A 228,531-nucleotide genomic window follows, 5' to 3' on the forward strand; every position below is an offset into this window, starting at 1 on the left:
TCTCGTCCACACTCGCCGGCAAGGCCGATACAAGTTCCATCACGCCGATTTCACGCCGCTGCGGGCGGTGTCGGCGCGATGGCCCATCCCTCAGGAGGACACATGATCCGCATCGGAGTGACCAGCGTCTTCGTCGACGACCAGGCCAAGGCCGAGGCCTTCTACACCGACGTGCTCGGCTTCCAGGTCAAAGACAAGGTTCCCGTCGGCGAGTACGACTGGCTCACCCTCGTCTCGCCCGCCGACGTCGACGGCATCCAGCTGCTGCTCGAGCCCGACCAGCACCCGGCCGCCAAGGCCTACAAGACGGCACTGAGCGCCGAAGGCATCCCCGTCATCGTCTTCACCGTCGACGATCTCGACGCCGAATACCGCCGCCTCCTCGACCGCGGCGTCTTCTTCACCCAGGCACCCGCCCCCATGGGTCCGGTCAGCACCGCGGTCTTCGACGACACCTGCGGCAACCTCATCCAGCTGATGGCTCCCGTTACCGAGTGATGATCAGCAGTTCGGTGGGGGAGGCGATTTCGGCGCGCAGTCCTGCTTTGGCTGCTACTCGGGCAACGGCGCGGATGTCGGTGGGGTCGGCGCGGGTGAGGACCAGCGCGCGGGCGAGCAGGCCCTTGTGATGTTTGTTGAAGTGGCTGACGACGGTCCGTGAGCCGTCCGGGTGCTCGGTGAGCACGTTGGCGGTGATGGCGTCGGGGACTCGGCCGAGTTGCTGATAGGTGCCCGAGCGTAGGTCGATGACGAGCTCGCCCGCGGCCTCTGCGTAGAGGGCGTCGGGCAGAACATCGCGCCAGACAGCCGAAAGCGTCGGCAGCCCTGGGAGTTTGGTGCCGCCGGACAGGCGATAGGCGGGGATGGGGTCGGACGCGCGGACCGCGCCGAACAGGGCCGAGCCGATCCCCAGGCGTGCGAAGGCCTTGGCGCGCTGCACCTTGGTGAACGACGTCGCGTCCAGCGCGTCGTAGAGGACGCCGGTGTAGCGCTCCAGCGCGGGGCGGGTCGCCGACATGCGCAGGCTCGCGTTGCGGGCGATCTCCGCGTCGGCGCCTTTGCCCAGCCCGAGCACCGTGGCCGAGGCTGCGGGGTCGGCCGCCAGCTGGACGACCTCGGTGATCAACTTGTCGCGAACCGCGCTGAGCTGCGGCATCGCGAGATCGGCGAGGTCAAGCGGCGCGCCCGATCCGCCGTCGGACTTGGTTTCGGAAGGAGGCAGCAGCACCAGCACGATCGACAACGGTAATCGTCGCCGAAACCGCCACCGCGCCCCGCCCCGCGGCGGACCGGGTCAGCGACCGTGCTGGGCCCGCCCGATCCGCTGTCCGCGCGGTTCAGCGCACGGCTTCGAGGAACTTGCGGGTCCGCTCATTGGTCGGTGCTTCGAAGATCTGCTCCGGCGGGCCCTGCTCGACGATGCGACCGGAGTCGAACATCAGGACCCGGTCCGACACCTCGCGCGCGAAGCGCATCTCGTGGGTGACGATCAGCATGGTGATGTCGGTGGTCTCGGCGATGGTGCGCAGCACGTCGAGGACGTCGCCGACCAGCTCCGGGTCCAAGGCCGACGTCACCTCGTCGAGCAGCATGACCTTCGGGTCCATCGCGCAACACCGCGCGATCGCGACCCGCTGCTGCTGCCCGCCCGACAGCTGCGAGGGATGCGCGTCGGCTTTGTCCGACAGACCGACGACGTCGAGCAGCTGGCGGGCACGTTCGCGCGCTTCGTCTTTCGACTTGCCGAGCACGTGGATCGGCGCCTCGGTGATGTTCTCCAGCACCGTCATGTTCGGGAACAGGTTGAACTGCTGGAACACCATGCCGATCTTGGTCCGCACCGCACGCAGGTGTTTCTCCTTGGCAGGCACCAGCTTTCCGCCGCGCTCGGTATGGGTGAGTGGTGCACCGTCGACCCAGATCACGCCGTCGCTGATCGACTCCAGGGTCATCAGCAGCCGCAGAATGGTGGTCTTTCCCGAGCCCGACGGCCCGATCAGGGTGACCTTCTCCCCACGGCGCACGCTGAAATCGAGGTGATCGAGCACGGTGAGGTCGCCGAAGCGCTTGACCACCTGATCGAATCGGATCATTTCGTCAGTAGTAGGCAAGTCGCTTCTCCAGTCTTCTGATCAGCACAGACGTCGGGTAGCTGGCGACGAGGAAGAACACCCCGGCCATTGTGATCGACTCCAGGTACGCGAAATTGCGTGCCCCGAATTGCTGTGCGGCGGTCACCAATTCGACGACCGAGATGGCGAACAGGAACGGTGTGTCCTTGAACATCGAGACGGCGTTGGTACCGAGCGCGGGCAGGCTCGCCCGGATCGCCTGCGGCAGCACCACCGCACCCCAGGTGCGGGTAGGCGGCAACGACAGCGCGCGCGCTGCCTCCCACTGTCCTTTCGGCACGGCTTCGATCCCGGCCCGATACACCTCGGCCAGGTAGCTCGAATAGTGGATGCCCAGCACCACGATGCCGATCTGCAACGCCGAGAACTGCGTGAACAGTGTGTAGGCGAACAGCAGTTGCACGACCAGCGGGGTGAGCCGGACGAACTCGCTCACCGCGTGCACCGGCGCGGCGATCGGGCGCGGCATCGTGCGACGGATGATCGCGATCACCAGCCCGAGCACCGCGGCCAGCGCGAAGCCGAGCACCGTGGCCAGCAGGGTGATCTGGAAGCCGTCCCACAGCACCGGCAGTGCCTCGCGGGCGCGCTCCCAACTCCATTCCGCTCTCATGGCGCCACCTTCGTCTCGTCGGGCGCCAGGCTGAGGACCTCTTTGAGCGATGCCCCACGACCCAGCTTGGTCTTGGCGCGGGTTTCGAGGAGATTCATGCCCAGGGTGAGTACGTAGCCGAGGACGAAGTAGATGACCAGGCCGACACCGAAGGAGAACAGCGTGTCGCTGGTGGTCTTGCGCAGGTCACCGATCTCGTAGGTCAGGTCGTGCAGGGTGATGTAGGACGCCACGGCGGTGCCTTTGAGCAGGTGGACCAGCAGATTGGTCAACGAGGGCAGCATCAGCGCCCACGCTTGCGGGAACAGCACCCTGCGCATCCGCTGCCACGGACTGAAGTTCAGCGCGACCGCCGCCTCGAACTGCGCGCGGGGTACCGCATTGAGCGCACCACGCACCACCTCGGCGCCGTAGGCACCGTAGTTGAGGCCGAGCGCCAGGATGCCGCAGAACAGCGGGTCGAGCTTGTAGCCGAGCAGCGGCAGCACATAGAACAGCCAGAAGATCTGCACCAGAAGTGAGGTGCCGCGGAAGAATTCGATCATGACCCTGGCACTGCCGCGTGCCGCGAGATTGCGCACGCGGGCGGTGATGCCGAGGGCGAGGGCGAGGACGAACGCGAGGAGCGCGCCGCCGATGGTCAGCTCCAGCGTGACCGCGATGCCCTTCCACAGTGCCGGAAGAGCATCGCGTAGCGCGTCGAAATTGCTCATGGGTGGATCAGATTTCGCCCTTGCACAGCTTGGCCGTCGTGTACTTCGGATCGGGCAGCTCGCGCTCGGTGAACCCGAATTTCCCGACGATCGACAGGTACTTGTCCTTGTCGCCGGTGATCTTGGCCAGCTCGGTGTTGTACGCGGCGAGCAGATCGGGATCGGTGGTGCGGAACACGGTGCCACCGGCGCCGACCTGTGGCTTGCCGTCGATGACGGCCACGAACGACGGTGTCACGTCGACCGCGGCGTTGGGGGTGTGGGCCTTGAGCCAGTTCAGCGAGATCGCGGTGAGCGCGAACACGTCGGCGCGCCCGGAGGTGACCGCGTCCATGCCGTCCTGCGGGGTACCGACCTGGGTGGCCTCGATGCCCAGCGAGCTGGCGTAATCGGATTCGATGGCGCCGGTCATCGCGGCCATCTTCGCGCCGCCGGCCTTGATCGACTGCATATCCGTCAAATTCATCGGATTACCGGGTTTCACCATCAACGCGGTGGTGTACATGAATTCCGGTTCGCTGAAAGACGCCTGTTCACAGCGTTTCGGCAAGATCGACATACCGGCGCTGACCGCGTCGAATCGATCGGCCTGCAGGCCGGGGATCAGTGCGCCGAACTCGGTCTGCACACCGTCGACGGTCTTGATGCCGAGGTTGGCGAAGATCTCCTTGTGCAGGGCCACCGTGGCACCGGTGAGCTGGCCTCCCTCTTCGAACGAATAGGGCGCCTCACCGGCGAAACCCACGGTGATCGTGCCCTTGTCCCTCAGCGACTGCAGGAGCTGACCGCTCTCGGTGGTCTCGGTCTTGGTGCACCCGGCGAGGGCCGCGGCCACCAACGCGGCTCCGGTGAACACCGCTGTACAGCGCTTCGACATGGATTTCGTCTCAGCCATTGTGACCTCTCGCAAGGGCAGCGTCGCCGCCGCCAATTTTCTGTTGTAAGTGCGTAATTGACTTATAGAGAAAATCTAGTCACGCAATAATTGCCAGATGTGGTTACGTTATCAGGTTGTTATCTGATGATTGAAATAGATTTGTAGTGGGTAACCCGATATGCGCTCTTTTGTCGGAACCGGTTTCCGGGGGCCGGAGAGCGCCCAGGTGGTAATCGGCTGTTGCCCCGCCCGGACCAGGGACTACCCTGTGCATCCGTGATCACCCGCCTCTCCCGCCTGTTCCTGCGCACCCTGCGAGACGATCCCGCCGACGCCGAGGTGCCCAGCCACAAACTGCTCGTTCGCGCCGGCTACGTCCGTCGGGTCGCCCCCGGCGTGTACTCGTGGCTGCCGCTCGGTCTGCGCACGCTGCGCAAGATCGAGGACGTGGTGCGCCAGGAGATGGACGCCACCGGCGCCCAGGAGATCTCGCTGCCCGCGCTGCTCCCGCGCGAGCCCTACGAGACCACCAACCGGTGGACCGAGTACGGGCCCGGCCTGTTCCGGCTCAAGGACCGCAAGGGCGGCGACTACCTGCTCGGGCCCACCCACGAGGAGCTGTTCGCGCTCACCGTCAAGGGTGAGTACAACTCCTACAAGGATCTGCCGGTCACGCTCTACCAGATCCAGACCAAGTACCGCGACGAGGAACGTCCCCGTGCGGGCATCCTGCGCGGCCGCGAGTTCGTGATGAAGGACTCCTACTCCTTCGACATCGACGACGACGGTCTGACCAACAGCTACGCCACCCACCGCAAGGCCTACCAGTCGATCTTCGAACGGCTCGGCGTCGAGTACGTGATCGTGGCCGCCACCTCCGGCGCCATGGGCGGCAGCGCGTCCGAGGAGTTCCTCGCCGCCAGCCCCGTCGGTGAGGACACCTACGTGCGCTGCGTCGAGTCCGGCTACGCGGCGAACGTGGAAGCCGTGGTCACGCCCACGCCCGCGCCGCTGCCCATCGAGGGTCAGGCCGACGCCGTCGAATACGACACCCCGAACACTCCCACCATCGCCACGCTGGTCGACTGGGCCAACGAGGCGAAGGTCCTCGACCGCACGGTGACCGCCGCCGACACGTTGAAGAACGTGATGGTGAAGCTGCGCCACCCCGACGGCAAGACCGAGATCCTCGGCATCGGCGTCCCCGGTGACCGCGAGGTCGACGACAAGCGTCTGGGCGCCGCCGTCGAACCCGCCGAGGTGGAACTGCTCACCGAGGCCGACTTCGCCGCCAACCCGTTCCTGGTGAAGGGCTACATCGGTCCGAAGGGTCTGGCCGCCAACGGTGTTCGCTACCTCGTCGACCCCCGCGTCGTCGACGGCACCGCCTGGATCACCGGCGCCGACGTCAAGGGCAAGCACGTTGTCGGCCTGGTCGCCGGCCGCGACTTCACCCCTGACGGCACCATCGAGGCCGCCGAGGTCCGCGACGGCGATCCCTCGCCCGACGGCGCGGGCCCGCTGGTGTCCGCCCGCGGCATCGAGATCGGCCACATCTTCCAGCTCGGCCGCAAGTACACCGACGCCTTCGACGTGGACGTGCTCGGCGAGAACGGCAAGCCGGTCCGCCTCACCATGGGCTCCTACGGCATCGGCGTCTCCCGCATGGTCGCGGTGATCGCCGAACAGCAGCACGACGAGAAGGGCCTGCGCTGGCCCGCCGAAGTCGCCCCCTTCGACGTGCACGTGGTCATCGCCAACAAGGACGCCGCCGCCCGCGACGGCGCCGAACACGTCGTCGCCGGCCTGGACGCCGAAGGTCTCGAGGTCCTCTTCGACGACCGCACCGCCTCCCCCGGCGTGAAGTTCAAGGACGCCGAACTCCTCGGCATGCCCTGGATCCTGGTCATCGGCCGCGGCTGGGCCGAAGGCAAGGTCGAACTGCGCAACCGCTTCACCGGCGAAGCCGAGGAGATCCCGGCCGAAGACGCCGTCAGCGCGGTCACCGCCAAGATCCGCGGCTGACTTCGTCTCACGAATCGCGCTGTCCCACTCGATGCGGGGCAGCGCGATTCGTTGTCTCAGGCGTCGACATCGGAGGAAATCCGTTGGAACCGAACGCATCGACGGCGCGTCCAATCCAGTGGGCGAAGCGGCAGGAATCAGATCCGGTCCGCTCAGGCGTGCGGTAGGGGAGGGCATGGGTAGGTACCGGAGTACGTCCGATTTGCCGCTGCCGGCGGAGTGGAAACGAAAGGCGTTCGGCGCGTATCGCTATACGGTGCTGCCGTTCGTGTGTGCGTTGGTGCTGTGGCCGGTGGTGCTCGGGGTGATCTGGACGATGGTGACAGATCCGGAATCGGTTGCGGGTGGGCTCCTCGGGCTCGTGTTGATCGGCCCCCTGGCCGCTGCGTTCACTGGCTGGGGATGGTCGGAGATTCCCCGAGCCGCTCCGGTGGTCGCTGAATTTCGTGCCACTGATGCAGGCTCCGCGCTCGTGCTGCCGGTGCCGCGTCCTTCCTCGACCGGAAGTTTGGTGGCGATAGCGTTCGGAGTTGTCCTGCTCGGTGCCGGGCTGTGGCAATTCATCGCGTCTCTGGGCGACGACTGGTCGACCGGAGCCGCGTTGTTCTTCCTCCTCTCGCTACCCGCGTTGTTCGCCCTCCTCCTGGGCTTCGGTACCTATCACCCTCGCAAAGCCGTCGGCGATGTCGGCATCGTGCTCACCCCACAGCACATCGCGATCGATTACGGCAAGGGCCCGACCAGGGTTGCCTGGCAGGATGTCTCGGCGGTCGGTGCTCGCAGCCGCCGAGAAGCGTTCAGGTTCGGCAGCGGAACCAACCTGACAAGCCTTGTCACCGGCGATGCCGGCTCCGGCTACCGAACCATCGATATCGTCCACACGGATCTCGAGACCGACCCGACCCGGGTTCACCACCTGTTCATCTTCTACGTGCGCAACCCTGGGATGCGAGCCGAGCTCGGGACCGAACTCGGGCTGGATCGCTTCCGGCGCGCCGGATATGTCGGGGAACACCCCGTCCAGGCCTCGCTGTAATCGCCCCGGATCAGGCGCCGAGGGCGGCGAACATCTTTCGCTTCATCGCGGGGACCGCGCCTGTTGTGCGCAGGGCCGGTTCGCCCAGTGCTCCGCCTGCCCGGTGTCGTGCCCTGGCGCATCGCTTCGGCGAACCTGCTGGCGAGAACTTACGGCTACGTAGGCGAAAGTGCTGGTAGCGGTGCCGCGGGGTCGGCGTGGCGGGTTCGCGGCGCTGATAAGTTAACGGTATGACGAGTTCGCCCAGCCTGCTGTTCAACCCGGCCACCTACGACCCCCAGCATTTCGATGCCGAGACGCGGCGGCTGCTGAAGGCCACCATCGAGTGGTTCGAGTCCAAGGGCAAGGCGCAGCTGCTGGTCGAGGATCGCGACGCGGTGTGGACCTCGGAGTTCCTCGAGTTCGTCGGCAAGGAGAAGCTGTTCGCGACCTTCCTGACACCGGCCGCCTACGCCGACGGCGACCCGAACAAGCGCTGGGACGCGGCACGCAACGCGGCGCTGGCGGAGATCTTCGGGTTCTATGGGCTGGCGTACTGGTACGCCGAGCAGGTCACCATCCTCGGCCTCGGCCCGATCTGGCAGAGCGATAACGAGATCGCCAAGCGCAAGGCCGCCGCCGACCTCGACGACGGTCAGGTGATGGCGTTCGCGCTGTCCGAGCGCGACCACGGCGCCGACATCTACAACACCGACCTGATCCTCACCCCGAGCGAGCCGGGCAGCGCGGACGCCGAGGCGGGCATCCTGTTCCGGGCGAGCGGCGAGAAGTACTACATCGGCAACGGCAACGTCGCCTCGATGGTGTCGGTGTTCTCGCGCCGCGCCGACGTCGAGGGTCCGGCGGGCTACATCTGGTTCGCCGCCGACAGCCGCCACGACGACTACCACCTGATCGAGAGCGTCATCCACGGCCAGATGTATGTCAGCCACTTCCGGCTGGAGAACTACCCGGTGACCGCCGCCGACCTGCTGCACGAAGGGCCGGAGGCCTTCTCGGCCGCGCTCAACACCGTCAACGTCGGCAAGTTCAACCTCTGCCACGGCGGCATCGGCATGGTCGAGCACTCGTTCTTCGAGGCCATCACCCACGCCAACAACCGCATCCTCTACGGCAACCCCGTCACCGACTTCGCCCATGTGCGCGGCAATTTCGTCGACGCCTACGCCCGGTTGATCGCGATGAAGCTGTTCAGCGACCGCGCCGTCGACTACTTCCGCAGCGCCTCGCTCGAGGACCGCCGCTACCTGCTGTTCAACCCGATGACCAAGTCCAAGGTCACCTCCGAGGCCGAGGTCGCGATGACCCTGCTGCTGGATGTGCTGGCGGCCAAGGGATTCGAGAAGGCCACCTACTTCGCGCAGGCCTCGCGCTACATCAACCACCTGCCGCGCCTCGAGGGCACCGTGCACGTGAACGTGGGTCAGATCCTGAAGTTCATGCCGAACTACCTGCTCAACCCGAAGGAATACCCGGCGATCGGCACCGACCTCGCTCCCGGCGACCAGCCGTTCTTCTGGCAGCAGGGTCCGGCGCGCGGCGCGGGCAAGGTGCAGTTCGCCGACTGGACCCCTGCCTACGAGCAGGCATCCGCGGTCCCGAATGTCGGCCGGTTCTACGAGCAGGCTCAAGCGCTGCGCAGCCTGCTGCTCACCGCGGCTCCCGATGCGGACCAGCAGAAGGACCTGGACTTCATGCTGACCATCGGCCACCTGTTCTCCACGGTGGTCTACGGGCAGCTGATTCTCGAGCAGGCCGAGCTCACCGGGCTCGACCGCGATGTGCTCGATCAGATCTTCGACTTCCAGATCCGCGACTTCAACACCCAGGCGGCGGCGCTGCTCGGCAAGCCGTCGGTCACCGAGGCCCAGCGTGCCTGGGCGATCGGGGCCCTGCGCAGCCCGGTTGCCGACGCCGAGCGCTTCGGCCGGGTGTGGCAGCAGGTCGAGGCCTACGACGGCGCGTACGCGATGCGCCCGTAGTCGGGCCCTCGGTTCCGGGTAGGTCGCCGATCTGCCCGGAACCGCCGACTCGGTTCGCTACGCCCGTCCCGGGAAGGTGACGGTGACCGGGACCGATCCCAGAATCGTCTGCCAGCGAGCGCGGCGAACGGCGGCTTCGGTGAGCGCTTCCGTGGCGGTGGCGCGCACCACTTCGTCGGTCGCGTTCTCCACGACCGCGTACCACGCTGCCGCACAATCGGTTTCGACACTCACCGCGAGATGCGCCGCGGGAATCGGGTCGTCGACCGGGGCGGGTGGGGTGTAGGCGGCGCGGGGAGCGTCCGGTGCGGTGCCCTCCGCTTCGAGCAGTTCGGCCGTGCTGTCGCGACGTGCTCGATGCGCGGCGCTGAACTCGGCGACCAGGCGCGACCGGTCGGCATTGGCGTACGCCGCGATCAGGCCGTAGGAGTAGACGGCGGCGTACTCGGCATCGAGTGCGCTCTGCAACGTCGTGCGCTGTTCGGTCATGTCAGCAGGACTCCTGCCTGGGTGGCGCAGGCCGCGCTGATCGACGCGAGAAGTCCTGCGCGATAACCGGATTCGGTGCGGGCCAGGGCGGCGGCGGACTGTTGGGAGCGGACCAGCTGATCACGCACTTGCGCGACGGTGGCCGGCTGCGCGGACGCGGTCTCGACCTCCGAGGCCGGGACCGGCGAGCCGCCGGGGCCGGGCACGGTCAAGACGCCGGTGCGATGGACGGGCGTGGTGCCGTCGCCGTAGACGCCGATCACCCGGTCGATTTCGGTGCGAAGAGCGTCGGCGTGCGCGGTGCGCTCGGTGGCGATCGTGCTCAACGCGGCATTCGACTGGGGCGCCAGCGCGATCGCCGCGGTCGCGGCCGCGGCGTCGGCGCGAGCCATAACTTCTTGCGCGGCAAGAGGATCCGGCGCGTGCACGGTATCGTCCTCGGCGCAGGCGGCCAGCGTGGCCACCACGGGAAGGCCGATCGCGCTCGCGCCGACGAGTCGGAGCACGGTGCGGCGGCGCCACGTCGGACGGGTGTCGACCCGCGCGGTCGCGGACGGCGAAAGCTGCTGCACCGGTGTGGGATGTGGCACTACGGCGGGCGGCGGCGACGCGGTCGCGCCGGTGGGAACCGGCGTCGGCCCGGCGAGGTGCGCGGCGGCCGGCTCGACCCGTAACCGGGAGGGTTCGTGCCGGTCGGAACGCATGCCGGAAGGTCGCCCGGCGCTCGGCGGGACGGTATGGCGGTGGGGCACGAACACCATCGTGCCAGATCTCGCGCGGGGAGTTCGCGCGCGTGGTGACACGCCTCGGGCACGCCGAGTCGGACCGGTGCGTGGCGCCCAGCGCCTGGTCCTTTACACTCTCTGAGCGCGTTACGCTAGACCTTCGGCGTAGATATTTCCGATCGCGTCACAACTGAACCAGGAGCCGCCCATATGCCGATGCCCACCGAGGAAAGGGTGAGCCAGCTAGTCGCTGAGCTCGTCGCACGCCGGGGATTCGACCTCGAGGGCGTCGCGATCGCAGCCGCGGGCAATGGCGAGCTGGCTCCGGTTCGAGTGAAGGTCACCGTCGACAGCGACGGCCCCGCCGACCTGGACGCCATCGCCGCGCTCAGCCGTGAGATGTCCGAAATTCTCGATGCCGCAGGCGATTTCGGCGAATCCGCCTATCTGCTCGAAGTGACGACACCCGGCGTGGAGCGCCCGCTCACCACCGAACGGCATTGGCGGCGCGCACAGGGCCGCAAGGTCCGCGTGAAGCTGGCCGACGGCGCCGAGCGGATCGAGGGCAAGGCCCGTTTCGACGCGCGCGTCGGCCCGCTCGCCGACGACGCCACCGGCACCTCCACCATCGCGCTCGTCATCGGCGGCAAAGTGAAGCCGCATCGCGTTCACGTTCCGATCGCCGATATCGCCGAGGCTGTCGTCCAGGTCGAGTTCAACGCACCGGGCGCCGCCGAACTCGAGCTCGCGGGCGGCATCGCACCGGGCCGCCCCGTACCGGGCGAAGAACCCGCCGACCTCGCCGCACCAGGACAACACAGTGACACTCCCACCGAAGGGGTTGCGGAATGAATATTGAAATCGAAGCCTTGCGGGCGATCGTCGCCGACAAAGGTATCTCGATCGAGACCGTGATCTCGGCGATCGAGTCGGCACTGCTCACCGCCTACCGGCACACCGATGGCCACGAGGCCAACGCACGCATCGACATCAACCAGAAGACCGGTGTGGTGCGGGTGATGGCGCGCGAACTCGACGCCGACGGCAACCTCGTCTCCGAATGGGACGACACCCCGGAGGGTTTCGGCCGCATCGCCGCGACCACCGCCCGCCAGGTGGTGCTGCAGCGGCTACGCGACGCCGAGAACGAGAAGTCCTTCGGCGACTTCGCCACCCATGAGGGCGAGATCGTCGGCGGTGTGGTCCAGCGCGACGCCAGGGCCAATGCCCGCGGCATCGTGGTGGTACGCATCGGCAGCGAGGCCAACGGCGCCGAGGGACTGATCCCGCCCGCCGAGCAGGTGCCGGGGGAGACCTACGAGCACGGCGACCGGATCAAGTGCTACGTCTACGGTGTCTCGCGTGGCCCGCGTGGTCCGCAGATCCAGCTCTCGCGCACCCACCCGAACCTGGTGCGGCGGCTGTTCTCGCTCGAGGTGCCCGAGATCGCCGACGGCTCCGTCGAGATCGTCGCGGTGGCGCGCGAGTCGGGACACCGCTCCAAGATCGCTGTGCAGTCCACCGTGCCGGGCGTGAACGCCAAGGGCGCGTGCATCGGCCCGATGGGTCAGCGCGTGCGCAACGTGATGAGCGAACTGGCGGGCGAGAAGATCGATATCATCGACTACGCCGAGGATCCGGCGACGTTCGTGGGCAATGCGCTCTCGCCGTCGAAGGTGGTTTCGGTCACCGTCGTCGATCCCGACGCCAGGGCCGCACGCGTGATCGTGCCGGACTTCCAGCTCTCCCTCGCCATCGGCAAGGAGGGCCAGAATGCCCGCCTGGCTGCCCGTCTGACGGGCTGGCGCATCGATATCCGCAGCGACGCGGCTCCGCAACCGGACGACTCCGCCCGGCCGGAAGCGCACCGTAGCTGATCCGAACACGTCGAATCCCGACCGGCGGATGACATGTTCGTAACTTCCGGAGGGGAGGGGTTCGTCGTAATGACCGGGTCACCGGTAGAGTGGGTACAGGACCGGCCCGCGCAATCCGTTCGCACCTGTATCGGATGCCGTCAGCGCGAGTCGTCTGCCGACCTGTTGCGGATCGTGGCGCAGCATCGGAACACCGATGTCGCGATTGTTCCCGATCCGCGGCGCAGACAGCCCGGACGGGGTGCATGGCTGCACCCCGTTTCAGTTTGTTTGCGTTCCGCAGAGCGGCGCCGAGCATTCGGCAGAGCCCTACGAGTGTCCGGAAATCTGGATATCTCAGCCCTGGAGCAGTACCTCGAGAACAGGCACGAGCACTCATGAGCACACCGTGAAGCACCAACGATGAACGTCCGTCGGAGATAACCCGAGGTCGTGCGGGCCCGCCTTACCTAGGCGGCGTCACTGCTCGGCCTCTCAGTGAGGAGAGCAGTGGCAGGCAAGGCCCGCGTGCACGAGTTGGCTAAAGAGCTCGGTGTCACAAGCAAGGAACTACTCGCGAAGCTCAAGGAGCAAGGCGAGTTCGTGAAGTCGGCGTCCTCGACGGTGGAAGCACCCGTCGCACGTCGTCTGCGCGAATCCCTGGCGTCGAAGTCCGCTCCGGCGGCCGATGCCAAGTCGGCGGCCCGTCCCGGCCCGTCGTCGGCAGCAGCAGCCCGTCCGGCTGCCAAGCCCACCCCCGGTGGCCCTCGCCCCGGTCCGCGTCCGGCTCCGGCCGCTCCCGCCCCGGCAGCAGCCGCTGCCGCGCCGGTCGCGCCGAAGCCCGAACCGGCCGCTCCGGTCGAGGCCAAGCCCGCTACTCCGGCACCCGCGAGCCCCGCTCCGGCCGCCGCGCAGTCGGCGGCTCCGGCCACCAAGCCCGCAGGCGCCCCCGCGCCCGGCCCGCGTCCGGCTCCCGCCGCGCCGCGTCCGGCACAGGCTCCCGCCGCAGGTCAGGCCCGTCCGGGTCAGGCGACTCCGGGTGCTGCCGCACCCGGTCCGCGTCCGGCCGGTCCCGGCCCGAAGCCGGGGCCCAAGGCTCCGCGCGTCGGCAACAACCCGTTCAGCTCGGCGCCCGACCGTGAGCGTCCGGCACCGCGTCCCGCCCCGCAGGGTGGCCCGCGTCCGACTCCGGGTCAGGGCGGTCCCCGTCCGGCTCCCGGTCAGGGTGGCCCGCGTCCGGCTCCCGGTCAGGGCGGTCCCCGCCCCGGTCAGGGTGGTCAGGGCCAGCGTCCGGCCGCCGCGCAGGGCGGTGCCCCGCGTCCCGGTGGTCCCCGTCCCAACCCGGGTTCGATGCCTCCGCGTCCGAACCCCGGTGCCATGCCCGCACGCTCCGCACGTCCCGGCCCCGCGGCCAATGGCCGTCCGGGTCGTCCCGGCGGCGCTCCCGGCGGTGGCGGCGCAGGCCGTCCCGGTGGTGGCGGCGGCGGTGGCGGCTACCGCGGTGGCGGTGGCGGTGCCCCCGGCGCTCCCGGTGCCGGTGCTCCCGCGGCCGGTGGTTTCCGTGGTCGTCCCGGTGGCGGCGGCGGTCGTCCCGGTGGTCCCGGTGGCCGTGGTGGCGCAGCCGGTGCGTTCGGTCGTCCCGGCGGCGCGGTCCGTCGTGGCCGTAAGTCGAAGCGGGCGAAGCGCGCCGAGTACGAGAACATGCAGGCTCCCGCCGTCGGTGGCGTGCGTCTGCCCCGCGGCAACGGTGAGATCATCCGTCTCGCCCGTGGCGCGTCGCTGTCGGACTTCGCCGAGAAGATCGACGCGAACCCCGCAGCTCTCGTGCAGGCACTGTTCAACCTCGGCGAGATGGTCACCGCGACCCAGTCGGTGAACGACGAGACCCTCGAGCTGCTCGGCGGCGAGATGAACTACGTCGTCCACGTGGTCAGCCCCGAGGACGAAGATCGCGAACTGCTGCAGTCGTTCGACCTCACCTACGGCGAAGACGCCGGCGGCGAGGACGACCTCGAGCACCGTCCGCCGGTCGTGACCGTCATGGGTCACGTCGACCACGGTAAGACCCGACTGCTCGACACGATCCGTAAGGCCAACGTCGCTGAGGGCGAGGCCGGTGGCATCACCCAGCACATCGGTGCCTACCAGGTGCTCACCAACCTCAACGAGGAAGAGCGTCTGATCACCTTCATCGACACCCCGGGTCACGAGGCGTTCACCGCCATGCGTGCTCGTGGTGCGAAGGCCACCGATATCGCGATCCTCGTTGTCGCGGCCGACGACGGCGTCATGCCGCAGACGGTGGAAGCGATCAACCACGCGCAGGCCGCTGATGTGCCGATCGTCGTCGCGATCAACAAGATCGACAAAGAGGGTGCGAACCCGGACAAGATCAAGCAGCAGCTCACCGAGTACGGCCTGGTCACCGAGGAGTACGGCGGCGACACCATGTTCGTCAACATCTCGGCCAAGCAGGGCACCAACATCGATCAGCTGCTCGAAGCCGTGCTGCTGACCGCGGATGCCTCGCTCGACCTGCGGGCCAACCCGGACATGGACGCCCAGGGTGTCGCCATCGAGGCGCACCTCGACCGCGGCCGTGGCCCCGTGGCCACCGTGCTCATCCAGCGCGGCACGCTGCACGTCGGCGACTCGATCGTGGCGGGCGACGCCTACGGTCGCGTCCGTCGCATGGTCGACGAGCACGGCGAGGACGTCCACGCGGCGACCCCGTCGCGCCCGGTCCAGGTCATCGGTTTCACCTCGGTGCCCGGCGCCGGTGACAACCTGATCGTGGTCGAGGAAGACCGCATCGCCCGTCAGATCGCCGATCGCCGCAACGCACGCAAGCGCAACGCGCTGGCCGCTCGCAGCCGCAAGCGGATCAGCCTGGAAGATCTGGATGCCGCACTGAAGGAGACTTCGGAGCTCAACCTGATCCTCAAGGGCGACAACTCCGGTACCGTCGAGGCCCTCGAAGAGGCCCTGCTCGGGATCGAGATCGACGACGAGGTGCGTCTGCGCGTCATCGACCGCGGTGTCGGTGGCGTCACCGAGACCAACGTCAACCTGGCGTCGGCCTCCAACGCGATCATCATCGGCTTCAACGTCCGCGCGGAGGGCAAGGCCACTGAGCTGGCCAACCGCGAAGGCGTCGACATCCGGTACTACTCGGTCATCTACCAGGCGATCGACGAGATCGAGAAGGCCCTCAAGGGCATGCTCAAGCCGATCTACGAAGAGGTCGAGCTGGGCCGCGCCGAGATCCGCGCGATCTTCCGTTCGTCCAAGATCGGCAACATCGCCGGTTGCATGGTCACCTCGGGCTCGGTCAAGCGCAACGCCAAGGCGCGCCTGATCCGTGACGGTCGAGTGATCGCGGAGACGATGACCATCTCCTCGCTCAAGCGGGAGAAGGACGACGCTCCTGAGGTTCGCGAAGGTTTCGAGTGCGGTATGACCGTCACCTACAGCGACATCAAGGACGGCGACATCATCGAGGCTTACGAGCTTCGTGAAAAGCCGCGCGACTGATCAACGCAATACCGCTCGATCCACGCCGCATCCGATTCTTCGGGTGCGGCGTGGAGTCTTGCGGGAACCCCATCTACCAGGAGGTGAGCACCGCTGTTCATCGGTGCGCTCGAATTCGATCTACTGCTCGGTGACGTGCATTCGCTCAAGGAGAAGCGGTCGGTGATCCGGCCGATCCTCGCCGAGCTACAGAAGCGCTTCGGCGTGAATGCCGCCGAAGCCGGAGATCAGGACCTGCACCGCCGGGCACTGCTCGGCGTGGCCATGGTCAGTGCGGAAACGGGACACCTGAACGAGGTGCTCGACAAGTGTGAGCGGCACGTTGCCGCGCGTCCGGAGATAGAGTTGCTGGCAGTACGCCGCCGGATCTTCGGACCCGAAGACTAAGGGAGGTACCGCCATGGTTGATCAAGCCAGGGCACGCCGGCTCGCCAAGCGGATTTCCGCGATCGTGGCCACCGCGATCGAATACGAGATCAAGGATCCGCGGCTGCGGTTCGTCACCGTCACCGATGCCAAGGTGACCGGGGATCTGCGCGAGGCGAACGTCTATTACACGGTGATGGGCGAGACCATCGACGCCGAGCCCGACTACGTCGAGGCCGCCGCCGGGCTCGACGCGGCCAAGGGTGTGTTGCGGTCGAAGGTGGGCGCGGGTACCGGAGTGAAGTTCACCCCGATCCTGTCCTTCACTCTCGATAAGGTGCCCGAGGTGGCCCGCGAGATGGAAGAGTTGCTCGCGAGAGCTCGCGCCATCGACGACGAGGTGGCCAAGGTCGCCGCCAACGCCAAGCACGCGGGCGAGGCCGACCCGTACAAGGCCGATCGCGACGACGAAGACGAGTAGGCAGGCATGTCCGGTCAGCGCCCGCGGGCGGTAGCCCGAGTGACCACGCAGGGTGCGTCATCCTGCCCGGTGGGCACCGCCTTGTCGGGCCGACGACCGGTGCCCGTCGTGGACGCCGGATGACCAGCGTCCGCGACGGGACCGAACTGGGCACGGCCGTCGCCGCCTTGGCGGCGGCGCGCTCGGTGACGATCCTGTGCCACGTGCAGCCCGATGCCGACACCGTCGGGAGCGGGCTGGCGCTGGCCTTGGCGCTGCACCGGCGCGAGGTACCGGTGTGTGTGTCCTTCGCCGAGCCCGCCGAGCTGCCCGCTTCGTTGCGCACGCTGCCCGGTGTGCACTTGGTCGTGCCGCCCGCGCAGGTGCCGGACGAGGTGGACCTGCTGATCGTCGTCGACTGCGGCGCGCGCAGCCGTCTCGGCGCTCTCGCCGACCGATTACCCGGTGCCACAATGACACTGGTGATCGATCATCATCGGGCCAACGACGGCTTCGGCACCGTCGACCTGATCGACGAATCCGCGGCCTCGACCACCGAACTGGTGACCCGGCTCCTCGACGCCTGGGGCGTGGAGATCGACGCCCCCATCGCGCACTGCCTGTTCGCGGGCCTGGTCACCGACACCGGCTCGTTCCGCTGGGCCCGTCCCGGCAGCCACGCCATGGCCGAGCGCCTGCTCGCCACCGGCATCGACGGCACCGAGATCACCCGCGTCCTGCTCGACACCCACCCCTACGCCTGGCTCCCGATGCTGTCGAAGGTGCTGTCCACCGCCGTGGTCGTGCCCGCCGCCGCCGGTGTCGGCCTGGTCTACGCGCTCGTGCGCGCCGCCGACACCCACGACGTGGGCCCCGAAGAGGTCGAGAGCGTCATCGACGTCATCCGCACCACCGCCGAAGCGGGCATCGCCGCCGTCTTCAAGGAAGCCCGCGGCCAGAACGACCGCTGGACGGTCTCCCTGCGCTCGCGCGATTCCGCCCCGGGCCGCACCGACGGCGTCGATGTCGCCGCGGTCGCCGGCGTTTTCGGCGGCGGCGGGCACCGCTTCGCCGCCGGTTACACCACCTACGGCAACGCCGACGATGTGGTCCGCGCCCTGATCGCGGCCCTGGGCTGAGCTAGATCGCGTCGACTGTCTTCTCGCGACGTAGGCGCAGGGCCAGGGGGACGCCGAGGATGGTGGTGGCGGCGCAGAGGGTGAAGGCCAGGGCAGGCTGGTCTACGAGGAGGCCGGTCAGGCCCGCTACGACGAGGCCGCCGAGGTTGCCGGTCATCCAGATGAGGCCCGCGGCGGTGCCTTCCGCGGCGCCGGTGTGGCGTTCGGCCATGGCCAGCACGATCGGGAGGGCCGGGAGCAGGGTCAGGCCGATGAGGACGAAGGCGAGGAAACCGGTGGCCAGGCCGGGGGCGAGGGCGACGAGCAGGCAGGCGGCAGCGCTGGCGGTGAGGCCGACCATCACGGCCGGGAGTTCGATGCCGCGGCGCAGGACCGCGACCGGGATCACCGCGCAGCCGACGACACCGGCGAGGACGTTCACCAGCAGCACGATGCTGGCCGCGTCGGCGCTCACGCCGGACGGTTCCAGCAGTGCCTGGCCGAAGGTCGCCAGCGCGACGAACGTGCCGAAGGGGAAGAACACGGTGACGCAGAGCCGGCGTACGTACCGGTCGCCGAGGGTCGCTCGGAGCGCGACGAGCGAGGTCGAGGTGCTCGCGGCAGGTCCGGTGCCCGCGCGCATCAGTTCGACGGTCAGTGCGACCGCGGCCAGGGCGGCGAAGATCGTGCCGATCGCGGCGAGTGTGGTGAGCTGGCTTTCCCCGGGCAGCGCCGCGCCGAGCACGAACGCGGCGGCCATCCCGGCGAAGGTGCTCGCGGTGCCCACCGCGATGCCGGTCGGCCGGTCCTTCTCGTCGAGATAGTGCCCCGCGATGCCGGTGATGGCATTGAGCACCAGCGGTTGCGCGATGGCGACGACGGTCTGACCGATGAGCACGATCGCGAAACCGCCGTCGAGTAGGCGCAGCGCCGCACCGATCGCGGTGAGGACCGCGCCGGCGATCAGGCTGGGGCGGAACCAGCGATCCAGCGCGATTCCGGCGGGTACCGCGAGCACGACGTAGAGCAGCGGGAACATGTTCGCCAGCCACCCGATCGCGGACTCGGACACACCGAAGTGCTCCGCCGCCACGGTCGTCACCGGCGCGTAGGTGAGCCATACCAGCTGGGTGGCCGCGCCGACCAGGGCGAACGCCGTGATCACCCGCCATCGCTGCACAAACACCATGGTCGATCCTGAGTTGTCCGGGCGAACCAGGCGTCCGCGGTATGTCATCGGTCCACCCGAGCTGGGCAGACGACCAGTATTGTTACTCATCCTGCCCGCCGTCCACACTTCGTACCTGCGATTTCGTGCCGATCGGTAAGTGCGTCCGCGACCGGCGGTGTGGGTGGCGGCGTCGGTGCACGACCACCGCGAACATGATCATGCCCGGCGATCGGCGAGATCGCCCTGGTGGCGATGCACGTGATGGGTGATGTGTCGGTGGCGTGTGCCACCATCGGCAGGTCGGCGGCGCGTCCGATGAGTTCGTGGTGACGGTGGGAGGTCGGTGTGGGGTCCGCTGAACCGAGGGACGAAGCCGTGACCGGCGATGAGGTCGACCAGGTCGGGCCGCGGCGAATTCTCGGCATCGCCGTGCCCACCCTGGGTGTGTTGGTCGCCGAGCCGCTGTATCTGCTCTTCGACATCGCGGTGGTCGGCAGGCTGGGGGCGCTGGCACTGGCCGGGCTGGCCGTCGGTGCCGTGATCCTCGGGACGGTGAGCACCCAGTTGACGTTCCTGTCCTATGGGACGACCGCGCGTGCGGCCCGGAGACACGGTGCGGGGGATCGGACAGGTGCTGTCGAGGAGGGTGTGCAGGCCAGCTGGGTGGGTGTCGGGATCGGGCTGGTGATCGTCGCGGTGATCCAATTGTTCGCGGTGCCACTGTGTTCGGTGCTCTCCGGCGGTGGGGAGATCGCCGACGAGGCGTTGATCTGGGTGCGGATCGCGCTGTTCGGCGTGCCGTTGATCCTGCTGTCGATGGCGGGCAACGGGTGGATGCGCGGTGTGCAGGATGTGCGACGGCCACTGACCTACGTGGTGGTGGGCCTGGCGCTCTCGGCGGTGCTGTGTCCGGTCCTGGTGTACGGACTGCTCGGCGCACCGCGGATGGAACTGGCCGGTTCGGCGGTGGCGAATCTCGTCGGCCAATCGGTCTCGGGCGTTCTGTTCGCCTATGCCCTACTGCGCGAACGTGTTTCGCTGCGACCGCGCCTCGCGGTGATGCGCGCTCAACTCGTTCTCGGGCGCGACCTCATCGTCCGCAGTCTGTCGTTCCAGATCTGCTTCGTCTCCGCCGCCGCGGTGGCCGCCCGTTTCGGCGCCGCGTCCGTGGCGGCCCACCAGTTGGTCCTGCAACTCTGGAATTTCCTCGCCCTGACCCTGGACTCGCTCGCCATCGCCGCCCAGACCCTGGTCGGCGCGGCCCTCGGCGCGGGAAATGCCCACGGTGCCAAGGCGATCGCCCGCCGGGTCACGGTGTGGTCCGAGATCTTCGCCCTGCTCCTCGCCGCCGTCTTCGCCGCGGGCGTGACCGCGATACCACTGCTGTTCACCGACGATCCCCAGGTCCTCGAACGCACCCACGTCATCTGGTGGTTCTTCGTCGCGATGATCCCGGTGGCCGGCGCGGTGTTCGCCCTCGACGGTGTCCTGCTCGGTGCGGGCGACGCCGCCTTCCTGCGCACCGCGACCCTCGTCGCCGCGCTGACCGGGTTCTTGCCGTTGATCTGGCTGTCGCTGATCTTCGACTGGGGCGTGGCGGGAATCTGGACCGGTTTGGTCGTCTTCATGTTGGCTCGGCTGCTGGCCGTCATCGCCCGCGCACGATCCGGCCGCTGGGCCAAGGTGGGCGCCGAACTCCCGCAGGGCGCCGCCTAGCTCTGCGGAAACCGCTGTGACGCAGCGTATTCGATGGAGGTGACGGGAACGGCGGTGCTTCTGGCCAGTCGATCGCCTACCGTCGGAAGTGCGGACAAGGGGATTCGACGATGGAGGAGCTATGGCCGTGCACGATGTGATTGCCCAGGGCGGCCGGGTGGCGGTGGCCGCGGCATCGGTGCTGATCGGTGCGATCGGTGCGGGGCCGACGGCGCAGGCGGTGCCCGTCGCGCCGGGCCAGCTCGTTTCCCACACCGCGCAGCCCGCGGGCTGGGGTGAGTGGTCGCGGGCGGCCGTCGTCGAATATCGCACGGAGGGCGCGACGCGCGGCATCACGAACGCGGCAGGGCTGTTGCTGCTCCCGGATTCGCCCGCCCCGGACGGTGGTTACCCGGTGGTCGCGTGGGATCACGGGACCAGTGGGCTCGGGCCCCGGTGTGGCCTCACCACCGACAAGGCGCGGCATGAACGCCCGCTGCTGCAAGCGTTCCTCGATCGTGGCTGGGCGGTGGTCGCCCCGGATTACCTCGGCCTGTCGCCCGGCTCCGACACCGTGCACCCCTACCTGCACACTCGCACCGAGGCCACGGCCACGATCGACCTGGTTCGTGCGGCGCGGGCCGCGGAGCCGAGTCTGGCGCCGACGTGGGCCGTGGTCGGCGGTTCGCAGGGTGGACATGCCGCACTGGGGACGGGCAACCTCGCCGACGACTACGCGCCCGAACTGGACTTCCGCGGCACCGTGGCGCTGGCGCCGGAATCCAATTACGAGCAGATCCTGACCCGGCTCGACCCCACCATCCCGAACCTCCCGGTGGTGGACCGGCTCGTCGGCCCGTTCGCGGGCATGCTCGCCGGGCTTCGCGCCACCCGGCCCGACCTGGATGTGAACGGTCTGCTCAGCGCGCGTGGGCGCGAGGTGGTCGACGCGATCGCCACCAGTTGTGTCGACGATTTCGACCGGGCCGTCGGCGGCGCGTCGATCGGCGCGCTCCTGGCGAAGCCCGTGGCCGCCGACGGCATCGGCGAGGCCCTGCGCGACTACATGGTGGTCCCCACGGTCGGCTATCGCCAGCCGGTGTTGATCGCCCACGGCGCGGCCGACACCGTGGTTCCGCTGCCGCTGACGTTCGCGCTGCTCGCGCAGATGCGGTCGGCGGGCACCCAGGTCGAGTTCGCGCAGTACCCGGGCGGACACGAACAGGTCGGCGTCGAATCGCAGGAACGGGTGCTGGCGTTCGTCGACGGCCTACTCAGCGCCTGACCCGGGAGCGCGGCTCAGCGGGGGTAGGGGCTGAGCATGTCGATCCAGCGGATGTCCAGGTCGCGGGTCAGGAAGTCGAGGCGGGAATTCCAGAAGTCCTGCATGTGCGGCAGGGCGAGGTGGCGGTCGAGGTCGGCTTTGCTGCGCCATACCTCGTAGAACACGAAGACCGACGGGTCGTCGCTGTCGACGTGGAAGTGGTATTCGAGGCAGCCCTCTTCGGCGCGGGTCGGTTCGACGAACGAGAGCAGCAGCTCGCGCAGGTCGTCGCGGCGTTCCGGTTTCGGGTGGGCGAACCCCACCAGCGCGTAGGTGCTCGACATGATGCTCCTTAGGTACGATGTTCTACGTACCTAAGGACGCTAGGTGGCCGATAGGTATGACGCAAGCCGTACCTATGTGGAGGTGGTGGGTGGACGAGGAACTCGAGCTGGGAGCGGTACTCGGCGCGCTGGCCGATACGCTGCGGCGTCGCGTGATCACCCTGCTCGCGCTGGATCCCGCCGATGGGGACCGCAGCTGCTCGTCGTTCGACCTCCCGGTGACGAAGGCGACCCGCACCCACCACTTCCGGGTGCTGCGCGAGGCGGGGCTGGTCCGGCAGGTGAATTACGGCAATCGCAGCACCGTGGTCTTGCGGCGGGCCGACCTCGACGCGCGGTTTCCTGGGCTGCTCGCGCTGCTGGTGGCCGAGGCGGCCGACGCGCAGGGGTGAACCCGCCGGTGCCGCGCGGCCGGGGTGTGCCACTGTGGACAGGTGATTCCGAAGTTGATGGCGGTCAGCGATGTGCACGTGGGGCATCAGGGCAACAAGCCTGTGGTGGAGCAGATCGTTCCCGATTCGCCCGAGGACTGGCTGATCGTCGCCGGTGACGTGGGGGAGAAGGCCGACGAGGTGCGGTGGGCGCTGGAGCTGCTGCGCGGCCGCTTCGCCAAGGTGATCTGGGTGCCGGGTAACCACGAGCTGTGGACCACGCCGAAGGATCCGGTGCAGATGCACGGCGCCGCCCGCTACGACTATCTCGTCGCGATGTGCCGTGACCTCGATGTCGTCACCCCCGAGGATCCGTTCCCGGTGTGGACGGGGCCGGGCGCCGAGAAGTACGGCGGCCGGGTCACCTTGGCGCCGATGTTCCTGCTCTACGACTACTCGTGGCGACCGGCGGGCACCACGACCAAGGCGGAGGGTTTGGCGCTGGCGCGCGAACGCAATGTCGTGGCGACCGACGAGTTCCTGCTGGCCCCCGATCCGTACCTCACCCGCGACGCCTGGTGCCACGCCCGCGTCCAGTACACCCAGCGCCGCCTTGACGCGCTGCCCACCGACACCCCGCTGGTGATGATCAACCACTTCCCCCTGGTCCGCCAGCCCACCGACATCCTGTTCTACCCGGAGTTCTCGCTGTGGTGCGGCACCGACCTCACCGCCGACTGGCACACCAGCTACAACGTGGTCTGCTCGGTCTACGGCCACCTCCACATCCCCCGCACCACCTACTACGACGGTGTCCGCTTCGAAGAGGTCTCCCTCGGCTACCCCCGCGAATGGAAACGCCGAGGCATGCCGGAACCGCTGCTCCGCCAGATCCTTCCCGACCCGGTCTACGCCGAAGGCGACCTGAACTCCTGGGGCGGCCACTTCAAGGTCACCCCGGAGATGGAAGCCGCTGCCGCCGAGATGCGCGAGAAGGCCGAGCGCAGGCGAGGCATCTGACAGCGAATTTGCACGAGAACCCCACGCCTGATTTCGTAAGAACATCGGCAACTCACCGGGCACGAGCAAACCCGCCCACCCCGGTACCGCCAGACGCCAACGCTGACCCAACCAGCGTCGAGGTCTGGCCACAATACGCGGAGAGGCGGACAAGTCAGTGCTGGAGAGGATTTTGCCGAGGAGTGTGGCTTCGGCGGAGTTGCTGGTGTTCCCGGACGATCTCACGGCCCACCCCGCCGAGGAGCACCTGATCGCCAAGTCCGTGGAGAAGCGTCGCCGGGATTTCATCGGCGCCAGGCACTGTGCTCGCCTGGCCCTCGAACAGCTCGGTGAGCAGCCTGTCGCGATCGGCAAGGGCGAACGCGGCATGCCGCTGTTCCCGCGCGGCATCGTCGGCAGCCTCACCCATTGCGACGGATACCGTGCCGCCGCGATGGCGCATTCGCTGCGTTTCCGCTCGGTCGGTATCGACGCCGAACCGCACGACACCCTGCCCGAGGGAGTGCTCGATTCGGTCAGCCTGCCCGCCGAACGGGAGTGGCTGTCCGCCACGCCCGGCGAGGGCCTGCATCTGGATCGGCTGCTGTTCTGTGCCAAAGAGGCCACCTACAAAGCCTGGTTCCCACTCACGCTGCGCTGGCTCGGTTTCGAGGACGCGCACATCACCTTCGAGATCGACTCCCGCACAGACGATGCGGGCTCGGGCACTTTTCATACGAAGCTGCTCGTGCCCGGCCTGGCGAACGACGGCGGCGCCGCGCTGACCGAGTTCGACGGCAACTGGTTGATCGCCGACGGGCTGATCCTGACCGCGATCGCACACGGCTGATGGCGGCGCGAGTGTCGCGGGTGGGCGAGCTCGGCGGTCTCGTGATCGTCGACAAGGACAGCGGTCTCACCAGCCACGACGTCGTGGCGCGCAGCCGAAAGCTGTTGCAGACCAAGAAGGTCGGCCACGCGGGCACCCTCGACCCGATGGCCACCGGGGTGCTGGTGCTCGGGGTGGAGCGGGCCACGAAACTGCTCGGCCAGCTGCTGCTCACCACCAAGGCCTACACCGCGACGATCCGCCTCGGCCAGGCCACGAACACCGACGACGCCGAGGGGGAGGTCACCGCGACCACACCCGCGCTGCACGTCACCGACGACGAGATCGCGGCCGGTGTCGCGGCCCTGACCGGTGACATCGAGCAGGTCCCCGCCACGGTGAGCGCCATCAAGGTCGACGGTGAGCGGGCCTACGCGCGCGTGCGCGCCGGCGAAGAGGTGCAACTGGCCGCCCGTCCGGTCACGGTGTCGCGCTTCGACATCCTGGCCCGGCGCGATGTCGCCGACGGTGAATTCGTGGATGTCGACGTCGCGGTCGAATGCACCTCCGGCACCTACATCCGCGCCCTGGCCCGCGACCTCGGCGCGGCCCTCGGTGTGGGCGGACACCTGACAGCGTTGCGCCGGACCAGGGTCGGTCCCTTCACCCTCGAACACGCCCGCACCCTCGAACAACTCGCGACCGCCGCCGAAACCGAGCAGCCCCTGCTCAGTCTCGATATCGACGCCGCCGTCCGCACCGCCTTCCCGCTCCGCGACATCGACGAATCGCAGGCCACCGACCTGCGGACCGGCCGCTGGCTCGAGCCTGTCGGCATCAAGGGCGTCTACGCCGCGATCGACCCACGGGGCCGGGCTATCGCACTCCTCGAGGAGAGCGGCAAACGTGCGGGCTCGGTGATGGTGGTGCGCCCGAGAGGGATCGGCGACTGACGAGCTCGTCGGTCGATGCCCGCCTTGTGGCCGGGCAGAGGTCAGCTGCTCACGGGCAGTGCCTCGCGCCGGGATTCCGGTAGACCGGATTCCTTGGTCAGGTGCTCGGCCAGCAGTGCCGCTTCCGCGGCGAGGCCGGGCGGGTTGGTGGCGATGAACATCGAATCCGCCGCCAGGTTGCCGAGGACGTGCCAGGTGTCGGCGTGCAGTGTGCGGGTGCGTGGTTCGGCGCGGAGACCACCGGTGGGCGCGACTTCCGCTGTGCCGCTGTCGAGCAGGTGCGTCATCAGCGCCTCGGTGTCCTGCGGGGTGACATAGGCGGGTGGGTTGACGGCATTGATCACGATGTCGGCCGTCCCGGTGGATTCGCCGGCCAGCGTGAACCCGGTGTGGTCCGCCGTGATCGCGGTGAGTCCGGTGCGCAACCGCACCTGACCCGAATCCAGCAGGCGCAGCAGGATTTCCGCGTTGTGCGGGACCATCGGTGAGCTGAGGCTGCTGATCGTGCGGTAGTGATCGGTCCGCAACATCGTCCGGTCGGCCGCGGTCAGGGCAGGCCACAGGATCGGGCCCATCGTGCGAATCGCCATCGTGAGCAGGCGTCGGCCCAGCAGTGGGGAGTCGACATCGGCGAGCTGGCGGCGCAGGCGAAGCACCGGGTCCTCGGAGCCGGTCGCGCGGATCTCGGCGGCGAACTCGTCGAAATCCTCACCCAGGTCCGCCAATTCGGCACGCAGGAGCGCGACCACCTCGGTGAACTCGACCGCCCCGCCCGCCGCCAGGTCCAGTGCGGCGGACGGGGTGAGATGGCGCGGCGACAACGGTCGTGGACGTTGCTGGACGAACGGCAGGATTCCGCTGCGCGAGAGCACGGTGATCGGACCTCGATGGCCGTTCTCGGTCAACGCCGCCGTGATGTCGACGGCGGTCAGGCCGCTACCGATCACGGCTACCCGAGCCTCGGGAGCCACCTCGGTGAGCGTGCGCGCCAGCGGATACGGCTCGTCGAAGTAGCCGGGGGCGCCGGTCAGTCCGTACTGGTCGCGGGGGCGGCCGCTGCCGACGCAGAGCACCACGCGATCCACCGGATAGGTCACACCGCCCTCGGTGCGCAGGACCACCGGCTGTTCCTGCGCGACGCCGGTGACCCGGTCGTTCACCACGTCGACCCGCCATCCGTGGCGCCGCAGCCGGTCGATCGATGCCCGCGCCGACTGCTCGAGGTACTCGCCGTACATCGCGCGCGGCACGATCGGCTGCCCCAACCCGGGGTCGAGGAAGCGCACCGCATCCGGTCGCTGTGCGAGCCAGTCCTGGAAATGCCCACGATCGCCCGCTCGCGCGGACATCAGCGCGGGTGGGGCGTTCACTCGCACCGCGGGCACATCGCGCTGATAGGCCCGCCCACGCCACAGCGCCGCGGACCCTTCGAACACGGTGATCGTGCCCGGTGCCCCGTCGGCGCACGCGAGCGCGTCGAGCAACCCGACCGCGGCCACTCCCGCACCGATGATCCCGATTCGCATATCGACTCCTGTCGTCGGAGGGCGTTGCCGCGCACTCTGATTCGATGGCGTGCCCGACTTCGTGCACGCTCCGTGATCAGCGTGGTCGCGCCGGTGCCGCTGCGGAATCCCGCGTTTGCGGGATGGTTCCGAGCATTGAAAGCGACGACAATGGGCGCATGACCGCCCCGGCTACGCCATCCCTGTCCACCCTGCTCAGGGAGATCGTCGCGGCACCGGATGCGCACGAGCTGTTCGAGCGGACTTCCACCCGACTGCGCCGGTCCGTTGGCTTCGATGCCGCGGTGTGGGTGGCCACCGATCCGGTCAACGGGCTGACGACCGCGCCGGTGCGGGTGGAGAACCTGCACGAGGGCGGCTGCGGAACCTACTGGGAGTCGGAGCTTTTCGCCGAGCACGTCAATCTGTTCCGCGATCTGGCGGTGGCGCAGGTGCCGGTAGCGGGGCTGCGCGCGGTGACCGGCGACCGGCCGACGCTGAGCCCGCTGTATCGAAGTTTCATGCGACCCCGCGGATTCGGCGACGAACTGCGGGCCGTGCTGCGCGTGGACGGTCAGAGTTGGGGGCAGGTGAGCTTGTTCCGGGAACGCGGCAGACAGGCCTTCGCCGACGCCGATATGGCGGTGCTGCACGCGCTCTCGGCCCCGATGGCACGGCGCCTGCGCGGCTTCGCGCGACCGGCGACCACGGGTTCGAGCGGCGTCCACGCGCCCGGCCTGCTGCTGTTCGGCGCCGACGGCGCACTGCTGTCGGTGAACGACGAAGCCCGCGAGCTGCTCGCGTTGATGCCACCTGGCCCGTCCACCACGACCGACGCCGGACTCGAATTGCCGTTGCCTGTCTGGATTCTCAGCACCGCGGGGCGTGCGCGGCTCACCGGCGACAGCGCTCGCATCCGCATTCGCACCCCGACCGGGCAGTGGCTCGTCTGCCACGCCTCGTGTCTGCGTGACGCGAACGGCGCACCGACTACGACGGCGCTGGTGATCGAACACGCGGCCCCGTCGGACGTCGCCGCGCTCATCGTCGCCGCCTACGAACTGACCCGCCGCGAACTGGAGGTCACCGAACTCATCGCGGCGGGACTGTCCACCGCCGCCATCGCCCGGCACCTGCTCGTCTCCGCCCACACCGTGCGCGACCACGTGAAGTCCGTCTTCGACAAGACTGGTGTCACCAGCCGGGGCGAGCTCGTCGCGGCCCTGTTCACCGAATACCGGCAACCGGCGTCCGAATCGGTCACGCTGCGTGTGCTCGACGGACAGGCCGGCTGAGCGCTGCCGGCGAAAGGGGCTGCGCTACAACGTGGTAGTTGCCGCCGGTGATCCGGGTTCCTCAGGTGGGGTCCAGATCTATCCGGATCGTGAGCAGATCCGTGCCGAGCGCACGCACCATCATGCTGTTGAACCGGGGCAGCTCACGAAGTCGCGCCCGTGCGTCGTCGGCGGGGAGCGGGTGGGCCGTGCCGGCGTGCCAGCGGGCGCCCAGCCGTAGGCGCACCCGCGGCTTCGCCTCGATGTTGAGGACGTAGGCCGAGGCCGTGCCGTGGTCGCTGACCATCCAGAACGAGTCACCCACCCGGCGGCCGCCGATCGGAGTGCGGCGAGCGAGTCCGGTGCGGCGGCCGGTGGTTTCCAGCAGCGCCGTTCCCGGCATCATCCGGCCTGCCAGATGTCGAGTCACCGGATTGACGATGCTGCGCGCGATTCTGGCCGACGCCCAACGTGATCGGCAGGTCGCCGACCTGCTCGCCGAGTTCGTCGCTGTCCGCCGCAGCGCGCTCGCCCGCATACTCGCGCGCGACGGTGCGAACTCGGGCGACGTGGACCTGCTGGTCGACCAGGCCTTCGGCGTGCTCTGGTACCGGCTCGCGGTGACCCGCGCCCCGCTGAGCGCCGATCTCGCGGACCGCCTGGCCGACTCCTTGTGCGCCGCACCCACTCCGGCGAATCCGTAGAGTGACCGAAACGGTCGGTGGCCGGCCGTGGAAGAGGGATCGTGAGATGAGTGCAGAGTCGGTCGACACGTTCACACTGTGGGATCGCGACGGTGACGGACTGGTGTCGGTGGACGACATCGCCGACGGAATCCGTTCGGCGGGAATCGAAGTCGACCAGGAGGCAGTCGAGCGGATGGTCGCCGCCGCGGACACCAACGGTGATTTTCTCGTCTCCCGTGCCGAATTCGACGCCGCCGTCGTCGAGGGGCGGATCGAGGTCACCGACGCCGACGCGGCGTTCCGGGTCTTCGACACCAACGGTGACGGCCGGATCTCGGTGGCCGAGCTGGAATCGCTGATCCGGCACGTGGGTGCGGGGCGCATCGACGAACCGGCCGCCGACCTGCTCGCGGCCGCCGATCAGGACGGCGACGGCTACCTCTCGCTGCCCGAATTCCGGGTACTGCTGGATTTCCTGTCGCGTTGACGGCCCCTCGGCGGCCGCACCTGTCGTCAGGGGTGCTGGACGGCGGATAACACCCTGCTCGGAACGGGCGATAGCGAAGATGTATAGCTTTCGCGTCGGAGGGGCAGACCATGGCTGCGATCAGGACGATCTGGATCGGTGCCGTCGCCGGTGCGACGGTAGTGCTCGCGGGCTGTGCGGGCGGCGATCCGCAGGCGCCGGGATCGAGTTCGGCGCGTCCGACCACCACGATCACCGCGCCGATCTCGATCGCCACGCCCAGCGCTGCTCCCGCTGTCACGCCCGCCGGTCGTCCGGGCGCCGCCCCCTCGCATTCCGTGGGTGCGTCCACCGCCCCGGCGAAGACCGCCAGGCCACCCGAAGTCGCGACCGGCACCGTGGTGCTGCGCACCGTGACGCTGTCCGGGATCCCCGTTCCCGGTGTGCCGGTGTACCTGTCGTTGCAGCAGCCGTGTGATCCGTCGGGCCACGACATCCCCGTCGGTGAGACGGTGGAAACCCTGCGCCGCGACGGTGTCACCGACGAGCAGGGCCGGGCGGCCTTCGTCACCGAAATCGGTTGCTACCGCTTCGGGATGACCGCGCCCGCCGGAACGAACCCGGTCCCCGAGGGCATGCACTCGCTGTTCCTGATCACCCCGGGCGGCACGGCCACCGGTCAGCTGCGCTTCCAGGACGCCCCGCCCGAACCCGCTCCCGCCTGCGCCGAATCCACCATCGAAACCGAACTCGGCGTCGATCCGGGACCCGTCGCCACCATTCCCGACTGTGACGGGCAGTGGGGTGTCATCCGCTGGGATACCCCCGGCGACAACCAGCGCGTGATCACCCGCACGTCGGGAACCTGGACCACCTACGTCAGGTTCCCCCACGACATCTGCTGGTCCAGCGCCGTCGCCGACGGCGTTCCGGACCGACTCCGTCCCTACTTCGCCTGCTGATCCAGGACTAAGCGGTGAGCCAGATCGCTTCGGCGGCCAGGGTTCCCAGCTCGGTGGGGGCCTCGGACGAGGCGATGCGGACGGCGATGGTACCGGCGAAATCGCGGCGTTCGGCTACTTCGATGGTGGTGTCGAGAGCGATGCCGACGGAGTCGAAATAGCGCAGCATCGCGGGGTCGGAGTCGGAAATGCGGGCCACCCGGCCGGATTCGCCGGCGGCGAAGTCGCTGAGCTGGCGAGCGGGGGGCGTGGGCACGGCGCCGTCGGTGGAGGGGATGGGGTCGCCGTGCGGGTCGCGGTCGGGGTGGCCGAGTTTGGCGTCGATGCGGGACATGAGCAGGTCGGAGACGGCGTGTTCGAGTACCTCGGCCTCGTCGTGCACTTCGTCCCAGCCGTAGCCGAGTTCGTTCACCAGGAAGGTCTCGATCAGCCGGTGGCGGCGCACCATCGCGACCGCGGCGCGACGGCCGTGTTCGGTCAGGGTGATCGCGCCGTAGCGGGCGTGCTCGACCAATCCCTGATCGGTGAGCTTGCGCACCGCCTCCGAGACCGTCGAGGCCGACACGCCGATCCGCTCGGCCAGTAACTTGGTCGAGACCTTCTCCTGCGACCACTCCTGGGCGGTCCAGATGACCTTCAGATAATCCTGTGCCACCGCCGACAGTTCGGGCGCGATCGTGGCGGCGAGTTCGGCCTGCTCGGCGGGTTGCGTCAGCGCGCTACGGGTCGCGACATCTCGTTTAGCTGGCACATCACCAATGTTAGGCATCCCTGGCCCGAATGACACATCGACGAACCGGCACGCCGCGCACCGGCGATCCGGTCACACCGGAATTCTGTTCGGGCACCGCTTTGCGTAGGCTTCGCTCTGTGCAGAGATGGCGAAGTCTCGACGACGTGCCCGCGGACTGGGGGCGTTGCGTTCTCACGATCGGCGTGTTCGACGGGGTACATCGGGGGCACGCGCAGCTGATCAGCCGTGCGGTCGCCGCGGCGGGCAAGCGTGGCGTGCGCTCGGTTCTGATGACCTTCGATCCGCACCCGATGGAAGTGGTGCGACCCGGTTCGCATCCCGCACAGCTGACCACGCTGACCCGCCGCGCGGAGCTGGCCGAGGAGCTCGGGATCGACGTGTTCTGCGTGATGCCGTTCACCCAGGAATTCATGAAGCTCACCCCGTCCGAATACGTGCACGACCTGCTGGTCGAACGTCTGCACGTCACCGAGGTCGTCGTCGGTGACAATTTCACCTTCGGCAAGAAGGCCGCGGGCACCGTCGACACGATGCGCGAACTGGGCGAGCGGTTCGGCTTCGAGGTCGACGGGGTGACTCTGCTCGGCGAACACGCCGTCACTTTCTCCTCCACCTATATCCGGGCCTGTGTCGACGCGGGCGATATGGCCGCGGCCGCCGAGGCGCTGGGTCGCCCGCATCGCGTCGAAGGCGTCGTCGTGCACGGCGACGGTCGCGGTCGCGGGCTCGGTTTCCCGACCGCCAATGTCGCCCCGCCGATGCATGCCGCGATCCCGGCCGACGGGGTGTACGCGGGCTGGTTCACCGTGCTCGGGGCAGGCCCGACCATCGGCAACGCCGCACCCGGCGAGCGCGCGATGGCCGCGATCTCGGTCGGCACCAACCCCACGTTCTCGGGCCGCTCACGGACCGTCGAAGCGTTCGTCCTCGACGGTGAGGCCGACCTCTACGGCCAGCACGTCGGTGTCGATTTCGTCGAACAACTGCGCGGGATGCGCAAATTCGACTCCATCGACGATCTGGTCGAGGCCATGAGCCGAGATGTCGAGGCCGCGCGCAAAGTCCTCACCGCCGCCGACGCCTGAGGCCGATTCGGTAGCGCGTTCGAGCGTCCGGTAAAGTGGCTCCTCGGGTTTGCTGCGGTCCGCGGTGGCGCCCATCCCGGGTAACCGGACCTTCGAGCGCGGAACTGAAAAATAGGAGTCGAGCCACATGGCGCTGACCACTGAGCAGAAGTCGGCAATTCTCGCCGAGTACGGCCTGCACCCCACCGACACCGGCTCGCCGGAGGCGCAGATCGCGCTGCTGTCGAAGCGGATCTCGGACCTGACCGAGCACCTGAAGCAGCACAAGCACGATCACCACACCCGTCACGGCCTGCTGGCCCTGATCGGTCGTCGTCGCCGCCTGTCGAAGTACCTGCAGGCCAACGACATCAACCGCTACCGCTCGCTCATCGAGCGCTTGGGTCTGCGTCGCTGATCTGAATCGGACACGCCTCCTCGTCGAGGCGGTCGACACCTGGCCAACGGGAAGAAGTACACTTCTTCTCGTTGGCTATTCGTGTATTCGGGGACCATCGGGTTCCCGGCTGCATTACAACATGTGACAGCCGTGTGCATCCGTCCGCGTGGCGTCGGTCTTCGGTAGTGGCCTTTCGGCAGGCGTTTCTTCTCGCCGCCGTCGGGCTTCGATCGATGACCGCCTCCGCGTCGCCGCTTCCAAGGGGATACGGCCGGGTGCTGCGCGTGGACGCCAGGAGGGTTTCCACGTGTCCGTGTCCGGTACGGCTGACGACAGCTGGGTTCGCGCCCACCATGGGAAAAGTACGCATGGAAACGGCAGCGCGACCAGCGAGACGAGAGGTCGAGAGAAGAAAATATGACGCAGACAACTGAACGTACTTCGACTGCGGTCGAGGTCGAGCCCGGTGTTTTCGAGTCGGTCGCGCTGATCGACAACGGTAGCTTCGGCACCCGCACCATCCGCTTCGAGACCGGCCGTCTGGCCAAGCAGGCCGCCGGCTCCGTCGCCGCCTACCTGGACGACGAGACCATGCTGCTGTCGGCGACCACCGCCGGCAAGTACCCCAAGGACCAGTTCGACTTCTTCCCGCTGACGGTCGACGTCGAAGAGCGCATGTACGCCGCGGGTCGCATCCCCGGCTCGTTCTTCCGTCGCGAGGGTCGCCCCTCCACCGACGCGATCCTGACCTGCCGCCTGATCGACCGGCCGCTGCGCCCGACCTTCATCGACGGTCTGCGCAACGAGATCCAGGTCGTCGTCACCGTGCTGAGCCTCGACCCCAAGGACCTGTACGACGTGGTGGCCATCAACGCCGCTTCGGCGTCGACGCAGCTTTCGGGCATCCCGTTCTCCGGCCCGATCGGCGGCGTCCGCGTCGCTCTCATCGGTGAGCAGTGGGTCGCGTTCCCGACCGTCGAGGAGCTCGAAGGCGCCGTGTTCGACATGGTCGTCGCGGGCCGCGTCACCGACACCGGCGACGTCGCCATCATGATGGTCGAGGCCGAGGCCACCGACAAGGTCATCGCGCTGATCGAAGACGGTGCGCAGGCGCCGACCGAGGCCGTGGTCGCCCAGGGTCTGGAAGCCGCCAAGCCGTTCATCGCGCGCCTGGTCCGCGCGCAGGCGGACCTGGCCGCGCTGGCTGCCAAGCCGACCCAGGAGTTCCCGCTCTTCCCGCCGTACGGCCCCGACGTGTTCGAGGCTGTCGAGGGCACCTCGAAGGTCGAGCTGAACCAGGCGCTGAGCATCGCCGACAAGCAGGCCCGCGAGGCCCGCATCGATGAGGTCAAGGCCGAGGTGCTCTCGCGTCTGGGTGAGGACTTCACCGGTCGTGAGAAGGAACTGGGTGCCGCGTTCCGCTCGGTCACCAAGAAGCTGGTGCGTCAGCGCATCCTCACCGACGGTTTCCGCATCGACGGCCGTGGCCTGGCGGACATCCGTCAGCTCTCCGCCGAGGTCGACGTGATCCCGCGCGCCCACGGTTCGGCGCTGTTCGAGCGTGGCGAGACCCAGATCATGGGCGTCACCACCCTCGACATGGTGAAGATGGCGCAGCAGGTCGATTCGCTCGGCCCGGAGACCTCCAAGCGCTACATGCACCACTACAACTTCCCGCCGTTCTCCACCGGCGAGACCGGTCGCGTCGGTTCGCCGAAGCGTCGCGAGATCGGCCACGGCGCGCTCGCCGAGCGTGCGCTGATGCCGGTGCTGCCCTCGCAGGAGGAGTTCCCCTACGCCATCCGTCAGGTCTCGGAGGCGCTGAGCTCCAACGGCTCCACCTCGATGGGTTCGGTCTGTGCCTCGACGCTGTCGCTGCTCAACGCCGGTGTGCCGCTGAAGGCGCCGGTCGCGGGTATCGCCATGGGCCTGGTCTCCGACACCATCACCAACGACAAGGGTGAGGACGAGGTCCGCTACGTCGCGCTCACCGACATCCTCGGCGCCGAGGATGCCTTCGGCGACATGGACTTCAAGGTTGCCGGCACCCGTGACTTCGTCACCGCCCTGCAGCTCGACACCAAGCTCGACGGCATCCCCTCGCAGGTGCTGGCCGGTGCGCTGAACCAGGCGCACGACGCCCGCACCACCATCCTGGACGTGATGGCCGAGGCCATCACCGACCCCGACGAGATGAGCCCCTACGCCCCGCGCGTGACGGCCATCAAGATCCCGGTCGACAAGATCGGCGAGGTCATCGGGCCCAAGGGCAAGATGATCAACCAGATCACCGAGGAAACCGGCGCCAATATCTCCATCGAAGATGACGGCACCGTGTTCGTCGGTGCGACCGATGGGCCGTCGGCCCAGGCCGCGATCGACATGATCAACGCCATCGCCAACCCGCAGCTGCCCAAGGTCGGCGAGCGCTTCCTCGGCACGGTCGTCAAGACCACCGCCTTCGGTGCGTTCGTGTCGCTCCTGCCGGGCCGCGACGGTCTGGTGCACATCTCCAAGCTGGGCAACGGCAAGCGCGTGGCCAAGGTCGAAGACGTGGTCAACGTCGGCGACAAGCTGCGCGTGGAGATCGCCGATATCGACAACCGCGGCAAGATCTCGCTCGTCCCGGTCGAGGACGAGGCCGCGGCCGCCGAGCCGGCCGCCGTCGAGGAGACCGCCGACGCCGAGTAGGCGTCGCTCCTGCTGACTGTCGAAACCCCCGCCGTTGTACGGCGGGGGTTTTGTCGTTCTCGGGCCTCGGACATGTCCGTGACCTGGATCACGATGATGCAACGGTGATGCAACGTTGCGTCGCCTAGTGTGGCCGGACACAGTACGAATCTGTGCCGACAGCCGTGCTGCCGCCCACTCGGAGCGCCGCGCCGACCGCTGTCGTCTCGGCGTACGCGGTCGGATCGCTGGACCGTTCTCAGCGCCGAAAAGTGAGTCCCCCCGCCGTGATTTTGACTGAATCTGGTCCGGTTTATTATTGAAACGAATACGCTTCTCCTCGTGTTCGGACGCGTGTTTCAGGTGTCGGGGTTGACGATGGAGGTCGGGAGATAACCGAGTCATTGCTGGTTGCGTGGCGGCGAGCCGGATTGCCGCGATCGTGTCATAGCCGATCGCACTGAATCCGGTGTGAGCGGGCGGATTTCGGGCAGGGTGCCCGAGGTTGGCCGCCCCCGCGCCGATCCACCCCACCCCGGCGCTAGCCGGGAGTTCCGAGAGTTTGTGCGGCCGCGTGGCGTTACCCGGGGCCGGTAATGGAAGGCAGTGTGCGATGACCAACCCCACTCCGGCGCGCGCGGAAACAGAACAGCTGGCAGCGCTGGTGGCGACGGTCGCGGCGATGGATCCGGCGCGGATCGCGGTCGAGTTCGACGGCGCCGCGGTGTCCTACGCCGATCTCGACGCCCAGCTCACGCTGATGGCCGAGCTCACCGGTGGGGCGCTGGACGCGGACACGCTCGTGCAGGTGGTGCTCGCCGAGCTGTTCCCCGGCGTGGTCGATGCCGCCGAGGGGACGTTCGGTGTGCTGCTGGATTCGCTCGCGGGCGACGCGATGGCGGCGCTGGGGATGGAGGTAGCGGCCGCGGCGACGCTGGTCGATCGGTTCGCCGCGCAGGTGGCGCGGACGCCGGATGCTGTCGCGGTGCAGTGCGGTGACGTCACGCTGACCTATGCGGCGTTCGATGCCAGGGTGCGAGTGCTGGCGGCGCGGCTGGTCGAGGCGGGCGTCGGGCCGGAGACGCTGGTCGGGTTGGCGCTGCGGCGCAGTGTCGAGCTGATCGTGGCGGTGCACGCGATCGTGCGGGCGGGCGGTGCGTATGTGCCGTTGGACCCCGATCATCCGGTGGACCGGTTGCACTACGTGCTCGAGGTGGCGCGGCCGGTGGTGGTCGTGACACGGGCCGGCGACGAGCCGGATCTGAACGGCGCGCCGGTGCTGCGCACCGATGACATCGACTGGGACGCGGCGACCGGCGAGGTGGTGTCCGGCGTGCGGGCCGGCAATACGGCCTACGTCATCTTCACGTCCGGCTCCACGGGCCGGCCGAAGGGTGTGGCGGTCACCCATGGGGCGATCGTGGCGAACCTGGATTGGCGACAGCGCCGCTACGCCATGACCGAGGCCGATGTGGTGGTGCAGAAGACGCCCTACACCTTCGACGTGTCGGTGTGGGAGTTGTTCTGGCCCTTGCAGATCGGCGCCCGGCTGGTTGTCGCCGAACCGGGGCGCCACGGTGATCCCGCGTATCTGGCGGCCTTGATCGCGCAGCATCGGGTCACCGTGACGCACTTCGTGCCGTCGATGCTGGCCGCGTTCGTCGGTGACGTGGGCCCCGAGGTGGATCTGTCGTCGTTGCGGATGGTGTTCGCCTCCGGTGAGGCGCTGCCCGCTGCCACGGCCGCCCGGCTGCGCGCGTTGTCGGCGACGGCGCTGCACAACCTGTACGGGCCCACCGAGGCGGCGGTCGACGTCACCGCGCACGAGGTGACCGCGCTCGACGAGGTGTCGGTGCCGATCGGTGGTCCCGCCGACGACACCGGGCTGCTCGTGCTCGACGAGAACCTCGACCAGGTACCCGTCGGGGTTGTCGGCGAGCTGTATCTGGCGGGTGTCCAGCTGGCGCGTGGGTACGTGGCGCGACCGGGGCTCACCGCGGATCGGTTCGTCGCCAATCCCTACGGCGCGCCCGGTGAACGCATGTATCGCACCGGTGACCTGGTGCGGGAGTCGCGCGGTGAGCTGGAATACCTGGGGCGCACCGACTTCCAGGTGAAGCTGCGTGGTCTGCGGATCGAGCTGGGGGAGATCGAGGCCGTGCTGGCCGCGCATCCTCGCGTCGGCAACGCGGCCGTGGTGCTGCATCGCCACGCCGCCGGTGAGGCGCTGGTCGGCTATGTGGTGAGCGTCGACGGTGCGGTGCTCGACGAGGCCGAACTCATCGAGCACGCCAAGTCGTCGATCCCCGAGTACATGGTGCCGTCGCTGCTGGTGCAGCTGGATGCGATGCCGATCAATGCCAGCGGCAAGCTGGACCGGAAAGCGTTGCCGGAGCCGGACTTCCGGGTCTCCGCCGCCGAATTCCGGGAGCCGCGTACGGCGACCGAGCGTACTGTCGCCGCGTTGTTCGCCGAGCTGCTCGAGGTGGACGTGGTCGGCTTGGACGACGACTTCTTCCGCCTCGGCGGCAACTCGCTGATCGCCACCCGCGCCATCGGCCGGTTGCAGGCGAATTTCGGTGTGCGGGTGGATGTTCGGGACTTCTTCGACAGTCCGACGGTGGCCGTACTCGCGAAGCTGGTCGAGGGTGGGGTGGCCGATGATCGGCCCGCGCTCGTCGCGGGCCCGCGTCCCGATGTGTTGCCGCTCTCGCCCGCGCAGCAGCGGATGTGGTTCCTGAATCGGTTCGATCCGGAGACCGGGGCCTACAACATTCCGATCGCGGTGCGGTTGACGGGTGCGCTGGATCAGGATGCGTTGCGGGCGGCGGTGGGTGATCTGATCGCGCGGCACGAGGTGCTGCGCACGGTGTACCCCGAGGTCGACGGGGTGGGCACGCAGCGCGTACTTCCCGTCACCGAGGCGCTCGAATCGCTCGCCGATGCGAAGGTGCTCGATCCGGTCAGCATCAGCGCTCAGGAACTCCCAGGCGCGCTCGCCGCCGTGATTCTGGGTGGTTTCGATGTCACCGCCGCGCCACCGTTGCGCGCGAGCCTGTTCGAGGTCGACGGCGATCACGTGTTGGTGCTGGTGGTGCATCACATCGCCGCCGACGGTTGGTCGGCCGGTCCGCTGGTGCGTGACACGATGACCGCCTACTACGCGCGTGCCGAAGATGCCGCGCCGCAGTGGAATCCGCTGCCGGTGCAGTACGCCGACTACACCCTGTGGCAGCGTGCTGTCCTCGGCGCGGAGGACGACGCCGACTCGCAGGCCGGGCGCGAGATCGCGTTCTGGCGTGACTCGCTGGCCGGACTGCCGGACGAGTCGAGCCTGCCGACCGATCGGCCCCGCCCCGCCACCGCCTCGATGCGGGGGCGCCGGGTCTCGTTCGAGCTCGATGCCGACGTGGTCGCGGCGCTGAATGCTGTTGCTGCGGAACAGGGCGCGACCTTGTTCATGGTGCTGCACGCGGCGTTGTCGGTGCTGATCGCTCGCCTGTCGGGCAATGCCGATGTGGCGATCGGCACGCCGGTCGCCGGGCGCGGCGCCGCCGAACTCGACGACGTGATCGGCATGTTCGTCAATACCGCGGTGTTGCGCACTCAGGTGCGTGGCGGCGAACCGTTCGCCGAGCTGCTCGGCCGCGTCCGCACCGGGGATCTGGCCGCCTTCGACCACACCACTCTGCCGTTCGAGCGGCTCGTCGAGGTGCTCGCGCCGACGCGGTCGGCCGGTCGCCATCCGCTGTTCCAGGTGGCTCTGTCGTTGCAGAACCTGCCGCCGACCACCTTCGAACTGCCCGGGCTGCGCGCTGCCGCCGTGGACCTGCCCTATGACATCGAGAAGTTCGATCTCTCGCTGACCCTGCGTGATTCCGCGGCCATGGGTCTGTCCGGCGAATTCTCCTACGCCACAGATCTGTTCGAGGAACAGACCATCACGCGCACGGTGGCCCGCTTCATCGGCCTGCTCACCGCGATCGCCGCCGCCCCGCAGACCCCGGTCGCCGACCTGCCACTGCTGATCGACACCGAACTCGCCGACCTGACCGCCCGCACCGGCGGCCCGTCGACGCCGGCTCCGCTGCTGCCGCAGGTGCTCGCCCGCGCCGCCGCCGATCCCACCGCGATCGCCCTCCGCGACGGCGCCCGTACCCTTACCTACGGCGAGCTCGACGCCGCCTCCACCCGCCTGGCCGCCCGCCTCACCGATCTCGGTGTCGGCGCGGGTGATCTTGTCGCCGTGAGTATTCCGCGTTCCGCGGATTCGATCACCGCGATCTGGGCCGTCGTGAAGTCCGGTGCGGGTTTCCTCCCGGTCGACCCGAACTACCCCACCGACCGCATCGCCCACATGCTCGCCGATTCCGGTGCGGCGGCGGGTATCACGATCGAGGCAGTGCGGTCGGACTTGCCGGCAACGGTGAACTGGCTTGTGCTCGACCGCACGGAACCCACTACAGGCGGTGCGGGTCGTGTCGAGGATGTCATCTCCGGCGGCAACGGGGTCGTGGTCCCGCCCGGTGAACGAGCGGTGGATCCGTTGGATCCCGCGTATGTCATCTACACCTCCGGCACCACCGGTCTGCCCAAGGGCGTGGTGATTCCGCACGGTGCGGTCGCGGCGTATCTGCCCGTACAGGCCGGGCGGTACCTGGCCTCCGCCGATGCGCGTGTGCTGCACGTGGCGTCGCCTTCGTTCGACATCTCCGTGGCCGAGCTGCTGCTGACCGTGACCGAGGGGTCGACGATGGTCATCGCGCCCGCCGGCGTCTTCGGTGGGGCGGAGCTGGGGGAGTTGCTGCGGGTCGAGCGGGTGACGCATGTGGTCATCACGCCGTCGGCGCTGGCGACGGTGCACCCGGAGGGGCTCGACGAGCTGCGGATGGTGGTGGTCGGTGGCGAGGCGTGCCCGCCGGAGCTGGTGGCGCGGTGGACCGCCGCGATTCCGGGTCTGATCTTCCGCAACGGTTACGGCCCGACCGAGACGACCATCGTCACCAATATCAGCGAACCACTCGGTGCGGCAACGGCGATCACGCTCGGCGCGCCGGTGGAGGGCACGACCGAACTGGTGCTCGACGAGCGGCTGCGGCCGGTGCCCGCCGGGGTCGTCGGCGAGCTGTACATCGCTGGTGCGCAGCTGGCGCGCGGCTACCATCGCAGGCCCGCGCTGACCGCCGGGCGGTTCGTCACCAATCCCTTCGGCGCGCCCGGCGAGCGGATGTACCGCACCGGTGACACCGTGCGCTGGGTGCGGCGCGAAGGATCGTTCGATCTGGAGTACCTGGGTCGCAACGACTTCCAGGTGAAGGTGCGCGGCTTCCGGATCGAACTCGGCGAGATCGACGCGGTCCTCGCCCGTCATCGCACGGTCGACTTCGCCGTCACCGTCGGCCACCGCACCGACGCGGGCGCCACCCTGCTGGTCTCCTATGTCGTGCCCGTCACCGGTGCCACGATCGACGCCGCGACCCTCATCGCGCACACCGCCGCGCACCTGCCCTCACACATGGTGCCCGCCGCGGTCGTCACTCTCGATGCCGTGCCGCTGACCCCCGTCGGCAAGCTCGATCGGGCGGCGCTGCCCGCACCGGTCTTCGAGACCGCCGCCTACCGGGCGCCGGAAACGGTGGCCGAGCAGGTGGTGGCCGCCGCGTTCGCCGAAGTCCTCGGACTGGACCGGGTCGGCCGTGACGACGACTTCTTCGACCTCGGTGGTAACTCGCTGCTCGCCACCCGGTTGATGGCGCGTATCGGGACCGACCTCGATATCCGCATCCCCATCCGCCAGCTCTTCGACACCACGACGGTGCTGGCACTGGCCGCGGCCGCCGACCGTCTGCGTGGCACCGGGACCGGCCCCGCGCTGGTGGCGGGAACCCGACCCGATCCCGTCCCGCTCTCACCCGCCCAGCAGCGCATGTGGTTCCTCAACCGCTTCGATCCCGGCTCGGCCGCCGACAACATCCCGATGGCCGTCCGCCTCACCGGTGCGCTCGACATCGCCGCGCTCCAAGCCGCGATCGTCGACGTGCTGGACCGGCACGAGGTCCTGCGCACCCGATACCCGGAACTGGACGGCAACGCCATCGCCGAGATCCTTCCGGCGACCGGCCTCATGCCCGAGGTCCACCCGCGGATCGTGGATGCGGCCGACCTGTCCGACGCCGTGCGTACCTTCGCCTCCACCGGCTTCGACCTCACCGTCGATGCTCCGATCCGCGCGACGCTGCTCCGTGTCGCCGCGGACACCGCGCTGGAGCATCGCGCATCGGGTGAGCGTGACGGGACCTACGGGCATGCCGCAGCGGCGGACTCGACGGGGTCCGCCGGTGCTGAGTACGTGCTGGTCATCGTGTTGCATCACATCGCCGCCGATGGTTTCTCGTTCGGGCCGTTGATCCGGGACGTGCTCACCGCCTACGGCGCGCGCGCCATCGGTGCGGCCCCGGGTTGGGTGCCGTTGAAGGTGCAGTACGCCGACTACGCCGTGTGGCAGCACGCGGTGCTCGGTGATGCGGCCGATCCGGAATCGGTGGCGGCGAAGCAGCTCTCGTTCTGGCGTGACGCGCTGGCAGGGGTGCCCGAGCAGCTGGAACTGCCCACCGACCGGACCCGTCCGGCGGTCGCCTCCCGGCGCGGTGCGATGCACGGCGTCGAGATCGATGCCGCAACGCATCGGGCACTGGCGGAATTCGCTCGCGCACAGGGCATCACGGTGTTCATGGCCGCGCACGCGGTGTTCGCGGTGCTGCTGGCGCGGCTGTCGGCGACCACCGACATCGCGATCGGCACGCCGGTGTCGGGGCGTGGTGAACGCGCGCTCGATGATCTCGTCGGCATGTTCGTCAACACCCTCGTTCTGCGCACGGAGGTGGCACCCGCGACCCCGTTCACCGAACTGATCTCCCAGGTCCGCGAGAAGGACCTCGCCGCCTTCGGCCACGCCGACGTGCCGTTCGAGCGCCTGGTCGAGGTCCTCGATCCGGTTCGCTCCACGGCCCGCAACCCCCTGTTCCAGGTGATGCTGTCCCTCAACGAGGACACCCCGAGCGAACTCGCCCTCCCCGGCCTCACCGTCGCCGGTTTCGATCTGCCCACCGGTGTCGCCAAGTTCGACCTGGAGCTCACCCTCGCCGAGCACCGCGACGACAACGGCACTCCCACCGGTATTTCCGGCGCCTTCCTGTACGCCACCGACCTGTTCGACGCCACCACCGTCGCCGCGTTCGCTACCCGGTTGGACCGCATCCTCACGGCCGTCCTCGCCGACCCGGCACGCCCGGTCGGCGACCTCGACTTCCTCGACGCCGCCGAGCGGACCCAAATCCTGACCACGTGGAACGACACCGCCACCGAGGCCGATCACGCCGCGACTCTCGCCTCGCTTCTCGCTGACCGAGCTGCCGCAACGCCCCACGCGATGGCCGTGGTCGTCGACGCCGACCCCACTGCGGCCGATGCCGCGCCGGCCGCCGCTGCGACAGCGACGCGCGCGCTCGATGCATTGCCCACTGCCGGGTCGAGCGCTACGGACGGCGTACTCCTCGAGGTGTCCTCGAGCGGTATTTCCCGGCTCGAACACGCGGCAGCCGATGCCATCGCCGCACACCGCGCCGGGGATGCGGTGCCCGAGGTGTCTGTGCGTGCCGCCGTCGATTCCACGACCGCAGTGGAGCTTTCGTACGCGGAGTTCGGTGATCGGGTCGCACGACTGGCCCGTCATCTGATCGGGCTGGGGGCGGGACCGGGCTCGCTGGTCGCGGTCGCGATGCGCCGTGGTGTGGAGCAGTTGGTCGCGGTGCACGCGGTGCTCGCGGCCGGGGCGGCGTATGTGCCGGTGGACCCGGACCATCCGGCCGAGCGGACCGCATATGTGCTGGCGCAGACGGCACCGGTCTGCGTGCTGACGGTTGCCGGGAGTGGTGTGGCTGTCAGCGGGTCGGTGCTCGAGGTCGGCGCGCTCGACCTGTCGGGAGTGTCCGGCGATCCGATCACCGACGACGAGCGGGTGGTTCCGCTGCGTCCCGAGCACCTCGCGTATGTGCTGTTCACGTCGGGCTCCACCGGCAGGCCGAAGGGTGTGGCCGTGCCGCACCGGGCCGCGGTGAACCAGTTGCTGTGGTTGCAGCGGGAATACCCGCTCGGTGCCGGCGATGTGGTGCTGCAGAAGACACCGTTCACCTTCGACGCGTCGGTGTGGGAACTGCTGTGGCCGTTGCAGGTCGGGGCGCGGCTGGTGCTCGCCACCGCCGACGGGCATCGTGATCCGGCGTACTTGGCGGCGGCCACCGCGCGCCATCGGGTGAGCGTCGTCCAGTATGTGCCCTCGGTGCTCGCGGCCGTCATGGCGGAACCCGTTTCCGCGCAGGCAGAGTCACTGCGACTGGTCTTCGCGGGTGGTGAAGCGCTGACGACCGACCTCGCGCGGCGGGTGTGCGCGAGTACCGGCGCGACAGTGGTCAACTTGTACGGCCCGACCGAAACCGCCATCCAGGTCACCACACACGAGGCCGGTGACGAGCCCGGGGCCACGGTACCGATCGGCACACCGGTCGCCGATACCCGTGTGTACGTGCTGGATTCGCGCCTGCATCCCGTCCCGGCCGGTGTCCCGGGTGAGCTGTACGTGGCGGGCACGCAGCTCGCCGACGGCTACCACGGCCGCACCGACCTCACCGCCGAACGCTTCGTCGCCGACCCCTTCGGCACCGGCGAACGTCTGTACCGCACCGGCGACCTGGTCACCTGGCGCACCGGTTCCGACGGCCCGGCGCTGCACTACCTGGGCCGCACCGACTTCCAGGTGAAGCTGCGCGGACTGCGCATCGAGCCCGCCGAGATCGAAGCGGCGATCGCCTCGGTTCCCGGCGTCAGCCGGGTCGCCGTCCTGGTCCGCTCGGACGGAGGCAGGCCCGATCAGCTCGTCGCCTACGTCGTCCGCGCTGCCGACGGTCCCGAGGTCGCCGACCTCGACGCCGCGATCGGCGCCACCCTGCCCTCCTACATGGTCCCGGGCGCCTACGTCTTCCTCGACGAGTTGCCCGTCAACGCGTCCGGAAAGCTCGATCGTCGGGCACTGCCCGTGCCGCAATCGCGGCAGCTCGACTACCGCGAGCCCGCCACCGCCACCGAGCGGATCGTCGCCGCGACGTTCGCCGGGGTGCTCGACCTCGACCGGGTCGGCGCGGGCGACGACTTCTTCGCCCTCGGCGGCAACTCGCTGCTGGCGACCCAGGTGGCGGCCCGGCTCGGTGCCGCGCTGGATGCGCGGGTGCCGGTGCGCGAGCTGTTCGAGGCGAGCACCGTCGACGGACTCGCGGTGCGGCTGGACGCGCTGCGCGGCACCGGCAGCAGGCGTGGACCCGTGGCGGGTCAACGGCCGCACCGGATTCCGCTCTCGCCCGCCCAGCAGCGGATGTGGTTCCTGCACCGCTTCGATCCGGACTCCGCCGCGTACCACATCCCGGTCGCGATCCGGCTCAGCGGTGAGCTGGATACGACCGCGTTGCGCGGCGCCCTGGGTGATCTGATCGCCCGGCACGAGACACTGCGCACCACCTATCCCGAATTCGACGGTCAGGCGACACAACTCGTCGGGCCTGCGTTCGTGCCCGAGCTCGCCGTCGTCGACGTGGCTGCCGAGGACGTGCCCGCGGCGGTGGTGTCGGTCCTCGCCGGTGGTTTCGATATCACCCTCGAGGTGCCGGTGCGTGCCGCACTGCTGCGGGTAGCGGCGACCGAACACGTGCTGGTGCTCGTTGTGCATCACATCGCGGCCGACGGCTGGTCGATGGGGCCACTGACCCGGGATCTGGTGGCCGCCTACGCCGCCCGCGCGGCGGGTGCGCAGCCGCAGCTGCCTGCGTTGGCTGTGCACTACGCCGACTACGCGCTGTGGCAGACCGAGGGCCTCGGCAGTGCCGACGACCCGGACGCGCCGCTGGCCCGCCAGCTCGACTACTGGACGCACCGGCTCGCGGGATTGCCCGATGTCCTGACCCTGCCCGCCGACCGGCGCAGGCCGCTGATCGCCTCCAACCGGGGCGCCACCTTCACCACCACCCTCGGCGCCGACCTGCATCGCGGGATCGAGGAGCTGGCTCGCGCGCACCGCGCCACTCCGTTCATGGTGCTGCACGCGGGCCTCTCGGTGCTGCTCGCGCGGCTCTCGGCCGGTGCCGACATCGTCGTCGGCACACCCGTGGCCGGGCGCGGCCATCGCGAACTCGACGACATCGTCGGCATGTTCGTCAACACGCTCGTGCTGCGCGCGCAGGTGCGCGCGGGCGCGCGCTTCAGCGATCTCCTCGACGAGGTCCGTGCCGGCGATCTCGATGCCTTCGACAATGCCGACGTGCCGTTCGAGAGCCTCGTCGACGCGCTGAATCCGGCGCGCTCACAGGGGTATTCACCGCTGTACCAGATCTCCCTGGCCTTGCAGAACCAGCGCAGGACCGCCTTCGAATTGCCGGGCCTGACCCTGTCGGGGCTGACCCTGCCCGATGCGCCGATCGAAGTGGATCTGGACTTCACCTTCGTCGACCGTTTCGCGCCCGACGGTGCGCCCGACGGCCTCGACCTCGAACTGCGCTACGCCACCGATCTCTTCGACGCCGACACCGTCGCGACCATGGTCGGGATGCTCGATCGGGTGCTGCGGGATGCGGTCACCGCCCCCGGCACCGCGGTCGGCGACCTCGCCCTGCTCGCCGACACCACGCTACCGGCGCAACACCACGGCGACGTGGTGCCGCTCGACAGCGCCCTCGCGGAACTGGGTCTAGGTGCCCCACTCGCCGCCCACCTGCTCGACGCCGCGGCCGCGCGAGCTCCGCACGCCGTGGCGGCGATCTTCGAAGGCGCCGAGATCACCTATGGCGCGCTCGCTGCCAGGGCCAACCGGTTGGCACGCAGGCTGATCGACTGCGGTGTGGGGCCGGAAACCCCGGTGGCCGTGGCTGTTCCGCGCAGCATCGAACTGCTGGTGGTGCTGCACGGCGTACTCGCCGCCGGTGGCGTGTACGTGCCGATCGACGCGGGCCAGCCCGCCGAACGCATCGGGCATGTGCTGGCGACCGCGACCCCGCGACTCGTCGTCGTCGCGTCGGCCGGTGACCTCGATCATGTGGACAGCGGCATCCGGTCCGCCACGGCCTCGGTGCATTTCGCCGCCGCGTCGCGCTCCGGGGTGCCGGTGCTCACCGTCGCCCAGCTCGAGCACGCCGCGCAGGACACTGTCGCGGGCGGCCCGCTCACCGATGGCGAGCGCCTCGCGCCGCTGCACCCCGAACACCCGGCGTATGTGCTGTTCACGTCCGGCTCCACCGGTACGCCGAAGGGCGTGCTGATCTCGCATCGCGCCGTGGTCAACGAGATCTGCTGGCTGCGTGGCGAATACGACATGTCGTCGGCCGATCGCTTCCTGCAGCGCGCGCCGCTCACCTTCGACGTCTCGCTCTGGGAACTGCTGGCCCCCGCGCTGCTCGGCGCCCCGCTGGTGCTGCTGCGCCCGGGCGGTCACCTCGACCTGGAATATCAGGCGCGAGTGGTGCGTGAGCAGGGCGTCACCATCATGGAGATCGTGCCGTCGGTGCTGGCCGCGATGCTCGCCGAAGGGCTCGGCGACGCGCTGAGCGGGCTGCGCATGCTGCACGTGGGCGGCGAGGAACTGCCCGCCCCGCTGGCCGCCACCGTGCTCGCCGCGATCCCCGGCGAGCTGCACAACACCTACGGCCCCACCGAAGTGGCGATCACCAGCACGTTCCAGCAGATCACGGCGCCGGTCGAGCAGACCGAGCTGCCCATCGGCAGGCCGACCTGGAACGTGCGCGCCTACGTCCTCGACGAGCGCCTGCACCCGGTGCCCGGCGGTGTCGCGGGTGAGCTGTATCTCGCGGGTGACCAGCTGGCCCGCGGCTACCTCGGCAGGCCCGACCTGACCGCCGACCGCTTCGTCGCCGACCCGTTCGGGGCCGACGGGACCCGCATGTACCGCACGGGCGACCTCGTTCGCCGCGATCACGGCGGTGCGCTGGTCTACTTGGGCCGCAACGACTTCCAGGTGAAGATCCGGGGACTGCGAATCGAGCTGGGCGAGATCGAGGCCGCGCTCGGCGACGCACCCGGCGTCACCCACGCGACCGTGCTGCCCGCCACCGACGCTGCCGGTCGGCAGTGTCTGGTCGGGTATGTCGCGGGCGAGGTGGACAGCGTGGCGGTGCGTGCGCACGTAGCGGGCCAGGTGCCCGCGTACATGGTGCCCTCCCACCTGGTCGTGCTCGACACCGTGCCGCTCAACTCGGCGGGCAAACTCGATCGGGCCGCGCTGCCCGCCGCCGACCTGTCCGTCACCACCGAATACCTGGCCCCGCGACCGGGTGCGCAGACCGCGCTCGCCGGGGTGATCGGCGACCTGCTCGGGGTGGCGCGCATCGGCGCCAACGACGACTTCTTCGCCGTCGGCGGCAACTCGCTGCTCGCGATGCGTCTGGTCGCCCGGGCCAACGCGGCTCTCGGGAGTGCGCTGGACGTGCGCGATGTGTTCGACGCCCCGACCGTCGCCGGACTCGCCGAGCGTGCGGGCACCGGCCGCGAACAGTCGCCGCCGCTGACCGTGGTGCGACCGCGCCCGGATCGAATCCCGTTGTCGCTGGCGCAGACTCGCCTGTGGTTGCTGAACCGGATCGATCCCAGATCGGCCGTTTACACCCTGCCGATCGCGTTGCGCCTGACCGGCGACCTCGACACCGGCGCACTGTGGACGGCGCTGGCGGATGTCCTCGACCGACACGAATCACTGCGCACCTTTTTCCCCGAAGACGCCGACGGCCCGACCCAGGTGGTCCTTCCCACCGACGCGGTGCTGCCCGCTGCCGTCGTGCGCGAGGTCGCCGAGGGTGAGCTGGCCGCTGTGGTGCGCTCGATCATCGGCCAGGGTTACGACCTGACCACTCAGTCGCCCCTGCGCGCCGCGCTGCTGCGCCGCGAACCGCGGGTCGAAACTGTGGACCGCCGACCAGCGTCCGGCGATGCCACGCCGCGTCTCGCGACCGTGAATTGCGTGGGTTCGCGGGAGACAGAGCACGTGCTGGTGCTCGCCGTGCATCACATCGCCGCCGATGGTGTGTCGACGACGCCGCTGGCACGGGACCTGATCACCGCCTATGCCGCGCGCGCTGCCGGGATCGCTCCAGCGTGGGAGCCGTTGCCGGTGCAGTATCCGGACTTCACCCTGTGGCAGCGCGCCGTGCTCGGCGATGCGGCCGACCCGCGGTCGCGGCTGGCGCGGCAGTCGGCGCACTGGCGTGACGAATTGGCCGGGACCGCACCGGTTCTCGAACTGGCGACGGATCGGCCCCGGCCCGCCGTGCGCACGGGTGCGGGTGGGGCCGTCGGGTTCGAGGTGCCCGCCGATGTCGTGGCGGGGATCGAGGCGCTGGCCCGCCGCCACGGGGTGTCCACCTTCATGGTGGTGCACGCGGCGTTCGCGGTGCTGCTGTCACGTCAGGGCGCCGGTGCGGATGTGCTCGTCGGCACGCCGGTCGCCGGGCGAGCCGATGCCGCGCTCGACGATCTCGTCGGCATGTTCGTCAACACCCTCGTGTTGCGGACGGCGGTCGATGCCGGTGCCGGGTTCGGTGCGCTGCTGGCCGAGGTGCGAGCGGCTGATCTGCGCGCCTTCGCCCACGCGGACCTGCCGTTCGAGCGGCTCGTCGACGAGCTGAATCCGGTTCGTTCCACGGCGTATTCGCCGATCGTGCAGGTGATGCTCGCGTTCGAGCATCGCGAGGACACCGTCCTCGAGTTGCCCGGGCTGCGGATCGACGAGTTCGCTCTGGACGCGGCGACCACCCAGTTCGATCTGTCGCTGGCGATCAACGAGATCGTCGGCGCCGCCGGGGAACCCGGCATGCGCGGGTGGCTGCGCTACGCCACCGACTTGTTCGACGCCGACACGGTGGCGTCGTTCGGTGCGCGGTTCGTGCGGGTGCTGAGCGCGGTCGTCGCCGATGACAGCATCGCGGTCGGCGAGATCGATCTGCTGGATGCCGCCGAGACCGCCCAGCTCGCGGCGTGGAACGACACCGCCGCCCCGCTCGACGCCGAGGCGACGCTGGTCTCGATGTTCGCCGCGCAGGCCGCGCGTACCCCCGATGCGGTCGCCCTCGAGTTCGAGGGGCAGCGGATCACCTATGGCGAGTTCGCGATTCGTGTCGCCCGCCTGGCGCGTTGGCTGATCGCCGAGCAGGTCGGTCCCGGCGCGGTCGTCGGTGTCGGGCTGCGGCGCGGCATCGATCTCCTGGTCGCCCTCTACGCGGTCCAGGCCGCAGGCGCCGCCTATCTGCCGCTGGATCCGGACCACCCGGCCGACCGGATCGCCGACGTCCTGGCGACCGCGGCCCCGGTGTGCGTGCTGGCCGCCGCCGATTTCCCCGAAACCGGCGCTCGCACCGCTGTGCCCGCCGCGCAGGTCGAGCCCAGCGGCCGGTCGGTCGAATCCGGGACGCATGCGGTCGAATCCGGCGCCGAGCCCGGCATTCGTATTGTCGAGCCCGGCGCGCTCGATCTGTCCGGGTTCGCTGTCGACCCGGTGACCGATGCCGACCGGATCCGGCCGTTGCGTGGAGCGGACCTGGCGTATGTGCTGTTCACGTCCGGCTCGACGGGGAAGCCCAAGGGTGTCGCGGTTTCCCATACCGCGATCGTGAATCGCCTGGTGTGGATGCAGGATGCCTACCGGCTCGGCGCGGCCGACGCCGTGCTGCAGAAGACGCCGATCACCTTCGATGTGTCGGTGTGGGAACTGTTCTGGCCCTTGCAGATCGGCGCCACCCTGGTGATCGCGCGGCCCGACGGGCACCGCGATCCCGCCTACCTGGCCGAGGTCATCACCCGCACGGGTGTCGGCGTCGCGCACTTCGTGCCGTCGATGCTGGCGGCGTTCCTCGCCGAACCGCGTGCCGCCGACTGCGTTTCGCTGCGGCAGGTGTTCGCCTCCGGCGAGGCGCTGCCCGCGGCCGATGCCCAGCGTCTGCGCGCGCTGGTTCCGGGTGTCGGCGTGCACAACCTGTACGGACCCACCGAGGCCGCGGTCGACGTGAGCTTCCACGAGGTCACCGACGCCGACACGGCCACGGTGCCGATCGGCGCCCCGGTCGCCAACACCGCCCTGCACGTGCTCGATGCCCGCCTGCGTCCCGTTCCCGTCGGCACACCGGGTGAGCTGTATCTGGCCGGCGTCCAATTGGCCCGCGGTTACCTCGCCCGCCCTGACCTGTCCGTCGACCGCTTCGTCGCCAACCCCCTCGGCGCCCCCGGCGACCGCATGTACCGCACCGGCGACCTCGTGGTCCGCACTCGCTCGGGTGAACTGGAATATTTGGGCCGCACCGACTTCCAGGTGAAACTGCGCGGCCTGCGCATCGAACTCGGCGAAATCGAGGCAGTTCTCACCGGTCTCGACACCATCGAACGAGCGGTGGTCACCGTCCGCGACGACGGCACGGGCGACTATCTCACCGCCTACCTGCTCGGTGCCGCGGAGCTCGACCTCGACATGGTGAAAGCCGCTCTTCAGCAAGCACTTCCGGCCTACATGGTGCCGAGCGCGTTCGTGGTCCTCGGTGAGTTCCCGGTCAATTCCTCGGGCAAGCTCGATCGGCGGGCACTGCCCGCGCCCGAGTTGGTCGCTCGCGAATTCCGTGCGCCTGCGACGCCGTCGGAGCAGTTGGTGGCCGGGGTCGTCGCCGAGGTGCTCGGCGTCGAACTGGTCGGTGCCGAGGACGATTTCTTCGATCTGGGCGGCAACTCGCTGATCGCGACCCGGGTCGCGGCGCGGCTCGGGGCGGCGTTGAACCGGCAGGTGCCCGTGGCGCGGATCTTCGAGACACCGGTGGTGGCGGCGTTGGCTGCCGCGCTCGACGCCGAGCGCGGCGCGGCGCGGCTGGCGCTGGTGGCGGGGGAGCGGCCGGCTTCGATTCCGCTCTCGCCCGCCCAGCAGCGCATGTGGTTCCTCAACCGGTTCGATCCGGATTCGGCCGGCTACAACGTGCCGATCGCGGTGCGACTCGGCGGCGTGCTCGATCTCGACGCGCTCGCCGCCGCGGTGGACGATCTCATCGGCCGACACGAAGTACTGCGCACCTATTACCCCGAGACGGCCGACGGTCCGGTGCAGCAGATCCTGCCGGCCGTCGAAGCCGGGGTGGCACTACGGGTTCAGGACATTGCCGCGCCGGAGATCGTGGACGCCGTGACGGCGTTGGCCGCCACCACCTTCGATGTCACGGCGGGTGTGCCGTGGCAGGTGGTGCTCTATCGGATCAGCGCCGACGAGGCGGTGCTCGCCATGGTCGTGCACCACATCAGCGCCGACGGTTCGTCCGTACCGCCGCTGGTGCGTGACCTGATGACCGCCTACCTCGCGCGACGCGACGGTGCGGCGCCGCGGTGGACGCCGCTGCCGGTGCAGTACGCCGACTACGCGCTGTGGCAGCGCGCGGTGCTCGGCGACGAAGCCGATCCCGAATCGGTGGCCGCCCGCCAGCTCGACTTCTGGCGCGGCGAACTGGCCGACCTTCCCGATGAGCTCGCGTTGCCGCTGGACCGCCCCCGTCCGGCGGTGCGGACCCTCTCCGGAGGGACCGTGCCGGTGACCCTGGACGCGGGCACCCACGCCCGGCTCAGTGCGCTGGCCAGGGAGTCCGGGGCCACGCTGTTCATGGTCGTGCACACCGCGTTCGCGGCGCTGCTCGGTCGACTCTCGGGTAGTGCGGACATCACCGTCGGCACCCCGGTCGCCGGGCGCGGTGAGGCCGCGCTCGAGGACCTGATCGGCATGTTCGTGAACACGCTGGTCTTCCGTACCCGCCTGCGGGCAGGAGAGTCGTTCCAGCAGTTGCTGATTCGCCAGCGCGCGACCGACCTCGCCGTGTACGCCCATGCCGAGGTGCCGTTCGAACGTCTCGTCGAGGTGCTCGATCCGACCCGCTCCACCGCCCGGCATCCGCTGTTCCAGGTCGGCTTCTCGTTCCAGAACTTCGAGCGGGCCGAGCTGGCCCTGCCCGGGATCACCGTGTCGGGGCTGGACACCGAGAACGAGCTGTCGCAATTCGATCTGCACCTCATCGTCAGCGACGAGTACGCGGTCGACGGTGCGGCCGCGGGCGTCACCGGCGTGCTCACCTACGCCCACGACGTGTTCGACACCGAGACCGCGGTGACGATCGCCGGACGGCTGGAACGCCTGCTCACCGCTGTCGCGGAGTCGCCGCGCACCCCGCTGGATTCCGTCGAGGTGCTCGAACCTGTCGAGCGCACCCGCATCCTCACCGAGTGGAATGCCACCACCCACGAGATCGACAGTGCCGCCACGCTACTCACCCCTTTCCGCACGCAGGTTCGGGCGAGCCCCGAAGCGCCCGCGCTCGTATTCGAGGACACGGCACTGACCTACGCCGAACTCGACACCCGGGTCAACCGACTTGCCCGGTACCTGATCGACGAAGGTGTCGGCCCCGATGCCATGGTGGGGCTCGCCATCCGGCGCTCCACCGAACTCGTCGTCGCCATGTACGCGGTCCTCACCGCGGGCGGCGCCTATGTGCCGATCGACCCCGACCACCCGGCCGACCGGGTCACCCAGATCCTGGACACCGCGCGGCCACACCTGGTCCTCACCACCGCCGGAGACGAATTCGACGGGCCGACGCCAGGTGGTTCGGGGACCGGCCTGCCGACCAGAGTTGTCGTGCTCGGTGACGTCGACACCGCCCGCTACCCGGGTCATCCGGTCGCGGAGTCCGAACTCCGCGCTCCCCTGCGGGATTCGAACCTCGCCTATGTACTGTTCACCTCCGGCTCGACCGGCAGGCCCAAGGGCGTGGCGATGAGTCATGCCGGAGTGCGCAATCAGATCGCCTGGCTGATCGAGCAGTACAGGATCGACAGCGACGATGTGTACCTGCAGAAGTCCGCGGCCGGGTTCGACTTGTCGGTCTGGGGCTTCTTCGCGCCGCTCGCGGCGGGCGCGACCCTGGTGCTCGCCACCCCGGACGGTCATCGCGACCCGCTGTACCTCGCCGACCTGGTCGCCGCGCGGCGGATCACCGTCGTCGACTTCGTGCCGTCGATGCTGGCCATGTTCGCCGCGCACGCCGACGCCCAGCAATTGACCAGTCTGCGGCTGGTCCTCGCGATCGGTGAAGCGCTCACCCCGGAGACGGTCGGCGCGCTGCGTGCGAAATCGCCCGCGGCGGTGCACAACCTGTACGGGCCGACCGAGGCCGCCGTGTCGGTGACGGCGTGGCCCGCCGACGGTGCCACAGGCCAGACGGTGCCCATCGGTGTGCCCGAATGGAATTCGCGTGTGTACGTGCTCGACGAACGGCTGCGCCCGGTCGCACCGGGAGTGGCCGGTGAGCTGTACCTGGCGGGTGAACAGCTCGCACGCGGGTACCTCGGCCGCACCGACCTCACCGCGGACAGATTCGTCGCGGACCCGTTCGTCGGCGCGGGCTCGGGTCCCGACACCGCGCGTTCCGTCGGTGACGGCCGCGACCACCGTCGCCGGGGCGCGCGCATGTATCGCACCGGCGACCTGGTGAAGTGGACTCGCGACGGTGTACTGGTCTATCTGGCGCGCATCGACTTCCAGGTGAAATTCCGTGGTCAGCGCATCGAACTCGGCGAGATCGAGACCGCGCTCGGCGGACTGGCCGGGGTCAGTCAGGCCGCCGCGGTGGTCTCGGCGAGTGCGACCGGCGACCAGCTCGTCGGCTACGTCGTGCCGACGCCGGGCCTCGCACCGGATCCGGCCGCCCTGCGGTCGGGCGTGGGCGCGGTGCTGCCGTCCTACATGGTGCTGTCGGTGATCGTGGTGCTCGACGCGTTCCCCCTCAACACCTCCGGCAAGCTCGACCGGAAGGCGCTGCCCGCACCGGAATTCGTGGCCAGGCCGTTCCGGGCGCCGGTCGGCGCGGCGCAGCGGGCGGTGGCCGAGGTGTTCGGCGACGTGCTCGGGCGCGAGCGGGTCGGCCTCGACGACGACTTCTTCGAACTCGGCGGCAACTCCCTGATCGCGACCCGGGTCGCCGCCCGCCTCGGCGCGGCATTGTCGACGCGGGTGCCCGTGCGGACCCTGTTCGAAGCGAGCACCGTGGCCGCCCTGGCCACCGTGCTCGCGGCCAGGGCGGGCAGTGGCGCGGGGATCGCGCTGACCTCCGCTGAGCGACCGGCACGGGTTCCGCTGTCGGCCGCCCAGCAGCGCATGTGGCTGCTCAACCGCCTCGATCCTGAGTCCGCCGCGTACAACATCCCGATCGCGGTGCGGCTCACCGGTGACGTCGATGCCGGTGCGCTGGTGGCCGCGGTCACCGATGTGCTCGACCGGCACGAGGTGCTGCGCACGGCCTACCCGGCCCTCGACGGGATCGGGCACCAGGCGGTGTGGGAGTTCGTGCCGACGCCGGTGGTGGAGACCGTGGATCCCATCGCGGTACCGGCGATCGTCGCGGCCGAGATCGGGCGCGGATTCGATGTCACCGTCGCGCCGCCCGTGCGGGTGCGCGTCTTGCGCTGTGCGGCGGACGAAGTCGTGCTGGTTGTGGTGATCCACCACATCAGCGCCGACGGGTTCTCCGCCGGGCCGCTCCTGCGTGACACCGCCGCCGCCTACCTCGCCCGGCGCGCGGGAACCGAACCCGAGTGGGCGCCGCTGCGCGTGCAGTACGCCGACTACACGCTGTGGCAGCGTGCGGTGCTGGGCAGCGAAGACGACGCCGAGTCGGTCGCCGCGCGGCAACTGCGATTCTGGCGCACCGAACTGGCCGGACTGCCCGGGCCGCTCGAACTGCCCGCCGACCGGCCGCGGCCCGCTGCCGCGTCGCATCGTGGCGCGAGTGTCGACACGGTGGTGCCGCGGTCGGTGTGGCAGCGGGTGGCGCAGTTGGCGCGTCGCGCCGACGTGAGTGAATTCATGGTTGCCCACGCCGCGCTGGCCGCGTTGCTCGCGCGTCTCAGCGGCACCGGCGACATCGCGATCGGCACCCCGGTGGCGGGTCGCGGTGAGCAGGCCCTCGACGATCTCGTCGGCATGTTCGTCAACACGCTGGTGCTGCGCACCGGTGTCGACCCCGCCGTCTCGTTCAACGCGCTCCTGCGGGAGATCAGGCGGGTGGATCTGGATGCCTTCGAGAACGCGGACGTGCCGTTCGAACGGCTGGTCGACGTGCTCGACCCGACCCGCTCGACCGCGCACAGCCCGCTGTTCCAGGTGATGCTGGCCTTCCAGAACCTGGCCGCGAGCCCGGTCGAGGTGGTCCTGCCCGACCTCACCGTGACCGGACTGGATGCCGACGCCGCCATCGCCAAGTTCGACCTGGATCTCGTCCTCGCCGACACCGCCGACGGTGGTTGCGCGGTGAGCTTGACCTACGCCACCGATCTGTTCGACGCCGAGACGGCCGCTCGCGTCGCCGACGGTTATGTGCGGATCCTCGACGCGGTCACGGCGAACCCGGACGGGGCGGTCGGCGATATCGACCTGCTCACCGACGGTGACCGCCGGATGCTCGCGAACTGGTATGACACCGCGCAGGCCGGTGAGGTCGGCGTTGTGCCGACAGCGTTCGATCGCCGCGCCGCCGCGACGCCGGACGCCGTCGCGCTCATCGACGGTGACACCGTACTCACCTACGCCGAATTCGCCGCGCGGGTGAACCGGCTGGCGCGCCATCTGATCGACCACGGTGTCGGGCCGGATCACGCGGTGGCGGTGGGAGTTCGGCGCTCAGCCGAGTTGCTGGTCGGCGTGTACGCCGTGTTGGCGGCGGGTGGCACCTACGTGCCGATCGATCCGGACCATCCGGCCGAGCGGATCACCCGCATCCTGCGGATCGCGCAACCGGTCTGCGTGCTCACCACCAGCGGCGACGCCACGGACCTTCCGCTGCGGGGGCACGATGTGATCACGCTGGACACCGTCGATCTCGCGGGCTTTTCGGTAGCACCGATCGCTGACGCCGAACGGGAGGCGCCGTTGCTCCCGGAGCACACCGCGTACGTGATCTTCACGTCCGGCTCGACCGGTCTGCCCAAGGGTGTCGGTGTGCCGCATCGCGCGATCGTCCACCAACTCGACTGGCTGGCACAGCGGTTCGGATTCGCCGCCGGTGACAGCGTGCTGCACAAGACGCCGATCACCTTCGACGCCTCGATCTGGGAGCTGTTGCTGCCGCAGCGGGTGGGCGCCCGCACTGTCATCGCCCGGCCCGGTGGACACGGGGACCCGGCCTACCTGGCCGCACTGATCGCCGAACATCACATCGACACAGTGCAATTCGCCCCGACACTGCTCGCCGCCTACGTGGCGCACGTGCAGGAGGCGGTCGCTGAGGGCACCGGTGTCGCGAGTACGACGCTACGGCGGGTGTTCGCGGGTGGCGAGGCATTGCCCGCTGCGCTGGCACAGCAGGTACGCGCACTGACCGGTGCGCAGGTGGTGAACCTCTACGGGCCGACCGAGACCACAGTGCAGGTGAGTGCGCACCGGGTGACCGATGCCGACGTCGTCACGGTGCCGATCGGTGCGCCGGTGTGGAACACGGGGCTCTACGTGCTCGATGCCAGGATGCGTCCGGTGCCGCCGGGGGTGACCGGTGAGCTGTATGTCGGTGGTGCGCAACTCGCCCACGGGTACATCGGGGCCGCCGAACTCACCGCGGAGCGGTTCGTGCCGGACCCGTTCGGTGCGTCCGGCGCACGGATGTATCGCACCGGCGACCTCGTTCGCCTGCGGGGAAGCGACAGTGCGGCACTGGACTACGTCGGGCGTGCCGACCTGCAGGTGAAGCTCAACGGCCAGCGCATCGAACTCGGTGAAGTGGAAGCCGCCCTGCAACGGCAGCCGGGGGTGGCGCAGGCCGCGGCCGCCGTGGTGTCCGGGGTCGGCGCGGATCGACTCGTCGCCTACGTGGTGGCATCGCGCAACCAGGAGTCCGACGGTGCTGCTTCCGCCGGCGCAGGTCCCGGTGCCCGAGGTGGTGCGGCCGATCTGGCGGTGGCACAGGGTAGTTCGGCATTCGACGCGGCGGTGCTGCGGGCGGCGCTGGCCACGGAACTACCCGGTTACCTGGTGCCCGCCGTGGTACTCGAGCTGGAGGCGTTGCCGGTCAACACCTCCGGCAAACTCGACCGCGGCGCACTGCCGCGCCCGGAACTTCGCCAAGCGACCTATCGGGCGCCGATCACCGAGACCGAGCAGCTCGTGGCAGGTGCGTTCGCGCGCGTACTCGGACTGGATCGCATCGGCATGGACGACAACTTCTTCGACCTCGGCGGCAACTCCCTGACCGCGGTCCAGCTGTCGTCTCGACTGAGCGAAGCGCTGGGCAGCCCGGTGCCGGTGGCGTGGTTCTTCACCGACCCCACGCCCGCGGTCGTCGTGGAACGGCTACGCGCCGAGGATGATTCGAGCGACGACGCGTTCGCGGTCCTGCTCCCGCTGCGCGTGGGCGGCACCGGCGCACCACTGTTCTGCATCCACCCCGTCGGTGGTGTGTCCTGGTCGTTCGCCGGACTGACCCGCCACCTCGACCCGCAGCGCCCGATCTACGGGTTGCAGTCGCCTGCCCTCACCGCCGACGAACCGCTGCCCGCCACCATCGACGATTGGGCGCGCCGCTACATCGCCGCCATCCGCGAGGTACAGCCGGAAGGGCCGTACCACCTGCTCGGCTGGTCGCTGGGCGGGCTGCTCGCCCACGCCGTCGCCACCGGCCTGCAAGCCGACGGCGCACAGGTGGCGCAGCTGGCCATGATGGACAGCTGGCTCGGCGACGGACCGGAACAGACCCCGATGCCCACCGTCGGCGACCTGCTCGGCGGGCTCGCCGGTGACGATCTCGCGTTCGACACCGACGGTCTCGCCGCCGCGGCCGCGGGCATCGGCGGACCGTTGGCGGCACTCGATCGCGCCCGCATCGCCCGCATCATCGACGCCGCCACGGCCTCGATGCGGATGGTCGACGAGTACCGTCCACGTCGCTTCGACGGCGATCTCGTCTACTTCGCCGCCACCGTCGACGACCCGAGCGGATCGCGCGGCGCGGCGAGTTGGGCCACCGCCGTCGAAGGCACGATCCACCGGCACGGCATCCCCGCCACGCACTGGGCGATGGCGGGCGAGGCCGCGCTGGCCCGGATCGCGGACGTCCTCGACGGGAGTGGATCCGATGCGCGCGGGTTCGCCGGCGAGGACCCGGCGACGAGGGCCGATGCGCGGGCGGGGGCGATGGGCGCATAGAATCGCGGAGCCGGCCGTCGTGCCTGCTGCCTGCACAATGAGGCATTACGCGCACGTCGCCAGCTCCCGTTCGAGAGGTTGAGGAACCATGCCAGCACAGCCGTCCGGTGGGATCGGGTGACGAAGCCGAAGTTGACCGAGTCGAATACCGAATCCGCTGACGATGTCTCCACCGGTGGAGTGCGCCGCACCGTGCTCCCCGGCGGCCTTCGCGTGGTCACCGAACACGTGCCCGGCGTGCGCTCCGCCTCCATCGGGGTGTGGGTAGGCGTCGGTTCACGCGACGAGGGCCCCACCGTGGCCGGCGCCGCGCACTTCCTCGAACACCTGCTGTTCAAGGCGACCCCGACCCGCAGCGCCCTCGACATCGCGCAATCGATGGACGCGGTCGGCGGCGAACTCAACGCGTTCACCGCCAAGGAACAGACCTGCTACTACGCCCACGTCATCGACGAGGACCTGCCGCTCGCCGTCGACCTCGTCTCCGATGTGGTGCTCAACGGTCTGTGCCGCGCGATCGACGTCGACGTGGAGCGCCAGGTGGTCCTGGAAGAGATCGCGATGCGCGACGACGACCCCGAAGACCTGGTCGCCGACTCCTTCCTCACCGCCATGTTCGGCGACCACCCCATCGGGCGCCCGGTGATCGGCAGCGTCGAATCCATCGAGAACATGCAGGCCGCCCAGCTGCGCGGCTTCCATCAGCGCCGCTACCGGCCCGAGCGCATGGTCGTCGCGGTGGCGGGCAACGTGGAGCACGAACGCGTCGTGGAACTGGTGCACCGCGCGTTCGGACCACACCTGGACACCGCCGCCGAGCCCGCGCCGCGCCGCGAAGGCAAGTTCCGCGCGCAGGGCGCACCCGGCCTGATCAGGATCAACCGCGACAGTGAACAGACCCACCTCGCCTTCGGCGTGCGGGCGTTCGGCAGGCACGAGGGCCAACAGCGCTGGCCGCTGTCGATCCTCAACACCATCGTCGGTGGCGGCCTGAGTTCCCGGCTGTTCCAGCGCATCCGGGAAGAACGCGGCCTGGCGTACTCGGTGTACTCGAGCGTCGACACCTTCGCCGACACCGGCGCGTTCTCGGTCTCGCTCGGCTGCCAGCCCGAAAACCTCAGCCAGGTCACGACATTGGCACGCGGCGTGCTCGACGAGGTCGCCGTCAACGGTGTCACCGACGCCGAATGCGCCAGGGCCAAGGGCTCTTTGCGCGGCGGACTGGTCCTGGGCCTCGAGGACTCGGCCTCCCGGATGAACCGCATCGGCCGCAGCGAACTCAGCTACGGCAACCACCGCAGCGTCTCGGCGACCCTGGCTCGCATCGACGCTGTCACCACCGACGAGGTCAGCGAGATCGCCCGGACCCTGCTCGCCCGTCCTTACGGTGCCGCGGTGTCGGGCCCGTACCAGCGCACCCGCGATCTGCCCGCCTCGGTGCGAAAGCTCGTCGAGCGCTGAGCAATGCGGCCGACACGGTCGTCATGGCGTTGGTGAACGCCGAGGGGGAGGGGTTCGGTCATGTCGGTACAGGTGGCGCTCGAGCGTGCTCGCGTGGCCAAGGAGATCGGGCGGATCGAGCAGGCCCGGCAGATCCTCGGTGGAGCTCTGGCTCACGCACCCGACGACCCCGAAGTGCTTGTCGCGCTGGGGGATATCGCCTTCTCTCTCGACAGGCCCGACGAGGCGTTGCGGTGGGCGGGTCAGGCGATCGTTGTCGATCCGGAGCGGGCGGACGCCCACGCGCTGGTCGCGATGGCGGCGGCGTCGCTGGGGGAATGGGACCGGGCGCTGGCCCACGGTGAGACAGTCGTGCGACTGCTCCCACACGATGCGCCGTCGCTGTTGGTGCTGGCATGGTTGCTGGCGTACGGACCACATCCGGACGGGGGCCGCGCCGAGGCGGCGCTGACCGAGGCCGTATCCCTCGCGCCGAACGACGCCGATGTCCACTGTTCGGTGGCCGAGACCTACGGGCGGTTGACCGATCTCGAGGCGGTCCGGCGGCATGTGGCGGCGGGTCTGGCCCTCGATCCGACGCACGTGGATCTGCTGCGTATGCAGGCTCGGATCGAGTTCGGCGGTATCGACGGCGGCAGACAGCGCGCGGTGGAAATCTTGCGAGGAGTGCTCGCGCAGTCACCGTCCGATGTGCAGGCGAAGCGGCTGCTCGCCGAAGTGCACTGGCGGGCCATGATGCGGCTCGCTGCGTGGGTGTGGTGCTTCGCGGGCTGCTATGCCGCGGCGGCGATGTGGGCACCGCCGATGGTGCTGCGGGTGCTGTCGCCACTGTTGTTCGTGGCACTTCCGTTCGCCTGGTTCGGGGTGTTCCGCAAGCTGCGCGAGCAGCTGCCCGCGGGGTACCTCCGGGCCAGGACGATGCGGCCGCGGACCTTGCTCGCGCTCGCCATGGCAGCGGCGTCCGGGCTGGTGGTCGACCTGGGGGCTGTCGTGATGCGGTCGCAGTATGTGGAGTTCGTCCGGCTCGGGAGTCTGCTGTTGCTGCTCGGGACGCTCGCCGCGGCGCTCGCGCATCTGCTGTTCTACACGGCGTGGTTGCGGCCCGGTCGTGACGACCCCGACCCGGACGACGGGTTCGACTTCGCCTTCGGTCAGGTCATAGTGATCGCGGCGTTCGGTGCGCCACTGGTGGTCGTGGCTGCCCTCGCGCGGGGGTGGGCGCGTCAGCCCGCGGTCTTCGGTGCGCTACTTGCCGTGTTCGGGGCCGTGTTCTTCACTGTCGTCCTCGAAGCCGGGATCGCCGTCTGGCGTGGGCGTGGTGGATTCCGCCGACTGCCGGCGATCGCACTGGTGACCGCGGCGCTGCTCATCGGGGCGGGTGCCGCGGTGTGGTGGGGTGGGGGCGAGATCGTCACCGGTGAGGTGCGCGGGCGCGAGTTGGTGCAGGCGCCGGCAACGCCGACTTCATCGCCTCGCCCGTTACCCACGATCCCGAGCCGATTGCTGCGCACGCCGTCGTGGCCGCTGCCGAGTAGCGCGGAACCCACTCCGTCGCGCTGACTTCATGTCGAGGGCGTATCCGCGCGGTTGGCGGCGTCGACGATCGAGGGGAGCAGCCCGGGAAGGACATGCTCGACGGCGTCGGTGCGCAGCTGCTGGAAGGTCTGGCCGTCGATGGTGAGGCGTTCGATCAGGCCTGCTTCGCGCAGGATCTTGAAGTGGTGGGTCGCGGTGGATTTGTTGATCGCGTCGTAGAGCGCCGCGCAGCGGACAGGGGCGGCCGCGTTGCTCAGGCGACGGACCATCTCCAGGCGGACGGGGTCGTGGAGGGCGCCGAGGACGGTGGCGAGCGCGGCCACGGGTATGGTCGGCGCCGGGGTCAGATCTTTAGCCTGTGTCATGAGTTACCTCACTCGGGGGTTTGATAGTCATCATACTCGGCGTAGCCTGATCCTCGTTCGATGGTTATCAAACTCTGCTGATGGGGGCTGCTGTGGCAGCGACAACGATGGCGCCGGTCGAGGCCGGGCAGCGCTGGGCGTACGGGCTCGTCCTGGCCGCGAGCGCGGTGGCGCTCGGGGTTTCCGGGGCGCCCGCTCCGCTCTACGGGATCTACGAGACCGAGTGGCATCTGTCCCCGCTGACCACGACCATGGTCTTCGCCGTCTATGCCTTCGCGGCGCTCGGCGCGGTGCTGGTCTCCGGCCGGATCTCCGATGTGGTCGGCCGCAAGCCGGTGATGATCGGCGCCTTCGCCACCATGATCCTCGGGCTGGTCGTCTTCCTGCTCGCCGATTCGGTGCCGATGTTGTTGCTGGCCAGGGCATTGCACGGGGCAGCCGTCGGCGCCACCGTCGTCGCGGGCGCGGCGGCGCTGCTGGATCTGCGGCCCGAGCGTGGTGCGCGATCCGGGCAGCTCAGTGGCGTGGCGTTCAACGTCGGCATCGCGGTGGCGGTCCTCGGCACCGCGGTCCTGGCGCAGTACGCGCCCTCGCCGCTGCGCACGCCGTACGTCGTGATCGCCGCGGTGTGCCTCGCCGCGGGGGCGGGCATCCTCGCGCTGCGTGAACCACACACCGCTCGCGTGAAGGCGCGCATCACCATCGCGAAACCGTCTGTCCCGCACGAGATCAGGGCCGACTTCTGGTTCTCCGCGATCGGCGTGATGGCCGCCTGGTCGGTGCTGGGCGTGCTGCTGTCGCTGTACCCGTCGCTGGCCGCGGCGGAGACCGGCATGCACAACCTGGTGTTCGGCGGCGTCGTCGTCGCGAGCACCGCGCTGTCCGCGGCCCTGGCCCAGCTGTTCGCCACCCGCATCCCGGCGCGGCGCGCCGCGGTGATCGGCGACCTCGGCATGGCCGCGTCGCTGCTGGCCACCATCCCGGCGCTGGCCACCAAGGAGCCCGCGGTCGTGATCATCGCGGGCCTGGTGCTCGGCGCCACGTTCGGCCTCGGGTTCGGCGGCTCGCTGCGGCACCTGGCCGAAGTCGTTCCGCACGATCGCCGCGGGGAGACCATGTCGGCCTACTACCTGCTGGCCTATTCGGCGATGGCGTTGCCGACCCTGGCGGCCGGCTGGGCGGCGACGACCTGGGGGATCGCGACGGTGTTCCCGTGGTTCATCGTGATCGTCTCGGTGGCCTGTGTCTGCGCCGCGCTGCTCGGACTGCGCGGGACCAGGGCCGCCACGCAACCGGCGTAGAACGCAGGCCGGTCCCGAGGAAATCGGGACCGGCCTGGGGTACTCACTCGGGCCAACCGCCGTACGGAACGGTGATCAGTTCCAGGAAGTGGCCGTTGGGGTCGAGGAAATAGACACCGCGACCACCGTCGTTGTGATTGATCTCGTTGACCCCGTGTTGCTGCGGGTCGGCCCAATGGTCCAGCTTGTAGCGCTGGATCTTGGCGTAGGCCGCGTCGAACTCGGCCTCGCTGACCAGGAACGCGTAGTGCTGCGGCTGGATCTCGGAAACGAACGGCGGGACCTTGGCGAAATCGAAGGCCGCACCGTCATCGAGGGCGATCGGAATGAACGGCCCCCACTCTTTTCCTACGTCCAACCCGAGGATGTCCGCCCAGAACTCGGCGGTCTCCCGATTATCGCGACATCCGACAATGGTGTGATTGAACTGCACTGACAGGGGATTTCTCCTTGTTCGTGATGGCGCCGACCCTGGGCACGGTACGAGGCGGCCGACAGGAGCACCATCACCGAGATCGAGGTTAGCGACAGATCCCGGAACCTGTAAAGGGCGCTCGCGGTAGCGTCGCGAGCATGAAGATTCGTGGAGCCGTTCTGGAACGGATCGCCGACCCGGCGCCGTTCGCCGATTCGCAGCCGATCACCGTGTGTGACCTGGAATTGGCCGAACCGGGTCATGGCGAATTGCTGGTGCGCATCGAAGCGGCCGGCCTGTGCCATTCGGATCTGTCTGTGGTGGACGGCAATCGGGTACGCCCGGTGCCCATGCTGCTCGGCCACGAAGCCGCGGGCATCGTCGAATCGGTGGGGGCCGGTGTCACCGATGTGGCGCCCGGACAGCGGGTCGTGATGACGTTCCTGCCGCGCTGCGGCGACTGCGCGGGCTGTGCGAGCAACGGACGCACGCCGTGCGGGCCGGGCAGTGCGGCCAACAACGCGGGCGAGCTGCTCGGCGGCGGGCGACGGCTCACCCGCGACGGCGAGGTGGTGCAGCACCACCTCGGTGTCTCCGGCTTCGCCACGCACGCCGTGGTGGACCGGCGCTCGGTCGTCCCGGTCGACGACGACGTGCCGCCCGAGGTGGCGGCGGTGCTCGGCTGCGCGGTGCTCACCGGCGGCGGCGCACTGCTCAATGCCGCGAAACCCGGCGCGGGCGACCGGATCATGGTGGTCGGGCTCGGCGGCGTCGGGATGGCCGCCGTGCTCGTCGCGGTCTCGCTCGGCCTCGGTGAGGTGATCGCCGTCGACACAGTTCCCGAAAAGCTGGCGCTCGCCCGCGAATTCGGGGCGACCGTGGCCTGCACGCCGGGCGAGGTCGCCGAGCAGGGCGTGCAGGCCGACGTGGTGATCGAAGCGGCGGGCAATGTCCGCGCGTTCGAAACCGCCGTCGCCGCGACAGCACCCGGTGGCGTCACCGTGACGGTCGGCCTGCCCGCACCGACGGCCACCGCCACGATCTCGCCACTGGCGCTGGTGGCGCAGGGCCGCACCATCATCGGCAGCTACCTCGGCTCCGCGGTCCCCGACCGTGACATCCCCGAATACGTGCGGCGGTGGCGCGAGGGCAAGCTGCCGCTGGAACGGCTCGTCTCGGCCCGCATCGGACTCGACCAGGTGAACCAGGCGATGGACGACCTCGCGGCGGGCGCCGCGCTACGACAGGTGATCGTCTTCGACTGACGCCACGGCAGGCCCGATGGTGTGAGGTCGGCGCCGCGGCCCCGTCGGCTGCTCGATAGGCTGCCACGAGCAAGCTGAGTCGAGGACGAGGAGATGCGGTGACCATTCGGGTCGGAGTGCTCGGAGCACGCGGCAAGGTCGGGCAGGCGATCTGCGCGGCGGTGGAGGCGGCGCCCGATCTGGAGCTGGTGGCGCAGGTCGACAAGGGTGACGCGCTCGAGACGTTCACCGAGGCGGGCACCCAGGTGGTCGTCGATTTCACCCACCCCGATGTGGTGATGGGCAACCTGAAGTTCCTGATCGAGAACGGCATCCACGCCGTCGTCGGCACCACCGGCTTCGACGAGGCCCGCCTCGCCGAGGTGCGCGGGCAGCTGGCGCAGCGACCCGAGGTGGGGGTGCTGATCGCGCCGAACTTCGCCATCGGCGCCGTGCTGTCGATGCGTTTCGCCGAGCAGGCGGCGCGGTTCTTCGACTCGGTCGAGGTCATCGAGCTGCACCACCCGAACAAGGCCGACGCCCCCTCCGGCACCGCCTACCGCACCGCCGCGGTGATCGCCGCGGCCCGCGCCGAGGCCGGGGTCGGGATCAGCCCCGACGCCACCACCACCGAACTCGAGGGCGCCCGCGGCGCCGACGTCGACGGTGTGCGAGTGCATTCGGTGCGCCTGGCCGGGCTCGTCGCCCACCAGGAGGTGCTGTTCGGCACCCAGGGTGAGACCCTGACCATCCGCCACGACTCCATCGACCGGTCCTCGTTCGCGCCGGGCGTGCTGCTCGGGGTGCGCGAGATCGCCGGACGGCCGGGTCTGACCGTCGGGCTCGACCCGTTCCTGGATCTGTGAGCGACTCCGACGCACAGCGACCTGATCGGCAGGTCCTGAAAACCGTTGCGGTCGTGGTGTTCCTGGTCATCGCGCTGCTGTTCTACTTCGTGCGGCTCGGCGGTCTCGCCATCGCCTACATCGCCGACGGCGGGTTCGCGGGGATCACGATCGGCATCGGGATGCTGCTGCTGCCCGTTGTCGGTGTCTGGATTCTCTGGGCGACCTTGAGCGCGGCGTTCGCGCATCAACGGCTGGCCCGGCGTATCCACGAGGAAGGCCTCGAGGTCGACACCTCGCAACTGCCGCGCCGACCCTCGGGCCGGATCGAACGCGACGCGGCCGACGCCCTGTTCACCCGGATCAAGACCGAATGGGAAGCCGACCCGGACAACTGGCGCTCCTCCTACCGGCTGGCCCGTGCCTACGACTACGCCGGCGACCGGGGCCGCGCCCGCGACACCATGCGCCGCGCGGTGGCACTGGAAAAACTGGAACGCGACCCAGGAGAGTAGCGAGCCCATGGCCCGGTTGCTGATCATCCATCACACCCCGTCGCCGCACACCCAGGCGATGTTCGAAGCGGTCCTCGCCGGGGCGAGCGACCCGGAGATCGAGGGGGTCGAGGTGGTGCGCCGGGCCGCGTTGGCGGTGACCGCCGTCGACGTGCTCGACGCCGACGGCTACCTGCTCGGCACCCCGGCCAACCTCGGCTACATGAGCGGCGCCCTCAAACACGCCTTCGACACCATCTACTACCCGTGCCTCGACTCGACCGTCGGGCGCCCCTACGGGCTCTACCTGCACGGCAACGAAGGCACCGAAGGCGCTGAGAGCAGCGTGGAGCGGATCACCACCGGGTTGGGCTGGCAGCGCGCCGCCGAGGCGGTCGTGGTCTCGGGACCGCCGAGCAAGGCCGATCTGGAGAAATGCTGGGAACTCGGCGCGACCATCGCCGCTGGTCTGATGGAATAGCTGATCGTGACAGCGGGCCCGCCCCGAATTTTGGTGGGCTGACACGCGGGCTCGGGATGCGGTAGAACTCGACCGACGTGTTGCGGGCTGGCCGCGGTGGGTGTTCGAAGATGGGGAGTGGTCGGGTGAGCGAGTTGGCGCAGACGCGCACGGTACGGCGGGTCGGACTGGTGGAGGACCACGAGTCCGTGGCGATCGGGCTGGCGGCCATGCTCGGCCCCGAACCCGATCTGGAACTGGTGGCGGTGGCGGAGTCCGTCGCCGGGTTGCTCGCCGAGACCACCGATCTCGATCTCGTCGTCCTCGATCTGCGGCTGCCCGACGGCTCGACGCCCGAGGACAATGTCACCGCGCTGCGTGACCGCGACATCGAGGTGCTGGTGTTCACCGGCGCCGACAACGCCTTCCTGGTCCGCTCCGCCGCCAAAGCGGGCGTGCTCGGGGTGCTGCGCAAGTCCGAGAGCGTGGCCACCGTGGTCGAGGCGGTGCGCCGGGCCGCGTCGGGGGAGCAGGTGGTGACCACCGACTGGGCCGCCGCCATCGACGGTGATCCGAAGCTCTCCGACGTCGGGCTCAGCCCGCGTCAGGAGGAAGTGCTGATGCTGTACGCCTCGGGGGAGAAGGCCTCGCGGGTGGCCCGGCTGACCGGTCTGTCGGAACAGACCGTGAACGACTACCTCGGCCGCATCCGGCAGAAGTACGCCGACGCGGGCCGACCCGCGCCGACCAAGACCGATCTGTACAAACGGGCCGTCGAGGACGGATGGCTGCCCGTGCCGGAAAGGCAGCAGCGCACGTGACCGATCTCGCGGTCGCGACGGCGCCCGCACCGGTCGGCGACGTCGAATTCTCGCGCGCGGCGACCGAACAGATCCTGCGCAGGCTCGGGCTGGTGATCGGGACCGGCGCCACGATGGTGATGGTGCTGGAACTGCCCGCGGTGCTGGTGCAGCCGATCAATCAGTCGGTGTGGCCGGAACTGCATCTGGTGTCGGCGTATCTGATGTTCGGTGTGCTGGCGATCGTGTCGGCGCGCGGCACCGCCGTCGCGATCCGGCGCACCGCCGCCGCGGCCGCCGTGTGTTATCTCGCGGCGACCGTGGCGACGCCGCTGGTGTACTCGGTGGTGCACATCGGTTCGTTCGCTTCGTGGCCCTATCGAGGGCTCGCTGTCGGCGTGCTGGCCGCGGGTCTGGCGTGGCCGCGACGTGGTGCGGCCGCGTTCGCAGCCCTGCTCGCGGTGGCGACCAGTGTGTCGAATGCCCTTGTGGTGCCGGATAGTTCGATGTGGGCGTTGTTCGGCGACATCACCAGGGCGCTCGGCGTAGCCGCGCTGTTCCTGTGGTGTGTGGTGTACGCGCGTGCCGCCGCCGAACGTGTCGACCGGGAGGCGGTCCGGCAGCGCAGCCGGGCGGCGGCGGTCGCGGCGACCTCGGCCAGGGAACGCGAGGGCGCGCGTTTCGCGGCGCTCATCCACGACGCGGTGCTCTCGACGCTGCTGGAGGCCTCGCGGGCGCAGCAGTCCTCGCCGGTGCTGCGCAACCAGGCCGCGCGCACCCTCGAACAGCTCGAGCTGTCGCGGACCGCGCCCGAGATCGACCACCTCGACGCCGCCGCGACGATCGAATTCCTGCGTGAGGCGGTGCGCGAGGTGGAATCGGAGATCCCGGTGCAGGTGTCCTCGCGGCGCGCGGCCGATCTGTGCCTGCCGATCGAGGCCGCGCAGGTGCTCGGGGCCGCGCTCTCGGAGGCGGTGCGCAACAGCGTGCGCCATGCCGACGTCCCCGGTCGGACGGTGCGGCGCGGTGTGTCGGTCACCATCGCGACCGGCGGGATCCGGGTGGTGCTCTCCGATGACGGCGCCGGATTCGACCCGGCGCGGGTGTCGGCCGATCGGATGGGGATCGCCGGCAGCATCCTGGGCCGGATGCGCGCGCTCGCCGGTGGCGCGGCGTTCGTGGAATCGGCGCCGGGCGCGGGAACCGTGGTGACTCTGGTGTGGGGTAGTTGATGGTCGATCGGGATCTGCCGTTCGCGATGCGCGACCTGTTCGGCCTCAGCGACGGCACGGCGTGGCTGTTCGTGGTGATCTTCGAAGCCACCATCGTGATGTACCTGCGGGTGAATTTCGATATCGCGCCGCCCGCGGCCGCGGCCGCCGCGCTGGTGCTGATGGCCGTGGCCGCGCTGGTGGTGCTGGTATTTCCGGTGGACCCGCTGCCGTGGCCCGCCACGATCTTCGTGGCCTGTGCGGGACCCGCGGCGATGGCGCTCACCGTGCCGTGGCTCGAGAGTTCGTCGGGGTTCGCCCACCAGCTGTGGACCGCCTATCCGACGTCGTATCTGCTGGCGATGCTGGTGCTGCGCGGGCGGATCATGTCGGCCTGGCTCGGCGTGGCGGCCGCCGCGACGGTGCTGGTGACGATGGGGGTGTTCACCAGTTGGCACCCCGAAACCGTGGTGCGCGCGCTGACGCCGGTCGCCACCGTCGGCGCGGTGACGGTGTTCATGTCGATCGTGCGACCCACCCAGCGTTCGCTGCGCGAACTGCGCAGCGAGGCCAATCGACGCGCGGCGACCGAGGCCGCGCTGGCCGCGGCCAACGCCGAGCGTGATCGTCAGCTGGGAGCGCTCGACCGGGTGGCCGGGCCCCTGCTCGCCCGCATCGCCGCCGGAATCGAGCTCACCGACACCGAACGCGAACAGTGCAGGCTGCTCGAAGCCGAACTGCGCGACGGTCTTCGGGCGCCGCAGCTGGTCACCGACCGGCTCAGCGCCGCCGCTCGGGGGGCGCGATCGCGCGGCGTCGAGGTCACCCTGCTCGACGACGGCGGCTTCCTCGGGGTACCGGAATGGGTGCGCCACCACGTGATCGAGGCCGCGGTCGACGAACTCGACATGGCGGGCGCGGGCTCGGTGACCGTGCGCGTTCTGCCGGTCGGCAGACGCTGGGTGGCGACCGTGCTGGCCGCCGCGCCGAGCGGGGATCGACGGACCGAGATCGACACCGCGGGCGAGGTGCGGGTCTCCACCTGAGCGCCGAAAACCTGTCGGACCCCTGTGTCAGGCTGAGCGGATGCAGCGGATGAATGCGGCGCAGGCCCGTCGAACGGCGCTGGCCGCGCAGGGCTTCGGCAAGCGAAGGCCGACCAACCCGAAGCGTCGGGCCGTACTCGATGTGGTCGCCAGAACCCGTCTGCTGCAAATAGATTCGGTATCGGCGGTGGTCCGCGCGCACTACGCGCCGGTGTTCAGCCGGATCGGCCCCTACGACCGCACCCTGCTCGACGGCGCCGCCTGGAGCGACAGCGCGAAGGCGCGACGGGGACTGGTGGAGTACTGGGCGCACGAGGCGGCGCTGATCCCGGTCGCCGACTGGCCGCTGATGCGCTGGCGGATGGCGGAGTACCGGCACGGGCGCTGGTCGGGGATGCGCAAAGTCGTCGAACGCAATCCCACGCTGGGCAAGGACATTCTCGATGTCGTGACCGAGGTGGGGGCGGCGAGCGCGGGGGAGATCGAACGCCATCTGGAACTGGACAAACCGCGGCCGAAGGGGACCTGGTGGAACCTCAGCGACACGAAGATGATCTGCGAGCAGCTCTTCGCCGCCGGTGAGCTGTCCACCGCCCGCCGGGTCGGGTTCACCCGGCACTACGACCTCACCGAACGGGTCGTCCCGGCCGATGTGCGCGATCGGGAGATCGGCGAGGACGAGGCCGTGCGCGAGCTGATCCGCCGGTCCAGCCGGGCCCTCGGCATCGGCACCGAGGCCGACCTGCGCGACTACTACCGCCTGGCCCGGCGCCAGAGCGCCCCGGCGATCGCTGACCTGGTCGACGCGGGCGAACTCCTGCCGGTCGACGTCGACGGCTGGGACGCGCCCGCCTACCTGCACCCGGAGGCCGCCACCCCGCGCCGGATCACCGGGACCGCGCTGCTGTGCCCGTTCGATCCGCTGATCTTCTTCCGGCCGCGCACCCAGCGGGTCTTCGACTTCCACTACCGCATCGAGATCTACACCCCCGAACCCAAACGGGTGCACGGCTATTACGTCTTCCCGCTGCTGGTCGACGGCAAGCTCGTCGGCCGGGTGGATCTGCGCGCCGAACGCGCCACCGGCCGACTGCTCGCCCCCGGTGCGTTCGCCGAACCCGGCTACGCGACCGTCGAGACCGCCCAGGCCTTGCGCGGGGCACTGCGGGAAATGGCCGACTGGCTCGAACTCGACGAAGTCGTTATCGGCGAACGCGGCGACCTGGCCCCACTGCTGTGATCTCCGACGCTGCCTACCAGCCCTTGCCGCCGTATCCGCGCATCTGATCCTTCAACGCGCCACTGACGGCACCGGAGAGCCAGGAGTTGAGCGACTGCCCGTTCTGCTGGGCCGCTTCCTCCGCGCGCGACTTGAGCTGTTCGACCAATCGCAGGGTCACCCGGCTGATGTCACCGGTCATTTCCTCGAAAGTCTGGGGTTCCTCCGCGCCCGGCGCCGTGTTCTTGCGCACGTCGGCCTTCGCCTCGGTGCCTTCCAGGCGAACGTGCACGGTGCGGTCACCGAGCTCGGTACTGATCTCGGCGGCCAGTTCCGACAGCGCCGACAGCAGCACCAGGCGGCTCGAACTCTCCACCGCGGCGGCGAGGGCGGCGGCGGTGGCCTGCGTTTTCTCGTCGCCGAGCGCGGCGGCGGCGATCAATTCCTCGCGCAACCGCGCGGTATGAGCATTCAGATCCATGACATCAGTGTGACGTCATTTGTGACATCACGCAAGGTGAAAAACACCCACCGGCAGCCGCTTCGGGCGCTAGGGTGTCGAGACGCATCCGGCGACCGGGTAGCCTTTCTGACCATGACGAACGGTGAATCGACGCCAACGGAGCTGCGCGCGTCCGGCACGGTAGGTGTCGCGATGGTGACCCCCTTCAGCGCTGCGGGCAAGCTCGACGTCGATGCCGGTGTCGCACTGGCGGCACACCTGGTCGACCGTGGGGTCGACCTGCTGATCATCTCGGGTACCACCGGCGAATCGCCGACCACGACCGAAACCGAGAAGCACGATCTGCTGCGGGCGGTCGTCGACGGCGTCGGCGACCGGGCCACCGTGGTCGCGGGCGCGGGTACCTACGACACCGCGCACTCGATCGAACTGGCGCGTGCCGCGGAGAACGCGGGTGCGCACGGTCTGCTCGTGGTGACCCCGTATTACTCGCGGCCCACACAGGAGGGGCTGATCGCGCATTTCACCGCGGTCGCCGACGCCACCGCGCTGCCGGTCACGCTCTACGACATTCCACCGAGGTCGGTGGTGCCTATCGCCATCGACACGATCCGGCGCCTTGCCGAGCATCCCAACATCGTCGCGGTGAAGGATGCCAAGGGCGATCTCGTCTCCGGAGCCGATCTCATCGCGACCACCGATCTGGATTTCTACTCCGGTGACGATGGACTGAATCTCCCCTGGCTCTCGGTCGGTGCGGTCGGATTCATCAGCGTCATCGGACACCTCGTGCCGGAGCGACTGCGCGAGATCCACCAGGCCTACACCACCGGTGACGTGGCCAGGGCGCGAGAGATCAACGCGACACTACTGCCGCTGTATGCGGCCATGACCCGCCTGGGAGGTGTGGCGATGTGTAAGGGAGGACTCCGATTGCTCGGCATCGACGTAGGTGAGCCCCGGTTGCCCCAGCTGATGCCGACGCAGGCACAGCTCGAGGAGCTGGCGCTGGACCTGCAGGCCGCGGGGGTGTCGGCATGACCGAACCCGTAGCCCGTAAGCCCCGCCGCCGTTCGGCATCGCGTGCCGCGGGCGCGCCGGAGCCGACGCCGGTGGAGACCGTGCAGGCCGCGGTGAAGAAGGTGGTTGCGCCCGAGGTAGCCCCCGTGGCGAAGGAACCGGCGATCGCCGAACCGATCGCCGAGATCACCGCGGAGGCGAACCTGGCCGGTAGCGCCGAAGTGGGCACCGACCTGCTCGGCGTCGCCGAAGAACAAGTGACCGCGAAGAAGACCGCGCCGCGGCGCGCGAGGACCAAGCCGGCCACCGAAGCCAAGGGCAAGCAGGCCGAGGCCAAGACCAAGCCCGCCGCCGAGCAGTCCCGCGGCGGTGGCCGTGGCAGGCAGGGCGGTGGACGCGGTCGAGGTTCGGCGCCGGTCGCCGAGCCGCGTGAGAAGGCCGCCCACGACAAGCTGGGCCCGCCGCCGAAGCTGGTGAAGAACGGCCTTCGCCTGTTCGCCCTGGGCGGCATCGGCGAAATCGGCCGCAACATGACTGTGTTCGAATACGGCGGCAAGCTGCTGATCGTCGACTGCGGTGTGCTGTTCCCCGAGGACCAGCAGCCCGGCGTCGACCTGATCCTGCCGGACTTCGGCCCCATCGAGGACCGGATGGCCGACGTCGAGGCCATCGTGCTCACCCACGGCCACGAGGACCACATCGGTGCCGTGCCGTTCCTGCTGCGCCTGCGCCAGGACATCCCGGTGATCGGCGCCAAGTTCACCCTCGCGCTGGTCGCGGCGAAGGCGCGCGAGCACCGCTTGCAGCCCAAGCTGCGCGAGGTCGCCGAGGGCGAGACCACTGTGCACGGCCCGTTCGAACTCGAGTACTTCGCGGTCAACCACTCGATTCCGGACGCGCTGGCCGTGGCCATCCGCACCGGTGCGGGCGTCGTCCTGCACACCGGCGACATCAAGCTCGACCAGCTGCCCCTGGACGGCCGCCTCACCGACCTGGCCGGTTTCTCCCGCCTCGGCGACGAAGGTGTCGACCTGTTCCTTGTCGACTCCACCAACGCCGAGGTCCCCGGCTTCGTCACCCCTGAGCGCGAGATCGGCGGCGTGCTCGACAATGTGATCGGCAAGGCCACCAACCGCGTCATCGTGGCGTCGTTCGCCAGCCACGTGCACCGCATCCAGCAGGTCGTCGACGTCGCGCAGAAGTACAACCGCAAGGTCTGCTTCGTCGGCCGCTCGATGGTCCGCAACATGGAGATCGCGCAGGACCTCGGCTACCTCACGGTGCCCGACAATGTCGTGGTCACCCTCGACCAGGCCGCGAACCTGCCCGGCAACCGCCTGGTGCTGATCTCCACCGGCTCCCAGGGCGAGCCGCTCTCGGCGCTGTCACGGATGGCGCGCGGCGAGCACCGCCAGATCAACATCCGCGCCGACGACCTGGTGGTGCTGGCGTCCTCGCTGATCCCCGGCAACGAGAACTCGGTGTTCGCCGTGGTCAACGGCCTGGCCCGGCTCGGCGCGACCGTGATCACCCAGCAGAACGCGAAGGTGCACGTCTCCGGGCACGCCTCCGCCGGTGAGTTGCTGTACCTGTACAACGCGGTGCGTCCGACCAACGCCATGCCCGTGCACGGCGAATGGCGGCACCTGCGCGCCAACGCCGCACTGGCCGTGGCGACCGGCGTGCCCGAGGAGCGGGTCATGCTGGCCGAGGACGGCGTGGTGGTCGACCTGGTCGACGGCATCGCCTCCATCGTCGGTCGCGTGCCGGTCGGGCACGTCTACGTCGACGGCCTGTCCGTCGGTGACGTCGGCGAATCGACCCTGTCGGACCGCCTGGTCCTGGGCGAGGGTGGTTTCATCTCGATCACCATCGTCATCGACTCGACCACCGGCAAGGCGGTGAGCACGCCCGAGCTCAACGGGCGCGGCTTCTCCGACGACCGCACCGCGCTCGACGGCGCGAACGAACTGGTCGAGGCGGAGCTGCTGCGCCTGGCCGGTGAGGGCATCACCGACACCCACCGCATCGCCCAGGGCGTGCGCCGGGTGGTCGGCCGCTGGGTCGCCGACGTCTACCGTCGCCGCCCGATGATCGTGCCGACGGTCGTCGCCGTCTGATCGCCTGATCGAGAGATCAACAGATCAACTGAAAACCGCTGGGCGACTATGTCGCCCAGCGGTTTTCTTGATATTCGGACCCGATGTTCGGACCGATAGTCGGGCCGGGTCTCAGGCCTGGCAGGCCGCGGAGTCGAGCTGCGCCGACTTCACGATGTTGCACGCGAACACGTGCGACACCTTCCAGGAATCGTCCTCGGCGACGAAGTCGACGAAGGCATCCTTGACCGGGGCGCCGTCGATGGTGACATCGGCGTTCGCCTTGAGCTTGCCGTCGGCGGGGTCACCGACGGTGGTGATGGCGACCTTGACGTTGTTCTGCTTGGCCGCCTCGACGAACTTGTCGACCAGCATCGGATCCTGGTCGGCGTCCTCGATGTAGGTCTTCTTCTCGTCGCCGGTGAGCTGACCCGCGAGGGCCTTGTTCAACCGGGCGTTCAGCTCGGCGGCGGTCGGCTTGGGCAGGTTGGGCACCGTGGTGGCCGCGGGCTCGCCGCCCTCTTCCTTGCCCGACTTGGCGTCGCCCGTTTCGAAGGCGCCGCCCTTGCTGGTGGTGGTGGCCGCGCTGGTGCTGGTCGAGTCGACGTCGGAACTGCACGCGCTGAGGCCGAGCGCCGCGACGATCGCGACGAGAACGGCAGCGGTTTTCACTGGACGGTTGTTCACTACAACTCCCATGATCATGGTCGAAACGGTCGGGCTAGAGCTGGTAGCCGCTGGTGCAGTTCCAGTGCTTGATGTAGGCGTTGCCCGGATTGTTGTTCAGCGCTTCGCGTTTCGCGCCGCCGATCGTCGACGCGGAGCCGTAGCTCCACCACCCGCGCGAGATCGCGATGGCTCCACACCCGTTGCGGTAGGACACCTTCACATCGCACCCGCCACCGCCACCGCCGCGCAGGCAGGCCGACATGGCACCGGCCTCGGCATCGGCGTAGCTGCCGTAGTCGGTGGCGTATCCGTAAACCCCCGGTTTGACCGACACCGCGATGGCGCCGTAGTTGCCCGACTGCGCCTGGGCCGGTGCGATGTGCCCCGCGAACACTGCGGCTGCGGTGGCACCCAGCACGGCCGCGCTGGTGAGCATTCTCTTCACTTGTAGCGTCCCCTTCATCTGCACGGGTCGACGACCCGATAGAGCGCTGTCAACGTACCGAGGGTTACGGCGCCACCGCTAGACGCGCGAGCCCGCGCACGCCCGAATCAGTGGTGATCGACAAGGATTCCGTAAGTCCGGGTCCGCGAAACGCGGTTCCCCGCGAGATTTCCCCGCGCTGACCGGGGCGCTGCGACCTGCGCATCCACCGTGGATCACCGCGGCGAGCGCGGTGGGACCAGTGTTGCGGATGGTCTCGGAGGTGTTCGAGCGGCTAGCCTGAGGTCATGGCAGGTAAGTCCCGCAGCACCACGACCTCTCGTGCGCGGGCGGGATCGACCAGGGGGCAGACGCCGGCGGCGCGGTCTCGTTCGGCGACCCCGCGAGCGACGGCGGCTCCGCGTGGGCGCACCACGCCCGTCCGCAGGCCGGTCAAACGCGCCTCCAACACCGCACCGCTGGCGGTGATCAGCCGCGGCATCGGGAGTAGCTGGACCATGCTGGCGCGCGGCGTCGGCGCCACCACCCGCACGCTGAGCCGGGCGGGCGATCTGGACCACGGGCACCGGCGCGACGGCATCGGCTTGGCGCTCATCGCGTTGAGCGCGATCATCGCCGCCGCGATGTGGCTCTCGGCGGGCGGACCGGTCGGGCGTTTCCTCGAAGACGTCGTCCGGGCGATCGCCGGTTCCGCGGCCGCGCTGGCGCCGATTCTGCTGGTCGCGCTCGCGGTGGTGCTGATGCGCACCGAACCACATCCGGAGATCCGGCCACGGCTGGTCCTCGGTGGGCTGCTCGTCGTGCTTCCCGCCCTGGGCGTGTGGCATCTGGCCGCGGGTTCCCCCACCGACGCGGACGGCCGCGCCAGCGCGGCCGGTGCGCTCGGATATGCGATCGGCGGACCGCTCGGCCAGGGCCTCACGCCGTGGCTCGCGCTGCCGATCCTGTTGCTGGCCATGATGTTCGGCGTCTTGCTGCTCACCGGCACCACGGTGCGCGAGGTGCCGGCCAAGCTGCGCGAGTACTTCGGCCTCGGCGAATACGCCGACGACAGCGACCCCTACGACCCGGCCAATTACGACGCCGACGGATTCCCGGTGCACCGCAACCGAACCCGTCGCCGTGGCCACAACCCCGACGACAACTACCCGCCCGACGAGTTCGGCGGCTCCGACGCGGTCACCGAATCGCTGGGCGAACCGCCGCTGCGCGATGCCAAGCCGATCGAGGAACCGCCCGCGCCCGCACCGAAACCGGCGCGTAAGCGGCCGGTGGTCAAGCCGGTCGACCAGACCCCGCCGCCGCCACCGGAACCGGAGTTCGTCACCGATCGCGTCGTCGACGGCGACTACACGCTGCCCCCGCTGACCCTGCTGCTCGACGGCGACCCGCCCAAGAAGCGTTCCGCGGCCAACGAATCGATGATCGAGGCGATCACCGAAGTCCTGGTGCAGTTCAAGATCGACGCCGCGGTCACCGGCTTCGTGCGCGGCCCGACCGTCACCCGCTACGAGGTGGAGCTCGGCCCCGGCGTCAAGGTCGAGAAGATCACCGCGCTGGCCCGCAACCTCGCCTACGCCGTCGCCACCGAGAACGTGCGACTGCTCGCGCCCATCCCCGGTAAGTCGGCCGTGGGCATCGAAGTGCCCAATGCCGACCGCGAATTGGTGCGCCTGGCCGACGTCCTGAAGTCGCCGCACACCCGCAACGACCACCATCCGCTGGTGATCGGTCTCGGCAAGAACATCGAGGGCGAGTTCGTCTCGGCGAACCTGGCCAAGATGCCGCACCTGCTGGTGGCCGGTTCCACCGGTTCGGGTAAGTCGAGTTTCGTGAACTCGATGCTGATCTCGCTGCTGCACCGGGCCACCCCCGAGGAGGTCAGGATGATCCTGATCGACCCGAAGATGGTGGAGCTCACGCCGTACGAGGGCATTCCGCACCTCATCACGCCCATCATCACCCAGCCGAAGAAGGCCGCCGCCGCGCTGGCCTGGCTGGTCGAGGAGATGGAGCAGCGCTACCAGGACATGCAGGCCAACAAGGTCCGCCACATCGACGACTTCAACAAGAACGTGCGATCGGGCAAGATCACCGCCCCGCTGGGCAGTGAGCGCGTCTACCGGCCCTACCCGTACATCCTGGCCATCGTCGACGAGCTGGCCGACCTGATGATGACCGCACCGCGTGATGTCGAGGACGCGATCGTGCGGATCACCCAGAAGGCGCGTGCCGCCGGTATCCACCTGGTGCTGGCCACCCAGCGGCCCTCGGTGGACGTGGTGACCGGTCTGATCAAGACCAATGTGCCCTCGCGGCTGGCGTTCGCCACCTCCTCGCTCACCGACTCGCGCGTCATCCTGGACCAGCCGGGCGCGGAGAAGCTGATCGGCATGGGCGACGGCCTGTTCCTGCCGATGGGTCAGGGCAAGCCCACCCGTTTGCAGGGCGCGTTCATCTCCGACGAGGAGATCCAGGCCGTCGTCGAGTTCAGCAAGACCCAGGCCGAACCCGAATATCAGGAGGGCGTCACCGCGGCCAAGGCCGGCGAGGTCAAGGACGTCGACCCCGATATCGGCGACGACATGGACGTGCTGCTGCAAGCGGTGGAGCTGGTGGTCACCTCACAGTTCGGTTCGACCTCGATGCTGCAGCGCAAGCTGCGCGTCGGCTTCGCCAAGGCGGGCCGGTTGATGGACCTGATGGAAACGCGGGGCGTGGTCGGGCCCAGCGAGGGCTCCAAGGCGCGCGACGTGCTCATCAAGCCCGACGAATTGGACGGGTTGCTGTGGTCGATCCGTGGCGGCGATCCCGGTGCGTCCGAGGACGAGTAACGCCGTTCCCGGTTTGCTCTGACCGTGCCGGAAGCAGGCGGCGACGAACGAGGAGGGACCTGGCACGGCTCGTGGTCGGAAACGGCCCGGGGTCGGGCGGGAATCGCCTGTCAGGCGATGAAGCGGGCGCGCGCGAGGCGGCGGGTACCCGACTTCAGGACACCGGGGCGGAGCCGGTGCATCGCGGTGGGGCGCTGGTTCTGCGCGGTGGATTCGTACACGGCTCGCTCCTCTCGGGGCTGTGGTCGGGGTATGCGGTGACGGTAGCAGCGCTCGCGAACCGGGCGAAAGCGCTTTTCCGTGCGCGCGGCGGGTGCGTCGGCCGCCGATGTGTGTGAAATCATGGCGGGCAATCGTTCCGCAAAGCCGACTGAAACGGACAATTCGGGCATGATGGGCGTCATGAACTTCATCGATCGGACCACCACATGCAGGTGACCACGCTCGAGTGGGTGATCACCGGACTGGTGATCCTCGGCCTGTTCGTCTTCGACTTCTACGCCCACGTGCGCACCCCGCACGAGCCCACCTTCAAGGAATCGGGCATCTGGTCGGCCGTCTACATCACTTTGGCGCTGCTGTTCGGCCTGTTCGTCGCCTGGAAATGGGGCGGCACGTTCTCGGGGGAGTACTACGCGGGCTTCGTCACCGAGAAAGCGCTCTCGGTCGACAACCTGTTCATCTTCCTCATCATCATGAGCACCTTCGCCGTGCCGCGGATCTACCAGCAGAAGGTGCTGCTGATCGGCATCGTGCTGGCGCTGGTGATGCGCGGTGTGTTCATCGCGGTCGGCGCGGCCGCGATCAGCGCGTACAGCTGGGTGTTCTACCTGTTCGGCGCGTTCCTGATCTACACCGCGATCAACCTGCTGCGCGAGAGCGGGCACGAGGTCGAACAGGAGCAGAAGCGCGACAGCTACATCGTCTCGCTGGCCAAGCGGGTGTTGCCCACCACCGACGAGTACGACGGCGACAAGCTCATCACCCGGATCGATGGCAAACGCGTGGTGACGCCGCTGCTGCTCGCTCTGCTGGCCATCGGTTTCGCCGACCTGCTGTTCGCGCTGGATTCGATTCCGGCGATCTACGGCCTCACCGAGGAGCCGTACCTGGTGTTCACCGCCAACGCCTTCGCGCTGATGGGCCTGCGTCAGCTGTACTTCCTCATCGGTGGGCTGCTCGACCGTCTGGTGTACCTGTCCTACGGTCTGGCCGCGATCCTGGCGTTCATCGGCGTGAAGCTGGTGCTGCACGCACTGCACGAGAACACGCTGTCGTTCATCAACGGCGGCGAGCACGTGAGCGTCCCGGAGATCTCCACGGTGGTCTCGCTGAGCGTGATCATCGGCATTCTGATCATCGCGACGGTGGCGAGCCTGCTGCGCACCCGCCGCACCGACGCCTGACACAAGCCGACGAACAGCACTGCCCGGAACCGCAGGGTTTCCGGGCAGTGCTGTATCCGGGCGTCGGCTACTCGGCGAAGGCGCCCATCACCGGCAGCCACTCGACCGCACGGACGGCGTCGATCAGGCCCAGCTTCGCGAACGGATCGTTGGTCAGCAGCTCGGTCAGCGAGGGCGCGTCCTCGATGCGGAACAGCAGCAGCGCGCCCGAACCGTCGGGGTAGGGCCCGCTACTGAGCACCGTGCCCGCGTCGACGAGCGCGTTCAACCAGCCGCGATGCTCGGGTCGGTTGGTCGCGCGGTCGGCCGCCGTCGCATCGGAGTAGGTGTAGTGGACAGCGAAGATCGGCACAGTCGATCACTTTCTCGCGAGGGGTTCTCTACAGGGTCAGCAGCATGCGGGTATTGCCGAGGGTGTTCGGCTTGACGAAGCTGAGGTCGAGGAATTCGGCGACGCCGGTGTCGTAGGAGCGGCACATCTCCGCGTACACCTCGGCGGTGACGGGCGTGCCGTCGATCTCGACGAACCCGTGCCTGCCGAAGAAGTCCACCTCGAAAGTGAGCACGAACACACGCTGCAATTGCAGTTCGCGGGCGACGGTGACCAGGTGCTCGACCACCGCGCCGCCGACTCCGCGGCCCTTCACGACGGGATCCACTGCGACAGTGCGTACTTCGCCCAGATCGGCCCACAGCACGTGCAACGCGCCACAGCCGACGACCTGTCCGTCGAGCTCGGCGACCCAGAACTCCTGCACCGATTCGTACAGGGTGACCAGGTTCTTCTCGAGCAGGATGCGGCCCGCGTACTCGTCGACCAGGCGCTTGATCTCGGGGACATCGGAGGTTCGCGCTCGTCGGACGACCACGCCGGAAACAGGCGCCACAGTGGGCGCGACAGTATGCGCGTCGCTGGTCGAACCGCTCAAGGGTCCCCGTGAGGTCATGGGTGCACAGTAGTCGGCCCGGTTACCGATAGTCTGAACATGTGCCCCACATCCTGTCGTTCCGCTCCTCGCATCGCGCCGGGCTCGACGACCGGATCGCGTGGTACCGATCGCGCGAGCAAACAGCTCGCGAAACCGTGGGATTTCGGCGCAGTGCCGGTGAGTGCCGAGAGGGCAGCGCATGAACGGTCAGCGCCTGGAGGCGGTAGCTCGAGTGGCCACGCGAGGCGCCCGGTCATGCCATGAGGACAGGGCATGAGCGTGCGACCCGAAGAGATCGATCGTGGGTCGAGTGCGGTGACGCCGATGCACGGGGTGGCGGAGACGCAGGTTCCGCTGCTCAATATCGCCAATGTGCTGACCATCGCGCGCATCGTGCTGGTGCCGCTGTTCGTGCTGGCGCTGTTCGCCGAGGGCGGGCACGACACCCGCTGGCGGGTCATCGCCGCGGCGGTCTTCGGCCTGGCCGCGATCACCGACCGCTTCGACGGGCAACTGGCCCGCAAATACGGATTGGTCACCGATTTCGGCAAACTCGCCGACCCCATCGCGGACAAGGCGCTGATCGGAGCCGCGCTGATCGGGCTCTCGGTACTCGGCGATCTGCCGTGGTGGATCACCCTGGTCATCTGCGGCCGCGAAATCGGCATCACGCTGCTGCGGCTGGTGGTCGTGCGGCGCGGGGTGATCCCGGCCGGACGCGGCGGCAAGCTCAAGACGCTGGTGCAGTCGGTGGCGATCGCGCTGCTGGTGCTGCCGCTGTCCGGTGTCTTCGCCACCGCGGGCATGTGGCTGATGTACCTGGCCGTGGCGCTGACGGTGGTCACCGGCCTGGACTATGTGGGGCAGGCGGCCAGGGTGTGGCTGGCGGGTGGACGGTCGCGCTCGTGAGCGATCCGCTCGTCGACGGCGCGCCGGTCGCCGAACTGGTCAGGGCCCTGAACGCGGCGGGACAGACCGTCGCCACGGCCGAATCGCTCACCGCGGGTCTGCTCGCGGCCACGGTGGCGGGAGTTCCCGGTGCGAGCACGGTGCTGCGGGGCGGCTTGATCGTCTACGCCACCGACCTCAAGAGCCGGCTGGCCCGCGTCGACGACGAGCTCCTTCGCACCGACGGACCGGTCGCCGCCTCGACCGCCGAACAGCTGGCCGTGGGGGCGCGGGAGCAGTGTGGCGCGGACTGGGGTCTCGGATTGACCGGGGTCGCCGGACCCGATTCCCAGGACGGGCATCCCGTCGGCACGGTATACCTCGGGTTGGCCGGTCCACGTCACAGCGAAGTGGTCCGGTTGAAACTGCACGGTGACCGGTGGACGATCAGACTCGGTGCAGTGCACAGTGCGGTGCGGGAGTTGCTGCGCTGTGTCAGTGTGAAGTAGCCCGGTTCGGGAACCACCGGTCCATGCTCGACGTTGTGCCAGAAAGAGGTGAGCACCGCTACGGCGGTGACACGAGGTGGAGGAGAACGAGATGACGCTGCTGCGGGAGGCAATCGGGGACAGTCTGCGGCGTGCGCGTCTCGCCCAGCATCGAACGCTGCGCGAGGTGTCGACCTCGGCGCGCGTGAGCCTCGGCTATCTGTCGGAAGTGGAGCGCGGCCGCAAGGAAGCCTCCAGTGAACTGCTCGCCAGCATCTGCGAGGCACTCGACGTGCCGCTCTCGCGCGTGCTCTGGGACGTGAGCACCCTGATGGCGGGCGCCGACGGCTCCGCGCCACGCGAACCCGCGCTGACCGGCCCTGCCGCCGAGCGCGAGCCCGCCGAAGCCGAGCCCGCCACCCTGCCCGAACCCGCCGCGGGCGAGGCCTCCGCCTCCGCGAGCGCGGCGGCCGAGCAGGGCGCGCGCATCGGCATCGCCGAAGACACCCGCATCGTCATCCCGGCCCCGAGGGCCGAGATGCTGGTACTGGTGAAGGGAATGTGACGCGGCGAACCCTGCGCCCGGCGCGCGAGACGCTGCACACCGCTGGTGAGAACGGATAGATTCTCATCAGGCGTCGATCGGTCCGGTCATTCCGGTTCCGGTGCCGCATGGTGAAGGATAAGCACGTATCTGGTGCGTGACGGTCGCGTACCACCAGTCGCACGAGCGACGCACAGATGGAGGCGGGATCAATCGATGGCTAATCCGTTCGTGAAGGCCTGGAAGTACATGATGGCCCTCTTCGACTCCAAGATCGAAGAGCATGCGGATCCGAAGGTCCAGATTCAGCAGGCTATCGAGGAGGCGCAGCGTCAGCATCAGGCGCTGTCGCAGCAGGCGGCGTCGGTGATCGGTAACCAGCGTCAGCTGGAGATGAAGCTGAACCGCCAGCTCGACGAGGTCGAGAAGCTCAACGCCAACGCCCGTCAGGCCGTCACCCTGGCCGATCAGGCGCAGGCGGCGGGCGACACCGAGAAGGCGATCCAGTACACCAACGCCGCCGAGGCGTTCGCCGCCCAGCTGGTCACCGCCGAGCAGTCGGTGGAAGACCTCAAGGTGTTGCACGATCAGTCCCTGCAGGCCGCCGCACAGGCCAAGAAGGCGGTCGAGCAGAACGCGATGATGTTGCAGCAGAAGGTCGCCGAGCGCACCAAGCTGCTCAGCCAGCTCGAGCAGGCCAAGATGCAGGAGCAGGTCTCGGCCTCGCTGCAGCAGATGGATTCCACCCTGTCCGCGCCGGGCTCCACGCCCAGCCTGGACGCCGTGCGCGACAAGATCGAGCGCCGCTACGCCAACGCGCTCGGTTCGGCCGAGCTGGCGCAGAACACGGTGCAGGGTCGCATGATGGAGGTGCAGCAGGCCAGCGTCCAGATGGCCGGGCACAGCAAGCTCGAGCAGATCCGCGCCTCCATGCGTGGTGACGCGTTGCCCACCGGCAACAACAACTCGGCGATCAACCCGGCGCAGCCCCAGGCCGCACCGGCGCCGAACATCGACAAGGGCCAGGCGGCTCAGCAGTAGTACCTGATCCGGCGACGGCGCGGAAACCGGCGGCAACGCCCGGTGGCCGCGCCATCAACGGTGTGGCGTGACGACCGGCATACGGGGGAAGGACACCGATGAGCGGGAAAATGCGGCGCGACCGTGCCGAGATCGTGGATCCGGCAGCGATCGCGCAGGCCGCGACGGCAGGTTCGGTGCCCGCGACCCTGCGCGGGGTCGGTGAGCAGGCACTGGTCGCGGTGCGGCGCTGGGCCGACCCACGCGAGCGTGAGCTGCGCCGTCGGCGCCGGGTACGCAGGCGCAGTTTCCAGCTCGGTACCGCGTCCGGCATCACCACGGTCGGCGCGGTCGGCTTGGCCGTGATCTCCGCGCCCGCCTGGGCGGTCGTGGTGATCGGTGGTGGCGCCATCGCCTTCGTCACCGGTACCGCGCTCAGCGCCCGCCGCTATCTCGAGTTGCGCAACAAGCCCTTGCCCCAGGCGGCTTTCGTCGCCCGCAGATCACCCGGCCTGCGCTCGGCCGCGCGTGCCCCCATCCAGCGCCTGATCCGTGCGGAACGGGCCCTCTACGACCTCGGCGCCCAGATCGCGCGCACCCGCCGCCTGCCCGAAGACGAACTGCGCGACCTGCTCGAGACGGCCCGCTCCGGCGCGGCCGCCCTGCACGCGCTCGCCACCGACGTCGTCGCCATGGAACAGGCCGCCGACACCGTCGGTCGCGCCAACCCCGACACCGTCGCGGCACTGAAAACCACCGTCGTCGGTGTGCTCACCCGCCTGGAGACCGGCGTGGTCGAATACGAACAACTCGTCGCCGCCGCGGCCCGCATCCTCGCGGTCCCCGAGGACTCGGTCCTGGCGTACCAGTTCAACGGCATCGTCGCCGACCTGCGCGAAGCCGCCGACCGCCTCGACGGCTGGGCCCAGGCGCTCACCGAAATGGCCGACAAGGGCCCCGACTTGTTCGCCGGCGGAACGGATTCCGTCCGCTAGCACTCACCGTCGACCCGAGATTCGACAGCCACCTCGGCACGCTGGTCATGGACCGGCGTGCCGAGGTCGTCTTCAGACGGGGGTGAAGGCCTGGCGCAGGGCGGCGAGTTCGACGGCACGGGGATCGGTGACGGTGGTGGACTCGGGGGTGTCGAAGATGCGGACGTTCTTCTCGTCGGCGGTGAACGGGGCCCAGCCCGGGGTGCCGTTGGTGGCGAAAGCGACCCAGGCCGCATGGATCTCATCGGCCAGGGACTGCGGTGGGGTGGGGCCGGTGAGGGTGTGGGCCTCGTCGATGGTGTCGAAGACGAACGGGATTTCCAGGACGTGGCAGGCGCCGAGGCCGGGAAGGTCAGTGGGCCAGGCGAATTCGTAGACGTGGGTGGTGGCGGTGGTGGCGTTGGCCGCGGCGAGGTCGAAGGTGCTCGCGCGGAAGGTCAGGTCGGTCATGACGGCGTTGAAGATCTCGGCCGGGGTGGCGTCGGGGCGTTGGGTCGAATATGTCTGTGCGACAGCGGGATCGATGCCGTAGCGGGCGAGGAGGAAGGGGAGAGCGTCGGCGGTGATACCGGCGGCCAGGCCGGCGGGGACGGTGAAGAAGCGGAACTCGTCGGCGGTGGTGCCCGCGATGAGGGGGACCGCGCGGTCGGGGTGGGCGGACAGCACCTCGGCGGGCGGACCTTCGACGATCTCGTCGTCTATCACGGGGAACAGGCTCATGATGCCGCCGCCCATCGCGATCACCGATCGACCCCATCGCTGCGGGTCGGGATCGGTCATCAGGGCCAGCGCGACCGCGTTCTGCGCGGCGATCAGCTCGGTCGGCCCCAACGTGCCGAAATCTCGCGCGGTAGGCGAGATTCCGAGTTCCGCGGCCAACGCGGCCGATACCTTGCGCGCGTCCTGCGGATCGGCGGCGACGGCGCCGTTGCCGCTCTGCATGATCGCCCGGCCGAACAATCCGGCCGTGCCGGGCGCGGCGATCAAGGCCGCCACGCTCATCGCTCCCGCGGACTCACCGAAAATCGTCACATTGCCGGGGTCGCCACCGAACGCGGCGATGTTCTCGCGCACCCACCGCAGCGCGAAGATCTGGTCGTGCAGACCACGATTCGACGGTGCGCCCTCGAGCTCGGCGAATCCCGACACCCCGAGGCGGTAGTTGACCCCGACCATCACGACACCGTCGCGGGCGAACGCGGTCCCGTCGTAGATCGGCTTCGCATTGCACCCGCGGGTGAACGCGCCGCCGTGAATCCACACCAGCACCGGCAGACCCGTGGCGCCCGGATCCGGCGTCCACACATTCACGTTGAGATAGTCGTCGCCGGGAATGCCGTCGCTGCCGATCAGCGCGTCGGCATAGGCGGGGTACGGCGGTTGTGCGCAGGTGGCGCCCATCTGGGTGGCCGCCCGCACGCCGTCCCAGGCCGGTGCGGGTTCGGGCAGCTGGAAACGTTTCGGCCCGACCGGGGCCGCCGCGTACGGCACTCCGAGAAAGCGGGTGATCCCGGCCTCGGTGTGGCCGCGGATCGCGCCGCTCGTGGTCGTGACGATGGGTTCCATGGAAAGTCCTCCTACGCGCGGTGAGCCCCGATTATGGGCGCTTGTCCGGTTCGCCGTCAGTCGTTTGCTTACGGAACGAGCGGTCCGGCCAGCACTCGCTCACCCGCCGCGCGGTCGCCGTCCCAGGCGAACTCCGGGGCGTCGCCGGATTTGCGCGCCCACAGGGCCAGCAGCAGGTCCGATGCGGTACCCGCCAGCTCGGCCACCGACTCGCCCGGGCCGTAGGTCCAGCTGCCGCCGGTATCGGTGGCCCGCAGCCGCAGCGCTACCTCGGGTTCGACCGCCAGACCGCGGTGGATCATCCGGGGCGCGAACAGTTCGAAGACCTCATCGATGCCGTCGACAGCGAGATCGGGGTCGAACGGGTCGGCCTTGCCGAGCGCGTTCTGACCGTCCCACAGGTGCATCAGCGTCTCGTGGGCACGGCGCCGCCGCCAGAAACCGACGGTGCGCGGCATCGACCGGGTGAAGGTCCAGGCCTCCTGGTTCTCGTCGGCGGACAGCGAGGTCACCATGGCGTCGGCGGTCGACTCGTACCACTCGCGCAGGGCGGCGAGATCTCGCGGCGCGGGCTCGCCCTCGAAATCTCCGCGCAGCTCGGCCACCGCGGTGACCACCCACAGATTGCCGCGCCCGACATGGTCGACGAGGTCGTAGAACGCCCAGTCGCCGCAGGACGGCACCGGCGCGGCGAGATCGGTGTCGGGAGTGATGAGCTCACCGAAGGCGGTGAGCTTCGCACAGAGCAACGCCAAGTAGTCCATGCCGATCACGGTAGCCGGGCGCTACGCGCGCCGTCAGGTCGCGGGCGCGGACATGCGCAGGGTGATCCGGTCACCGCGCATCCGGACGAATTCCAGGCAGGCCGGTGCACCGTCGCTGAGGCGCGTCGCGCGCTGCAGGACGAGCAGCGCGCTGCCCGGCGTCACGCCGAGTAGCGCGGCGCAGTGTTCGTCGGCGTTGACCGCGTCGAGGTTGATCGACACCGTGGTGAGGCGGTCGTCGGCCGCGCGCTCGATCAGCGCGAAGAGGTCCTCGGTTTCCAGATCGGCCTGCAGGAGCGCGGTGCCGATGTCGAGTGGCAGGTAGGTGAGATCCAGGGAGATCGGTTCCCCGTCGACCCGGCGCAGGCGTTCGATGTAGCAGACGTGCGCGCCCGGCTCGAGTCCCAGCGCGGCCGCGACCGCGGTCGGCGGACGCACCTGGCCCGCGGTGCGGACTTCGTTGACGACGGTCCCGTGCCCCCGCAGCGAGGCGGCCAGACCCCGGGTGGCGGCGATGGTGTGTTCGAGCTTGGGCCGCCGCACCACCGTGCCGACGCCGGGCAACCGGTCGACCAGTCCTTCGCGCCGCAGGATTTCGAGCGCCTCGCGAATGCTGTTGCGCGACACACTGAATTCGCGCTGCAGGACTGCCTCGGCGGGCAACTTGGCCGCGACGGCACCCTGGGCGATCTGCTGACGCAGCACGTCGGCGACCTGCCTGGCCCGATCCGAGCGCGACCGCCGCCCGGGGTGCGCGCGGATCGGGTCGGGCCGGTGTGTCACGCGCCGAGCATAACCAGCGTCATCCGGGCTGCCGCAGATACCGGCCGACGGCGGCGGCGAGCGCTTCGGCGGCGAACTCCATCGTGGTGATGCCGATGCTCTCGTCGTAGACCGCCCAGCCGTCGTCGCCCGGGCCGAAGGTCACCGCGGGGATGCCCGCGTGCCGGAATCGGATGGTGTCGCAGTAGGCGGGTTTGGTGTAGGTGCGGGCTGGTCCGCCGCCTGCGTCGTGATAGCCCGCCCTGAGCGCGGCGACGATCGGTTCGTCGACATCGAGGGGCTCGGTGCCGGGAACGAAGGTCGGTCCCGGCGCGTAGGTGACGTGGACCGCGGTGCCCGCCGTCGGGTGGGCGCGGGCGATGTCGTCGATCCGCTGTAGCAAGTCGGCGCGGTTCACCTCGGGCCCGAGCCCGACGACGGCGATCCGGGCCGACGCGGTGAGCGGGGTGAACTGCGCCATTCCCGCCTCGCCCGCGTCGAGCCCGACCACACTGTGTCCCCAGCCCTCGGGGAGTGCGCTCAGGCCCGCGAGCACCGTGAGCAGCGCGTGGGCGGCGTTGATTCCGGTATCGGGTCGCCAGATGTGGCTGGAGCGGCCGCGCACCTCGATGTCGATCAGCGCGTGCCCGGTGTGCTGGGTGGCGATCGCGACGCCGGTCCCCGACTCGTCGGTCCAGGCGGTGGGCTCCACGGTGATGCTCGCGTCCGCGCGCAGCCCGTGCTGGTCGAGCAGGTACAGCGCGCCTTCGACGCCGTTGCGTTCCTCGTCGACGGTCAGTGCCACCACGAGGGTGCCCGTCTCGGGCGGTTCGGCGCAGACCCGGGCGACCGCGCTGAGCAGGGTGGCGAGGTTGCCCCGGGTGTCGGAGGTACCACGTGCGTAGACCCGGCCGTCCGCGACCACCGCGCGGAAGGGGTTGTCGCACTTGGTCCATCGGCTCGGTGGACCGGAGGGGTAGGTGTCGAGGTGATCGTTGAGCAGCAGAGTGGGTCCTGGCCCGAATACCTTGGTGGTGAGCAGATTCGCGCGCGTCGGGGTTCGGCCCACGAGCCGGGTGTCGAAGCCCAGTTCGGCGAGCAGCGGCGCGATCTCCTGCGCGGCCCTGGTCTCCTCGGGTGGTCGGGCAGGCCCGTCGAGACTGTTCTCGCACCAGGGCTGCCCGGCGGGGACCAGCAGCTCGACGAGTTCGGTGAGGCTCAGGGCGGCCAGGCGGGGGGTGTGCACGATGGTCACGTCAGCGACTCCAGATGGTGGATGAGGGTGGACCGCACCGCGTTCCCGGTCAATCCACGGGACACGGCGACGGTGAGGAAGACCCGCACCTGGTGCGGGGTGATGCGATCGGCGAGCACGACGCCCGCCTCGACGAGTCGCCCGCCGCCGCCGCGATAGCCGTAGACCGCGGCGGTGCGGCTGTCGGCGGCACGGGTGGCGACCACGACGAGGGTGCCCGCAGCGGCCAGTTCGATCGCTGTGGAGGCGAGTGCGGGCGGCAGATTCCCGGCCCCGTTGCCCGCGATCACCACCGCGTCGGCGTCCACCGCGACCGCCCGGAGCGCGATGTCGTCGGCGCCCAGCGCCGCCCCCACCAGTGGAACCCGGGCGATGCGAGCGCCCGGCGGCCCCAGCACCGTTGCCGGAGCGGGCGCCGGCTGCTCGGCCGTGACGACCGCGCTCTCGATCGTGGCCGACGCCGATCGAGCGGTGGGGCCTTTCACCTGACCGAGGGCTGGTCGGCCGGGGGTGGCGAACGCGTCGAGGCCGATGCCTGCCACCTTCTGGACGCCGCGGCCGAGCCAGATCGCCCCGGCGAACGCGACCACCGGTTCGGTCGACACCGGTGTGACGACGGCGGCGAGAGCGGCCCGCAGATTCGCGGCGGCATCGGAACCGGGTTCGCCGCCGGGTTCCATCGAGCCGGTCACCACCACGGGCACCGTCCACGGTCCGGTGTAGGTGAGCCAGGCGGCCACCTCCTCGATGGAGTCGGTGCCGGTGGTGACGATCAGCCCGGTGCTGCCACGGTTCTGCGCGGCCGTCATGGCGGTGTGCAGGTCACGGAGGTGTTCGAAGTCCACTTCGGAGCCGCCGACCCGGGCCACCTCGACGGCGTCGAGGACCGGATCGCCGCCGAGTAGTCCGGCGACGTTGACGGCATCGAGGGTGGGGACGGCGAGACCGTCGGCCAGCCGCATGCTGATGGTGCCGCCGAGAGCGAACAGCGTGGGGGCGCTCATGACCGCGGCAGGGCGCTCGCGTCGAGCAGGCGCGGGTAGTCGGCGGCGGGGACGGCCGGATCGAGATAGTTCTTCGAGCGTGCCCACCGGGCGAGCGTGTCTAGATCGCCTGCCAGCTCCGGGCGCAGTTGCAGCGTGAAATCGAACTCGCGCAACACCTTCTCGACCAGGGTGGGCGCGAGTTTCGTCGCGTCGGCGACCGCCGCGACGGCGGCCGCGTCGTGCTCGGCGAGCGCGGCGCCCGCCTCGGCGATGGCGTCGAAGAACTTGCGGAACGTCGCGGCCTTCTGCTGGGCGACGCCGGCCTGCGCCAGGTACAGGCTGTGCTGGCGGTAGGGGTCGGTGGTGACGTCCAGCTCCACCGCGTCGGCGCCGAGCACTTCGATGGCCTGGGTCTGGTAGGGCTGGAAGATCGAGACGGCGTCCACGTCACCCTTGCCGATCGCGGTGGTGATCGTCGCGGGCGCCACCTGGACCAGTTCGGCCTCCACTCCGGCGCCTGCCAGCGCCTTCGCCGCGAAATAGGCGGCACTGGTGCCCAGCGGCGTGCCGATCTTCTTGCCCGCCAACTGGTTCAGGCTCTCGATGCCGCGCCGGGCGACGATCCGCGACCCCGTCCAGCGTGACCCGTCGGCCACCACCCGCAGATCGCCGGACTTGGCCAGCGCGCTCGCGGTCGGGACATCGGCGGCGGTGGTGATGTCGACCTGACCGCCCTGCAACGCCTGCAGGGCCTGCACACCGGTCGAGAAGTTCACCACCCGCACGGTGACCCCGTGCCGGGTGAAGCTGCCGCCCTGCTGGGCGACGGGGATCTGCGCCCACGACGGGTCGACGACGAAACCGACGGTGAGCGTGTCGGTTCCGGTGGCGGCATCGCCCGCGCACCCGGCCAGTGACAGCGCGGTGGTGGCGGCGACGAGCAGGGCCGCGCAGGCTCTGCGCAGTGATCCGGACATGGGTGACCTCCGAGAGTGGTTCGGTACGAACAGAAGTGGTTCAGTGCGAGAGGAGATCGTCTGCGTCGACCCGTAGTTCGGCGTGCAGACGGCGACGGAGCGCGCTGTATCCCGGCAACTCGGCGAGCCGGTCGGCGGGGCGCGGACGGGGTAGCGGGTTGTCGAATCGGGCCCGGATGGTGCCCGCGCCGAGGACGACGAAATGGTCGGCCAGCCGGATCGCCTCGTCCACGTCGTGCGTCACGAACAGCACCGTGCGGCCCGAACTCGCCCACAGCTCGGTCACCAGATCCTGCATGTGCAACCGGGTTTGGGCGTCCAGCGCGGCGAAGGGTTCGTCCATCAACATCACCTCCGGGTCGCCGGCGAGCATCCGGGCGACACCGACACGCTGGCGCATACCGCCGGACAGCTCGTGCGGTCTGCGGGTGGCGACGTCGGCGGGCAGGTGTACCGCGGCGAGCAGTTCCGCGATCCGTGCGGGCCGTGCCCGCCGCGGCATACCCGCGGCGCCGAGGACGAAGTCCAGGTTGGCGCGCACGCTGCTCCAGGGGAACAGCACGTCACGCTGGAACACGACACCGCGTCGCGGCGCCGGTCCGGTGATCGGCACCCCGTTCTCGGTGACCACACCGGAGTCGGGTCGGCGCAGGCCGGCGAAGCAGTCGAGCAGGGTCGATTTGCCGCAGCCGGACGGCCCGACGAGCACGGTGCACGAGCCGGCCGCGACGGTGAGCGACAGATCGTCGAGAACGGGAGTATCACGGCGGGCGAATCCGACGGTGACGCCGCGCGCGGTCAGGGTGGCACTCATCGTTCTTCCTTGTCCCAGCCGATGAACGGGGCCGCTGCCCGCGCCACCAGCTGATCGCACAGCACCCCGAGAACTCCCAGCACCAGCAGGCAGAACAGCATGCGATCGACTTGCGAGAACAGTTGCGCCTGGGCGATGCGATAACCCAGTCCCTCGGTGGTACCCGCCATTTCCGCGACCACGATCAACACGAATGCGGTGGCGGTACCGACCCGCAATCCGGTGACGATATCGGGAAATGCCTCGGGTAGCACCACCCGAATCAGCGTGCGCCAACGGGAAGCGCCCGCGCAGCGCGCGACTTTCAGGAAATCGGCGGGTGTGGCCGAAAGTCCGGAATGGGTGTTGATCCATACCGGGACGAACACACCGAGCGCGATCACGAACTGTTTACTGCCTTCGCCGAGCCCGAACCACAGAATGGCAAGGGGGACCAGCGCGACCGTCGGCACCGGCGCGAACAACCGCAGCACCGGCTGCACGACCAAGCGGCCCACCCTGGTGGTGGCGGTGAGCGCGCCCACCGGGATCGCGACCAGCACACCCGCCGCGAAACCCCGGACCACCCGGTCGAGGCTGGCCAGTGAATCCGCGCGCAGGGTTCCGTCGCGCCACATCGCGGCGCCGGCCGAGGCGATCTCGTCGAGGCCGGGAAACAATACCGCCGGGAAAATTCCCCACCTTTCGATCGCGGTCCAGATCAGGGCCACGGCGAGAATGCCGATTCCCGCGGTGAGCGTCCGTGCCAAGGGAACGGAAATCGCGGTGAGTGCGCGGCGCCGCGGTGATTCCGCCGTTGATATTCCCGGGGCGGGTATTTCGAGGGTTTCCGTTGTCACGGGCTGTCCCACCTTTCCTGCGTCAGGAATGTTATAGAGCGGCGGTATTACGCCGAGGTGTCCGTGAACAGGTCCGGCGTGCTACGCCACCTGCGCACCCGGGAACCGGCCGATGGCGGGCGCGCGAGGGCACGGATACGCCACCGGATTCACCGTGATCCGAACGTCGTACCGCTGCGCCCGCGATCTCGGGGTGAACCCTGATCTACACCCGGATATCGGTGCTGACCTGGTGATCTATTGCTCGCCGGGTGGGAGGATCGAAGGTGTCGGATCGCTGGACGGCGGTCGCAGAGGTGAAGGAGTCGTCATGGTCTTGAAAGTCATCGGCATCGTCGTGGTCGCGGTGATCGCGTTCTGGATTCTCGGCGCGCTGATCGAGGCGCTGATGCCCATCCTGGTGATCGGGGCGATCGGCACCGGCGTGTATCTGCTGTACAAGGCGGTGTCGGGGAGCGACAAGACCCCGATCAGTTAGTCGGCTGTGGTTAGCATGGCGGGGTGGAACAGGTACCCGAGGACTGGCAGCGCGGTCTGGTGATCGTGGCGCACCCCGACGACATCGAATACGGCGCCGCGGCGGCGGTCGCGCGATGGACGGGGCAGGGCAAGGACATTCGCTACCTGCTCGTCACGCGCGGCGAGGCGGGGATCGCCGGGATGCCGCCCGCGCAGGCCGCGCCGTTGCGGGAGATCGAGGAGATCTCGGGCGCCCGTGAGGTCGGCGTGCACACCGTCGAATTCCTCGACCATCCCGACGGCCGCATCGAGGAAGGTCTTCCCCTGCGAAGGGAACTCGCCGCCGCGCTGCGCAGGCATCGCCCGGAGATGGTGGTGCTGTTCAACTTCGGCGACACCTGGGCGCCCGGAGTGGTCAACAGTGCCGATCACCGGGCTGTCGGCCGTTCGGCGATGGACGCGATCTCCGACGCGGGCAACGAGTGGATCTTCCCCGAAATCGCTGATCTACCACCGTGGTCGGCGCGCTGGGCCGCCGTCGTCGGTCCCGTGGCCACCCACGCCGTCGACGTGAGCGCTCAGCTGGAGCAGGCGCGCGCGTCGTTGTCGGCGCATCGGCGTTATCTGCAGGTACTGAGCCCGGTGCCGGTGGAGGAGCAGGTGCGCGAGATCGTCAGCTTCGCCACGGGTCCCAAGGAAGGGTTCCCCGCCGAACACGCTGTCGGGTTCGAACTGTTCACCTTCGGCGGCTGATCGGCGACCCACGCTCGATGATGGTGCGGTGCAAGGGCAAGGGGTGTCGTCGGCATCAGCGCCGTCGGGCCGCGACGCGCTCGACAAGCGGGCGCCAGTCCTGAAGCGGCGCGACCCGTAGGCCGACCACCTTGCCCGCGTCGTCAGCCCTTCGCAGCGCCAGGGCCGCGGCGAAGTCGGGGTCCGCGCGGAACGAATCGGTCTCGGCGGGCGTCATCGGACCGCCCTGCGCGATGAGCGTGCGTCGACTCGAGGCCGACAACCCGGCCGCGTGTGCTGAATCCGTCGCCACCAGAAAGCGTTTCGCGGTCACGTGGAGTTCGATCAGACGCGCAACCCGGGGGCCGAGCAGCGCACGCACCGCCTCGGCGCCGTGCCGGCCGTGGCCCGCGTCGTCACCGGGGAACAGGACGTGGCCGATGTCGTGCAGCAGACCCGCGACCTGGAGTTCTTCGTCATCGGGGAAGTCGCGGCGAAGCAACTGCGCGCACTGGCGATCGTGATCGAGGATGTCGACCGGGTCGCCGGTGCGGTCCTCGGTGTCCCAGGCGTCGGCGCACCGCCGCAGCAGCGCGAACAGGTCGTCGACGGTGTCGATACTGGGGTGTCGCACGTGCTCGCTCCTGCCGGTGTCACTCGAACGTATCGCTCTCGCGGCGGTCAAGGTAGCGCAGAAATCGTGGTTCGGTTGTCCGAGGTGGGCGGCGCCTCGAGGTATGGCAGGGTGGGCGGATGCGAATAGCCGTGGTGGCCGGGCCCGATCCAGGGCATGCGTTTCCCGCGATCGCGTTGTGTCTGCGATTGCTGGCCGCGGGGGACGAACCCGTGTTGTTCACCGGGCCGAGATGGCTGGATCAGGCACGCTCGGCGGGGATCAGCGTGCGCAAGCTCCGGGGTCTCGCGCCGCGCCCCACCGACGACGACACCGACGCGGGCGCCCGGATCCACGACCGTGCCGCCCACATCGCCACCGAGAACCTGCCCGAACTGAGCGCGATGCTGCCCGACCTGGTCGTCTCCGACGTTCTCACCGCGGGCGGCGGGATGGCGGCCGAGCGGCTGGGGCTGCCGTGGGTCGAGTTGTCACCGCACCCGCTGTACCTGCCGTCGAAAGCCCTGCCGCCCATCGGTAGTGGCCTGGCGCCGGGGGAGGGCGTGCGTGGCCGGATGCGCGACGGTGTCCTGCGCACGATGACCGCGCGCGCGGTCCGCAACGGGCACCGCCAGCGTTCGGCGGCCCGCGAAACCATCGGCCTGCCCGCCGAGGACCCCGGTCCCGCCGCGCGCCTGGTCGCCACCCTGCCCGCGCTGGAGATGGACCGCCCGGACTGGCCTGCCGACACCCACGTCGTCGGACCGCTGCTGTGGGAACCGACCGACGCCGTGCTCCCGCTGCCCCCCGGCGCTGCCCCGCTGGTGATGGTGGCGCCGTCGACCGCGCACACCGGCGTCGCCGACATGGCCGACATCGTCCTGTCCGGCCTGGCCGGACTCGGTGTGCGCGCGGCCATCTCGACCCTGGACACCCCGCCGGCCGACCTGCCGGAGTGGGCCACCGCCGGCCTCGGCCGCCAGGACGAACTGCTCACCCACGCCGCGGTCGTCGTCGGCGGCGGCGGGCACGGCCTGCTCGCCAAATCCCTGTCCGCGGGCGTGCCGGTGGTGACTGTCCCCGGCGGCGGTGACCAGTGGGAGCTCGCCAATCGCGCGGTACGGCAGGGCAGTTCGGTACTGGTGCGCCCGCTCACACCCGAGGCGGTCGGCGCCGCGGTGCGACAGGTGCTCGACGATCCCACCTATGCCGAGGCAGCTCGCCACGCCGCCGCCGGTCTGGCGGAGGTCGAGGACCCGGTCCAGATCTGCCACGACGCCGCGAAGGGGTAGCGACCCGTCGGGCGTTGTCCGGGTAGGCCGCTCGGGGGCCCGTCGTGGGTGCCGGGAGGTCGGCTGAGCGGGGCCCTGTCGGCGGTCGCCCGGCGCGAGTATCTTGGGCAACGTGCGATTGACCGAATTCCAGGAGCTGATGCACACCGAGTTCGGCGTGGCGCGCGCCGACGCCATGCTGACCGATCACGTGATACCCCAGCTGGGGCGCACGGGGGCGGTGGCGATCGACAACGGCGTCGACCCACGTGACGTGTGGCGGGCGCTGTGTGCCGACTTCGACGTACCCCCGAATCGGTGGTGACCAGGCCATGGCCGTGACAGCGCAGAACTCGGACACGCGACCGTATCGGTTCGACGAGCGGCTGCGGATGATCCCGGTCGACGCCGAGACGCTCGCGGCCAGGGTCGCCCTCGCCGACCCGCACGATTTTCCCGGCCTGCGCAGGCTCGGCATCGCGCTGATGCTGCTCGGGCGCTACGACGAGGCCCTGGACCGGCTCGATCAGGCCCTCGAGCTGGCCGACACCGAGCGGCGCCGGGTCACCGTCTGGATCAACCTGGCCGATGTCTACCGGTATCACGGCGAGCCGGGGCACGCCGAGATCCTCTACCGCCGGGCGCTGCACGCCAGCCGCGCGCTCGACCCCGAACTCGTCTCCTTCGCCGCCCACCACCTGGGTAAGTCGCTGGCCGAACAGCACCGTCCGCTGGAGGCGCGCGAGCTGCTCAACGAGGCCATGCGCCTGCGGGTGGCCGACGGTGATTCCGAACTCATCGAGTCCACCCGCGCGGCCCTCGACCATCTCGACGAGCTGGCCCTGCCGCTGCCGCCGGTGATCGAGGAACTGCTCGGGCCGGTGCCGGAGTGGTCCGACGATCACGAGGGCTGTGACGGGAACCTGGTGCGGTCGGGTGAGTACTGGATCAAACGTGGTCCGCGGGCGGTGGCCGAACACGCCCGGCTGACCTGGTTGCGCGACAACGGGATCGCGGTGCCGGAGGTGGTCGCGTTCGCCGAGGACGTTCTCGTTCTCGCCGACGCGGGTGGATCGCTTGCCGGACAGACCGATCCGGCCGAAGTCGGTGCGCAGATGGGCCGCGCCCTGCGGTCGTTGCACGAGCTCCCGGTGCCGAACTGCCCCTTCGAAGCTGGTCTGGACGGCGCCCTCGCGCGCGCCCACCGCCATGTGGTCGAGGGTTTCGTCGACACCACCGATTTCGACGACGATCATCGCGACCTCTCACCTGCCGCGATACTCGAGCGTCTGCGGGAGCGGCGCCCGGCCACCGAGGATCTGGTCGTCACCCACGGCGACTTCACGCCGGGCAATGTGCTCACCGGCGGCCTGCTCATCGATGTGGCGACGATGGGCACCGGCGACCGCTATCGCGATCTGGCGCCGGCCGAGCGCGACCTGGCCGGGGACTTCGGCGTCGCGGCGGTCACGGCGTTCTACGCCGCCTACGGCCTGACCGAACCCGATCGCGCCAAGCTCGACTACTACCGGCTGCTCGACGAGCTGTTCTGAGGAGGCGCTGCTCAGCTGGTCTTGGCGTAGTGGCGCGCGGCCTTGGTGCGGTTGCCGCAGGTCGCCATCGAATGCCAGCGGCGGGTGCCGTTCTTGGACGTGTCATAGAAGAACAACACACAGTCGGGATGGGCGCATTGGCGGATCCGCTGTGGTGCCTGCGCGATCAAGTGCAGCAGGTTGTCGGCGGCGAGCCAGCCGGGTAGCCACGCCGGGTCGTCGACCTCGGGGATGTCACGCGGGCCCTGGTCGGTCAGCTCGCGCCGGATTCGGCCGTGGTCGAGGACCTTGTTCAGTGCGGTGTGGTCGGCGCGAGTGACGGCGTCGTGGACGGCTGCGCGTGCGGTGTGCAGCGCGGTGAGTGAGTGGTCGTCGGCGGGTACGCGGTCGGCGAGCCCGATGAGCTCCAGCCAGGTGCGCAGCCCGTCGAGATCGGCGAGCAGATCGCCGGGTTCGGCGCCGGCCCACCGGGTGTTGAGCAGGTCGAGAGCAGGGGGTTCGCCGGTGTGCGGACGGGGATCGCGCATGCCCGAGGTTATCAACACGACCCTCCTAACTGTCTAAAAATGTTTCAAGGGTTGACGAAGTGGGTGAGCTCATTCTATGTTCTAACTGTTGAACAATAAATAGACAGTTAGCTATTCCGGGAGGAACCCATGACCACCGTCGCCGCACCCGTGCTCACCACCGGTCACATCGGACTCAACGTCGCCGACCTCGATCGTTCCGTCGACTTCTACCGCCGTGGCCTCGGCTTCGAACAGCTCGGCACCGGCGCCGACGGCGAGCGACGCTGGGCCTTCCTCGGTCGGGGCGGTGCGCTGGTGCTCACGCTGTGGCAGCAGAGCAGCGGCGAATTCTCCACCAGCACACCGGGCCTGCATCACCTGTCGTTCCAGGTCGACGATGTCGACACGGTGCGCGTCGTCGAGTCGGCGCTGCGCGCGGTCGATGCCGAGTTCTTCCACGATGGGGTGGTCGCCCACGGTGAGGGGGCGTCCTCCGGCGGCATCTTCTTCGCCGATCCCGATGGCATTCGGCTCGAGGTGTTCGCGCCGCTGGGCGCCGACACCGCTCCTGCACCGGCCGGACCCGCCCCGACGTGCGGATTCTTCTGACCCGCCGCCAATTCACGTCGTAGGCAGGGAGGGCGAGGATGTTTCACTCCGGAGAGCTGGCCGTGCAGCAGCGCATGGGGCAGGCCGAGGCGGCCGCTCGCGTCGGGCGTTCGATCCGAACCGGGATTCCGGCGGTCGCCGCGTCCTTCCTGGCCGAGCAGTCGATGGTGGTGCTCGGCGCCGCCGATCCGGCGGGGCGGCTGTGGGCGAGTCCGCTCACCGGTCCCGCCGGGTTCGTGCACGCGATCGACGACGCGACCATCGACATCGACACACTGCCCGAGACGGCTGATCCGCTCTCGGTGGCGCTGGCGGGTGACGTCGAAGTCGGGCTGATCGCCCTGCAGCCGCAGCGCCGCAGGCGGATGCGCGTCAACGGCACCTCGGTTGTGCGCGACGGGGGAATGCGGATCACCACCGAGCAGGTCTACGCGAACTGTCCGAAGTACATCTCGCGCAGGCAGATTCGGGAGGTGTCGGCCGCCGGGGAGCCCGGCGCGGTGTGGCGCGGTACGGCGCTCACGCCCGTCGCGGTCGAGATGGTGGAGGCCGCCGACACCTTCTTCGTCGCCACCGCTGACGGCGACGGGCACGCCGATGCCTCGCACCGCGGCGGCAATCCCGGTTTCCTGCGGGTACTTTCGCCGACCCGGTTGCGCTGGCCGGACTATCGCGGCAACTCGATGTTCATGACGCTGGGCAACCTCGCCGTGCAACCGCGCTGCGGGTTGCTCGTCGCCGACTGGTCGACCGGCGCGCTGCTCCAGCTCACCGGTCGCGCCGAATTAGTCTGGGACAGCACGGCATTCACCACCGGCGCGCAGTGCGCCGTCGACTTCACCGTCGAGGAGGCGATCGAACGGCCCGGTGCGCTCGCTGTGCGCTGGGGGCCGCCCGAGCTCTCCCCGAACAACCCCTGATCACACCGAAAGGCCTTCCATGCGTCCACCGTTGCCACCCTTCGATCTCGACTCCGCGCGCGCGAAGGTGCTCGCCGCCGAAAATGCCTGGAACACCAGGGATCCCGAACGCGTCGCCGCCGCGTACACCGAGGATTCGGTATGGCGCAACCGCGACGAGTTCTTCACCGGTCACGCCGCGATCGTCGACTTCCTGACCCGCAAATGGTCGGCCGAGAACGGCTACGCGCTGCGCAAGGATCTGTGGGCTTTCCACGACAACCGCATCGCCGTGCGCTTCCAGTACGAATGGCACGACGCATCGGGGCAGTGGTGGCGCAGCTACGGCAACGAGCAGTGGGAGTTCGCGCCGGACGGGCGGATGGCACGGCGTGAGGCCAGCATCAACGACGTGCGCATCGAACAGTCGCAGCGGCGGATCTTCGGGCCACGCGCCGAGGGTGACGACTCGGTGCTGCCGCAGCGCTGACGACCGGTTTCGCTCCCGGATTGCTGGTCGGAGCGGCTGCTTCGCGTGTTGCCGGGCGCGTCGCTTGACTCGAATGGGTGTTCGACTAACCTGGGCGCCAGAACTTGTCGGTGCCGGCCTCTACTGTGGGCGCCAACCAGAGAGACACTCACCTCGAGAAGGGGCACACATCATGGCACCGCAGGCCTACGATCGCGACAAAGCGCTGGAACTGGCACTGGCGCAGGTGGAGAAGAGCTTCGGTAAGGGCGCGGTCATGCGGCTGGGCGAGGAGACCCGCCAGCCGATCGCGGTCATCCCGACCGGCTCCATCGCGCTCGACGTCGCGCTCGGTATCGGCGGGTTGCCGCGCGGTCGCGTCGTGGAGATCTACGGCCCGGAATCCTCGGGTAAGACCACCGTCGCGCTGCACGCCGTCGCCAACGCCCAGGCCGCGGGCGGTGTCGCCGCCTTCATCGACGCCGAGCACGCCCTGGACCCCGACTACGCCCGCAAGCTGGGCGTCGACACCGACGCGCTGCTGGTCTCCCAGCCGGATACCGGTGAGCAGGCCCTGGAGATCGCCGACATGCTGGTGCGCTCCGGCGCCATCGACATCCTCGTCATCGACTCCGTCGCCGCCCTGGTGCCGCGCGCGGAAATCGAAGGCGAGATGGGCGACAGCCACGTCGGCCTGCAGGCCCGCCTCATGAGCCAGGCGCTGCGCAAGATGACCGGTGCGCTCAGCAACTCCGGCACCACCGCCATCTTCATCAACCAGCTGCGCGAGAAGATCGGCGTCATGTTCGGCTCCCCGGAGACCACCACCGGTGGTAAGGCGCTGAAGTTCTACGCCTCGGTCCGCCTGGATGTGCGCCGCATCGAGACCCTCAAGGACGGCAGCGACGCGGTCGGCAACCGTACCCGCGTGAAGGTCGTCAAGAACAAGGTCGCCCCGCCGTTCAAGCAGGCCGAGTTCGACATCCTCTACGGCCACGGCATCTCCAAGGAGGGCTCGCTCATCGACATGGGTGTCGAGCACGGCTTCATCCGCAAGTCCGGCTCCTGGTACACCTACGAAGGCGACCAGCTGGGTCAGGGCAAGGAGAACGCCCGCAAGTTCCTGCTGGAGAACACCGACGTGCGCGACGAGGTCGAGAAGAAGATCAAGGAGAAGCTGGGCATCGGCGCCGTCCTGACCGCCGAGGCCGACGCGCCCGCCGACTTCTGAGTCGATGACCACGCCGAGCCCCGGCGGCCACCGCGATTCGGCCGACCCGGTCGAACAGATGCGCAGGCAGCTGGCTCGCCTCGGAATCGAGGTCGAGCCGGAACCGGTCATACCGCCCGCGGTAGGGCGCGGCAGGGGCACGGCCGATGGACTCGTCCGGTCGGCTCGTGACACACGAGCCGATCCGGACGCGGAGAGGATTCGGTCGGGTGCGGGCGATCCGCAGCGCGCGCACCCGACCGGATTCACCGATGGTGACAAACCACCGCATTCCGCTGCGCGGGTTGGTGATGATCATGAAGAGTGGGGGAGCGAGGGTCGGCGACGACCCCGCGGCGCACGACGCGAACGCAAGTCCGCGCGGCGCGACGAAGTCTCCCTGTCGACCGTCGTCGGTGGTGACGACGGACGGCAGGCGGATCCGGTGGCGGCCGGATCCCAGCCGGGAGAGCCCGACAGGCGGGCCGGCACACGCCGGCTCGCCCCGGGCGACCGTCCCGATGTGACCCTGGAACAGGCCAAAGACGTGTGCCTGCGATTGCTCTCGGTGCGTGCTCGCAGCCGCGCGGAACTGGAGAAACGCCTCGGCGAGAAGGGCTTCCGTGTCGAGGTGACCGAGGCCGCTCTCGAGCGGTTCACCGAAATCGGCCTGATCAACGACGCCTCGTTCGCCGAACAGTGGGTCCACGAACGACACACCTACTCCGGCCGGGGCAAGAAGGCCCTCCAACGCGAGCTGCGCGAGAAGGGCGTCGCCCCGAGCGACGCGGAAGAGGCGTTGTCGATGGTCACCGACGACGCCGAAAACGCTCGCGCCGCCGACCTGGTCCGGCGAAAACTGCGCACCCTTCCCCGGGAGATAGAACGCGACAAGGCAGTCCGCCGACTCGTCGGCATGCTCGCCCGCCGCGGCTACGACCAATCCACCGCCTTCGCCGTCGTCACCGCCGAACTGGACGAAGCAGGCTTCGAACGCCCGTCCGTCGATGTCAGGACGGCGCGTGCGAAGAATTCGGAGAACGATGCCGGGGGCGGGGATCGATCAGAGATCGCGGCGGGCGAAATCCCCGGCGACACAGCGGACCCGGATACTTCTTCGGGCTACACCTCACGGAGGCCGACGCCTGGTGACGAGCAAGCCGCTATCGACCTGGTCCGTCGCAAACTCCGTGCTATGCCCGCCGATCTCGACCGCACCAAGGCCACGCGCCGCCTGGTCGACATGCTCGCTCGCCGCGGCTACAGCTCGGCAACGGCGTTCGCGGTGGTGAAAGCCGAACTGGCGGCGGCGGACAGATGATCACTCGGGCCGTACACGCCGAGTGATTTTCGAGGCTTCGGCACGCCGGCAGCGGCGTGGTCAGCGGGGGAGCACGGAATTCCCACGGGGGTTGTTCGTGACGCGTAGGATGATCGCGCTGGTGAAACATGTTTTCGCGCAGGAAGATTCGTCGCATCGTGATGCGGTGGGGTGTGGGAACGTCGATGTTTCACCCTGATTCGGGTGGGAAATCCGGGGAGCAGGGCCGTAGGCGGCCGCCGAACGACGGGGAGGTGGACCCTGGACGCGTTGTGGTCGTTCGTGGTGAACCGGCGGGAGCAATTGCTGGTCGATTCTTATCTACACGTGTCGGCCGTGGTGCAGTCGCTGGTGCTGGCGACCGTGATCGCGGTGGCAGTCGGAATACTCGTGTATCAGAGTCCGCTCGGATCAGCCGCCGCTACCGCGATGGCAGGGGCGATTCTGACGGTGCCCTCGTTCGCGTTGCTCGGGCTGCTGATTCCGTTCCTCGGGCTCGGTGTCGGGCCGACGATCGTGGCCCTGGTGCTCTACGCGCTGTTGCCGATCCTGCGGAATACGGTGCTCGGATTGTCGTCGGTGGATCCGGCCGTGACCGATGCCGCGCGCGGTGTCGGGATGAACCGGTTGCGTCTGCTGACCAAGATCGAACTGCCACTGGCCTGGCCGTCCATTCTCACCGGAATGCGGGTCAGCACCCAGATGATCATGGGCATCCTCGCGCTGGCGGCCTACGCGAAGGGGCCCGGCCTCGGCAACGTGATCTTCTCCGGACTCTCCCGCCTCGGCAGCCCGAACGCGGTGCCGCAGGCGCTCACCGGCACCGTCCTCATCGTCGTGCTCGCACTCGCACTCGACGGCGTCCTGGTTCTGCTCGGACGGCTCACTATTCCGAGGGGAATTCGTGACTGACATCGAAACCACCAAGGCGGCAGGCGCTTGCGCGGTCTCCGGGGTCGAGATCGTCCTCGACCGGGTCACCAAACGCTATCCCGAACAGCCCGACCCCGCGGTCGAGGAGGTCTCCATGACCATCCCGGCCGGGGAGATCGTGGTGCTGGTCGGCCCGTCCGGCTGCGGCAAGACCACCACCATGCGGATGATCAACCGGCTGATCGAACCCACCTCGGGCACGGTCACCATCGGCGGCCGCGACGCGGGCGCGATCGACGCCGACGAATTGCGCCGCGGCATCGGCTATTCGATCCAGCAGGCCGGACTGTTCCCGCACATGACCGTCGCCAAGAACATCGCCACCGTGCCCGGCCTGCTCGGCTGGGACCGCCGCCGCACCGCCGAGCGCACCGACGAGATGCTCACCCTCGTCGGCCTCGACCCCGACACCTACCGCAACCGCTACCCCCGCCAGCTCTCCGGCGGGCAGCAGCAGCGCGTCGGCGTCGCCAGGGCACTGGCCGCCGACCCGCCCGTGCTGCTGATGGACGAACCCTTCGGCGCGGTAGATCCGATCACCCGTGGACTGCTGCAGGACGAATTACTCCGGTTGCAAAGCGAACTCGGCAAGACCATCGTCTTCGTCACCCACGACTTCGGGGAAGCGGTGAAGCTGGGCGACCGCATCGCCGTCCTCGGCGACCGTTCCCGGATCCTGCAATACGACACCCCCGCCGCGATCCTGGCGGCCCCCGCCGACGAGACGGTCGCCGGCTTCGTCGGCGCGACCGCCACCATCGACCGCCTCGGCCTCACCGTCCTCGCCGACCTCGACCTGGACCAGGGCGTCACCGCCACCGACGACACCACCCCCACGGCCTTCACCGCCGCCCTGCGTGAGGCGGACCGCACCTGGGGCATCGTCCTGGACGCGCAGCGCCGACCGCTCCGGCGAGTGACGACCGACGAACTCGCCCACGCCGATTCGCTGCGCGACCTCGGCACCCCGATCGGCACCACCCTCCCCGCCGACGCCACCCTCCAGGACGCACTCGCCGCGCTGCTCACCGAACGCACCGCCTCCGCCGTCGTCGTCGACAACACCGGGACCTACGCCGGGACGGTCACCGTCGACACCCTCATCAACCACCTCGCCGCGACCGAATCGGCGCCGGCATGACGGCCGAGCCGCATCGCGGCGCGACACTGCTCGAACCCGCGATGCCTCGAGGTGGAGCCGTTCGAGCTCCCGCCTCGGCATCGGGCGATCACCGGGCGCGGAGGGCTCCACAGTGACGAATACTGTTTCGGCTCCCTCGCGTTCGATCGTCGACGCCCCCGCCGCGACCGCTGCCCCGGCCACGCAGCGACGCGCCGAATACCTCCGCCTGCTCGCCCAGCCGGTGATCGTGCTGATCCTGACCGTCGGGGTGCTGGTCTGGGCGTTCCGGCGCGATCTCACCGTCACCCAGCAGGCCAGCATCAGCGTGAGCAATGTCGCCCAGGTGACCTGGCAGCACATCCTGATCACGGCGGCGGTCGTGCTCATCGTCGTGGTGCTGGCCGTGCCGCTCGGGACCGTGCTCACCAGGCACCGATTCCGCCGTCTGGCACCGATTTTCGTCGGTATCGCCAATATCGGGGCATCGGCTCCGGCGATCGGGCTGATCGTGCTGTGCTACCTGGTCACCCGCACCACCGGGTTCTGGGTGGGTGTCGCGCCGATCGTGTTCTGCTCGCTGCTGCCGGTGCTGCGCAATACGATCCTGGGCTACCAGGAGGTCGACCCCGCCCTGATCGATGCGGGGCGGGGACAGGGCATGTCGGCGGGACTGGTGTTGCGCCGCATCGAGTTCCCGCTCGCGGTGCCCTACATCCTGGCCGGCCTGCGGACCTCGTTGGTGCTGGCCGTCGGCACCGCCACCCTGTCGTTCATGGTGAGCGCGGGCGGGCTCGGCATTCTCATCGACACCGGCTACAAACTGCGCGACACCGTGACCCTGACGCTCGGCGCGGTGCTCGCCGTCGCGCTGGCACTGCTCGTCGACTGGCTGGGCGCACTGGCCGAACAGTTCCTCGGTCCGAGGGGGTTGCGGTGAGATTCACCGGATTGGTGCGCGGACTGGCCCCGGTCCTGAGCGTGCTGGTGCTCGCGAGTTGCGGTCTGCAGTCGGGCGGATCGGTGCCGCTGCCCGTGGGACCGGGCAGTATCGAGCCGGTGCCAGAACTCGACGGTGTCGCGGTCACAGTGGGCTCCAAGGACTTCACCGAGGCCAACATCCTCGGCTACATGATCGAATTCGCCCTGACGGCCGCGGGCGCGAATGTGCGCGACCTGACCAATATCCAAGGCTCCAACAGCCTGCGCGACGCGCAACTGAACGGCCAGATCGACATCGCCTACGACTACACCGGCACCGGCTGGATCAACTACCTCGGCAAGGAGAAGCCGATCCCCACCGAGGCGGCGCAGTTCGACGCGGTCCGCGACGCCGATCTGGCCGAACACAACATGGTCTGGGCGGCGATGGCGCCGATGAACAACACCTACGCCCTCGTCACGAGCAAGGGCACCGCCGAGGAGACCGGCGTGCGCACGCTGTCGGACTACGCGAAACTCCTCGCGAAAGATCCAGGCGCGGCGGCCACCTGTGTCGGCACCGAGTTCAACGTCCGCCCGGACGGCTATCCTGGTCTGGCCGCCGCCTACGGGATCGACCCGGGCAAGGCCCAGCGCCAGATCGTCCAGGACGCGCTCGTCTACCAGGCCACCGCCGACGCGAAGCAGTGCCGTTTCGGCTCGGTCGCGGCCACCGACGGCCGTATCCCCGCCCTCGAACTGGTGCTCCTCGAAGACGACAAGGCCTTCTTTCCGAAGTACAACGCGTCGCTGGTCATGCACCGTCACTTCGCCGACGCGCACCCCCAGGTCGTTCAGGTGATGGCACCGATCTCCGCCCGTCTCACCAATGAGGTGATCACCGAACTCAACCGTCAGGTCGACATCGAGGGCCGCGAACCCGCCGATGTCGCCCGTGACTGGATGGTCGCCGAGGGCCTCGTCACCGCGGGCTGACTCACCGTGCCGGTTTGCCGAACTGTTACCAGCGTCTGCCCGAGATGTCCGGAACGCGTGGGTCGCTCACACCAACGCCTCAGCTTCTCGGGCCATGATGGACGGCGGTAGGACAACCGGAAACCAGGACGCGCAGCGGTGGGGGTGCCCGCGTCCAGACTGGGAGGCTGACGCATGACCATCGAATTCCGCAAGGTGACAGTCCTCGGGACGGGGGTGCTCGGATCCCAGATCGCCTTCCAGACCGCTTTCCACGGGTTCGACGTCACCGCCTACGACATCGACGACGCGGCCCTCACTGCCGCACGCACCCGATTCGATGGACTCGCCGCGGTGTACCAGCAGGACGTGGCAGGCGCCGACGCGAGCAACACTGCGGCGACCACGGCGCGCATCACCCTGACCACCGACCTGGCCACCGCGGCGGCCGAGGCGGACCTCATCATCGAGGCGGTGCCGGAGGTACTCGAGATCAAGCGCGACCTGTACGGCAAGCTCGGTGCGCTCGCGCCCGAACGCACCGTGTTCGCGACGAATTCCTCGACGCTGCTGCCCAGCGACATCGTCGACTACACCGGGCGCGCCGATCGGTTCCTGGCGCTGCACTTCGCCAACCACGTCTGGAAGTTCAACACCGCCGAGGTGATGGGCACCGAGCAGACCGATCCGGCGGTGTTCGCCGCCGTGGTCGAGTTCGCGAAGTCCATCGGCATGGTGCCGATCGAATTGCACAAGGAGAAGGCGGGTTACGTCCTCAACTCGCTGCTGGTGCCGTTCCTGAATTCCGGAATCGAGCTCGCCGCGGGCGGATACGCCGAGCCCGCCGCTGTCGACGAGACCTGGCGCATCGCCACCGGCGCGCCCATGGGCCCGTTCCAGATCCTCGACATCGTCGGCCTGACCACTCCGTACAACATCCTGATCAACGGCAGCGACGCCCACAAGAAGCTCGCGGCCTGGCTCAAGGAGAACTACATCGACCAGGGCAAGCTCGGTGCCGCCACGGGAGAGGGGTTCTACCGCTACAGCGCATAGTCCCGCTCGACCCTTCCGGATCGGACAGAGGAGACGGATGTACTACAGCAGTGGCAACTACGAAGCGTTCGCCCGGCCGCGCAAACCCGAAGGGGTGGACGGCAAATCGGCCTGGTTCGTCGGCGCAGGCCTGGCCTCGCTCTCCGGCGCGGCGTTCCTCATCAGGGACGGGCAGCTGGCGGCCGACAAGATCACCGTGCTGGAGCGGCTGGCCTTGCCCGGCGGCGCACTCGACGGCATCAGGGAACCGAAGAAGGGTTTCGTCATCCGCGGCGGGCGCGAGATGGAGAACCACTTCGAATGCCTGTGGGACCTCTATCGTTCGGTGCCGTCGATGGAGATCGAGGGCGCCAGTGTGCTCGACGAGTTCTACTGGCTCAACAAGGACGACCCGAACTTCTCCCTGCAGCGGGCCACCGTGAAACGGGGCCAGGACGCGCACACCGACGGTCTGTTCACCCTCACCGATCGCGCGCAGAAGGACATCGTGAAGGTGTTCCTCGCCACCCGTGAGCAGATGGAGAACAAGCGCATCGACGAGGTGTTCGGCCCGGATTTCCTGGCGAGCAACTTCTGGCTGTACTGGCGCACCATGTTCGCGTTCGAGGAATGGCACAGCGCGCTCGAGATGAAGCTGTACCTGCACCGGTTCATCCACCACATCGGTGGCCTGCCCGACTTCTCCGCGTTGAAGTTCACCAAGTACAACCAGTACGAGTCGCTGGTGCTGCCGCTGTACCGGTGGCTGCTCGACCAGGGTGTGCGATTCCGGTTCGACACCGAGGTCACCGACGTCGACTTCGACATCAGCGGGCCGCGCAAGCAGGCCACCCGGCTGCACTGGGTGTCCGAGGGGGGCGAGGGCGGGGTCGACCTGACCGCGGACGACCTGCTGTTCGTCACCATCGGCTCGCTCACCGAGAACTCGAACGAGGGCGATCAGCACACTCCCGCCCAGCTCGACGAGGGACCTGCCCCGGCCTGGGATCTGTGGCGGCGCATCGCCGCCAAGGACCCGGCGTTCGGCCATCCGGAGGTCTTCGGCGGCCACATCCCGGAGACCAAATGGGAGTCGGCCACGGTCACCACCCTCGACGAACGCATTCCCCGCTACATCCAGAAGATCTGCAAGCGAGACCCGTTCAGCGGCAACGTGGTCACCGGCGGCATCGTGACGGCGAAGGACTCGTCCTGGCTGATGAGCTGGACGGTGAACCGGCAGCCGCACTTCAAGCAGCAGCCCGCCGACCAGATCGTGGTGTGGGTGTACGCGCTGTTCGTCGACCGTCCCGGCGATTTCGTGAAGAAGTCGATGCAGGACTGCACGGGCGCGGAGATCACCCAGGAATGGCTGTACCACCTGGGTGTTCCCGAAGCCGAGATCCCGGAGATGGCCGCGGACGCCGCGACGTGCGTCCCGGTGATGATGCCGTATGTCACCGCGTTCTTCATGCCGCGCCAGGCCGGTGACCGCCCCGATGTGGTGCCCGCGGGCGCGGTGAACTTCGCCTTCATCGGCCAGTTCGCCGAGACCACCCGCGACTGCATCTTCACCACCGAGTACTCGGTGCGCACCGGCATGGAGGCGGCCTACACGCTGCTCGGTGTCGAGCGGGGCGTGCCGGAGGTCTTCGGCTCCACCTACGACATCCGGTCGCTCCTGGCGGCGACCAGCCGGTTGCGCGACGGGGAGGAGATGAGCCTGCCCGGACCGGATTTCGTCCGCCATCGACTGCTGAAGAAGCTCGACGACACCGAGATCGGGCCGCTGCTACGCGAATTCGGTCTCCTCGGCGAGGACTAGGAAACGACAGCGGGGCCCGATCCGCCATTAATCGGGCCCCGCTGTCGTCGGTGCGAGACTACTTCTTGGTGATGTCGACGCCCGGCGCGGCGTCGGTGAGAATCGAATCGGCGGCCAGCACCGCACCGCCGCCCTTCTTCCGCGACCGCAACCGCTTCTCCAGCGTGGTGGCCAGGAAGCTCAGCGCCATGTTGAGCGAGATCATGATCAGCGCGATGACGATCAGCGCGGGGATCGTGTTCTGCATCGACGCGCCTTCTTGCTGACCGGACCGCACCAGCTCCACATAGGTGATCTGGTAGCCCAGCGCGGTGTCCTTGAGGACGACGACCATCTGTGACACCAGAGCGGGCAGCATCACGGTGATGGCCTGCGGCAGCAGGATCAACCGCATGAGCTGGTTCTTTCGCAGACCCAGCGCCACGGCGGCCTCGGTTTGTCCCTTGGGCAGGGACTTGATGCCGGCGCGCACGATCTCGGCGATGACCGCGGAGTTGTAGATGATCAGCGCGATGACCACCGCGGCCAGCGCGAGCTGATCGGACGGGAACAGGTCGTAGTCGCCGAACACCGCGAACAGGAAGATCATCAGGATCAGTACGGGGATCGCTCGGGCGAGCTCGACGATCGTGCCCGCGACCCAGCGCAGCCACGCGTGGTCCGACAGACGCAGGATCCCGAAGATCATGCCGAAGAACACCGAGCCGATGATCGAGATCACCGCGGCGGTGAGGGTGCCTTCGAGACCGGGCAGGAGATAGGTTTCCCAGATCTCGGACTCGAGGAACGGCTTCCACTTGGCCGCGGTGAACTGGCCCTTGTCGGCGAACGCGTCGTAGAGCCACCAGCCTCCGCCGACCAGCACGACGACGACCAGGACCGAATACAGGTTGTGACGCAGCCGCGCGCGGGGCCCGGGAGCGTCGAACAGAACCGAAGCGCCGCTCATCGTGCCACCTCGTATCGCTTGGCCAGCCAGCCGAACAACAGCCCGGTCGGCAGGGTGAGGACGACGAAGCCGAGCGCGAAGATCGCACCGATGGTGAGAATGGCGGCTTCGTTCTCGATCATCGCGCCCATCAGGTACGCGGCTTCGGCGACACCGATGACGGAGGCGACCGTCGAGTTCTTGGTCAGCGCGATCAGCACACTGCCCAGCGGTGCGATGACGGCCCGGAAGGCCTGGGGCAGGACGATCAACCGGAGGTTCTGGGCGAATCCGAAGCCCAGCGACCGGCCCGCTTCGGACTGGCCGAGCGCGACGGTATTGATGCCCGAGCGCAGCGATTCGCAGACGAAGGCAGCGGTGTAGACGCTCAGCCCGATGATCGCCCAGCGATAGTTGATGACTTTGATCTCGTCGCTGCCGAGTTTCCACCCGAGAGTGCTGTACAGGCCGAGCGAGGTGAATACCAGGATCAGGGTGAGCGGAGTGTTACGGAAGACCGCCACATACGCCGCGCCGACCCAGCGCGCGACCGGGATCGGGGACACGCGCATGCCGGCGACGACGGTACCGATGACGAGCGCACCGATCGCCGAGAAGAAAGTGAGTTTGATTGTTACCCAGAACGCATCGAGGATTTGGTTGTCATACCTCGAGATCAGGTCGAACACGGACGCGCGTCCTCCGATCGGTGTGAAGGCCAGCAGGACAACACCGCATCGGTGACCCGGGAAACCCGGGCCACCGATGGTCAGTGGTTGATCAGTAGCGGTCGACGGTCGGCGGTGCGGGCACCGCGATACCGGTCCCCGCGAAGTTCTTCTCCTGCGCGGCCTTCCACGAACCGTCATCGATCATCGCCTGGATGGCGTCGTTGACCTTGCCGCGCAGCTCCGAATCGCCCTTCTTCAGGCCGATGCCGTACTTCTCGGTGGTGAAGGTCTTGTTCACCAGCTTGAAGGTGCCCGGCGACTGCGCGGCGTAACCGGCGAGGATCACGTTGTCGGTGGTGACCGCGTCGATCGCACCGCTGCGCATCGCCTCGATGCACAGCGAGTAGGTGTCGTAGGTCTGCAGCTGCGCCTGGGTGTAGTTCTTCTCGATGTTCTGGGCCGGGGTGGAGCCCTTCACCGAGCAGACCTTCTTGCCCGCGAGGGAGTCGGGGCCGGTGATGTCGGTGTTGGCGGCGGGGACGAGCAGGTCCTGGCCGGCGATGTAGTACGGGCCGCCGAAATCGACCTTCTCCTTGCGCTTGTCGTTGATCGAGTAGGTGGCCACGACGAGGTCGACCTGGCCGTTCTCGATCAGCGTCTCGCGCTGCGCCGACGGCGCTTCCTTGAAGGTGACGTTCTCCGGCTTCACACCGAGCTTGTCGGCGACGTACTTGGCGACGTCGACGTCGAAGCCGCTGTAGGTGCCGTCGGTATTGCGCAGGCCCAGACCCGGCTGGTCGAACTTGATGCCGATGGTCAGCTTGCCGTCCTTGGCGTTGTCCAGGGCCGACTTGTCGTCACCGCCACCACAGGCAGCGGTGACGGTGGCTGCCAATACCAGTGCCGCTGCGCCGATTCCGACGCGCATCGCACGATTGATCCTCATGGGTTTCCTTCTCCTTGTGACAATGGTGCTGCGAGTCAGTGACTGAGAATTTTGCCGAGGAAGTCCCTGGCGCGTTCGGATTTCGGTGCGGTGAAGAACGTTTCGGGCGCGGCGTCTTCGACGATCTCACCGTCGGCCATGAACAGCACGCGGTCGCCCGCTCGGCGCGCGAAGCCCATCTCGTGGGTGACCACGAGCATGGTCATGCCTTCCTTGGCGAGGGCGACCATCACGTCGAGCACTTCGTTGACCATCTCGGGGTCCAGTGCCGAGGTCGGCTCGTCGAACAGCATCACCTTGGGATCCATCGCCAGTGAGCGGGCGATCGCCACGCGCTGCTGCTGGCCGCCCGAGAGCTGGGCCGGGTACTTGTCGGCCTGGTTGGCGATGCCGACCCGCTCGAGCAGGGCGAGGGCGTGCTTGCGCGCCTCTTCCTTCTTCTTCCCACGGACCTTCGTCGGCGCCAGCATGACGTTCTCGAGGATGGTCTTGTGCGCGAACAGGTTGAACGACTGGAACACCATGCCCACCTCGGCGCGCAGCGCGGCGAGAGCTTTGCCCTCGTCGGGCAGTGCGACGCCGTCGATGGCGATGTCACCGGAGTCGATCGGTTCGAGGCGATTGATGGTGCGGCACAGGGTGGATTTCCCCGAACCCGACGGGCCCAGGACGATCACGACCTGCCCACGGGGCACTTCGAGGTGGATATCGCGCAGGACGTGGAGCTCACCGAAGTGTTTGTCCACGTTGCGCATCGAGATCATCGGCGGAGCAGCGGTAGTGGCTGCGGCGTCGGCGTTCCCGGTCGCGGGTGCGGCGTCGTCGGTCATGGTCAGAAACCTTATGTCCATTCTGGAGAATTGCCCGGCTTTCGAAGACATGCCGTGACGGCACGCCGACACGACACCTGCTGGTAACCCGCTGGCTGCCCGTTACCTTTGCGTATTATCCCGTGATTACCGACGTGATGTGCGTCACAGTACGGGCTGCCCGTACCCTGGGCAGGTGGATTCGACGGTTCAGAACGCGACTGAGAGCGCGCCTACACGCAGCTATGAGGTACGTACATTCGGCTGCCAGATGAACGTGCACGACTCCGAACGCTTGTCCGGGCTGCTCGAGGACGCGGGCTACATCAAGGCCGCCACCGGCGAGACGCCCGATCTGATGGTGTTCAACACCTGCGCGGTGCGCGAGAACGCCGACAACAAGCTCTACGGCACGCTCGGTCAGCTGGTCCCCGTCAAGCAGGGGCGCCCCGGCATGCAGATCGCCGTCGGCGGCTGCCTGGCGCAGAAGGACCGCGAGACCGTGGTGCGCAAGGCGCCGTGGGTCGACGTGGTGTTCGGCACCCACAACATCGGTTCGCTGCCGGTGCTGCTCGAGCGTGCCCGCCACAACGAAGAAGCCCAGGTGGAGATCCTCGAATCGCTCGAGGCGTTCCCGTCGACGCTGCCCGCCAAGCGGGAGTCGGCCTACGCGGGCTGGGTGTCGATCTCGGTCGGCTGCAACAACACCTGCACGTTCTGCATCGTGCCCTCGCTGCGCGGCAAGGAAGTGGACCGCCGTCCCGGTGACGTGCTCGCCGAGGTGCAGGCACTGGTCGACCAGGGTGTGCTGGAAGTGACGTTGCTCGGTCAGAACGTGAACTCCTACGGCGTGAACTTCGTCGATCCCGAGCAGCCGCGCGACCGGGGCGCCTTCGCGCAACTGCTGCGCGCGACCGGGCAGATCGAGGGCCTCGAACGCGTGCGGTTCACCTCCCCGCATCCCGCGGAGTTCACCGACGACGTCATCGAGGCGATGGCGACCACCCCGAACGTCTGCCCGCAGCTGCACATGCCGCTGCAATCGGGTTCGGATCGGGTGCTGAAAGCGATGCGCCGTTCCTACCGCAAGGAGCGTTTCCTCGGCATCATCGACAAGGTGCGCGCCGCGATGCCGCACGCGTCGATCACCACCGACATCATCGTGGGCTTCCCCGGCGAGACCGAGGAGGACTTCGTCGAGACCCTCGACGTGGTCCGTCGCGCCCGCTTCACCAGCGCCTACACCTTCCAGTACTCCAAGCGTCCCGGCACCCCGGCCGCCGACCTGCCCGATCAGCTGCCCAAGCAGGTCGTGCAGGAACGCTTCGAACGGCTGATCGCCTTGCAGGACCAGGTCTCCTGGGAGAACAACCAGGCGCTCATCGGCACCGAGGTGGAACTGCTCGTCGCCGAGGGCGCGGGCAAGAAGAACGCGGTGACCGCGCGGATGAGCGGTCGTGCCCGCGACGGCAGGCTGGTGCACTTCCGGCCCGGCGACGTGACCGGCATCCGGCCGGGCGACATCGTCACCGTCGACATCACCGAGGCGGCGCCGCACCACCTCATCGCCGACAGCGCGGTGAAATCGCATCGGCGCACCACCGCCGGTGACGCGCACGAACGCGGCATCACGCCCAAAACCGCGCCGATCGGCGTCGGCCTCGGGCTGCCCCGGATCGGCGCACCGGTGATCGAGACGGTCGAGAGCGGCTGTTCGACGGGGTGCTCGTCGTGAGCGACGACGAATCTACTACCGGCCGTAGTGGGTCGGATGCGAACGGTGCGTCCGGTGATGGCACAGTGGGACCCGCCAACGACCAGCCTGTGGACAGGAGCGGACACGCGGTGAACCCGGCGCGCAACGACGAGGATTTCGAACAATTCCGCGGTGAGCTCGACGCGGTCGAGCGCCGCATCGCCGGTGAGATCGACCCCGGCGCGCGAGCGCTGGTGGTGGCGGGCGCGGTCTTCGCGCTGCTGATCTCGCTGGTGCTACCGACCGCGGGCGCGGCGCGCGGCTTCGACGTGCTGCTCGACACCGATGTCGCCGGCGTCGAGCACATCGGCCTGCCCTCGCGGATCTTCGTGTGGCTGGTCATCGTCTTCGGTGTCGGCTTCTCGCTGCTGGCGCTGACCACCCGCCGCTGGGTGCTGGCCTGGATCGCCTGCGCGGGCTCGGCCGTCGGCTCGGTGTTCGGGGTGCTCTCGATCTGGCACCGCCAGACCCCGGGGCTCGGCAATTACCAGGGCGCGGGTCCGGGGATCGGTCTCATCCTGGGCACCCTCGCGATCATGGTGCTCACCTTCCACTGGGTCCGCGTCGTGTGGAGTCGCACCGCCGTGCAGCTCGCCGCGGAGGAACAGCGTCGCAACGCGGCCCGCGAAGCCGAGGATCGCGACCGCAAGCGCCTCAGCGGCGAATAGTCCCGCGAGACAAGAAGACCCCCGACCGGATCGGTCGGGGGTTTCTTGTGTGTCCCACTCAGAGATTGCTGACTGCGCCCTCTGCGGCTTCGGCCCATTCGCGCCACTGCTGTGCCTGTTCGAGCGCCTTCTCCGCATCGCGCTTCTTGCCCGCCGCGGTGGCTTTGGCGGCCTGCTCCTCGAACTGGGCTACCCGCTCACGGAACTGCGCGGCCCGCGCGACGGCCTCGGGATCGGAGCGACGCCACTGCTGATCGGCCGCGTCACGGACCCGCTTCTCGATGGCGCGCAGCTTGGCTTCGAGCTCCTGCATGCGCTCGCGGGGGACCTTGCCGATGGCGTCCCACTTGTCCTGCAGCTCGCGCAGGGCGTTGCGCGCGGCGTCCACGCCGTTGGCCGGGTCGATGTGCTCGTAGGCGGCCAGCAGTTCCAGCTTGGCGGCGGCGTTGTGATCGAACTCGGCGTCGCGCTCGCTGACCGCCGCGTTGCGGGCGGCGAAGAACACGTCCTGGGCGCTCTTGAACCGCCGCCACAGCGACTCGTCGGCCTCGCGCGGTGCCCGGCCCGCGGCCTTCCACTCGGTGAGCAGGTCGCGGAACACCGCGGCGGTGCCGGTCCAGTCGGTGGAGTCGGCCAGCTCCTCGGCGCGTACGCACAGCTCTTCCTTGCGCGTCTTGGCGGTGGCGCGTTCGCGATCGAGATCGGCGAAGTGGGCGCCGCGCCGGCGGTTGAACGCCTCACGAGCCTTGGAATAGCGCTTCCACAGCGCGTCGTCGACCTTGCGGTCGACCCCGCGGATCGACTTCCACTCGTCGAGGATCTCGCGCAGCCGGTCGCCCGCGGCCTTCCACTGGGTGGATTCGGCGGCGATCTGCTCGGCCTCGGCGGCGAGGGCTTCCTTGCGCTCGGTGTGCTCGTGGCGGGCGCGGTCCTTCTCCTCCTTGGCGTGCGCGGCGGCTTCCTCGGAGTGTTCGGTGATGACCTGCAGCCGGGCGGCGAGGCCGTCGATATCGCCGATGACGGCCGCCGTCGGCAGCGTCTCGGCCAGTGCCAGCGCGGCGGTCTTGGTCTTGCGGGCGTCGGCGCCCGCGGCCAACCTGGCCTCGAGCAGCGCGACCTCGGTCGCCAGATCGTCGAAGCGGCGGCCGAAGTGGGCCAGGCCCTCGGCGACGTCGCCCGCCTGCCAGGAGCCGACCTCCCGTTCGCCGTCGGCGGTCCGCACCCAGGCGGTGCCGTCCTCGTCGACGCGACCCCACTTGCTCGGGTCGGTGGCGCTCGGCACGATCACGGCGTGCGGGTGCGGTTGATCGGGGCCCGGCGCCGGTTTCACGGCATGGGGTTTCGGCGGACGCGGAGCATTCCCGCCGGGCTTGGGGGTACCGGACGGTCGCGGGGCCGGACCTGGGGTGGGCTTCGCGGTTCCGTTGCTGTCGGTCATTGCTCTCCGTCCCTGCCGCGCGTCACGGCTGCCTGGTTACGCCCTAGCACATCCCATTGAACCCGGTTCGAGCCGCGGAAACCATCGATCCGGAGGATCGAATAGCGGATTTCCTGGGATTTCGTCCCGGACGACGTGGGTAGTCGCACCTGAAAACACTAGCAATCTCGGCGGGCATCACTACGCCGGACACTCGCAGACCCTCGCGCGCCCGCGCCGCGCCGGATGTAGGCCCCGGTGCGCGCTGCCGCTACGGTTACCGCGTGTTCTCGATAGCGGCCCTGGTCCCGTCGCCGCCGATGCTGGTGCCCGAACTGTGTGGGCGAGTCCCGGTGTCGGGCAGCGATCCCGACGATCCGACCGTGGTGCTGCGCGCGGCCGCCCTCGACGCCGCCGCGGCCCTCGCCGCGACCGCCGACCGGTGGATCGTCGTCGGGGTCGGCAGCCATGACATGACCTACGGTTCGGCGACCCGGGGGACCTTCCGTGGGTTCGGTGCCGATGTCGTCGTCGGGCTCGGTCCGGCGGGCGACGGCGCCGGTCCAGCAGACGCTCAGCTTCCGCTTCCGGTACTGGTCGCCGGATGGTTGCGGGAGCAGGTCGCGCCCCGGATCTCGGTGCGGGCCCGGCTGTTCGCCGCGGGCACGTCGGCCACCGAGTGCGCCGAGGCGGGCGCCGCGCTGCGCGCCGAGCTCGACAGTGCGCAGGACCCGTGCGCGGTGCTCGTCGTCGCGGACGGCGCCGCGACCTTGACGGTCGATTCCCCCGGCTACCTCGACGAGCGGGCCACCGCCGTTCAGCACCACCTCGACGCCGCGCTGCGCACGGGTTCGCGGGCCGGTTTGGCCGCGCTCGAGCCGGAGCTGTGCGCGGCGCTGCTCGTCGACGGACGCGCCGCCTACCAGGTACTCGGCGGTCTGTTCGCCGCCGATTCGGCCGATCCGCGGGTCCGTACCCTGTACCAGGGCGCACCCTATGGCGTCGGCTACGACGTGAGCGTGTGGCAACCGGGTGGACGGGAAGGAATCGACGAGTGACCAGCAGACCGATCGCGGTCGTCGGACCCACCGCCACCGGGAAATCCGACCTCGCACTCGATCTCGCCACCGAACTCGGCGGCGAGATCGTCAACATCGACGCGATGCAGCTCTATCGCGGGATGGACGTCGGCACCGCGAAACTGCCGCCCGACCAGCGACGCGGCATCCCGCACCACCTGCTCGACGTGCTCGACGTCACCGAGACCGCGACCGTCGCCGCCTATCAGAGCGCGGCCCGTGCCGTCGTCGAGGACATCATCGCGCGCGGAAAGACCGCGGTCATCGTCGGCGGTTCGATGATGTACGTGCAGGCGCTGCTCGACGAGTGGGATTTCCCGGCCACCGACCCCGAGGTCCGCGCCCGCTGGGAAGCGCTGCTGGAGGAGGGCGGGGTGCAGGCGCTGCACGCGGCGCTGCGCCAGGCCGACCCGGTCGCCGCGGCCACCATTCTGCCCACCGACGGCCGACGCATGGTGCGCGCGCTCGAGGTGGTCGAACTGACCGGTCGCCCGTTCGCCGCGTCGGCCCCGACCATCGGCGCCCCGCGCTGGAACACCGCGATTCTCGGCGTCGACCGGGAGACCGCCGCCCTCGATGCCCGCATCGAGACCCGCACCGCCCTGATGTTCGAACACGGTCTGGTCGACGAGGTCCGCGCCCTGCTCGAGGTGGGCCTGCGCGAGGGCCAGACCGCCCGCCGCGCGATCGGCTACGCCCAGGTGCTGGCCTACCTCGACGACGAATACGACCTCGACCACGCCCGCGAACGCACCCTGATCGGCACCCGCCGCTACGTGCGGCGGCAGCGGTCGTGGTTCCGCCGTGACCCCAGGGTCTCCTGGGTCGACGGCGCCGATCCCGAGCTCGCCGCGACCGCGCTGGCCCTGCTCTCCGAAGCGAATACCGACCAGATAGGACGGACAGCGCAGTGACGCGACGAGTGAGTACCCGCAACGCCTCGGTGCAGGTGTGGCAGGCCTACCTCAACAACCGGACCAAACGTCATCGTGACGGCCGGTTCCTCGTGCAAGGCGTGCGCCCGATCACGCAGGCGCTGGCCAACGACTGGCCGCTGGAAACCATGCTCTACCGGCTCGGTGGCCCTGAGCTGTCGAGCTGGGCGCGCGAGATCCTCGACACCGCCGACGTGCCGCAGGTCGGCCTCGTGCCCGAACTCATGGCCGAACTGGGGGAGAAGGCGGCGAGCGCGCCGGAGATCGTGGCGGTGGCGGTGTCGCGACACCTCGACCTGGCCGACTACGCACCCGGCGAGCCGGGGGAGGATGCCCCGATCGTGGTCGTGTTCGATCGCCCGAACTCGCCCGGCAACCTGGGCACCTTGATCCGCTCGGCCGACGCGTTCGGTGCGTCCGGAGTGATCGTGACCGGTCACGGCGCCGATCAGTTCGACCCGCAGGCCGTGCGCGCCTCGACCGGCTCGCTGTTCGCCATGCCGGTGCTGCGCGCGGCGGGCCCCGGTCAGGTGCTCGAATTCCGTGACCGCCAGGCGGCGCGCGGCATCCCCACCCGCATCGTCGGCACCGATGAACACGCGCCGGGCACCATCTACGACCACGACTTCACCGAGGCGACGATCCTGGTCGTCGGCAACGAGACCACCGGCATGAGCTCGGCCTGGGCCGACGCGTGCGACGACCTGGTCACCATCCCGATGGGCGGCACCGCCAGTTCGCTCGGCGCGCCGTCGGCGGGGGCGATCAGCCTCTACGAGATCGCCCGGCAGCGGCGTACCTTCGCCCGGTAGTGAATCCGTCGACGGCGCAGAGGAGAATGGCGGACGTGTCCGACATCGAATTCAGCAAGGGCCACGGCACCCAGAACGACTTCGTGGTGCTGCCCGACCTCGAGGTGCGCCTCGACCTGACGGCCGACCGCGTCGCCGCACTGTGCGACCGGCAGCGTGGCCTCGGGGCCGACGGCGTGCTGCGCGTGGCGAAGGCCGGCGCGTTGCTCGCCGCCGGTGTGCTGGAAGCGCTGCCAGAGGGTGTCGGCGCCGACGACTGGTTCATGGACTACCGCAACGGTGACGGATCGATCGCCGAGATGTGCGGCAACGGAGTGCGGGTCTTCGCGCACTACCTCAATGCCACCGGGCTCGAACAGCGCGCCGAATACGTCGTCGGCAGCCGTGCGGGCGCCCGTCCGGTCGTCGTGCACGCCGCCGGTCCGACCGACGGTGAGGTCACGGTGGACATGGGCGTCGTCCGCGAACTCGGCCCGTCCACCGCGACCCTGGCGGGCTGGGCCCTGGCCGGAATCGGCATCGATGTCGGCAATCCGCATCTGGCCTGCGTCGACGACAGTCTGACCGCCGACGCGCTCGCCAAGCTCGACCTGAGTGTTTCCCCTGGCTTCGACCCCGACCTCTTCCCGCACGGGGTGAACGTCGAGATCCTCACCGCGCTCGACGCGGACAACACCGTCGACATGCGCGTGTACGAACGCGGCGTCGGCGAAACCCGTTCCTGTGGCACCGGGACCGTGGCCGCGGCCGCTGCCGCGCTGACCGCCGCCGGTGTGTCGGTCGGCACCGAATCCGGCGAGGTCACCGTGCGTGTGCCCGGCGGGCAGGTGCGTGTCGGGATCGCCGCCGGACGTGCCTGGTTGCGTGGTCCCTCGGTACTGCTGGCCTCGGGAACTCTGTCGCAGTCCTGGTGGGACGCGCAGTAGCACCGATAACCGCGTGCACGCTGTCACCCGGACGTGGCAGCATGGAGAACGTATGACGAAACCAGTAGAACCCACAGAATCCACATCGGCCGAGCACACCACCGCGGCCGATCCCGACGTCGCCGCCGATCGCGGTGACGTCGATGATGCGCTGGCCCGCCACGCGGCCCGCATGAAACAGCCAGGTTGGGCGGCCGATCCAACCGTCGGCGAGATGCAGCTCGACGAGCGCTCCTCGCTGAGACGCGTCGCCGGGCTGTCCACCGAGCTCACCGACATCACCGAGGTCGAATACCGCCAGCTGCGCCTCGAGCGCGTTGTGCTGGTCGGTGTCTGGACCACCGGCAGTGTCGCCCAGGCCGACGCGAGCATGGTCGAGCTGGCCGCGCTCGCGGAGACGGCGGGCTCGGAGGTCCTCGAGGCGCTGATCCAGCGCCGCGACAAGCCCGACCCGGCCACCTACATCGGCTCCGGCAAGGCCGAGGAGCTGCGCACGGTCGTTCTCGACACCGGCGCCGACACGGTGATCTGCGACGGTGAACTCACGCCCGCGCAGCTCACCGCGCTGGAGAAGGTCGTCAAGGTGAAGGTCATCGACCGCACCGCGCTGATCCTCGACATCTTCGCCCAGCACGCCACCTCCCGCGAGGGCAAGGCCCAGGTCGCGCTGGCGCAGATGGAGTACATGCTGCCGCGCCTGCGTGGCTGGGGTGAGTCGATGTCACGTCAGGCCGGTGGCCGCGCGGGCGGCGCCGGCGGTGGCGTCGGCACCCGAGGTCCTGGTGAGACCAAGATCGAAACCGATCGTCGCCGCATCCGCGAACGGATGGCCAAATTGCGCCGCGAGATCCGGGAGATGAAAACCGCCCGCGACACCATGCGTGCTCGCCGCACCGAGAGCGGGGTGCCCTCGATCGCGATCGTCGGCTACACCAACGCGGGCAAGTCCAGTCTGATGAACGCGCTCACCGGCGCGGGCCTGCTCGTGCAGGACGCGCTGTTCGCCACCCTGGACCCGACCACCCGCCGGGCCGCGCTCGACGACGGCCGCGAGATGGTGTTCACCGACACCGTCGGCTTCGTCCGCCACCTGCCGACCCAGCTGGTCGAGGCCTTCCGCTCGACCTTGGAAGAGGTCACCGGCGCCGATCTGCTGCTGCACGTCGTCGACGGCGCCGACCCGCTGCCGCTCGAACAGATCAAGGCGGTGCGCGAAGTGATCACCGACGTGATCAGGGAGCAGGGCACGCCGGCGCCGCCGGAACTGCTGGTGGTCAACAAGATCGACGCCGCCGACCCGAACGAGCTCACCCGGTTGCGCGGCATGCTGCCGCAGGCCGCCTTCGTCTCCGCGCAGACCGGCGCGGGCGTGGAGGAGTTGCGTGAGCGGCTCTCGGAGGTGCTCGGCGGACTCGATGTCGACATCAGTGTGCTGCTGCCCTACAGCCGTGGCGACCTGCTCGCCCGCATCCACGCGGACGGCCGGATCGTCACCGCCGAGCACGAGGAGGGTGGTACCCGGGTTCGCGCACGCGTGCCGCACGCGTTGGCCGCCGCCCTGTCCGAGTACGCGCACTCCGGTCCCGCGGAACCGGTACTCAGCTGATCTTTTTCGCTGATTTGCCCGCCGGTTGCGGACAAATGCCGATGCGACACGGGGATTTTCGAACGCTATGGTCGAATATCGACAGCAGGAGGGTGTTATGTCGAACGACCATCAAGGTACGGAAAATGTGACGAAGAACAGGGTTGCGGTGGGCGACCCTGTTCTCTCGGATGGAGCGCCGCTGAACCCGGCGCCGAGTGAATGGGACATCCGCGCGTTCGAGGCGGTGCTCGCGCCGCTGCGGGCGTGGACCAGCCCGAAGTTCTACGGTCTGGACAACATTCCGGCCGAGGGGCCGGTGCTGATCGTGGCCAACCACAATCTGCTCGGCGGGATCGACGCACCGCTGATCATGCCGGAAATTCTGCGCGTGCGCGGCAGGCTGGTGCGCGGTCTGGCCGAGCATGTGCTGATGGTGCCCGGCGTGCGGGATTTCCTGCATCATTTCGGCGCGGTCCGCGGTACTCGCTCGAACTGCCTGGCGCTGCTCGAGCGCGGGGAGGCGGTGGTGGTGTTCCCCGGCGGTGGCCGCGAGGCGATCCGCCGCACCGGCGAGAAGTACGAGCTGAAGTGGGAGGGTCGCACCGGTTTCGCGCGGATGGCGATCCAGGCGGGGGTGCCGATCGTGCCGCTGGCGATGATCGGCGTCGACGATGCCTACGACATCGTCTTCGACGGTCAGCACCCGGTGATGTCGCCGCTGCGCTGGACGTGCCGCCTGCTCGGGATCAATCCCGAGCTGAGCCCGCCGCTGGTCAAGGGCGTCGGCCCGACGCCGCTGCCCCGCCCGGAGCGGTTCTATTTCTCGGCGGGCGCGCCGATCGACCCCACACCGTGGATGGAAGCCGACGACATCGACGGTGCCTCCGCTGATCTGCGTGATGTGGTGCGCAAGGGGCTGGAGGAAGAACTGCAGTTCCTGTTCAACGAGCGTGACCGCGACGGCGGTCGCACGCTGGTCGGCCGCCTGCGCAACGCGCTGCCCTGGTAGTCGCAATCGCCTGATCGGCGGGATCGGCGCCGCGAGGCAGACGCGCTCATGGGGGTGTGGAATGTCCGCGGTGCCGATCTCGTTACCCCAGTTATGCGGACTAGGGTCCGGATAGTGAGAGGGTGGCGATGATCGTGAGGGAACAGGTCCAGGTCGTGCCCGGCGCCGACCGCAGGCGCTGGCGCAACGAATGGCTCGACTCGCGCCAGTCGTTCCCGGTCACCGGCAACTTCGTGCTCGAGGACTACGCGCACGGGCTGCTGCTCGTGCACAACGAGGACATCGTCGACCCGGGCGAGGGCTTCGACACCCATCAGCACCGCGACACCGAAATTCTCACCTGGGTACTGGAAGGCACAGTGGTGCACCAGGATTCGACCGGACACTCGGGCCTGATCCGTCCCGGCCTCGCGCAGCGGATGAGCGCGGGCGCGGGCATCCTGCATTCGGAGCGTAACGGGGCGGGCTACCGGGAGAAGGAGCGCCTGCACGTCGTGCAGATGTGGATCCCGCCGGACGCGACGGGCGTCGCCCCGAGCTACCAGGAACTCGATATCGAGGGTGAACTCGCCCGCAATACGCTGGTGCCGGTGGCCTCCGGGATGCCGCGCCATCGCGGCGAGACGGCGATCGGCATCGGCAACCGGCATGCCGCCTTCCATGTCGCGCGGCTGGACCCGGGTCAGGCCGTCACGGTCCCCGACGCCCCCTACGGTCACGTCTTCCTCGCTCGTGGCACCGCCGACTACGAGGGCTACGGCACCCTGGAACAGGGCGACGCCGTCCGTCTGACAGCGACTGGCGGCCACCGCGTCACCGCGGTGACCGCCGCCGAGCTGCTGATCTGGGAGATGGCCGCGACCGCGCGCCGCTAGACCTTGCGGATGACGGTGACGACCTTGCCCAGGATTTGCGCGTCGTTGCCGGGGATCGGCTCGAAGTGCGGGTTGTGCGGCATCAGCCACACGTCCTTACCGCTGCGTTTGAAGGTCTTCACGGTGGCCTCGCCGTCGATCATCGCGGCGACGATGTCGCCACCCTCGGCGACATTCTGCTGCCGCACCACGACGAAGTCGCCGTCGCAGATGGCCGCGTCGACCATCGACTGGCCGACGACCTTGAGCAGAAACAGTGATCCCTCACCGACGAGTTCGCGCGGCAGCGGGAACACATCTTCCACGGCCTGCTCGGCCAGGATCGGGCCACCGGCGGCGATCCGGCCGAGGACCGGGACGAAGGTCGGGGTCGGGCGGCTCGGGTCGACCTCGTCGGTCTGCTGGGGCAGCGTGGTGACCGAGCGGACCGCCTCGTCGAGCCCGCGGACATTCACTGCGCGTGGCCGGTTCGGGTCGCGACGTAGGTAGCCCTTGCGTTCGAGGGCGCGCAGCTGATGAGCCACCGAGGAGGTGGAGGTGAGGCCGACCGCGTCGCCGATCTCGCGAATGCTGGGCGGGTAACCTCGTTCGGTCACCGAGGAGCGGATGACATCGAGGACCGTGCGTTGACGCACGGTGAGATCCGTTCCGGATCCCGATGTGACGGTGCCGGTGCCGCTTTCGTCACCCGTGTCGTCTGTGTGGGTCACCGTGTCCCGCCCTTCCAGTTGTCGAATTCGCCATCTCGAGGCTAGTCGTGCCACGCCGAACTATCAAACATCTGTTCGAGCATGTCGGGCGTTTCGTGCTGACAGCGGCCCGGGGATCTGGTAGAAATCGAACATCAGTTCGTCGCACAGGTGTTCGAACGGCGGGAGGCATTGCCGCCTCACCAGTACTTTCTCGCAGCAGCGGAGCACACCACCCCGGAGGTTCTTCCGATGAGCACAGCAACCAGCGCCCTGCGTTCCACCGACCCCACCGCCGCCCCGGAGCCCGTGCTCCGCCGGCGTCGGTCCGCCCGCGCCCCACGACCTTTCGCCTTGGTTCGACCGGCGATGCCGCGGCCGGCGGACATCGAGCATCCCGTTGTCGAAGCGTCCTCGACCGCGCCCCTCGCAGGACCTGCCGCGCCCCGTCGGGTCGCGCCCGCGCCCGCGAACGTCGCGCGCAGTATCGTCCGCTCCGGTGTGTTGAGCCCGCCCGCGAACGGCCTGCCCGCGGCCGAACCCGCCGACATCGTCCGCGCCCCGCGGCGGATCGAACTCACCGACGCCGAACTCGATCTCGCCTTCGCCACCGTGCCGCGCAGTGCACCCGCGCGCCGACCCCGTGAGGTCGTTCGCCCACCTGCCGATCGCGGCCCGCGGCACCGCGCGCCGCACAGCGACCTCTCGCTCTATGCCCGCGGTCCCGTGCGCACCGGCCGCGCGCAGGGCGTCCACCCACTGCATCGGGTCGAGCAGGCCAAGGCCGGGTTCGCCGCGCTCGCCGTGACGGCACTGGTGACCGCGCTGATCGTTGTCGCTTTTCTCGGGCTCGCCCACGTGCGCGCGGGTAGTTTCGTCGACCACGTCGACTCGACGACACCGGGCATCTCGGAGCAGGCGCAGTTCGGGTCCGGAGCGCAGCCCGAGCCGGGGCGATGAGTCGAGAATCGCTGCGCGGAAACATTTTCGGAGGGGTTTTCGGCATCGTGCGAGATCGTCGGTATCGACGAATCGCACCCTGGAACTAGAACACGTTGCTACGGTGACGGGCATCCTGAATCGGGGCGGGGGCCCCGGTCGAAACCGGATGCGAGGTCTCGGTGCGCCGCTGCACGATCGCTCTACTGCTCGGTGTGGTGCTCGGTGCCCTACTGACACCCGCCGCGCACGCGGTTCCCGCCTACACCGAGTACCTCGACCTCCCCGCGCTCAACGGTGCGGGCGAATACGGTGGTGGGCTGCACCCGGCGCTGCCCTCGACGCAGCAACCCCTGCGGAACGCACTGACCCAGGCGCGCGACGACGGCATCGACCCGACGCGGTACGCGACGCTGCTGCACCAGTACTGGCTCGTCGTGGCCACCGACAACGCCGCGATCGACCTCGAAGCCTGGGCGCCCGAGCGTGGCGTCGCGGCCAATTCCGCCACCTTCAGCCAGGTGTACGTGAACTACTTCCGCCTCGCCGCCACCCGCTCCGATCTCTACTGGGCGGGCATGGCGGGCATCGCGGGCGCGTCCTTCGCCGCCGGCTTCTTCGACATCGGTGACATCGCCGCCGGTGTGTCCGTGGGCGGAATCCACGAACTCGGAAACGCTGTCGCCGACCTGCTGCGTGCCACCCCACCGGAACTGCTCACCGGCGTCCCGGCCGATATCAGCGGCCTGGCCGCCCTCGGCCCTCGGCTGACCGCCGACGACCTCGCCTGGTATCAGACCCGGCTGATAATCATGCAGAAGCACATCTTCATCGACCTGGTCCCGATGCACGAGGCCTATCTCGCCGACGGGATGGCGGGCATCGAGGAGATGTCCGCGGCCGGCCTGCTCGACGACGGTATGCGGGTGGCCTGGACCGGGATCGACGGCGGCACCGAAGCGGGCCGCGGCGACGCGCTGGTGGTCATGGCCGATCGGGAACAGAACCAGATCGTCGCCGACCAGTGGGATGTGACCGCACGCGGTCGTGCCGGTATGGGTCGGGTGCTCACCTACGTCACCACGGTCGCGGGCAAGCCCGACGTCCCCGGCACCCGTGCTCCCGGCGTGTACGCCCCGGTCACGGTGTGGTCGCCGATCGCCGCGGGGCGGCCGCTGGGTCTGCGGGCGCCGCTGCCCGCGTTCAACTGGGCCGACCGCGAGACCCGCTGGGACTACATCACCGCCGACCTGCTGCCCCGCCATCTCGACCTCGCGACCGACGCGGCGCACGCGGTGACGGTGTATCGCGAACCGTTCACCGTCAAGCTCGACCGGGGCCGGATGCTCGCCCGGTTACCCGACATCATCGCGGACCTGACCACGCAGTGGCAGGTTGTGCCATCCTGACCGGTATCCTGTCAAGAGCCATGGAATAGAAATGCGCATCGACGAAGGAACCCTCGGATGCATTGCCCGTATTGCCGACACCCCGACTCGCGCGTCGTCGACTCGCGGGAAGTCGAGGAGGGCACCGCGATCCGCCGCCGTCGTTCCTGCCCGAGCTGTGCGCGCCGATTCACCACTGTCGAGACCGCGATCCTGTCGGTGGTCAAGCGCAGTGGCGTGACCGAGCCGTTCAGCCGCGAGAAGGTGATCGTCGGAGTGCGCCGGGCCTGCCAGGGCCGTGAAGTCGATGACGACGCCCTGAACCTGCTCGCCCAGCAGGTCGAAGACGCGGTGCGCGCCAAGGGATCGCCCGAGGTGCCCAGCCACGAGGTCGGCCTCGCCATCCTCGGCCCCCTGCGCGACCTCGACGAGGTGGCCTACCTGCGCTTCGCCTCGGTGTACCGATCCTTCACCAGCGCAGCCGATTTCGAACGCGAGATCACCGAGATGCGTGCTGCTCGCGCGGTTGCCGTGACCGACTGATCCACGCCCCCGGCGCCGGATGTTCAGCGTCGGATCGAGCTGATCGCCTTCTCGATGCGCTTGGCCGACACCGGGTACGGCGTACCCAGCTTCTGGGCGAACAGGCTGACGCGGAGTTCCTCGATCATCCACCAGATCTCGGTGACGTCGCGCGCGTTCTTGCGCGCCGGGGGCAGCGCGCCGACGAGCTTGTCGTAGGCGGCGAGCATCCGATCCACCTCGACCATGGCCTGCCGGTCGCGCACCGCCGAACCCGGCAATGATTCCAGGCGCTGAGCCGCCGCGAGGAGGTAGCGCGGGAGTTCGCGCAGCCGCACCCGGCCCCATTCGGCGACGAAGCCGGGGAACAGGAGGTCGTCGAGCTGCTGGCGCACGTCGTCGGCGATATCGGTTTCGAGAGTGTCGGCCAGCGCGGCACGCGCCTGCTGGGCGGCGGCCAGCACGGGCACGACGGTACGGATCAGCGCGACGACCGCCGTGGACAGTTGCGGGCGGACGGCGGCCACCAGCTTGTCGAACTCCTCCGGCGAGCGAACCGGGCCGCCTGCCTTGGCGATCAGTTCGTCGGCGGCCGCGGTCCGGCAGTCCTCGACCAGCTTGTCCAGGGAACCGTCGGGGTTCTGACTCAGCGCCAGCCGATCGCGGGCGGGCAGTCCGGCGGTGACCGCCCGCGTCGAGGTGGGGATCGCGGCGAGCAGCAGGGTGCGCACACCCGCCCGCATCGCGGCCGCCTGTTCGCCGGGTGAGCTCAGGACACGTACCGCGACGCCCTCGCCCTCGGGCACGAGTGCCGGGTACCCGGTCACGGTTTGGCCGGCGACCTCGCGGCTCACGGTCGGCGCGACCGAACCGAGCGACTCCGAGGTCCACACCGTCGCGGGGGCACGTTCGGCGCCGGCCGTCGCCCGCGCGACCGAGGCCGAAACCTGATCGGCCAGTGCCGCTTTGAGCTGTTGCAGGCTCTTGTTCTTGGCCAGCACCTTGCCGCTCTGATCGACCGCGGCGAAGGTCATCCGCAGGTGATCGGGCAGTGCGGTGGGGGAGAGGTCGTCGGTGGTGATGGTGACCGCGCCCAGCCGCGACAGTTCCCGTGCGAGCCCGGTGCGCAGGGGTTCGGCCCGCGGAGTCAGCCCCCGCAGGGCCGCCGACGCGAAGTCCGGCGCGGGAACGACCGCGCGCCGCAGTGTTTTCGGGAGCGTTTTGATGAACGAGGCGGCCAGTTCCTCACGCATGCCGGGCACCAGCCAGTCGAAGCCGACCGCCCGCACGTGCGCGAGCTGTTCCACCGGTATCCGCGCGGTGACGCCGTCGTCGTCCTGGCCCGGCTCGAACTGGTAGGTCAGCGGGAAGCTGAGCTCACCCTGGCGCCAGGCGTCGGGGAAGTCGGTCGGGTCCAGGCTGGCGACACCGGCATTGACCACGGTGTCGGTCGAGAAGTCCAGCAGCGAAGGATCATTGCGTTCGGTTTTGCGCCACCAGCTGTCGAAATGGCGTACCGACACGATGTCGGCGGGGATGCGCTTGTCGTAGAACTCGAACAGCACTTCGTCGTCGACGAGGATGTCGCGGCGCCGTGCCCGATGTTCGAGGTCGGCCACATCGTCGATGAGGGCGCGATTGCGGGCGAAGAACCCGTGCCGCGTTTGCCATTCGCCCTGCACCAGGGCATGGCGAATGAACAGCTCGCGCGACAGTTCCGGGTCGATGCGCCCGAAGTCGACGGGGCGCCCGGTCACCAACGGCACGCCGTACAGCGTCGCGCGCTCGTAGGCACGCGCCGACCCGCGCTTGGCCGACCAATGCGGTTCGGAGTAGGTACGTTTCACCAGATCACCGGCGAGCCGTTCGGCCCACTCCGGCTCCACCTTCGCCGCGATCCGCCCCCACAGGCGCGAGGTCTCCACCAGTTCGGCCGCCATCACCCAGCGCGGCGCCTTCTTGGCCAGCGACGACCCGGGGAAGATCATGAACTTCGCATTGCGCGCCCCGAGGAACTCGCGCGATTCCGCCTCACGCACTCCGATATGCGAGAGCATGCCCGCCAGCAGTGACTGGTGGATCTGGGCGCTCGGCCACGGCATCGCGGCGTCGTCGGCCGAATCCGCCGACCCGGCCACGGGTTTCGCGGATCCCGTGTGCTGCCCACGCGTTGCTGCCCCACCACCGCGTCGAGACCGTCCACGTGCCTGGCTGGAGTCTTTGCCCCTGGAGCCGACGGCACCGTCCGCTGTGGTGAGGGAGTTCGCCGGTCCTCGGCTCGCGCCCGCGTCGTTCCAGCCCATCCCGCGGGCGATGGTGCGCAACTGACCGTGCAGGTCCTGCCACTCCCTGATGCGCAGGTAGTGCAGGAACTCGTCGCGGCACATCCGGCGGAACTGGTTGGACGACAGCGATTTCCGCTGCTCGGTGAGGTAATCCCACAGCCGCAGGTAGGCCAGGAAGTCCGAGCCCTCGACGACGAAACGCGCGTGCTGGGTGTCGGCCGCCTGCTGGTGCTCGACGGGCCGTTCGCGCACATCCTGGATCGACAGCGCCGCGACGATGATCAGCACCTCGTCGAGGCACCCGTTGCGCTGCGCTTCGACGAGCATGCGCGCCATCCGCGGATCCACCGGCAGCTGCGCCATCTCCCGCCCGATCGGCGTGAGCGTGAGATGGTTGCCCGAATCAGACTCGCCGTCAACAGATTTCGTGCTGCCGTGCGCCAGCGCGCCCAGCTCTTCGAGCAGGGCGATACCGTCGCGGATGGCCCGGCGGTCGGGGGCCTCCACGAACGGGAAACTCTCGATATCGCCCAGCCCCAGCGCCGTCATCTGCAGGATGACCGCGGCGAGGTTGGTACGCAGGATCTCCGGCTCGGTGAACGCGGGCCGCGCCTCGAAATCGTCCTCGGAATACAGCCGGATGCAGATGCCGTCCGCCACGCGGCCACAGCGACCCGATCGCTGCCGTGCCGAGGCCTGCGAGACCTCTTCGATCGGCAGGCGCTGCACCTTCGTGCGCATCGAATAGCGCGAGATGCGGGCGGTGCCGGGGTCGATGACGTAGCGGATGCCCGGCACGGTCAGCGAGGTCTCGGCGACATTGGTGGCCAGCACCACCCGGCGACCGGTGTGCGGGGCGAACACCTTGTGCTGCTCGGCAGCCGACAGTCGCGCGTAGAGCGGCACGATCTCGGTGCGGGGGAGTTTCAGGTCGCGCAGAGCGTCGGCGGTGTCGCGGATCTCGCGTTCGCCCGACAGGAACACCAGGACGTCACCGTCGCCCTCGGCGAACAATTCGACGACCCCGTCGGTGATGGCGTCGGTGGGGTCGCGGTCGACGACCCGGGTGTCCTCGTCGTCGTCGGATCCGGGCAGTTCCAGCGACAGCGGCCGGTACCGCAACTCCACCGGATACGACCGGCCCGACACTTCGACGATCGGCGCCGGCGTGCCCTGCGCGTCGGCGAAATGGCGGGCGAACAGTTCGGGATCGATCGTCGCCGAGGTGATGATCACCTTGAGATCGGGCCGCTGCGGCAGCAACTGCTTCAGATACCCGAGCAGGAAGTCGATATTGAGGCTGCGTTCGTGGGCCTCGTCGATGATGATCGTGTCGTAGCGGCGCAGCATCCGGTCGCGCTGGATCTCGGCGAGCAGGATGCCGTCGGTCATGAGTTTGACCAGCGTGCGATCCGACGCCTGATCGGTGAAGCGGACGGTATAGCCGACCACGTCGCCGAGCTCGGTGCCCAGTTCCTCGGCGATGCGTTCGGCCACGGTGCGGGCGGCGAGCCTGCGCGGCTGGGTGTGACCGATGGTGCCGCGGATCCCGCGACCGAGTTCGAGACAGATCTTCGGGATCTGGGTGGTCTTGCCCGAGCCCGTCTCACCGGCCACGATCACGACCTGGTTGGCGGCGATGGCCGCGGCGATGTCGTCGCGGCGCGCGGAAACCGGGAGTTGTTCGGGGTAGGTGATCTGCGGAAGCGCCGCGCGGCGATTGGCCACGCGGGTCTCGGCGGTGGCGATCTCGGCCTCGACGGCGGGTAGATCGTCGGGGCGCGCACGGTCGAGCTTGCGCCGGAGCCGATGTTCATCGCGCAGCGAGACCTCCGCCAGGCGGGTGCGCAGCGCGCGGGTTCCGGTGCTAGCTGTCCTGGTCATTGCGCCTACCAGCCTAGCGAAGCCCGCCACCGGTTTTCCCCCGCGTCGCCCGCTCGCACCGTCGCGGAGACCAACGACACACCACGACACCCGGCCGTCACGGTCCGCGCGTCCGGTCGGCACCGCGCGACGCGACGGCCGTGCGCACACGAACTCCCGGTCAGCGGGGGTCGGTCGTGCGAGGATCCGGGCATGAGCGGTCAGCAGGCACCTCGCGTCGTCACGCGGGTCGCCCGGCCATGCGGAAGGGACACAGCATGAGCGCATCGGTGCGAACGGCGTGGTGGATCAGGGCCTATCGGCTCGGTTTCGGGCTGCTCGGAATCCTCGCCCTGGTGTGGATCCCGCTGCGAAACGTCGACACGGCGACGTTCTCGCTCACGAACTATCTGAGCTACTTCACCATCGAGTCCAACATCCTGGCCGTGCTCGTGCTGCTCGTCGGTGGCCTGGTGGCGCCGCAGAGCCCGCGCTGGCAGATATTTCGCGGCGCGGTGACCCTGTACATGCTCATCACGATGGTCGTCTACGCGGTTCTGCTGGCCAACGTCGACGTAATGCTCACCGACAAGTGGATCAACGATGTCCTGCATCGCATCCTGCCGCTCGTCCTGCTGCTGGACTGGTTGTTCGTGGCGATGGCGCAACGCCTGCGACCCACCCTCGAACTGATCGGCCTGTGGCTGATCTTCCCGGTCGCCTACGGCGTCTACAGCCTGATCCGCGGCCCGATCGTCGACTGGTACCCCTACCCGTTCATCGACCCACGGACGCAGGGATACGTGTCGCTGACGATCGGGTTGGCGGTGTTGCTGGTGGTGTTCGTCGTGCTCGCGGTCGCGATGGCCGGCTTGGGAGATCTGCCCGCTCGGTGGCGGGAACGCAAGTCCGAAGGCTGACCCGGCGGCGGGCCCGGTGCGCGCCTGTCGGCGCAGTGGGGTAAATGTGGAGCCATGAATGCGCTCTGGCATGGATTCGCCGATATGGGTGCCGTCGATCGTGACGGTGCGTTCGTTGTCGCTCGCGGCGAGGGCGCCTACGTCTTCGACACCGCGGGCAAGCGGTACCTCGACGCCACCGCCGGGCTGTGGTTCGCCAATGTCGGGCACGGTCGCGGCGAGATCGCCGATGCCGTCGCCGATCAGCTGCGCACCATCGCGCACTACTCCAACTTCGGCGACATCACCGAGGCGCCCACCCAGGAACTCGCCGAGAAACTCTCGTCGATCGCCCCCGTTCCGGGCAGCAAGATCTTCTTCACCTCCGGCGGTTCCGACTCGGTGGAGACCGCGGCGAAGCTGGCCCGTCGCTACTGGCACGAGCAGGGCCGCACCGACAAGAAGATCCTGGTCGGGCGACGTCTGGCCTACCACGGCATGCATTACGCGAGCACCGCCCTCGGCGGACTGGCGCCGAACAAGGAGGGCTACGGCGTGCTGGTGGACGACACCCGCACCGTCGAATGGCACGACGCGAAGTCCCTGCTCGCCCTGATCGAAGAGGTCGGCGCCGAGCGGATCGCCGCGTTCTTCTGCGAACCGATCATCGGCGCGGGCGGGGTGTACCTGCCGCCCGAGGGTTACCTGGCCGAGGTCCGCCAGATCTGCCGCGACCACGACATCCTGTTCGTCGCCGACGAGGTCGTCACCGGTTTCGGCCGCATCGGCGGCTCCTGGTTCGCCTCCACCCGCTTCGACCTGCAACCCGACCTGATGACCACCGCCAAGGGCCTCACCTCCGGCTACCTCCCGATGGGCGCGGTCTTCATCGCCCCGCACCTGGCCGAACCCTTCTTCGCCGGCGGCACCTGGTTCCGCCACGGCTACACCTACGGCGGCCACGCAGGCGCGGCCGCCGCGGCCCTTTCCAACCTCGCCATCGTCGAACGCGAAGGCCTCTTGGAAGAAGCCGCCCGCCTCGAATCCACCCTCCACACCGCGTTGGCGCCGTTGGCCGACCACCCCCGCGTCGCGGAAGTCCGCAGCGGACTCGGCGCAGTGGCGGCCGTGCAGCTCGCCGACCCGTCCGAGGGCCCCGGTCTGGTGAAAACCCTGCGTGAACACGGCATCTCGGGCCGCGCCGCCGGTGGGGGCGCCATGCAGATCTCGCCGTCGTTCGTCATGACCGACGCCCAGGTCGCTGAACTCGCCGACGGATTCGCCCGCGCCCTGGGCTGATTCGGGAGTCGATCGACGTCGGGCCCGTCGGCGAAACTCGCTGGCGGGCCCGGAGCCGCGCGGGCTAGCCTGCCCCTGTTCTGATCGAACAGGGGGAGGACCTGCGTGCAAGCATCGGTGACCGTGACACCGGACCAACTACCGGAACTGCTGCTGCATGTCGCGGTGGTGCGGCCGGTATTCCTGTGGGGTGCACCGGGAATCGGGAAGAGCTCGCTCGTGCGGACCTTCGCCGATTCGCTCGGCCTGGAGTGCGTCACCCTCCTCGGCACCCAGCTCGCCCCCGAAGACCTGATCGGTGTCCCGCAGATCGTCGACGATCGCAGCCGCTTCGCACCACCGGAGCTGATCGCGCGTCCGGAGCCCTACTGCCTGTTCCTCGACGAACTCAACGCCGCCGCACCGGAAGTGCAGAAGTCGTTCTATTCGCTGATCCTGGACCGCCGGATCGGGACCTACGAACTGCCCGCCGGTTCGGTGGTGATCGGTGCGGGCAATCGCGCCACCGACAACGCGCTCGCCCGGCCGATGGCGTCGGCACTGGTCAACCGGATGGTGCACCTGCACCTGCGCGCCGATGTCGACGACTGGCTGAAGTGGGCCGCCACCCACGACATTCACCCCTGGATCATCCGCTACCTCACCCAGCGCCCCGATCACCTGTGGTCGGCGCCGCCCAAGACCGAGGCACCTTTCTCCACGCCGCGCGGCTGGCACATGCTCTCCGACGCCCTGCACTCCTGCGGCGACGACATCGACGACACGACCCTGCAGGTCCTCGCCGCGGGCACGCTCACCCCCGGCCACAGTTCCGGCTTCCGCGCCTTCGTGAAAACGATTCGCCACGCCTACGACCTGGACGCGGTGATCAAGGGTGACGCCGGGTGGCCGCGCGACCCGGCAGACCGTGACCTGCTGTACTTCCTGTCCGAGACGATGCGCGCCCGGCTGATCAAGGATCTCCCCGGCGATCGCGCGCACACCTCGCCGACGGTGCAGCGCTTCGTGCTGCGCGCCAAGTCGCTGCTGGTGGAACTCGCCGAGATCTCGGTGGAATGCGCGCAACTGGTGATCGCCTCCGATGCCGACGGGATGCCGGTGCTGCCGTCGTGGTTCCTCATCGAGGTGTCGCGGGATCTGCCGCGCCTGGCCGCGCGGCGCTGAGATGGCTACCGCACGCAAGCGGCGCACGGTCGCGGATCCGTGGCAGCAGGCGGTCGACGACGGCTGGAAGGCGGCGTGCGCCCACCCGGCGTTGCGGCCGCTGGCCACCCAGCTGTACCGCCTCGACGAGCGAACTCCTCGTGCGGTGTGGGCACGGCTGAGCGGCAGTTACGTGGGCTATCACCCGAAACGACGTGCCACCGCACAGGAATGGGCATGGGTGTTCGCGCATTGCTTGCTCCATGCCGGATTCGGTCACCTCGATCCGCGAAACACGGTGTCCGCCAACATCACCGGCCTCGATCCGGGTGACCCCGAAGGCCGGCGAGAGGTGCGCGCACCGCATCCGGCCTATCGTGCGGCCTGCTGCGCCGCCGTCGACACCTACCTGACGACGATGAAGATCGGCACCCGCCCCACCGACATCCCGCCGACGCCCGAGTTGGCCGACGAGCACGCTGCCGCTGCCCGGTGGCGCGATACGGCAGTGCCGGATGCCTTCGCGCGCACCGGGTTCGCCGACTTCCTGCTCACCTCGGCCGAGACCGCGAAACGGGTCGACAACCCCGCCCGGTTCGCGAGGGGGATCGCGGCCGCCGCCCGTGCGGCGTTGGCCACCGCGGGCGGCGAGCGCACCGCCGAAGGCGTACTGCGCCACCGCACCCCGTGGGACAGCGCGCTCGGTTGGTTCGTGTCGTCGTTCCCGTTGCTCGGCGCCCTCGCCGCGGGCATGACCGTTGTCGCCGACGCGGAACTCGCCCGCAGCTGGAATATTTCGATCGCCGCGGTGAATGCCGAAGCCGCCGAGATCTATGTCAACCCGCTGATCGGATTCGGTGAGCAGCAGTGGCGGTTCGTGCTCGCGCACGAAATGCTGCATGCCGCACTCCGTCACGGCGAACGCGCCGACTGGCGCGACCACTACCTGTTCAATATCGCCTGCGACTATGTGGTCAACGGCTGGCTGGTCGAGATGAACGTCGGTCAGATGCCCGAAGGACTGCTCTACGACCCGGCGCTGAAAGGCTGTTCCGCCGAGGAGATCTACGACCGGATCGCCGTCGACCTGCGCAGGCTCCGCAAACTCGCCACTCTGCGCGGCCGCGGTCTCGGCGATGTCCTCGGTGAACCGCTGGCCCATCCCGGCAGCGCGGGCCGCTATGTCGACCTCGACGAGTACTACCGCAGCGCGCTGACGACGGGGTTGGCCTACCACACCGACAGTGGCCGCGGATATGTCCCGGCCGCACTGGAACAGGCGATCCGCGCACTCGACCAGCCACCGCTGCCGTGGGATGCGCAGCTGGCCCAGTGGTTCGACGAACACGTTCCCACCATCGACAAGCGGCGCAGTTATGCCCGCGCCTCCCGCCGACAGGCCTCGACACCCGACATCCCGCGACCGGCGTGGGTGCGCCCCGAGGAGAACGTGCGGCTACCGACCTTCGGGGTAGTCCTCGATACGTCGGGTTCGATGGACGTAACCCTGCTCGGCAAAGGGCTCGGCGCGATCGCGTCCTACGCGCTGGCCAGAGACGTGCCACGAGCCAGAGTCGTCTACTGCGATGCGGCCGCCTACGACGCGGGCTACCTGCCGGTGGAGGAAATCGCCGCCGGTGTGCGGGTCCGCGGGCGAGGCGGCACGGTCCTGCAGCCCGGCATCCGCCTGCTCGAACGAGCCGAGGACTTCCCGGCCGACGGCCCGATTCTGGTGATCACCGACGGGCAGTGCGACGCGTTACGGATCCGCCGCGAACACGCGTTCCTCGTCCCCGCGGGTGCTTGTCTACCGTTCGCCCCCAAGGGGCCGGTCTTCCGCTTGCGCTGAGCCGACATCCCGGTAGGGGCTGTCGCGCGGGATCAGGAAGGATCGAGCCGCAGGGTGAAGAATCGGCTCAGCGGGTCGATGGAGTAGCTGCCGAACGGGCCGCATTCGGCGAACCCGTGGCGCAGGTAGAGGCGGCGGGCCGGGGCGAAGAAGTCCTCGGCGCCGGTTTCCAGGCTCAGCCGCCGGTACCCGCGTTCTCGGCCTACCGCGACCAGGTGGGCGAGCACGGCGGCGGCCACACCACGGCCGGTGTGCCCGTCGGCGGTGCGCATGGACTTGATCTCGGCGTGCTCGGCGTCGAGTTCCTTCAGCGCGCCGCACCCGACGAGGTCGTCGCCGGACCACGCGCTCCACACCGTGACCGCGGGATCGCGCAGGGCGGTGAGGTCGAGGGCGTGCATGCTGCAGGCGGGGGTGGTGTCCGCCATTTCCGCGTGGTGGGCGGCCAGCAGGGTCCGGATTTCCGCGCCGGCGAGATCATCGGCCACCACGCGAAGCTGGTCGACCGCAGCAGTCGGGTTATCGGTCATAAGTCCAGTTTGCAGATCGATGTCGACGCCCATCGATCCGGGTCGGCCTGAGGTATCTCGACGAGGGACGTCCTGACCGCGGAAAAACGCCCCGGGGCAGCACCGCGGGTGCGAGCATGGTGACGCGGGTGTCGACTCGAAAGTGGTGGGGTGTGGCCGATTTCGTGGAGCAGTATGCGTTCGTGCGGTGGCCGGTGGTCGCCGCGTTCGTGCTGGCATCGCTGATCGTGGCCACCCGGTTGACCAGGCGAGTCCCCTCGGCGCACCGGATCGATACCGCCTCCGACAGCGCGCACCTGCTCATGTGCCTGGTGATGTTGGCCATGCTGGTGTTCCCCGCCGCCGCCGACCCGCACGCGATGCGCGGGCTGCTCACGGCCCTCACCGTGGCGTTCGCGATCCTGCTCGCCGAACGCGTCGTGGGGTGGCGTGCCGGTTCGGCGCCCGACGGTGTGTTGGCCCTGGGCTATCACACCGTCGCCGCCGCGGCGATGCTGTACGCGATGGCCGGGCACGGGGCGGTGCACGGCTCAGGTGGGGCGAGCTGGCCCGCCGTCGTGCTGGCGGTGCTGTTCGGCCTCGACGCGCTGCTCGCGCTCGGTACGGCCGGTCACCGGGCACGCTGGCACCGCTTCGTTCATCCCGCCGGTTCCCACCCGCTGACCTCGGCGCTGGTGCCCCATGTGGTGATGGATGTCGGGACCGCGTTCATGCTGATCGCCGCGATCGGCCGGTGAATACCGATCCACAACCGCTCGCGCTGCGAATTGCCTTAGTGCGGGCAGGAATTCGACGATGAGTGGGCAGCGCGGTCCCCAACCGCCGCGGGGGTCGCGCGGCGGCGGTACGCGGATCCCCCCGATCGTGGCAGGCGCCGACGATCGCGAGGAGATGCGCGCGCTCTACCGCGCGACCGGCGCCGCCGCGTTCGGGCTTGCCCTGCGCGTGTTGCACCGTCGCGGCGCCGCCGAAGACGTTGTCCGCGAAGGCTATCGACGTGCGAGATCGGCGCAGTGGATCGTCGACGAGGACGACACCGGCCGGGAACCCGATTTCCCCTCCGCGGACGACACCGCGCCGACTCCGCTGTCGCGTCCGGGACCGGACCTCGGGACACCATGGGGGCGTTCGGCGTTCGTCGCGACCGAACAGCGATCCGATCTGGCTCCCCATACCTACGGTCCTATAGACGTCGCCTTCGGTCGCGGCGTCATCTACTCCCACGACGGTTCCCGCCTGCCCGACCGTGCGAGCACCGACGCCGACTTCGGCGCTCGTTCCGATGCCCCGGATCGCCTCGGCGCCGACCATCCGGACCCACGCCACGAGGGCGCCGAGGACACAGTCCACGGTCCCTCCGGCCCTCACCCGGACCACCCATCCGATGTCACCGGCCCCGACAGTGCCGGTACCGACCAACGGGCCTTCGGCTATGTCGACGTCGATCGATCGGGCGCGGTCGGCATCGACACCGAACGTCTCGGGACGGATCATCTCGGCGCGTCTTCCCAGATCACCCACGACAGCCCGGCGTTCACCCCCGACCAGTCCTGGCTACTGGCCCAGATTCATCGCCTCGCGGTCCAGCGCCTGCGCGTCGACCGCCGCGGCGGCGACGACATGCCGTGGCTGGCGGCCGCGGCCAGGCTCGGCTTCGACGACCCGCTCGACAGCCACTGCGAGGTCTTCGTCCTCGCCTATTACGGCGGCCGCACCTACCGCGCCATCGGTCGTGAACTGGGCCTGCGGGTGCCGATGGTGACGAGGCTGCTGGCCGAGGGCATCGAACGGCTCGCCGAACAGCGGATCCCCCGGTGGACGGCCAGGCAGTCCTGGTGCCCGCCCGGCTCGGTCCTGTCCCTGGCCGACGCCTACGCGCTCGACGCGGTCGCCGAAATCGAACACCACCACATCGAGAACAGGCTCGCCGCCACCACCCCGAACAGTCTGTCGCAGTTCGCCACCCGCGTGCGCGGTGTGCACGAAGTGCTCGCGCTGCTGGCCGCCGACGACCAGCACACCCCGCCCCGCGCGCTCGAAACCCGCATCCTCGCCGACCTGGGCACCGCGCCACAGCGACGCGGCCACTGGACGGCCAAACCGCCTTGGCTGCGCCGCTTCGGCGGTCAACCGGAGAGTTAGAGCACCACCACGTGGTCTTCGGCGACCCGTCCGCCGAGGCGAACCCACCCGTCGGAGTCCCACTCGGTGTAGAGCTGCGAGCCCTGCCCCTGGGTGATGATCAGCCCGCGGCGCAACTGCGCGGTGAGCGCGACCGCCGCCGCCCCGGTCGCCTCGTCCTCGGCGATGCCCATCGCGGGCGCGAACATCCTGGCGCGCAGCGCGCCACGTGACTCGTCGGTCCAGGCCCAGAAGAAATGCTGGCCGGCGGTGAAGTCGACCGGCGTCAAAGCTGCCAGCTCCTGCACCGAATCCAGTTGCTGGAAGGCGAATTTCGGTGCCCACTCGGCGCGCGCGGTGATCCAGGTCAGGCCGTCGGCCCGGTCGACGGCCACCGTCCCCGCGGGGACCCGCAAGGTGTGCACGGGCGTGCGCTGCACATCCAGCCACCACGCGGTGCCGACGGTGGGATGCCCGGCGAAGGGCAACTCGACGGCCGGGGTGTAGATGCGGACGTCGGCGACGCCGTCGACCGGATCGGAGACGACCGTGGTTTCGCTGAAACCCAGCCGTGCCGCCAGTTCCTGCTTGTCGAGGGCGACGACATCGCCCGCGCGGGCGATGCCGAGCGCGTTGCCGAGATTTCCGGCCGGATCGGTGAACACTCGGACGACCTCGACCTGGATGTCCGGGGCATCGGGCACATCATGTGCGTTCATGATCGCGAGCCTACCGGGCCGCCGCGCGAGGCCCACCGACCCGCGAGCGCCCGGACATGTCCGCTCCCAGCACGGCAGCGGCCCCCGATCAGGCATCCGGATCGGGGGCCGCCAGTGCTTCGAAAGCAGGCGCGAAGCCGACGAATCAGACGGCAGCCGCGGCCAGCGCCTCGGTGGACGCCACCGCCTGGCCGACGCCGGCGACGATCGCCGCCGCACGCAGCGACTCGAAGATCACCTCACGCGACACACCGGCCTCGCGCAGTGTCTTCTCGTGCGCCTCGAGGCAGTGCGCGCAGCCGTTGATCGAGGACACCGCGAACGACCACAGCTCGAAGTCGGCCTTGTCGACGCCGGGGTTGCCGATGATGTTCATCCGCAGACCCGCGCGCAGATCGTCGTAGCGGCCGTCCAGGAACGCCTTGCCGCGGTAGAACACGTTGTTCATGCCCATGATCGACGCGGCGCCCAGCGCGGCGTCGTACGCCTCGGCCGAGAGCACGTCGGCGGCCTCTTCGGCGACCTCACGCAGGGTGGTGGCCGAGCGCGTGGCGGCGGCCGAAGCCAGCAGGGTGCCCCACAGCTGCTGCTCGTTGAGCACCGTGGTGCGGGCCAGCGAGGACAGATTGAGCTTGAGGTCCTTGGCGTACTCGGGAAGAGAGTTCTTCAGGTTCTCGATGCTCATGACAGTGGGGCTCCTTCAGGGTGTTTCGGTGGGGAAGTGGTTCAGACGCTGGCGGTGAGCAACTCGCCCGCGTTGATGGTCGGGTCGCCCTTCTTCCAGTTGCAGGCGCACAGCTCGTCGGACTGCAGGGCGTCGAGCACGCGCAGCACCTCGTCGACATTGCGGCCGACCGAACCGGCGGTCACCGAGACGAACTGCACCTCGTTGTTCGGGTCGACGATGAAGGTGGCGCGATCGGCGACGCCGTCGGCGTTGAGAACACCGGCGGCGGTGGCCAGTTCACGCTTGAGGTCGGACAGGATCGGGAAGGGGAGGGTCTTGAGATCCTCGTGCTGGGCGCGCCACTGGAAGTGCACGAACTCGTTGTCGACGGAGGCGCCGAGCACCTGCGCGTCACGATCGGCGAACTCCTCGTTCAGCTTGCCGAACGCGGCGATCTCGGTCGGGCACACGAAGGTGAAGTCCTTGGGCCAGAAGAACACGATGCGCCACTTGCCCGCGTGGTCGTCGCTGGTGATCTGGGTGAAGTAATCGTCGGGCTGCTGCGCGTCGACCTTGGAGAGGTCGCCTCCGATGACGGCCTTGAGGTTGTATGCCGGGAACTGGTCGCCGATGGTCAGCAGAGCCATGCTTCGTCTCCTCATTCGTGGTGTGGTTGATGTCAGCCTACTGAAAGGTAAAGCCGATTGCTGGTCGTACACTGATAGGTGTGAGTGATCAGACTTATCAGCCAACCCTGTCGCAGCTGCGTGCGTTCGTGGCCGTCGCCGAATACCGGCATTTCGGCACCGCCGCAGCGCGTTTGACTGTGAGTCAACCCACGTTATCGCAGGCACTGGCATCACTGGAAAACGGACTCGGGCTCCAACTGATCGAGCGCAGCACCCGCCGCGTGCTGGTGACCGCCGCCGGGATGCGACTGTTGCCGCAGGCCATGGCGACGCTGGAAGCCGCCGATCGATTCGTCGCCTCGGCGACCGGCGACACCCTCGGCGGCACGCTGCGCGTGGGCATCATTCCGACCGTCGCGCCCTACGTGCTGCCCGAACTGCTGCCCGAGTTACGCCGCAAACTGCCCGGGGTGCTGCCCCAGGTGGTGGAGGACCAGACCGCCCGGCTGCTCGACGGGTTGCGCACCGGTGTGCTGGACGTGGCGGTGCTCGCCTTGCCGACCGAAGCCAACGGCTTGGTCGAGATTCCGCTCTACGGCGAGGAATTCGTGCTGGTCACGCCCCGCGGCCACGAGCTCGCCGGCCGCACCGACCTGGCCGCGCCCGCTCTCGCCGACCTGCCACTGCTGCTGCTCGACGAAGGCCACTGCCTGCGCGATCAGACCCTGGACCTGTGCCGCTCGGCCGACGTTCAACCCGGGACGGTCGGTGATACCCGGGCCGCCTCGCTGACCACGGTCGTGCAGTGCGTGGCGGGCGGGCTCGGCGTGACGCTCATCCCGGAGATGGCCGTGGCCGCCGAGACCGCGCGCGCGAAGCTGGACACCGCGCGCTTCGCGGCCCCCGCTCCCGGCCGCACGATCGGGCTCGCCTATCGAGGGTCATCCGCACGGGCCGCGGACTACGAATATCTCGCGGCGGTCATCCGATCCAAACGCCCTTTCTGATCTGGCATTCGATTCTCGTGCTGCCGTGCTGTTCGGACAATACCGGTGTGACAGCGAGCTCGCTGTCGAGTCGGAGATTCTGCATCGTTGCAGATCAATTTTCGCAAAATGGACTTTTCGCCGCTGCACCACAGGCACGGGCCGAGATTTAACAGCGCAAATTAAAGGCTCATAGTCAGCTATGAATAGCCCGCGTCGGCTAGCCTGAAAAGTCATTATAGTTAACTATTGGCATTCCCGTGTTCGAGTAGTGCCTGTAGTCGGGGAGTCCTGTTTCTCCCGCTGGGTTCTATGTCCATTTTGTGCTGGTGCGTTCGGGACGGGCTCGCGCAGTAGTTCGAGATTGCAAGGCTGACCATGGGCTGGTGGATCCGAGGCAGGCCGGCTGTGGCATCTGTTTGCCATATCATTGCTGGTATGCCGGTCTGAACTGCTCCTTCGTGTTCCTGTGGCCCCCACGACACGCTATAGCTATCCGGGTGGTGCAGCAAGTGTCTGCGCCAGATTTGCGGATCGATTCTGAATCGTGCTGAATTCGGTACCTGATCCATGCCCGCAGGCGATCTGACGATGGGCGAATGGCTGCGATTGCCCACCGGCCAGAACGTCGAGCACGAGGTCGGCGAGGTCGGAGTGCCGATCGGCACGGCTGCGACTTCCTAAACCTCCGTTCTTGTCTTCGTGACCATGTTGCAAGGTAACGGAAATCCGTTTCGGCAACTTTACGGCTATATAATCGACCTCTTGAAGTGAGCGGTATCAAGGGAGGTCGAAATGGGCCGAAAGAGTCGCGTCGATGGCAGTCATGACCGGTCGAAGCGGTGGGAAATCGGCTCATTCCGTTCTTCCCGAAAATTGAATTCGGGTAACGGTTCCGGCGCCGGCTCCAACGGCAGTGGAAACCCGTCATTCGATATGCTTCCACTGACGGCGGCGCAGCAAGGGATCTGGTTTGCCCAGCATCTCACGGAATCGTCACCGATTTCTGTGGCCCAATACGTCGAGGTCGTCGGCGAGTTGGACGCCGAACTGCTCGCCGAGGCTTGCAGAACCGCCAGCCGCGAGTTCGGATCCGGGCATACGCGACTGATCGAGGTCGACGGAGAGCCACGTCAGTTCGTCGACGAGGACCATGGAGGTCCGGTATCGGTCATGGACTTGCGCCAGCACGCCGATCCGGTCGCGACCGCGCGCGCGATGATGGTTCAGGATTACTCTGCTCCGCTGGACGTGCTGAACGACGACCTCGTGACGGCCATCGTGTTCCAGGTCGGCGAGGAACACTTCCTGTGGTACCAGCGCGCGCACCACATCGCGCTCGACGGATTCGCCGCGGTAACGATGCTGCACCGGATGACCGAGTTGTACAACGCTTGGGTGAAGTCCGAGGAACCGGCACCGTGCGCGGCGCAGGACCTGGGGGTCATCGTCGAGCAGGATCTGGCATACCGGGGTTCGACGCGTTTCGACAACGACCGCAAATACTGGCTGGAACACCTGGCAGGCGCGCCGGCCGCAGTGAGCCTGGCCGGTCGCGTCGGCCGGCCCACCATTCATCCGGCGCTGGTCAGCACAGAGCTGCCCGACGCCACCGCGCGTCTGCTGACAAGCGTCGCGCTCGAACACGGTCAGAGCGTGGCTCCGACCATTGTCGCGGCGTTCGCCGCGTATCTCGCGCGGATGACCGGAAGCGACGAAGTAATGCTGAGCCTGCCGGTTTCGGGTCGGCACTCTGCCGTGCTGCGCCGGTCCGGGGGAATGGTGGCGAACGTGGTCCCGCTGCGGGTGCGGGTCGCCGGCCGCAACGTCGGTGAACTGATCGCCGCCGTGCAAAGTGAGTTGACCAGTGCACTTCGGCGGCAGCGCTACCGCCAGGAGGACATATTCCACGATATGGGGATCGCGCGCGACGAGGCGGCGTCCTTCGGGCCTGCCGTGAACCTGATGCTGATCGAGAACGAGGTTGTCCTCGGCAACACGACAGGCCGCCTGAACGTCCTCACATCAGGCCCTACCGCCGACCTGTTCGTCAATATCTACCCGGGTGCGGGCAAAGACAGCACTCATATCGACTTCCAAGGAAATCCGAATGCCTACAGCCCGGACGAGCTCGCTGGTCACCACCGGCGGTTCCGCATGTTTCTGCACGAATTCCTCGCCGAGGGAGCGGGATATCCGGTCAGCAGATTGTCGCTGCTCGACGTCCACGAGCGGTCGGCGCTGCCGCGGGTGCGGGGGCCGAACGGGGGCGAAACACGGCTGCTTCCGGACATTCTGACCGAGAGCGCGCGCCGGAATCCTGGTGCGTGCGCGATCATCTCGGCCGGGCAGACGCTGACGTACGGCGAGCTGGACACCAGATCCTCCCAGCTGGCCCGGCACCTGAGTGCTCTGGGTTGCGGGCCGGACACGGCGGTGGCGATCATGCTGCGACGCTCGGTCGAATCTGTCGTGGCGACGTGGGCGGTCGCGAAATGTGGGGCCGCGGTTGTCCAGTTGGCCCCCGAGTACCCGCGGAAGCGTGTGGAACATATGGTCGCCGACAGCGGCGCGGCCGTGGCGATCACGATCGAGGGCTTGCGCGGGCTGCTCCCGCCGGCGGTGCGTTCTGTGGTTCTCGATGATCCCGCGACCCTGGGGGAAGGCGGCGCCGCGAGCGCTCCGATGTCCGACGACGACCGTATCCGCCCGCTACGGCCGTCCAATATCGCCTATATCACCTATACCTCGGGATCCACCGGAGCGCCGAAAGGCGTCCAGGTCACGCACACCGGCCTCGCGAATCTGGTCGCCGATCGCGCCGCCACGTACGGAATCGACACGACCTCTCGGGTGTCCTATGCGCTCTCGCCCAGTTTCGACGCCTCCATGGAACAGTTTCTGACCTGCTTCGCGAGCGGATCCGCGCTGGTGATCGTGCCGCCCGAGGTGACCGGCGGTGAGCCGCTCACGCAACTGCTGGCCGACGAGCACGTGACCCACCTGACGCTGACGCCCACGATGCTGGCAACCGTGGACCCGCGTTCGGCGACCGACGTGCGAGTGCTCGTGGTCGGCGGCGACGTCTGTCCACCGCACGTCATCGAGCGGTGGGCGCCGTCGTTGTCCATGTACAACGAATACGGTCCCACCGAGGCCACCGTGACCGCCGTCGGCGCCATGCTCAGACCCGACCACGCCAACCTGGTCGGTGGCCCCATTCGTGGCGTCTCGGCGATGGTGCTGGACCGAACGCTCCAACCGGTGCCGAAGGGCACCGCGGGCGAGCTGTATCTCGCCGGGCCGGGATTGGCCCGCGGATACAGCCATCTGTTCGTCGAAACCGCCGCCCGCTTCGTGGCGGATCCATACGGCGGCAGCGGCGAGCGGATGTACCGCACCGGCGACATCGCCCGCTGGACCGGCGACAACGCCGAAATGACGCTGGAATTGGCCGGGCGCAGCGACTTCCAGGTCAAGATCCGCGGATACCGGATCGAACCGGGTGAAATCGACGCCGCGCTCACCACACACGAGGACGTGGATCTCGCCGTGACGGTGCCGGTGCGCAACAACATCGGCACCACCGTGCTGGCGTCCTATGTGGTCCCGGTCAGTGGCCGTCGGATCGAACCGCTCGAACTCCAGCGCTTCGCCCGTGATTCGCTGCCGCCGCATATGGTCCCGGCGGTGATCCTCGCGTTGGACAGCCTCCCGGTGAACGCCTTCGGCAAGCTCGATCGCAGCGCTTTACCGAAGCCGGAATTCGGGACCGCGCCAGTCGGCCGGACGCCGGCCACCGCCCGGGAAAAGGCGGTCGCAAGGCTGTTCACCGAGGTGCTGGGCGTGCCTCTCGTCGGGGCGGACGACAGCTTCTTCGCCCTGGGCGGCGACAGCATTCTGTCGATCCAGCTGGTGGCGCGGGCCAAAGCCGATGGCCTGAGTTTCTCCACCCAGGATGTGTTCGTGCACAAGACCGTGGCGGGCTTGGCGGCCACGGCGACGGAAGCCGGCGATACCCCCGAGTTGGACGAGTTGCCCGGAGGCGGCGTAGGACCGATGCCGTTGTCGCCGATCATGTGCGCAATGCTCGATCGGGGTCATTACGGCCGATTCGCGCAGGCCGCGCTCGTGCAGCTCCCCACGGGGGTCGATCGAGCGGGGCTCGTGCGTGCAGTGGGATCCCTGCTGGACCGCCACGACATGCTGCGCGCGGTACTGCGCGGCGATGCGGGTGATCGGTACGTCGAGGTCCTCGAGCGGAACGCGGTCGACCCGGACGCCGCGCTCGTCGAGGTTCGGCTCGATCGACGTGATGCCGCCGAAGTCGACCGGCACCTGCAGCAGGCCGCGGATCGATTGGACCCGGGCAAGGGTGCGCTCGTTCACGCCGTCTGGATGCAGGATCGCCACAGCTCGGGACCCGACCTGATGTGGCTGGTGATTCACCATCTCGCCGTCGACGTGGTGTCGTGGCGCATCATCCTCGCCGATCTCGCGCAGGCCTGGTCGCAGATCTCCGCTGGCGACGAACCGCAGTTCGGCCCGGTCACCACTTCGTTCCGGCGGTGGGCGCACGGCCTGGTCGAGCGGGCGCCGAGCAGACGGTCCGCGGAGCTCGACAGGTGGAAAGATGTGCTCGCGCCCGGTGATCAGCTACTCGGATCGCGCCGTCTGGTCCCGGATCGTGACGTCGTGGCCACGGCGGGCCGGGTCCATCAGCGCATCCCGGCAGCGGTCACCGAGGCGGTTCTCACCGCCGTTCCGGACCGCTTCCACTGCAGCGCCAACGATCCGCTGCTCGCGGCCCTGGTACTGGCGCTCGGTGAGTGGCGGCGCAGGCGCGGCACGGCGTCGACCGCCGGCGAGTTGATCTCGCTGGAGGGACACGGCCGTGAGGAGCGGGCCGTGCCGGGCGCCGATCTCAGCGGCACCGTGGGCTGGTTCACCACACGCTTCCCGGTCCGGATCGAGTGGGACGGTGTCGATCTCGATGACGCGCTGGCCGGCGGCACGGGTGCTGGACTGGCGATAAAACAGGTGAAGGAGCAGTTGCGCGCGGTGCCGGGCAACGGCATCGGCTATCCGATGCTGCGTCATCTCGATTCCCAGGGCGGTGCCGAGCTCGCGGACCTGCCCGAACCCCAGATCAGTTTCAACTACCTCGGGCGGGTGAGCGTCGGTGAGCGTTCGGTGCCCTGGGCGCCCACCACCGAGTTCACCTCCCTGACCGCGACAAGCGATCCGGGGATGGCGCTGCCGGCCGTGCTCGATATCAATGCGATCGCCGAGGAAGGTCGCGACGGGCTCGAACTCGACGTGACCTGGGAGTTCGCCTCGCAGGTGCTGGGCAGCGAGGCGGTCGACGAGCTCGCCGGGCTGTGGGCTCGCGCCCTGGGGGCACTTGCCGATCACGTCCGGTCCGACACCGGATTCGGCTTCACCCCCTCCGACTTCCCGCTCGCCGCCGTATCGCAGGACGATGTCGACCACTGGCTGGGGGAATACCCGTCGATGATCGATGTGTGGCCGCTGACCGCCTTGCAGACCGGGCTGCTGTTCCACACCGTCTACGACCGGGACGACGACGATGGCTACATCGTGCAGGTGGCGCTGACCTTCGCCGGGCAGGTGGACGGTGCGCGGATGCGGCAGGCCGCGCAGGTGCTCATCGACCGGCACGACAGCCTGCGGACCGCGTTCGTCGAGAGTGTCGACGGGCCACGGCAGATCGTCCTGCGCGACACCGTGGTCGATTGGGACGAGTCGAGTATCACCGACCTCAGCGATGTCGACCGACGGGCGCGAGCACTTCGGCGACTCGCGACGGCGGCCGCGGCACCGTTCGACCCGGCCCGCCCACCGCTGGTGCGGTTCCACCTCGTGCGCACCGGCGTCGATACGTTCCAGTTGCTGATCACCAACCACCATCTCGTGCTCGACGGCTGGTCGATGCCTCTGCTGATCCACGAGCTGCTCGCGTTGTACATCTCCGACGGCGATACCGCCGAGCTCGCGCCCCCTCGTTCGTACCGGGAGTATCTGCAGTGGCTGCAGGCTCAGGATCGCGATGCCGCCACCGCCGCGTGGCGCGAGACGCTCGCCGGAATCGACAGTCCGACGCGGGTCACCGGCAGGCCGGATCGGTCGGTCACCGCGCACGCCGGTGACGTCGACCTGAAGCTGGACGCAGCGACCACCGCCGCGTTGCTCGATCTGGGCCGCTCACACGGCGTCACTGCCAACACGGCCCTGCAGGTGGCGTGGGCATTGCTGCTGGCCGCGCTGACCGGACGGTCGGACGTGGTGTTCGGCAATACGATCGCGCACCGCCCGCCGCAGATTCCCGATGTCGAGCGCATGGTCGGGCTCCTCGTGAACACGCTGCCCGTCCGAGTCCGCCTCGAACCCGGCGAAACCGTCGGCGACCTGCTCGTCCGCGTGCAATCCGAGCAGGCCGCCATGCTGGATCACCAGTACGTCGGCTTGGCGGAGCTGCAACGGGCCACCGGCATCACCGATATGTTCGACACCGCGACGGTGCTCGAGTCCTATCCGCTCGACCGGGAACTGTTGGCGCGCAATCTCTCCGACGCCGGCATGCGGTTCGTCGAGATCGACGCACACGATGCCACGCCGTATCCACTGAGTTTGCAGGTGTCCCCGCCGCGCCCGAGACGCGACCGGCAATCGGGCGCCGCCGACGAGCCCGGCACCTATACGGTGACGCTGAAATTCGCCACCAACCGATTCGATTCCGATGAGGTCCGCACGCTGCTCGAGCGCTTCGAGCTTCTGCTCACGCAGATCGTCAGGTATCCGGCCCGGAAGGTCGCCGCGATCTCCTCCTGTTGGGATTCCGAACGCGCGGAGCTGCTTTCGGTCGGCAGCGACGAGCCGCCCGCCGCGGAGCTCGTGCTGCGCGACATCCTGTGGGGGACCGCGCGCAGGTATCCCGATGCCGTGGCCCTGCGGTGCGGTGACACCACGTGGACCTATCGTGAGCTGGAGCGACGTGCGGACAGGTTCGCGCATCTGCTGGCCTGCCATGGTGCTCGCGCTGAGTCGATCGTCGCGTTGGCCGTTCCCCGCTCGGCCGAACTGGTGGTCGCGATCTGGGCGGTGACGAAGACAGGCGCCGCCTTCCTGCCGTTGGATCCCGGCAATCCCGCCGCGCGGATCGCGGAGTTGTTGTCCGACTCGCGGACCGGTCTCGGCGTGACGACCAGCGATGCGGCACCGCGCCTTCCGGATACTGTCGACTGGTTGATTCTGGACGCGTCGGCGTCCGACGCCGACGAGGGTCTACCACGTCCGTCCGGTATCTCGGCCGGGGCCGATCGACTGTCGCCCGACAACGCGGCATATGTGATCTATACGTCCGGATCGACCGGCAGACCGAAGGCGGTCCACCTCAGCCATCGCGGCCTGGCCGACCTCGTCGCGGCGCAGGTCGACGCCTTCGGCGTCGGTACGGATTCGGTGGTGTTGCAGGTCGCGTCACCGGGTTTCGACGCCTGCTTGTCGGAGTTGCTGTTGGCGCACGGCAGTGGCGCCTGTCTGGTCGTGGCGCCGCCGGAGGTGTACGCCGGGACCGACCTCGAGGAATTGCTTCGGTCACACCAGGTTTCGCACGCGATCATCACCCCGTCGGTGCTGAAAACCATGGATCCGTCCCGGACGCCGTCGTTGACATCGCTCGCGGTCGTCGGCGAGGCGACCGAGCCGGACACCGTGAACCGGTGGGGGCACGGGCGTCGGCTGATGAATCACTACGGACCGACCGAGTGCACGATCTGGGCGACGGGGTCGGACGCCCTCGAACCCGGCGAGCCGGTGACGATCGGCGGCCCGATCCGGGGCGCGTCGGCGATGGTTCTCGACAGGTGGCTGCGACCGGCGCCGATCGGTGTCGCGGGCGAACTCTATATCGGTGGGCCCGGACTTGCCCGCGGGTACGTCGATCGACCCGGCGTGACCGCGTCGCGCTTCGTCGCGGATCCGCGATCCACCCGCGGCGAGCGGATCTACCGCACCGGTGATTCCGTGCGCTGGGTGCGCGGCCGCGCCGGATTGGCACTGGAATATCTGGGCCGAGGCGATCAGCAGGTCAAGATTCACGGCCTGCGGATCGAGCCAGGGGAAATCGATTCCCACCTGGCTCTGCATCCGGATGTGGCGAGCGTCGCCACCGTCATGGTGAAGGGGCCTGCCGAGGAGCCGGTTCTGGTGTCCTACTTCGTCTCCGCCTCGGGCGCCGCGATAGACGTGGCGGCACTCGGCGACGATCTCTCGGGCACGCTACCGCGTTATATGAATCCCGCGGCGATCGTGCAGCTCGAGGAGATGCCGCGCACGCCTACGGGGAAACTCGATCGGAAGGCATTGCGGCAGCGGGCCTTCGATTCCCACGCCACAGGCGGCAGAGCGCCGTCGACGCCTACCGAACAGATCGTGGCGACACTCTTCGCCGACGTGCTCCATCTCGACACCGTGTCCGCCGACAGCAACTTCTTCGCGCTCGGCGGGGACAGTATCGTCTCGATGCGTCTGGTGGCGCTGGCCAGGGCCGCCGGGCTCACGCTCACGCCGCGCGATGTATTCGAAGGCAAGACAGTTGCCGCCCTGGCCGCGATGGCCGGCGGCGATGCGGTTCCGGAAGCGGATCGCGCCTCGGATTCTCCGCTCGTCGCGCTCACACAACCCGACATCGATCGGCTCGAGCAGCAGTACCGCGGCCTGTCCGACGCATGGCCGTTGTCGCCCATGCAATCCGGCGTGCATTTCCACTCGACGTTCGACCCGGATGCCGGGGACGACTACACCGTCCAGACGATGATCGGATTTTCCGGCGAGGTCGACGGCGAGCGCTTGCGCCGTGCCGCTCAGGCCGTGGTCGACCGGCACGATATCCTGCGGGCCGCCTTTGTGGAGACCGCGGCCGGGCCGCGCCAGATCGTGCTCGACCATGCCGAGATCGGTTTCCGGGAGATCGATCTCGCCGGTGGTGGCGATGCGCGATCCCCGGCCGATGCGGAATCGATCGCCGCGGCGGACGCGGCGGCGGGATTCGACCTGTCGGCTGCTCCGCTTCTGCGCTTGACGTTGATCCGTCTCGACGCGGGGTCCTTCCGGCTGCTCGTCACGAATCACCATGTGATCCTGGACGGCTGGTCGATGCCGCTGCTGATGCGAGAACTGCTCGACTACTACGGGTCTCCCGACCATATCGACTCCGCCGGACCTGCTCCCTCCTACCGCGACTATCTGTCCTGGCTGGGGCGCCAGGACAGTGCCGCATCCAAGGCGGCATGGGCACAAGCCTTTTCGGATGTCGACGCACCCACCCGGGTGTCCCACGACGTGGGCGCGGCGGGTTCGGTATCCGCCGCCGAGGTCGGGGCCGAGCTGAGCGCAGATCATTTCGGCGAACTGCGTCGAGTGGCGGCGGAGGCGGCCGTCACCATCAATACGGCGGTCGCCGCGGCCTGGGCCCTGAATCTGCGCGTACTGACCGGTGAGACCGATGTGATCTTCGGCTCCGCGGTGTCGGGACGGCCACCCGAGTTGCCGCTGGTCGATCAGACGCTCGGCATGTTCCTGACCACGATTCCCGTGCGCGTCCCGCTCGAACCCACCATGACGGTGCGCGAGCTGCTGACCGGCATTCAGGCGCGGCACGCCCGCATGCTGGATCATCACCACATCGGCCTACCGGAGATTCACCGCAGCGTCGGCCTGCCCGAACTCTTCGACACCGCCATCACCTTCCAGTCGTTCCCCGTCGATCGGACGACACTGCAGCGACTCGTCGATTCGGCGGGCCTGCGGGTGGACGAACTCAGCGGTGTCGACGCAACGCCGTACCCGCTGAGCCTGGTCGTGGAACCGAAACAGTCCGAGCACGGCGAAGCGCAGGGACTGCGGATCATTCTCCGATTCCACGACCGCGCATTCGACACCGCGTCGGCACGCCGGATCCTCGACCGTTTCGTCGCGTTGCTCGGCCGGATCGCCGCCGACGCCGATATACGGCTGGGCGAGCTGTCGCTCGAGGAGGAACTGGGGCCGTCGTGGCCGGTTTCGGGTGCGGACCCGGCGATCCCGGACACGCTGGACCGGATCCTCGCCGCGAGCGCAGCCGCGGAACCCGACGCGATCGCCGTGCGATGCGGTGCGACCGCCATGACGTACCGGCAGCTGGACGAGCGATCGGTCCGTCTGGCCAGGGTCCTGCTGCGGCACGGTGTCCGGCGGGGACAGGTCGTCGCCTCGGTGCTTCCACGATCTCTGGCGGCGACGGTCACCCTGTGGGCCGTGGCGAAGACCGGTGCCGCGTTCCTGCCGATAGATCCGACCCTGCCATCGGAGCGGATCGAATTCCTGCTGTCGGATTCGACAACCGTGCTCGGGCTGACCGACACATCCGCCAGGAAGGACCTTCCCGATGGCATCGACTGGCTGATCCTCGACCAGGAGCAGATGCTCGACGCCGTGGACTCGGTTTCGGCTGCGCCGATCACCGATGCCGAACGCGGCGGACCGATTCGGCGGGATCAGACCGTGTACGTGAGCTACACCTCCGGGTCGACCGGGATGCCCAAGGGCGTCCTCGTCAGCCATCGCGGCCTGGCCGATATCGTCGCCGCGCAGCGGCGGATACTCGGCGTCGACCCGATGTCGGTGGTACTGCAGGTGGCCTCGCCCAGCTTCGACGCCTCGGTGTTCGAGTTGTTGATGGCGCACGGCTCGGGCGGGCGACTGGTCGTCTCGCCTGCCGATGTCTACGCCGGACCCGAGCTGGCGGATCTGATCGGGCGCGAACATATTTCGCACGCGGTGATCACTCCCTCGGCGCTGGCGACAGTCTCGTGCGACGGTCTCGACGATCTGCGCGTGCTGGCAACAGCCGGTGAGCCGGTCGGGTCGGAACTGGTCGATCGGTGGGCCCCGCATCGCATCATGGTCAATCTCTATGGGCCCAGCGAAAGCACTATCTGGGCTACCGCCAGCGATGCTCTGGCGCCCGATGCCGCGATCACGATCGGCAAGCCGGTCGGCCCCGTCGCGGTCGTCGTCCTCGATACCTGGTTGCGGCCCGTGCCACACGGTGTCGCGGGCGAGCTGTACCTGTTCGGCGCCGGCCTGGCCGATGGGTACGCCGCCAGGACCGGGTTGACCGCGGCCCGGTTCGTCGCATGCCCGTTCGCGGAGCCGGGTCAGCGCATGTACCGCACCGGTGACGTGGTGCGCCGTGGCGTCGATGGCGAGCTGGAGTTCCTGGGCCGCAACGATTTCCAGGTGAAGGTGCACGGCACCAGGGTCGAGCTGGGAGAGATCGACGCGGTGCTCGATGCGCGGGCCGATGTGGCGTACGCGGTCACGGTGCCGCGCCGCGACGGCGGGCGAGCGGTGCTGCTGGTGTCCTATGTCGTGCCTGCGACGGGGACGGAGCTATCGGGCGAGGAGTTGCGTGCGGCACTGGCTGAGGTGCTACCCCGGTACACGGTGCCGTCGGCGGTGGTGGTGCTGGACGAGCTGCCGCTGACCGTCAACGGGAAGCTGGATCGCGAACGGTTGCCGGAGCCGGTCGCCGTCACGCGGGAATTCCGGGCGCCGTCGCCGGGGTTGGAAGAGTTGGTCGCGCGGACATTCGAGCAGGTGCTCGACGTGGACCGGGTGGGAGTCGACGACGACTTCTTCGCGCTGGGCGGCGATTCCCTGAGTGCCTCGATGGTGGTGGCACGCATCGGCGCTGCCCTGGACGCGCGAGTGCCGGTGCGGTCGGTTTTCGAGGCGCCGACCGTCGGCGGATTGGCCGGTCTCGCAGCGGCGGCCAGCGGTGGGGGCCGGTTGCCTCTGCTGGCGGGAGTGCACTCCGACTCCGTGCCGCTGTCGCTGGCACAGCAGCGGATGTGGTTCCTGAACCGGTTCGAACCGGACTCCGCGGTGCACAACATTCCGGTGATGCTGCGGTTGTCCGGACGGCTGGACACCGACGCACTGGCCGCCGCGCTCGCCGATCTGGTCGCGCGCCACGAAGTATTGCGGACGATATATCCCGAAGTCGACGGTGAGCCGCGGCAGGTCGTTCTCGACGAGCCCGCGGTGCCGGTGCGGGCGGTGCGAGTGCCGGTGGATTCGGTCCCGGATGTGGTGGGCGAGTTCGTGCGGCGTGGATTCGATGTGACTGCCCGAGTGCCGATACGAGTGGGGTTGTTCGAGCTGGGCGCCGAGCGCGACAGTGACACCGGAGAATTCCTGCTGGTGCTCGTGGTCCATCACATCGCAGGCGACGGTCAGTCGATGGGGCCACTGGCCCGTGACGTGATGGCGGCGTATGCCGCGCGACTGGCCGGGCAGGCACCGCGGTGGGAGCCGCTCGCTGTGCAGTACGCGGATTTCGCGTGGTGGCAACGACAGATGCTGGGGGCCGCGGACGATCCGGCGTCGCTGATGTCGGAGCAGTTGGAATTCTGGCGCTCGACGCTCGCGGGTGCACCGGACCGGCTGGAACTACCGGCGGACCGCCCGCGCCCGGCCGTCGCATCGCTGTCGGCGGGCCGGGTACCGGTGGAGATCGGTGCGCGGCTGCACGAGCGGCTGGTCGCACTGGCACGGTCGAGAGGGTCGTCGCTGTTCATGGTGATGCACGCGGCGCTGGCAACGGTATTGGGGCGGCTCAGTGACAGCGATGACGTAGTGATCGGCACCCCGGTCGCGGGACGGGGCGAGCCCGGTCTGGACGATCTGGTGGGGATGTTCGTGAACACGCTGGCATTGCGGACCCGGGTCGATCCGGGCGAGCCGTTCGCCGAGTTGCTGATGCGCACCCGGGAGACCGATCTGCTGGCATTCGAGCACGCGGACGTGCCGTTCGAGCGGGTCGTGGAGGAGCTGAACCCGGAGCGATCGGCGGCACGGCATCCGTTGTTCCAGGTGGCCTTGGCATTCCAGAACGTGTCGACGATCGAGGTGGTGCTGCCCGAGGTCCGGGTCGCGCGGGCGGATGTGGATACCGGGGCGATCCAGTTCGACCTGCAACTGGTGCTGTCCGATTCATCCGGCAATGCCGCGGCGGCGCAGGGTATGTCGGGAATGATGACCTACGCCCGGGATCTGTTCGACGAGGCGACCGCGGCGGCCCTTGTCCGGCGACTGGTGCGGGTACTGGAAGCCGTCGCCGATGATCCGGCCGTCGCCGTCGGGGATATCGACTGGCTGGAAGCCGACGAGCGCTCGTCGCTCACCTCGCGGGTCGGGGTGCACACCGTGGAGGCGCTGGAGCAGTCCGGGTTGCTGCCGGAGGTGTTCACCTCGGCAGTCCGGGCCAACAGCGACGGTATCGCCGTCGTCGCGGAAGATGCCACGCTGTCGTATGCGCAGCTGGGCGAGCGATCGAGCCGGCTGGCGAGGTTGCTGATCCGCCATGGCGCCGGACCGGAGACGCCGGTGCTGGTGGCGGCAGCGCGGTCGACGGAGTCCGTCGTCGCGTGGTGGGCGGTGGTGCAGTCGGGTGCGGCATACGTGCCGGTGGATCCGAGCTATCCCGCAGGCCGGATCGAGCAGATGGTGTCGGACTCCGGTGCGACGCTGGGGATTACGGTGTCGTCGGTGCGTGCCCAGCTGCCCGATTCGGTGGACTGGATCGTGCTCGACGACCCGGCTGTCGCCGCGCAGATCGACGCGGCGGCGAGCGGCCCGATCGGCGACGACGAGCGGACGCGGCCGCTGCGGGCCTCGGACGTCGCCTACGTGGTCTTCACCTCCGGATCCACCGGTGTGCCGAAGGGCGTGGCCATCACACATTCCGGCATCGCCGACTTCGTCTCGGGGCGGCGCTCCGACCACGAGCTCCAGCACACGTCCAGGGTGTTGCATTTCGCGTCGCCGTCGTTCGACGCCGCAGTGATGGAGGTCCTGATCGCGGCGAGCCGGGCCGGTGCGTTGATCGTGGCGCCGACGGGGATCTACGGCGGCGACGAGCTGGCCGAGTTCTTGCGCGTGCAGCGGGTCACCCACGCCTTCATCACCCCGGCCGCGCTCGCGTCGGTGGATCCGACCGGGCTCGATGACCTGCGGGTGGTGTTGTCCGGTGGTGAGGAGGTCTCGGCGGATCTGGTGAGCAGATGGGCGGGCACCGACGTCGCAGGCACCCGGAAGTTCCACGTGCTGTACGGGCCGACCGAGGCCACGATGCTCGCCACGTCGACAGGCGCGCTGCACTCGGATGATCGGCCGACGATCGGTGTCGCGCTGCCGGGGATACAGGCGCTGGTCCTGGATGCCCGGCTGCAGCCGGTGCCGGTGGGGGTGGCCGGCGAGTTGTATCTGGCGGGCTCGGCACTGGCGCGCGGGTACCTGAACAGGGCGGCTACCGATGCGGCGCGGTTCGTGGCGCATCCGTTCGGGGAACCGGGATGCCGCATGTACCGGACAGGTGATGTGGTGCGCTGGAATACCGCCGGCGATCTGGAGTTCTTGGGGCGCAACGATTTCCAGGTGAAGATCCGTGGTTACCGGGTAGAGCTGGGCGAGATCGACGCGGTGCTGAGCGCGCGGGCGGAGGTGGCCTACGCGGTCACGGTGCCGTGGCGTGCGGGCGCCGGTCCGGCACAGCTGGTGTCCTACGCGGTGCCCGAAACCGGGGCGAGCGTCTCGGGCGAACAGTTGCGTGCGGCGTTGGTCGAGGTGCTGCCGTCGTACCTGGTGCCCGCCGCGGTGATGATCCTCGACGCGATCCCACTGTCGCCGAATGGAAAGCTCGACCGCGCGGCCCTGCCCGCACCCGTCGTCCAGGCCAAGCGGTTCCGGGCCCCGGGGTCACCGGCGGAGGAAATAGTGGCAGGCGTATTCGCCGACGTCCTCGGCAACGACGGTCCGGTCGGCGCCGACGACGACTTCTTCGACCTCGGTGGCAACAGCCTGGTGGCCACCCGGGTAGCCGCGCGGATCGGCGCCGCGCTCGACGTGACCATCCCGGTGTCGATGATCTTCGAAGCGCCGACGGTCGCGAGGTTGGCCGCGCGCGCCGAATCGCAGGCCGACACCGGTCGGGTAGCGCTGACCGCGCAGCCGCGGCCGCAGCGAATTCCGCTGTCGTACGCACAGCAGCGGATGTGGTTCCTGAACCGGCTCGAGCCCGGCTCGGCCGCCTACAGCATTCCGATCGTGCTACGGCTGTCCGGACAGCTGAATCTCGACGCGCTGCGCGCGGCGATCGAGGATGTGCTGAATCGGCACGAAGTACTGCGGACCGTGTACCCGTACGCCGAGGGCGAGCCGTCGCAGGTCGTCCTTTCCGCCGCCGACGCCTATGCGCCGATGACCGTGACCTCGGTCGCGGAACCCGAACTGGCCGAGTCGTTGTCGGCGTTCGTCTCGACGGTGTTCGATGTGACGGTCGAGGCGCCGATGCGGGCTCGGTTGTTCGAGCTCGGGCCGGACGAGTGGGTCCTGGCCGTGGTGGTGCACCACATTTCCTGCGACGGGTCCTCGATCGGCCCGCTGGCACGGGACATGATGACCGCGTACACAGCTCACCTGCTCACGGAGTCGCCGAGTTGGCCGCCGTTGCCGGTGCAGTACGCCGACTACGCGATCTGGCAGCGGACGGTACTGGGGACCGAAGACGATCCGGAGTCGCTGCTGCGTGCCCAGATCGACTACTGGACGAGCGAATTGGCGAATCTTCCGGTTGTGCTCGGGCTGCCGACCGACCGACCGCGTCCGCCCGTGCAGACCCATGCGGGCGCGAGCGTACCGATCACCGTCGGAGCCGATCTGCATGCGGGCTTGCAGCAGGTCGCGCGAGCACACAACACGACGCTGTTCATGGTCTTCCACGCTGCGTTGGCGGCCACGCTGGCCCGGCTGGCCGATACGGACGACATAGCGATCGGCACTCCGTTCGCGGGACGCGGCGAACCCGAACTCGACGATCTGGTCGGGATGTTCGTCAACACCCTGGTGTTGCGGACCCGGTTGACGCCGGGGATGACGTTCACCCAGCTACTCGAACACCAGCGGGGGACCGATCTGGCCGCGTTCGGGCACGCCGATGTTCCGTTCGAGCGGCTGGTGCAGGAGCTGAACCCGGTGCGGTCGCACGCCCACCATCCACTGTTCCAGGTGATGCTGGCATTCCAGAACGTCGCCGGGGCCCAGTTCGAACTTCCGGGGCTCTCGGCGTCCTCCATGACGGCCGACACCGACATCGCACTGTTCGATCTGCTGGTCACGATGTCGGATTCCTATGACTCCGCCGGTGACCCGGCCGGCATCAGCGGCGGGGTGATCTACGCGAGCGACCTCTACGACGCGACGACGGTGACAGCGATCGTCGATCGCCTGCTGCGATTGCTCGGCGAACTGGTGACCGATGCGACACAGCCCGTGCGCGAGGTGGATCTGCTCGGCGCCGATGAACGGGAAACCATTCTGACGCAGTGGAATTCGACAGATCACCGCCTCGATCCGGGCGAGACGCTCGCCTCCGTCTTCGCCCGCTCCGTGCAGGCGCATCCGGACCGCCCCGCGGTGACAGTCGGAGAACAGACGTTGACCTGTGCGGAATTCGCGTCCCGCGTACATCGGTTGGCGCGGTGGTTGGTCTCTCGCGGAGTGGGTCCGGAGTCGTTGGTGGCGCTGCGGATGCGGCGTTCACTGGACCAGGTCGTCGCCATCTACGCGGTGCACGCCGCCGGCGGCGGGTACGTGCCGGTTGATCCGGACCTGCCGGCGGACCGCATCGCCTACATGCTGTCCCTCGCCGCACCGGCGCTGGAGCTGTCGTCCCTCGATGGGCTGGAGTTGTCCGGATTCGATGATGGACCGGTCACCGACGCCGATCGGCTCGCACCGCTGCGGTCGCACAATGTCGCGTACGTGATCTTCACCTCGGGTTCGACCGGTCGACCGAAAGGCGTTGCGGTATCGCACTGTTCGGTGGTCAACCAGGTGCGGTGGGTCAACGAGACCTACGGACTGACGCCGAACGACGTCGTGCTGCAGAAGTCCCCGGCTACGTTCGACATGTCGGTGTGGGAGTTGTTCGCGCCACTGGCGGTGGGCGCGCGGCTGGTGATCGCGCAAGCCTACGGGCATACCGACCCGGCCTATCTGGCCGAAATCATCGCCGCCCAGCGGGTCACGTTCACCGCCCTCGTGCCGTCGATGCTGGCGGTACTCGCGGACATGGCGCCTGCGGAGTCGCTCGAGTCGGTGCGGACGCTCCTGGTGGGCGGTGAGGCGTTCGGCCCCGACGTGGTAGCCGCGGCACGGCGGATAGCGCCCGGGGTCGAGTTGCACAATCTGTACGGGCCGACCGAGTGCACCGTGTGCGCGACCGCGCATCGGGTGACCGAAGGCGAGAACGCGAACATGCCGATCGGCTCACCGGTATGGAACACGCGGGCGTACGTACTCGACGACCGGTTACATCCGGTACCGCCCGGCGTCGCCGGGGAGCTGTACCTGGCGGGTACCCAGCTCGCGCGCGGCTACCAGGCACGTCCGGGCCTCACCGCGGAACGGTTCGTGCCCGACCCCTACGGTGACGGTCGGCGCCTGTACCGCACCGGCGACTTGGTGCGCTGGCGCCGGAACGGCGAATTGGATTACCTGGGCCGCACCGATTTCCAGGTGAAGCTGCGCGGCCTGCGTATCGAGCTCGGCGAAATCGAGGCCGTACTCGCCGAGCACCCCAGCATCGCGCGCGCGATCGCTGTGGTGCGCCCCATCGGTGTGATGGAGCACCTCGTCGGCTACCTCGTGCCCGTCGCGGGCGCCACGGTCGATACCGCGGCGGTTGCGGCGCACGCGGCGAGCAAACTGCCCGACTACATGGTGCCCGCCACGATGATGGTGCTCGACACGGTGGCCTTCCAGTCGTCGGGCAAGCTGGACCGACTGCGGCTACCGGAGCCGGTGCTCGCGGTAGCGGAGTTCAGGGAGCCCGCGTCGTGGCTGGAAGGCGAGGTCGCGCGGGCCTTCGGCACGGTACTCGGCGTGGATCGGGTGGGCGCCGATGACGACTTCTACGCATTGGGTGGCAACTCGCTCAAGTCGGTGCAAGTGGTGAGCGAGTTGCGCAAGGAACTCGACTACGAGGTTCCGATCAGCTGGATGTTGTCCGATCCCTGCCCGGCCGACCTGGCCAAGCGGATCGAATCCAGAATCCGCTCGGGTACCGACGGCGACGGGGCCGATGCCGGCTTCGACGCGCTGCTGCCGATCCGGACCGGTGGCGAGCGAGCCCCACTGTTCTGTATCCACCCGGCCGTGGGCCTGTCGTGGTGTTACCGCACACTCGACCGCTACCTCGCCGACGGTCGACCGATCTACGGCATCCAGGCGCCACAGATCAGCGGCGAGATCCCCGGTCCGACATCGATCGAAGAAATGGCCGCACGCTACTTCGACGAGATTCGCGCGGTTCAGCCACACGGCCCCTATCACCTCCTCGGCTGGTCACTGGGTGGTGCGATCGCCCATGCCATCGCCGTCGAGATGCGCGCCGCCGGTGAACAGGTTGCGCTGCTGGCGCTGCTGGACGCCGAGGTGGGCGGTGTCGACGAGTCGACGCAGCGCGCCGTCACGGCCGGCGAGCTGATCAGCAATCTCGGCCCGGTCATGGGCGTGGATTTCGTCAGCCCCGATGCGACTGCCGAGGAGGCCGCCGACCTGATCGAACGGCACCTGGGCGGCAGCCTCGGTATCGACGCCGCGCGGATCCAGCGCCTGACCGATGCCTACAACCTGGCGATCCGGGCAGCCGGTGCGTGGCATCCCGCGGTCTTGGACAGCGACATGCTCTATTTCACCGCGACGCGCGACAGGCGATCCGATGCCGCGGGCCACGAGGGATGGGCGCGGGTTGTCCGCGGGCAGATATCGACTTTCGACATCGATGCGACCCACCTCGACATGACCCAACCGGGTGCGATCGCCGAGATCGCCCGGATTCTCAACGCGCGACTGGATCGATAACCGCGGTTTCATCTCGGCGAGGCTGCCCACCTGGCGCCGCCAAGGGCGCCAGGCTCCACCGCGTCGTTCCGGTTGCGCCGCCGACCTGGTCGCCTGCTATTTTGAACGTTGTTCAATTCTGTAGCGAAGGATGTCTGCGTGCCCGAAGTCGAGAAATCCCCGAAGTGGGCAACCGCATTCACCGCACGGGACATGGCGCAGATCGCGGTGTTCGCGGCCCTGATCGCCGCGCTCGGCCTGCCCGGTGCGATCACCGTCGGGTTCAGTGGAGTGCCGATCACACTGCAGACGCTCGGGGTGATCCTCACCGGCGCGATCCTGGGCGCGCGCAAGGGCACGGCCGCGGTGGCGGTGTTCATCGCGCTGACGATGATCGGGCTGCCGCTGCTGTCCGGTGGCCGCACCGGACTCACCGCGCTGGCCTCGCCGACGGCCGGTTACCTGATCGGCTGGATTCCGGCGACGCTGGTCATCGGGCTGTTGACCGCGATGATCCTGCCGAAGTATCCGATCGTGTTCGGCCTGCTGATCAACGCACTCGGCGGCATCGTGATCATCTACCTGTTCGGCACCGCGGGACTGCTGGTGCGCACCGATCTCAGCCCGTGGGCGGCGGTGTCGACCAACTTCGCCTTCGTGCCGGGTGACCTGGCCAAGGTCGTGATCGCCACGGTCGTCGCGAAGGGTGTGCATCGCGCGTATCCCGGGCTGATCCGTGGCTGATCGCAGCGCGTCATGAGCGAGATCGTCGTCGACGCGGTGGGACACCGTTTCGGTGACCGGACCGTGCTGCGCGATATCGATCTGCGGATCACCGAACGCCGCGTCGGCTTCATCGGCGCCAATGGATCGGGCAAATCGACGCTGGCCCGGATGCTCAACGGATTGCTGAAGCCGACCACCGGCACCGTCACCGTCGACGGGCTCGACGTCGCCCGCAAGGGCGCGCAGGTGCGGCGCAAGGTCGGCTTCGTGTTCACCGACCCCGATACCCAGATCGTGATGCCGACAGTTGCCGAGGACCTCGCGTTCTCGTTGCGCCGCAGCGGCATGAGCAAGACCGATATCGCGGCACGGGTGCAGCGAATGCTGGACCGCTTCGGTCTCGTCGCGCACACCGACCATCCGGCACACCTGCTCTCCGGCGGGCAGAAACAGTTGCTGGCCATCGGTTCGGCGCTGATCCGCGAGCCCGAGGTGATCGTCGCCGACGAACCGACCACGCTGCTCGACCTGCGCAACGCGCGGCGGGTCTCGCAGGCACTGAACTCCCTCGATCAACAGGTGATCGTGGTGACCCACCAGCTCGGATTGCTCGACGGGTTCGATCGAGTCGTGGTGCTGGACAACGGTTGCGTCGTTTTCGACGGCGCACCGGCGGCGGCGATCGACGCGTATCGGCGCCTGATCGAATGATCGGCCTGTACTGCCCCGGCGACTCGCCGCTGCACCGGATGCCCGCGGGGGTGAAGCTGGCGCTGTTGCTGGTCTCGATCCTGGCGATGACAGTGTTCGTCCGGGGTCCGGTGGGTGTGCTGGTCGCCGCGGCGCTGGTGGCCGGCTTGTTCGCGCTCGCCCGCGTCTCCTGGCGGGTGGCCTTCGCCCAGGTGCGCCCGGTGCTGTGGATGACCGCGATCATCGGGGTGTTCCAGCTGCTCACCACCTCGCCGACGCGAGCCGTGGTGGTGTGCGGGGTGTTGCTCGTGTCGGTGGCCCTCGCGGCCCTGGTCACGGTGACCACGCGGGTCACCGCCATGCTCGATGCGCTGACTCGCGCGCTCGGCCCGCTGCGCCGCGTCGGTGTGAACCCGGAGCGGGTGAGTCTGCTTCTCGCGCTGGCCATTCGGTGTGTTCCGTTGCTGGCGCAGATCGTCCACGATGTCGGCGAGGCGCGGCGAGCGCGCGGGGTGTCGTGGTCGGCGACAGCACTGGTCACGCCTGTGCTGGTGCGGGCATTGCGGACCGCCGACGCGATGGGGGAAGCCCTGGCCGCACGCGGTGTCGACGACGACTGAAATCGGCCTTGCCATTCCTAGACGACCGGTCGTATAGTTCTCCGCATGGCACGACCACGGCGCAGCGACGACACGAGAGCGCTTCTCATCGAGGAGGGCGCGGTCGGCCTGCTGTCCAACGGCTACCACGGCACCGGCATCAAGCAGGTACTCGACAAGGTCGGGGTGCCGAAGGGTTCGTTCTACAACTACTTCGACAGCAAGGAGAGCTTCGCCCAGGCGGTCATCGAGCACCACTCGCAGTGCGTGCGGCGCAATCTCGCCGCCGCGTTCGCCGCGGCACCGGACCCACTCAGCGGTATCCGCGCCTTCTTCGCCACCCTGACCGACGATTTCGTCGCCTCCGAGTACACCGGCGGCTGCCTGATCGCCAACCTCGGTGGGGAACTGGAAGGTAGTGAGCTGCTGCGGAAGTCGCTGTCGAATGCCTGGGCGGTCTGGCGCGACGGCATCGCCGGCGCCTTGCGTGAGGCGCAGGCGCAGGACACCGTGCGCGCCGACATCGACGCCGTGGATCTGGCGGATCTGCTCCTCGAATCCTGGGAGGGTGCGGTGATCCGGATGAAGATCGACCGCACCGTCGAGCCGCTCGACAAATGTCTGCGTCGGCTGCTCGACGACTACTTCCGGCCGTAACTCCCGTCGGCGCCGATCCGGTGTCGACCTCACTGCCATCATCGGCCCTCGGGTCGTCCTTTGCGGTCGCCATTCCAAGACGACCGGTCGTATATTTGCCGAAAGGATCAGTTCATGTCCACATCGAAGACGGTCGTGGTGACCGGTGGTTCCAGCGGCATCGGGCGTGACGTCGCTCGTGCTCTCGTCGCCCGCGGCGACAACGTCGTTCTCGGCGGGCGCGACGCGGACAAGCTCGCCGAGGTCGCCGCCGAACTGGCCGCGCCCGAGCAGGTGGCTGCCGTGGTCGGTGACATCGCCTCGCCCGCAACGGGTTCGGCGTACGTGCGCACCGCGCTCGATCGGTTCGGCCGGGTCGACGCGCTGATCAACAGCGCGGGCGTCTTCGGGGCCACGCCGTTCGTCGACGTCACCGAGGCCGAACTCGATCGCTACCTCGGCGGCAACCTCAAGGGGACCTACTTCACCACCCAGGCCGTCGTTCGACAGCTGCTCGCCCAGGGCGAAGGCGGCAGCATCGTCAACATCGGCACGGTTCTGATCGACCACGCCCTCGCCGGTCTGCCCGCCTCGGCCGCGCTCATCAGCAAGGGCGGTGTGCACGCGCTCACCACCAGCCTGGCCGCCGAACTCGCCTCCGCCGGAATCCGGGTGAACGCGGTGGCCCCCGGCATCATCCGCACCCCGCTCTTCGGTGACGGTGACGAGCGCGCGTCGGGCGCGCTGGCGTTGCTGAACCGGATCGGCGAGGTCGCCGACACCACCGCGGCCGTGCTGTATCTCGCCGACGCCGAGTTCGTCACCGGCCACATCCTGCCCGTCGACGGCGGCTTCATTTCCGGCCGAGCAGCCTGAATCAGCGAAAACAGCTCCTACACAACGGATTCGGGTGCGCAGCGCCCCGACCTCCGGTCATCCTGTGAGAGCTGCACCCATCGAAAGGACACGCTCATGCCGTACGTGAACATCAAGGTCACCAATGAAGGGGTCACCACCGAGCAGAAGGCGCAGCTCATCAAGGGCGTCACCGATCTGCTCTTCGATGTGCTCGGCAAGGATCCCGACCACACCTTCGTGGTGATCGACGAAGTGCCGCTGACAGATTGGGGTGTGGGCGGGCTGAACGTCGCCGAGTACCGGGCGAAGCGCGCGGCCGAGAGCTGAGTGATCCGAGAGCTGAGTGATCGGTGAGCCGGAACATCCGTCCGGCTCACCGACTCAGGCGGGTCCGTCGAACGGCACCGAGGCGTCGAGTGCGAACCAGCCCATCGGGATTCGCTTGCCCCGCGTCGAGAAGTAGCTCGGGCCCAGCCACAGGTCCGGTTCGATCTCGCGGAGTTCGTCGTAGATCCGCCGGGCGGGTCTGCGGGAGCCCACGCGAGGATCGTCGTAGTCGAAGAGCACCGCCGGTCGTCCGTCGATCACGGAATCACCGACCGTGGCAACGAAATTCAACGCACGGATGCCGCCGAGCAGGCGGAAGACATTGTGGCCGACCGCCGCCTCGTCCACGTGACGAAACGACTTGGCCACCCAGAAGTACGACGGCCGAGCCATCGCCGTCCCCAGTAGTCGCTCGCCGGACCCGGGGAACGAACGCATCGTCACGTCGCCGTCGAGCCGCGCGAAGTCGGCCGCCGTCACGTCGGGAGCCCCGGCGAAGAGCCCGCGGAATTCGGTGGTTCCCGCCGCGGACAGCGCGTCGAGGCGGGGTCGGTGGTCGGACGGGCTGCGGACCGGCATCAGGCCGGGCGCGGACAAGGGTGTCGGCTTCATGGGCGGACTCGATTCTGTCGAAACTCGGTCCTCGCATGGTGCCAAGTGGCGGCGCCCACCGGTGCCGTTTTCGCCGGAGGCGACAACAGCGGGCCGCGACGCATACTGCGTCGCGGCCCGCTGTCTGTGGTCGTCCTACCGGTCGCGCAGGGCGTACGGCTCGACCGCGCCGCGCTCCAATGCCCGCGCGTCGATGGTCTCGGCGCGGTAGGGGAGCAGGGCGAGACGGTCGCGCATACCGCGGACCGGGTCGTCGATCTTCTCGTTCAGGCCGAACAGGAAGGTCCATTCGTGCTCGTCGCTGCCGTAGGGGACCACGGTGGCGAACTGCTCGTGGAAACGACCCCACGAACGCTTCAGCGTCTCGTTGCGCCACATGGTCGCGCAGCCGGCCTGCGCCGACAGCACGCCGCCGGGGGCGAGCAGTGCCTTACATCGGGACAGGAACTCCGACTCGTAGAGGCGGTTGTGCTGGGCGTCCTCGACACGCTCGTCGGGCAGATCGATGACGATCACGTCGTAGCGGGTACCCGCCGCCTGCGCGTTCGCCAGGAAGTCCCAGCCGTCGGCGTAGTGCACGTGGACCGGGCCCTCGTGCCGCACCGCGGCGGCGAGCTCGGCGGTGGTGTAGCCGTAGGGCAGGTGCTCGGCGCACAGCTCCACTTCGCGCTGATCGATATCGACGTGGTCGACCAGGGTCGCCCCGGCCGCCACCGACATCTGCGAGGCCACACCCTCACCGGAACCGATGATCAGCACCCGATCGAGCTTCTCCGCCAGCACGAACGCCGGGACCATCATGGCCTCGTGGTAGGTGACCTGGGAGAACTCGGTGGACTGACGATCGTCGTCGGAGAACAGGGAGATCCCCTGATCGGTCCGCGCGATCACCATGTGCTGGAACGGGGTGTTCGTATCCACGATCACCTCGTGCAGATCCCAGATCCGGGTCAGGCCGTCGCCCACCGGTTCGTAGATCTTCTCGGCGCCGTGGCCACGCTGGACCGTCTGCATCCGAACTGTGGTGGGGGACAACTTGTCTCGGAGCAGTTCGACTGCTTTCGTCGCGCCCGCACCGATGCTGCCGCAGGTGAAGACGTCGACGAAGATGTCGCCGGACTCCGGATAAGTGTGAATCGAGGCGTGAGACTCCGACAACAGCGCGAGGACGGTCACCCCCTGCGGATCGAACTTTTTATGAACGACTTCGCAGATGGTGACGCCCGCCGCGATCAGAGACTCACGCAACGCCGATTCGAGTCGTTCGAGATCGTCACACAGGGTTGTGTCGACGCCACCGAACTCGGCCAGCACGTGCCAACCGGTGAATTCCGCCGTCATGGGCAAACTCACTCTCGCTCAGCGCCCGAGACATGAACGGTCAAGGGCGGAAAACCATTGAAGGACACCGACGAATAACTCGCGGTATAGGCGCCGGTGTGCAGGATCTGAATCCGGTCACCGGCTCGCAACGTGGTCGGCAGAAGGACCTTCGTGCGTTGATACAGTACATCGTCGCCGTCGCAGGTCGGACCCGCGACCACCGCCTCCGACACCGGATCGCCGTCGCGATCGGTGACGAAACGGTAAGCGATGTACTCGTTCTCGGTCTCGGCCATACCGTTGTATCGGCCGATGTCGAGATACACCCAGCGCCGGCCATCCGGCGCGAATCGCACACCGACGACCTCGGCGTGCACAGTGCCCGCGTTACCCACCAGCGCACGGCCGGGTTCCACGATCAGGCCGATGGCCGCGGGCAGGAACTCGGCGGCGGCACCGGTGATGGCGGCCGCGATCGCGTCGAGTTCGGGGGCGGCGTCCACGTAGGAGATCGGCAGACCGCCGCCCACATTGACCGCCGTGACGTGAATGTCCTTGTCCGCCAACGCCGTGACGATCGCACCGGCCTGCTCGATGCCGATCCGCCATGCGGCGGGGTCGAGCTGCTGGGAACCGACGTGGAAATAGGGGCCGCCGACCCTCAGGCCCAGATCCCGGGCGCGCACCAGCAGCCGCAGAGCTTCGGCGGGCGCGCACCCGAACTTCGTGCCGAACGGGGTCCGTGATTCGGGGGCCGAGGACAGGAACCGGCACTCGACCTCGGAGCCGGGCGCGTGCTCGGCGATGCGGTCGAGGTCGTCCTCGGTGTCGAAGGCATAGCGGCGCACGCCGAGGGCGAAGGCGCGCGCGATATGGGCGCTCTTCTTGATCGGGTTGCCGTAGCAGAGCCGCTCGGGCGCGACGCCGAGGTCGAGGCACTGCTCGATCTCGCCGATGCTGGCGACGTCGAACTCGGCGCCCTCGTCGTCGAGCAGGGTGATCAGTTCCGCCACCGGCGCCGCCTTGATCGCGTACCTGATCCGGGTGCCGACAGCGACGGCGGCGTCGAGGGTTCGGTAGTTGGCACGTACCCGCTCGGGGTCGATGACAAGGTACGGAGATTCGGGCACAGGTGAACTTTCGGTCGGCGGCCGGGAGAGACTATCAGCGGCGCCTACCCAACAACGAATCCGTCAAACATTCGTCATATTCGTCATAGGCAATTGGTATTACTCAACCTGCCGTGACTGTGACCTCGTCGAACACGACCTCACCCGCGGCGTCGGATTCCTCGAGATCCACGATCGCCGTGAGCGCCCAGCCGTGATCACCCGCGGGGTCGTCGATCACCTGCCGCACATGCCAGAAACCGGGCCGCTGCTCGATCTGGAACAGCTGCGGGCCGCGCGCGTCGGGGCCGGTGCCGATCGTGGCGTACTCGTCGAAGTAGGGGGCGAAGTCCTCGGCCCAGTCGGGGCCGGTGCCGAGTTGGTCGAGTTCGTACCAGCGGCGTCGCGACGCCAGCTCCACCCGGCGGAACATGGCGTTGCGCACCATGATCCGGAAGGCGCGTTCGTTGGCGGTGATCGGGCGCACCGTTTCGGCGCCGAACGCTACCTGCTGGGCGTCGTTCTCGGCGCCGGGGTTGGTGAGCTGTTCCCACTCGTCGAGCAGGCTCGAGTCGACCTGGCGGATCAGCTCGCCGAGCCATTCGGTGAGGTCGTCGAGATCCTCGGTGCGGGCGGCGTCGGGCACGGTGCGGCGCAGGGCGCGGTAGGCATCGGCGAGGTAGCGCAGCACGACGCCTTCGGAGCGGGTCAGTTCGTAGTGCGAGATCAGTTCGGCGAAGGTCATCGCGCGTTCGATCATGTCGCGCACCACCGACTTCGGTGACGGCGCGAATTCCGACACCCACGGGTGGCCCGCTCGGTAGGTCTCGAACATCGGATCGATCAGCTCGGCCAGGGGTTTGGGCCAGGTGACGTCCTCCAGGAGCTCCATGCGCTCCTCGTATTCGATACCGTCGGCCTTCATTTCGTTGACGGCGACACCACGGGCCTTGTGCTGCTGGGCCATCAGCAGCTGGCGTGGGTCCTCGAGGGTGGCCTCGATCAGGGAGACGACATCGAGTGTGTAGGTGGGACTTTCGCGATCGAGAAGGTCGAACGCGGCCAGCGCGAACGGCGACAGTGGTTGATCCAGTGCGAAATCGCGTTGCAGGTCGACGGTGAGCCGCGCCATTCGGCCCTTCGCGTCGGGTTCGGAAAGTTGTTGCACCACACCGGCATCGCGCAGCGAACGGTACAGGCGCAGGGCTCGCAGGATGTGCTTGCGTTGCGCGGGACGCGGCTCGTGGTTGTCCTCGAGCAGGTGACGCATCGCGTAGAAGCAGTTGCCCGGGCGGGCGATCACATTGAGCAGCATCGAGTTGGTCACCGCGAAGCGCGACACCATCGGCTCGGGCGGGGCGGCGATCAGCCGGTCGAAGGTCTCCTCGCTCCACGAGACGAAACCCTCCGGGGGCTTGCGGCGCACCACTTTTCGCTGCTTCTTCGGATCATCGCCCGCCTTGGCGATGAGACGGGTGTTCTCGACCTCGTGCTCGGGGGCCTGCACCACCACGGTGCCCATGGTGTCGTAGCCCGCGCGACCCGCGCGCCCGGCGATCTGATGGAACTCACGGGCTTTGAGCCTGCGGGTGCGCACACCGTCGTACTTGGTGAGACCGGTGAGCAGCACGGTGCGGATCGGGACGTTGATGCCGACGCCGAGGGTGTCGGTACCGCACACCACTTTCAGCAGGCCGTCCTGAGCGAGCTTCTCCACCAGGCGGCGATATTTGGGCAGCATGCCCGCGTGGTGCACACCGATGCCGTGACGGATCAGCCGCGACAGCGTTTTACCGAAGCCCGATGCGAACCGGAAATCGCCGATGGCGGCGGCGATCGCGTCCTTCTCGGCACGGGAGGCGAAGTTCACGCTCGTCAGCGCCTGCGCGCGTTCGAGTGCGGCGGCCTGGGTGAAGTGCACCACGTAGACCGGCGCCTGGTGAGTGGTCACCAGCTCTTCGAGGGTTTCGGTGATAGGGGTGCGCACGTACGAGAACGTCAGCGGCACAGGACGTTCGGTGCCCGCGACCACCGTGGTCGAGCGGCCGGTGCGCGCTTGAAGATCGGTGGCGAAGAAGTCCACCTCGCCCAATGTCGCCGACATCAGCAGGAATTGGGCGCGCGGAAGTTCGATGATCGGCACCTGCCACGCCCAGCCACGGTCCGGGTCGGCGTAGAAATGGAACTCGTCCATCACAATCTGGCCGACCTCTGCCGCCGCGCCCTCGCGCAACGCCAGGTTCGCCAGGATCTCCGCCGTGGCGCAGATGATCGGGGCGTCGGCGTTGACCGCCGCGTCACCGGTTACCATGCCGACGTTCTCCGCGCCGAACACCTCACACAGCGCGAAGAACTTTTCGCTGACCAGCGCCTTGATCGGCGCGGTGTAGTAGCTGCGCTGCCCGTTGGCCATGGCGAACAGGTGCGCGCCGACCGCCACCAGAGACTTTCCGGAGCCGGTCGGCGTCGCCAGAATGACATTGGACCCCGACGCCAACTCCATCAGCGCCTCGTCCTGCGCTGGATACAGGGTTGTGCCCTGCTCGGCAGCCCACGCCGCGAACGACTCGTAGAGCGCGTCGGCGTCGGTCCCGGGAATTTCCAGTAGGTCGGTCAGATCCACTCCGACCACCCTAGTGGGTGTGGGGGGTCAGTCCTTACCGTCGCCGGAGGTGTCGTCGTAACCGCCCTGCTCGGCCAGGAAACGCTCGAACTCCGCGCCGAGCTCCTCACCGCTGGGCAGTTCCCCGTCGGCGGCGAGCAGGCTGGACTGGCGTTCCTGCGCGGTGACGAAACTGTCGTACTGGCGTTCCAGCGCTGTGACGACCGTCTCCACCTCCTCGTTGCCCGCGATGTGCTCGGCGACCTGCTCACGCACGCGCGCGGCCGCCTCACCCAGCGCCGAGAGCGGCAGGTCCAGGCCCGCGTTGTCGGCGAAGTTCTCCAGCAGCGTCTGCGCGGCCTCGGGGTAATCGGTCTGGGCCAGGTAGTGCGGCACGTGCACCGAGAAACCGAGCGATTCGTGGCCGTGCTGAGCCATCCGGTACTCGAGCAGCGACGACGCGCTGCCCGGCACCTGCAACTCGCCAGGCCAGCGCTGGTGCTCGCCGATCAGCGAACGATCCGAGGAATGCGCGGTGACACCGAGCGGACGGGTGTGCGGGATCGCCATCGGGATCGCCGACAGGCCGATCGTGCGCCGCACGCCGAGCTGTTCGGCCAGCAGCCGCACCGCAGTGGTGAACTTCTCCCAGCGCAGGTCCGGTTCCAGGCCCGAGAGCAGCAGGAACGGGGTGCCCGCGGTGTCGCGCAGCGCCCACAGGTTCAGTTCCGGTTCCGCGTAGTCGGCGAAATGATCGGTCTTGAACGTCATCAGCGGGCGGCGTGAACGGTAATCGAGCAACTCGTCGACATCGAAGGAGGCGACCAGCTCCGATTCGAGGCTCTCGCGCAGATGGGTCGTCGCCAGACGCACGGCGTGTCCGGCGTCGGTGAAACCTTCCAGACCGTGCACCAGCACGGGGCCCGCACCGTCGTCCGAGGACAACTGCGGCGCCGGAAACTCCAGTTCGTACATATGCGACTGGTCATCCATCGCGTTTCTCCTTCCTGCGCGGTCCACCATCGCTCGCGGGGGTGGGGAAGCGGATCTCCATTGTCCCCCACGCGAGCAGTGCCATCACACACGGCCGGGGACGGCTCGTCCTGTTAGGCAACAGCATGGACACCGCGCGCATTCCCGCCCGGCGCGGGGACCGGGCTGTGCCGCGCATCCCGTCCGGCGTGGCGCGACCGGGCCGATCGGGGCGGTGGGGCACAGTGGACGGTGTGAACATGGCGCAGGCGACACCGATCCGCGCGGGTGATCCGGGCCTGCGCCGCTGGTGGCTGGGGTTGGTGGCCGTGTCGTTCGCGCTCACCGGGTGTGCGCAGAGCGTCAGCGGGACGCCGGTCGCCGAGAGCGCGGTCTCGGTGCGGCAGATCGATGGTTCGCTGGCCGAGCTACTGCCCGCGCCATCGCAGTTTCCGGCCCGGTATCCGGCGGTTGTGCTGCCCGCGCAGGCGGCGGCGGCCGCCGCGGGCGATCTCGACGGAGTGGGGGCGGGCGCGACCGTCAGCCCGGCGACATGCACGCCGGTCGAGGCCGAGCCCGGCGGGGAGCCCGCGGCGGTGGCGGTGGGGACCGATGACGCGAGCCGGGCCACCCTGACCGTCGAGTTGTCGCGCAGCGCCGAACCGGTGTCGTCGCTGCGCGATCGGCTCGACGAGTGCGGGCTGATCCAGGTTCGGCGGGCGGGTGCGGGGTCCACGGTCACGACCGCGCTCGACCGGGTGACCCCCGCCGGTACCGACGATGCGATAGCGTTGCGGCGCACCGTGGTTCCCGACGTCGGCGGTGCGGGGCTGACCCAGACGATGCAGACCTCGATCGGGCAGATCGGCGATGTACGCATCACGGTGACGTCGATGACTTTCGGTGCGGGACAACCGGATACGGCCGCGGTGGACGAGATGTTCGCCACCGCCGCCGCCGCCGTACGCGGTAGCTGAAGCGCCTACCACCAGGCGGTGACAGGTTCGCCCACGGCGCGTGGCCGGGACCGGGGTTGCTCCACAGCTTCGGCGCTACGCACAGGGCGGATGAAAGCCCAGGTCGGTGCAGCCGGTGTGCGCGAGCCGGCGGGCACCGTGGAGCCATGACGCCTTCGACGAACCCCACCCGCCGGGTCAAGCGCTCCGGACCGTTTCCCCGCGCACTCGGCTGCGCCGAATCCACTCCCCGCTATCCCGGCGGACTGCCGCGTCCGCCGCTGCGGGTCGACGAACCCGGTGAGCTGATCGCCGCCCTGCCCGCGATGCTCGGTTTCGTCCCCGAACGGTCCCTCGTCATCGCCGTGTTGCACGAGGTGGCGGGCGGCGCGGCCGAGGCGATCGAGGCGGTGGTGCGCTTCGACCTCGACGTGGCCACCGACATCCGGCTCCTCGACCAGTTCACCGCCTGCCTGGCATCGATCTGCCTGCGCGAAGAAGCGACCGGCGTGCTCGCCGTCTTCGTCGAGGACCGCGCCGAGTTCGACGGCGAGGAAGTCCTGCGCGCGGCCGAATTGATCGAGGTACTGGCCGAGGACGGGATCGCGGTCCGCGGCGCCTGGTCGGTCCCCGCGATCGCGGCGGGCGAACGCTACCGCAGCGTGTTCGGCCTGGTCGGGACCGGCCTGGTCGCCGATCCGTCGTCCTCGATCGTCGCGGTGTCACATGTGCTGGAAGGCAAGCAGATTCGCGGTTCGCGCCAGGAGATGACGGCGCTGATGGTTCCCGACGAACTGCTGAGCGTGCGCGTGCGCGCCCAGCTCGGGCCTGCGGACGCGCGGTACCGGGGTGGGCTGGCGGCGGCGACGCGCGCCGGGAACGCCACGGCCTATCAGCGACGGGCGCTGGAATGGGTGCTGTGGCAGATCGCCGACACCGCGTCCGGCGCACCGCGTGCCGCGCGCGAACTCGCGCGACTGGCCGTGACCCTGCGTGACCGGCCGATCCGCGACGCGGTATACGGCCTGGCGGTCGGCGATCACGCCGAGGCCGCCGAGCGGCTGTGGGCGCAGCTGGCCAGGGCGACACCCGGTACCGACCGCGCCGAAGCAGCGGCCCTGCTCGGGTTCAGCGCATACCTGCGCGGCGACGGACCGTTCGCCGGCGTCGCGATCGCCGCTGCCGTCGAGGCCGACGCCGAGCACGCGATGGCGATGCTGCTGGAGACCTCACTCCAGACCGGGCTGCGGCCCGAACGGCTGCGCAGACTCGCGCTGTGTGGTCACCAGATCGCCGCCGATCTCGGCGTCGACATCGGCCCGATCACCCTGTGAGGCAGGCAGGTCAGTGAGCGCTGTGAGCCTTGGTGCCGAGGGAACGCAGGAAATCCCAGGCGTCGGAAACGATCTCGTCGAGGTCGTTGTGCTCGGGTCGCCAGCCCAGTTCGGCGACCGCGCGGTCACTGGAGGCGATCAGGACGGCCGGATCGCCGGCGCGGCGCGGCGCGTCGATCGTCTCGATCGGCAGACCGGTGACCCGCTCGCACGCCGAGATCACTTCGCGCACCGAAAAACCCGTGCCCGAACCCAGGTTGCAGATCCGGTGCGTGCCCGGCTGCGACGACGACAGCGCGAGCAGATGCGCCTGCGCCAGGTCGCGGATGTGGATGTAGTCACGCACACACGTACCGTCCGGTGTCGGCCAGTCGGTGCCGTACACCGAAATGGCCTTGCGGTGACCCAGTGCCACCTGCAACACGAGGGGGATCAGATGTGTTTCCACCACCCGGTTCTCGCCGAGCCCGGCATAGGCGCCCGCCACGTTGAAATAGCGCAGGCTGGTCGCGGCCAGATCGTGCGCCACCGCGTAGGAGGTGATGGCGTGATCGATGGCCAGCTTGCTCGCACCATAGGGATTGGTGGGGCGAGTGGGCGAGGCTTCGGTGATCGGGACCTGTTCGGGCTCGCCGTACACCGCGGCGGTGGAGGAGAACACCAGGCGGGGTGTCCCGGTCTCGCGGATCGCCTCGAGCAGCGTCAGCGTCTTCACGACGTTGCCGTGCCAGTACTTCTCCGGCTGCTCCACCGACTCGCCGACCAGCGACTGCGCCGCGAAATGCAGAACACCATCGAAGGATTCGGCACGCAGCAGATCGGGAGCGGCGACGGCGATATCGCCGTCGACGAACCGGGCACCGGCCGGCACCCCGTCGGCGTTACCGGTCGAGAGGTCATCGACTACGACCACCTCGTGGCCCTGTTCGAGCAGCACGGCGGCGCAGCCGCCACCCACGTAGCCGGCGCCGCCGGTGACAAGAAGTTTCACGAATCAGACCAGCCTCACCTGGACGGCATGCGCCATCTCTTCGGACAGTTCGAAACCGTTGTGGCCCGGCACCGTGATCAGCACCGCACCCGGCTTGGTCTCCACGGTAACGCGTGCGTCGGGCACCACGCCCGCCTCACGCAACCGCCCGATGACCTCCGGGTCGGTCTGGATGTGCTCGGCCAGCCTGCGCACGACCACCGCGTGCAGCGCGCCGTTGGGCAGATCGGAGAGCCGGATCAGCTTCTCCTCGGCGGCGGGCACGTCGCCGAGGCCGAGTTCGTCCAGACCGGGGATGGGGTTGCCGTAGGGCGAGGTGGTCGGGTGGTTGAGCACCTCGATCAGGCGCCGCTCCACCTCCTCGCTCATCACGTGCTCCCAGCGACACGCCTCGGCGTGGACGTTCTCCCAGTCCAAACCGATGATGTCGACCAGCAACCGCTCGGCGAGCCGGTGCTTGCGCATCACCGAGACGGCCATGGAACGGCCCTTGTCGGTGAGCTCGAGATGGCGGTCGCCCGCGACGAGCAACAGGCCGTCGCGCTCCATCCGCGCGACCGTCTGGCTCACCGTCGGACCACTCTGCTCGAGGCGTTCGGCGATGCGTGCCCGCAACGGCACCACGCCCTCTTCCTCGAGGTCGTAGATGGTACGGAGATACATCTCCGTGGTGTCGACCAGATCCTTCACCTGATACCCCTTCGTCAGCACGAATTCTACCCACGCGCGAACGCCGGTCCGCCCGTCGGACCAGCGGCCCTATTTCTACTGCATGTCAACGCCGCACGGGGGCTGCTGCTTCCGGCTAGCGTGGCGACCATGGTCACGTCGCCGCGCAGCGAAACCAGTGGGACCGTCGTGTGGACCGAGCGATTCCTCGGCTACACCTGGAGTCCGGAGCATCCGATGAAGCCGGCGCGCCTGCAATACACCATGTCGCTGGCCGAAAGCCTAGGTCTTCTCGACGGTGTCGAGCCATTGGCGCCCGACGCGGCCACTCAGGCCGACCTGATGCGGGTCCACAGCAGCTCCTACATCGAGGCGGTGCGCCGGGCCGGACAGGGGCCGCCGACGCCCGAGGATGCCCTCTACGGGCTCGGAACCGCCGATAATCCGGTGTTCCCGCACATGCACGAGGCCGCGTCGGTGATCGTCGGCGGCACTCTCGCCGCCGCCCGGGAGATCGCGGCGGGCCGTACTCGCCGGGCCGTGAGCATCGGCGGTGGAATGCACCACGCCATGCCGGATTCGGCGGCGGGGTTCTGCGTCTACAACGATGCCGCGATCGCCATCTCGTGGCTGCTCGACCACGGCTTCGACCGCATCGCCTACCTCGATGTCGACGTCCATCACGGCGACGGCGTGCAACGCGCGTTCTATGCCGATCCCCGGGTGCTCACGGTGTCGATACACCAGCATCCGGCGACGTTGTGGCCCAATACCGGCTGGCCGGAGGAGACCGGGGTCGGGGCGGCCGACGGTACCTCGATCAATCTGGCGCTGCTGCCGGGCACCCGGGATGCGCAGTGGCTGAGGGGGTTTCACGCGGTGGTGCCCGGCGCGGTCGCCGCCTTCCGGCCGCAGATCATCATCAGCCAGTGCGGTGTCGACACCCACCGCGAAGATCCGCTGGCCGACCTGGAACTCACCGTCGACGGCCAGCGCGCGGCCTTCCTCGCGATGCGCGACCTCGCCGACGAACACGCCGAAGGGCGGTGGCTGGCCATCGGCGGCGGCGGATACGGCGTGGTGCGGGTGGTGCCGCGCGCCTGGACCCACCTGCTCGCCGCGGCACTCGACCGGCCTCTGGCCCCCGAAACGCCGGTGCCCGCCGACTGGATCGACCAGGTCCGAGCATCCGCGCCGCGCGTGCAACCACCGACGACCATGGGTGACGGAGGCGACACCGCCTACCGGGCCTGGGACGGTCCCGGCGGCACACCCGAGATCGGCGACGCGGGCCAGATCCGCGCACAGCGCGCGGTCGACACCGCCATCACGGCCACTCGGCGGGCCGGTTTCGGCCTGCTCGGGCTCGATCCGGAGGATCCTCGTGACTGAGCCGCTGCTACCCGACACCGCCGACACGCCCGCGAATCCGCCTGCGCCGCCGCAGCATTGGTACGGCGATGTGCTCGCCGCCGACGGTGGCGTGGTCCGGGTGCGCCCGATCGTGCCCGCCGATGCCGACGCGCTCGCGGCCTTTCACACCGGCCTGTCCGATCGCACCCGATACCTGCGCTATTTCGGTCCGTACCCGCAGATCTCGCCGAAGGACATGTACCGCACCACCCACGTCGACTACCGCGATCGGGTCGGTCTCGTCGCGGTCCTCGGCACGTCGATCATCGGCGTGGCCCGCTACGAACTGCTCGCCCGGCCGGGCCCACGCGCGGCCGAGGTGGCGTTCGTGGTCGCCGACGAGCACCAAGGGCGTGGGCTCGGCTCGGTGTTGCTCGAACACCTCGCCGGTGCCGCCGCCGAGAACGAGGTGATCGCCTTCGTCGCCGAGGTGCTGGCCGAGAACGAGGCCATGATCACGGTCTTCCGTGAGGCCGGCTACCAACTGCAGCGCAGTCGTGACGGTTCCGAGGTACACCTCGAATTCGCCATCGACCCCACCGAAGCGCTTCGCACCGTGCGGGATTCGCGGGAGGCGGCCTCGGAAGCGCGCAGTGTCGGCAATCTGCTCGCACCCGGTTCGGTCGCGGTGATCGGCGCGTCACCGGAACAGACCAGGGTCGGCGGCGCGGTCCTCGCGAATCTGCTGGCAGGCGGTTTCAGCGGGCCCGTGTTCCCGGTGAACCTGCACCGGCGCTCGGTCCGTGGCGTGCGCGCCTACGCCACGGTGAGCGAGATCCCCGACGAGGTGGACCTGGCGGTGGTGGCGGTGCCACCGGCCGCGATCGGGGCGGTCCTCGACGACTGCATGGCCAAGGGGGTCAAGGGTCTGGTCGTGTTGACCGCGGGCTTCGGCGAGACCGGGGCGGCCGGGCTGGCCGCCGAACACGACCTGGTCGCCGCGGCGCGCGGGCACGGGATGCGGGTGGTCGGCCCCAGCGCGCTCGGCATCGCCAACACCGACCCTGCGGTCGGCCTCAACGCCACCTTGGCCCCGGTGCTTCCCCAGCGCGGGCGAATCGGCTTCTTCTGCCAGTCCGGCCCGCTCGGCGCGGCGATCCTCGGCGAGGCCGCGGCCCGCAATCTCGGCCTGTCGACGTTCGTCTCGGCGGGAAACCGGGCCGACGTCTCGGGCAACGACCTGCTCCAGTACTGGGACACCGCCGCCGATACCGAGGTGATTCTGCTGTACCTGGAGAGCTTCGGCAACCCGCGCAAGTTCTCCCGGCTGGCACGCCGGGTGGCCCGCGGCAAACCGATCGTGGCGGTGAGCAGCGGCCGCCTGGCGGCCGGCGCCGACATGGACCGCATCGTGGTCCGCGACCTCTTCGGCCAGGCCGGGATCATCCAGGTCGACTCCATCTCCGAACTGTTCGACTGTGCCGCCCTGCTGGCCTGTCAGCCACTGCCGAAGGGTCCCCGGGTCGCCGTGGTCGGCAACAGCGCCGCGCTGAACTGGCTGGCCATCGACGCCGCCCGCAGCGAAGGGCTGCGGGTGCACCGGCCCGTCACCGCTGTCGACCGAGGCCCCGGCGCCCGACCCACCGAACGCGGCGTGCAGGGCGCGCGGCCGCTGGAGCCGGACCTGCGCAGCGCTCCGGTGGAGCGGGCCGAGCGAGGCGCGGAGCGTGCCGGGCGGACGGCGTGGGGATTGCGCGGTGCGCGGCGGGGTAGCCGGAGCCTTGATGCCGGGGCGACCGGCCGGACCGCGGACAGCGCCGGGCCGACCAGCCACTCCGAGGACGGTGTCGGGCCGACCGTGCGGAGCGTGGGTGCTGCGATCGTGGACGGACCGGTGGATCTCGGACCGGAGGCGACACCGGCCGACTTCCGGGAAGCGGTCCTCGCCGCGCTGCGCAGCGAGGAGGTCGACGCGGTGATCGTCGTGGTCGCCCCGCCTGTTCCGGTGCCGATGGAAGGCTTCGGGGATGCACTGCGGGCGGCCGCCGCGGCGGCGCCGGACAAGCCGGTGCTCACCACGTTCGTCGCGGAATCGGGCATTCCGCGACAGTTGGCGGTGCGTACCACCGCGGGCGCGCCGGCGCGTGGGTCCATCCCGTCCTATCCGGATCCCGAGCGGGCCGCGCGTGCGCTGGCCCGGGTGGACCGGTACGCGCGCTGGCGGGATCGGCCGATCTCGCCGGTGGTGCGCCCGCCCGGAATCGACACCGCGGCCGCGGCGGCGCTGGTGGAGGGCTGGCTCGCCGAGTCGGGCGGGCGGTGGCTCACCGACGAGGAGGCGGTGCGGTTACTCGGGTGCTACGGCATCGACGTGGTCGAGTTCCGGGCAGTCCGCGATGCCGACCAGGCGGTCGCCGCGGCCGAGGAACTCGGTTATCCGGTCGCGGCGAAGGCCACGGGGGAGCTGTGGCGGCGCCGACCGGATCTGATCGGGGTGCGTCTGGACCTGTGGGGACCGGACGCGGTTCGGCAGGCCTACACCGACCTGGTGGAGATCTGCGGCGATCCGCTGCTGCACGTGCAGCAGATGGCGACCAAGGGCGTCGGCTGCGTGCTGCGCGTCACCGACGACCCCTCGTTCGGGTCGGTCATCCAATTCGGCCTGTCCGGCATGATCATCGACCTGCTCGGCGACCGCGCCTACCGCGCCCTACCCCTGACCGAGGAGGAAGCGACCGCGCTCATCGACGCACCACGCGCGGCGCCACTGTTGTCGGACGGGCCGGGCCGAGTGGGTGTCGACAAAGCCGCGCTGGCCGAGCTGGCTCAACGCATTTCGGCCCTGTTCGACGACATCCCGCAGATGCGTGAACTCTCCTGCGACCCCGTGCTGGCCGCCTCCGCCTCGGCGGAGATCATCTACGCCCGAGCGCGCATCGGTCCGGAACCGAGCCGCTTCGACACCGGCCCCCGTCGGCTGGCCTGAACGATGGCCGGTGGGTCCGGTGGAACGAACAACGCCGACCGGCTCGCGACCCGGAGGGGAGGGGTGCGCGGTCGCCGGTCGGCGTTTCGGCAGACGACCCCGCGGGGCCGTCGAGTTCTCGGATCAGCTGGCGTAGGCGCGCAAGCGGTCGGCGCGGTCGCCCTTGCGCAGCTTGGACATGACCTCGCGCTCGATCTGGCGGACCCGCTCACGGGACAGGCCGAAGAGCTTGCCGATCTGGTCCAGGGTGCGCGGCTGGCCGTCGTCGAGACCGAAGCGCAGGCGGATGACCTGCTGTTCGCGCTCGTCGAGGGTGGCCAGGACGCTGCGCACGTCGTGGTGCAGCAGGCCGGCGATGACGGCGCTCTCCGCGGAGGTGGCCTCGGAGTCCTCGATGAAGTCGCCGAGGGGAGCCTCCTCGTCGTTGCCGACGGGCATGTCCAGGCTCACCGGGTCGCGGCTGTGATCGAGCAGATCGGCGATCTTCTCCACCGGGATGCCCGACTCGTTGGCGAGCTCGGCGTCGGTGGCCTCGCGGCCCAGCTGCTGATGCAGTTCACGCTTGATCCTGGCGAGCTTGTTCACCTGTTCGACCAGGTGCACGGGCAGCCGGATGGTGCGGCTCTGATCGGCCATGCCGCGGGTGATGGCCTGACGGATCCACCAGGTGGCGTAGGTGGAGAACTTGAAGCCCTTGGCGTAGTCGAACTTCTCCATCGCGCGGATCAGTCCGAGGTTGCCCTCCTGGATCAGGTCCAGCAGCGGCATGCCGCGGCCCGTGTAGCGCTTGGCCAGGGATACGACCAGACGCAGGTTGGCCTCGAGCAGGTGCGAGCGGGCGGCAGAGCCCTCGCGAACCAGAATCGCCAGGTCACGCTTGCGAGCCGCTGTCAACCGCTTACCGGTTGACAGCAGGTTCTGGGCATACAGGCCCGCCTCGATGCGCTTGGCCAATTCGACCTCGTCGGCCGCCGTGAGCAGTGCCGTGCGTCCGATTCCGTTGAGGTACACGCGTACCAGATCGGCTGCGGGGCTCTGGGCGTCGATATCGGCCTCGCTGGGGCGCAAACGAGTGGTGGCGGGGCTTGTCATGACTTGCCTCCTGTCGGTGGTGTCTCACTCCGATCAACGGACCCGACTTAGAGAAAGTTCCCGATCCCGCGGTCGATAAACCGCTCTGAGCTGCTGGTTCCCACCCCAACGGCTGAGAAGTTCCTGAGAAGAGCGTCGTGGTCGGAACTCGCCGCCACCGCGGGGCGGTTCAGACGGGCCGCACCAATCCGTGGCGGACGAGTCCGGCGACCACACCGAGGGCCTGGGCGGCGAATTCCGGCGTGACCTGCTCTGCTCCGTCGGCAAGGGCGAGTAGTTCGATCAGTTCGTACAACGGCAGCCCGTCGGGGCGCATTCCCGCGACCAGGGCGACCGTCGACTCGTCGACCTCGTGCTGCCAGCGTGGTCCGTCGCCGCGATGAAGCCGGGCCACCTGCTCGGTCCAGCCGAACTCGCCGGGCAGATACACCCGCTCCAACGCGGTCGCCGGGCTCGGCGCGAATCGGGATGCCCACGCGAGGTTCTCGTCGGCGGCCACCGCGCGCAACCACGCCGACCGCGCGAAATACCCGGCTACCTCGGTGCCGAGCGGGTCGTCGAAACCGTGGGTGAGGTCCTCGGCGAGGAGTTCGGTGGGGCCGTCGATCGCGCGCAGATAGACGAACCCGAACCCGACGCCCTCGACGTCGGCGGCCTCGAAGGCGTCGAGCCACCGCGTCGCCTGTTCCTGGGCGGCGGGGTCACGCGGGTCCAGGCCCGCATCGCGCAGCCAGGTGCCGACGTAGAGGCCCGGATCGGCGACGTCGCGCTGCACGACCCACGCGTCGACGCCGTGGGCGGGCAACCAGCTCGACACGCGTTGGCGCCAGTCCTCGCCGTCCACGTGCACCCAGGCGGCCAGCATGGCCGCCGTGCCGCCGGGCGCCAGTAGCTCGGGCGCCTGCCCGATGACCAGCTCGCTGGCGCCGTCCAGGGCGAGCCCGGAGTCGCGATAGGTGTGCTCGATGCGGGCCGGACCGACCACGAACGGCGGATTGGCCACGACCTGGTCGAAGCGTCGCCCGGCCACCGGCTCGAACCAGGACCCCTCGAGCAGTTCGATCTCGAGTTCGTTGAGTGCGGCCGTGGCCTGCGCCAGCCACAGGGCCCGCGCGTTGACGTCGGTCGCGGTGACCCGGCCGGCATACCCCGCCGCGTGCACGGCCTGCACACCGCAGCCGGTGCCCAGATCCAGCACGGTGCCGACCGGTTCGGTGGGTGTGGCGCGCAGCAACGACAGCGACGCGTGTCCGACGCCGAGGACGTGATCCTCGGTGAGCGTGCGCCGCCGCATCGAATCGTCGAGATCGGACAGGATCCACCGGGTACCCGCGCCGACATCGAGCGGCCGCAGATCCAGGGCGGCCCGTACCTGGTCACCGTCGCGCGTGAGCAGGCCCGCCGCCACCGCCGCGTCGATGCGCACCGGCGCCAGTGCGGTCGCGACGTCGCGCTCCGGCAGGACGTCTCCGAGCAGCAGCAACCGCACCAGCGTGCCGAGGTCGCCTGCCGCCCGCGCGGCCCGCCGCACCGGGACCGGCTCCGAACGGCTCAGTGCCGCATGCACATCGGGCCCCAACGCCTCGATGAGGGTGTCGGCGTCGTACCCGACCCGGATCAGCGCGGTGCGCAGGTCCGGGCACAGCGCGGTGAGCAGGGAGTCGGTCATCGTCGGGTTCGTAGGCACCCGACCACTCTGCCAGGGTCGCGAGCGCTGAGAACGACCAGCTGCCATTGCGTGTCGGCGCGTGCGCAGACCCTGGGCTCGCCGGAATATCGCGGTAGCCGCGGTGGCCACGTCGCTGTCCGCGGTGGTTCAGCCGGTGTACGGGTCCCTGGATGTCACGCAGTACAAGGCATTTCCGGGGTCACGCAGGACTATCCAGTGTTCGGCGTCGGTGACTCGGGTGGCGCCGAGGGATTCGTGCCAGGCCGCGGTGGCGGCGATGTTCGACGAGGCCAGATCGGGGTGCGCGCCCGTGGGGCCGGGTTCGTCGAGGCGTTGGAGCAGAAAGTGCAGTGGCTGGTCGGGCCCGCGCAGGCGCGAGAACTCCGGGCGGCGGCCGGGCTTGTGCGTCCAATCGGTGAGTGCCTGCCAGAAGGTGGTATCGGCGTCGATGTCGGTGGGGGACAGGTCGAGGCAGATCTGGTCGAGGCGGGTCACTGTGCCATCGGGTGCGGTCGACACCGTGATCGGCGCCGGACCGAGACCGGCCGGTTCGGTGGACGGAATGAGGCAGAACGTCTGTCCGGCAGGCGATTCCAGCACGGTGTAGCCACCTGGCTCGGCGACGACACGGGCGCCGAGCCCGGTCGCGGTCGCTACCGCCGCGGGGAGATCGTCGACGTCGAGATCGAGGTGGATGCCACCGTCGTCGTGGACGGCTTGCATCTTGATCCACGCGGGCCCGGTGGCGGGCAGCAGGGTGACGAACTCATCGTGTTCGCCGCGCGGTTCCGACACGGTGGAGTCGGTGACCTTCGCCCAGAACCGCGCGCAGTCGGCGAAAGTATCGACGGGCCGGTCGAGAAAGGCCCAGGTCCAGCGAATCATGCTGTCTCCCTTCCGATATGAGGGCACCCGTAAAGCCGTCGGCCGGATTCGGTTGTCCTGTCGGGCAGCTCGGCGTCCTGTTCGAACGGTAGGCGGCCCGCGCTCCGCTGTCGACAGCCTTGTCGGTTCGGCGCGGGGCCGCGCTGTCACGGCCCCTGCGTGCGCAGCCAGCCGGTCGTCCGCGTCTGGCCAACCCCGCCGGTGGCAGGATGTTGACGAAACATGTCACACCGGCCACTCGCTCGCCCGGCGTCGATCCGGCACGCTGGCCGAGTGACCGATTTACGTGCCCCTGCGCCGCCCACCGGCGACGACTCGGCCGACAACCCCACGTCCGCACCGGCATCGGTCACCGACGAACGTCGTCGACTCCATCCCGCGTGGATCGTGGCGGGCGTCGGCTTCGTCGCCCTGCTCGGCGCGGCCGCCTTCCGCTCGGTCCCCAGCGTCCTCATCGAGCCGCTGCACACCGAATTCGGTTGGTCGCACGCCACGATCTCCACCGCCATCTCGCTGAATATGCTGCTCTACGGTCTGATCTCGCCGTTCGCCGCCGCGCTGATGGACCGATTCGGCATCCGCAAGGTGGTGTGTTCGGCGCTGGTGCTGATCGCCGCGGGCAGCGGGCTGACGGTGTTCATGACCCAGGCTTGGCAGCTGGTGGCGACGTGGGGACTGCTGGTGGGTGTCGGCGTCGGGTCGATGTCCATGCCGTTCGTCGCGACCATCACGGGTCGCTGGTTCGTCCAGAGCCGTGGCCTGGTCACCGGAGTGCTCACCGCGGCGGGCGCCACCGGGCAGCTGGTGTTCCTGCCGCTGGTGTCGATGTTGGCCACCGAGCACGGCTGGCGGCTGCCCTCGTTGATCGTGGCGGCGGTGGCGCTGTCGGTGGTGCCGCTGGTCTGGCTGTTCGTGCGCGACTACCCCAGCGATGTCGGTGTGCGCGCGTACGGGGCGCCCGCTGGTTCCGACGCGGGCGCACGAGTTCCCATCGCGGGCGGTGCCAACCGGGCGTTGAAGGTGCTGGCCTCGGCCGCGCGCCGGCCCGGATTCTGGCTGCTGGCAGGTGGTTTCGCGATCTGCGGGGCCTCGACGAACGGCCTGGTCGGCACTCATTTCGTCACCGCGGCCCACGACCACGGCATGCCGCCGACCACCGCGGCCGGACTGCTCGCACTGGTCGGGATCTTCGATGTGGCGGGCACCATCGCCTCGGGCTGGCTCTCGGACCGCGTGGATCCGCGCTACCTGCTGCTCGGCTACTACTCGCTGCGCGGGCTCTCGCTGCTGATCCTGCCGTCGCTGCTCGGCCCGCACACCGAACCGAGTATGTGGGTGTTCATCGTGTTCTACGGCCTGGACTGGATCGCGACCGTCCCGCCGACCGTGCTGCTGTGCCGCGAACTCTTCGGCGCCGACGGCCCTATCGCGTTCGGCTGGGTCTTCGCCGCCCACCAGGTCGGCGCCGCCGTGGCCGCCACCGGCGCGGGCTTCATCCGCGACGTCCAGGGCACCTACGACCTCGCCTGGTACGTGGCGGGAGCGCTCTGCGGGATCGCCGCGGTCATGTCGATGCTGGTCCGCAGACCGAAAACAGCCGTGTAGCCGAACCGGCAGCAGTTATTCCAGCGTCTTGTGCTGTCCGGATTCCAGCGCGATCTGGTTCGTGCGGCCGTCCCAGCGGCTGGGTTCGTCCTTGGTCCGCGGCGGGCGGTCGTTGGCGATCAGCACCGCGATCCACGGCAGCGGCACCGAGGCGGCGATGATCAGGATCGAGAGCAGCGGGTTCTCGAACGCGCTGTAGGCGATCGCGGCCAGGATCAGGCAGGGGATCCGGAAGGCCATGATGAACGTGTAGCGGCGCACCCTGGCGCGATGCTGGTCGTCGAGCGAGGGCGCGGCCTCGGTGATCAGCACGGCGTGTTCGGCGGGGGCGGGCCGGAAGAACCCACGCGAGGACTTGGGCTCGGGGGGCATCGTCACTTCCGGGTCCGGCTTCGGTTCGTCGGCGCCTGGGACATCGCCGTAGGACTGCATACCCCGAGTCTTCCACTCGGCGTCATCGAGCGCACACGCGGCTGGTCAGCGGCCCGGGGTCGGGATGCGGCATCATGGAAGGCGTGAGTACAGACACTCTGGTACGCCCGGAAACCACGACCGACGAGACGACCAGCGACGACACCCCCAAATTCTTCCACTACGTGAAGAAGGACCGGATCGCCGAGAGTGCCGTGATGGGCACGATGGTCGTCGCCCTGTGTGGCGAGGTTTTCCCGGTGACGCGTTCGGCCAAGCCCGGCTCGCCCGTGTGCCCGGACTGCAAGAAGGTCTACGAGGGCTTGCGCAAGGACGGCGACTGAGCCGAGTGCTCGGTCGGTGACGCCGGTGCCTCGGGTGAGGCCCCGGCGATTTCGTCGTGCTCATCGCCATCATCATCGTCGTCACCGCGCACCTGGCTGGTGATCCATTCCTTGACCTGCTCGATCCGGGTGGCCCGGGCAGGCCAGAACTCCTGAACGGCGGCATTGAACTCCGCGCCCAGGATCACCGCGAAGCCGAGAAAGTACGTGAACAGCAGGAACGCGATCGGGGTGGCCAGCGCGCCGTAGCTCACCCCGGTGGCGGTGATCCACGACAGGTACCGGCGCAGCAGGTCGCTGGCCGCCATGAAGAAGACCCCGGCCACCAGCGCGCCGCCGAACAGCCGATGCCACGGCAGGGATTTGTGCAGGGCCAGCTTGTAGAGCGTGGTCAGCCCGACGATCAGCAGCAGCCCGACGATCGGGTAGTAGAACGTGTCGATCAGCCGCAATCCCGGCTCCCGCCACGCCCCGGGCAGCACCCGCCCGATCCTGGTCGGACCCAGTGCGATCACCGGCAGGATGAGCACCGCGGCCACCAGGAACTGCACGTAGAGCAGCAGCGCGAAGATCCGCTGCCAGATCGGATGACGGGCGTCCTGCTGTCCGTGCGCCTCCACGATGGCGTCGACGAAGGTGGCCATCGCCGAGGATCCGGCCCACAGCGACAACACGAAACCCACCGACACCAGCGCGCCGCGCCCTCGGCCGAGCACGTCGTCGACGGTCGGTTCGATCAGATCCGAGACCACCGACGGGCTGAAGAACTCACGGCTGAACGCGATGATCTTGCTCTCCACGATCTGCACGGTGTCGGGCCCGAACAACCCGCCCACATAGCCGAGGCTGCCGAGGAGGCCGAGCAGCAGCGGTGCCAGCGACAGTGTCTGCCAGAACGCCGCCGCCGCGGACTTGGCGAAAATCGAGTTGTCCCAGCACTTCACCGCGACCCGGACCACCAGTCGCCATGCCGTGGCCAGCCAGCGCACCCACGGCGCGTGATCGCTGCGACGTTGCGGAGCGGCCTGCGCGCCGACCGGAGGGCGCGCGGGCGAGTCGCGGGGCGGGAGCGCCTGCGCCGGGTGCGCCGCGTCGGCAGCCGGGACCTGGTCGTTGTTCATCTCGGTGTCAAGCATCCCGCACGTGGGGGGTCTGTGTGGTGCGGGCCGGGCATCGTGTCGGTGGGTAACAGGTAAATGGCCGGTGACCACCTGCGCGGTTGTGATGCCTGTCGCCCACCCCGCGTCGGTTTGGCGACACGCCGCATCGGGCGGCTAGGGTCGACTGCGTGACTGGGTCGGGTGGCGCCGCTACGGCGAAGCAAGCGGGGACACCGGGCGAGATTGCCGCGGGAGGTGCCCCGTCGGGTTCGTTGCGCGCCTGGCAGCGGCGCGCGTTGACGAAGTACCTGGCCACCAAGCCGCGTGACTTTCTCGCGGTCGCGACGCCCGGCGCCGGTAAGACCACCTTCGCGCTGCGGGTTGCCGCGGAGTTGCTGGCCGATCGCACGGTGGACCAGATCACCGTCGTCGCCCCGACCGAACACCTCAAGCACCAGTGGTCCGCCGCGGCCGCGCGCACCGGAATCCAGCTGGACTCGCGGTTCTCCAACTCCACCGGGGCGACCTCCGGCGACTATCACGGCGTCGTGGTGACCTATGCCCAGGTCGCCGCCCACCCGACACGACACCGGGTGCGCACCGAGAACCGTCGCACGCTGGTGATCCTCGACGAGATCCACCACGCGGGCGACGCCAAGACCTGGGGCGAGGCGACCGAGGAGGCGTTCGGCGACGCGACACGCCGACTAGCGCTGACCGGAACCCCGTTCCGCAGTGACGATTCGAAGATCCCGTTCGTCACCTACGAGCCCGACGAGGGCGGTTTCCCGCGTTCGCGCGCCGATCACTCCTACGGCTATGCCGACGCGCTCGCCGACGGCGTCGTGCGTCCGGTGGTGTTCCTGGCCTACTCCGGTGACGCGCACTGGCGCGACAGCGCGGGCGAGGAACACACCGCCCGCCTCGGCGAACCTCTCAGCGCCGAACACACCGCGCGAGCCTGGCGCACCGCCCTCGACCCGGCGGGTGACTGGATCTCGGCGGTGTTGCGCGCGGCGGACGTGCGCCTGCGTCAGCTGCGCGCGTCCGGCATGCCCGACGCGGGCGGTCTGGTGATCGCCACCGATCAGGAACGGGCCCGCGACTACGCCGAACTGCTCGAGCACATCTGTGGTGAGCGGCCGACGGTGGTGCTCTCGGACGACCCGCAGTCCTCGCAGCGCATCGGCGAGTTCGGCAAGGGCACCCAGCCGTGGATGGTCGCGGTGCGCATGGTGTCCGAGGGCGTCGACGTGCCGCGCCTGGCCGTGGGCGTCTACGCCACCAGCGCCTCGACGCCGCTGTACTTCGCGCAGGCCATCGGCCGTTTCGTGCGTGCCCGCAAGCCGGGTGAGACCGCGAGCGTGTTCCTGCCGTCGGTGCCGGTGCTGCTGGACCTCGCCGCGCAGCTGGAGTTGCAGCGCGATCACGTCATCGGTAAGCCGCATCGCGAGAAGGACGGCCTCGACGACGAGCTGCTGATGGACGCGAACAAGGCCAAGGACGAACCCGGTGAGGACGAGAAGTCCTTCGTCGCCCTCGCCGCGGACGCCGAACTCGACCAGGTGATCTACGACGGATCCTCGTTCGGCACCGCCACCATCGCGGGCAGCGACGAGGAAGCCGATTACCTCGGCATCCCCGGCCTGCTCGACGCCGACCAGATGCGGGCCCTCCTCCGCGACCGGCAGACCCGTCAGCTCGCTGACCGCAGCGCCGCGCAGGAGTCCGCCCCCCAACCCGCGGCCGTCGCCGAACGCGTCGCCACCTCGGACAAGCTCGGCGAGCTGCGCCGCGAACTCAACAGTCTCGTCGCGATGCACCATCACCGCACCGGCAAACCGCACGGTGTGATCCACGGCGAACTCCGTCGTGAATGTGGTGGTCCGCCCACGGCATTGGCGAGTGTCGATCAACTGGGCGAACGCATCGCCGCCCTGCGTCGACTCTGAGGGACCGAACCCTGGCGGCGCGTCGGCCCGAATCGAGGGTTTCGTTCAGCGTGTCACGGCTTCCAGTGTGCACAGCGCGCTGTCGACGGCGGCGTTCAGCTCGTCGGGGCTGACGCCGTCTCTGGCTTGGATCGACAGTCCGTAGAGCACAGTGCTGTACAGCATCGCCAGCGACGCCGTGTCGGTGTCAGGGGAGAGGTCGCCGTCGGCGACGCCACGATCGAGGCGGGCGCGGATGTCGGCCGTGGTGTGGCGACGGGCTCCGACCAGGAATTCGCGCACCGCGGCATTGCGGGTGGTGTAGGTCGCGCCGGCGAGGACCACCATGCAGCCGTTGGGCAGACCGGGGTCGGTGTAGTGGGTGATGTTGTCGCGCAGCATCGCCTCGATCGCGGCGTAGGCGGTGGGTTGCTCGCGCAGCGCCGTGGCCGTGTAGGAGCCCTCGGTGCGGCGGTAGAGCTCGACGGCGGCGCGGAACAGAGCTTCCTTGTCGCCGAAGGCGGCGTAGAGGCTGGGGGAGTTGATGCCCATGGCGGCGGTGAGGTCGCTCATCGAGGCGCCGTCGTAGCCGAGCTCCCAGAACACCTCCATCGCGCGGCGCAGCGCGACCTCACGGTCGAAGCCTCGGGGGCGCCCGCGCTCTGCCATGCGAAACCTTTCTGTGCCGATCGGTAAATGTACCGCGTTCGCGGAGGCGGACGTTCCCGTCCACCTAGTTCTGTGTCGATCGGTACGAAACTCTTGACGGCGGTGGTGTGGATGCGCTTCTCTATTTATGTATCGACCACTACAAAATTGGAGTAGGCCTGATGACGAGCAGCAACACCGTGGCCCTGGTGACCGGCGCGAGCCGCGGGATCGGCGCGGCCATCGCCCGCGCGCTGGCCGCCGCCGGCGCCGATGTGGCGTTCACCTACCAGCACGACGAGGTCGCCGCGAAGACGGTCGCCGCGCAGATCGAGGCTTCGGGCAGGCGCGCGCTACCGATCAAGGCCGACAGCGCCGACGCCGCACAGGTCGTCGCCGCCGTCGAACGGACCGCGCGCGAGCTGGGCGGGCTCGACGTGCTGGTGAACAATGCGGGCATCTTCCCGGCCAAGCCCTACGCGGAGTTCACGCTCGACGAGATCGACCGCGCGTTGAACATCCACGCCCGAGCCGCCTTCGTCGCAGGGCAGGCCGCGCTCCCGTACCTCGGCGACGGCGGCCGGATCATCTCCATCGGCTCCAACCTGTCCGACCGCGCGCTCTTCGGTGGGCTGTCGCTCTACAACCTGAGCAAGTCGGCCCTCAGCGGGTTCACCAAAGCTCTCGCGCGCGAACTGGGTCCGCGCGGCATCACCGTCAACCTCGTCCAGCCCGGACCGACCGATACCGACATGAACCCGGCCGACAGCGAGCACGCCGCGACGCAACGAGAGTTCAACTCCCTCGGCCGATTCGGCGCCGCGGCCGATGTCGCCGATCTGGTCGCCTTCCTCGCGGGCCCGTCGGGCCGATCGATCACCGGCGCGATCCTCACGATCGACGGCGGCACCAACGCCTGAGCCTCTCGTCGCGAACCGTCTACCGCGCGGCGTCGAAGAAGTGGGCCGGGTCGAGGGTGTGCAGCGGAGTCCAGCGTGGTTCCTGTGCGGGGGTATCGGAATCGGCGGTCGCGTCGAAGTAGCCCTGTAGTTCCAGTGCGACGCGCGGATTCTCGTCGACCGCGCGGGCGATCGTGTACAGCGTCGCGAACACGTGGACGCAGCGAGCGGTCCGCGCCGAGCAGGAACAATCGGTGCTCACCAGGGTCGGCGCGGGGGAGTGACCCGCGTCGACCAGTGCCCGGTGCATCTCGTCGGTGAGGACGGTCGGGTCGGTGATCGTCTGGCCGATCGCGGTCACCGCCGCCCGCGACAGCGGTACCACCTCGACGTGCGCGATCGAGGCCTGACCGCCGCGATGCAGGTGCGCGCGCACCGTTCGCCCCTCGATCTCGACGCGCACACCGTCGTTGCGCGCGATGCTGCGGGCGCGGGGCAGCAGTGGTTCCGGCCGGGTCTGGCGCAGCGGTTCGGCCAGGCGCACCCAGTCCCGGCCCCACTGGGTGTAACCGAATTCGTTGTCGGCCATCAGTTCTCTCGCTTCCGGCGCAGGATGTCGACGAGGGCGTCGTCGTCGAGGCGGGCCAGTTCGGCGATGCCCGCCGCATCGGACAGATCCGTCAGCGCGGACTTGCGGGTGTGCATCGCGGCGATGTGTTCCTCCACCGTCGTGGCGCTGGTGAGGGTGGTGACGGTGACGGTGCGGGTCTGCCCGATCCGGTGCGCCCGGTCCGAGGCCTGCGCCTCCACCGCCGGATTCCACCAGCGATCGAAATGGATCACATCGGCCGCGCGGGTGAGGGTGAGGCCGGTGCCCGCCGCGCGCAGGCTCAGGATCAGTACCGGCGGCCCGTCCGGCGCCTGGAAGCGGGTGACGAGGTCGCCGCGCTGGGTGGCGTCGAGCCCGCCGTGGAAGAACGGCGCCTCGACGCCGAACTGCTCGGCCAGGTGCCGCACCAGCAACTCGCCGGTCTTGCGGTACTGGGTGAAGATCAGCGTGGGGTCACCGGTGTCGAGGTTGGTGGCCACGATGTCGGTGCACAGGTCGAGTTTGCCGGAGCGGCCCGCGAGTTCGCCCAGGTCGCCGGAGACCAGTCCGGGGTGGTTGCACACCTGCTTGAGGTGGGTGAGCGCGGCCAGTACCCGTCCTTGTCGTTGCAGGCCGGAGCCGAAGCCCTCATCGAGGGCGTCGGCGAGTACCGCGTCGTACACCCGTTCCTGCTCGGCGCTGAGATCGCACAGCAGATCGCTGTGGATCTTCGCGGGCAGCGACGCCGCCACCTGAAGCTTCTTGCGGCCGAGGACAACCGGCTCGACGGCGTCCCTGAGTCGTGCCGCGGCCGTGGCCGAGCCCTCCTCGATCGGCCGCACGAACCGGCGCCGGAACTGCGTGCGATGCGCGAACAGTCGCGGCACGGTGAGGTTGAGCAGTGCGAACAGTTCGTCGAGGTGGTTCTCCACCGGCGTTCCGGTCAGCGCGACCTTCGCGTCGGCGGTCAACGCGCGCGCCGCCCGCGACACCTGGGTGCGCGGATTCTTCAGCGCCTGCGCCTCGTCGAACACCACGGTGGCCCACTGCTCACCGGTCAGCGCCGCCCCGTGCAGCCGGAGGGTCGGATACCCGGTCACGAGGACCGTCCCCGGCCCGGCGGGCACCGCGCCACCACGCCACGACACCGGCTTCAACCCCGGCGCGAACCGTTCGATCTCGTGCACCCAGTTGCCCACCAGCGAGGTCGGACACACCACCAACTGCGGACCGTCGCAACGCCCCTGCAGGAACCCGATGGTCTGCACCGTTTTGCCGAGCCCCATCTCATCGGCCAGCACGGCCCCGCCGTAGGCCGACACGGTCTCGCGCAACCACCCCACCCCGCGGACCTGATACGGCCGCAGCGTGGCATCGAGAACTCCCGCCAGCTCCCCGTCGAGCGCCCGCGTCTCGCGCAACACCCGCGCCGCCCGCTCGGCGGACACGACCGCGGTGCCGACCGCGTCGGGGACGGCGTGCGCGGCGGCGGGCAGGGCGAAGGACCGCTCGTCGGTCATCGACGCGCGCCAGGCCCGCGCGGACGGGGCGAGGTCGCCGAGGGTGACATCGGCCAGTTCGGCGGGTGTCACCACCGCGGTCGCCACCTCGACGGGCTCGATCGCGCCGCGCTCACCGACGGGCAGCGCGAGGGTGAGCTGTTCCGGATCGCCGATCCCCGTCGGCGCGGGCCCGGTGTCGTGCCCGGTCCACGTCCACAGGGCGAACAGGTGACGGTCGGGAAGGTAGGTGGCCTGAATGGCGGGCAGAACGTTCTCCTCTGATCGGGCAGCACGAACAACCGAACAACGTACACTGTACTGAGTTTGTTCCCGAACGCTCGAAACAATCGCCGGAGAGGATGGCTCGTGCCCGCTGACCAGGACGGGGAATCGAACGCTCAGGCCACCCGGATTCTCGAATTGCTGTGGCGGCACTCCTTGCCGTCGAAACCGGGTGCGCGTGGCCCGAAACCCGGGCTCACCGTCGACGATGTGGTGGCGGCGGGCATCACCCTGGCCGACCGCGACGGCATCGACAAGCTGACGATCCGCGCGGTCGCCACACAACTCGGTCTGCGCGCGATGAGTCTCTACACCTATGTCCCCAGCAAGGACGCCCTGATCGTGCTCATGGTCGACGCCGTCGCCGCCGCGGACCCCCCGATCCCGGCCGACCTGCCGGTCCGCGAACGCATGATCGCTCTCGCCACCCGGATCAGGGCCGAGCTGATCGAGCACCCGTGGCTGCTCGAGGTGTCACCGTGGCGCCAGGTGCTCGGCCCCGCCCGGATGCGCCGCTACGAACATCAGCTGGCCGCGATCGAGGGCGTCGGCCTGAGCGATCTGGCCATGGACCGTGCGATCGCGGTCCTCACCGACTTCGCGACCGGCAATGCCCGTCTCGCCATCGCGGCCGCGGGCGCCGCCGCGCAGCTGAGCGACGCGCAATGGTGGGAGGTCAACGGCCCCTTGCTGGCCCGGGTGATGCCCGCCGACGAATTCCCGCTCGCCGGGCGGGTCGGGACGGCTGTCGGCGAGCACTACCAGGCACCCGCCGACCCGGACGGCGCGTTCGACTACGGCGTGGCCACCCTCGTCGACGGCATTCTCGCCCGATAGCCCGGATACCCGGATACAGCGACAGCGGGCGCCCTGTCCGGGTCGCCCGCTGTCGGGGGTTTTCTGTTGTCAGATGTTGTTGTTTCGGACGCGAGGAGTGGTCAGATCGCGGGAGCTTCGTCCGTGTTGATCACGGCTTCGAGTTCGCGCAAGCGGTCCATGTGTTCATTCGCGTGGTGCTGGCAGAAGAGCAACTCGCCACCCGCGGGAAGCACGGCACGCACTCGGGCAGCCGCCCCGCAACGATCGCAACGATCGAGTGCGGTCAGTGGGGTGCTGGTCAGTGTTCCTGGCATGACTCCTCCGTCCCGGCTCCCGGCGCTGCGTGGCCGTTCGCCTAGGTGTGGGCCTCGTGGTCACTCCACGCGGCTCGCATCCGCTACTTCCCAGCAGTGGTACGACTACTCTGTCAGACGTTCGGGGTTCAGGCTTTGTTCCCGGAAGTGAATCCTTGTGTTTTCGATAACAGACCTGCGGTTTCGCTGAAAGCGAACACCCGCCGGTCGTCGGTTTCGAGCACCCACCGATCACCCGCGAAGCGCTGATGCCACCTCCCACTCGAACCTGACACTCGCCGATGTGTCGCTCGCTGCGGTGTTGCTCGTGACGTACGAGCCGAGCGCCGAACCGAGCCGAACACGATCGAGTTGTGACAGGGTCTTGACCGTCCGAACCTGTTGTCTACCCGGAGATTACCCGTGACATCCGACACTCACACGCTTGTTCACCTGTGTTCTTCCCAAGAATGGGAGGAAGCGCGCCGCACGGGCGAACGGAGACCGCCTTCGCTGGCCGACGCGGGCTTCGTGCACCTGTCCACCCCGGAGCAGGTCCACCTGCCCGCCAATCGACTCTTTGCCGGGCGCGCCGACATGGTCGTGCTCTGGCTGGATCCGACGGCGTTCATCGGTGAGGTGAAATGGGAACCGGGCGTGCCGACCGACCCGTCGTCGATGCTGTTCCCGCACCTCTACGCGCCGCTGCCGGTCGCCGCGGTGCTGGCCGCCCAGCCGTATCTGCCCGGCTCCGACGGCGTGTTCAGCACACCGCGCCGGGAGGGAGTGGCGTAGACCACAATCGGGGCCGGGCGCGGTTACTGTTGACAGTGTGAACGTCGACGTCACAGCGCTACCGGGCATCGGAGTGCGTAAGGATTTCGAAGTCAGGTCGGGGCGCCGCGTCGGGGTGGTCGCCCACCGCGACGGTGACATCGACCTGATCGTGTCCAAACCCGACGACCCGGACGCCATCGCCGCCCAGGTGCCGCTGTCCACCGACGAGGCGTCGGTGCTGGCGAACCTGCTCGGCGCGCCGCAGCTGGTCGCCAAACTCAACGACGACCATCGCGATCTGCCGGGCATCACCACCCGCCAGCTCGCCATCGTCGACGAATCACCCTATGCGGGGCGAACGCTCGGCGAGACCGGCATGCGCACCCGCACCAAGACCTCGATCGTCGCGGTGATGCGCGCCGGTCAGCTCCACCCGTCACCCGGCCCGGACTTCACCTTCACCGAGGGTGATCTGCTCGTGGTCGTCGGCACCCCGGACGGCCTGGAAGCGGCCGCGAAGATTCTCGCGCACGGCTGACCGCCGTGACCTCGCAGGCCTTGGCTCTGCTCGAGCTCGGCGTGATCTTGTTCGCGCTGGGGATCTGCGGGCGAGTGGCGGGCCGCTTCGGGATGTCCCCGATTCCGCTGTACCTGCTCGGCGGACTGGCGTTCGGCCGCGGCGGATTCATCGAACTCGACGCCGCCACCGAGTTCGGGCACATGGCGAGCGAGATCGGCGTCGTGCTGCTGCTTCTGCTGCTCGGGCTCGAGTACACCGCCCCCGAGCTGATGACCGGTCTGCGGCGCTCCTGGGCGGCCGGAGTGCTCGACCTGGTGGCCAACGCGCTGCCCGGGGTCGCGGTGGCGCTCATCATGGGCTGGGGTGTGCTCGGCGCCGTCGTGCTCGGCGGGGTCACCTACATCTCGTCGTCGGGGATCGTGGCCAAGGTGCTCGACGATCTGGGCCGTCTCGGTAACCGCGAGACACCCGTGGTGCTGTCGATCCTGGTGCTAGAGGACCTCGCGATGGCGGTGTACCTGCCGATCCTGACCATGATGCTGGCGGGGTTGAGCCTGCTGAGCGGATTGATCTCCCTCGCGGTCGCGCTGGCGACCATCACGGTGGTGCTCGTGGTCGCGCTGCGGTTCGGGCGGGTGGTCTCGGCCGTCCTCGACAGCGCCGACCGCGAAGTGTTCCTGCTCCAGTTGCTCGGCGCCGCGCTGCTCGTGGCCGGGGCGGCCTCGGCACTCAATGTCTCGGCCGCGGTGGGCGCGTTCCTGCTCGGCATCGCCATCTCGGGGTCCACCGCGCACGAAGCCGCGAAATTGCTGGAGCCACTGCGTGATCTGTTCGCGGCGATCTTCTTCGTCGCGTTCGGTCTGTCGATCGACCCGACCGCGATCCCGCCGGTGTTCGCCTGGGCGGTCGCCTTGGCGGTGGTGACCACCGGCACCAAGATCGCGGTCGGGTGGTGGGCGGCGAGCAGGCAGGGAATTCGGCGGATGGGCCGGGCGAGGGCGGGCGCGGCGCTGGTGGCGCGCGGCGAATTCTCCATCGTCATCGCCGGATTGGCGGTCGCCTACGGCAAGGCCGACGCACGGCTGGCCGCGTTGGCCTCGGCCTATGTGCTGCTGATGGCGATTCTCGGCCCGATCGCGGCCCGGGTCGTCGAGCCGGTGGTCGAATTCGTCAGGCGCCGTTCGGGTGTCACGACGACCTGATCAGTCGACGACCCGGCGTGGCCAGGCGCCCGCACCGTCGTAACTCAATTCCTCGGTGCGGTACTCGTGCTGTACGGGCGGCGCGTACCGCGCGACCGGTCGCGCGGGTTCGGCCGGTCGCGGCTGGGGACGGTGCCGCGAGGTGAGCCACATGCGCGGCAGCGCTTCCTCGTTCTCGATCTCGGTGAGGCTCACACTGATCAACACGAGCATGGTGACGATGCTGCTCACCCCGATCAGCGGCGCCAGCAGTTGCATCGCCTCGGCGCCGGCCGCGGGCGCGGTCTGATGTCCGGTGTGCGCGTGCATCGAGGCCATCCCGGTGTAATGCATGCCGCACACGGCCACGCCCATGATCAGTGCCGCACCCACGGTGGCGAGAAAACCCTTGACGCGCAACGTGAACCACAGCGCCACGACCGAAGCCACCACCGCGATCACCATCGACAGGGCCACGATGGCCGGGTCGTATCGCACGGTCGCGCTGGACCTCATCGCGTACATGCCGGTGTAGTGCATGGTCCCGACACCGAGGCCGGTGATGACGCCACCGGAGAGCAACGAGCGCAGGGTCGGCTGCGGCTTGTTGACCATGAACAGCCCGATTCCGACCACCACCATCGCGGTGACCGCGCTGAACAGCGTCAACGGGATGTCGTAGCGGATTTCGGTGCCTCGGATGGTGAAACCGAGCATGGCGATGAAATGCATGACCCAGATGCCGGTTCCGCCGATCGCGATCGCGGCGCCGATGAGCCAGCCGACCCTGCCCTCGGTGGCGTTGCGACCACGGGCCGCGCACTGCAATCCGAGCAGACAGCCCGTGACGGACATGAAGTAGGCGAGAACAGGGGTGATCCAGCCGTAGCTGAAGTGATAAATGTCGAGCACGCGCGAAAAACCCTCAATGCCGATACCGCAGACCTGAGGCGGTAGAACGAAAAGCTGGGTGTGACGATACGGTGAAGATCGCCAATTCGTGTCCTCCGCAGTGCAATCCACCAGTGTGTGGTTGATCACGAAACGATTACCGCGCCTGTTTACTGGATAAAACAGACCGCCGGGAATGTAGCGGCCGAAACGAACGAGGCCCGCACCACCGAATCGGTGGTGCGGGCCTCGTTGTCGAGAATCGCTAGTCGAGGTAGTCGCGCAGAACCTGCGAACGGCTCGGGTGACGCAGCTTGCTCATCGTCTTCGATTCGATCTGGCGGATGCGCTCACGCGTGACGCCGTAGACCTGACCGATCTCGTCGAGAGTGCGCGGCTGACCGTCGGTGAGGCCGAAGCGCAACCGCACCACGCCCGCCTCACGCTCGGACAGCGTCTCCAGCACCGACTGCAGCTGATCCTGCAGCAGCGTGAAGCTCACCGCGTCGACCGCGACGACCGCCTCGGAATCCTCGATGAAGTCACCGAGCTGGCTGTCGCCCTCGTCGCCGATGGTCTGGTCGAGCGAGATCGGCTCCCGCGCGTACTGCTGGATCTCGAGGACCTTCTCCGGCGTGATGTCCATTTCCTTGGCGAGCTCCTCCGGCGTGGGCTCACGGCCCAGGTCCTGGAGCAGCTCGCGCTGGATGCGGCCGAGCTTGTTGATGACCTCGACCATGTGCACCGGGATACGGATGGTGCGGGCCTGGTCGGCCATGGCGCGGGTGATGGCCTGACGGATCCACCACGTCGCGTAGGTCGAGAACTTGTAACCCTTGGTGTAGTCGAACTTCTCGACCGCGCGGATCAGACCCAGGTTGCCTTCCTGGATCAGGTCGAGGAACGCCATGCCGCGACCGGTGTAGCGCTTGGCCAGCGAGACGACCAGTCGCAGGTTGGCCTCGAGCAGATGGTTCTTGGCCCGGTTGCCGTCGCGCACGATCCAGTTGAAATCGCGGCGCGTGGTGACCGAGAGCTTCTCGCCCGCCTCGGCGAACTCGCGCATCTTCTCCGCGGCGAACAGGCCGGCCTCGATTCGCTTGGCGAGTTCGACCTCCTCCTCCGCGTTGAGCAGCGCGACCTTGCCGATCTGCTTGAGGTAGGCGCGCACCGAGTCGGCGGAGGCGGTGAGTTCGGCGTCCTTGCGTGCTTGACGCAGCGCTTCGGACTCCTCCTCGTCCCAGACGAAATCGCCGGAAGCCTTGTCCTTCTCGGACGGCTCCGCGGTATCGGCGACCTCGGCGGTGTCCTCGGCGACGTCTTCGACGACGACTTCCTCGCCGACGAGTTCGTCTTCGGCGACTTCGAGATCACCGAGATCGTCGACCTCGACCGACTCGTCGTCGAGCTGCTCCTCACCACCCTCGCCCGAGGTCGCCTTCTTCGCGGCGGTCTTCTTGGCCGGAGCCTTCTTGGCGGCAGCCTTCTTCGCCGGCGCCTTCTTGGCTACGGCCTTCTTGGCCGGAGCCTTTTTGGCGGCGGCCTTTTTAGCCGGCGCTTTCTTGGCCGGGGTTACGGCGTCGTCGGCATCGGCGTCGGAGGCCGAGTCGGCGGTCTGACGGGTATTCGTGGCTACCACGTACGCCCTTTCGTGACGGTCTCGTGCGGCGTCACGCCAGAGTGGTTTTCCGGCGGAGCGGTCGGTCGGGTTGCACCGGCGATGCGTCGGCCGGGGGAAGTCGGCGCTCGTTCACCGACCTTCTCGCGACCGGCCGCGGCCGGAAGGTTTCACCGGCTCACCGCCGGACGTGTTCCATTGTAACGATCCAACCAGGGTACTCATGGCACGATGCCACCCAGGCGTTGCGTCGCAGGCCGCGCCGGGCTACGGCGCGAGGCCCGCATCGATGGCCATCGCCGCGCCGACGATACCCGCGGTGTTCTTCAATACGGCCGGAATCACGGGAGTTCGGTTGGTGAGCAACGGAATCCACTGTTCGTGATCACGGCTGATGCCGCCGCCCGCCACGATCACCTTCGGCCAGAACAGATCCTCGATGTGACGCAACACGCGACTCACCCGCTGCGCCCACTCCGGGTAGGTGAGGTCCTCGTTGTCCTTGACCGAGGCCGCGGCCAGATCCTCGGCGTCGACGCCCTCGATCTTGAGATGGCCGAGCTCGGAGTTGGGCACCAGCACGCCGTTGTAGAGCAGCGCGGAGCCGATGCCGGTGCCGAAGGTGAGCAGCAGCGTCAGCCCATGGAGGTCGCGTGCGGTGCCGTAGCAGTCCTCGGCCAGTCCTGCCGCGTCGGCGTCGTTGAGCACGGTGACCTCGCGCCCGCCCAGTGCCTTCGCGAACAACGCGCGAGCGTCGGTGCCGATCCAGGCCTGGTCGATGTTGGCCGCGGTTCTGGCGTGGCCGTCGAGCACCACGCACGGCATGGTGATACCGACCGGGCCCTCCCACCCCGCCTGCGCGACGAGTTCGGCGACCGCCCCGGCGACGGCGTCGGGCGTCGACGGCTGCGGTGTCGGGATCTTGATGCGCTCATGGGTGAGCAGGCCGGTGGCCAGATCGACCTCGGCGCCCTTCACCCCGCTGCCGCCGATATCGATACCGAATGCGTGCCCCCGAGTGGACATGGTTCAACCCCTTGCTGACGTGGTCGAGGTGCCTGGCAGACACCAGGGAGAAGAGTAGCGGTAGTCACCCCTCGCGCGACGAGCCACGACATGTGATGCGATGGGTGGGTGCCCGAATACACCGAGCCCGAGACCGTAACCGCCCCCACCACATCCGCCGATTACGAGCAGTTGCGGCGCCTGGCCGTCGAGCTTGCCGAGACCGCCGCCGCGCATGTGCGCGCCCGTAGGCCCGAAGTGTTCGCCGAGGACGGACCCGTGGCGGGCGCCGTGACCACCAAGGGGCACGTCACCGATCCGGTCACCATCGTCGACACCGAATCCGAACAGTTGATCCGTGCGCTGCTCGCCGAGCGCAGGCCCGGCGACGCGATTCTGGGGGAGGAGGGCGGTGGCGATGTCGGCGCCACCGCGCCGGGCACCGTCACCTGGGTCGTCGACCCGATCGACGGCACCGTGAACTTCCTCTACGGGCTCCCCGGCTACGCCGTCTCGGTGGGCGCGGTGGTCGACGGCAAGCCCGTGGCGGGCGCCGTGGTCGACGTCGCCGCAGCCACCACCTACAGCGCCGCACTGGGCGCTGGATCGCACGCTGTGCGACCGGACGGCACCCGGGTGACACTGCGCTGCAGTAGCGAGGATTCGCTCTCGGTGGCCCTGGTAGCCACCGGCTTCGCCTATGGCAGCGCGCGCCGTGCCCGTCAGGCGCAGCTGCTCACCGAGATCCTGCCGCGGATCCGCGACATCCGCCGTCTCGGCGCCGCCGCCATGGACCTGTGTCATGTCGCCTCGGGCAGGCTGGAGGCGTACTACGAGCACGGTCTCAACGCCTGGGACTGGGCCGCGGGTGCCCTCATCGCCGCCGAAGCGGGCGCGGTCGTGCACGTCCCCCCGGTCACCGTCGGCGGTGCCGCCGGCGAACTGACGGTCGTCGCGGCCCCCGGCATCGCCGGGGACCTCACCGACCTGCTCGACCGGGTCGGCGCGCCGACGGCCCTACCGGACTAGATCGCTCAGCACTTGACTTCGCGCGCGGCGTCGAGGAGGTCCGGGTCGATCGAGGACGAGCTCGCTCCTGGGGCCAGGTTCTTGAGCGACCGGAGCACCGCCTCGGCGTCGGCGCCGGGTCGCAGCGACTCACCGAACGCTTGCCCGAGGACCAGATCGACGGTGTCGTCGGTGCGTGGATCCTCGATCAGCTCGGCGCAGGGCGCGATCAACTGCACCGAGGCGGCCGCCGGTCGGCCGTTCACACCGAACCGGATCTGACCGGTGCAGGTGAGGTCGCCGCTGACATAGACCGGATCGTTACCGACCTGTGTCCCCGGCGCGCCGGCGAAGCCGAGGTCGGCCAGTGCCGCGCCGATGTTGCCCGCCTGGCCGCTCTTGCCGTTGGCGTTGAACACCCGTACCCGCGACTCCGACAGGGCCGCCGGGTCGACCTCCGCGAGTCGCGTCGGACCCACCCGGGTACCCAGTGCCGCGGGCTGGGGTGCGTTGGTGGCCGTCGGCGTGCTCGGCGCGTTGCACGCCATCGGTTCGTTGCTGTCGTCACGGGTTCGAAACGCCGTGATCCAGACGAACAGGCTCACCAGAGCCAGCACGAGGACGAGCGCGAGCCAGAGCTCGGGCCGCCGCCGCGGAAAGGGTTTGCCGTCGCGATCTGTCGCGCTGCCTTCGGTGATCAGTGAAACCACGCGCTCACTCTACGAGTCCCGCGGCGGTGCGCGAGTCCGGGAGGTCTCGGCGAGTTTCCCGGCAGGTGACGATTCGTCGTCGGTTTCGGCTCGGCGCGGGTTTGATTGCGACTTTCGCCCATTGGTCCGCTATTGTCTGGCCGCCCAGATCGAATATTTACCGGTGAAACGGTGGTCGGTCGCGGGAACAACAAGGGCATGTCCTGCGTTTACCGAACGCTGTCGGAGTAGATCGCTGGACGATCGAACCTGATAGACGACCGGTGCACGTGTGAGGTGCACCACCGGCGGGGCGGTACGAACGCCGGAACCCTGCGGGGTTACGGCAATCGACTGATCCGGGATATACGGAGTAAGGACTGAGGGGAAGACGACATGGCAACCGACTATGACGCACCGCGGCGCACCGAATCCGACGAGGTGTCGGAGGATTCGCTCGAGGAGCTGAAGGCCCGCCGCAACGAGGCGCAGTCCGCCGTCGTGGACATCGACGAATCCGATACAGCGGAATCGTTCGAGCTTCCCGGCGCGGACTTGTCCGACGAGGTACTCAGCGTTCGGGTGGTCCCGAAGCAGGCGGACGAGTTCACCTGCTCGAGCTGTTTCCTCGTGCATCACCGCAGCCGACTGGCCACCGAGAAGGGTGGACAGCTCATCTGCATGGATTGCGCGCTCTAGCAGCAGGCAGTGCGCAGCACCCTGCGGTCGATCGACCCGCATGGGCTACGCAGACTGATCCGTAGGGATCAGCGAGGAAGGGTCAGCCCGCGCTCGGGAGTCCGAGCGCGGCCAAGACCCGGTCCGGCCGTCGCGTACTGACCAACCAGTACGGCGTCGGGTCGTCCGGGTCGTCCAGCACCAGCAATGCCATCGGGCCGATCCAAGCCCGGTGCTGCACATAGGCGGCGGGGTCGAGTTGTCGGCCCAGCGCCGCACTCTTGGCCGTCGGCGCGACGGCCGCGGCGCGCGCGACGAAGCTCACCGGTAGGTGGGCGCGGTCGACGCGCAGCTCCGCCGTACCGTCGTCCGCCACGGTGACATCCAGGCGATGCCTGCTCATCCACAACAGAATCCAGACCGGGACCGGCGCCAGCAACACGTACGGCAGCCAGGCCCGCAGCCCCGGCGCGCCCATGTGGATCTCGGCCGCGAGCAGGCCCGCGATCGCGAAGCCGACCGGCCACCACCACAGTGGCACCCACAGGCGCTCGGAGTAGGGCGACGGACCCTGCGCGCTCGGCGCGCGGTGGTCGGTGTCTGTGGTCGCGGTCGTCGGGGAATGGGGCTGGTCGGGCACCCCTCAACACTAGGTCACCGCACCAGGGCTGCGACGAGAAGGTCCGGCCTCGACCGCGTAGTCTCGACCGATGTGAACGCACTTGCACCGATTCCGCTGCGGCGGCTCGATCCCGGCATCCCTGTGCCGACGCGTGCCCATCCGGGTGACGCGGGCGTCGACCTCTGTACCACCGAGGATGTGATCATCGAACCGGGCGAGCGGGTGCTGGTCGGCACCGGGATCGCGATCGCGTTGCCGATGGGCACGGTCGGCTTGATCCACCCCCGGTCCGGCTTGGCGGCGAAGGCCGGTCTGTCGGTGGTCAACACGCCCGGCACGGTCGACGCGGGCTACCGCGGTGAGATCAAGGTGTGCCTGATCAACCACGACCCACGCACCGCCATCGAGCTGCGTCGCGGCGACCGCATCGCGCAGTTGCTGGTGCAGCGGGTCGAGTTGGTCGACTTCGCCGAGGTCGACGATCTCGACGACACCGCCCGTGGCACCGGCGGGTACGGGTCGAGCGGCGGGCATGCCAGCCTGGCCGACAAGGAGGCGTGATGGGTCTGTTCGGTAAGAAGAAGCGCGCGCGCGAGGACGACGCCGACTACGTCGAATACGACGAGGTCGAGTACGACGAAGCGGACTACGACTTGGACGCGGACTCCGACGAGTACGACACCGACGAGTTCCAGCGCCCCGACTTCGCCCGCCTCGATTTCGACGACGCTCCCACCGATGAGCGCATCTACGGCAATTTCGACCATGCCCCCGATGCCGCCGCGGGCCCCTACGACATCAGCGAGGTCTCCGACGAGGCCATCTCGCGCCGCCTCGACCTCGGCTCGGTGCTCATCCCGGTGCCCCAGGGCGGGCAGTTGCAGGTGGAGATGAGCCCCGACGGCACCCCGCAGGCGGTGCACCTGGCCACCGAGCACGGCAGGCTCACGGTCGCCGCCTACGCGGCGCCCAAGTCGGCGGGTCAGTGGCGCACGGTCGCCGCGGATCTGGCGGAGTCGCTGCGCGGCGACGGCGCGAGCGTGGCCGTCGAGAAGGGTCCGTGGGGCCGCGAGGTCAAGGCGATCACCGAGGGCGCCGATCTGCGCTTCATCGGCGTCGACGGCCCACGCTGGATGATCCGGCTGGTCGCCGCGGGCCCCAAGGGTGCCGTCGACGACCGCAGCCCGCTGATCACCGCGGCCCGCGCGGTCCTGGCCGACGCCGTGGTCCGCCGCGGTACCGACCCCCTGCCCGTGCGCGACCCGCTCCCGGTGGTTCTCCCCCAGGAACTGGCCGAACAGCTGGCTGCCGCCCATCAGCAGCAGGTCCAGGCTCAGCAGGAAGCCCTCGAGGCCCAGGCGGCCGCCGCGGCCGCCCCGCCGCCCTCGGCCCTCCCGCCGAAACTGCCGGACGAGCCGCGTCGAGGCGCGGACGGTTCGGCCATGCAGCAACTAGGCCTGAACTAGGCGGGGGCTCCTCCGCCTCTCCGCGACTTCTGCCGGTCGCGGGGAGGTCGTTCGGCTGGTGACCGGGCCGGCGGTTCGGGGAACTCCGGTGTCGGGGGTGCCCGGCGAGTTACCTGTGTACTCGCGACATCAGTTGTCCTGCAAGGCTGTTCGTCGTCGGCAGTAACGCGCTCAACTCCGCGAACCCGGAATGCCCGAGTATCGCGGGGTCGGCGCCCAGCTCGGTGAGTGTCACTCGGTGCAGTCGGGCCGACGGCAATGTTGCCGCCCATTCCTCGGCGACGGCGATCGGGTGGACCGGGTCGTCGCCGGCGCCGACCACCGCGACCGGCACGTCGGTGCCCGCCAAGGCCTCCAGCGACGGCCACGCGTATCCGGCGGCCTCGTCCAGCGCGGCGGGCAGGTGCGGCCACTGCCCGCGCCAGGACTGGGTCAGCGCGTCGGCCAACCACGGCGGACTCGAGGCGCGCATCCGCTCGATCACCGCCTCCAGACCGTCTGCTCGCAGTTGCTCGGCGGTAACCGCGGCGCTCAATGCGGCTGGGCACGCGGCGGTTTCGGCACCCGTCCAGGCGGGTAATGCTGTGATGACACCGACTACCGCGGTACGGTGCTCGGCTGCCCAGTCGAGTGCGATCGCGGCGCCGAGGGAGATGCCCGCGGCCAGGACCGGACCGCGCGCCGCGGCAGCGTCCAAAGCCGCGGTACAGCTCCCGATCACGGCCTGCGGGTCCGGTTCGACGGCGTGGAAGGCGAGTCCGTACGCGAGGGCGGCAGGCCCGAACGCGCGGGCCGCGAAATCGGCGTCGGAGCCGGTCCCCGGCAGGGCGACCACGGTGACCTGGGGTGGGGTGCGCAACACCGACCGAGCGTAGCGGCCGGGCGTTTGCCCATCTACAGTGGCGGTGTACGGCCAACTAGCGGGAGAAGCGTGACATGTCGTCATCCACGGGCGGACACAAGTCGGGATCGGGTCCGGACTCGGGATATTTTCGCCGACTCGGTCGTCGTCTCACCGCCGATATCGACCAGCTCGACGCCGAGGAATTGGCCGAGACGGTCGAGGCGTCCGGTGCCCGGCGGGCCAAGGATTGCTGTCGTGGCGAAGAGGCGACGATTCTGGGCAGACTCCGCAGTGTCGAGGCGTGTCCCAAGGCGGCCGGCGCCACCGTGCAGGCCGAGTTCTTCGACGGCACCGACGCCATCACCCTGGTGTGGATCGGGCGCAGGCGCATTCCCGGGATCGAACCGGGCAGGCGCATTCTGGTCCGTGGTCGCGTCGGCGACCGCGACGGCCGCAAAGTGATCTTCAACCCCTACTACGAATTGCGCGGGAACAGCTGACGTATGCCCTCCAGCGACGAGTACCGCACTGCCGCGGACCCCGAAGCCACCGTGGCGTTGCCCGTGGTCACCGATGAGACGGTGGACCCGGAGATCGACACCGAGGTCGACAAGGCCGAACAGACCTTGCTCGAGCAGCTCGGCGGTTTCAGCGGCCTGATCTATTCCACCCTCCCCGTTCTGGTCTTCGTCCCGGTGAACACCTTCGCGGGCCTCACCGTGGCCATCTGGGCCGCTCTCGGCGTCGCCGCCGCCATCCTGATCTGGCGACTGGTGCAGCGCAGCCCCATCCAGCCCGCCGTCTCCGGCTTCCTCGGCGTCGGCCTGTGCGCGCTCATCGCCCAGCGGGTGGGGGAGGCCAAGGGCTTCTTCCTGTTCGGCATCTACACCAGCCTGGTGTACGCGGGCGTGTTCGCGGTGTCGATCCTGCTGCGCAGACCACTGGTCGGGGTGATCTGGGGCGCGCTCAACGGCCACGGTCACCACTGGCGTACCGACAAGCGCATCCGCAAGCTCTACGACCTGGCCACCGTGGTCTGGGTGGTCGTGTTCGGCGCCCGCTACCTGGTGCAGTCGCAGCTCTACGACACCGACCACACCACCTGGCTGGCCGTGGCGCGTATCGGCATGGGCTGGCCGCTCACCGCGGTCGCCCTGGTGGTCACCGTGTGGGCGGTGCGCCGCGCCGGGCATCTGCCCGCCGAGAAGGTCGACAAGTCCGGCGCCGGAACGGAATCCGTGTCCGCGTAAGGGTGGGCAGCGCGCCGCCGGAGGTGGGGAAGTACCCACCCTGGGGTATCTGGTCGCGACCGGCTGTTCGTCGCACGATCAATGCGTAGGAAGAACGCGATGATCGTGAGAGGACCGGCGACCATGATGGCAACCGAGCACCGAAATGAGCGACCGGCCACCGCAGCACGCCGCGGCGCCGCCAAGACCCCGGCGCCCGTGCTGTCGGAGAGCAAGCGCATCGGCGCCGAACTCGACGCGCTGATCGGCCCGGCCGCCCGCGGTGATCGCGACGCCGTGGCCGAGATCCTGCGCCTGGTGCACCCGGTGGTCCGCCGGTACTGCTCGGCCCGCATGGGGGCCACGGGGCATCTCACCGTCACCGCCGACGATGTCACCCAGGAAATCCTGATCGCCACCGTCGCCGCCATCCCGCGCTACCGCGATCAGGGCAAGTCGTTCCTGGCCTTCGTCTACGGCATCGCCGCCAACAAGGTCTCCGACGCGTTCCGTCGCGGCAAGCACACCGCCTACCCGACGGCCGAGCTGCCCGACAGCGCCAGCACCTCGGCGGGCCCGGAGGAGTGGGTGCTGGCCTACGAACGCCGCGCCGCCACTCTCGAACTGATGAAGGTGCTCGCGCCGAATCATCGTGAGGTGCTGCACATGCGCATCGTGCTCGGCTGGAGCGCGGCCCAGACCGCCGAGGCCATCGGCACGAGTCCGGGCGTGGTCCGGGTGATGCAGCACCGCGCGCTCAACAAGCTGCGCGCGGAACTGAAAGTGGCGTAAGAACTTACGGCCGCACGCCGTGCGTCGCCAGGGTGAGTCGCAGGTCCTCTTCGGCCTCCACCGAGGTGACGAACAGCAGTTCGTCGTCACCCTCGAACGGATCGTCGGGCTGCGGCACGATCACCCGGCCACCGCGCAGGATCGTCACCAGCGCCGTATCGCGCGGCATCTTCAGGGTCCGCACCGGCTTGCCTGCCAGCTGGGTGTCGGCGGGCAGGGTGATCTCCACCAGGTTGGCCTGCCCCTGCCGCAGCGTCATCAGCCGCACCAGATCACCCACCGACACGGCCTCCTCGACGAGCGAGGCGAGCAGCCGCGGCGTCGACACCGCCACGTCGACGCCCCACGACTCGTTGAACAGCCATTCGTTGCGCGGATCGTTGACCCGCGCCACCACCCGGCGCACCCCGAACTCGGTCTTGGCGAGCAGGGCGTGCACCAGATTCGCCTTGTCGTCGCCGGTGGCCGCGATCACCACCTCGTAGGTCTCGAGATCGGCGTTCTCCAGCAGCGACAGCTCACAGGCGTCGGCGTGCACCCAGACGGCGTCGGGGATGGCGGCGGGATCGATGTGGTCGAGCTGGCGTTCGAGCAGCATCACGCGGTGTCCGCCGCGGAGGAGTTCCCTGGCGATCGAGCGCCCGACCGCGCCCGCTCCGGCGATGGCGACCTTCATGTGTTCAGTCCTCGCTCAGTGGGGCCTTGGCGGCCAGGGCGATCGCCTCGCCGACCGTGCCGGACGTGGCCGCGACGTAGACGACGTCGTCGGCCTGGACGATCGTCTTGGATTCGGGCAACAGGCCCTGGCCGAAGCGCAGGATGAACGCCACCCGCACCTGCAGGTCGCGTTCCAGATCGCGCACCGTGCGACCGGACCAGTCCTCGTGCAGGGTCAGCTGGGTCACCGCGACCGCGCCGGTGGGGTCGCGCCAGGTGGTCGTCGAGTTGTCGCCGATGAGGGTGCGCAGGAACCGATCGGTGGTCCACGGCACGGTCGCGATGGTCGGGATGCCGAGTCGTTCGTACACTTCGGCGCGCTTGGCGTCGTAGATGCGGGCCACGACACGTTCGACGCCGAACATCTCTCTGGCCACTCGCGCCGAGATGATGTTGGAGTTGTCACCGGAGCTCACCGCGGCGAAGGCGTCGGCGCGCTCGATCCCCGCGCGGGTCAGCACCTCACGGTCGAAGCCGACGCCGATCACCTCTTGCCCGGTGAAGCCCTCGCCGAGGCGGCGGAAGGCGGTGGGATCCCGGTCGATGACCGTGACCTCGTGACCCACCCGGGTCAGCGCACGCGCCAGTGACGAGCCGACACGCCCGCACCCCATGATCACTACGTACACCGTGCACCCTCGTTCCTTGCCTACCCGTGGCGTCCGGCAAGGACCGTACCCGCCGGATGCTCCCATCGCCCATTTTCCCCGCGCCGACGCGGGGCAAACAATCCGGACATCGCCGTGACGCCGATGAACGTGCGCGCGAAGGTGCTGGTGAACTCCTCTATGCTCAGCCCGGTGTCCAAGTTGACGACGGCAGCCAAGCGTGTGCTGCTGGGCAGGCCGTTCCGTAGCGATTCGCTCGGCCACACGTTGTTGCCCAAGCGTATCGCTCTTCCGGTCTTCGCATCCGACGCGATGTCGTCGGTGGCCTATGCCCCGGAGGAAATCTTCCTGGTGCTGTCGGCGGCGGGCATCTCGGCCTACGTGTACGCGCCGTGGGTCGGTCTCGCCGTAGCCCTGGTGATGGCGGTGGTCGTCGCCAGCTACCGGCAGAACGTGCACGCCTACCCGTCGGGCGGTGGTGACTACGAGGTCGCGACCAAGAACATCGGACCCAACGCCGGTCTGACGGTCGGCAGCGCGCTGCTGGTCGACTACGTGCTCACCGTCGCGGTGTCGATCTCCTCGGCGGCGTCGAACATCGGTTCCGCCGTTCCGTTCGTGGCCACCCACAAGGTGTTGTTCGCGGTGGTGGCGATCGCGATCCTGACCGCGATCAACCTGCGAGGCGTGCGCGAATCCGGTACGGCGTTCGCGATTCCGACCTACGCGTTCATCGTCGGCATGGTCGTGATGCTGGCCTGGGGCCTGTTCCGTACCTATGTGCTCGGCGACGACATCCAGGCCGAGTCCGCCGGTTTCGGGCTCAACGCCGAAGACGAGCACCTCTACGGCCTGGCCTTCGCCTTCCTGATCGCGCGTGCCTTCTCCTCCGGCTGTGCGGCGCTCACCGGCGTCGAGGCCATCAGCAACGGTGTGCCCGCGTTCCGTAAACCCAAGTCGCGCAATGCCGCGACCACCCTGCTGCTGCTGGGTTCCATCGCGATCGTGCTGCTGATGGGCATCATCATCCTGGCCCAGAAGATCCGCGTCGTGTACGCGCACGACCCCGCGCACCTGGTCGGCGCACCCGCCGATTATCACCAGAAGACCCTGATCGCGCAGATCGCCGAAGCGGTGTTCCACGGCTTCCCGATCGGCTTCTTCTTCATCACCATCGTCACCGCGCTGATCCTGGTGCTGGCCGCCAACACCGCGTTCAACGGTTTCCCCGTACTCGGTTCGATCCTGGCCCAGGACCGCTACCTGCCCCGTCAGCTGCACACCCGCGGCGACCGGCTCGCGTTCTCCAACGGCATCCTGTTCCTGTCGGGTGCCGCGATCGCGTTCGTGGTGTTCTTCGGCGCCGAAGTGACCAAGCTGATCCAGCTCTACATCGTGGGTGTGTTCGTCTCGTTCGTGCTGAGCCAGACCGGCATGCTGCGGCACTGGACGCGCCTGCTGCGCACCGAGACCGATCCCGCGCAGCGCAGGCAGATGAAGCGGTCCCGGGTGATCAACGCGATCGGTCTGACCGCGACGGGCGCCGTGCTGATGATCGTGCTGGTCACCAAGTTCTTCGCCGGCGCCTGGATCGCGATCCTCACGATGGTGGCGATCTTCGTGGTGATGAAGCTCATCCGCAAGCACTACGACTCGGTCTCGCGCGAACTCGACGAATCCGACTGGGACGGCGTGCTGCCCAGCCGCACCCACTCGCTGGTCCTGGTGTCCAAGCTGCATCTGCCCACGCGCCGTGCGCTGGCCTTCGCGCGCGCCACCCGCCCGGACACCCTGGAGGCGGTGACGGTCAACGTCGACGACGCCGACACCCGCAAGCTGGTGCGCGAATGGGAGAACAGCGAGATCAACGTGCCGTTGAAGGTGATCGAATCGCCCTATCGCGAGATCACCAAGCCGGTGCTCGACTACGTCAAGCGGGTGCGCAAGGACGCCCCGCGCGACGTGGTCACCGTCTTCATTCCCGAATACGTGGTCGGCCACTGGTGGGAGCAGGTCCTGCACAACCAGTCCGCACTGCGGTTGAAGGGCAGGTTGCTGTTCGAGCCCGGTGTAATGGTGACGAGCGTGCCGTGGCAGCTCAGTTCCTCCACCAGGGCCAAGCAGACAGCCGATGTGAACGCACCGGGTTCGGTGCGTCGAGGTTTCGAACGACCAGGACGTCGCGAATGAGCGGCGCGCCGGTCGAGGGTGAGAGTGGGTGTGGCCGTGAGTGATTGGAGCGGACAAGAATTCGAGGTGCGTCTCGGGGCGCCCGGGCACGGTGGGTTCATCGTCGGGCGCCACGAGGGCCGGGTCGTGTTCGTGCGACACGGACTGCCCGGTGAGCTGGTGCGGGCGCGGGTGACCGAGGATCGCGGCGGGTCGTTCTGCCGGGCCGACGCGGTCGAGATCATCGAGGCGTCCCCGGACCGGGTGCCCGCGACCTGTCCGGTGTCCGGGCCGGGCGGCGCGGGGTGCTGCGACTTCTCCTTCGCGACGCCCGCGGCGCAGCGCGCGCTCAAGGCCACGGTGGTGGAAGAGCAGTTGCGTCGGTTGGCCAAGATCGAGCGTGAGGTGACGGTCGAGCCGATCGCCGGTGACTCCGGTGAGGTCACCGGTGGTTGGCGCACGCGGGTGCGGTTGGTCGTGGACGGCGCCGGTCACGCGGGCGTACACCGTTACCGCAGCACCGAGGTGATCGCGGATCTGCGCTGTCCGCAGCCTGTCGCCGGTGCGCTCGACGGTGTCGCGGATCGGTTGTGGACGCCGGGGGCCGATCTGGTGGTCGCGATCGACGGTGACGGTGTGCGTCATATCGTGGAACTGGCCGAGACTCCCGCTTCCGGTCCCGCCGGTCGTCCCGAGACCCCGCGTGGCGCGAGCCGCGGTCGGGGACAGCGTCCGGGGCGTCGTCGTGAGTCGTCGCCGCCGGTGGCTGATGAGCGTGGGGCCATCCGGGACCGGGCGGCTTCGCGGAAGTCGGCGATGAACGCGCCGCGTGAGGAGTGTGTGGTCGAGGGCTCGGGTCGCGTCGTCGAGTATGTGGCGGGGCGGCGTTGGGAGCTGTCAGCGACGGGATTCTGGCAGGCGCATCGTGGTGCGGCGCAATGCTATTCGGATCTGATCGCCGAGTGGTCGGGGCTCGCTCCCGGCGGTTCCGGGTGGGATCTCTACGCCGGTGTGGGTGTGTTCGCCGCCCGCTTGGCCGAGCAGGTGGGGCAGACCGGTGCGGTGACCGGTGTCGAATCCGCGCGTTCGGCCGTGGTCGACGGGGTGGGGGCGCTGGGGGATCTGCCCTGGTTGGAATTGCGTAGTGAGCGGGTCGAGCCATGGGCTCGAAGTGCTTCCGGTAGGCCGGATGTCGTGGTGCTCGATCCGCCGCGGGCGGGGGCGGGCAAGGATGTCGTCGCCGCTGTCGCCGATGCCGATCCTCGCCGGATTGTTCACATCGGTTGTGACCCGGCGGCTTTCGCTCGTGATCTGGGGTTGTACCTGGACGCCGGTTACCACCTGGCGGAGCTGCGGGCCTTCGACGCGTTCCCGGCGACGCACCATGTCGAATGCGTGGCGCTGCTCGACCGCTGAGTGTTCGGTGGTCCCGAACGATTTCACCGATAGAAAGAGAGAGTTCGCGCTACATTGTCTCAATGGTGGACGTGAACGACTCACGCCGGTTCGTGGTCATCGGGGGTGGGCTGGCCGGGCTGGCCGCCGCTGTGTGGCTGGCGGAAGCCGGTGAACAGGTGACTCTGCTGGAGCGGCGAGGTCGGCTCGGCGGCCGCACACAGGCGATGCGGGTTGCCGAGGTGGACGACCTTGCCGACAACGGCCAGCACGTGGTGGCCAGCGGGTACCGCAGTCTGTGGCGGTATCTGGAGAGCGTGGGCACGCTGCAGCACGTGGAGTTCCCCGGCGCCGGGAGTCTGCGCTGGCCCGGTGGTCGCGCAGTCATGTTGCACACCAAGGGTTTCGGAGCCGTGCGCACGCTGATGGGCGCGCATCCCGACGCGGGACCGCTGGAGCGGCTGCGTGCGCTGCGTTCGGCGCTGACGTTGGTTCGGCAGGCGCTGTGGCAGCCGGCGTACCTCGCCGACATCACCACCGACGAGTGGTTCCGGCGTCTGGCGATGCCGGCGAAAGCGCGGGAGGCCCTGTGGGATTGGCTCGCGCTCGGCATCGCCGCGGAACCGGTGGACAGGGAGTCGGCGAAGGTGTTCGCCGATGTGCTGGCCACCGGGGTCCGGATCGGGATGCGGACCCGGACGGGCGTGACGATCGGCTATCCCACCGTGGATCTGGACACTCTCTACGTCGCCGGCGCCGAGAAGGTCTTCGAACGTCACGGGGTCGACGTGCGCTACCGGGCGGTGGCCCGCAAGATCGTCATCGTCGACGGTGCGGCGACCGGGGTGCAGCTGGCGGACGGCTCGGTGGTCGAGGCCGACGCGGTGATCTGCGCGGTCCCGAACTCCGGCATCGGCGGGCTCCTCGACGACCTGCCCGAACATGCCGAAATCTACGCTGCCGCGGACAAACTGGGCTTCACTCCGATCGTGAGCACGAACCTGTACCTGGACCGGCCGCTGAAGACCAAGTCGGCCATGGAGGCGCTGATCGGCGGCACCGGAGTGATCGATCAGGTCTTCGACCGGCAGCGCATGCACCAGCGCGCGCCCGAGGGCACCTGGCTGTACTGCCTGACCACCAGCGGCGCCTACGAGCAGATCCACAAGAGCAACAGCGAGATCGTCGCCGAGCAAATGGATCTCCTCCGCCGCTACTACCCGGAAGCCGCCGACGCTCAGGTCGTCACCGGCCATGTGGTGAAGATGCCGAAGGCGACCTTTTCCCAGGTTCTCGGCACCGACAACCTGCGCCCCGACCAGCGCACCTCGGTCCCGAACCTGATGCTGGCCGGCGACTGGACCCGCACGGACTGGTGCGCCACGATGGAAAGCGCCGTCCAGAGCGCCGAACGCGCCGTCGAAGCGCTGCTCGCGCAGCCGAGTAGACCGGCTGCCGGATCGCGCTAGTCGAGGGCCCAGGTCACGCGGACGCACGCTCCGACTTCGGTTTCGCCGGGGACCACGGGAACGGGGGAGCTGGCTCGGGCCATCAGCATGGGGGAGGAGTCCATCTCCGCGCTGATGTCGTAGGCGCGCGAGGTCGGGGGTGAAGTGTCCTCGGTGATCTGGAGGACGGCGCCCAGGCTCACTCCGGCGCGGGTCGCGTACTGCTCGGCTTTCGCCTTCGCGTCGTCGTAGGCCGCGTCGCGGGCTTGCTCGAGCAGGGGGGCCGGGTCGGCGATGCCTCGGGTGAGGCCGCCGAGGCGGACGTCGTCGCCGCCCGCGTTCACCGCGGCGGCGACCGTTTCGGCGGGGTCGGTGCCGGTGCCTTCGCGCAACGACACACTGAGGCCGGTGGAGGCCAGGTAGCCGGCGATCTCGTTGCGCCCGTTGTCGGTGTAGACGGTCTCGGTGCGCACGCTCAGGCCACTGGTCGCCATGTCCGCGTCACTCACTCCGGCGGTTCGCAGCGCCGTGACGACCGCGCTCACCCGGTCACCGGCACGCCCGTAGGCCCCGGCGACGGTGTCGGCTCGCGATTCCACCGACAACGTCAACCGGATCAGATCGGGGACCGCGCGCACCACGCCGCGCCCGAAGGTGGTCGTGCTCGCCTGCCAGGACTTCTTGCTCACCGCGTACTCCTGTCGGTCGAAGGCTGCTGTGCTGCTCAACGTCTCGCGCCCGGACCGAGTTCCGCCGGACGGTCAGTAGTTCTCGGCGTTGCCCGAGATGGTGCGGACGGTGGCTTCCATCTGCGCGTACGCCCCGGCCGCGAGCCGTTGCAGCAGGGCGAGTTTCAGTTGCGGGTGCTGCTCGGCGAGCTCGTCGAACACGGCCGCACTCATCACCGCCACCCGCAGCCCGGTCTCGGCGACGATGTCGTTGACGAACTTCTCGCCGGTCAACATCGGGATCTCGCCGAACGACATCCCCGACGACAACGTCACCAACCGGTGCACCCGCCCGTCGGTGCCCGCGAAGGTGGCCCGCACCCGCCCGGCGAGAATCAGATACAGCCCGGACCGTGGCTCGCCGCGCTCGGCGATCACCTCGCCGCGGGCGAAGGTGCGGGCGACGAAATCCGCGCACAGCCGGTCCCGGTCGGCGGCCGCGAGCCCCACCAGCAGCGGATGCTCGTCGAGGTCGATCGACGTGGCGGCGCGCGTTCCCGGCGGCCGATGCCGGTCGAGCACGATGTCCTCACACCATTCGGTCGCGGTGTCGCGATCGACGAACACCCGCCCGCGCGGATCGTCGGGATCCAGACTCGACACCTCGTGACCGAGCTTGGCGTCGGGATCGACCAGCGCCACCCGGCTGCCCCGGCGCACCAGCTCGGCCTGCAACTGCTCGACCATCCCGCGGGCCACCTGGCTCACCTCGCCGACCCGGCGCAGGTCGATCACCAGCGCGTCGAGCTCGTCGGCGTTGCCCTCGATCGCGCGCACCGCCCGCTCGGCACCGGCGAACAACAGGTCGCCGTGCAGCTCGTAGACCCGCGCACGGTCACCATGGGCGGCCAGCACCTCGGCCTCCTCGGGGGTGCGGCGCAGTCGCGACGGCAGCTGCGCGACCGAGTAGTCGGCGCGGATCGCGGTGCGCGCCGATCGGGTCACGTGACAGAAGTGCAGTTCGAGCCGCCGCGACAGCTCCCGGCACGCCGAGACCCCGCGCACACTGTTGCCCTGCCCGTCCAGCCTCGGTGAATACACCGAGATCCCGAGCTGACCGGGCAGCACGGCGATGATCCCGCCGCCGACCCCGCTCTTGGCGGGCAGCCCGACCGTGGTCACCCAGTCACCGGCGGCGTTGTACATGCCGCAGGTGGTCATCACGCTGAGCACCCGTTCGGTGAGCGAGGTCGACAGCGCCCGTTCGTGTGTCTTCGGATTGACCCCGTTGTCGGCGAGCGTCGCCGCCATCACCGCCAGATCGGCGCAGGTGATCTCGATCGAGCACTGCCGGAAGTACCGGTCGACCACGTCGTCCGGATCGACGTCGATGATGCCGACCGAGCGCAACATGTACCCGATCGCCCGATTGCGGTACCCCGTGCGGGCTTCGGATTCGTAGACCGCCTCGTTCATCGTCAACTCGCGCCCGGCGAAGCGGGAGTAGCAGCGACGGACCCGCTCGAACTTGTCGGCGGCGTCGCGGCCGTCGATCAGCGAGGCCGCGGTGATGGCCCCGGAGTTGATCATCGGGTTGCTCGGGCGCTGGGTGTCGGGTTCGAGGCTGATCTCGTTGAACGGCTCGCCTGACGGCTCCACGTCGATGTGCTCGGCCACCGCGTCGAGTCCGCGATCGGCCAGCGCCAGCGCGTAGGTGAACGGCTTGGAGATGGACTGGATGGTGAACCCGATGTCGGTATCGCCGACCTGATAGACGAGTCCGTCGGCGGTCGCCAGGCACAGTCCGAACGCATCCGGTGCGACGGCGGCGAGCTCGGGGATGTAGTCGGCGGGTGCGCCGGAGGTGTCGTCGCGGCAGACCGCGTAGACCTCGTCGAGCATGCCTGCCACCACACCCGGGTCGATCGTGCGCGTCGCGCCGTGCGGTCGAGTCACAGCGTCACTGTAGGTCGCAGCGTCGGTGGGCCGGTCCTGGACGCGCGGAGGAGATTGTCCTCACAGCCCAGAACGCGGTGAGGTAAGCCTTGGTCGAACCCGATTTCCGCCCGCGTGTCCTGTTCACCGGGCCTGCGGCGGTATCGTCGTCGCGACCGTAGACCTCGCCGTGCCCGTGCTGGGAAGGGCCCGCGAGCCTGTGCCCGTCACGCGGGCAAATACACTGGGCTGATCACAATGTAGTCCGGAGGGAGCGAGTTCAGGTGGGAGTGCTGTCGCGGGTGGATTCACCCGAAGATCTGCGCCGGCTGAGCGTGCCGCAGCTGCGGGAGCTGGCGGACGAGATCCGCGAGTTCCTGGTGCAGAAGGTCGCCGCCACCGGAGGCCATCTCGGCCCCAATCTCGGGGTGGTCGAGCTGACCATCGCCTTACACCGGATCTTCGATTCGCCGGCCGATCCGTTGATCTTCGACACCGGCCACCAGGCCTACGTGCACAAGATCCTCACCGGTCGCAAGGATCGCTTCGACTCGCTGCGCAGCCGCGACGGTCTGTCGGGCTACCCGAGTCGCGCCGAGAGCGAACACGACTGGGTCGAGTCCTCGCACGCGTCTGCGGCGCTGTCCTACGTCGACGGCCTCGCGAAGGCGTTCGCGCTCACCGATCAGGACCGCACCCCGGTCGCGATCGTCGGGGACGGCGCGCTCACCGGCGGTATGTGCTGGGAGGCGCTCAACAACATCGCGGGTGCGCCCGATCGCCCGGTGGTGGTGGTGGTCAACGACAACGGTCGTTCCTATGCCCCCACGATCGGCGGACTCGCCGACCGCCTGACCGCCCTGCGTACCCAGCCTGCCTACGAGCATGCGCTCGACGCCGGGAAACGTATTTTGAAAAGTATTCCCGCCGTGGGTGATTCGGCGTATTCGATGGTCCACGCGCTCAAGGCCGGGATCAAGGACGCGGTGAGCCCGCAGGAACTGTTCTCCGATCTGGGCATGAAGTACGTCGGCCCGGTCGACGGCCACGATCTCGTCGCGCTCGAGGCGGCGATGCGGCGCGCCAAGGACTTCGGTGGTCCGGTCGTCGTGCACGTGGTCACCCGCAAGGGCAACGGTTACGAGCACGCCGAGAACCACATCGCCGACCAGATGCACGCCTGCGACCCGATCGACCCGCTCACCGGCCGCCCGCTGGCGGGCAAGAAGGCCAAGGGCTGGACCGCGGTGTTCTCCGAGGAGCTCATCGAACACGGTGCGCGCCGGGACGACATCGTCGCCATCACCGCGGCCATGCCGGGCCCCACCGGCCTGGCCGCGTTCGGTGAACGCTTCCCCGAGCGCATGTTCGACGTCGGCATCGCCGAACAGCACGGCATGGCCTCGGCCGCCGGTCTGGCGCTGGGTGGCATGCACCCGGTGGTGGCCATCTACGCCACCTTCCTCAACCGCGCGTTCGACCAGCTCCTGATGGACGTGGCACTGCTGAAGCAGCCCGTCACGGTCGTGCTGGATCGCGCGGGCGTCACCGGCCCCGACGGCGCCAGCCACAACGGGATGTGGGACTTCTCGCTGCTGGGCATCATCCCCGGCATCCGCGTCGCCGCCCCGCGCGACGGCGCCACGCTGCGGGAGGAACTGGCCGAAGCGCTCGCCGTCTCCGACGGTCCGACCGTGCTGCGGTTCCCGAAAGGCAGTGTCGCCGAGGACATCACGGCCGTGGAACGGCTCGACGGACTGGATGTGCTGCGACTGGCCGTGCCCGGTGCGGGTTCCGCGCAGTCCCAGCACGGTGACGTCCTGATCGTCGCCGTGGGCCCCTTCGCCGAGACCGCGATGAAGGTCGCCGAACTGCTGGAACCCCAAGGCATTTCGGTCACCGTCGTCGATCCGCGCTGGGTCATCCCGGTGTCGGACACCTTGGTCAAGCTCGCGGAGAACTACCGCCTTGTGGTCACCGTCGAAGACGGCGGCCTGCACGGCGGCATCGGCTCCACCGTCTCCGCCCGCCTGCGCGACGCGGGCCTGGACGTACCCACCCGCGATCTCGGTGTGCCCCAGCAATTCCTGGACCACGCCTCCCGCAACGAGATCCTCGAAGAACTCGGCCTCACCCCCGACGCCATCGCCCAGCGGATCGGCGGCTGGCTGCAATCACGCTGATCAGAGCCGGATAAGGCGCTCGGACTGCGCTGGGCCACTGTCGGCCCGTTCGAGGGCATGAACCTCGGCGGCGGCCCCGCGGGCATCCGCCACCTGATGGAGACAGTGCCTAGTGGCCGGGCCGCCGGGCGACGACGGCGAAATTCAACGGGATGCGCGGTGCGCCGTCGGGCAACGTCCACCCCTGCTCGCAGGGCACGAGATCGGCGAACGCGGGCCAGTCCATGGTGGGCAGCTCCGTCAACGCCTCGATGACGAGCCCGGCTCCGAGCAGCGCGCCGACGATCTCGCCCAGGTCGTGGCGCCACTCGTGATTGGTGGTGTGCGCGATCTGTCCCTCGGATTCCTCGGTGTAGGTACCCGAGTCCGAGTAGCTGCGAGCACCGCCACCGCCGAGATAGTCGTCGTCGATCTCCCACGGTTGGAACTGCATCGCACCCAGAATCGGATGGTCGTCGCGGATCACGAACACCCCGCCCGGTTCGAGCAGGTCATGGATCGACCTTGCCCACGCGGTGAGCTCCGGCAGCCAGACGATGGTTCCCGCACTGGTCACGATGGTATCGAAGCGCCGGTCGAGCAGTGCCGAGGCGAATCGCGCGTCTCCTTCGACCCAGGTGATCTCGCGACCGTCGGCCGCGGCGATCCGCGCGGCGTGCCGCAGCGAGTTCGGCGACAGATCCAGTCCGTGGACCTCGATCGCGCCCAGCCGCGCCCAGGACACGGTGTCCGTCCCGATGTGACACTGCAGATGCAGCAGGGATCGCCCCCGGATTCCGGATTCCGGTAGGTGCGGCGCCAGGACGGCGAGATCGTTGCGCACCACCGAGGAAATGTCGTCCGGGTCGGCCAGAAAGGCGTCGACGTCGTACATCCGCGAACGCGCGTGCACGTCGGCCCGGTCGTCCCAATTCGCGCGGTTGGCGGCGATCGCTTCGGCTTCGAGCACGGCATGACCTTTCGACGGCGGTGTGACGGCGAGGATCAACGCTAGTGGTCGAGCAACCGTCGGGTCGACTGATTTTGTGCCGCCGGACCTCTCGGCACGAGCGGGTTCTCGGCGTCGGCGCGGGTCGCCTCGCTCAGGGCGTGCGGCGGAGAGGGGAGTATTCCTGTTCGGGTCGGCCGGTGGTGCCGTAGCGGAGTTGCATGCGTAGATCGCCGGTGGTGACGAGGGCGGCGAGATAGCGCTGGGCCGTGGCCCGCGAGATTCCGATGGCGGTGGCGACCTCGCCCGCCGACATCGGGGCGGTGGCCCCGTGCACCGCTCGGAGTACGAGTTCCCTGGTGGGGGAGGCGGTGGCGGATCCCCGGTCCGGGGTGGCCGGGACGGGACGCAGCGCTTCGAGTGCCGCGTCGACATCGCGTGCGCTCACCTCGGGGGCGGCGAGGATTCTGCGGTAACGGGCGTAGCCGGCCAGGCGGGCGGCGAGGACGGTGTGATCGAACGGTTTCACCAGATACGCCAGCGCTCCCGCCGTCGAGGCGGCGCGGACCGTGGTCGATTCGGTGGCAGCGGTGAGCATCATCGCGTCGCAGTGCAATTCGCGCACCAGGTCGATGCCCGAACCGTCCGGCAGATAGACGTCGACCAAGGCGAGATCGATGGCGATCGTGGCGAGTGCCTGACGGGCGGCGGCTACGGTGTTGACGACCGCGCCGACGGCGAATCCGGGTAGCGCGCCGACGATTCCGGCATGCATGTTCGCCACCCGGAAGTCGTCATCGACCACGAGCACGGTGAAATCGGGCCGGTTCACGACACTTCTCCCTCGCTGAGCACACCGGGTAGGCGCGCGATGAACTCCGCCCCGCTCAGTTGTCCACCGGCGGCGCCGGCCGAGGCCAGCCACACATCGCCACCGGCCGCCCGAGCGACCTGCCGCGACAACGCCAACCCCACCCCGCGACCTCCGGGCACCCCGCCACCGTGTTTCGTCGAAACCCCGTCGGCGAACAGCGAATCCACCAGTTCCGGTCCGATTCCCGGACCGCTGTCGGCGACGGTGATGTGCAGCGTGGATCCCTCCTGGACCAGCTCGACCTCGACGAGTGCACCGGCCTGCGCGCCGGGCCCGTTCGTCGCGGAATCATCGCAGACGCGTGCGTCGAACTCGGCGTTCACGCCCGACCCCGTGGCGGTGGGGTCGACGACGCGCACGGCATCGATGGCATTGTCGAGCAGATTGCCCAGCACTGTCGTCACATCCACCGGCGCAACAAGATTCGCGTCCACCCAGGTGCTCGGCCCCAGTCGCAACGACACCCCGTTCTCCCTGGCATGAGCGGCCTTGGCGGCGAGAAACGCTTGCAGATACGGATCGCGCACCGCATCGATTCCCGGCATCGCGGCTCCGAGCGGCCCCGACCCGAGCAGCTCGTCGATGTATCGCGCGGCCTCGCTGGGCCGATCGCCGTGCAGCAACCCGCTGAGCAGGTGCAATCGATTGGCGAACTCGTGCCGCTGCGCCCGCAACACCGTGCTCATCGACCGCACCGCGTCCAGCTGCCGGGTCAGCGACTCCACATCGGTCCGATCGCGCACATCGAGCACCGCCCCCAGCGCACGCCCCTCACGGGTGACCGTCCTGGCGGTGACCACGACGATCCGATCACCGACCGCTGCCTGCACCGGCTGTCCGTCGGCGCTGCGAAACGCCTCGAGCACACGCGGCGTGAGCCCGATCGAATCCACCGAACGTCCACTCTCCCCGTCGATTCCGAGCAGGGCGCGCGCCTCGTCATTGATCACCGTCGTTCGCCACCCGGCATCGACCGCGACCACCCCCACTCCGATCCCGTGCAGCACCACATCCTGTTCGCGCACCAATTCGGCCAGCTCGGCGGGCTGCAGGCCCAGGGTCAACCCGTGCCACCGCCGCGCCAGCAACACCGACCCCGCGATCCCCGCGAACAGTGCGCCCAGCACCAGGACGGCGGCCCGGCGCAGATCGCTCACCAGCTGATCGCTCACCGCCTCGGTGGAGATCCCGACACTCACCTCGCCCACCACCCGATCCGAACCGGGCTCGCGCACCGGCACTTTCGCCCGTACCGAGTCGCCGAGTGTGCCGTGCTCGCGAATCACCACCTCGCGCCCTGCCAGTGCCTGCGAGGGATCCGTGCTCACCCGCTGACCCAGCCGCGCCGGGTCGGGATGCGCCAACCGCAACCCCGCGTCATCGGTGATCACCACGAACAGTGCCCCGGTCCGTAGCCGCGCCGCCTCGGCCGTCCGCTCCAGTTCCCCACTCGCGAGCTCCGCGCGGAGCAACGGCCCCGGCTCCAGCGCCGCGTACCGGGCGACCTCCTCGCGCACCACCGGATCACTGGCGACTGTGCGCGCGATGGCCAACGCCCGCTGCCCGTACTCGGCCGACAGTCGCTGATCGCTCAGATAGGCGAACACCCCGAAGGCCAGCCCCAGGATCAACGCCACCAGCGCGACCTGCAGCAACACGATCTGCGTCCGCAGCCGGACACCACGGGGGAACAGCCTCACCGGCTCAGTGTAGGCACCCCCGATGGGCGTGAGCACAATGCGCACAACGTCCGTATCGCCGCTTGCGCTGGTTGTGCGCACAAGCGCGCGCCCTGTGACCCACAACACTTACCTTGCGATAGCGGCCGCACATCACACCCAGCGGCGCCGGACACAGGAGCAGCAATGAGCAATCCACTCATCGAACTCCGGGGCGCGACGAAGCGCTTTCCCGGAACCGACGGTGGCATCCACACCGCGGTGAAGAACATCGACTTCACCGTCGCCCCCGGCGAATTCGTCGCGGTGGTCGGCCCGACCGGCTGTGGTAAGTCCACCACCCTCTCGCTGGTGTCGGGCCTCGAGCCCACCTCGGCGGGGCGCACGCTGGTGCGCGGCAAGGATGTCGACGGCATCCCCGACGGCATCGGCTACATGTTCCAGCAGGATGCCGTGCTGCCGTGGCGCAGCGTGCTCGACAATGTCGCGCTCGGCCCGCGCTTCCGCGGCGTGTCGAAGGCGCAGGCGAAGGCGAAGGCCGCCGAGTGGGTGCGCATCGTCGGGCTGGCCGGGTTCGAGGATTACTACCCGCACCAGCTCTCCGGCGGCATGCGCAAGCGCGTCGCACTGGCCCAGACCCTGGTGAACGAACCCGAGATCATGCTCATGGACGAGCCGTTCAGCGCGCTCGACGTGCAGACCCGCCAGCTCATGCAGGACGAACTGCTGCGCGTGTGGGCGGGCACCGACGCCGCGGTGATCTTCGTGACCCACGACCTCGAGGAGGCCATCGCCCTGGCCGACCGGGTCGTGGTGATGACCGCGAGCCCCGCGACCGTCTGCGGTGACTTCCGCGTCACCCTCGAACGGCCGCGCAATGTCGAAGAGGTGCGCCTCACCGAGGAATTCCGCGACCTCTACAGGGAAATCTGGGAAACGCTGCGCGATCAGGTCGAGGCGGCTCGCACGAAGGGAGCGACCCGTGTCGCTTGAGACGATGACCAAAACAGCGGCCACCGCACCGGAGGTCGAAGCCGAATCCGAGGAGCAGATCCTCGCCAGGGTCAAGGCGAAGAACCGCAAGTCCAAGCTGCGGGTGTGGGGTCTGCGGGCCGCGCTGATCGCGCTGTGGCTGGGTTCGTGGGAGCTGGTCGCCAGCGTCTGGATCGACCCGTTCTTCTACTCCAAGCCCTCCCTGATCTGGGATCGGCTGGTCGAATGGTTCACCGAGGGAACGCAGTTCGGGTCGATCTGGCTGCAGATCTTCACCACCGTGCAGGAAGCCGTGCTCGGTTTCGTGATCGGCACCGTCGCCGGCGTCGTCCTCGGCACCTTGCTCGGCCGCAGCCGCTACTGGGCCGACGTGCTCGCCCCGTTCATCAAGGCGCTCAACGCCGTTCCCCGCATCGTGCTGGCCTCGCTGTTCATCATCTGGTTCGGCCTCGGCCTGAGTTCCAAGGTCGCGACCGTGGTGGTGCTGGTGTTCTTCGCCGTGTTCTTCAACGCCTTCACCGGCGCCAGGGAAGTCGACGGCAATGTCATCAACAACGCCCGCATCCTCGGTGCGAGTAAACGCCAGATCCTCGGCTCCATCGTGCTGCCCAGCGCCACGACATGGATCCTGTCCAGCCTGCACACCGCCTTCGGGTTCGCCCTGATCGGCGCGGTTGTCGGTGAATATGCCGGTGCCAGTAAAGGTTTGGGCCTGCTGATCTCCAACGCCCAGGGCACCTTCGACGCGGCAGGCATCTACGCGGGCATGATCATCATCACCGTTGTCGCCCTGATCGCGGAATCGCTGATCGGCTTCGCGGAAGGACACCTACTGAAATGGCGCCCCTCGCAGGCACAATCGGGTCACGGGGTGTAGACGATGAGATACCGCAAACCCTTCGCCCTGGCCCTGCTCGCGATCAGTTCGCTGCTGCTGGCCACCGGCTGCCGCGATTCGCGATCGATCCCGATGGCCGACGGCAGGCCCCAGATCACCATCATGGTCGGCGGTCTGGAGAAGGTGATCTACCTGCCCGCGATGCTCGCCCAGCAGCTCGGTGCGTTCGAGGCCAACGACATCGACGTGAAACTGCTCGGTGAACAGTCCGGCGCCAGCGCCGAAACCGCGCTGCTCACCGGCGACGTCCAGGCCGTGGTCGGCTTCTACGACCACACCATCGACCTGCAGGCCAAGGATCAGTGCCTGCGAACCGTCGTCCAATTCGCCGACGTGCCAGGCGAAGTGGAGCTGGTCTCCACCGCCGACGCCGACACCATCCGCTCGCCCGCCGACTTCCGCGGCCGCAACCTCGGCGTCACCTCGCTCGGCTCGTCGACCGACTTCCTCACCCAGGCGCTGGCCGGCCAGGAGGGGCTGAGCACCTCCGACTACACCCGGGTGAAAGTCGGTGCGGGACAGACCTTCATCGCGGGCATGAACCACGACGGCATCGACGCGGGCATGACCACCGACCCCACCGTGGCGAAAATGGTCCAGTCCGGCGACGCGAAGATCCTCACCGACATGCGCAACGAGGAAGGCACCCGCGCCGCACTCGGCGGCCTGTACCCCGCCTCATCGCTGTACATGAAGTGCGACACCGTCTCCGCCCACCCGGAGATCGTCCAGAAGATGGCCAACGCCTTCGTCCAGACCCTGCGATGGATCGACACCCACAACCCCGACGAGATCGCGGCGAAGATGCCGTCCCAATACGCCGGCAGCGACCCCGCCCTGTACGCGAAATCCATCCGCGACTCGATCGGCATGTTCAACGGCGACGGCCTGATGAAACCCGAAGGCGCCCAGAACGTCCTCCGCATCCTGGGCCAATACTCGCGCAACGTGGCCCCCGTCCGGGACCGCATCGACCTCGAAGCCACCTACACCAACCAATTCGTCGAACAGGCGCACCGAACCCCGGCCCAGTAACAGCATCGACCCCTGCCGCAACTCGTGGCAGGGGTCGATGCATGTCTATCGGTAGGCGGGTTCGTTGTCCTCGCGATAGATCGCGATGGCCGATTTCATCAACCGCACCAACGACCCTCGGGCATCGCCGGTATCACCCGGTCGCGCCTCGATCACAGAGCCTCGTTCGGTGACCAGGTAGCGCCCATCCGGGAAATCCATCACGTGGAAGCCCTGTCCGGGTCGTGGCCGGTTGTCCGTCGCGGCGCCCGGATAGCCCGCCACGTAGACCAGCGTCGACCGGGCTCGACCGAAGAAGTCATCCGCCTTCTGCTGCGGCGTGCGCCGGTCGGCAGCCCACGGATCGTAGGGCGCTTCCTCGTCGAAGTCGTTGCTGTTCACCGAGAACACATCCCCGCCTGCCGCCCCTGTCTTCGGCAGCCGGGCAAGCAGCTTGTCGGGCAGCTGTTCGATCTCGAGCATGCTCATCCGGATGTCACCACCCTCGTGGTCGAGCGGCACCCGCTGCTGTTCCACCAGCACCGCCTGCTGCCCCCGCACCGCCGCGAACGACCGCAATTTCTCCCCGTCGCCATACCCGGCGAGCTCGAATCGCGCTTCCGGCTCGAGCAGAATCTGCAGCGCCGCGTCCAGCGAGTGGTCGAACATCGGCAGAATCCGCTGGGCCTCGTCCTGCCACAGCCGGTCGTAGTCGTCCACGGTCACCGCGTCCGCCTGCGTCTGCAGGGGATAGGGGAGCACATCGCGATCCGCCGCGCGCCACAGCACCGTGAACCCGAGCGCACTGAACTGCCACTGTCCCTGGCTCATGCGCCGATCACCGGCGGCACCGTCTTGGCTCGCTGATCCTCGCTGAGCCCCGTGAGTTCTTCACCGTTTTCCTGATTGATCAGATAGTCCTTCGTTCCGGATTCCTTCTCGTCATCGCCCTTCCCGCCCTTCCCGCCACCGGCACCCATACCGCCCATGCCCGACATCCCGCGGCCCGCACCGCCGGAACCAGCGCCTCCCGCACCGGCACCGCCCTTCCCCGCAGCTGCGCCACCCGGTGTGCCCGGAACGGCAGCTCCTGGAACGCCGGAACCAGGTGTCCCCGCACCGGGAGAACCTCCACCCGGCGAGCCACCGGTCCCCATCGGGGTCGTCGTCGACGCGGGAGTGGTGCCTGTCGGCGTGGTCGGCATGGTGGACTGCGGTGTCGTCGCCGCGGGCTCCGTGCTCGACGGTGTGGTGTCGTCCCCGGTGTCGTCGTCGGACGGGTCCTCCGTCGTCGGCGTCTCGGTGGTCGGCTGTTCGGTCGTGGGCTGTTCGGTGGTGGGTTGCTGTGTGGTGGGCTGTTGCGTGGTCGGCTTAGTGCCCTCGGTGTCGCCCTTGCTGCCGTCGTCGTCGCCAGGCTTCGAGCCGGTGTCCAAGGGGTTGTACGGCTGGGGGACGAGTGGAACGTCGGTGTCCGCGATCTTGATCGCCTCGTAGTAGATGCCCTTGACCACCTCCGCCCCTTCGGATTTCGCGGTATCGGCGTTGTGGCTGTCCATCTTCCAGGTGGGTCCGGGGATGTAGCTCGCGATCCCGCTGAGCGTGGAGCCTTCGTGCGGCTGGACCCGATCCTTGGCGATCTGCATGGCCGACTCGACCACCTTCACCTTCTCGGCCATCATCTGCGCCGACGACAGCAGGTTCCCCGACTTCTCGACGTAGTCCTTGATGCCCGCACCGGCACTGGCACCAGCGTTACCGGTCCACTTCTCCCCGATCGCTTTCCCGATTTCGGCGTCGTAGGTCTTGAAACCCTGTTCGAGCTTGTTACGCAGGGTTTCCCAGCGGGTGTGCAGCGTGTTGACATCGGTCATCGACATCGCGGAGACCCGCTCGTACAGGTCCGACATCTGACTCGGTTCGTCGTACGAGACGACCTGCGGTTTCTGATAGGCGCCGTCGAAATCGGTTTTCAACTCCGCCAACCGATTCCGTGCGATATGCGCGTCGGGGCTCTCGTCCGTCGAGCGGGTCGGCTTGCTGCCGTCGGCGTAATCCTTCAACGAGAGGTATGTGCTACCTCCCGGAATGGAGTTGACGACTGCCCTGCCGACGACATTGTCCAAGAATGACATTCTTAACCACCACTGGGAAGGTTGGCGCCCTGTGAAGTCAGCGCTTGCGCTTGGGCTACTTGCTGGTCTTGGTACTTGTTCACCGAGATCTCGATGGTGTCGCGGATCAGGGTGAGTACATCGATGTGCTCTTGAAAGGCCGTGTTGAAATCACGTTCGCCGCCAACAGCTTTCATGCCGAGCATCTTCGCCAATTCGTCAGCGGCTGGGAACCGGCCGAGGCCGGAAACCGTTGCAACGGACTGTAAGTCGTTCTTCAACTGGTTGAAGAGGTCGATCTGCTTGTTGCTCGCATCACGGCAACTCGTTGCGACCGAAGGATCGAGGTAAAGGCGCCCGGCCTTCGCTTCCTCGTTCAGATACTGCCAGCGGGACTTCTCATCTTCCGAAGCCACGACACCCCCTTGTATTCGAACGTTTTCATTTAGGAAAGAGTGGAACAATCGCTTCCGCGATCGGCTGTAGCCGTTCGCACGGCGGCACTGCCTTCTCTTTCACGCCGGTGGTGAGTAGATCCAGCTGTGCTAGGCCGGTAGCCGTTGAAAAGGCGATCGAGCAATCTTCATTCGCTTTGTAGTGGCTCTGCCGAAACTGCACACCGCTGCGGCCGGCGATCACGACGTCCTTGAACTCGATGTTCGTCGGCTTGGCGCGCATTTCGTCGAGTGTGTGGATTGTGGAGTACGCACCGATCCCGAATCCGGACGGGTAGTTCGCGTCATCCCAGCGACAGATCTTCCAGCCGGGCTCTTCGGCGCCGAGGATGCCAGATCGCTCCGACGCCACATCCAGCCCCAAGCTGGTCAGAGTCGAGTCAGGAATCTGGCTGCACGGATCCCACAAGGCTGCGGTAGCTGCAGCCTGGTCGGTAGTCGCACTCGGCTGCGCATTCCCACTCTCGGTGGTGGAACACCCCGCCATAGCCAGCGCCCCACACAACACAGTGGTCACCACCGCAAACCGTTGTCGCACGAGCATCCTCCGTCTTCCCAGCTCACCGAGCCACACCATCGTGACGAGCCCGCACCAACCCCACGGCCGCCCCGAATGCTCCCCGCACCCGGCCACCCCGTCGTTCCGCACAGCCTACGACACCACCCCACCCAATTCGTCTCACAGCCCCCGCCCCATGAAACCTCCGCAACTCCACCGAGTTCCGCCGCGCGAGAGTGCTGCCAACCTTCGACAACAACCCACGGCGACGCCCGACGGTGGCGAGTCACGAGGTCGAACACTGATCCTCACCGCCCCACCGCATCAACACTCAATCGGCCACTGAGATGGCACTCCTTCACACCCTTAGACGCACCGAAGCCCCTTCCGGTTCCATCGATTTCACCGCACGTACCAACCCTCTCGTATCCGCTACGCTCGGCCATTGGCACCGCGTGCCGCGGGTCTGACGTACCGGTACTTCCGGTGGTTGTGACCTGTTTGATCAGGTTCGACACCGCAGGTCGCGGGCGGAGTGTGCTCGCCGTCCTGGGGCGGCATCACACGAGGGGCGGGGCAGTAAATATGACCAGTGCAGGCGGGGAACTCAGCATCTCCCCGGACAAGATCAAAACCCACGCCACCAACGTC

General features: G+C 68.8%; 186 protein-coding genes and 2 pseudogenes (1 of these 188 cut by a window edge). 115 read left to right on the forward strand and 73 right to left on the reverse strand.

Going from position 1 to position 228,531, the window contains the following annotated elements; genetic code table 11:
• Both ACFVJ5_RS18775 and ACFVJ5_RS18780 read left to right on the forward strand, forming a co-directional pair.
• Positions 1-106, forward strand: the final stretch of a protein-coding gene (locus tag ACFVJ5_RS18775) for an ArsR/SmtB family transcription factor (RefSeq protein ID WP_379221601.1). Its footprint begins 176 nt before the window's first position; the window shows 106 of its 282 coding nt (coding positions 177-282); its start codon lies beyond the left edge, outside the window; its stop codon occupies positions 104-106.
• Positions 106-498, forward strand: coding sequence for a VOC family protein (locus ACFVJ5_RS18780; RefSeq protein WP_101468592.1), 393 nt, complete (start codon positions 106-108; stop codon positions 496-498). Before ACFVJ5_RS18775 ends, ACFVJ5_RS18780 begins: the two co-directional genes overlap by 1 nt.
• Here ACFVJ5_RS18780 and yaaA read toward each other — a convergent pair.
• The 5 genes from yaaA to ehuB all read right to left on the reverse strand — a co-directional run bounded on the left by yaaA (position 488) and on the right by ehuB (position 4,335).
• Complete coding sequence (gene yaaA / locus ACFVJ5_RS18785; protein ID WP_379221603.1) at positions 488-1,234, reverse strand: peroxide stress protein YaaA; 747 nt, start codon at positions 1,232-1,234, stop codon at positions 488-490. The two genes, ACFVJ5_RS18780 and yaaA, sit on opposite strands and share 11 nt — an antisense overlap.
• A gap of 103 nt (positions 1,235-1,337) precedes the next feature.
• The gene (gene ehuA, locus ACFVJ5_RS18790) at positions 1,338-2,093 is read right to left on the reverse strand and encodes an ectoine/hydroxyectoine ABC transporter ATP-binding protein EhuA (protein ID WP_379221605.1); all 756 of its coding nucleotides are present in this window, start codon (positions 2,091-2,093) and stop codon (positions 1,338-1,340) included.
• A 4-nt stretch (positions 2,094-2,097) separates the two neighbouring features.
• Positions 2,098-2,745, reverse strand: a complete 648-nt coding sequence (gene ehuD / locus ACFVJ5_RS18795; protein WP_379221606.1) for an ectoine/hydroxyectoine ABC transporter permease subunit EhuD — start codon at positions 2,743-2,745, stop codon at positions 2,098-2,100.
• A complete protein-coding gene (ehuC, locus tag ACFVJ5_RS18800; protein ID WP_379221608.1) occupies positions 2,742-3,458 on the reverse strand; it encodes an ectoine/hydroxyectoine ABC transporter permease subunit EhuC in 717 nt (238 codons plus the stop codon). Before ehuC ends, ehuD begins: the two co-directional genes overlap by 4 nt.
• Positions 3,459-3,465: 7 nt before the next feature.
• The gene (ehuB, locus tag ACFVJ5_RS18805; protein ID WP_379221919.1) at positions 3,466-4,335 is read right to left on the reverse strand and encodes an ectoine/hydroxyectoine ABC transporter substrate-binding protein EhuB; all 870 of its coding nucleotides are present in this window, start codon (positions 4,333-4,335) and stop codon (positions 3,466-3,468) included.
• A 276-nt stretch (positions 4,336-4,611) separates the two neighbouring features.
• Between ehuB and ACFVJ5_RS18810 the strand changes: the two genes are divergently transcribed.
• The 3 genes from ACFVJ5_RS18810 (at position 4,612) to ACFVJ5_RS18820 (ending at position 9,378) form a co-directional block, all read left to right on the forward strand.
• Positions 4,612-6,360 (forward strand): proline--tRNA ligase, encoded by a 1,749-nt coding sequence (locus tag ACFVJ5_RS18810; RefSeq protein WP_379221610.1) that lies wholly within the window; start codon positions 4,612-4,614, stop codon positions 6,358-6,360.
• 31 nt (positions 6,361-6,391) lie between these two features.
• The gene (locus ACFVJ5_RS18815; protein WP_379221612.1) at positions 6,392-7,396 is read left to right on the forward strand and encodes a hypothetical protein; all 1,005 of its coding nucleotides are present in this window, start codon (positions 6,392-6,394) and stop codon (positions 7,394-7,396) included.
• A 230-nt stretch (positions 7,397-7,626) separates the two neighbouring features.
• Complete coding sequence (locus ACFVJ5_RS18820; protein WP_379221614.1) at positions 7,627-9,378, forward strand: acyl-CoA dehydrogenase family protein; 1,752 nt, start codon at positions 7,627-7,629, stop codon at positions 9,376-9,378.
• Between the two features lie 57 nt (positions 9,379-9,435).
• On the opposite strand, the gene ACFVJ5_RS18825 is transcribed toward ACFVJ5_RS18820, so the two are convergent.
• Positions 9,436-9,867: a ferritin-like domain-containing protein gene (locus ACFVJ5_RS18825; protein WP_379221616.1), complete on the reverse strand. Its 432-nt coding sequence runs from the start codon at positions 9,865-9,867 to the stop codon at positions 9,436-9,438.
• Positions 9,864-10,619, reverse strand: a complete 756-nt coding sequence (locus ACFVJ5_RS18830; protein WP_379221618.1) for a hypothetical protein — start codon at positions 10,617-10,619, stop codon at positions 9,864-9,866. The genes ACFVJ5_RS18825 and ACFVJ5_RS18830 overlap by 4 nt, the downstream gene beginning before the upstream one ends.
• Positions 10,620-10,802: 183 nt before the next feature.
• On the opposite strand from ACFVJ5_RS18830, the gene rimP reads away from it, so the two are divergent.
• From rimP to ACFVJ5_RS18865, 7 genes are all read left to right on the forward strand, one after another.
• Positions 10,803-11,444 carry a ribosome maturation factor RimP gene (gene rimP, locus ACFVJ5_RS18835; RefSeq protein ID WP_379221620.1) on the forward strand — a complete coding sequence of 214 codons (642 nt, stop codon included), beginning with the start codon at positions 10,803-10,805 and terminating at the stop codon, positions 11,442-11,444.
• The gene (nusA, locus tag ACFVJ5_RS18840; protein WP_378626517.1) at positions 11,441-12,469 is read left to right on the forward strand and encodes a transcription termination factor NusA; all 1,029 of its coding nucleotides are present in this window, start codon (positions 11,441-11,443) and stop codon (positions 12,467-12,469) included. Before rimP ends, nusA begins: the two co-directional genes overlap by 4 nt.
• 69 nt (positions 12,470-12,538) lie before the next feature.
• On the forward strand, positions 12,539-12,850 hold the full coding sequence (locus tag ACFVJ5_RS18845) for a YlxR family protein (protein ID WP_358123225.1): 312 nt from the start codon (positions 12,539-12,541) through the stop codon (positions 12,848-12,850).
• Between the two features lie 108 nt (positions 12,851-12,958).
• Positions 12,959-15,982 (forward strand): translation initiation factor IF-2, encoded by a 3,024-nt coding sequence (gene infB, locus ACFVJ5_RS18850; RefSeq protein WP_379221622.1) that lies wholly within the window; start codon positions 12,959-12,961, stop codon positions 15,980-15,982.
• A 93-nt stretch (positions 15,983-16,075) separates the two neighbouring features.
• Entirely contained in the window at positions 16,076-16,369 is a 294-nt protein-coding gene (locus ACFVJ5_RS18855) for a DUF503 domain-containing protein (RefSeq protein ID WP_056811534.1), read from the forward strand.
• A gap of 13 nt (positions 16,370-16,382) precedes the next feature.
• The gene (gene rbfA / locus ACFVJ5_RS18860) at positions 16,383-16,829 is read left to right on the forward strand and encodes a 30S ribosome-binding factor RbfA (protein ID WP_378912296.1); all 447 of its coding nucleotides are present in this window, start codon (positions 16,383-16,385) and stop codon (positions 16,827-16,829) included.
• Positions 16,830-16,948: 119 nt separating this feature from the next.
• Positions 16,949-17,947, forward strand: coding sequence for a bifunctional oligoribonuclease/PAP phosphatase NrnA (locus ACFVJ5_RS18865; RefSeq protein WP_379221625.1), 999 nt, complete (start codon positions 16,949-16,951; stop codon positions 17,945-17,947).
• Between the two features lies 1 nt (position 17,948).
• On the opposite strand, the gene ACFVJ5_RS18870 is transcribed toward ACFVJ5_RS18865, so the two are convergent.
• A complete protein-coding gene (locus tag ACFVJ5_RS18870) occupies positions 17,949-19,115 on the reverse strand; it encodes an MFS transporter (protein WP_379221627.1) in 1,167 nt (388 codons plus the stop codon).
• Between the two features lie 357 nt (positions 19,116-19,472).
• On the opposite strand from ACFVJ5_RS18870, the gene ACFVJ5_RS18875 reads away from it, so the two are divergent.
• Together ACFVJ5_RS18875 and ACFVJ5_RS18880 are read left to right on the forward strand one after the other, a co-directional pair.
• On the forward strand, positions 19,473-20,813 hold the full coding sequence (locus ACFVJ5_RS18875; protein WP_379221629.1) for an MATE family efflux transporter: 1,341 nt from the start codon (positions 19,473-19,475) through the stop codon (positions 20,811-20,813).
• 127 nt (positions 20,814-20,940) lie between these two features.
• Positions 20,941-22,077, forward strand: a complete 1,137-nt coding sequence (locus tag ACFVJ5_RS18880; RefSeq protein ID WP_379221631.1) for a lipase family protein — start codon at positions 20,941-20,943, stop codon at positions 22,075-22,077.
• Positions 22,078-22,091: 14 nt separating this feature from the next.
• Here the strand turns inward: ACFVJ5_RS18880 and ACFVJ5_RS18885 are convergent, their stop codons facing one another.
• Positions 22,092-22,400, reverse strand: coding sequence for a putative quinol monooxygenase (locus ACFVJ5_RS18885; RefSeq protein ID WP_379221632.1), 309 nt, complete (start codon positions 22,398-22,400; stop codon positions 22,092-22,094).
• 89 nt (positions 22,401-22,489) lie between these two features.
• On the opposite strand from ACFVJ5_RS18885, the gene ACFVJ5_RS18890 reads away from it, so the two are divergent.
• The 4 genes from ACFVJ5_RS18890 (at position 22,490) to truB (ending at position 25,552) form a co-directional block, all read left to right on the forward strand.
• Positions 22,490-22,792 (forward strand): ArsR/SmtB family transcription factor, encoded by a 303-nt coding sequence (locus tag ACFVJ5_RS18890; RefSeq protein ID WP_379221634.1) that lies wholly within the window; start codon positions 22,490-22,492, stop codon positions 22,790-22,792.
• Between the two features lie 42 nt (positions 22,793-22,834).
• Complete coding sequence (locus tag ACFVJ5_RS18895) at positions 22,835-23,791, forward strand: metallophosphoesterase family protein (protein WP_379221636.1); 957 nt, start codon at positions 22,835-22,837, stop codon at positions 23,789-23,791.
• Between the two features lie 157 nt (positions 23,792-23,948).
• Positions 23,949-24,620: a 4'-phosphopantetheinyl transferase Npt gene (gene npt / locus ACFVJ5_RS18900; protein ID WP_379221637.1), complete on the forward strand. Its 672-nt coding sequence runs from the start codon at positions 23,949-23,951 to the stop codon at positions 24,618-24,620.
• Complete coding sequence (gene truB, locus ACFVJ5_RS18905) at positions 24,620-25,552, forward strand: tRNA pseudouridine(55) synthase TruB (protein WP_379221639.1); 933 nt, start codon at positions 24,620-24,622, stop codon at positions 25,550-25,552. Before npt ends, truB begins: the two co-directional genes overlap by 1 nt.
• A gap of 41 nt (positions 25,553-25,593) precedes the next feature.
• Here truB and ACFVJ5_RS18910 read toward each other — a convergent pair whose 3' ends face one another.
• Positions 25,594-27,078, reverse strand: coding sequence for an FAD/NAD(P)-binding protein (locus tag ACFVJ5_RS18910; RefSeq protein ID WP_379221641.1), 1,485 nt, complete (start codon positions 27,076-27,078; stop codon positions 25,594-25,596).
• Positions 27,079-27,236: 158 nt separating this feature from the next.
• On the opposite strand from ACFVJ5_RS18910, the gene ACFVJ5_RS18915 reads away from it, so the two are divergent.
• Positions 27,237-28,352 (forward strand): LuxR C-terminal-related transcriptional regulator, encoded by a 1,116-nt coding sequence (locus ACFVJ5_RS18915; protein WP_379221643.1) that lies wholly within the window; start codon positions 27,237-27,239, stop codon positions 28,350-28,352.
• A gap of 61 nt (positions 28,353-28,413) precedes the next feature.
• Here the strand turns inward: ACFVJ5_RS18915 and ACFVJ5_RS18920 are convergent, their stop codons facing one another.
• Complete coding sequence (locus tag ACFVJ5_RS18920; RefSeq protein ID WP_379221921.1) at positions 28,414-28,737, reverse strand: nitroreductase/quinone reductase family protein; 324 nt, start codon at positions 28,735-28,737, stop codon at positions 28,414-28,416.
• Positions 28,738-28,771: 34 nt separating this feature from the next.
• Between ACFVJ5_RS18920 and ACFVJ5_RS18925 the strand changes: the two genes are divergently transcribed.
• From ACFVJ5_RS18925 to ACFVJ5_RS18935, 3 genes are all read left to right on the forward strand, one after another.
• On the forward strand, positions 28,772-29,035 hold the full coding sequence (locus ACFVJ5_RS18925) for a TetR-like C-terminal domain-containing protein (protein ID WP_379221645.1): 264 nt from the start codon (positions 28,772-28,774) through the stop codon (positions 29,033-29,035).
• 46 nt (positions 29,036-29,081) lie between these two features.
• Positions 29,082-29,504 carry an EF-hand domain-containing protein gene (locus tag ACFVJ5_RS18930; RefSeq protein ID WP_379221647.1) on the forward strand — a complete coding sequence of 141 codons (423 nt, stop codon included), beginning with the start codon at positions 29,082-29,084 and terminating at the stop codon, positions 29,502-29,504.
• 110 nt (positions 29,505-29,614) lie between these two features.
• The gene (locus tag ACFVJ5_RS18935; RefSeq protein ID WP_379221649.1) at positions 29,615-30,445 is read left to right on the forward strand and encodes a hypothetical protein; all 831 of its coding nucleotides are present in this window, start codon (positions 29,615-29,617) and stop codon (positions 30,443-30,445) included.
• 7 nt (positions 30,446-30,452) lie between these two features.
• Here the strand turns inward: ACFVJ5_RS18935 and ACFVJ5_RS18940 are convergent, their stop codons facing one another.
• The gene (locus tag ACFVJ5_RS18940; RefSeq protein WP_379221651.1) at positions 30,453-31,214 is read right to left on the reverse strand and encodes a metal-dependent transcriptional regulator; all 762 of its coding nucleotides are present in this window, start codon (positions 31,212-31,214) and stop codon (positions 30,453-30,455) included.
• Positions 31,215-31,315: 101 nt separating this feature from the next.
• Here ACFVJ5_RS18940 and ACFVJ5_RS18945 point away from each other — a divergent pair, with 101 nt between their 5' ends.
• The 6 genes from ACFVJ5_RS18945 to ACFVJ5_RS18970 all read left to right on the forward strand — a co-directional run bounded on the left by ACFVJ5_RS18945 (position 31,316) and on the right by ACFVJ5_RS18970 (position 61,665).
• Positions 31,316-32,284 carry a bifunctional riboflavin kinase/FAD synthetase gene (locus ACFVJ5_RS18945; RefSeq protein ID WP_379221653.1) on the forward strand — a complete coding sequence of 323 codons (969 nt, stop codon included), beginning with the start codon at positions 31,316-31,318 and terminating at the stop codon, positions 32,282-32,284.
• 127 nt (positions 32,285-32,411) lie between these two features.
• Positions 32,412-32,681 carry a 30S ribosomal protein S15 gene (rpsO, locus tag ACFVJ5_RS18950; RefSeq protein WP_056811493.1) on the forward strand — a complete coding sequence of 90 codons (270 nt, stop codon included), beginning with the start codon at positions 32,412-32,414 and terminating at the stop codon, positions 32,679-32,681.
• 399 nt (positions 32,682-33,080) lie between these two features.
• Positions 33,081-35,354 carry a polyribonucleotide nucleotidyltransferase gene (locus ACFVJ5_RS18955; protein WP_379221655.1) on the forward strand — a complete coding sequence of 758 codons (2,274 nt, stop codon included), beginning with the start codon at positions 33,081-33,083 and terminating at the stop codon, positions 35,352-35,354.
• Between the two features lie 592 nt (positions 35,355-35,946).
• Complete coding sequence (locus ACFVJ5_RS18960) at positions 35,947-58,644, forward strand: non-ribosomal peptide synthase/polyketide synthase (RefSeq protein WP_379221657.1); 22,698 nt, start codon at positions 35,947-35,949, stop codon at positions 58,642-58,644.
• 117 nt (positions 58,645-58,761) lie between these two features.
• Positions 58,762-60,105: a M16 family metallopeptidase gene (locus tag ACFVJ5_RS18965; protein WP_379221659.1), complete on the forward strand. Its 1,344-nt coding sequence runs from the start codon at positions 58,762-58,764 to the stop codon at positions 60,103-60,105.
• Between the two features lie 60 nt (positions 60,106-60,165).
• Entirely contained in the window at positions 60,166-61,665 is a 1,500-nt protein-coding gene (locus ACFVJ5_RS18970) for a tetratricopeptide repeat protein (RefSeq protein WP_379221661.1), read from the forward strand.
• 2 nt (positions 61,666-61,667) lie between these two features.
• Here ACFVJ5_RS18970 and ACFVJ5_RS18975 read toward each other — a convergent pair whose 3' ends face one another.
• On the reverse strand, positions 61,668-62,006 hold the full coding sequence (locus ACFVJ5_RS18975; protein WP_379221663.1) for an ArsR/SmtB family transcription factor: 339 nt from the start codon (positions 62,004-62,006) through the stop codon (positions 61,668-61,670).
• 107 nt (positions 62,007-62,113) lie between these two features.
• Between ACFVJ5_RS18975 and ACFVJ5_RS18980 the strand changes: the two genes are divergently transcribed.
• Entirely contained in the window at positions 62,114-63,307 is a 1,194-nt protein-coding gene (locus tag ACFVJ5_RS18980; protein ID WP_379221923.1) for an MFS transporter, read from the forward strand.
• A gap of 43 nt (positions 63,308-63,350) precedes the next feature.
• Here ACFVJ5_RS18980 and ACFVJ5_RS18985 read toward each other — a convergent pair whose 3' ends face one another.
• A complete protein-coding gene (locus ACFVJ5_RS18985; protein ID WP_379221925.1) occupies positions 63,351-63,746 on the reverse strand; it encodes a VOC family protein in 396 nt (131 codons plus the stop codon).
• A gap of 134 nt (positions 63,747-63,880) precedes the next feature.
• Between ACFVJ5_RS18985 and ACFVJ5_RS18990 the strand changes: the two genes are divergently transcribed.
• The 8 genes from ACFVJ5_RS18990 to ACFVJ5_RS19025 all read left to right on the forward strand — a co-directional run bounded on the left by ACFVJ5_RS18990 (position 63,881) and on the right by ACFVJ5_RS19025 (position 71,062).
• Entirely contained in the window at positions 63,881-64,987 is a 1,107-nt protein-coding gene (locus ACFVJ5_RS18990) for a zinc-binding dehydrogenase (RefSeq protein ID WP_379221665.1), read from the forward strand.
• A gap of 98 nt (positions 64,988-65,085) precedes the next feature.
• Complete coding sequence (dapB, locus tag ACFVJ5_RS18995; protein ID WP_378761874.1) at positions 65,086-65,832, forward strand: 4-hydroxy-tetrahydrodipicolinate reductase; 747 nt, start codon at positions 65,086-65,088, stop codon at positions 65,830-65,832.
• Positions 65,829-66,326: a hypothetical protein gene (locus ACFVJ5_RS19000; RefSeq protein WP_379221667.1), complete on the forward strand. Its 498-nt coding sequence runs from the start codon at positions 65,829-65,831 to the stop codon at positions 66,324-66,326. The genes dapB and ACFVJ5_RS19000 overlap by 4 nt, the downstream gene beginning before the upstream one ends.
• 7 nt (positions 66,327-66,333) lie before the next feature.
• The gene (locus ACFVJ5_RS19005) at positions 66,334-66,786 is read left to right on the forward strand and encodes a flavodoxin family protein (protein WP_379221669.1); all 453 of its coding nucleotides are present in this window, start codon (positions 66,334-66,336) and stop codon (positions 66,784-66,786) included.
• A 110-nt stretch (positions 66,787-66,896) separates the two neighbouring features.
• Positions 66,897-67,586 carry a response regulator gene (locus ACFVJ5_RS19010; protein ID WP_379221671.1) on the forward strand — a complete coding sequence of 230 codons (690 nt, stop codon included), beginning with the start codon at positions 66,897-66,899 and terminating at the stop codon, positions 67,584-67,586.
• Positions 67,583-68,797: a sensor histidine kinase gene (locus ACFVJ5_RS19015; protein WP_379221673.1), complete on the forward strand. Its 1,215-nt coding sequence runs from the start codon at positions 67,583-67,585 to the stop codon at positions 68,795-68,797. Before ACFVJ5_RS19010 ends, ACFVJ5_RS19015 begins: the two co-directional genes overlap by 4 nt.
• Positions 68,797-69,822 carry a hypothetical protein gene (locus tag ACFVJ5_RS19020; RefSeq protein WP_379221675.1) on the forward strand — a complete coding sequence of 342 codons (1,026 nt, stop codon included), beginning with the start codon at positions 68,797-68,799 and terminating at the stop codon, positions 69,820-69,822. Before ACFVJ5_RS19015 ends, ACFVJ5_RS19020 begins: the two co-directional genes overlap by 1 nt.
• Before the next feature lie 40 nt (positions 69,823-69,862).
• On the forward strand, positions 69,863-71,062 hold the full coding sequence (locus tag ACFVJ5_RS19025) for a winged helix-turn-helix domain-containing protein (protein ID WP_379221677.1): 1,200 nt from the start codon (positions 69,863-69,865) through the stop codon (positions 71,060-71,062).
• Between the two features lie 13 nt (positions 71,063-71,075).
• Here the strand turns inward: ACFVJ5_RS19025 and ACFVJ5_RS19030 are convergent, their stop codons facing one another.
• The gene (locus ACFVJ5_RS19030) at positions 71,076-71,522 is read right to left on the reverse strand and encodes a hypothetical protein (protein ID WP_379221678.1); all 447 of its coding nucleotides are present in this window, start codon (positions 71,520-71,522) and stop codon (positions 71,076-71,078) included.
• Positions 71,523-71,636: 114 nt separating this feature from the next.
• Between ACFVJ5_RS19030 and dapA the strand changes: the two genes are divergently transcribed.
• Positions 71,637-72,545 carry a 4-hydroxy-tetrahydrodipicolinate synthase gene (gene dapA, locus ACFVJ5_RS19035; protein WP_379221680.1) on the forward strand — a complete coding sequence of 303 codons (909 nt, stop codon included), beginning with the start codon at positions 71,637-71,639 and terminating at the stop codon, positions 72,543-72,545.
• Positions 72,542-74,644, forward strand: a complete 2,103-nt coding sequence (locus ACFVJ5_RS19040) for an RNase J family beta-CASP ribonuclease (RefSeq protein WP_379221682.1) — start codon at positions 72,542-72,544, stop codon at positions 74,642-74,644. The genes dapA and ACFVJ5_RS19040 overlap by 4 nt, the downstream gene beginning before the upstream one ends.
• Before the next feature lie 111 nt (positions 74,645-74,755).
• Here the strand turns inward: ACFVJ5_RS19040 and ACFVJ5_RS19045 are convergent, their stop codons facing one another.
• On the reverse strand, positions 74,756-75,310 hold the full coding sequence (locus tag ACFVJ5_RS19045; RefSeq protein WP_379221683.1) for a hypothetical protein: 555 nt from the start codon (positions 75,308-75,310) through the stop codon (positions 74,756-74,758).
• A gap of 34 nt (positions 75,311-75,344) precedes the next feature.
• Complete coding sequence (locus tag ACFVJ5_RS19050; RefSeq protein ID WP_378628262.1) at positions 75,345-75,728, reverse strand: DUF4189 domain-containing protein; 384 nt, start codon at positions 75,726-75,728, stop codon at positions 75,345-75,347.
• A 296-nt stretch (positions 75,729-76,024) separates the two neighbouring features.
• On the opposite strand from ACFVJ5_RS19050, the gene ACFVJ5_RS19055 reads away from it, so the two are divergent.
• On the forward strand, positions 76,025-78,571 hold the full coding sequence (locus ACFVJ5_RS19055) for a DNA translocase FtsK (RefSeq protein ID WP_379221684.1): 2,547 nt from the start codon (positions 76,025-76,027) through the stop codon (positions 78,569-78,571).
• A gap of 428 nt (positions 78,572-78,999) precedes the next feature.
• Positions 79,000-79,977, forward strand: a complete 978-nt coding sequence (locus tag ACFVJ5_RS19060; protein ID WP_379221686.1) for a TerC family protein — start codon at positions 79,000-79,002, stop codon at positions 79,975-79,977.
• A 67-nt stretch (positions 79,978-80,044) separates the two neighbouring features.
• Here ACFVJ5_RS19060 and ACFVJ5_RS19065 read toward each other — a convergent pair whose 3' ends face one another.
• Complete coding sequence (locus ACFVJ5_RS19065) at positions 80,045-80,329, reverse strand: YciI family protein (RefSeq protein ID WP_379221688.1); 285 nt, start codon at positions 80,327-80,329, stop codon at positions 80,045-80,047.
• A 28-nt stretch (positions 80,330-80,357) separates the two neighbouring features.
• Positions 80,358-80,924 (reverse strand): amino-acid N-acetyltransferase, encoded by a 567-nt coding sequence (locus ACFVJ5_RS19070; RefSeq protein WP_379221690.1) that lies wholly within the window; start codon positions 80,922-80,924, stop codon positions 80,358-80,360.
• 255 nt (positions 80,925-81,179) lie between these two features.
• Here ACFVJ5_RS19070 and pgsA point away from each other — a divergent pair, with 255 nt between their 5' ends.
• The 5 genes from pgsA to ACFVJ5_RS19095 all read left to right on the forward strand — a co-directional run bounded on the left by pgsA (position 81,180) and on the right by ACFVJ5_RS19095 (position 84,841).
• Positions 81,180-81,815 (forward strand): CDP-diacylglycerol--glycerol-3-phosphate 3-phosphatidyltransferase, encoded by a 636-nt coding sequence (gene pgsA, locus ACFVJ5_RS19075; RefSeq protein ID WP_378992386.1) that lies wholly within the window; start codon positions 81,180-81,182, stop codon positions 81,813-81,815.
• Positions 81,812-82,303, forward strand: a complete 492-nt coding sequence (locus tag ACFVJ5_RS19080) for a CinA family protein (RefSeq protein ID WP_379221692.1) — start codon at positions 81,812-81,814, stop codon at positions 82,301-82,303. The genes pgsA and ACFVJ5_RS19080 overlap by 4 nt, the downstream gene beginning before the upstream one ends.
• A 91-nt stretch (positions 82,304-82,394) precedes the next feature.
• Entirely contained in the window at positions 82,395-82,847 is a 453-nt protein-coding gene (locus ACFVJ5_RS19085; protein ID WP_378626573.1) for a helix-turn-helix domain-containing protein, read from the forward strand.
• Positions 82,848-83,042: 195 nt separating this feature from the next.
• A complete protein-coding gene (gene pspA, locus ACFVJ5_RS19090) occupies positions 83,043-83,867 on the forward strand; it encodes a phage shock protein PspA (RefSeq protein WP_379221694.1) in 825 nt (274 codons plus the stop codon).
• Positions 83,868-83,965: 98 nt separating this feature from the next.
• Positions 83,966-84,841, forward strand: a complete 876-nt coding sequence (locus tag ACFVJ5_RS19095) for a hypothetical protein (protein WP_379221696.1) — start codon at positions 83,966-83,968, stop codon at positions 84,839-84,841.
• Between the two features lie 72 nt (positions 84,842-84,913).
• On the opposite strand, the gene ACFVJ5_RS19100 is transcribed toward ACFVJ5_RS19095, so the two are convergent.
• From ACFVJ5_RS19100 to ACFVJ5_RS19135, 8 genes are all read right to left on the reverse strand, one after another.
• Positions 84,914-86,407: a carboxylesterase/lipase family protein gene (locus ACFVJ5_RS19100; RefSeq protein WP_379221697.1), complete on the reverse strand. Its 1,494-nt coding sequence runs from the start codon at positions 86,405-86,407 to the stop codon at positions 84,914-84,916.
• 68 nt (positions 86,408-86,475) lie between these two features.
• The gene (locus tag ACFVJ5_RS19105) at positions 86,476-87,171 is read right to left on the reverse strand and encodes a maleylpyruvate isomerase family mycothiol-dependent enzyme (protein ID WP_379221699.1); all 696 of its coding nucleotides are present in this window, start codon (positions 87,169-87,171) and stop codon (positions 86,476-86,478) included.
• A gap of 33 nt (positions 87,172-87,204) precedes the next feature.
• Positions 87,205-87,954, reverse strand: coding sequence for a GntR family transcriptional regulator (locus ACFVJ5_RS19110; RefSeq protein WP_379221701.1), 750 nt, complete (start codon positions 87,952-87,954; stop codon positions 87,205-87,207).
• Positions 87,955-87,973: 19 nt separating this feature from the next.
• Positions 87,974-89,188: a M20 family metallopeptidase gene (locus tag ACFVJ5_RS19115; protein WP_379221703.1), complete on the reverse strand. Its 1,215-nt coding sequence runs from the start codon at positions 89,186-89,188 to the stop codon at positions 87,974-87,976.
• A complete protein-coding gene (locus ACFVJ5_RS19120; protein ID WP_379221704.1) occupies positions 89,185-90,192 on the reverse strand; it encodes an asparaginase domain-containing protein in 1,008 nt (335 codons plus the stop codon). The genes ACFVJ5_RS19115 and ACFVJ5_RS19120 overlap by 4 nt, the downstream gene beginning before the upstream one ends.
• Positions 90,189-91,151 carry an ABC transporter substrate-binding protein gene (locus ACFVJ5_RS19125; RefSeq protein WP_379221706.1) on the reverse strand — a complete coding sequence of 321 codons (963 nt, stop codon included), beginning with the start codon at positions 91,149-91,151 and terminating at the stop codon, positions 90,189-90,191. Before ACFVJ5_RS19125 ends, ACFVJ5_RS19120 begins: the two co-directional genes overlap by 4 nt.
• A gap of 40 nt (positions 91,152-91,191) precedes the next feature.
• Positions 91,192-91,965: an ABC transporter ATP-binding protein gene (locus ACFVJ5_RS19130; RefSeq protein WP_379221708.1), complete on the reverse strand. Its 774-nt coding sequence runs from the start codon at positions 91,963-91,965 to the stop codon at positions 91,192-91,194.
• A complete protein-coding gene (locus ACFVJ5_RS19135; protein WP_379221710.1) occupies positions 91,962-92,804 on the reverse strand; it encodes an ABC transporter permease in 843 nt (280 codons plus the stop codon). The genes ACFVJ5_RS19130 and ACFVJ5_RS19135 overlap by 4 nt, the downstream gene beginning before the upstream one ends.
• 310 nt (positions 92,805-93,114) lie before the next feature.
• Between ACFVJ5_RS19135 and ACFVJ5_RS19140 the strand changes: the two genes are divergently transcribed.
• Entirely contained in the window at positions 93,115-93,282 is a 168-nt protein-coding gene (locus ACFVJ5_RS19140; RefSeq protein ID WP_358072878.1) for a hypothetical protein, read from the forward strand.
• A 23-nt stretch (positions 93,283-93,305) separates the two neighbouring features.
• Positions 93,306-94,016 (forward strand): PIG-L deacetylase family protein, encoded by a 711-nt coding sequence (locus tag ACFVJ5_RS19145; protein ID WP_378626591.1) that lies wholly within the window; start codon positions 93,306-93,308, stop codon positions 94,014-94,016.
• Positions 94,017-94,071: 55 nt separating this feature from the next.
• On the opposite strand, the gene ACFVJ5_RS19150 is transcribed toward ACFVJ5_RS19145, so the two are convergent.
• Entirely contained in the window at positions 94,072-94,629 is a 558-nt protein-coding gene (locus ACFVJ5_RS19150) for an HD domain-containing protein (protein WP_379221711.1), read from the reverse strand.
• A 119-nt stretch (positions 94,630-94,748) separates the two neighbouring features.
• Here ACFVJ5_RS19150 and ACFVJ5_RS19155 point away from each other — a divergent pair, with 119 nt between their 5' ends.
• From ACFVJ5_RS19155 to ACFVJ5_RS19165, 3 genes are all read left to right on the forward strand, one after another.
• A complete protein-coding gene (locus ACFVJ5_RS19155) occupies positions 94,749-95,900 on the forward strand; it encodes a glycosyltransferase (protein WP_379221712.1) in 1,152 nt (383 codons plus the stop codon).
• Between the two features lie 112 nt (positions 95,901-96,012).
• Positions 96,013-96,204, forward strand: coding sequence for a DUF3046 domain-containing protein (locus ACFVJ5_RS19160; RefSeq protein ID WP_062988054.1), 192 nt, complete (start codon positions 96,013-96,015; stop codon positions 96,202-96,204).
• A gap of 7 nt (positions 96,205-96,211) precedes the next feature.
• A complete protein-coding gene (locus tag ACFVJ5_RS19165; RefSeq protein ID WP_379221713.1) occupies positions 96,212-97,432 on the forward strand; it encodes a phosphotransferase in 1,221 nt (406 codons plus the stop codon).
• A gap of 11 nt (positions 97,433-97,443) precedes the next feature.
• Here ACFVJ5_RS19165 and ACFVJ5_RS19170 read toward each other — a convergent pair whose 3' ends face one another.
• Positions 97,444-97,959 (reverse strand): CGNR zinc finger domain-containing protein, encoded by a 516-nt coding sequence (locus ACFVJ5_RS19170; protein ID WP_379221927.1) that lies wholly within the window; start codon positions 97,957-97,959, stop codon positions 97,444-97,446.
• A gap of 129 nt (positions 97,960-98,088) precedes the next feature.
• On the opposite strand from ACFVJ5_RS19170, the gene ACFVJ5_RS19175 reads away from it, so the two are divergent.
• The 12 genes and pseudogenes from ACFVJ5_RS19175 (at position 98,089) to ACFVJ5_RS19230 (ending at position 109,258) form a co-directional block, all read left to right on the forward strand.
• Complete coding sequence (locus ACFVJ5_RS19175) at positions 98,089-98,550, forward strand: VOC family protein (protein ID WP_379221714.1); 462 nt, start codon at positions 98,089-98,091, stop codon at positions 98,548-98,550.
• A gap of 38 nt (positions 98,551-98,588) precedes the next feature.
• Positions 98,589-99,470, forward strand: a complete 882-nt coding sequence (locus tag ACFVJ5_RS19180) for a pyridoxamine 5'-phosphate oxidase family protein (RefSeq protein WP_379221715.1) — start codon at positions 98,589-98,591, stop codon at positions 99,468-99,470.
• 19 nt (positions 99,471-99,489) lie between these two features.
• Positions 99,490-99,939 carry a nuclear transport factor 2 family protein gene (locus ACFVJ5_RS19185; protein ID WP_379221716.1) on the forward strand — a complete coding sequence of 150 codons (450 nt, stop codon included), beginning with the start codon at positions 99,490-99,492 and terminating at the stop codon, positions 99,937-99,939.
• 172 nt (positions 99,940-100,111) lie between these two features.
• Positions 100,112-101,149: a recombinase RecA gene (recA, locus tag ACFVJ5_RS19190; RefSeq protein ID WP_378626599.1), complete on the forward strand. Its 1,038-nt coding sequence runs from the start codon at positions 100,112-100,114 to the stop codon at positions 101,147-101,149.
• 424 nt (positions 101,150-101,573) lie between these two features.
• Positions 101,574-102,113 (forward strand): annotated as a pseudogene (locus ACFVJ5_RS19195) (regulatory protein RecX); the annotation flags it as partial.
• A gap of 177 nt (positions 102,114-102,290) precedes the next feature.
• Positions 102,291-102,449: pseudogene (locus ACFVJ5_RS19200) on the forward strand (recombination regulator RecX); the annotation flags it as partial.
• A 261-nt stretch (positions 102,450-102,710) separates the two neighbouring features.
• A complete protein-coding gene (locus ACFVJ5_RS19205) occupies positions 102,711-103,361 on the forward strand; it encodes an ABC transporter permease (protein WP_379221929.1) in 651 nt (216 codons plus the stop codon).
• Positions 103,354-104,523, forward strand: a complete 1,170-nt coding sequence (locus tag ACFVJ5_RS19210) for an ABC transporter ATP-binding protein (protein WP_379221717.1) — start codon at positions 103,354-103,356, stop codon at positions 104,521-104,523. Before ACFVJ5_RS19205 ends, ACFVJ5_RS19210 begins: the two co-directional genes overlap by 8 nt.
• Before the next feature lie 145 nt (positions 104,524-104,668).
• Entirely contained in the window at positions 104,669-105,442 is a 774-nt protein-coding gene (locus ACFVJ5_RS19215; RefSeq protein ID WP_379221931.1) for an ABC transporter permease, read from the forward strand.
• The gene (locus ACFVJ5_RS19220) at positions 105,439-106,419 is read left to right on the forward strand and encodes a glycine betaine ABC transporter substrate-binding protein (RefSeq protein ID WP_379221718.1); all 981 of its coding nucleotides are present in this window, start codon (positions 105,439-105,441) and stop codon (positions 106,417-106,419) included. The genes ACFVJ5_RS19215 and ACFVJ5_RS19220 overlap by 4 nt, the downstream gene beginning before the upstream one ends.
• 174 nt (positions 106,420-106,593) lie before the next feature.
• Positions 106,594-107,454: a 3-hydroxyacyl-CoA dehydrogenase gene (locus tag ACFVJ5_RS19225; RefSeq protein WP_379221719.1), complete on the forward strand. Its 861-nt coding sequence runs from the start codon at positions 106,594-106,596 to the stop codon at positions 107,452-107,454.
• Between the two features lie 37 nt (positions 107,455-107,491).
• Positions 107,492-109,258: an oleate hydratase gene (locus ACFVJ5_RS19230; protein ID WP_379221721.1), complete on the forward strand. Its 1,767-nt coding sequence runs from the start codon at positions 107,492-107,494 to the stop codon at positions 109,256-109,258.
• Between the two features lie 58 nt (positions 109,259-109,316).
• Here ACFVJ5_RS19230 and ACFVJ5_RS19235 read toward each other — a convergent pair whose 3' ends face one another.
• From ACFVJ5_RS19235 to ACFVJ5_RS19250, 4 genes are all read right to left on the reverse strand, one after another.
• Positions 109,317-110,207 carry an amino acid ABC transporter permease gene (locus ACFVJ5_RS19235; protein ID WP_379221723.1) on the reverse strand — a complete coding sequence of 297 codons (891 nt, stop codon included), beginning with the start codon at positions 110,205-110,207 and terminating at the stop codon, positions 109,317-109,319.
• Positions 110,204-110,875 (reverse strand): amino acid ABC transporter permease, encoded by a 672-nt coding sequence (locus ACFVJ5_RS19240; protein ID WP_378626608.1) that lies wholly within the window; start codon positions 110,873-110,875, stop codon positions 110,204-110,206. Before ACFVJ5_RS19240 ends, ACFVJ5_RS19235 begins: the two co-directional genes overlap by 4 nt.
• Positions 110,876-110,966: 91 nt before the next feature.
• Complete coding sequence (locus ACFVJ5_RS19245; RefSeq protein ID WP_379221725.1) at positions 110,967-111,803, reverse strand: glutamate ABC transporter substrate-binding protein; 837 nt, start codon at positions 111,801-111,803, stop codon at positions 110,967-110,969.
• 35 nt (positions 111,804-111,838) lie between these two features.
• Positions 111,839-112,567 carry an amino acid ABC transporter ATP-binding protein gene (locus tag ACFVJ5_RS19250; protein ID WP_378628270.1) on the reverse strand — a complete coding sequence of 243 codons (729 nt, stop codon included), beginning with the start codon at positions 112,565-112,567 and terminating at the stop codon, positions 111,839-111,841.
• A gap of 241 nt (positions 112,568-112,808) precedes the next feature.
• Between ACFVJ5_RS19250 and miaB the strand changes: the two genes are divergently transcribed.
• Together miaB and ACFVJ5_RS19260 are read left to right on the forward strand one after the other, a co-directional pair.
• Positions 112,809-114,347, forward strand: a complete 1,539-nt coding sequence (gene miaB / locus ACFVJ5_RS19255) for a tRNA (N6-isopentenyl adenosine(37)-C2)-methylthiotransferase MiaB (RefSeq protein WP_379221727.1) — start codon at positions 112,809-112,811, stop codon at positions 114,345-114,347.
• 89 nt (positions 114,348-114,436) lie between these two features.
• A complete protein-coding gene (locus tag ACFVJ5_RS19260; protein ID WP_379221729.1) occupies positions 114,437-115,036 on the forward strand; it encodes a hypothetical protein in 600 nt (199 codons plus the stop codon).
• 58 nt (positions 115,037-115,094) lie between these two features.
• Here the strand turns inward: ACFVJ5_RS19260 and ACFVJ5_RS19265 are convergent, their stop codons facing one another.
• Complete coding sequence (locus ACFVJ5_RS19265) at positions 115,095-116,474, reverse strand: DUF349 domain-containing protein (RefSeq protein WP_379221731.1); 1,380 nt, start codon at positions 116,472-116,474, stop codon at positions 115,095-115,097.
• A 263-nt stretch (positions 116,475-116,737) separates the two neighbouring features.
• Here ACFVJ5_RS19265 and ACFVJ5_RS19270 point away from each other — a divergent pair, with 263 nt between their 5' ends.
• The 7 genes from ACFVJ5_RS19270 to ACFVJ5_RS19300 all read left to right on the forward strand — a co-directional run bounded on the left by ACFVJ5_RS19270 (position 116,738) and on the right by ACFVJ5_RS19300 (position 123,677).
• Positions 116,738-117,511, forward strand: coding sequence for a hypothetical protein (locus ACFVJ5_RS19270; RefSeq protein ID WP_379221733.1), 774 nt, complete (start codon positions 116,738-116,740; stop codon positions 117,509-117,511).
• A complete protein-coding gene (miaA, locus tag ACFVJ5_RS19275; protein WP_379221735.1) occupies positions 117,508-118,446 on the forward strand; it encodes a tRNA (adenosine(37)-N6)-dimethylallyltransferase MiaA in 939 nt (312 codons plus the stop codon). Before ACFVJ5_RS19270 ends, miaA begins: the two co-directional genes overlap by 4 nt.
• Positions 118,443-119,279 (forward strand): TrmH family RNA methyltransferase, encoded by an 837-nt coding sequence (locus tag ACFVJ5_RS19280; RefSeq protein ID WP_379221736.1) that lies wholly within the window; start codon positions 118,443-118,445, stop codon positions 119,277-119,279. Before miaA ends, ACFVJ5_RS19280 begins: the two co-directional genes overlap by 4 nt.
• Before the next feature lie 44 nt (positions 119,280-119,323).
• Positions 119,324-120,205, forward strand: a complete 882-nt coding sequence (gene dapF / locus ACFVJ5_RS19285) for a diaminopimelate epimerase (protein ID WP_379221933.1) — start codon at positions 119,324-119,326, stop codon at positions 120,203-120,205.
• A 172-nt stretch (positions 120,206-120,377) separates the two neighbouring features.
• Positions 120,378-121,811 (forward strand): GTPase HflX, encoded by a 1,434-nt coding sequence (gene hflX / locus ACFVJ5_RS19290; protein ID WP_379221935.1) that lies wholly within the window; start codon positions 120,378-120,380, stop codon positions 121,809-121,811.
• Between the two features lie 127 nt (positions 121,812-121,938).
• Positions 121,939-122,802: a lysophospholipid acyltransferase family protein gene (locus ACFVJ5_RS19295; protein ID WP_379221738.1), complete on the forward strand. Its 864-nt coding sequence runs from the start codon at positions 121,939-121,941 to the stop codon at positions 122,800-122,802.
• Between the two features lie 128 nt (positions 122,803-122,930).
• On the forward strand, positions 122,931-123,677 hold the full coding sequence (locus tag ACFVJ5_RS19300; RefSeq protein ID WP_379221937.1) for a pirin family protein: 747 nt from the start codon (positions 122,931-122,933) through the stop codon (positions 123,675-123,677).
• Here the strand turns inward: ACFVJ5_RS19300 and lexA are convergent.
• Positions 123,674-124,312 (reverse strand): transcriptional repressor LexA, encoded by a 639-nt coding sequence (gene lexA / locus ACFVJ5_RS19305; protein WP_266295581.1) that lies wholly within the window; start codon positions 124,310-124,312, stop codon positions 123,674-123,676. The genes ACFVJ5_RS19300 and lexA overlap by 4 nt on opposite strands.
• Before the next feature lie 306 nt (positions 124,313-124,618).
• Between lexA and ACFVJ5_RS19310 the strand changes: the two genes are divergently transcribed.
• From ACFVJ5_RS19310 to nrdR, 3 genes are all read left to right on the forward strand, one after another.
• Positions 124,619-125,326, forward strand: coding sequence for a hypothetical protein (locus ACFVJ5_RS19310; RefSeq protein WP_379221740.1), 708 nt, complete (start codon positions 124,619-124,621; stop codon positions 125,324-125,326).
• Between the two features lie 161 nt (positions 125,327-125,487).
• Positions 125,488-126,714 carry a hypothetical protein gene (locus ACFVJ5_RS19315; RefSeq protein ID WP_379221742.1) on the forward strand — a complete coding sequence of 409 codons (1,227 nt, stop codon included), beginning with the start codon at positions 125,488-125,490 and terminating at the stop codon, positions 126,712-126,714.
• 57 nt (positions 126,715-126,771) lie between these two features.
• Positions 126,772-127,236, forward strand: coding sequence for a transcriptional regulator NrdR (gene nrdR, locus ACFVJ5_RS19320; protein WP_379221743.1), 465 nt, complete (start codon positions 126,772-126,774; stop codon positions 127,234-127,236).
• A gap of 23 nt (positions 127,237-127,259) precedes the next feature.
• On the opposite strand, the gene hrpA is transcribed toward nrdR, so the two are convergent.
• On the reverse strand, positions 127,260-131,384 hold the full coding sequence (hrpA, locus tag ACFVJ5_RS19325; RefSeq protein ID WP_379221745.1) for an ATP-dependent RNA helicase HrpA: 4,125 nt from the start codon (positions 131,382-131,384) through the stop codon (positions 127,260-127,262).
• A gap of 257 nt (positions 131,385-131,641) precedes the next feature.
• Here hrpA and ACFVJ5_RS19330 point away from each other — a divergent pair, with 257 nt between their 5' ends.
• The 4 genes from ACFVJ5_RS19330 (at position 131,642) to ACFVJ5_RS19345 (ending at position 136,553) form a co-directional block, all read left to right on the forward strand.
• Positions 131,642-132,283, forward strand: a complete 642-nt coding sequence (locus tag ACFVJ5_RS19330; RefSeq protein ID WP_379221747.1) for a Pr6Pr family membrane protein — start codon at positions 131,642-131,644, stop codon at positions 132,281-132,283.
• 54 nt (positions 132,284-132,337) lie between these two features.
• The gene (locus tag ACFVJ5_RS19335; RefSeq protein WP_379221749.1) at positions 132,338-133,561 is read left to right on the forward strand and encodes an aspartate aminotransferase family protein; all 1,224 of its coding nucleotides are present in this window, start codon (positions 132,338-132,340) and stop codon (positions 133,559-133,561) included.
• 105 nt (positions 133,562-133,666) lie between these two features.
• Positions 133,667-134,725, forward strand: coding sequence for an AAA family ATPase (locus ACFVJ5_RS19340; RefSeq protein ID WP_379221750.1), 1,059 nt, complete (start codon positions 133,667-133,669; stop codon positions 134,723-134,725).
• 1 nt (position 134,726) lies between these two features.
• Positions 134,727-136,553, forward strand: coding sequence for a hypothetical protein (locus ACFVJ5_RS19345; RefSeq protein WP_379221752.1), 1,827 nt, complete (start codon positions 134,727-134,729; stop codon positions 136,551-136,553).
• A 32-nt stretch (positions 136,554-136,585) separates the two neighbouring features.
• Here ACFVJ5_RS19345 and ACFVJ5_RS19350 read toward each other — a convergent pair whose 3' ends face one another.
• Positions 136,586-137,083 carry a GNAT family N-acetyltransferase gene (locus tag ACFVJ5_RS19350; protein ID WP_379221754.1) on the reverse strand — a complete coding sequence of 166 codons (498 nt, stop codon included), beginning with the start codon at positions 137,081-137,083 and terminating at the stop codon, positions 136,586-136,588.
• Positions 137,084-137,211: 128 nt separating this feature from the next.
• On the opposite strand from ACFVJ5_RS19350, the gene ACFVJ5_RS19355 reads away from it, so the two are divergent.
• Positions 137,212-137,820, forward strand: coding sequence for a DUF5134 domain-containing protein (locus ACFVJ5_RS19355; RefSeq protein WP_379221756.1), 609 nt, complete (start codon positions 137,212-137,214; stop codon positions 137,818-137,820).
• Between the two features lie 58 nt (positions 137,821-137,878).
• A complete protein-coding gene (locus tag ACFVJ5_RS19360; protein ID WP_379221758.1) occupies positions 137,879-139,225 on the forward strand; it encodes a hypothetical protein in 1,347 nt (448 codons plus the stop codon).
• On the opposite strand, the gene ACFVJ5_RS19365 is transcribed toward ACFVJ5_RS19360, so the two are convergent.
• The 3 genes from ACFVJ5_RS19365 to ACFVJ5_RS19375 form a co-directional block, all read right to left on the reverse strand.
• Positions 139,222-139,923, reverse strand: a complete 702-nt coding sequence (locus ACFVJ5_RS19365; RefSeq protein ID WP_379221760.1) for a PhzF family phenazine biosynthesis protein — start codon at positions 139,921-139,923, stop codon at positions 139,222-139,224. The genes ACFVJ5_RS19360 and ACFVJ5_RS19365 overlap by 4 nt on opposite strands.
• A 145-nt stretch (positions 139,924-140,068) precedes the next feature.
• Complete coding sequence (locus ACFVJ5_RS19370; protein WP_379221762.1) at positions 140,069-140,608, reverse strand: carboxymuconolactone decarboxylase family protein; 540 nt, start codon at positions 140,606-140,608, stop codon at positions 140,069-140,071.
• 41 nt (positions 140,609-140,649) lie between these two features.
• Positions 140,650-141,237: a peroxiredoxin gene (locus tag ACFVJ5_RS19375; RefSeq protein WP_056811330.1), complete on the reverse strand. Its 588-nt coding sequence runs from the start codon at positions 141,235-141,237 to the stop codon at positions 140,650-140,652.
• Between the two features lie 80 nt (positions 141,238-141,317).
• On the opposite strand from ACFVJ5_RS19375, the gene ACFVJ5_RS19380 reads away from it, so the two are divergent.
• The 8 genes from ACFVJ5_RS19380 to ACFVJ5_RS19415 all read left to right on the forward strand — a co-directional run bounded on the left by ACFVJ5_RS19380 (position 141,318) and on the right by ACFVJ5_RS19415 (position 165,010).
• Positions 141,318-142,226 carry a hydrogen peroxide-inducible genes activator gene (locus ACFVJ5_RS19380; protein ID WP_379221764.1) on the forward strand — a complete coding sequence of 303 codons (909 nt, stop codon included), beginning with the start codon at positions 141,318-141,320 and terminating at the stop codon, positions 142,224-142,226.
• A gap of 855 nt (positions 142,227-143,081) precedes the next feature.
• Positions 143,082-161,195, forward strand: a complete 18,114-nt coding sequence (locus ACFVJ5_RS19385) for an amino acid adenylation domain-containing protein (RefSeq protein WP_379221766.1) — start codon at positions 143,082-143,084, stop codon at positions 161,193-161,195.
• A gap of 192 nt (positions 161,196-161,387) precedes the next feature.
• Positions 161,388-161,918, forward strand: a complete 531-nt coding sequence (locus ACFVJ5_RS19390; RefSeq protein ID WP_379221939.1) for a biotin transporter BioY — start codon at positions 161,388-161,390, stop codon at positions 161,916-161,918.
• A gap of 12 nt (positions 161,919-161,930) precedes the next feature.
• Positions 161,931-162,611 (forward strand): energy-coupling factor ABC transporter ATP-binding protein, encoded by a 681-nt coding sequence (locus ACFVJ5_RS19395; protein ID WP_379221768.1) that lies wholly within the window; start codon positions 161,931-161,933, stop codon positions 162,609-162,611.
• Entirely contained in the window at positions 162,608-163,210 is a 603-nt protein-coding gene (locus ACFVJ5_RS19400) for an energy-coupling factor transporter transmembrane component T family protein (RefSeq protein WP_379221770.1), read from the forward strand. Before ACFVJ5_RS19395 ends, ACFVJ5_RS19400 begins: the two co-directional genes overlap by 4 nt.
• Positions 163,211-163,255: 45 nt before the next feature.
• Positions 163,256-163,846 carry a TetR family transcriptional regulator C-terminal domain-containing protein gene (locus ACFVJ5_RS19405; protein ID WP_379221772.1) on the forward strand — a complete coding sequence of 197 codons (591 nt, stop codon included), beginning with the start codon at positions 163,256-163,258 and terminating at the stop codon, positions 163,844-163,846.
• A gap of 114 nt (positions 163,847-163,960) precedes the next feature.
• Entirely contained in the window at positions 163,961-164,701 is a 741-nt protein-coding gene (locus tag ACFVJ5_RS19410) for an SDR family NAD(P)-dependent oxidoreductase (protein ID WP_379221774.1), read from the forward strand.
• A 96-nt stretch (positions 164,702-164,797) separates the two neighbouring features.
• Entirely contained in the window at positions 164,798-165,010 is a 213-nt protein-coding gene (locus tag ACFVJ5_RS19415; protein WP_379221776.1) for a 4-oxalocrotonate tautomerase family protein, read from the forward strand.
• Between the two features lie 54 nt (positions 165,011-165,064).
• On the opposite strand, the gene ACFVJ5_RS19420 is transcribed toward ACFVJ5_RS19415, so the two are convergent.
• The 5 genes from ACFVJ5_RS19420 to ACFVJ5_RS19440 all read right to left on the reverse strand — a co-directional run bounded on the left by ACFVJ5_RS19420 (position 165,065) and on the right by ACFVJ5_RS19440 (position 171,649).
• Positions 165,065-165,622 (reverse strand): hypothetical protein, encoded by a 558-nt coding sequence (locus ACFVJ5_RS19420; RefSeq protein ID WP_379221777.1) that lies wholly within the window; start codon positions 165,620-165,622, stop codon positions 165,065-165,067.
• Between the two features lie 135 nt (positions 165,623-165,757).
• The gene (gene speD / locus ACFVJ5_RS19425) at positions 165,758-166,963 is read right to left on the reverse strand and encodes an adenosylmethionine decarboxylase (RefSeq protein WP_379221779.1); all 1,206 of its coding nucleotides are present in this window, start codon (positions 166,961-166,963) and stop codon (positions 165,758-165,760) included.
• 8 nt (positions 166,964-166,971) lie between these two features.
• Positions 166,972-168,075 carry a type III PLP-dependent enzyme gene (locus ACFVJ5_RS19430; RefSeq protein WP_379221781.1) on the reverse strand — a complete coding sequence of 368 codons (1,104 nt, stop codon included), beginning with the start codon at positions 168,073-168,075 and terminating at the stop codon, positions 166,972-166,974.
• Between the two features lie 103 nt (positions 168,076-168,178).
• Positions 168,179-170,677, reverse strand: coding sequence for a DEAD/DEAH box helicase (locus ACFVJ5_RS19435; RefSeq protein ID WP_379221783.1), 2,499 nt, complete (start codon positions 170,675-170,677; stop codon positions 168,179-168,181).
• A gap of 27 nt (positions 170,678-170,704) precedes the next feature.
• Positions 170,705-171,649, reverse strand: coding sequence for a PAC2 family protein (locus ACFVJ5_RS19440; protein ID WP_378626654.1), 945 nt, complete (start codon positions 171,647-171,649; stop codon positions 170,705-170,707).
• Positions 171,650-171,774: 125 nt separating this feature from the next.
• On the opposite strand from ACFVJ5_RS19440, the gene ACFVJ5_RS19445 reads away from it, so the two are divergent.
• Positions 171,775-172,605, forward strand: a complete 831-nt coding sequence (locus ACFVJ5_RS19445) for a sensor domain-containing protein (RefSeq protein WP_379221785.1) — start codon at positions 171,775-171,777, stop codon at positions 172,603-172,605.
• Positions 172,606-172,751: 146 nt separating this feature from the next.
• The gene (locus ACFVJ5_RS19450; RefSeq protein ID WP_379221787.1) at positions 172,752-173,918 is read left to right on the forward strand and encodes a DUF4192 domain-containing protein; all 1,167 of its coding nucleotides are present in this window, start codon (positions 172,752-172,754) and stop codon (positions 173,916-173,918) included.
• 10 nt (positions 173,919-173,928) lie between these two features.
• Here ACFVJ5_RS19450 and galE read toward each other — a convergent pair whose 3' ends face one another.
• Together galE and ACFVJ5_RS19460 are read right to left on the reverse strand one after the other, a co-directional pair.
• The gene (gene galE, locus ACFVJ5_RS19455; RefSeq protein WP_379221788.1) at positions 173,929-174,909 is read right to left on the reverse strand and encodes a UDP-glucose 4-epimerase GalE; all 981 of its coding nucleotides are present in this window, start codon (positions 174,907-174,909) and stop codon (positions 173,929-173,931) included.
• 3 nt (positions 174,910-174,912) lie between these two features.
• Positions 174,913-175,599 (reverse strand): metal-dependent transcriptional regulator, encoded by a 687-nt coding sequence (locus ACFVJ5_RS19460; protein ID WP_379221941.1) that lies wholly within the window; start codon positions 175,597-175,599, stop codon positions 174,913-174,915.
• Positions 175,600-175,728: 129 nt separating this feature from the next.
• Here ACFVJ5_RS19460 and ACFVJ5_RS19465 point away from each other — a divergent pair, with 129 nt between their 5' ends.
• Together ACFVJ5_RS19465 and ACFVJ5_RS19470 are read left to right on the forward strand one after the other, a co-directional pair.
• Positions 175,729-176,970, forward strand: coding sequence for an acetoin utilization protein AcuC (locus ACFVJ5_RS19465; protein WP_379221790.1), 1,242 nt, complete (start codon positions 175,729-175,731; stop codon positions 176,968-176,970).
• A complete protein-coding gene (locus ACFVJ5_RS19470; RefSeq protein WP_379221792.1) occupies positions 176,963-179,917 on the forward strand; it encodes a GNAT family N-acetyltransferase in 2,955 nt (984 codons plus the stop codon). The genes ACFVJ5_RS19465 and ACFVJ5_RS19470 overlap by 8 nt, the downstream gene beginning before the upstream one ends.
• Positions 179,918-180,040: 123 nt before the next feature.
• On the opposite strand, the gene ACFVJ5_RS19475 is transcribed toward ACFVJ5_RS19470, so the two are convergent.
• The 3 genes from ACFVJ5_RS19475 to ACFVJ5_RS19485 form a co-directional block, all read right to left on the reverse strand.
• Positions 180,041-181,009 carry a sigma-70 family RNA polymerase sigma factor gene (locus ACFVJ5_RS19475; protein WP_056811283.1) on the reverse strand — a complete coding sequence of 323 codons (969 nt, stop codon included), beginning with the start codon at positions 181,007-181,009 and terminating at the stop codon, positions 180,041-180,043.
• Positions 181,010-181,178: 169 nt separating this feature from the next.
• A complete protein-coding gene (locus tag ACFVJ5_RS19480) occupies positions 181,179-182,678 on the reverse strand; it encodes a methyltransferase (protein WP_379221794.1) in 1,500 nt (499 codons plus the stop codon).
• A gap of 147 nt (positions 182,679-182,825) precedes the next feature.
• Positions 182,826-183,563: a VOC family protein gene (locus ACFVJ5_RS19485; RefSeq protein WP_379221796.1), complete on the reverse strand. Its 738-nt coding sequence runs from the start codon at positions 183,561-183,563 to the stop codon at positions 182,826-182,828.
• A gap of 273 nt (positions 183,564-183,836) precedes the next feature.
• Between ACFVJ5_RS19485 and ACFVJ5_RS19490 the strand changes: the two genes are divergently transcribed.
• Positions 183,837-185,168, forward strand: coding sequence for an MFS transporter (locus tag ACFVJ5_RS19490; protein ID WP_379221798.1), 1,332 nt, complete (start codon positions 183,837-183,839; stop codon positions 185,166-185,168).
• 15 nt (positions 185,169-185,183) lie between these two features.
• On the opposite strand, the gene ACFVJ5_RS19495 is transcribed toward ACFVJ5_RS19490, so the two are convergent.
• Positions 185,184-185,540, reverse strand: a complete 357-nt coding sequence (locus ACFVJ5_RS19495; RefSeq protein WP_379221943.1) for a DUF3099 domain-containing protein — start codon at positions 185,538-185,540, stop codon at positions 185,184-185,186.
• Positions 185,541-185,683: 143 nt separating this feature from the next.
• Here ACFVJ5_RS19495 and ACFVJ5_RS19500 point away from each other — a divergent pair, with 143 nt between their 5' ends.
• A complete protein-coding gene (locus tag ACFVJ5_RS19500; RefSeq protein WP_056815556.1) occupies positions 185,684-185,923 on the forward strand; it encodes a DUF3039 domain-containing protein in 240 nt (79 codons plus the stop codon).
• On the opposite strand, the gene ACFVJ5_RS19505 is transcribed toward ACFVJ5_RS19500, so the two are convergent.
• Complete coding sequence (locus tag ACFVJ5_RS19505; protein WP_379221800.1) at positions 185,893-187,059, reverse strand: YihY/virulence factor BrkB family protein; 1,167 nt, start codon at positions 187,057-187,059, stop codon at positions 185,893-185,895. The genes ACFVJ5_RS19500 and ACFVJ5_RS19505 overlap by 31 nt on opposite strands.
• Positions 187,060-187,265: 206 nt before the next feature.
• On the opposite strand from ACFVJ5_RS19505, the gene ACFVJ5_RS19510 reads away from it, so the two are divergent.
• Positions 187,266-188,975 (forward strand): DEAD/DEAH box helicase, encoded by a 1,710-nt coding sequence (locus tag ACFVJ5_RS19510; protein WP_379221945.1) that lies wholly within the window; start codon positions 187,266-187,268, stop codon positions 188,973-188,975.
• Positions 188,976-189,020: 45 nt separating this feature from the next.
• On the opposite strand, the gene ACFVJ5_RS19515 is transcribed toward ACFVJ5_RS19510, so the two are convergent.
• Positions 189,021-189,623, reverse strand: a complete 603-nt coding sequence (locus ACFVJ5_RS19515) for a TetR/AcrR family transcriptional regulator (protein ID WP_379221802.1) — start codon at positions 189,621-189,623, stop codon at positions 189,021-189,023.
• A gap of 161 nt (positions 189,624-189,784) precedes the next feature.
• Here ACFVJ5_RS19515 and ACFVJ5_RS19520 point away from each other — a divergent pair, with 161 nt between their 5' ends.
• The gene (locus ACFVJ5_RS19520; RefSeq protein ID WP_379221804.1) at positions 189,785-190,522 is read left to right on the forward strand and encodes an SDR family oxidoreductase; all 738 of its coding nucleotides are present in this window, start codon (positions 189,785-189,787) and stop codon (positions 190,520-190,522) included.
• Between the two features lie 19 nt (positions 190,523-190,541).
• Here ACFVJ5_RS19520 and ACFVJ5_RS19525 read toward each other — a convergent pair whose 3' ends face one another.
• Both ACFVJ5_RS19525 and ACFVJ5_RS19530 read right to left on the reverse strand, forming a co-directional pair.
• Positions 190,542-191,090, reverse strand: coding sequence for a hypothetical protein (locus ACFVJ5_RS19525; RefSeq protein ID WP_379221806.1), 549 nt, complete (start codon positions 191,088-191,090; stop codon positions 190,542-190,544).
• Entirely contained in the window at positions 191,090-192,820 is a 1,731-nt protein-coding gene (locus ACFVJ5_RS19530) for a DEAD/DEAH box helicase (protein WP_379221947.1), read from the reverse strand. Before ACFVJ5_RS19530 ends, ACFVJ5_RS19525 begins: the two co-directional genes overlap by 1 nt.
• Positions 192,821-192,958: 138 nt before the next feature.
• On the opposite strand from ACFVJ5_RS19530, the gene ACFVJ5_RS19535 reads away from it, so the two are divergent.
• Entirely contained in the window at positions 192,959-193,711 is a 753-nt protein-coding gene (locus ACFVJ5_RS19535; RefSeq protein WP_379221808.1) for a TetR/AcrR family transcriptional regulator, read from the forward strand.
• A gap of 101 nt (positions 193,712-193,812) precedes the next feature.
• Here the strand turns inward: ACFVJ5_RS19535 and ACFVJ5_RS19540 are convergent, their stop codons facing one another.
• Complete coding sequence (locus ACFVJ5_RS19540; protein ID WP_056811260.1) at positions 193,813-194,007, reverse strand: hypothetical protein; 195 nt, start codon at positions 194,005-194,007, stop codon at positions 193,813-193,815.
• Between the two features lie 402 nt (positions 194,008-194,409).
• Between ACFVJ5_RS19540 and ACFVJ5_RS19545 the strand changes: the two genes are divergently transcribed.
• From ACFVJ5_RS19545 to ACFVJ5_RS19555, 3 genes are read left to right on the forward strand one after another with little or no spacing between them, the layout of a single operon-like run.
• The gene (locus ACFVJ5_RS19545; RefSeq protein ID WP_379221810.1) at positions 194,410-194,781 is read left to right on the forward strand and encodes a DUF952 domain-containing protein; all 372 of its coding nucleotides are present in this window, start codon (positions 194,410-194,412) and stop codon (positions 194,779-194,781) included.
• 37 nt (positions 194,782-194,818) lie between these two features.
• Positions 194,819-195,301, forward strand: coding sequence for a cation:proton antiporter regulatory subunit (locus ACFVJ5_RS19550; RefSeq protein ID WP_358113423.1), 483 nt, complete (start codon positions 194,819-194,821; stop codon positions 195,299-195,301).
• Positions 195,302-195,306: 5 nt separating this feature from the next.
• On the forward strand, positions 195,307-196,485 hold the full coding sequence (locus tag ACFVJ5_RS19555; RefSeq protein ID WP_379221812.1) for a cation:proton antiporter: 1,179 nt from the start codon (positions 195,307-195,309) through the stop codon (positions 196,483-196,485).
• On the opposite strand, the gene ACFVJ5_RS19560 is transcribed toward ACFVJ5_RS19555, so the two are convergent.
• The 3 genes from ACFVJ5_RS19560 to ppgK all read right to left on the reverse strand — a co-directional run bounded on the left by ACFVJ5_RS19560 (position 196,486) and on the right by ppgK (position 199,999).
• Positions 196,486-197,376: an MHYT domain-containing protein gene (locus ACFVJ5_RS19560; protein ID WP_379221814.1), complete on the reverse strand. Its 891-nt coding sequence runs from the start codon at positions 197,374-197,376 to the stop codon at positions 196,486-196,488.
• A gap of 244 nt (positions 197,377-197,620) precedes the next feature.
• Positions 197,621-198,994, reverse strand: a complete 1,374-nt coding sequence (locus tag ACFVJ5_RS19565; RefSeq protein WP_379221816.1) for an RNA polymerase sigma factor — start codon at positions 198,992-198,994, stop codon at positions 197,621-197,623.
• A gap of 246 nt (positions 198,995-199,240) precedes the next feature.
• Positions 199,241-199,999, reverse strand: coding sequence for a polyphosphate--glucose phosphotransferase (gene ppgK, locus ACFVJ5_RS19570; RefSeq protein ID WP_379221818.1), 759 nt, complete (start codon positions 199,997-199,999; stop codon positions 199,241-199,243).
• A gap of 108 nt (positions 200,000-200,107) precedes the next feature.
• Here ppgK and ACFVJ5_RS19575 point away from each other — a divergent pair, with 108 nt between their 5' ends.
• On the forward strand, positions 200,108-201,007 hold the full coding sequence (locus tag ACFVJ5_RS19575; protein ID WP_379221820.1) for an inositol monophosphatase family protein: 900 nt from the start codon (positions 200,108-200,110) through the stop codon (positions 201,005-201,007).
• A 5-nt stretch (positions 201,008-201,012) separates the two neighbouring features.
• On the opposite strand, the gene cei is transcribed toward ACFVJ5_RS19575, so the two are convergent.
• A complete protein-coding gene (gene cei / locus ACFVJ5_RS19580) occupies positions 201,013-201,696 on the reverse strand; it encodes an envelope integrity protein Cei (RefSeq protein WP_378626688.1) in 684 nt (227 codons plus the stop codon).
• 375 nt (positions 201,697-202,071) lie between these two features.
• Between cei and ACFVJ5_RS19585 the strand changes: the two genes are divergently transcribed.
• Positions 202,072-202,374 carry a DUF4193 domain-containing protein gene (locus ACFVJ5_RS19585; RefSeq protein ID WP_056811237.1) on the forward strand — a complete coding sequence of 101 codons (303 nt, stop codon included), beginning with the start codon at positions 202,072-202,074 and terminating at the stop codon, positions 202,372-202,374.
• Positions 202,375-202,456: 82 nt separating this feature from the next.
• Here the strand turns inward: ACFVJ5_RS19585 and ACFVJ5_RS19590 are convergent, their stop codons facing one another.
• Positions 202,457-202,993, reverse strand: coding sequence for a DUF3093 domain-containing protein (locus ACFVJ5_RS19590; protein WP_379221822.1), 537 nt, complete (start codon positions 202,991-202,993; stop codon positions 202,457-202,459).
• A gap of 72 nt (positions 202,994-203,065) precedes the next feature.
• On the opposite strand from ACFVJ5_RS19590, the gene dut reads away from it, so the two are divergent.
• A complete protein-coding gene (dut, locus tag ACFVJ5_RS19595; protein WP_358063315.1) occupies positions 203,066-203,536 on the forward strand; it encodes a dUTP diphosphatase in 471 nt (156 codons plus the stop codon).
• Positions 203,537-203,541: 5 nt separating this feature from the next.
• A complete protein-coding gene (locus ACFVJ5_RS19600; protein WP_379221949.1) occupies positions 203,542-204,441 on the forward strand; it encodes a DUF3710 domain-containing protein in 900 nt (299 codons plus the stop codon).
• 109 nt (positions 204,442-204,550) lie between these two features.
• Here ACFVJ5_RS19600 and ACFVJ5_RS19605 read toward each other — a convergent pair whose 3' ends face one another.
• Positions 204,551-205,303 carry an alpha/beta fold hydrolase gene (locus tag ACFVJ5_RS19605; protein ID WP_379221824.1) on the reverse strand — a complete coding sequence of 251 codons (753 nt, stop codon included), beginning with the start codon at positions 205,301-205,303 and terminating at the stop codon, positions 204,551-204,553.
• Positions 205,304-205,377: 74 nt separating this feature from the next.
• Here ACFVJ5_RS19605 and ACFVJ5_RS19610 point away from each other — a divergent pair, with 74 nt between their 5' ends.
• From ACFVJ5_RS19610 to ACFVJ5_RS19620, 3 genes are all read left to right on the forward strand, one after another.
• Positions 205,378-205,785 (forward strand): OB-fold nucleic acid binding domain-containing protein, encoded by a 408-nt coding sequence (locus ACFVJ5_RS19610; RefSeq protein ID WP_056811231.1) that lies wholly within the window; start codon positions 205,378-205,380, stop codon positions 205,783-205,785.
• A gap of 3 nt (positions 205,786-205,788) precedes the next feature.
• Entirely contained in the window at positions 205,789-206,535 is a 747-nt protein-coding gene (locus ACFVJ5_RS19615; RefSeq protein WP_379221826.1) for a DUF3159 domain-containing protein, read from the forward strand.
• Positions 206,536-206,658: 123 nt separating this feature from the next.
• Positions 206,659-207,306, forward strand: coding sequence for a sigma-70 family RNA polymerase sigma factor (locus ACFVJ5_RS19620; protein WP_379221828.1), 648 nt, complete (start codon positions 206,659-206,661; stop codon positions 207,304-207,306).
• 4 nt (positions 207,307-207,310) lie between these two features.
• Here the strand turns inward: ACFVJ5_RS19620 and ACFVJ5_RS19625 are convergent, their stop codons facing one another.
• Together ACFVJ5_RS19625 and ACFVJ5_RS19630 are read right to left on the reverse strand one after the other, a co-directional pair.
• Entirely contained in the window at positions 207,311-207,982 is a 672-nt protein-coding gene (locus tag ACFVJ5_RS19625) for a TrkA family potassium uptake protein (RefSeq protein WP_067458738.1), read from the reverse strand.
• Positions 207,983-207,986: 4 nt separating this feature from the next.
• Complete coding sequence (locus tag ACFVJ5_RS19630) at positions 207,987-208,652, reverse strand: TrkA family potassium uptake protein (RefSeq protein ID WP_056811222.1); 666 nt, start codon at positions 208,650-208,652, stop codon at positions 207,987-207,989.
• Positions 208,653-208,823: 171 nt separating this feature from the next.
• On the opposite strand from ACFVJ5_RS19630, the gene ACFVJ5_RS19635 reads away from it, so the two are divergent.
• The 3 genes from ACFVJ5_RS19635 to hpnE all read left to right on the forward strand — a co-directional run bounded on the left by ACFVJ5_RS19635 (position 208,824) and on the right by hpnE (position 213,664).
• Positions 208,824-210,821 (forward strand): APC family permease, encoded by a 1,998-nt coding sequence (locus ACFVJ5_RS19635; RefSeq protein ID WP_379221830.1) that lies wholly within the window; start codon positions 208,824-208,826, stop codon positions 210,819-210,821.
• A 36-nt stretch (positions 210,822-210,857) separates the two neighbouring features.
• Positions 210,858-212,216: a class I SAM-dependent RNA methyltransferase gene (locus tag ACFVJ5_RS19640; RefSeq protein WP_379221832.1), complete on the forward strand. Its 1,359-nt coding sequence runs from the start codon at positions 210,858-210,860 to the stop codon at positions 212,214-212,216.
• Between the two features lie 62 nt (positions 212,217-212,278).
• Positions 212,279-213,664: a hydroxysqualene dehydroxylase HpnE gene (gene hpnE, locus ACFVJ5_RS19645; protein ID WP_379221834.1), complete on the forward strand. Its 1,386-nt coding sequence runs from the start codon at positions 212,279-212,281 to the stop codon at positions 213,662-213,664.
• Here the strand turns inward: hpnE and ACFVJ5_RS19650 are convergent.
• A complete protein-coding gene (locus ACFVJ5_RS19650; RefSeq protein ID WP_379221836.1) occupies positions 213,661-214,371 on the reverse strand; it encodes an SIMPL domain-containing protein in 711 nt (236 codons plus the stop codon). The two genes, hpnE and ACFVJ5_RS19650, sit on opposite strands and share 4 nt — an antisense overlap.
• Positions 214,372-214,404: 33 nt before the next feature.
• Positions 214,405-216,213 carry a glutaminase A gene (glsA, locus tag ACFVJ5_RS19655; protein ID WP_379221951.1) on the reverse strand — a complete coding sequence of 603 codons (1,809 nt, stop codon included), beginning with the start codon at positions 216,211-216,213 and terminating at the stop codon, positions 214,405-214,407.
• Between the two features lie 317 nt (positions 216,214-216,530).
• Between glsA and dxs the strand changes: the two genes are divergently transcribed.
• A complete protein-coding gene (gene dxs / locus ACFVJ5_RS19660; RefSeq protein WP_379221838.1) occupies positions 216,531-218,429 on the forward strand; it encodes a 1-deoxy-D-xylulose-5-phosphate synthase in 1,899 nt (632 codons plus the stop codon).
• Between the two features lie 109 nt (positions 218,430-218,538).
• Here dxs and ACFVJ5_RS19665 read toward each other — a convergent pair whose 3' ends face one another.
• The 3 genes from ACFVJ5_RS19665 to ACFVJ5_RS19675 form a co-directional block, all read right to left on the reverse strand.
• A complete protein-coding gene (locus tag ACFVJ5_RS19665) occupies positions 218,539-219,378 on the reverse strand; it encodes a class I SAM-dependent methyltransferase (RefSeq protein WP_379221840.1) in 840 nt (279 codons plus the stop codon).
• 133 nt (positions 219,379-219,511) lie between these two features.
• Positions 219,512-220,189 (reverse strand): response regulator, encoded by a 678-nt coding sequence (locus ACFVJ5_RS19670; protein ID WP_379221842.1) that lies wholly within the window; start codon positions 220,187-220,189, stop codon positions 219,512-219,514.
• On the reverse strand, positions 220,186-221,931 hold the full coding sequence (locus tag ACFVJ5_RS19675; RefSeq protein ID WP_379221844.1) for an ATP-binding protein: 1,746 nt from the start codon (positions 221,929-221,931) through the stop codon (positions 220,186-220,188). Before ACFVJ5_RS19675 ends, ACFVJ5_RS19670 begins: the two co-directional genes overlap by 4 nt.
• A 165-nt stretch (positions 221,932-222,096) precedes the next feature.
• Here ACFVJ5_RS19675 and ACFVJ5_RS19680 point away from each other — a divergent pair, with 165 nt between their 5' ends.
• From ACFVJ5_RS19680 to ACFVJ5_RS19690, 3 genes are read left to right on the forward strand one after another with little or no spacing between them, the layout of a single operon-like run.
• Positions 222,097-222,903 (forward strand): ABC transporter ATP-binding protein, encoded by an 807-nt coding sequence (locus ACFVJ5_RS19680; protein ID WP_379221846.1) that lies wholly within the window; start codon positions 222,097-222,099, stop codon positions 222,901-222,903.
• A gap of 4 nt (positions 222,904-222,907) precedes the next feature.
• On the forward strand, positions 222,908-223,780 hold the full coding sequence (locus ACFVJ5_RS19685) for an ABC transporter permease (protein WP_379221848.1): 873 nt from the start codon (positions 222,908-222,910) through the stop codon (positions 223,778-223,780).
• 3 nt (positions 223,781-223,783) lie between these two features.
• Entirely contained in the window at positions 223,784-224,836 is a 1,053-nt protein-coding gene (locus tag ACFVJ5_RS19690) for an ABC transporter substrate-binding protein (protein ID WP_379221850.1), read from the forward strand.
• A gap of 45 nt (positions 224,837-224,881) precedes the next feature.
• Here the strand turns inward: ACFVJ5_RS19690 and ACFVJ5_RS19695 are convergent, their stop codons facing one another.
• From ACFVJ5_RS19695 to ACFVJ5_RS19710, 4 genes are read right to left on the reverse strand one after another with little or no spacing between them, the layout of a single operon-like run.
• Positions 224,882-225,646: an ESX secretion-associated protein EspG gene (locus ACFVJ5_RS19695; RefSeq protein WP_379221852.1), complete on the reverse strand. Its 765-nt coding sequence runs from the start codon at positions 225,644-225,646 to the stop codon at positions 224,882-224,884.
• Positions 225,643-226,947: a hypothetical protein gene (locus ACFVJ5_RS19700; protein WP_379221854.1), complete on the reverse strand. Its 1,305-nt coding sequence runs from the start codon at positions 226,945-226,947 to the stop codon at positions 225,643-225,645. The genes ACFVJ5_RS19695 and ACFVJ5_RS19700 overlap by 4 nt, the downstream gene beginning before the upstream one ends.
• 2 nt (positions 226,948-226,949) lie before the next feature.
• Complete coding sequence (locus ACFVJ5_RS19705; RefSeq protein WP_379221855.1) at positions 226,950-227,342, reverse strand: hypothetical protein; 393 nt, start codon at positions 227,340-227,342, stop codon at positions 226,950-226,952.
• A 25-nt stretch (positions 227,343-227,367) separates the two neighbouring features.
• Positions 227,368-227,898 (reverse strand): DUF3558 domain-containing protein, encoded by a 531-nt coding sequence (locus ACFVJ5_RS19710; protein WP_379221857.1) that lies wholly within the window; start codon positions 227,896-227,898, stop codon positions 227,368-227,370.
• Positions 227,899-228,531: the final 633 nt, after the last annotated feature.

It is taken from the genome of Nocardia sp. NPDC127606 (assembly GCF_042671725.1).
GTDB lineage: Bacteria > Actinomycetota > Actinomycetes > Mycobacteriales > Mycobacteriaceae > Nocardia.

Excerpts from the sequence above, each read along its gene's own strand:
- ehuA (WP_379221605.1), bottom strand. The coding sequence starts at position 2,093 with ATGATCCGATTCGATCAGGTGGTCAAGCGCTTCGGCGACCTCACCGTG.
- ehuD (WP_379221606.1), bottom strand. The coding sequence starts at position 2,745 with ATGAGAGCGGAATGGAGTTGGGAGCGCGCCCGCGAGGCACTGCCGGTG.
- ehuC (WP_379221608.1), bottom strand. The coding sequence starts at position 3,458 with ATGAGCAATTTCGACGCGCTACGCGATGCTCTTCCGGCACTGTGGAAG.
- ehuB (WP_379221919.1), bottom strand. The coding sequence starts at position 4,335 with ATGTCGAAGCGCTGTACAGCGGTGTTCACCGGAGCCGCGTTGGTGGCC.
- ACFVJ5_RS18815 (WP_379221612.1), top strand. The coding sequence starts at position 6,392 with ATGCGGGGCAGCGCGATTCGTTGTCTCAGGCGTCGACATCGGAGGAAA.
- ACFVJ5_RS18820 (WP_379221614.1), top strand. The coding sequence starts at position 7,627 with ATGACGAGTTCGCCCAGCCTGCTGTTCAACCCGGCCACCTACGACCCC.
- ACFVJ5_RS18825 (WP_379221616.1), bottom strand. The coding sequence starts at position 9,867 with ATGACCGAACAGCGCACGACGTTGCAGAGCGCACTCGATGCCGAGTAC.
- rimP (WP_379221620.1), top strand. The coding sequence starts at position 10,803 with ATGCCGATGCCCACCGAGGAAAGGGTGAGCCAGCTAGTCGCTGAGCTC.
- nusA (WP_378626517.1), top strand. The coding sequence starts at position 11,441 with ATGAATATTGAAATCGAAGCCTTGCGGGCGATCGTCGCCGACAAAGGT.
- ACFVJ5_RS18845 (WP_358123225.1), top strand. The coding sequence starts at position 12,539 with ATGACCGGGTCACCGGTAGAGTGGGTACAGGACCGGCCCGCGCAATCC.
- rbfA (WP_378912296.1), top strand. The coding sequence starts at position 16,383 with ATGGTTGATCAAGCCAGGGCACGCCGGCTCGCCAAGCGGATTTCCGCG.
- ACFVJ5_RS18865 (WP_379221625.1), top strand. The coding sequence starts at position 16,949 with ATGACCAGCGTCCGCGACGGGACCGAACTGGGCACGGCCGTCGCCGCC.
- ACFVJ5_RS18870 (WP_379221627.1), bottom strand. The coding sequence starts at position 19,115 with ATGGTGTTTGTGCAGCGATGGCGGGTGATCACGGCGTTCGCCCTGGTC.
- ACFVJ5_RS18885 (WP_379221632.1), bottom strand. The coding sequence starts at position 22,400 with ATGTCGAGCACCTACGCGCTGGTGGGGTTCGCCCACCCGAAACCGGAA.
- truB (WP_379221639.1), top strand. The coding sequence starts at position 24,620 with ATGGCGGCGCGAGTGTCGCGGGTGGGCGAGCTCGGCGGTCTCGTGATC.
- ACFVJ5_RS18910 (WP_379221641.1), bottom strand. The coding sequence starts at position 27,078 with ATGCGAATCGGGATCATCGGTGCGGGAGTGGCCGCGGTCGGGTTGCTC.
- ACFVJ5_RS18915 (WP_379221643.1), top strand. The coding sequence starts at position 27,237 with ATGACCGCCCCGGCTACGCCATCCCTGTCCACCCTGCTCAGGGAGATC.
- ACFVJ5_RS18920 (WP_379221921.1), bottom strand. The coding sequence starts at position 28,737 with ATGATGCCGGGAACGGCGCTGCTGGAAACCACCGGCCGCCGCACCGGA.
- ACFVJ5_RS18925 (WP_379221645.1), top strand. The coding sequence starts at position 28,772 with ATGCTGCGCGCGATTCTGGCCGACGCCCAACGTGATCGGCAGGTCGCC.
- ACFVJ5_RS18930 (WP_379221647.1), top strand. The coding sequence starts at position 29,082 with ATGAGTGCAGAGTCGGTCGACACGTTCACACTGTGGGATCGCGACGGT.
- ACFVJ5_RS18935 (WP_379221649.1), top strand. The coding sequence starts at position 29,615 with ATGGCTGCGATCAGGACGATCTGGATCGGTGCCGTCGCCGGTGCGACG.
- ACFVJ5_RS18940 (WP_379221651.1), bottom strand. The coding sequence starts at position 31,214 with ATGCCTAACATTGGTGATGTGCCAGCTAAACGAGATGTCGCGACCCGT.
- rpsO (WP_056811493.1), top strand. The coding sequence starts at position 32,412 with ATGGCGCTGACCACTGAGCAGAAGTCGGCAATTCTCGCCGAGTACGGC.
- ACFVJ5_RS18955 (WP_379221655.1), top strand. The coding sequence starts at position 33,081 with ATGACGCAGACAACTGAACGTACTTCGACTGCGGTCGAGGTCGAGCCC.
- ACFVJ5_RS18960 (WP_379221657.1), top strand. The coding sequence starts at position 35,947 with ATGACCAACCCCACTCCGGCGCGCGCGGAAACAGAACAGCTGGCAGCG.
- ACFVJ5_RS18970 (WP_379221661.1), top strand. The coding sequence starts at position 60,166 with ATGTCGGTACAGGTGGCGCTCGAGCGTGCTCGCGTGGCCAAGGAGATC.
- ACFVJ5_RS18975 (WP_379221663.1), bottom strand. The coding sequence starts at position 62,006 with ATGACACAGGCTAAAGATCTGACCCCGGCGCCGACCATACCCGTGGCC.
- ACFVJ5_RS18980 (WP_379221923.1), top strand. The coding sequence starts at position 62,114 with ATGGCGCCGGTCGAGGCCGGGCAGCGCTGGGCGTACGGGCTCGTCCTG.
- ACFVJ5_RS18990 (WP_379221665.1), top strand. The coding sequence starts at position 63,881 with ATGAAGATTCGTGGAGCCGTTCTGGAACGGATCGCCGACCCGGCGCCG.
- ACFVJ5_RS19005 (WP_379221669.1), top strand. The coding sequence starts at position 66,334 with ATGGCCCGGTTGCTGATCATCCATCACACCCCGTCGCCGCACACCCAG.
- ACFVJ5_RS19010 (WP_379221671.1), top strand. The coding sequence starts at position 66,897 with ATGGGGAGTGGTCGGGTGAGCGAGTTGGCGCAGACGCGCACGGTACGG.
- ACFVJ5_RS19020 (WP_379221675.1), top strand. The coding sequence starts at position 68,797 with ATGGTCGATCGGGATCTGCCGTTCGCGATGCGCGACCTGTTCGGCCTC.
- ACFVJ5_RS19025 (WP_379221677.1), top strand. The coding sequence starts at position 69,863 with ATGCAGCGGATGAATGCGGCGCAGGCCCGTCGAACGGCGCTGGCCGCG.
- ACFVJ5_RS19030 (WP_379221678.1), bottom strand. The coding sequence starts at position 71,522 with ATGGATCTGAATGCTCATACCGCGCGGTTGCGCGAGGAATTGATCGCC.
- dapA (WP_379221680.1), top strand. The coding sequence starts at position 71,637 with ATGACGAACGGTGAATCGACGCCAACGGAGCTGCGCGCGTCCGGCACG.
- ACFVJ5_RS19040 (WP_379221682.1), top strand. The coding sequence starts at position 72,542 with ATGACCGAACCCGTAGCCCGTAAGCCCCGCCGCCGTTCGGCATCGCGT.
- ACFVJ5_RS19050 (WP_378628262.1), bottom strand. The coding sequence starts at position 75,728 with ATGCTCACCAGCGCGGCCGTGCTGGGTGCCACCGCAGCCGCAGTGTTC.
- ACFVJ5_RS19055 (WP_379221684.1), top strand. The coding sequence starts at position 76,025 with ATGGCAGGTAAGTCCCGCAGCACCACGACCTCTCGTGCGCGGGCGGGA.
- ACFVJ5_RS19060 (WP_379221686.1), top strand. The coding sequence starts at position 79,000 with ATGCAGGTGACCACGCTCGAGTGGGTGATCACCGGACTGGTGATCCTC.
- ACFVJ5_RS19070 (WP_379221690.1), bottom strand. The coding sequence starts at position 80,924 with ATGACCTCACGGGGACCCTTGAGCGGTTCGACCAGCGACGCGCATACT.
- pgsA (WP_378992386.1), top strand. The coding sequence starts at position 81,180 with ATGAGCGTGCGACCCGAAGAGATCGATCGTGGGTCGAGTGCGGTGACG.
- ACFVJ5_RS19085 (WP_378626573.1), top strand. The coding sequence starts at position 82,395 with ATGACGCTGCTGCGGGAGGCAATCGGGGACAGTCTGCGGCGTGCGCGT.
- pspA (WP_379221694.1), top strand. The coding sequence starts at position 83,043 with ATGGCTAATCCGTTCGTGAAGGCCTGGAAGTACATGATGGCCCTCTTC.
- ACFVJ5_RS19095 (WP_379221696.1), top strand. The coding sequence starts at position 83,966 with ATGAGCGGGAAAATGCGGCGCGACCGTGCCGAGATCGTGGATCCGGCA.
- ACFVJ5_RS19100 (WP_379221697.1), bottom strand. The coding sequence starts at position 86,407 with ATGGAACCCATCGTCACGACCACGAGCGGCGCGATCCGCGGCCACACC.
- ACFVJ5_RS19105 (WP_379221699.1), bottom strand. The coding sequence starts at position 87,171 with ATGGACTACTTGGCGTTGCTCTGTGCGAAGCTCACCGCCTTCGGTGAG.
- ACFVJ5_RS19120 (WP_379221704.1), bottom strand. The coding sequence starts at position 90,192 with ATGAGCGCCCCCACGCTGTTCGCTCTCGGCGGCACCATCAGCATGCGG.
- ACFVJ5_RS19125 (WP_379221706.1), bottom strand. The coding sequence starts at position 91,151 with ATGTCCGGATCACTGCGCAGAGCCTGCGCGGCCCTGCTCGTCGCCGCC.
- ACFVJ5_RS19130 (WP_379221708.1), bottom strand. The coding sequence starts at position 91,965 with ATGAGTGCCACCCTGACCGCGCGCGGCGTCACCGTCGGATTCGCCCGC.
- ACFVJ5_RS19140 (WP_358072878.1), top strand. The coding sequence starts at position 93,115 with ATGGTCTTGAAAGTCATCGGCATCGTCGTGGTCGCGGTGATCGCGTTC.
- ACFVJ5_RS19155 (WP_379221712.1), top strand. The coding sequence starts at position 94,749 with ATGCGAATAGCCGTGGTGGCCGGGCCCGATCCAGGGCATGCGTTTCCC.
- ACFVJ5_RS19165 (WP_379221713.1), top strand. The coding sequence starts at position 96,212 with ATGGCCGTGACAGCGCAGAACTCGGACACGCGACCGTATCGGTTCGAC.
- ACFVJ5_RS19170 (WP_379221927.1), bottom strand. The coding sequence starts at position 97,959 with ATGCGCGATCCCCGTCCGCACACCGGCGAACCCCCTGCTCTCGACCTG.
- ACFVJ5_RS19175 (WP_379221714.1), top strand. The coding sequence starts at position 98,089 with ATGACCACCGTCGCCGCACCCGTGCTCACCACCGGTCACATCGGACTC.
- ACFVJ5_RS19180 (WP_379221715.1), top strand. The coding sequence starts at position 98,589 with ATGTTTCACTCCGGAGAGCTGGCCGTGCAGCAGCGCATGGGGCAGGCC.
- ACFVJ5_RS19185 (WP_379221716.1), top strand. The coding sequence starts at position 99,490 with ATGCGTCCACCGTTGCCACCCTTCGATCTCGACTCCGCGCGCGCGAAG.
- recA (WP_378626599.1), top strand. The coding sequence starts at position 100,112 with ATGGCACCGCAGGCCTACGATCGCGACAAAGCGCTGGAACTGGCACTG.
- ACFVJ5_RS19225 (WP_379221719.1), top strand. The coding sequence starts at position 106,594 with ATGACCATCGAATTCCGCAAGGTGACAGTCCTCGGGACGGGGGTGCTC.
- ACFVJ5_RS19230 (WP_379221721.1), top strand. The coding sequence starts at position 107,492 with ATGTACTACAGCAGTGGCAACTACGAAGCGTTCGCCCGGCCGCGCAAA.
- ACFVJ5_RS19235 (WP_379221723.1), bottom strand. The coding sequence starts at position 110,207 with ATGAGCGGCGCTTCGGTTCTGTTCGACGCTCCCGGGCCCCGCGCGCGG.
- ACFVJ5_RS19245 (WP_379221725.1), bottom strand. The coding sequence starts at position 111,803 with ATGAGGATCAATCGTGCGATGCGCGTCGGAATCGGCGCAGCGGCACTG.
- ACFVJ5_RS19250 (WP_378628270.1), bottom strand. The coding sequence starts at position 112,567 with ATGATCTCGATGCGCAACGTGGACAAACACTTCGGTGAGCTCCACGTC.
- ACFVJ5_RS19265 (WP_379221731.1), bottom strand. The coding sequence starts at position 116,474 with ATGACCGACAGCAACGGAACCGCGAAGCCCACCCCAGGTCCGGCCCCG.
- hflX (WP_379221935.1), top strand. The coding sequence starts at position 120,378 with ATGAAACAGCCAGGTTGGGCGGCCGATCCAACCGTCGGCGAGATGCAG.
- ACFVJ5_RS19300 (WP_379221937.1), top strand. The coding sequence starts at position 122,931 with ATGATCGTGAGGGAACAGGTCCAGGTCGTGCCCGGCGCCGACCGCAGG.
- ACFVJ5_RS19310 (WP_379221740.1), top strand. The coding sequence starts at position 124,619 with ATGAGCACAGCAACCAGCGCCCTGCGTTCCACCGACCCCACCGCCGCC.
- nrdR (WP_379221743.1), top strand. The coding sequence starts at position 126,772 with ATGCATTGCCCGTATTGCCGACACCCCGACTCGCGCGTCGTCGACTCG.
- hrpA (WP_379221745.1), bottom strand. The coding sequence starts at position 131,384 with ATGACCAGGACAGCTAGCACCGGAACCCGCGCGCTGCGCACCCGCCTG.
- ACFVJ5_RS19330 (WP_379221747.1), top strand. The coding sequence starts at position 131,642 with ATGAGCGCATCGGTGCGAACGGCGTGGTGGATCAGGGCCTATCGGCTC.
- ACFVJ5_RS19335 (WP_379221749.1), top strand. The coding sequence starts at position 132,338 with ATGAATGCGCTCTGGCATGGATTCGCCGATATGGGTGCCGTCGATCGT.
- ACFVJ5_RS19345 (WP_379221752.1), top strand. The coding sequence starts at position 134,727 with ATGGCTACCGCACGCAAGCGGCGCACGGTCGCGGATCCGTGGCAGCAG.
- ACFVJ5_RS19350 (WP_379221754.1), bottom strand. The coding sequence starts at position 137,083 with ATGACCGATAACCCGACTGCTGCGGTCGACCAGCTTCGCGTGGTGGCC.
- ACFVJ5_RS19360 (WP_379221758.1), top strand. The coding sequence starts at position 137,879 with ATGAGTGGGCAGCGCGGTCCCCAACCGCCGCGGGGGTCGCGCGGCGGC.
- ACFVJ5_RS19365 (WP_379221760.1), bottom strand. The coding sequence starts at position 139,923 with ATGAACGCACATGATGTGCCCGATGCCCCGGACATCCAGGTCGAGGTC.
- ACFVJ5_RS19370 (WP_379221762.1), bottom strand. The coding sequence starts at position 140,608 with ATGAGCATCGAGAACCTGAAGAACTCTCTTCCCGAGTACGCCAAGGAC.
- ACFVJ5_RS19375 (WP_056811330.1), bottom strand. The coding sequence starts at position 141,237 with ATGGCTCTGCTGACCATCGGCGACCAGTTCCCGGCATACAACCTCAAG.
- ACFVJ5_RS19390 (WP_379221939.1), top strand. The coding sequence starts at position 161,388 with ATGGCGCAGATCGCGGTGTTCGCGGCCCTGATCGCCGCGCTCGGCCTG.
- ACFVJ5_RS19395 (WP_379221768.1), top strand. The coding sequence starts at position 161,931 with ATGAGCGAGATCGTCGTCGACGCGGTGGGACACCGTTTCGGTGACCGG.
- ACFVJ5_RS19400 (WP_379221770.1), top strand. The coding sequence starts at position 162,608 with ATGATCGGCCTGTACTGCCCCGGCGACTCGCCGCTGCACCGGATGCCC.
- ACFVJ5_RS19405 (WP_379221772.1), top strand. The coding sequence starts at position 163,256 with ATGGCACGACCACGGCGCAGCGACGACACGAGAGCGCTTCTCATCGAG.
- ACFVJ5_RS19410 (WP_379221774.1), top strand. The coding sequence starts at position 163,961 with ATGTCCACATCGAAGACGGTCGTGGTGACCGGTGGTTCCAGCGGCATC.
- ACFVJ5_RS19415 (WP_379221776.1), top strand. The coding sequence starts at position 164,798 with ATGCCGTACGTGAACATCAAGGTCACCAATGAAGGGGTCACCACCGAG.
- ACFVJ5_RS19420 (WP_379221777.1), bottom strand. The coding sequence starts at position 165,622 with ATGAAGCCGACACCCTTGTCCGCGCCCGGCCTGATGCCGGTCCGCAGC.
- speD (WP_379221779.1), bottom strand. The coding sequence starts at position 166,963 with ATGACGGCGGAATTCACCGGTTGGCACGTGCTGGCCGAGTTCGGTGGC.
- ACFVJ5_RS19440 (WP_378626654.1), bottom strand. The coding sequence starts at position 171,649 with ATGGATGACCAGTCGCATATGTACGAACTGGAGTTTCCGGCGCCGCAG.
- ACFVJ5_RS19445 (WP_379221785.1), top strand. The coding sequence starts at position 171,775 with ATGGACACCGCGCGCATTCCCGCCCGGCGCGGGGACCGGGCTGTGCCG.
- ACFVJ5_RS19450 (WP_379221787.1), top strand. The coding sequence starts at position 172,752 with ATGACGCCTTCGACGAACCCCACCCGCCGGGTCAAGCGCTCCGGACCG.
- ACFVJ5_RS19465 (WP_379221790.1), top strand. The coding sequence starts at position 175,729 with ATGGTCACGTCGCCGCGCAGCGAAACCAGTGGGACCGTCGTGTGGACC.
- ACFVJ5_RS19475 (WP_056811283.1), bottom strand. The coding sequence starts at position 181,009 with ATGACAAGCCCCGCCACCACTCGTTTGCGCCCCAGCGAGGCCGATATC.
- ACFVJ5_RS19480 (WP_379221794.1), bottom strand. The coding sequence starts at position 182,678 with ATGACCGACTCCCTGCTCACCGCGCTGTGCCCGGACCTGCGCACCGCG.
- ACFVJ5_RS19485 (WP_379221796.1), bottom strand. The coding sequence starts at position 183,563 with ATGATTCGCTGGACCTGGGCCTTTCTCGACCGGCCCGTCGATACTTTC.
- ACFVJ5_RS19495 (WP_379221943.1), bottom strand. The coding sequence starts at position 185,540 with ATGCCCCCCGAGCCCAAGTCCTCGCGTGGGTTCTTCCGGCCCGCCCCC.
- ACFVJ5_RS19505 (WP_379221800.1), bottom strand. The coding sequence starts at position 187,059 with ATGCTTGACACCGAGATGAACAACGACCAGGTCCCGGCTGCCGACGCG.
- ACFVJ5_RS19515 (WP_379221802.1), bottom strand. The coding sequence starts at position 189,623 with ATGGCAGAGCGCGGGCGCCCCCGAGGCTTCGACCGTGAGGTCGCGCTG.
- ACFVJ5_RS19520 (WP_379221804.1), top strand. The coding sequence starts at position 189,785 with ATGACGAGCAGCAACACCGTGGCCCTGGTGACCGGCGCGAGCCGCGGG.
- ACFVJ5_RS19525 (WP_379221806.1), bottom strand. The coding sequence starts at position 191,090 with ATGGCCGACAACGAATTCGGTTACACCCAGTGGGGCCGGGACTGGGTG.
- ACFVJ5_RS19540 (WP_056811260.1), bottom strand. The coding sequence starts at position 194,007 with ATGCCAGGAACACTGACCAGCACCCCACTGACCGCACTCGATCGTTGC.
- ppgK (WP_379221818.1), bottom strand. The coding sequence starts at position 199,999 with ATGTCCACTCGGGGGCACGCATTCGGTATCGATATCGGCGGCAGCGGG.
- ACFVJ5_RS19585 (WP_056811237.1), top strand. The coding sequence starts at position 202,072 with ATGGCAACCGACTATGACGCACCGCGGCGCACCGAATCCGACGAGGTG.
- ACFVJ5_RS19610 (WP_056811231.1), top strand. The coding sequence starts at position 205,378 with ATGTCGTCATCCACGGGCGGACACAAGTCGGGATCGGGTCCGGACTCG.
- ACFVJ5_RS19615 (WP_379221826.1), top strand. The coding sequence starts at position 205,789 with ATGCCCTCCAGCGACGAGTACCGCACTGCCGCGGACCCCGAAGCCACC.
- ACFVJ5_RS19620 (WP_379221828.1), top strand. The coding sequence starts at position 206,659 with ATGATGGCAACCGAGCACCGAAATGAGCGACCGGCCACCGCAGCACGC.
- ACFVJ5_RS19625 (WP_067458738.1), bottom strand. The coding sequence starts at position 207,982 with ATGAAGGTCGCCATCGCCGGAGCGGGCGCGGTCGGGCGCTCGATCGCC.
- hpnE (WP_379221834.1), top strand. The coding sequence starts at position 212,279 with ATGGTGGACGTGAACGACTCACGCCGGTTCGTGGTCATCGGGGGTGGG.
- glsA (WP_379221951.1), bottom strand. The coding sequence starts at position 216,213 with ATGCTCGACGAGGTCTACGCGGTCTGCCGCGACGACACCTCCGGCGCA.
- ACFVJ5_RS19680 (WP_379221846.1), top strand. The coding sequence starts at position 222,097 with ATGAGCAATCCACTCATCGAACTCCGGGGCGCGACGAAGCGCTTTCCC.
- ACFVJ5_RS19685 (WP_379221848.1), top strand. The coding sequence starts at position 222,908 with ATGACCAAAACAGCGGCCACCGCACCGGAGGTCGAAGCCGAATCCGAG.
- ACFVJ5_RS19690 (WP_379221850.1), top strand. The coding sequence starts at position 223,784 with ATGAGATACCGCAAACCCTTCGCCCTGGCCCTGCTCGCGATCAGTTCG.
- ACFVJ5_RS19695 (WP_379221852.1), bottom strand. The coding sequence starts at position 225,646 with ATGAGCCAGGGACAGTGGCAGTTCAGTGCGCTCGGGTTCACGGTGCTG.
- ACFVJ5_RS19700 (WP_379221854.1), bottom strand. The coding sequence starts at position 226,947 with ATGTCATTCTTGGACAATGTCGTCGGCAGGGCAGTCGTCAACTCCATT.